This window comes from Natronoarchaeum philippinense, assembly GCF_900215575.1.
Classification (GTDB): Archaea; Halobacteriota; Halobacteria; order Halobacteriales; family Natronoarchaeaceae; genus Natronoarchaeum; species Natronoarchaeum philippinense.
In genome coordinates, this window is sequence record NZ_OBEJ01000001.1 from 1 (window position 1) to 218,922 (window position 218,922).

Consider the following 218,922-nt stretch of genomic DNA (forward strand, 5'->3'; position numbering starts at 1 on the left):
CGCGAGCCTCTGGAAACACCGCCTCGCCGCCTCCCATTCATACTCTCGACCCTCACGAGCAGCGCGCTCGTGGGGGTCGGTTCATTTCGAACGCGACCGCGAGCAACAGCAGTCGCTAGCGGTCGCTCTCGTCATCCGAGCGCAAAAGCGCTAGTTGCGGCTTCGGATCGACGAGGCAGGCCCACCGCGTCTGCGTTGACGCGTCCGACGTGACGCCGAGACGCGCGCTGATGATCGCGCGACCGCGCGCTTCGAGCGGCGCCGTCACCCCACAATTCTCGCAGAATAGCGCTTCGACCGACCAGTGGCGACGCTGCTGGGGCTGATGCAACCGAACGATGACGGGTGCTCCCGACTGGAGTCGACCGTCGCAGGTGTCACACGTTGTACACGCATCTTCACCCACTCGGAGTCCCGTTGCAAGCTGCGCCAGCGTCGTTCGAACAGGGATCATCGTACTCTCCCCGTGATTGCTACGGGACAACTATGGACAGAGGATCGCTCAGCGAGCGGCCAGTACGGGGCGATGTCGAGAGAGCCGACAGTATCCATCGGGAGCTCTCGCCGCCCGACCGTACGAAAAGCTGTGGGTCAGAGCTGATAGGGGCTCTCGTCGCGACCGAACTGGTCGCGCTCGACTGCTCGGAGCGTGCTCGAATCGAGTTCGACGAGGTGGCACAGCGGGTTTCCGGGATAGACGACCGGATTTTCGAGGACGCCGACGAGAAGACCGGTGAAGGGTGCTTCGACCACGTCGGTGTCAGTCTTGAACGGGTTCGTAATCGAGCAGATCGCTTCGCCTTCGTGGACGAGCGCGCCGCGGTCGTGATGCATGTCGACGATGCCGCCGACATCTGCTCGCAGCCACGTTTTCTCTTGCTCGTCAGTGATGACGGTACGCCACCCCGGCCAGTGCACGGTGCTTTCTTTGAACAGGCCGTACTCGGCGAAGACACTGACGACGCCGTCGAGCGCGCGGTTGATCAGGCCGCGCTGAAAGCGGTGGGCTTCGCCCATCTCGACGGTGATCGTCGGGACGCCCGCGTCGGTCGCCTCTCGCCGGAGCGTTCCGCTTGGACCGTTCCCCGCGAGGATGACGTTCGAACTGAACGCTTGTGCCAGCCGTGCAGTTTCCTCGTCCTCCATGTTCGCTCGTGCGTGGAGCATGTTCGTTCGCCCGCGCGTGGACGTGTGAAAGTCCAGTCCGAAATCACACGGCTCGATGAAGTTCGAGAAGATGCGATGTGCCATTCGCTTGGCGCTGGTCGAGTGTTCACTGCCCGGAAACGAGCGGTTCAGGTCCCGATCATAGATCGGCAGGTAGCGCTGCTGGGCGAGGAAGGCGGGGACGTTCAACACCGGAAGACAGACCAGCGTGCCGTGAAGCACGTCGTGGTTCCACTCGTGGGCGACTTCACGAACGACTTCGATGCCGTTGAGTTCGTCGCCGTGTGCTGCCGCAGTCAGATACGCCGTCGGTCCCGGTTCGGGGCCGTTGATGATCGTCACAGGGAGCCGCACCGGATCTCCGAGATACGTCTCGCTGATCGGGAATCGGATGTTGACGCGCTCGCCGGGGGCAACTGCGCCGCCATCGTACACGAACGTGTCGTCTTCCGTCGAGGGATCGTCGGCAGACGCCGACCCCTCATGTTCGCTCATACGTACGATAGCAACCGGTAGAGCAATATAAATCAGTCCCTCGGTCGGACACGCGCCGACGGGTAAGGTTTTCACCCGGGTGGCGTTTGTCATACGTAATGGCAGGCGACGCTGCGACGACGATCGGGGTTTTGAGCCTTCACAACAGCAAGGAGACGAAAGCGATACTCAATGCGGCCGAGGCACTAGGGTACGACACGGCGTGGCCTCGTTCTGAGAACACGTCTGTAAGTATCGAGGACGGCGAACTGACGATCGAACCCGATGTCGATGTCGTCGCCAACCGACTCTTACTCTCGAACACCGCACAACCCGCCGAAGAACTCGGCTTGGCCAACGTCTTCGCGCGTGCCGGGGAGATGCTGAACGTTCCGGAGGCGACGCTGACCGCGATGCACAAGTTCGCTGCGGCCACCGCGTTGGCCGAGGCTGATGTCCCGATCCCGGACGCGCTGTTGGCCCTCGGCAGCGCGACGCTGAACCGCCGCCGGTCGGAGTTCGGCGAGGAAGCAGTCTACAAGACCGCGATCGGAACCCACGGCGGCGGCACGTGGAAGGTCGGCCCCGGTGAGTCGGTCAATGCGATGGTGGGCAACCGATACGCGTTCCTACAGGACCTCATCGAGCGTGATGGCGAAGCCCACCGCGACCTCCGCGTGTACGTCGTCGACGGCCAGATCCTCGGTGCGATGCACCGCTATGCCCCCGAAGGCGACTGGCGCACGAACGTCTCGCTCGGCGGAGATGTCCGCGATGCTTCCGACCAACTCACCGATGAGGTCCGTCAGATCGCACGTACGGCGACCGAGGCGATCGGACTGGACTACGCCGGCGTCGACATCATCGAGGGCGACGACGGCTGGTACGTCCTCGAGGTCAACCCTACCGCTGGCTTCAAGGGTTTTTTCGAGGCTACCGGCCGCTCGCCCGCACCGTACATTGCCGCGCTCGCAGCGGAGCGCGCTGGCGAATCGGTCGACGAGACCCGTGTCGAAGAACTCTCGACCACGCTCGACGATTCGGTGCCGACCGCCAGACCGCACCCGGAGCCTAATGGGCTCGACGGCGCCGCGACGATCGGCTACACCGAGGAAGTGATGGTCAGTGGGACGAGCGACTCAAAGACCGTCGTGGCAAAGTCCGACACCGGCGCGACCCGAACCAGCGTCGACACGAGTCTCGCCGCCGAGATCGGTGCGGGCCCGATCAAGAGCAAGATGCGCGTCCGATCGGGAAGTTCCAAGCGCAGCAAGGTTCGGCCGATCGTCGACATCGTCGTCGGCGTCGGCGGGCATCGCCACACGGTCGCCGCTAACGTCGAGGACCGAAGCCACATGGACTACCCGCTGTTGCTCGGCCGAGACATCCTCGAACACTACCACGTCGATGTCGGACGCCGCGTCGACGCCGACACCGACGAGACGGAACTCGAGGAGTAAGCCGGGAACGTCTCACTCCGATTCGTACGCTTGCCAGACGTACCGCGTTCCCACCGACCGGTACGGACGCCACGACTCGGCGATCGCACGCATCTCCGAGCGCGCCATCGACGCGTCGCCGTCGCCGTACAGTTCGTCGATGCCGCGCCGAACTGCCAAGTCGCCGAGCGGGAGAACGTCTTCGCGCCCGAGCGCGAAGATCAGGTACATGCGGGCGGTCCACTCGCCCACGCCGCGGATCTCGGTCAGTAGATCGATCACCGCGTCGTCGCCGTACTCGTCGAGGGCGCCACGGGTGAGATCGCGCTCTTGAAACGCCTGCGCGCAGTTCCGGACGTATTCGACTTTCGAGTCGCTCAGGCCCGCCTCGCGGAGCGCGTCCTGATCGGCCGATAGAACGGTATCGGGCGTCACCTGACCGTCGAGCACGTCGAACGCGCGCTCTCGGACGGCGCGTGCCGAAGCCGTCGACAGTTGCTGGTTGAGAATCGACACGACGAGGCGACGAAACTCGTTGTCGGCCGGCGTCATGTCGAGCGGGCCGTGGCGGTCGATCAGGTCGGCCATCACTGAATCCGACTGGAGAACGGACGCGGCGTCTGCGAAGGTTGCTCGCTCGGACACGCCGTGACAGTCAGGGCGGAGACGCCAAGGGCGTTTCGCTGGCCGCGATCCGATTCTGTAGTCACAACGCTCGTGTGTGCTGTGTGTCGGCCTAGATTTATCCCGGACCGTGGTAGTGTGACGCTATGATCGCTCGTACCGGAGCTTACATCGCCAACGGAGGCGGGTTTGCGCCGATCGTCACGTTCGTACTCGTCATGCTCGCGGGAGTTGCGGCAGTCGGCGCGGGATACGCCGCCCACGCCGCGCTGTCGGTGGCGGGGTTCGACCGTCCGGTCGTCGTAGGCGGCGTCGCCGGCGTCGGATTCTTCGCGTGGTTCTGGTATGCAGCGGCCACCGGAAGCGGACTCGCGGCGCTCGCCGCCGCCGCTGCTGGCGTCGTACTGGCCGTGATCGGGGTCGTCTGGGAAGCGACGACCTCGCTTCTCGATGCTCTGGATGTTAACTAAAAGACGGTCGCGGATCAGAACCCTTTGCCGAGCAGCTCGCGCGCGATGATGTTCTTCTGGATTTCGGTGGTTCCCTCGTAGATCTGCGTGATCTTGGCGTCCCGGTAGAGTCGTTCGACGTCGAAGTCGTTGACGTAGCCGGCCCCACCGTGAATCTGGACGGCCTCGTCTGCGACATCGACCGCGACTTGCGAGGCGTACTCTTTGGCCATCGAAGCTAGCGCGGTCAACTGGTCGTCCTCGTTCTCGACGCTCCACGCCGATTTGTAGGTGAGCTGACGGGCGGCCTCGGTCTTGGTGTGCATCTCCGCGAGCTTGTGCTGGATCGCTTGGAAGTCGCTGATCGACTTGCCGAACTGCTCGCGGTCTTTCGCGTACTCCAGCGCGCGCTCGCAGGCGCCCTTGGCGATGCCGACGCCTTGGGCGGCGACCATGGTACGAGTCTCGTCGAAGAAGTTCATCAGTTGGAGGAAGCCGGCGCCCCGCGTGCCGATCAGGTTCTCCTCGGGAACGCGCACGTCGTCGAAAATTAGCTCGGCGGTGTCGGATGCACGGATGCCGAGTTTTCCGGTGATCTTGTCAGCTTCGAAGCCATCTCGGTCGGACTCGACGACGATCTGTGAGAAGCCCGAGTAGCGGTCGTCGACATCGTCAGTCTGGCACATCACGACGAAGTAGTCGCCGACCGACCCGTTGGTGATCCACATCTTGTTGCCGTTGATCACCCACTCGTCGCCATCCTTGTCCGCCTCCGTCGAGACGCTTGACACGTCCGATCCGGTGTCGGGTTCGCTGATCGCCGCGCCCATGATCGCCTCGCCCGACGCGATCGGTTCGAGGAACCGCTCTTTCTGATCTTCGGTGCCGTACTCCATGATTGAATCGGCGCCAAAGGCCGCGCTCGTGATACAGAGGCCGATTCCGGGGTCGACGGCGAACAGTTCTTCAGTGATCAGCGACATCTCCAGCGGCGTGTAGGACGCCCCGCCGTACTCGACGGGGATGTGTGCGCCAGTCAGCCCCATCTCGGCGGCCTCGTCCATCACTTCCGCGGGATATTTCTCGTCGACGTCGTACTCGGTTGCGACCGGTTCGATCTCGTTTTCGGCGAAGCGCCGCACCTCGTCGCGGATCGCTCGCTGCTCCTCGGAGAGTCCGAAGTCCATGCTACTCACTTCCATAGTGAACAATAAATATCTTTGTAACCAGAGATAAACCGAAACATAGTTTCAAAGCAGGACGAGGGAAACGTTAAAACGACTGCCTGCCGTGGGCCTATCCATGGAGTTAGACGATGTCAACACTATCGCAGTTCTCGGCGCTGGAAACATGGGCCACGGCATCGCCGAAGTCGCGGCGTTGTCCGGCTACGAGGTCAACATCCGGGACATCAAAGAGGAGTTCGTACAGAACGGCTACGAGCAGATCGAGTGGAGCCTGAACAAGCTCGAGGAAAAAGAGCAGATCGGCGAGGGCGAAGCCGACGCGACGCTCGACCGCGTGACGCCGCTGGTCGATGTCGGCGAGGCGGTCGGTGACGCCGATGTCGTGATCGAAGCCGTCCCCGAGAAGATGGATATCAAGAAGGACGTCTATCAGGAAGTCGAGGAACATGCCCCCGACGAGGCCATCTTCGCCACCAACACCTCCTCGCTGTCGATCACCGAACTGTCGGAGGTCACCGAACGCTCGGGCCAGTTCTGCGGGATGCACTTTTTCAACCCGCCGGTTCGGATGCAGCTCGTCGAGGTCATCTCGGGCGCCCACTCCGACGAGGAGACGCTCGACGTGATCGAGGGGCTCGCCGAGGAGTTCGGCAAGACGCCCGTCCGCGTCCACAAGGACTCGCCGGGGTTCATCGTCAACCGCATCCTCGTGCCGCTGATGAACGAGGCGTGCTGGCTCGTCCACGAGGGCGAGGCCACCATCGCTGAGGTCGACTCCACGACCAAATACGATATCGGTCTCCCGATGGGTAGCTTCGAACTCGGCGATCAGGTCGGTAACGACGTGAGCTACCACGTGCTGGAGTATATGCACGAAGAGCTCGGGGACGCCTACGAGCCCTGCCCGCTGCTGGCCGAGAAGGTCGAGAACGACGAGCTCGGCAAGAAGACCGGCAAGGGCTTCTACGACTACGAGGACGGAGACGGCGCCGACGTGCCCACCGACGAGGGCAGCGAACTGGTTCGAGACCGCCTGACGGCCGTGATGGCCAACGAGACTGCCCACCTGATCGGCAACGACGTTGCGGGGCCCGACGCCATCGACGAGGCCGTGATGCTCGGCGCTGGCTTCCCCGACGGTCCCGCCAAGCTCGCCGACGACGCCGGTCTCGACCACCTGCTCGACGTGCTCGAATCAGCCCACGAGGAGACGGGCGCAGAGCGCTACCAGCCGGCTGACTACCTCCCCGAAGCCGCCGAAGAAGGCGGCTTCCACGGTGGCGACGCCGACGGCGGCGAACGTTACGACTTCGACACCATCCGCGTCGAGAAGCCCGGCGAAATGGTCGGCAAGGTCGTACTCGATCGTCCCCACCGGATGAACACGATCAGCGGCGAGTTGCTCGACGAGCTCGGCGAGGCGATCGACCTGCTCGACGACGACGAGGACGTGCGTTCGATCCTGCTGGTCGGCGAGGGCGAGAAAGCGTTCTCGGCCGGCGCCGACGTTCAGAGTATGGCCAGCGGTGCCGACCCGCTCGACGCCGTCGAACTCTCCCGCAAGGGCCAGCAGACGTTCGGCAAGTTACAGGACTGTGATATGCCGGTCGTCGCCGGTATCGACGGCTTCTGTCTCGGCGGCGGGATGGAGATGGCGACCTGCGCCGACATGCGTGTCGCCTCAGAGCGGTCCGAGCTCGGCCAGCCCGAGCACAATCTCGGGCTCCTGCCGGGCTGGGGCGGCACCCAGCGGCTTCAGCGCATCGTCGGCGAGGGCCGCGCAAAAGAGATTATCTTCACCGCCGAGCGATTCGACCCCGAGACGATGGCCGACTACGGCTTCGTCAACGAGGTCGTCGCCAACGACGAACTGCAGAACCGCGCCTTCGAGCTAGCGGCCGACCTTGCTGCGGGGCCACCGATCGCCCAGCGCTACACCAAACGCGCGATGCACAAGGGCTGGGAGAACGCCGAGGCCGGTCTGGAAGTCGAAGCCCAAGCGTTCGGGCAGCTGATGGCGACTGACGACCTCATGGAAGGCATCACCGCCTTCATGGGTGACGACGACCCCGAGTTCGAAGGCAAGTAGACGGCGGCGCTCGACCGCGTTCCGGAGGTTCTTTGCTTCGCGGTCCGAAATCCGGCTTCGATGAGCGCGAACGCGACGGTTACGGCGAGCGATTTTTGGAGTTCGTTGCGGGGCGCCGTTCGGCTGGTGTACGACGAGGTTGTTCCCGTTTCGGTGATCAGTCTCGGTACAAGCTTGCTACTGTTCCCTCTCGTCACGATCGGCCCGGCGTGTCTGGCCGCCGTTGTGACGATGTCCGAAATCGCCCATCGACGCGGCTCCGCCAGCGGGCGCTCTGAACGTGAGCGGCTTCGATCGTTTCCGTCGGCGATCCGGCGCTATTTCCGGGCCGGAATCCCGTTTTCGGTGCTGATCGTGTTTACAGCCTTGAATCTCGTGACATACGTCCTACTTGCCTCGGCGAACGACTCGGCAGTGTTCTGGTTCGGCGCCGCGCTGGCGCTCTACACGTTGATCATCGTCGTCGCACTGACCTTTCGAGCGGGGAGTCTGCTTGCAGACGCCGGCGCCGATACCGACGAACTTCCTGGAACTCGTGCTCTTCTCGCACAGGGCGTCGATGTGTGGCTCCAGAGTCCGTGGTACTCTGCAATACATCTGCTCGTTGTCGCGTTCATTTTGCTCGTGATGGTGCTGCTGACGCCGGCAGCGATGGTCCTGCTTGCAGGATCGCTTGCGGCGCTGGAGGTCGTCGTCTACGAGGACTTGGCCGGTGATGGTGCGGCGACGTTCTTCGAGGAGAACGACAGTTAATATATTCATTCATATATAACTACTGCTACACACAGCCGCGACATTTATCACGGATTACGACAATCGCCCTAAAGAGAGTGCAGTTCGACCGACGCCCGGAACTATCCAGACTATGTCCGACCAACCTGCAGAAATACTCGTCGTAGACGACGAATCGAGGCTGGCAGATCTCTTCGCGGCTTGGCTGTCAAGCGACTGGTCTGTCGAAACTGCGTACGATGGGGAAAGTGCGCTGGAATCGATGCAAGACTCCGTCGAAATCGTGCTTCTCGACAGGCGAATGCCCGGACTATCGGGCGATGAAGTTCTATCGGAGATTAGGGATCGTGGCTACGATAGTCGCGTCGTCATGGTCACGGCTGTCGATCCTGACTTCGACATCATCGAGATGGGTTTTGACGACTATCTCGTCAAGCCAGTCTCGAAAGACGAGCTTGTCGAGGTAGTCGAACGTGTCGAGACCCGTTCTGCCTACGAGGCCGACATCCAGCAGTACTACTCGCTCGTCTCGAAGAAATCACTACTCGAAGCCGAGAAATCGGACCGTGAACTCGACGAGAGCGACGAGTACGACGAGCTGTGTAAACGGGTCGATTCGCTGCGCGGGCAGGTCGACGACACCGTCTCCGGACTCTCCGACCACGACGACTTCGTCGGTGCATTTCAGGATCTACCGGGCGAGTAACGACCTCAGATATACCGACGCCCCGCACCGTTGATCCGCTCCTGATGGGTTACGACAGTCTCTTGCTAGCACTTCTTGCGAGCGTGTCGCGCTCCCCGTCCTGATTGTCTCTGCACTGTCAGTGTATCTCACATCGCGCACCCATATTATTCCGCAAGTTTATAACAGAAGGGAATAATATTGCTTCCCAATCTGGATGAAATTTGTAAGAGTGGTGCTATTGGGACTTGTCGTCACTGGCGCTCTCACCCCAATCGCAGCGACAGGCTCACCGACGGTTTCGCCGGCTCTCGACACCGACAAGCCATTTGCAGAAGCTGGTCTCGATCAAACTGCTACAGTTGGCGATCGAGTATTGTTGGACGGCGGCGGATCACGTGCCGCGTCCGGTGTCGTCTCGCAGTACGACTGGACGATCACCGGGCCGAACGGATCGACGTTCCAACCCGCCTGCAGTCGGTGCGTTCGCACCTCGTTCGTCCCGAACAGATCGGGACGGTACGCCGTAACGCTGACCGTCACCGACGACAGCGGCCGATCGCACGCCGATACCATGTACGTTGACGCTCGGGTTGTTGACGGGCCTTCGGTGTCGATTTCGGGTCCACGCCGTCTCGTCCGCGGTCGCACTGGCGAGTTCACTGCCGATGTTCGTACAGGCGATGCGGAGCTCAGTCGCATCCGCTGGTCTGTCGACGACACAGAGATACAGAACGGCTCTCTTGATGGTCCCGGCACCGTGTCGCTCCAACGGTCCTTCGATGACTCCGGAACCTCCATTCTACGTGCGACAGTTCGCGACGGTGCCGGTCGGACGCAAACCGTCACGCACCGGGTCAGAGTCACAGGCACCGGCGTATCGAATACCGATCCGGCAGATCCCGAACTAACCGTTCGTGGCCCTCAACTTCTGACTGGCACGGCACCGTTCGACGCGACGTACGAGATTGCCGGTCCTGACGCTGATGCTGTTGATGGGGCAACGTGGTACGACGACGACGGCGCACGTGGCGACAGACCACGGCTCGATACTCAGTGGAAAGCCGGGACCCACCAACTCTTTGCCGCAGCTTCTATCGGTCCCAACGCCTATCCGGCTGCGTTCGACAATGGCACTCGCGTCGTCGTCGACCCACGGCCACAGGTATCAGTGAACGTCTCCCAGTCAGACGCGACGCTTACTGGCACGATCAGTGCATCTGACGGTTTCGGCAATCTCGACTCGGTCACGTTGTACGTCGACGGTGAGTCGTCTCGGCAGTGGTCGCCCGACAGCGGGTCCGGGTTCCGGACCGGGTTTTCGGTTAGCCTTCCTGCTGAGCAGGATTCCAGCCAAGTCCGTGTTGTCGCCACTGACGAGCGGGGACAGACTGCGGCGGCGAGCAACACTGCTGGCGAGCCTGAAATAGTTCGCTCTGGCTTCGTCAACGGCCCTGTCGATTCGTATCACGAGCGTATCGACCCCGACCGATACACGGCGGTTCACGAGACTGTTGTAGAGTTGAACGGTGTCGATCCGAGTACGGTTTCGCCACAGCTTTCTTCTATTTTTGATTATAGTGATTTGAGGCAGTTGGAGGCCCCTAGACGGCACTACGACCCTGACACTGGTCGGTTAACGATTACATCAGAATGGGCTGGAAAAGCACCTAGTAGTTACACGTTTTCAATAACTTCTAATCAACTAGAATATGACCGGTCTTCTTTCACTGTAACAAATAGTCCTCCAGAGCCACGGATCGAAATTGTTGATGAGGGACAAGATTCACATTATGAGGGACATCTACTCCGTGTCGATGTAAGTGGCACTTTTGACCCAGATGGCGATAAATTGTATTTCAACGTCCAAGATCGAAGACGTAACTCTGATGATCCAGACGTAATTGGTATAGAATTTGATGATACTCCCGGTCTCAATATAATTGGTGAACAGCACCGAGTAGATCTTTCTTCAAAGCTCTACGACTACTGGAGTCCTGATATTACAAGTGTCGAAGAGGTTTCGACGGGACCGTACAACGCTAACGATTCAATCCGGTTCCGCTTTGAGACTGAGACGTACCAACTCGCAAATCCGGAGTACACCCCATCGTTTGATGTTCAATTCAGAGGTAGCACTGGTCGTGTTATCGAATTAAACAAAGAGGTTCGTGGCTCAACCACTGGTCCTGATCCTGCACCGAAAGAATTCGATCATCCACGGTACGTGGGAACAGTCGAAGTTGACGCTAGCTCGTATCTTGACAGCACTAATCCGTATATTGGCCTTGCAAACGTTGAACAGCCGAGCCAGAGCAGGCAACTGGTTGAACTTCCTTCAGTGAATGTCTTTGAGCGCGACAAACTCCAACGTAACAATGTAGAAGTAACAGATATTCAGTATATGCAGGCCAAAAAATATCAAAAGAGAACTAGTTCGGTCCGCACGCGCATCCGGTACCAATCTATGGGGTACCGTATTCAGTCATCTTCACGCTCGTTAGATACGATAACGATTGAATCGCGTGAAACACGACCTGTCGTCGTGGATACCAAGACGTTCTCTTCACGAGCTCGCAGAAAGCAATACATTTCGACTCATCCTCTGTGGTCAACTGCAGGGACCACGGAGCAACAAACAACACGCGAGGTGACTGAGTGGTATGATACACGGCATTCTGCCCGTGGCTACACCGGTAAAAAGCGAGTACGCACAACCTGCTCGGGTCCCGAAGCGTATCGCTACGGTGGTCGCTGTGTCCCATCTACTGCACTCGATTCTAACACACAATATTTACATAGATATAGTAAAAAAAAAAAAATACATGAAACAATGTATGTTGCTGAGAAGCGCGAGACTCGGAACCAGTGGACTCATCACCGAAACGTAAACTCTCGTCTCATCGCTTCGTTATTAACTCGCAATTCCGATCTGCGAATCGGGTCTCGTCAATATTCTACTCAATGGAACCTAGTCAAATCTTCCGACGAGACGTTTGTCTCGAACTCTTACGAGGATCCATCTGATGTGATCAAAACGATGGCTGCAGTTAAGACTGATTTACAGTATACCAAGGTAGGTATCACTCCACCTGATAATAAGCTCATGACGATAAGACAACTTGATGGTGACACCGTATTTGCTGGATATAAAACTCGGAAAGAAATTGTTGACGCGGTCAAATCTGGTGCACATATTTCGACGACTGGATGTTCAATCGACGGAAGCATCGGGTGTTGAACTATGTTTAAATCACGCGAAGCTATAATTATAACTTTAGCTATTACTTCATTCTTTTTTATCGGTGGGACTACTGCAAATGACACCCTCTCTAGCTTTCAAAAGAATTCTAACATCGTCGAAACTGAACAGAATATTTCGAATGGCTATAATGTCAATGTGTCCGTAACATCACAACATAATGCAACTATTCACTTTCAAAAGGTAGAAAAATCACTATTTAAACCCGAGGTGGATTTAAAAATTGATGGGTATAAAGTAAGTAGGTCTGGTCCTACTTTGGAAAATGGTGGGACTTGGTCAACGAATGTAAATTTATCCAATAAATATAACGTTTCCAAAAAGAACCATTCAGTCAGAGTCAGCTCTTTTGGCGTCGTTGTTAACACAACCCTCACTAAACAGTACGACCTCGAAAACCCAAACATCCCCGCCACTCGGATACAGAACGTCGAAGTCGTCGAGACAAAGCACGACGGCGAGCCAACCGCTGCCGTCGACGTTGTATTCAAAAATCCTTCACCTCGCGTATACGGTGCATCCATCTATGCGCACACTCTCAAGACTAATTTAAGGACTGGCAATGCAATGGTCCCGAGAAATCAGACCACTATGGTCACAAGGCTTCACCTGCGGGAAGATCCAGATGAGATGGTCGAAGGCGAGTTACGTATGACAACGACGCGACTAAACAAGGACAAAGGACTCCGCGATCAGGTGTGGTTCCGTGGCACTGCAGATGGCGACACGGAGTGGCAGCGAGAGCCATACGAGCCTGTTGGGTACATTTCAGGTGAAAATCCGTACACCTACAGCAAGGACGAGGGGCTCCTCGAATCATACGGCCTCTCGACCAGACAGGTCCTCGGAGGCGGTGTTCTTGCAATCATAGCTATCGCGCTTGTGTTCCGAAGGCGAACCAGTTGGTGATCTACGAGCTCATTCCCTCTCGATTGCCGCCTCTGACATCCCATAGAGCAGGAAGTACGCCAGCACGCCCGAGAACATGAACAGGTAGTAGGCCCACTGTGGCCCGTCGACGACGTCGAACAACACCGATACGATCGTCACCCACGCGATGGCGAACGCCAGATCGGTCAGCATCTCCCAGCGGTTTTCGCCGACGTACTCGACGAGGCGATCGATCTGGCTCATCCCTCTGTCCTCTTTCTGGACGCTGGTGCGCTCTCATCGCATTCCGCAACGCTGCCTGACGGAAACGACTCGACGACGAACTCGGCAACTGTCTCGACGTCCATGGTATTGTCTGGCAGAGCCTACGTGCATCAGACTCAAAAACTTGCGGTCCGACGCCGTACCGAATCGTTTCCGAGCAACGAACGGAAGTCGTATGCCCGCGGCGTCCCGATGTTCGAGATATGCATCGGCGGGACGCGCTGAAAGCGGGTGCTGCGATCGGTGGGTTGGGAATCACCGGCTGTCTCGATCAGGTCGAGACGGAGTCGGTCTGGCGTAACACGCCGCTGGTCGAGAACCGGCCCAAAGCGGTGTACCTTCCAGCGAGCCGTGAGCAGATGGCGACGTACGGGCGTGCTCGCACCGGTCGATACGCCGTCGCGCTCAGGTACTCGTTCCCGCATCGGTTCTGGACCGTCTCCGGAACGTCGACGAGCAAGGTCGAAGTCGGTCAGTCCGATTCGCTGCACCTGATGGCGACGGTCTGGGACGCCGAAACCGGGGTTGTACTCCCCGTCACGCCTCGGCTGGAACTTCGCCACGATGGATCGGTCATAACGTCGCGGACGCTCTGGACGATGCTCTCCCAGCGGATGGGCTTTCACTACGGCGACAACGTCGAACTCGATGGGGAGGGCAGCTACGTCGCCGACATTCGACTCTCACCGATTGACGCGACGCCGGTCGGCGAGTTGGCAGGCAGCTTCGAGGAGGCGGCGAGCGTCAGCATCGAGTTCGAGTACAGCCCCGACGATATCTACGATCTGGAGTACACGCAGATCGACGAGGAACGGCGCGGTACTCGGGGGGCGTTGCCGCTCATGACTCACGGGGGTCACGAATCCAGCGGCGATGCCGCGTCACCCGTCCAGACGGTGCCGGCGGCCGAGGACCTCCCTGGTGAGCTAATCGGCGTCGGAACGAGCGGCGACGCCGCGTTCGCCGCCGCGCTCGTGCCGTCCGGGTCGAGATTCGCGGAGCAAGAGGAGTTCCTGCTCGTCTCGCCGCGGACGCCGTACAACTCGATTCCGGTTCCACAGATGGGTCTCTCAGCGACCGTCACTCGAAACGGGGAAACGGTGTTCGACGGGCCGCTGTCGGCGGCTGTCGACGGCACGGTCGGTCTGCATTACGGCGCCGCCGTCGACGAGCTACAGCGCGGCGACCGGGTGACGGTCTCGGTCGATACGCCACCGCAGGCCTCGCGTCACGACGGGTACGAGACCGCCTTTTTCGGGATGTCGTCGATGGAGTTCACCGTCGGCGAGTGAGCCGTCGGCGGCTGTTGCTAACTGTGAGTGAGCGTGGCGTCGTGGCAACGACCTGTGATACGAAAGTATGATCTTCGCTACTGTGCGGTATCGGTAATCTCAGCGGTATCGGTGGATCCCGACACCGGAGTGCAATCAGCTCCAACCAAGTAAGCTCGGGGGTGGAGTGGGTACGTCGGAGCTTCGAACGTTCTGTGGGCCGATAACATCGTCTTGGAACGGATACGCCAGCAATTACAATCGGGGAGAGCGTTCGCACGTTCTCTCGACGCATGAAGGTCACATACCTCCAATCCGCCGCGATACTGGTCGAAGATGACGAGCGGTCGGTGCTGTGTGACCCGTGGTTGCTCGACGGCGCGTACTACGGCTCGTGGTGTCACTACCCGCCACCGGACTACGAGCCCGAGGATTTCCACGACGTCGATTACATCTACGTCTCCCACGTCCACCCGGACCACTTCCACCCCGAGTCGATGCGCCGACTCGACACTGACACGCCGGTCGTCATCCACAACTACCGCTGGGACTACCTGAAAGACGCCATCGAGGAGCTCGGATTCGACGTGATCGAGCTGCCCCACGGAGAGCCGTTCGATCTCGGCGGCGACTGGCACATCAACGTGTTCGCCGCCGACGGCTGCGACCCGGAGGCTTGCGGTAACTTCTTCGGCTGTACGTGGTACGACGGTCAGGCCGAGACGCCGGGCTCGACGCAGGTCGACTCGATGGCCGTGATCGACAACGGCGAGCACACGCTGGTCAACACCAACGACTGTCCCTTCGAAATGGCCAAGCCGACGTTCGAGAAGATCAACCGGGCCTACGACGATGTCGACGTGCTCTGTCACCAGTACAGCGCCGCACAGTTCTACCCGCAGGCGATGATCGACTACTCCCACGAGGAGAAACTCGAGGCATCCCGCGAGGTGATCTTGGAGAAACACCAGCTCGCCGAACGGTTCGTCGACCTCTTCGAGCCGGACTACTACATGCCCTTCGCGGGCGAGTACGTGCTCGCCGGCTCGCTGGCCCACCTCAACGAGTACACCGCGAACCCGCCGCGATCGGAGGCCTACGACTACTTCACGAGCAACATCGACCCCGACGAACATCGGTGTGTGTTTCTCAACACCGGCGAGCATCTCGATGTCGAGGACGGAAGCGTCTCTCAGCCGTTCCAACCGCCGGATCCCGAGAAGAAAGCAGAATACATCGAGTCGGTGCTCGCCGAACGGGAGTTCGACTACGAGGCCGATCCGATGCCCGGGCTTCAGGAACTGCAGTCCTACGTCCCCGAAGCCTACGAGAGTCTAGAGGACAAACGCGACACGATCGGTTTCGAATCCTCGACACGAGTGCTGATCCCGCTGGTCGACGATGTCACGCTGGAGATTCGCCTCGACGGCGACGGGTTCCGCTATCTTGCCGACCGTGACATCGACCTCGACGAGTACGACCGGTACGTGAAGATGGTTCTGGACCCGCGTCTCCTGCGCCGGATCTTCGAGGGTCCCCACGAAGCCTACTGGGCCGACGCGAAAATCGGCTCGCACATCGGCATCGGGAAGGACCCCGACATCTACGAGCGTGGACTGTACAACTGCATGAGCGCGTTCCACTCGTAGACGCCCCATCCGCCGTTCCACAGCGTCGTCCCGCATTCGGCACGCTGACAGCCCTACGGCCCCGCGCGCGACTTGCAAAGCGTTTTACACGGCCGCCGCCAAACGCCGATACTAATGACTATCGACGAGGCGAACGGCGCGGACGGGGAGCGATCGCCCTCCGTCGTCTACGATCTCGATGCGGACTGTACGCCCGACGACGTAGAGGAGGGGGTTCCCTACCTCGGCACGGTCAACGGCGTCGTCGACTACGGCGTATTCGTCGATCTCTCCGAGTCCGTTTCCGGACTCGTCCACGAATCCAACCTGCGCGGCGAGTACGATGTCGGCGACGAGTTTGTCGTCGAACTCGATCAGGTGCGAGACAACGGTGATATCGCATTCGAAGAGGTCGACATCGACGAGTACGACGTGGAACCGGTCGATCACGACTACGATCTTGGCGATGTTGACTCGCTGACCGAGATTCTCGGCGAGACGGTCCACATCGAAGGCCAAGTCGTCCAGATCAAACAGACAGGCGGACCGACGCTGTTCCACGTCCGCGACGAGACCGGCGTCGTCCCCTGTGCGATCTTCGAGGAAGCCGGCGTCCGAGCCCGGCCCGGCGTCGACGTCGATGACTACGTCCGCGTCACCGGCGAACCCGAGCGCCGCGAGGACGCCGTCCAGATCGAAGCCGACTCGCTGACCGTCCTCGACGGCGAAGACGCCGCCGCGGTCGAAGATCGACTTGACGCCGCCATCGAGGAGCGCGCCGCGCCGCGGGACGTCGAGCCGCTGGTCGAGTGGCCCGCCTTCGAGAAGCTTCGCGGCGATCTGGAGTCGGTCGCTCGCCTCCTCCGACGGACGGTGCTGGAGGGGCGCCCGATCCGAATCCGGCATCACGCCGACGGCGACGGGATGTGTGCAAGCGTTCCCGTCGAACTCGCACTCGAACGGTTCATCGACGAGGTTCACGAGGACCCCGACGCGAAACGGCACCTGTTCAAGCGCCTACCGAGCAAGGCGCCGTTCTACGAGATGGAAGACGCCACGCGCGATCTGAACTTCGCGCTAGAGGACCGCGAGCGACACGGCCAGAAGCTTCCCCTTCTGCTGATGCTCGACAACGGCAGCACCGAGGAGGACACGCCGGCCTACGAGACGCTGCGACACTACGACATCCCGATCGTCGTCGTCGACCATCACCACCCCGACCCCGAGGCGGTCGACCCGCTGCTGACCGAGCACGTCAACCCCTATCTCCACGACGAGGACTACCGGATCACGACCGGGATGATGTGCGTCGAGCTCGCGCGGATGATCTACCCCGACATGACCGACGAGCTCCGCCACGTCCCCGCCGTTGCCGGCATCTCGGACCGTTCCGAAGCCGAAGCGATGGAGGAGTACGTCGATCTGGCCCGCGAGGAGGGGTACGACGAGCAGTCGCTCAAGGACGTGGGCGAGGCGCTCGACTACGCCGCCCACTGGCTTCGGTACAACTCCGGCCGGCATCTGATCAACGACGTGCTCGACGTCGGCGCCGACGGCGACGAAGAGCGCCACCGCGAACTCGTCGACACGCTCGCTGAGAAGTCCCGACGGGATATCGAGGAGCAACTCGACGCCGCCATGCCCCACGTCGAACACGACCGACTCGACAACGGCGCCCACCTCTACCGGGTCGACGTGGAGAACGACGCGCACCGCTTCACGTACCCCGCACCGGGTAACACGACCGGCGCGGTCCACGACCGCAAAGTCGAGGAAACCGGCGACCCCGTGATCACGATCGGCTACGGCCCGGACTTCGCCGTCCTCCGGAGCGACGGCGTCCGACTCGACATCCCGACGATGGTCACCGAACTCGACGAGGAGATCGTCGGCGGCGGCGTCAGCGGCGGCGGCCACCTCGTCGTCGGCTCGATCAAGTACGTTCAGGGCCGCCGCGAGGAGGTGCTGGACTCGCTCATCGAGAAGATGGCCGAGGCCGACATCGACGAGGAACTCGGCAGCACGAGTTCCCCGATCTGAGCGGCTCCGCTTTTACTCGAACGTCACGCGCCGTCGGGTGACGCCGACCGAGACGATGCCGACGCCACCGAGCGCTGCCGCCAGTCCGACCGGCAGCCGTTCGACGCCGCCCGTCCAGTCAGCGTGGAACAGGCCCGCGTAGTACTCGCCTACGTTGTCGCCCTCGACGATCACGGCGATTTCTCGATTTTTGCGGAGCGAGTTGTTGTTCCAGTTGATACTCCCGATCACAGCCGATTCCTCGTCGACCACGATGCCTTTGGAGTGAAGTTTCTCGTACCGGCCTCGCGGTTCGGCCAGCCTGACGCGCAGGTCGAGGTCCTCGGCGGCCGCGCGCCGTTCGAGCCACCCGGCGAGCTTTCGATTCTCCGCTTCGACGTACCACGCGCTCGATAACAGCACCTTCACCGAGACGCCACGCCGGGCCGCGTCGAGCGTCGCGTCGACCAGCGGCGTCTCCCGCTCGATTGAGACTTGTTCGATCAGGATCGACTCGTCGGCGTCCGCGAGCAGTCTCCGAAGTTCGCCCTCGGCGTTGTCCGGTGCGGCGATCAGCCGGACCGAGTCGGCGTCGAAACGTCTGGGCTCGATCCGTCGCGGGAACGTTCCGTTGGCCGGCGTCGTTTCGACGGCCTCGACGCGCGTCCGGAACTTCGACCACGGGACAGCGCCGCGCCCCGCGGCGTCGGCGTCGAACACTGCTCGCAGCGACGCCGCGGTCTCCTCTCCGTGGACGACGACGCCCCACCCGCGACTGGAGTGGCCGCCGGTCCCGGAGGGTTTCCAGTTCTCGGTCATCACGAGCGCCTCGTCGTCGAGCACGGCGTACTTTGGGTGGTGATACCGGTATCGCGCACGCTCGCCACCGACGGCGCTCACGTCGATGCCCGCTCCGACGAGCCGGTCGAGCGCGCGGTGCTGGGCCGCTGGGACGCCGCCGACCGGCGCGCCATCGACGAGCACGTCGACGCGGACGCCCCGCTCGTTGGCCGCGATCAGCGCCTCTGCGACGCGCTCGTCGGTGAACGTGTAGCCCGCGAGCAGGACGCGCTCGTCCGCCCGCTCGATGCGCTCGACCGGAACAGTTGGTGCGTCGGGGAGCGCGAACGCCGTCACGGCGTCTGGATCGCCCGTTATGGGCTCGAAGTCCGTCGCACCCAGCGGCGACCACGTACCGCTCGACGCTGCGGTCGCAGCGGCGTCACCGCCACTCGGCGTCGCCGCGGCGCCGTCACGCCGCCACAGTTCGCCTTCCGGAGCGTCGCCGTACCGTGCGGCGTCGATGCGCGTACCGTTCTGTCTGAGCACGACTCGCTCGCCGCCGTTGGCGAGGCGCAACCGCCCGGCGAGCGCGACCACAGGCTTTTCAGTGCGGTTCGTGGCGACGGCGGGATCGACGCTGACCGCGATGGTTTCTTCTGCGGTTTCGTTCGGGAGTCTCGCCAGGTCGCGGTCGCCGTCACCGAGCGTCAATCCGGTTAGATTAGTTGGCGCCGGCACGTCGAGCACGACGTACTCGCCCGTATCGCCGTCCGCGACCGGGTTCGGGTAGAGCCCAACGATCCGGGGGTGCTCGTCGCTGGCTGCGTCGCCGTCGCTTCGATTAGCCTCGTCGACCACACTCTGATCGACTGGCTCGTTCGGCGCCGCCGACGCCGCGGCGTCGGCCGAAATCGCCCCACACGCACCTGTCGTGACGAGCGCGAGTGCTATCAGTGCGGAAAGGACGACGTGCGAGCGCCCGTGTGACACGGGGGGTCTCGCCGCGCGTTCCTACAAGAAGGTGTTGCAGCGGTGCGCGACGGGCTATTCGAGCGCTTCCGGCGGCCCGCCAGGAAGCTCGTCGCGGTCGTGGGACGCTCCGAAGTCCGGATCCGGTCCCACTGGCACCTTGCCGCCGGGGTTGAGATCGCGGTGGCTCTGGTAGTAGTGGTTCTTGATGTGGTCCATATTCACGGTCTCTGCCACTCCAGGAAGCTGGTAGAGTTCTTTGAGGTAGTTCCAGAGATTGGGATAGTCGGTGATCTGGGCGACGTTGCATTTGAAGTGCGTGTGGTACACCTCGTCGAAGCGGATCAGCGTGGTGAACATCGCCACGTCGGCCTCCGTCAGAACGTCGCCGGCGAGGTAGCGCTGGTCGGCCAGTACGTCGTCCCAGTGCTCGAGCGCGCCGAACAGGTCGTCGATCGCGTTCTCGTAGGCGTGCTGGGACTCCGCGAACCCGGCGCGGTAGACGCCGTTGTTGATCGGGTCGTAGATCTCGTCGATGATCCGGTCGACGTCGTCGCGGTACCCTTCCGGGTAGAGATCAACGTCGTTGGCGGCCACGTCGTGCATAGCAACGTCGAGCATCCGCATGATCTCCTCGGACTCGTTGTTGACGATCGTTGCGCGTTCTTTGTCCCACAGCACCGGCACCGTGACGCGCCCGGTAAAATCGGGTGCTGCGGCGGTGTAGATCTCTCGGAGTTTGTCGGCGCCGTGGACGCTGTCGGGTGTGCAGCCGTCTTTCCCCGGCGCGAACTCCCAGCCGTCGCGCCGCCGGACCGGATCGACGACATCGACGCTGATGGCATCGTCGAGCCCTTTCAGTGCGCGCGTGACGAGCGTCCGGTGGGCCCACGGACAGGCCCAACTGACGTACAGGTGATAGCGGTCCTCTTCGGCAGGGAACGTCGCGTCGGGATCGGCTTCGATGCTGTCCCGGAACGACGTTTCTTGACGCTGGAACTCCCCGGAGTCGTCGGTCGCCACGTAGGCGTTGCGGCGCCACTGCCCGTCGACCAGCATGTGCATGCCCAACCATAGCGTCCGTGGCGATTAATACCCGTTGCCGGCGGCCAGCACGACCGGCGTTGGCTTCGCCCTCGTTGATTTCTCTATCGGTGAACAGTGCTAAAACTCAAGCCATACTATAATTTAGGGATCTAGCGCCTTACAGAAAGATATAATACTAATAGCGAATAAGTGAAAAATATGAACGCGTTCAGACTCCCGATGAAGCTGCTACAGGTGCTCAGCTTCCGGTCACTGGTCGGCTTCCTGCTGCTCGTGGTGCCGCTGCTCGGGCTGTTGGTCATCGCGGGGCTGTAGCCCCGTCAGTCCCAGCCGGTAAACATCACGCGCAGCCCTGCCCGCTCCGCCAGCTGCTCGACCGCCGTTCGTGCGACGCCAGTCGTCACCCTGGCGTCCAGATGCCAGCCGTTCGAGAGTTCGAGCGTCGCGTTCTCCACTGCTTCAGTCACGACGACCGCGCGCTCTCCCTCCGGTCCCCACGGCGCCGAGAGCGCCCCTGATTTCCCCTGCCGATCGGCGGCGCCCTGTTTGAGCAGGTACTCGATCGCCTGTGCCGTCGCCAGCACCGCTCGCGCGTGACCGACAGCCCACACCGACGTACGTCCGTTGAAGAACTTGATCACGTACTGGCCATCCTCGGCGACGGCACCGCCGAGCGCGTCGGCCGGAACGTCGTCGGTGGCGCTCTGGTTTGGATCGGCGGCTGCCGTAGCTTCGGCGTCGACATCCGCAGCGGTTTCGGCATCGAGATCTGCAGCGGTTTCGGCGTCATCGCCGTCGGCCGCCTCGACATCGGCATCCGCGACCGCTTCGAGATCCGCAGTATCGACTGCACCGAGGTCGGCGTCCGTCGCGGTCGCCGTGGTGTTCTCACCACTGGCCTCGGCTGCGTCCTCGCCGTCTTCTCGAGCTTGCACTCCCGCCGTCTCGCCGTCTCTCGACGCGTCCGCGGCTCCGTCGGCAGATTCAATCGCTGTATCGCCGTCGCCCAACTCCTCGATCACCCGATCGACGAACGCCTCGCTCTCGTCGCGTAGTCGCTGGTCGATGCCGTCGCCAGCCGTCTCGACGAGCCTGTCGCGGATGTCGTCGACGACCGACTCGCGGTCCTCGGCGAGCGACCGGGCGGCGTCTCGACGACGCCGCTGGGCGGTTCGCACCCGCTGCTCGACCGCTTCGCGCGAATACTCGGCCACGGCGTCGGCGCGCTCGGGGAGTTCTTGGAGTCGACACTCGGTTCGATCCAGCGCGCCGCCGTCGTCGGCGACGAAGACGAACGCCCGTCCGTTGGTGAGAACGCCCCGGTCGACGCCGGAGTCGAGCACCGTCCGGCCGAGGCGTTGTGCGTGCTCGCGCTGCAGATCGGTTGCGCAGGCGACCGTCTCGACGAGCACTGCAGGCTCTCCTTCGACCAGCAGCGCGAAGTCGACGCGCCGTTTCGCGTCTCCGATGTCGACTACACGGTCGGCGTCGATCCGGTGAAGCTCCCAGCCCAGCGCAGTGAAAAACGGCTGTACCAGCCGGAGCTGCGTATTCGGCTCCGAGAGCTCCGGCGAAGCGTCTACGAGCTCGCGGGACCGGTCGACGTACGTGCGGAGGGCGCCCCTGTCCATCGGTCGTCGGTACGTACGGGGTCGTTTAGTACCTGCTGGCGTCCGATCAGGTCGGGATCGGCGTCTCGGCGTGCGAGAGGTACGCCGCCATGTCCGTCGTGGTGATCATTCCGATGACGCCTTCATCCTCGTCGACGACAGGCATGTGGTGGAAGCCGTGGTCGACCATCTCGTCGGCGACGTCGCGGATCGAGTCGCCCGCCGCCGTCGTCGCCACGTCGGTGCTCATGTAGCGCTCGACCGTCGTCTCGGCCTTGGGTTTGCTCTTTGCGACGATGTCGACGAAGTCCGTCGTCGTGAGGATGCCGAGCAGTTCATCGTCGTCCCCGACGACGACGAGCGAGCCGATCTCGTTGTCGAGGATCGTCCGCGCGGCGTCTTCGACGAGCGTATCTGGCGTGACCGTCCGGGCTGGCGTCGACATGAGCCGGCCTACGAAGATGTCATCAGTGGTCATTGGTGTCTGATAGCATAGCTGTGGTGCGGGTATAAATATATCGCATACGGCCGGCCGAAACTGCTCCCGGCCGCTCCGAACGTATTCGACGGTTGTCGATTTCGAGCCGGCGACTCCCTCGGTGTGACGCCCGCTGACCGGCCGACAAGAGTGTCTCCGCGATCCGTCGGTCTCGGCGCGAAGCGGCGTCGAGCGATCGGGAACGGTAGTTCTTTTAGGCGCCGCGGCTACCCGACGACCATGGTACAGCTCGGACTCGTGGTCGCGGAGTTCAACGCCTCCGTGACCGAACCGATGGCCGCAGGTGCCCGGGAAGCCGCCGCCGAGCACGGCGCCGAGATCGTCGCGGAAGCCTCGGTGCCCGGCGCCTACGACGCGCCGCTGGCGGCCGACCGCCTCGCTCGGCGCGACGACGTCGACGCCGTGGCGACGGTCGGCGCGATCGTCACCGGCGACACCGACCACGATCAGGTGATCGCCGACGCCGCCGCCCGGAAGCTCACCGACGTGAGCCTCGACCGAGACACGCCAGTGACGCTCGGCATTATCGGTCCCGGCATGAGCGGCGACGAGGCCCGAGCCCGAACCGACAAGGGAGCGATCGCGGTCGAGAGCGCGATCGACCTCGCAACAGAACTGGAGGAACTATAGATGGACTTCGCAGACCGAGTACGACGAGTCGAACCGAGCGCGACGCTTGCGATCAGCAACCTCGCCTCCGAACTGGAGGCCGACGGCGCCGACGTGGTCGACCTGAGCGTCGGCGAACCGGACTTCCCGACGCCCGAAAACGTCGTCGAAGCCGGAAAAGCGGCGATGGACGCCGGCCACACCGGATACACGTCCTCGAACGGCATTCCGGAACTCAAGGACGCCATCGCCGAGAAGCTACACGGCGACGGGCTGGATTTCTACGACGAAGACAACGTGATCGTCACGCCCGGCGCCAAGCAGGCGCTGTACGAGACGATCCAGTCGCTGATCGACGACGGCGACGAGGTCGTCCTGCTCGACCCCGCGTGGGTGTCCTACGAGGCGATGGTCAAGATGGCCGGCGGCTCTCTGAACCGGGTCGACACCGCTGAGTACGACTTCGCACTCGAACCCGCGCTGGACGACTTAGCCGACGCCGTCTCCGACGACACCGAGTTGCTCGTCGTCAACACGCCCGGCAACCCCACCGGTGCGGTGTACTCCGACGCCGCTCTCGAAGGTGTCCGCGATCTGGCCGTCGAGCACGACATCACCGTCATCAGCGACGAGATCTACAAGGAGATTACCTACGACGCCGAGCCGACGAGCCTCGGCACCCTCGACGGGATGGCCGAACGCACGGTCACGATCAACGGCTTTTCGAAGGCCTACTCGATGACCGGCTGGCGGCTCGGCTACATCGCCGCGCCCGAGGAACTGATCGATCAGGCCGGTAAGCTTCACTCCCACTCGGTGTCCTGCGCGGTGAACTTCGTCCAGCACGCTGGCGTTGAGGCCCTACAAAACACCGACGACGCCGTCGACGAGATGGTCGAGGCGTTCAGCGAGCGCCGGGACTTCCTGATCGACCTGCTCGCGGAGCGCGGCGTCGACGTGCCAGAGCCCTCCGGCGCCTTTTACATGATGGTGCCAGTGGACGACGACGATCAGGCGTGGTGTGAAGGCGCCATCGAGGACGCCCACGTCGCCACCGTCCCCGGCAGCGCGTTCGGGACGCCGGGCTACGCGCGAATCTCCTACGCCAACAGCAAGGAACGCATCGAGGAGGCCGTCGAGCGCCTCGACGCCGAAGGCTACCTCTAGCTGCTTCGCCGCTGCGGCGCGCTGAATCTCTCTTTCGATGTCTCCACTCCCGGACCTGCGCCGACTCGGCCGGTTCGACGTACTGCTCTCGGCCTCGCTGTTGTGGTTTCTCGCCAAGCTCCTCCGCTATTCGTTTCCGCCGCTGTTCGGAACGCTCCAGACCGCCTACGGCGTCTCGAACGCGACGCTCGGGACCGCCTTCACCGGCTTCATGCTGGCTTACGCCGCGATGCAGTTTCCCGCGGGCCTGCTCGCCGACCGGTTCGGCTCGGTTCGGGTAATCGTCGCGGGCGCGCTCGTCGCCGTCGGCGCGGCCGTCGCCGTCGTCTTCGACTCGCCCTTTGTGGTGCTCGTGACCGCGATGGTCGTCATGGGCGCCGGCACCGGCGTCCACAAGACGGTCGCCGTCGAGTTACTCTCCCGGACGTATCCGTCCCGAACGGGCCGCTCGCTGGGCATCTTCGATACGTTCGGCACGTTCGGCGGCGTCGTCGCGCCGGCGGCCGTCGTGGCGGTTGCCGGACTTACAGTCCTCCCCGGAGAGGGCTGGCGGATGCTCTTTCTGGTTGCCGCCGGCTTCGGCCTCGCCGCGACGGCGCTCTTTGCCGTGCGGACGCCGAAGCGTCTCGACGCCGACGCGAAGCCCGGCGAAACGACGGCAGACGGCGCAGCGTCCGACGACTCCGGCGAGCTATCGACGGATGGCGGTCTTCTGTCGACGGTCCGTCAGTACGCTTCGCTGTTCAAAAATCGTCGATTCGCCGCGTTCGTGACCGTCACGATCCTCTTTTCGTTCACCTACAACGGGCTGGTCGCCTTCCTGCCGCTGTATCTCACCGCCGAGGCCGGCGTGACCGAGGCGACGGCGAGTCTCCTCTACAGCGCGCTCTTTGCGGTCTCGCTCGTGCAGTTGGTCTCGGGAGAGGTCAGCGACCGCCTCGGCGCCTTGCCCGTGATCGTCGCCGCACTCGGCTTGGCGTCGGCGTCCCTGCTCGCGCTGCTGACGGTCTCGGGCGTCGCCGGTGCGCTCTCGGTCGGTGCGATCGTTGTCGCGCTCGGCCTCGGCGCCCACGCGTTCCGTCCAGTCAGGGGCGCCTACCTGATGTCGATCGTCCCCTCGTCGATGGCTGGCGGCGGGTTCGGCGCCGTCCGCGCGCTGTTGATGGGTGCCGGCGCGATCTCCCCGGCAATCGTCGGCGTCCTTTCGGAGACGGCCGGGTTCAGGGTGGCGTTCGCGCTGCTCGCTGCGACGCTCGTCGCGGCGACGACGTTGGCGAGTGGATTGCTATTCGTCGGCAGTCGATAGTCAGGACGCCACGCTCAGAAGAGGCCCACGCTGCGGTGGCGTCTGACGAGGTAGTAGATCGTGTACAGCGGGTACACGACGGTTGCGAGGAACGATGTCATCACTGCCACCGTGAACTGCGTCGGCGGACTCGGCGTCCAGCCGTCGCCGTGACTTGCAGTGTACTTGGCGTCTTTGTACAGTCCGATCATGAACAGGCCGGCCAGTGAGAACGTGCTACCGAAGGTGAATGGGACCGCTCGCAGCAAGGCAGTGACGACGAGAAGACCGACTGCCGTCACCACCATCACGACCCACCAGTTTTCTCGCTGTTCGATGTCGACGATGTTGGCCTGCCTGACATAGAGGTAGTGCAACACGGCGAGCCCCGGAAGGAGGAGTCCAGCAAGCGCATACAGCCACGGGGTCGGTGACCAGTCTGCCGCCGAGTCTCGGACTGTCTCGGCGTCCAGATACAGCGCCAAGGCACTGACGACCGTCAGTAGAAAACCAACGGCGAGAATAAAGAGGAACATGCCTCCCAGTGCGAGGATCCCAGCACTTGCTGCACCCTCACTTGAGGATCCGGTTGCAAGTATCCCCACGCTCCCGACTGACATCACGATCCCGAGCAGGATGAACTGCGCTGCGATGGCGTACAGCACCCATTCGAGGATCCGATACGGCGTCGACGGTATATCGGCGGCGCTGATAGCGTCTGCCGGCTGAACATTGTTTTTAACGCTCATGTGAAAAAGATGTCTCTGCTAATGCTATAAAAACATTCGCTGCGTGGATAGCAACTATCCGCGCTCTTCGAGAATTCGGTCGATGATCTGCCCCGTCGAGAGCAACTCGCCCTCGAACTCGGACTCGCGCGCCGACGCGCGGCGCACCTCGCAGTCGATGCCGCGCCGGCCCAACTCCTCGGCGATGGCGTCGTCGTCGTGGTGCTGGTCGTGACCCAGCGCGATCACGTCGGGGTCGATCTCTTCGATCGGCGCGAAGATGTCTTCGGGGTGGCCGATCCGGGCGACATCGACGGGATCGAGCGCGTCGACCATCGCAACGCGCTGGCGGTCCGGAAGGATCGGCGGCTCCTTGTGGGTGACGTTCGCGCGGCGGGCGACGATCACCACGAGCCGATCGCCCATCGCGGCGGCGTCCCGCAGATAGTGGGCGTGGCCGGGATGGAGGATGTCGAACGTCCCCTGTGCGACGACCGTCACCATCGGCCGCCCTCCCCGCGTAGTTCCTCGTCGATGTCGTGCTGGTCGAAGTGGAAGAACTCCTCGGCGTCGGGCAGATCGACGTCGATCACCTCTAGCTCACGGGGCTTGCCCTCGGTGTCGAACGCCTGCCAGTCGGTTCGGCCGTAGGGCGCGCCGATGATGACGTGAACGTCGCCGCGCGTGAACGTCCCGAGGTCCTCTTGGCTGGGCTGGAGAACGCCGTTGGGATGCGAGTGGACCGATCCGAGCGCGTGCCTGTCGTTGGGGATCATGTTGGTCTTGACCGTCGCGCTGACGCTGTTCGATTCGGTGCCGGGAATGACGAGCACGTCCGTGATCACCATTCCGTCCCGGTCGAGGCCCAGTGTGTCGGCCTCGGTCCCCCGAAGCATCCCCATGTACTCGTTGGGGTGGGTGTCTTCGGAGGCCTGTAGTGCGAACTCCAGCGTCTCCTCGGCGATGCCGAGGACGGCGCTCGACCGGAACAACGAATCGAACAGGCCCATACCTACACTCGCCGCGTCCCGATGCTAAACGTTCCGGAAGCGAGGCCAAGCCGCGGCGCTGTTAGGTTGATAGGTCAGGGCGTGGTAGCGTCCGCCCGAGGTGGACGAGACCGTGGGAGTCGAGCGATCGGGTATCGTGCCGAGAGAACGACGCGGCCTTCCGCTGTTCGACGGTCCGGAGCAATGAGCAAGGACACTACCACGCGGCGGCAACTGCTCCGTGCGGGCGCCAACGGCGCCGTAGCGACGGGTATCGCCGCGCTGTCGCCGATCGACGACGTGCTCGCTGCCGGGGACGAGGCGACCACGATCACCTACGCGTACGCCCGCGACGACCCCGCTGATCTCGCTACGCTGCGCCCACGCACCAAGACCGTCCCCGGCGACTGGCACCGGGCCGTCTCCGGGGCCTTCGACGTCCACGACCGCCTCGTCGACGCCGATATCCCGGGGCTACTCGGAAGCGCCGTCGTCCCGGGCAGCTACGACGCGCCGATGGCCTCGATCGCGGTCGACGTGTTGCCCGACGCCGAGTCGGTGCTCACCGGGAGTCTCGCGGAACTGCTCGACGGCGTCGACTTCCTTTCGGCCGCGGTCTCGAAAGTCGACCCCTCGGGCGAGCGCCGCGACGCCGACGGCGCTATCGAGTACGCGCCGTCGCTCACCGAACCCGACGCACCCGGCGGGATTCCGTGTGGTCACGACGGCGCGCTCGGCACGCTCGCGCCGGCGCTGTTCGACGCCGATGGTCGCTCCTATTTTGCCACGTCGAATCACCTCTTTGGCGCCGGTGACGATTCGGTCGAGGAGTCGCTCGTCGTGTTCGACGACGAGCAGTCCGAGCGGACGCTCGGTCGCGTCCAGCGTCGCTACCCGCGTCAGGACTTCGTCCTCGCGTGGCCGACCGGCGATTTCAACCCGACCAACGGCGTCGCCGCGCCCGGCCCCTCGACGGTCGCCGGTCAGTTCACCCGGATCGGTCTGGCCGACCTCGCGGCCCGCGGCGAACCCTTGTGGAAGGTCGGCGCCCGGACGGGCGTGACCACCGGGCCGATCCGCGGTATCGACGGCGTCACCTGTTACGCCGGCGGCCGGTGCCGTCGAGGCCAGCTGCGCTGGGGCGGCGAAGCCACGTTCGACGACGGCGACAGCGGTTCGGTCAACTTCCGACCGGATCCCGAGCGTCCCGACGAATGCGTTCTCGTCGGCGGCCTCAACAACGCCCGGACGTGGTGGCCGGGCCAGAACTTCACGTGGGGCACCGCGGCCTACCAGATGACTGCGGTCAACGGCGTGCGATTCTGATGCCCGACGATTCGGACGGTCCGACCCGGTATCTGCTGGCGTTTCTTTCGGCCAACCGACGACGGTTCGCGATCGATCTCGTGGCGATCGCAGGCTGGATCGTTCTCTTGCTCGGCGTCGTCACCCGACTCGGCTGGCCCCGCTGGGTCTACTACCCGGTGGCGTTCGCGGGCGCCGTCGCGTACACGCTCGCGGTCGGCTCGTGGCGTCTGCCGGACGAGCCCGGCAGCCGATAATCCGCCCTTAGGTCCGCGCGCTGACTGATAGGCGATGTATAGCTAACAGGCTCGGTGAGGGTTCTGTATGCATGGTGCTCGCATCAATCGTCGTGTTCGTGGTGAGCCTCCTGATCGGCGGCCTCGGCATCTACTTCGGCGCGAAGGTCGTCGTCGACGTCGAGGACTACACCTACGCCATCGGCACGGCGTTGATCGGCGGGCTGTTGTGGGCGATCATCGAGTTTTTCGTGCCGCTCGTGGGCGGACTGTTGGCCTTTTTCGCCTACCTGTGGATCATCAACCGCCGGTATCCCGGCGGCTGGATCGAAGCGATCCTGATCGCGTTGGTCGCTTGGCTGGCGGTCACAGTCGTGTTCGTCCTGCTTGCGATCCTGCTTCCGGGAATCAACAGCGGGCTGAGCGCGTTCGGCGTCCCGGCGTAACGCTTGGCGTCGTCACGACGCCGCAGGCGCACGGCCGTTCCCCACCGATCGCACGAGGTGTCGGCTGCTCACTCGCTCGGCGGCGGCCCGAGTTCTTCGTAGACCAGATCGACCGCTCGCCCGACGGCGCCGACGGAGCCGAGATAGCTCGCGCCGGTCGTCGCTTTGGCGGCGACGGCGGCCCGCCCGGTTAGCACCGCCGGGCCGATCTGTGCAACGGCGTCGTCGCCCACGCTGACCACCCACCCCGGCGAGTCGAACCGAAACGGCTCGGGACGGGGGACGAACAGCTCTGCGGCGCGTCTGTCGTGCTCGACTAACCGGACCATACTCTCGGCGACGACGGCCGCCTCGCGGACTGCGGCCTGCGCGCTCGCCGGCACTCGCCGGCCTTCGGCGTCGACGACCCGCGCGGCGTCGCCGAGCACGAACGTCCGGTCCGCGAGTCGCAGAGTCTTTCGGACGACCGGGCGCTCGCCGTCTAACGCCGTCCTACCGGTGATTCCGCCGGTCCAGACGAACTGGTCACACTCGATTCGCTCGCCAGCAGCGAGCTCGACCGCGTCCTCGCTCGCCCCGGCGACGACCGACTCGGTCCGGATGTCGACGCCGCTCTCGCGCAGCGCATTCTCGATGGCGTCCTGAAACTCGGCGTCGAACCCCGGTGCGACGCTCGTTTTCTGTTCGAGCAGGCATAGCTCCGGCCCGTCATCTGTGTCACCCAACTGCTCGCGCGCGAGCGCGGCCAGTTCGCCAGCGACCTGAATACCGGAGAGGCCGGCACCGCCGATCACGACCCGGTCGCCCGAGCGCTCCAGCACGTCGAGAAACTCTTCGCGGATCGTCTCGGCGTCCGCGACGGTTTTGAGCGGCGTGCCGTGTTCTTCGACGCCGGGAATGCCGTAGTCGGCCGTTTCGGCGCCGAGACACACTGCTCCGATGTCGTATTCGAGCTGCTCGCCGTCGGCGAGCGTCACGACCCGCTCGTCGGCGTCGATCTCCGCGACCGTCCCCGTTCGAACGTCGGCCCGGTAGGTCACGTCCGCCAGCGGGATCGAGATCGCCTCGACGATCGAGGGGCGCCGGATCGCACGGTGGAGTTCGTGGAGAACGAGGTGCTCGCCGGTGTCGTCGACCAGCAACAGTTCCACGTCGGGTGGCAGCCGATCTTCGAGGCGCCGCGTGAGCGCGAGGCCGGCGTAGCCGCCGCCGAGGACGAGTACTCGCATATCAGTTGTATCGTGACTCGCGGGAAAAAGTCTAGCCGGCACACGTGAGACTGCTCTCAGGCTCTCACCGGCGCCCGCCGCTCGACGCGGCGCTTCAGCGCCACGCTCATCTCGTCGACGCCGCGCCGGACGGCGTCCTCGCGGAGCAACAGCGGAACGAGGACGCCGCCGAACACGACGTGGTGCCGGAATCGCGTTGCGCCGTCGATCGGCTTGTCGTCACCGATCGGCTCTAGGTAGAACGTGTGGCGCTCGTCGAACAGATGCGGGAACCCGACCCGACCCAGCCACACCAGTCGGCGAGACTCCTCGACGGCCGTTATTTTCGGCGTGCTCGTGTACTCACGAGCGCCCGGCGGATCGATCTTGAGGTCGAGCCGGCTCCCCGCGCGGGCCTCGCCCGAGACGCGCGGCATAAACGAGTTCCACTCGACGTAGGACTCGAAGTCCGTCAGCACGTTCCAGACGACCGACGGACGGGCGTCGATCTCGATCGCCGATTCGATCGTCCGCATCGTCTAGGCGTGCAACGAGCGAGGAAAAGTACGCGGGGGGAAACGGGAGTTTCGGTGAAGAGACGATCAGAACAGCGCTTCGTCCTCGTCGAGGATCTGTGCCGGGCCGCCGACCTCCCAGATCGCCGTGTCGACGCCGCAGTTGCCGACGACCTCCGCGACGCGCTCGGCGTGCTCGTCGGTCGTGTTGACGTAGACGCTCGCGCCGGTGTCCGTCGAGAAGTACACCGGGATGTCCTCTTCGTCGCGGAGTTTGCGGACGGCGTCGAAGATCTTCAGCGTGGCGGGCTTCCAGTACACCCAGCCTGCGGGGCCGGTCATCGTCGTCGCCGCCAGCGACAGCGAGTCGTGCTCGGCCAGCTCGAAGGTGCTCTCGAAGTCGTCGTTCCGAAGCGAGTCGCGCATCGACTGGATCTGCTCGTGCATGTGGGCCATCCGGGCCTGGAACATGTGGCTGTCGGCGGCTTCCTCGTGGGCCTGCTCGGTCTCCTTGTAGGCCGGGACCAGTCCGACCACGATCTTCAGGTCGTCGTCCAGTCCCGTCTCGATGCGTTCCGAACGGCAGTCGTCGTCGTTCATCCCGGCGTAGAGATGCGAGTACGCGCCGGTGACGGCTCGCGCGGCCGACGACGACCCGCGTCGGGCGATCGTCGAGATTTCGGGACGCGACCAGTCGAGTTCGGCAGCTTCGGCGAGCGCCATCGCCGCCGCGGCAAAGCCCGAGGACGAGGAGCCCAGCCCGACGTTCGTCGGGAAGCTGTTCTCGCTTTCCAGCCGGACGCCGTACACCGAGTGAGCGGCATCCGAGACCGAGCGCACGTACTCGACGACCTGCTCGACGCGTTCGGCCGCTCGGCCCTCCAACTCTTCGCCGTCGACGACGTACACGTCCTCCTCGCGGTCGAACTCGAACTCGACGGTCGTTTTGGTGTGGCTCGGTGCCGTGCAGACGCTGATGCTGTCGTGGTAGGGAAGCCGCAACTGCTCGTCGCGCATCCCGTGGTACTTCACGAGCCCCTGGATCGGGTGGGCCTTCGCGGTGGCTTTCATACCACCAAGGCGTAGTGATTCGCGCTTAAATGTGCCGGATGCCGTAGTTCGCACGCAAAAGCAGTCCGCAACCGTTAGTCGTCGAGGCGATCGACGAGCGATCTCTCGGCCGGCCTATCGGGGCTGGCCGGTACCGGTGCCCTCAACGGCACCTCCCGTTCCCGGCGCGATGCCGAGCTTGTAGCCCGCGTAGGCCAGCCAGACCAGCAGGCCCAGCAGCACCAGCCCGGTGCGCAGTTCGACCGGGATCAGCGGCGTCGCAACGGTCGTTCCCTCCTCGACGACCGGTGCGGGCGGCGCGTCCGCGAAGGTGTTGATCAGCCCGAGGACGACGACCCCGAGGACGATCGGGATGCCGCCGCCGAGCATGGCGATTCTGTCGGCCGTGGTGAGTTCGGTGTCGGTCATTGTCGTGCCCTCCTCAGATCAGGTATCGCACCCATGCGTTGTTCTTGGCGAACTCGGTCTCGACGAGCCAGCCGTCGATGCCCAGCACGCGTCCGGCGGCGAACACGACCATCGTCACGAACAACAGCAGACCCATCAGGTCGCCGTTGACGAAGCCGTGGCCGAAGCCGGCGTTCCCGATGTAGAAGAACACCATCAGGAACGTCCCGAAGAACGCGGCCAGTCGGGTCAGGCAGCCCACCATGAGCCCCAGCCCGATCAGCGTCTCGCCCATCGGGATCATCAGGTTCGGGAGCCACGCGGCGTTCTGGGCGAACCAGTTGGTGATCGGGTGGATGAGCGTCCCCTCGGTGGCGTACTGCATCCATCCGGTGGCGTCCATCATCAGGCCGCCGCCCATCAGTTTCGTGATCCCGGCGTGGAACATCCAGTACCCCGTGATCACTCGGAGCATCGCTACCCAGTAGCCGCCCCAGCCGCCATCGACGTCGAGTGCGAGTCCGCGACCGAACAGATCGGCCCCGGCGCGCTCAGTGTTGGTTGCCATCTGTGTCACCTCACAGGTACAGATTGTGCAGACATACACCTAAAACCGGAAACTGGTTCCCAGTTCGTGAAAATGGTCGCTACGACGGGCTAAGCGGGCGCTTTTCTCTCGGTGCAGTCTGACACCGAGCCGAGGCCATCGCTGGGCGTCCACGAGGACGAGGTGTGCGGTGTCCGCGCTCGTGTCAGTCTATTTTTACAGTTGCCTTGTGCGTTGCCACCTTCGTATGGCTACTCCCGATCACGTTCGGGACGCGGAATGACCGGAACCGAACCGCTGAAACCACCGCGGTCGCAGTGCTGTGGTATGGGAACACCGCTTGAGCCACGCACCGCGCAGGCCGAGGAAGTCGTCGACCGCTTGCTCGAAGAGTACCCAGACAGCACCATTTCGCTGCGGTACTCCAGTCGCCTCGAGTTGCTGATCGCAGTGATCCTCTCGGCCCAATGTACCGACGAGCGAGTCAATTCGGAGACCGAACACCTCTTCGAGAAGTACGACGGTGCCGAGGACTACGCCGAGGTCGACGAGGAAGAACTCGCCGAGGACCTGAACTCGATCACCTACTACAACAGCAAGGCCGGCTACATCAAGACCTCGTGTCAGATGATCGTCGACGAGCACGACGGCGAGGTTCCCGATACGATGGACGAACTCACCGAACTGCAGGGTGTGGGCCGCAAGACTGCCAACGTCGTCCTCCAGCACGGCCACGACGTCGTCGAGGGAATCGTCGTCGACACGCACGTCCAGCGTATCTCCCAGCGACTCGGCCTGACCGAAGAGGAGCGTCCCGAAGCCATCGAACCGGAGCTCATGGAGATCGTCCCCGACCAGCACTGGCAGCAGTTCACCCACCTGCTGATCGACCACGGGCGCGCGACCTGCACGGCGCGTAACCCCGACTGTGCCGACTGCGTGCTCGCGGACATCTGTCCCTCCGAGAAAGGCGACGCCGAAGTCGATCTCGCAAGCGGCGAGGCGTGGTGACGCCGCGGGCTCCGCGGCAGTCGGTTGTTATCTGACGAACTAGTTCGCATGGGCGTCACCGCGCGCCCAACTTCTTTCAGTGTGGCCGCCAAACCCCATCCCGGAAGGACAATGTCCGACCACAACTCGGAGGCCGACCACGTCGACGAGGACGACCCGCACGAACCGGATGTCGACCTCGATCATGCCGAAGACGAGGCCGACGGCGAACCACAGCAGGCCCGCGAGGACGACGAACTGACCGAGGAAGAACGCGAGGCCCGCCGGGCGGCAGACGAGGAGGCAGCCGAGGCAGAACGCGAGCGCGCCGACGAGCGCGAGGACGACGCTCGCCAGCAGGAGAATCCCGACAATCACCGCGACGAGCCGCCCTTCGAGAGCTAACGTCGGCGTCGCCTCGCAATCGTTTTTCAGGGTAGATACCGCGCCAGCATCAGATATCGGAACGCGAACCGAATGATGCCGACGAGATACGCCAACACCCAAAACAGCAGGTAGCCGGCGACGCCGATGCGGAGACGCCACCGCCACGCGCCCATGTGTTCGTGGAGGTCGTTGATCTCGATGTCCTCGTCCGGATCGCGATAGAGGTCCGACCGGCGCTTGACCTGAAAGATGCGAACGATCCCCGTCAGCGCCACCAGCAACAGCGAGTACGCCTGCAGCCCGAAGAACATGTGGACCGCCAGCATCGGTCCCCACTGGTCGAACGCGCGCGGGATCATCCAAACGACCATCGGCACCGTCGTGAGCGCGAGCCCTGCACCGATGAATTTCAAGTGGTGAGTCAGCACGTCCCACGTCACCGTCTCGGCTTCGATGATGATCCACGCGCCGTACAGGTACAGCGGGAAGCTGGCGGTCACCAGCACCACGACGATCGCCGCGGTGAGCATCTCGGCCATCGACGGAGGTTAGGACGACCGGTGGTTAAAGCACGCGATACGTTCGCGTACCGTCGAGCCGGTCGCACGGGCGATGCGCTTGTCTTGACATTCACACCGGCTCAGTTAGCGGCCGGCAACCGTCACGCTAACGGGGACTGCGTGCGTACACTCGACCCAATGAGCGAATCCTCCGACGAGCGCGCCGGCGACGATCGCCCGGAATCGGAGTCCACAGCGGCGTCTCCGGACGAGTCAGTCGACCGCTCGGTCGAGGAGCTGCGCGCTGAAGTCGAGGACAAGTACGACTTCGACAACTTCGGTCCCGCGGACATGGCCGAGATGTCGGCCGACGAGTGGGACGTTGCGTTCGACCACGATAGCTGGATCACCGGCGAGGAGCTGCTCGACAAGATCGAGCAAGATCTGAAGCGCCGCATCGCCGAGCGAGATGTCTTCGCGGTCGTCGAGCGCGTCCGGCACGGCGACGACGAGCTGTTGATCGCGTACTCGGATTCGGACTACGCGCTGATCTACCCGGACGGCACCGTCGAGGGTGCCGGGACGGTGCTTCGTGACGTGCAACCGACCGTGGCGCTGTGCTCGATGGACGAGTACGAACCCGACCCAGCGCCGGAAGCCGATTTCCTACTGCCGTCCCCGGACGACATCCCCGAGCAGAGCAACGAGCGGGGCAACCTGATGCTCCAGATCATCGCGGCCGCCCAACTGCTCGCTGGCGTCGGATTGATCGGCGTTTCGCTGTACTACGCCGCTTTCGGCGGTGCCCAGCCGGGGACCTCGATGGTCACGGGCGTCGCCGGGCTCGGCTTCATCGGAATTGCCGTCTTCTTGTTCATGACGGTCGCTAACGCCCGGCTGTCCGACCGGTTCCGAACAGAGGAGTTCCGCGAGCGACTCCGTTCGATCGGGCTGGAGGACGGCGAACGCCCCGAGTTCCTCCCCGTCGACGCGACGGACGACGGCGACCTCGTGTTCGCGCCCGTCGAGCGCGACGACGAGGCCGCTGAATAGCCAGTTCCCGACCACGTCATCGGTGGGTTTAAGCAAACTCACTCCTGATCTTGTCCTGTATGAACAGGCGGGACTTTATGAAGACGGCCAGCGGCGTTTCCGCCGCCGCAGCGGCCGCAGGGGCCGCGGGTTCGTCCGCCGCGGCTCAGGACGCGCCAGCCCTCCAGCAAGAGGGCAACGGATCCGGCGGCAACGCCTCCGGTAACGCGTCCGGCGGCGGCAACCAGTCCGGCAATCAGTCGGGTGGCGGCGGCACGACCCACGAGGTTATCGTGGGTCCCGGTGGAGATCTCGTGTTCGATCCGGCCGAGGTCACGATCGCGCCGGGCGACACCGTCGTCTGGACCTGGGACTCCGACAACCACAACATCGCCCCGACGAGCGTTCCGGGTGAAGCGGAGTGGGAGGGTTACCCCGAGATTTCCGGCCCTGGTACGGAGTACAGTCACACGTTCGAGACCACCGGCACGTACGAGTACGTCTGCCAGCCCCACGCGGCCTCCGGCATGGAGGGGTCGGTCGTCGTTCAGGAGGGCGGCGGTGGCGGCGGGGGCGGTGGCGCGGCCGCCGAATTCGATCCGCACAACCTCGGCGTCCCAATTCAGAAACACTACATCGGTGCGGCCACCTTCCTCGCCATCTTCGCCACGTTCGGCTTTACGTTCTACCTGCTGAAGTACGGCGAGTCGGCCAACACCAGCTACCCCAACAAGAAGAGCTAATCCATGTCATCCACTGGAAGCACCTACGGCGACATTCACCGCTACGAGCCGCCCCGTGAGAGCACGGCGGCGGCCATCGCCATCGTCCTGCTGACGATTATCGAGATTGTCTTCGTCGGGCTGTTCGCGTACGGTCTCGCACGGGGCTGGGCGGCCGGCCCGGCAGGCGAGCCCGCGAACATGTTCCTCGGGACGATTCTGGGACTCATCTTCATCGACCTTGCGTTCATCCTCGCGCTGTACCGCAAGGAGTTCCTCCCGGACGTCATGATCGTCAAGAAGCGGCGTCGCAAGTGGGAGGACCTCTACATCCGTGAGGAGGACGCCGACGGCGAGGAACTCGGCGGCAACGCGGTCGAGCAGCTCAAACGAGCAGTGTACCCATACTACAAGAGATAATATGACAGACAGTGACAAATATCCGGTCGAATCGGATCGTCGGCGTTTCGTCAAGGGCGTCGTCGGCAGCGCCGCGCTGTCGGGCGTCGGCATCACTTCCGCGGTGACCGCCGACAGCCTGACGACGCCGCCGGGCGCCGGTGGGGGCCCAACGCAGTACATGGGCATCGAGCGCGTCGGCGGCCCGGCGCCGCGCGGGATGCCACAGATCCCCATCGAAATCGACGACGACGGCGCCCTTCGTGGCGTCTGGCCCGAGGTCGAGACGGAGACGACCGCGACCGGCCAAGAGATTCAGGTTGCCGAGACCGAAATCGCCGGCACGACCTACTCGACGACGTGGTACCAGTACTGTGGTTCCCAGACGAGTCCGGCGGTCGAACCGGACTCGGATCGGGACAACTACTTCCGGTACTCCAGTGCGTCGAACTACGACTGGCAGGGCGAATTCTCGGGTGGCGACAAGGTCATGGTCAGCCACTTCGACGACTACGAGCAGTTCGGCACCGGCGTCGGTGATGCCGGGCTCGGCAAGCCAGCACAGGCGACGTGGCGTTCCCAAGACCTCGAACCCCGCGACACTCTCGGCGTCCAGATCATCCGGAGCACGGCGATCGAGGAGGCTGCACAGGACGACGAGTGGCTCTCGGAGACGACCGCAGAGGGCTTTATCGCCTACTTCAACTCCTGTACGCACTACTGCTGTGTCCCCGGCTTCCAGATGCACGCCGGCTCTGCGGGGTACGGCGCCGAGAACCTGAGCTACTGTAACTGCCACCAGTCGGTGTACGATCCGTTCACGGTGCTCCAACAGCAGTTCGTCGCGCTACCGCGTCCGTCTGACACCGTCGGAGGGCAGGGATAACAATGAGTCTCGAAAAGAAAGACGACTTCGACCACGACGAGTGGCTCGACACGAAGGACCTCTCGACGGTCGAGAAGTCGTATCTCGTCGTGCTGATGTGGCTCGACAAGCGGCTTCGAATCGTCGACTACCTCGAACTGCTGGAGGACATGTACTACAAGATCAACCTCCAGATGCCAAAGAGCCACACCGAACAGTACGACCTCGACAACAAGTTCTGGTACTGGTACCCGCTGTACTCGCTCGGGTCGCTATCTATCGTCGCGTACGTCGTGCTTGCGATAACGGGCGCGTTGCTCGGCTTCTACTACGCGCCGGGGACGATCACGGCAGAGGGTGCCGACTACGCGCTGGCCTACGACCAGATGCTGTTCATCTTGGCGGAGCTCAACTTCGGGTACATGATCCGGAGCATCCACCGCTGGGCGGCGCAGTTCATGATCGCCGCGGTGTTCCTCCACATGCTGCGCGTCTACTTCACGGGCGCGTACAAGGAACCCCGAGAGCTCAACTGGCTGCTCGGCGTCCTCCTGATCTTGCTGCTGTTGCTGTTTGGTTACAGCGGCTACCTCCTGCCGTGGAACCAGCTGGCGCTGTGGGCCGGTACTATCGGCATCGAGATGGCCCGATCGGTCCCGCTGGTCGGTAGCTGGGCCGCACAGCTGATCTTCGGCGGCTTCGCGCTCGGACAGCCGACGCTGATGCGAATGTACATCATCCACGTGTTCCTGATGCCGTTCGTCGTGACCGCGCTGATCGCGCTCCACGTCGGCATCGTGTGGATGCAAGGCATCGCCGAACCCCACTGATACCATGACCGACGACAACGAACCCCGAACTGACGGTAGCGGCACAGGAATCGTCCCGCCGGACGACGAGACGCCAACGTGGCGCGAGCGCAAAGAGCGAACGCTCGGGCTCTCGCAACTGACCTACGAGTACTTCGAGCGGGCTCGCCGGGAGGACCAAGACCTCAGACAGGAGTCCGACTACGTCGAGCGCGACGTGCTCGGATTCCCCGCTTGGCCCCACGAGACGATCCGCAACCTTGCGATTGTCAGTTTCTTCGTCGGGATAATGATCTTCCTCGCGGCGACGCTCCCGCCCCACCTCGGCGGCGCCGCAGACCCCAGCTCGACGCCCTCGGTCATCCAGCCCGACTGGTATCTGTACTTCTCGTTCGGCCTGCTCAAAACCAATCCGCTCAACCCCGAGCTTGCGATTCTGGGCGGACAGAAGCTGATGTCCGACAGCGTCTTCGGCGTCGCCATCCACGCCCCGATCATCGGCCTGATCGCGTTCGTGCCGTTCCTCAACAAGGGTAGCGCACGCCGCCCCGTCGAGGAGCCGTTCTGGGCTGCGCTCGGCATGACCGGTGTCATCCTCTCGTTCACCCTGACGCTACTGGCGCAGTACAACCTGTTCGCCAGCCAGATGCCGCTCGTCACGACGGGGATGTTCTTCGACCTCTCGTTCATTCTCCCCGCCGTGGCCGGCATCATCACCTACGCCGTCCTCAAGGCGATGCAAGAAGGGTACATGTACAACCTGAACCGACGCTACTACCGGCTGCGACCGCCGCGGTAGCTCCCTGATGTCCCGTTCCGACGACGACACTCGGACCGTCTCGCTTCGCCGGGACGTTCCCGTTCCGATGGCCGTTTACAAGGTCGTGATGGTGTTTTCGATGCTGATAGCGATCGTGCTGGTGGTCGGTGGGTTCAGCCTCGTCGACAGCGCCACCGATCGCGGCACGGCCGACCCCGACGATGTCGACCCGGTGCTTGCGCTCGCTGGCGTGGGGCTGGTCGCGACTGGCGCGGTTGTCTACGTGTTCTCGACGCGCTTCAGGGCTGAAGAAATGGAAAACGCTAAAGACGCCGACGACGAACCTTCAGATAATGGCTGACGAATTTGCCAAGGGATTCACGATCTTCAGCGCAGCGGGGATGCTCTGGATGATCCTCGCCGCCTGGTATCGCACGCCGGAGTTCGATGGCCCGCAGCTCACGGCGCCCGTACCGGAGAATCCGGGGACCTACGACGCGATCGGCATCATCATCATGGACGCCATGGTCGCACTGATGATTCTCGGTCCGATCACGTTCTGGTTCCTGATTCCTGCCTACCAGCAGGCCAAGACCGCCTACGCCGACCGCAACGCCGAGTAGCTCGGTTCCGCTGTTCTTCTCGCCTCTCCGTTCTTTGCGTTCAGAGTGACGCTTTTCGGTCCCGACTCGTTCGGTGATCTGGCCTCCCTCCTTCCCCGGCAAATCGCCTTGGCGGTTCCGACCTACGTGCCCGCCAATCAGCCCTGAGTCCGCGACACGACTGTGCTTGCTGAAACACGCACATCACTCGTGTTTGCGTCTGGCTGACTCGCGCGCGGTTGTGCGCCACAGCCCCCACAACGTGTACACTGGATTCCGCCAGCGCGGCATCAACAGCCCTGCCGATGCACTCAGCTTTGCGGCGACAACCCGCTTAGCGGTTCAGAAGAAAAACGAACGGCCGCGTACCAGCTTCAAAAACGAGGAGTCCGAACCTCCGAACCGGTTAGACGATGCTCGACCAGAATGCCGTCTGCTCGATCAGCACGAAGACGCTCTGGAACAGTGCGTAGGCTAGCACCAGCGTCCACGCCGCCAGCGCACCCTTGGGACGCTGTAGGGGATCTTCTCTGCGCGCCTCGACTTTGCGTGCCTCGAACTCGAAGAAGTCCGTCACGAACACACCCAGCGCGAGGACGCTCAGGATCGTCCCGGCGTGGAGCGTGATCGTCGTGAAGTAGAACGCGCCCAGTACGAGCAACACGTTCGACACGTCGTGGGGCAGGTAACGGTCGAGCGCCTCGGCGCCGCCGTCCTGATACTGATCGACGTAGTGTCGCTGCGCTAGGAAGCGCGTCACCGCGTTGACGAGCACCAGCACGAGGAACACGTACTCGACGTACGGCAACAGCAGATCCAGCGGGCCGAACATCGTATCCGGATTCATACTCGACAGTCTGTGGTTAGCACATTAGTGTTTTTCCAATTGCTCCCCCGATCGGCCGGTCAGGTCGCCCCCGAGCGCGCTTAGGGCCAGTGGGATCGACTGTGTGGGCCGACCAACACCGAGAGGCTGCCGTCGACGGTCACCGATACCGGCGTCTTCGGCGAGACGGCGCGCACGCGCCGGTCGTCGACGAGCAATTCGACCGGCCCCTCGTCGCGCTCGACAGTCAGCTCGACGCCGTCGGCGGGATCGACGACCCAGTGGTCGTGGGCCGTGGCGAACGGGGCGACGGGCACCGCGGCGAGGCCGGTTCCGGGTGCGAGCACCGGGCCGCCCGCCGACGCCGCGTAGCCTGCCGATCCCGCGGGCGTCGCCAGCGTCACGCCGTCCGCCCGGAAGCGCGCGATTCGATCGTCGCCGGACCGGATCGCGTATTCGGATATTTTGGCCGGCTCGCTCGTCACCAGCATCACGTCGAGGACGGCGCGGCGCACGCGCTCGCCGTCGACGGCGACTGCCAATACCGTGCGCTCGCGGGGCGCGTAGTCGCCGTCGATGGCAGCCTCGATTGCGGCGTCGAGCGCGCTCGCCGGAATCGAGTGTACGCCGCGTCCGGCATCGACCGGCAGGATCGGGGCGTCGACCGCCTCGCGGGCCAGTTTCAGCACCGCTGCTTCGCCACGCGCGACGATGGCGTCCAGCGACCGCTCGGCCAACGTCGGCGCGTCCCCGACGACGGCGTCGGCGCCTGCGGCCTCGACGATCGCCGAAGCAGGCCGACCGGCACGTCCGTCGGCGTCGTCCGACTCGTCGAGGATCCCGATCGCGTCCATGCCCGCTGGGTATGGGGCGTGACACAAAAGACTGCGTGATTCGCGCGCGCGCTCTCGCCGGCGCGAACCAAAGTATTCAGTACCCGCCAGCGCCAAGCCCCGCGCATGGCAACACACGACGGCAGCGACGACGTCTCCCGTCGCTCTTTCCTTCGGGCGGCGACGGGCTCGGCCGTAGCCGCCGGCGCCGCGAGTTCGGCGGCGAGCGCACAGGAGGGCGGCAATCAGTCGGGCGGCGGAAACCAGTCCGGTGGCGGCAATCAGTCGGGCGGTGGGAACCAATCCGGCGGTGGCACCGGTGGCGGCGGCAAGACGTGGGAGGTCGTCGTGGGGCCGGGCGGCGACCTCGTGTTCGACCCCGCCGAGCGCGTCATCGCGCCCGGCGACACCGTCCACTGGACGTGGGACTCGGACAACCACAACATCGCGCCCGGAAGCACTCCCGAGGGCGCCGAGTGGGAGGGTCATCCCGAAATCGCAAATACGGGGACAGAGTACAGCCACACGTTCGAGACGACGGGGACGTTCGAGTACGTCTGCCAGCCCCACGCCAGCTCCGGCATGGAGGGATCGGTCGTCGTGCAGGAGGGCGGCCCCGAGACCAGTAGCGGTCCGACCGGACCGGTCGTTCCGAAGAACGCGCTCAGCCTCGCGGTCGGGACGATGGGCGCGATGCTCTCGACGCTGGCGCTGGCGTACTTCTTCATCAAGTACGGCGGCTACGAAGACCAAGAGTAGTCCCGATCGACGCCGCTGACTCGATTCGAACCGGTCGGTCGCCGTTTTCGCGGTCGGGAATCCGATTCATCTGTCTCCTTCTTGATCACCGTCTTCCTCTTGGATCCCCGATCGGGACGCTGAATCTCCGCCGACTGCGTCTCGGCGTCCGTCCGCCTCCTGCTGTTCGGCTTCCTCCAGTCGCTTCTCGAACCACTGCCATTCGCGGGTGAACTGCCCGGTTTCCTTGAGGTTCCACACGTCGGCGTCTCTGACGACCGGCCCGACGCGCGCGGATTGGACCATGTTGATCACCCAGAGGACGACGCCGACGCCGAGGGTGTACGCCCCGATCGACGCGATCTGCTGGAGCGGCGTGAACTCCGGGGGGTAGAATCCATAGCGTCGCGGGAGCCCCTCGTAGCCCAGCAGCAACATCGGCATGAACGTGACGAAGGTCCCGACGATGATCAACAGCACCTGCACTTTGGCGAGGCGTCGGTTGTACATCCGGCCGGTCAGGATGGGGAACCAGTAGTAGCTCGCGGCCATCATCGCCAGCGGGATGATCCCGACGACGATGAAGTGGAAGTGCCCGACGACGTGGTACGTGTCGTGCAAGACGAGATCGACCGGGATCGACGCCAGAAAGACGCCAGTGATCCCGCCGATGACGAACGTGCTGAGGCTGCCGATCAGGCACAGCATCGGCGCGGTCAGGCGTATCCGGCCGTTCCACAGCGTTGCGATCCAGTTGAACTCCTTGACAGCGCTCGGAATGGCGATCGCCAGCGAGACCGCCATGAAGCTGGCCCGCAGCCCCGGCGACATCCCGGTCGCAAACATGTGATGCGCCCAGACGCCGAAGGACAGCACCCCGATGGCGATCGTCGAGTAGACGATGAACTGGAACCCGAACAGCCGCCGCCCGGCGAACTTCGGCAGCACGAGGCTGATGATGCCGAAGGCCGGAAGCACGAGGATGTACACTTCGGGGTGGCCGAAGAACCAGAACAGATGTTGCCACAGCAGCGGGCCGCCGCCCGGTTCGACGAAAAACGTCGTGCCGAAGCTCCGGTCGGCCAGCAGCATCAACAACGCGCTGCCCAGCAGCGGAAAGGCAAACAGGATGATCCCGCTGGTGACGAGGATGTTCCACGAGAAGATATCCAGCCGGTTCCAGCCCACGTCCTCGCTGCGCTCGGTGAACACGGTGACGATGAAGTTGATCGCCCCCATCGTCGTCGCGACGCCACTGAGATGCAGGCCAAGTAGTGCGACGGTGACCTGCGGATTTGCCATTTGAACCGACAGCGGCGTGTACAGCGTCCACCCGGTGGCGATCGGTTCCAGCGCGAACAGCGCCGCGGCGTCGATCGGGAGCGGCGCGAGCATCCGGCCGAGGAGATCCGTCAGCAGGCCACCCCGGACCATCGCCAGCGACGGCGGGAGCAGCCAGAACGCGATGGCGTTGATCCGCGGGAACGCGAGATCGTCGGCGCCGAGAAACAGCGGCAGAAAGTAGTTAGCGATGCCGAAAAACACCGGCGTGACGAAGAAAAACAACATCGTGAACCCGTGAGTCGTGAAAATCGCGTTGTACGTCTCCGTGGTCCAGACCGTCGACTCGGGCGTCAGCAACTCGGTTCGGATCATCATCCCGTCTGTCGAGCCCCACAGTCCGGCGAGCGTCCCGAACAGGATGTACAGCACGCCGATATCCTTGTGATCGACCGTCGTGAGCCACCGGAGTATACCGGTGGGTTTTCCGTGGGCTGTCAGGCCGATGACCGGCGAGCCGTACCCCCCGTCGGCTGCCGTTTTCCCGTCTCGCTGCGCTCGGTCGGCGCCGGCGCCCCGACCACCGCCGAGCCGTTCGCCCAAGAACCGGGCGCCAGCTAGCGCCGACAGTACACACCCCGCGATCACGAGTCCGGATACGCTATCGAACATTGCTCCCTCGAAATCCCCCGTGTCGGAGCCTTCGACCGACTCCGGCTAAAGGGCTTTATCGAACGCCTGACAGTATCGCAGACGCGCCGGCTCCGACCAGTCAATCGGCGCGCGGCGTCGCGTCGGCTCCGGGACGGTTCAGCAGGCGTCCGTAGACCGCTCCGAGCGTGAAGCCGTACCCCCAGTGGGCCAACAGCGTGAACGCCGCGTAGATGACCAGCAGCGAGCCGCTGATCTCGCCGCGACCGGTGATGACGAACGCGACCCAGAGTACGGTTCCGAGCACGACGCCGCGACTCGCCGGATCGGGCCCGCGCGGAATGTACGGTTCGAGCGCAACGAACAGTAGCGGCCACGCGACGACGCCGGCGATCGTAAACAGCACGAACCCCACTGCCTGATTCTCGGGCGTCCCGACGAACCGAGCGATCACCTCGAACACCGGAATCGCCGAGCGCGTCTCCGTTTCGAGCAGCAACAGCAACAACAGCAACACCGTCGTCCCGGCGACGCCGCCCGCGATCGCGCTCGCCGGCCTGTTCATGGCCGGATCGGGTGGTTTCTGTTGTTCGCGGTGGTGTTGCCGCTCGTCCCGTTTTGTCGGTCGAGCCAGCGCTGGTACTCGTCCTGTTCGACGACGCGCAGCGTCGATCCCATCCCCGCGTGTCCGACGCCGCAGAACTCGGCACAGTACAGCCGATACTGTCCCCTCTCTCCGACCCGCGTCCGGATGAGGTTGTACTGGTTCGGGAAGGCGTCCTGCTTGAGCCCGAGTTCAGGGACGTGGACCGAGTGGAGCGTATCCTCGGAGGTGACGTAGAGATACAGCGTCCGATTTCTGGGCACGACCAGCTCCTCGTCGGCAGTGACGCCGCTGTCCGGGTACTCGTAGGTGTAGTTCCACTGCTCGGCGACAATTTCGACGACGACGGCGTCTGCCGGCGCGCCTTCGGGCGGCCCCACGTCGGTCGTCTCCTGTCCGCTCAGGTCGGGAACGGCCGCCACGTACGGGCTGGTCAGCACGGCGAACGACGCCGCACCGACGAACAGCAACACGAGCGCGGTCGCCACGGTCCAGGTGATCTCCAGATCCCGATTCGTCCGCGTGGGCTCGGGCTCGTCGTTGCCGTGGAACCGCCAGATGGTGTACAGCAGGATAAACTCGACCAGCACGGCGATCGGGACGGCGATGTACAGCAGCCGCCGATTGAGCCCGCGGATGAGCTCCTCGGTGATCGACTCCGGCGCCGCCGCGACGGGCGTCGCGGCGACGATCGTCACAACGACAACGGCGACGGCGGCGCTTGCGATCCGGCGCGCTCGAACCATCCTATGTGGACATCCACAAATCGGGGAATAAGCGTTCGCCCGGCACCGACACGTCCCCACGCCCGCCTCGAACGGCACACCCCTTCCGCGACCAAGGACTATACGCTGGGCCGTCGATACGCCGACTATGCTGGAGTGGGTACGCCGGGAGACGCTGCTGGACGTTTCGATCAACGTCATTCCAGTCGTGATCCTGCTGTTGCTGGATCTGCTCTTCATCTTCCTCTATCCGTGGCAGCGCGGCACGCTGTCGGAACTACTCACGCACCTGCTGACGCTGTTCCCGATCATCGTCCTCGCGTTTGCGACGTATCAGGCCGCGCGCGCGATCGAACTTGATGCTGCGGAGTAAAACTCGGCGAGCCCTGCTTCGGCGTCGCCTCGCCGAGACGCTGCCGCTCCCGAGGACGCCGCAGAGTGAACTCTGCGAGCCCTGCTTCGGCGTCGCCTCAGCAGGACGCCGAAGCGCAGGGCGCTTCGAGCCCCCGCTCGACTCCGTCTCGCGCGGACGCCCCCTCGATTGACGGCGTCGCGCGTGCAACGTCTACTCATGCAGCTCCCGTCGGTGTACACGCCCGAAGGGTCGTTCGCGTACCTGCTGGTCGTGCTCGGTGCGACGCTCGTGACGGCGGTCACGTATCTCGTTGTGTACGCGGGCGCGAGCCTGCCGCCCTGACTCAGATCGTGTGTTCGGGGATATATGCGAGTCGCTCCATGACCGCGCCGAGCGCGTAGCCGTACACCCAGTGGCCCGCCAGCGAGAGCGCGGCGAACAGGACGACGTTGCGCGGTCCCGGCCGGTAGGCGATGACGAAGCCGGTCCACATGATCGTCGCAAAGACGATCCCGCGTGCCGCCCGCGGCTCCCGCGGCGGGAGGAAGGCGCCGGCGACGGTGAACAGCAGCGGGAGCGCGATGACTCCGCCGGCGAGAAACACCGCGAGGCCGAGCAGCAGGCTCGGCTGGACGCCGATGACGCGCCCGAGGTCGGTCACGCTGACCAGCGGATCGGCCTCGAACAGACCGAGCAACGCCGGTAGGCCGAGCAGTACGGGCGTCATCGCAATCAGCCCGGCCAGCCCGCCGGCGAAGGCCGACAGCACGACTCGCGCGTTGATGTCGAGGCGCGCCTCCAAGTCCTCTATATCCCCCGGAACCGTCGGTTGCGTGAGGTCCGGTCGCTCGTCGGGGGTGCTCATCGTCCTGAGCTACGGCGTCACAGCGTAAAATCACCACGGGCGGTTCGGAGCCGTTCGGTCCGGGACGGACGCGTCGGCGTCGTGCCCGACTGCCGATTCCGTCCGGTCGAAGGTACTTTTCGGAGGACGTTGAATCATCGAGCATGACCGAGTCCGAGGAGTCCGAGCACCGCGGCCCGGCGATCGAGGACTGGCCGCCCGGGTTCGGCGAGGCGAGTTGGTGGCCGATCGTGACCGGCGCCGGCGCGGCCGGCATCTACGCCGGCGTCGCGCTGTTTCTCCTCGCGGGCACTGCAGCCGCGCTCGCCCCTCCGGCGGTCGGCCTCGGGCTGGCAGTCGGCGGCCTGCTTGCCTTTCTCGGCGGACTGTACGGCTGGGTGTATCACGCGTTCGTCCGGAACTACTGGGAGCGCGCCGCGGGCCACGGTCTGGCGCTCGAGTGGGGGATGTTCGTGTTCATCATGACCGACGTGATGACGTTCTCCGCGGGATTCATTTACTACTTCTTCGTCAGGTCCGGGTCGTGGCCGCCGGCGGAACTGCCGCCGCTTTTGACCTCGATCGTGTTCGTCAACACTGTCCTCCTGCTCGTCAGCAGCCTCACGTTGCACGCGGCCCATACCGCGATTCGTCGGGGAAATCGTCGTCGATTTCTCGCGTGGCTCGCCGCGACCGTGCTGCTCGGTCTCGCCTTCGTCGGCGGTCAGATTTTCGAATACTACGAGTTCCTCGTCGTCGAGGGCGCCCCGGTGACGACGGTCTTTTTCAGCGCCTTCTTCGGGCTGACCGGACTGCACGGTCTCCACGTCGTCCTCGGCGTGGTCGTGCTGACGACCGTCCTCGTGCGCGCCCTGCGCGGGCAGTTCGACGCGGAGCGCCACACCGCGGTCGCGACGGCGTCGATGTACTGGCACTTCGTCGACGCGGTGTGGGTGTTTCTGGTCGTCACTCTGTACGTCGGCGCCGTCGCGTGACCGGTGGCGCCGATGGAGGACTGGCCGCCGCGCGGTTGCGTTCAGACCTCGAACGCGCCGATCTCTCCGGACCCGCACTCCAGACAGCGGTCGGCGTCAGACGGCGTCTTCGTACCGCAGACCCGGCACTCGTAGACAGTGTCGGTCCCGGCGTCGAACAGCGACCGCACGCGATCTAGCAACGGCATCTTGGAGTTTCTCGCCGCCCCTATCGACATAAACTTTCGTGTTCGCCCGCGCTCGATGTCGCCGCGGCGTCAATCAGGACCGCCAGAACGCCCGCGTCAGTAGGACGAGCACCGGGAATATCTCCAGCCGACCGATCCACATCAGCCCGACCATCAGCAGCCTCGAGGACCAGGGGAACTGGAGGTAGTTGCCCATCGGGCCGACCATGCCCAGCCCCGGGCCGATGTTCCCGAGCGTGGCCGCGGTGGCCGTCACCAGCCCGATGACCTCGATCCCGATTCCGCCGACGCGTGCGGCGTCGACCGCCAACAGTAGCGTCCCGACGAGAAACACCACGAAGTACAGCAGCGTGAATGTGTAGATCCCCCGCACTGCGTTCTCGTCAAGGGAGCGGCCGGCCAGCCGAACCGGTCGGACCGCTTCGGGATGGACGGTCGTAAACAGCTCCCGGCGGATCGACTTGAGAATCACGAGCCAGCGGATCATCTTGATGCCGCCGCCGGTCGAGCCGGCAGAGCCGCCTAAGAACATCGCAAACACGAGCACGTACTGGGCCGGCGGGCTCCAGACGTCGAAGTTCATACTGGCGTAGCCCGTCGTCGTGACGATCGAGACGATCTGGAAGGCGGCGTGGCGAATCGAGGGCTCGACCAGCCCCGCGACGCGCCCGACGTTTTCGGCGTCGACGAGCGCGTTGTCGACGAACAGCAGGACGCTGACGATCGCGCTCAGCGACGCCAGACAGCCCGCGTAGAAACGGACCTCGCTGTCCTCGACCGCCTCGCGCCAGTCACCGGTCAGCACGTGCCAGAACAGCACGAAGTTCGTCCCGGCGACGACCATAAACGGGATGATCGCCCACTGGACCGCCCACGAGAACGCCTCGATGCTGCGGGCCTGCGGGGAGAACCCGCCCGTCGGCATCGTCGTGAACGTGTGCGCGATCGCGCCGTAGGCCGTCATCTCGGGCGCCAGCCCCGAGACGCCGAGCAGGTACAGCAGGACGGCCTGTGCGACCGAGAAGCCGATGTACGCGAGCCAGAGTGCGCGCGCCGTCTCGGCGATCTGGGGAGTCAACTTCTCGATGCCGGGGCCGGGCGCTTCGGCCTCCATGAGCTGGGCGCCACCGACCGACAGTTCGGTGAGAATCGCCACCGCGAGGACGACGATGCCCATTCCACCGAGCCACTGGGTGAGCTGGCGCCACATCATCAGCTCCCTGGAGTGGGCGTCGACGGAGATGTCTCTCATGACTGTCGCTCCGGTCGTCGTGAAGCCGCTCATGCTCTCGAACAGGGCGTTGACCGGGCTGGCGACCGTTCCGGATCCGGCGAGTACGTAGGGTGCCGCCCCGACGACGGCGACGAGAAGCCACGTCAGCCCGACCATTAGGAACGCCTCTCTCGGGCCGGGATCCTCAGCGGGACCGACCCGCTCTAAGAGCGCGCCCGCGGTGACGGTACCGGCCATCGTCGCAACGAACACCAGCAGGTCCTGCTGGGAGTAGAGCAAAGAGACGGCGATCGGCACCAGAAACGCGACCGAGAGGTACTTCAGAATCCGCCCGGTGAGGCTCACGCTGGCCCGCCAGTCGACGCGGACCCTCATATTTTGTCGAGCACGTCGTCGAGGATCTCAGTGGCAAGAAACACCACGACGTGATCGCCCGCCTGAACGTGCGTGTCGCCTCGTGGCGTGATGTGCTCGCCGTTGCGGGTGATCGCGCCGACGACGACGCATTCGGGTAGTTCCGACATCGCTTCTTGGATCGACTGGCCGACCAGCAGGCTCTCACGGTCGACCTCGAACTCGACGACCTCCGCGAGGTCGCTTTCGAGCATCGCCACGTTTTCGGCCTCGCCCTCGCGGGTGAATCGGGTGATCTCCTCGGCGGTCTCCTCGCGGGGGTTGACCGCGATGTCGACGCCGACGGCCTCGAACAGTTCGATGTAGTCGGGCGATTCGACGATCGCGACCGTTCGATCGACGCCCTGTCGTTCCGCCAGCAGCGAGACGAGCAGGTTCTTCTGATCGTTCTCCAAGGTCGAGATCAGCAGGTCGGCTTCGCCGACGTGTTCGCGCGCGAGGAAATCGGTGTCCGTCGCGTCGCTTTGCATCACAGTCGTCTTTGGCAACTCCTCGGCAAGCTCGCGGGCCCGATCGGGGTCCTGTTCGATCAGGCGCGGTTTCAGTCCGTGATCCTCGAATATCCGGGCGGCCTGATAGCCGATGTCGCTGCCGCCGACGATCACGATCTCGTCGGTGCCGTCGCGGGCGTCGGCGGGGTAGAGTTGGGTCGCAAACTCCTGTACGCTTTCGGGACTCCCGATCACGACGAGGCGATCGCCGGCCCTGATTCGCGTGTTGCCGCGGGGGATCGTCACCTCGCCGTCACGGAATATCGCGGCGAACGTCAACGAGTCGAACCGGTCGGCTTCCTGCACCGTATCGCCGGCAACTGGGCTTTCGGCTTCGATCTCGAACTCGCCCATCCGGACCGCACCGCCGGCGAACGCATCGGCGTCGTGCGCGCCGGGGAGACCGGCAATCTGTACGATCGCGTGCGCGGTCAGCAGGTCGCTGCCGACCATGAAGTCGACGCCGAAGGCCGTCGTGGTGCGACGCCACGTGTCGAGTAGATTCGTCTTCTTGACGCGGGCGATCGTGAACGCCTCGGAGACGGTCTTGGCCGTCCCGCAGGCGACGAGGTTCGTTTCGTCGTCGTCGGTGCTTGCGATGACGATGTCGGCGTCTTCGACGCCAGCCTCTTCGAGCACGTCCAGCGACGTTCCGTCACCGGTGATCGAGAGCACGTCGAGCGAGTAGGTCAACTCCTCGACGACCTCGGGGTCGCGTTCGATGACGACGACTTCGTTGGAGTCGGCGAGGTTGGAGGCGATGCTGCGCCCGACCTCACCGGCACCGATGACGATCACGCGCACGCGGAGCCCACCATATGATTACCGGCAATTCTGCAGGGGGGAATAAGTGTATTTCCTTCGAGGCCGGCCGCTCAGACCGACGAGGGGGCGTCGTGGACCTGCAATTCGACATCGCGGCGCTCGCCTTCCAGATCGGCGACGATGCGCTCGACGATGCGTTCGGCCTCTTCGAGGACTTTGGGTCGAAGCTTGTCGATCACCCACCCCATCGAGACCAGCGCGGGCAAATCCACCGCGCCGGCGCTCGCGCTCGATGGGTCGTACTCGACGACGAAGTGAACGCGACTGGCCGTCTCGCGGTGCTGTGGCGCCGCTTCGGGCTGATGGTCGACGCGCCAGTACCCCTGCGCGTCGAGGTCCGTAACGAGCCGCCAGTCGATGCGCTCGGGCGGAGTCGTGTCGGTCACTTCCGACTGGGCGGTGTACTCTAACTTCCACCACGCGAACTCGAGATCGTAGCGTGTCCCTTCCTCGCCGGTCCCGTCCCGCCTGACATCTTGGAGATACTTGGAGTAGTTCGCGTACCCCGGAAAGTCCTCGAGGAACTCGTAGATATCCTCGGGCGGCAGGTAGACGAGGGTGCTGACCTGTACTCTGTCCACGAGTCGACGTATGCGGGCGCGATGGTAAGTGTTACGCGCCGGTTGGCCAGCACGACGAGCGCCAATGGCCGATCCAGTCCGGCGCGTTGATACGCCCGCGGCAACGAGCGGTGAGTGATGACCAGAGACGTGCTCATCGTCGGCGGCGGCGTCGCGGGGCTCTCGGCCGGCATCTTCACTGCGAGAGCCGGACTCGACACCCTCATCGTCGACCCGGCTGGCGGACCGGACGACGCCAGCGACGCCGACGGATCGATTCTCGAACGCAACGCCCACCTCGAAAACTACCCCGGCTTTCCCGCTGGGATCGATGCCCGGTTGTATCTGAAGATGGTTCGAGAACAGGCGGCCGAGGCCGGCTGTAGCTTTTTCGAGGGACGTGTCGCGGACGTTCGTGACCGCGACGACGGGTTCGCCGTCGAACTCGACGCTGGCGAGATGCTCCAGTCGACCCGCGTAATCGCGGCGTCGTGGTCGGACGTTTCCTATCTCGACGGGCTCGACATCGAGTTCGTCGACCGCGGATCGAAGACCTACGTCGGCGTCGACGAGCACGGCCGAACGAACGTGTCGGGGCTGTACGCCGCTGGCCGGGTCGCCGGGCGCCCGCATCAGGCCATCGTCGCGGCCGGGCACGGTGCGACGGTCGGGCTCACCGCAATCTCGGAGTCGAACGCCAACTTCTATCACGACTGGGTCACCCCGGAGGGGTATTTCACCGGCCGCGAGCGCGACGTGCCGCCGGGCTGTGAGGAGATCGACGACATCGAACGCGGCGCCCGCGAGGCCGCGGCGCGCGACCGGCTGAGCGAGTGGATCGAGGACCCGCTCGACGACGAACCGACGATGCACCCGAGCGTCGACGACTCGGCGTGACGCCGCCCTCGTCCGCCGGACAAAAACTATTAGCTTCTCGGCCATCCAGACAGTACTAGATGGACGAACAGCGCGGTATCGTCCTCGTCGTCGACGACGACCCGCGGGTCGCCCGAGTGTACGCAGAGCAACTGCGCCGCCAGCACACGGTCCGTGTGGCCTACAGCGGTGCGGACGCGCTCGAGAGCCTCGATACCGATGTCGATGTGGTCCTGCTCGACCGGCGGATGCCCGATCAGACGGGCGACGAGGTGCTCGAACAGATCCGTGCTCGCGGCCTGACATGCCAAGTGGCGATGGTGACGGCCGTCGAGCCGGACTTCGACATCATCGAGATGGACTTCGACGAGTACCTCTACAAACCGGTCACCGGCGACCAGCTGCTATCGACGGTCGACCACCTGCTCCGGCGGGCGACCTACGATACCGCCTTACAGGAGTTTTTCTCGGTCGCCGCCAAACGCGCCGCACTCGAGTCCGAAAAGCCCCTCTCGGTGCTGCAAGAGAGTGATGAGTTTGCTACGCTGACCGCGCGCTTCGAGCGTCTGCGCGAGGAACTCGACGAGTCGCTCCACCAACTCGACGACGAGGAGGCTTTCGAACTCGCGCTGTCCGACCAGTTCTGACGCGGGTTCGGCTTTTCAGCCGGCGCGGTCGCGCCGTCTCGATGCCGTCGAGGCCGCGACAACGTTTTGTCGGCCCCGCGAGAACCACTGGCTGAATGCTGGACGGAGTCAACGTCGCGCTCGGGGTCTGTGGCTCTATCGCGGCCGTAAAGACGGTGGAACTGGCCCACGAGCTTCGGCGTCGCGGCGCCGACGTGCGAGCGGTGATGACCGGCGGCGCTCAGAACATCATCCACCCGTGGGCCGTCGACTTCGCCACCGACGGGGACGTGGTCACGGAACTCACCGGCGCGGTCGAGCACGTCGAACTCTGCGGCCGGGAGGGCTGGGCAGACGTGTTCCTGATCGCGCCGGCGACGGCCAACACCGTCGGTAAGGTCGCCGGCGCCGTCGACGATACACCTGTCACCACCTGCGCGACCACCGCGCTCGGCGCCGACGTGCCGGTCGTGATCGCCCCCGCGATGCACGAGCCGATGTACGATCATCCCGGCGTGCTCGACGCCATCGAGCGCGTCGAGTCGTGGGGCGTCGACTTCGTCGACCCCCGCATCGAGGAGGGCAAGGCCAAGATCGCCAGCGAGGAGCGTATCTGTCTCGACACAGCGCGCGCGGCCGGTGCTCGTCCGCTCGCTGGCGAGCGCGTCGTCGTCACGACCGGCGCGACCGCCGAAGAGATCGACCCGGTTCGGGTGCTGACGAACCGCTCGTCGGGCAAGACCGGACGGGCCGTCGCACAGGCCTGCTACGTCCGTGGGGCCGACGTGACGCTGGTCCACGGCGTCGTCGGGCCGCACGCGCCCTCGAACACCGCCGACGAGCCGGCGCTCGGTCCCGACGGCGGCCTCGGCTACGCCGAGTACCGGCCCGTCGAGAGCGCGGCCGAACTCCGCGACGCAACGCTCGACGCGGCGGCCGACGCCGACGCGCTCGTCTCGGCGGCGGCGATCGGCGATTACACCGTCGAGGCAAGCGACAGCAAGCTCCGATCCGGGCAGGATCTGACGCTGGACCTCGACGCGACGCCGAAGGTGATCGACGCCGTCCGCGAGGCTCGCCCCGACCTTCCGATCGTCGGGTTCAAGGCCGAAACCGACGGGGACGACGACGCGATGGTCGAAGCCGCCCGCGCGACGCTCGATCGGGTCGGACTCGCGTTCGTCGTCGCCAACGACGCCGGCGTGATGGGCGCCGAGGACACCCGCGCACTGTTTGTCACCGACGACGGTGTCGACGAGTTCGCGGGCTCGAAGCGCGGGCTCGCCGACGGCGTCGCCGACCGATTGGTCTCCCAACTCGACTGATCCGCGCTCGTTGGACGCCGCTTGACCAGTCCGTTTCCGGCATCGTTGGCCGGATCAGCCGGCGGCGACGGGTGAATAACGAAATTGTTTTCCTCGGGCTACCGCTTGGTTCGGACGACAGACAGAGCCATGAGTGACACACTTGGACCCGTCCGCGGCGTCCGGGCGCCGCCGATTTCGCGGCGCCGCTCGACGTCTTCGGGATCTCCTCGGCGCCGGGCCGGGCCGTCGACGGAGGTCGATCCCCCGTGAGCTACGCTCACACGCTAGTTCCCGTCGAAGAATCGGCGACGCTCCGTCGAACCGTCGCGCACGCGGTCGACTCGGCCATCGAGGCGGCCGACGGCGACGCACGCATCACGTTCGCGTCAGTGCTATCGGCCGACAGCACGCAACTACCCGGATCGGAACTCGAAGCGTCCGCCGAGGACCTCCTCGACCGGATCGAGATCTGGGCCGAGGAGGATGCCGGTGACGCCGAGTTGACGATCGACACCGTGATTCTGGGCGCCGACGAGTACCTGTTCAGCCCCCAAGATATGGCGCGGGTGATCGGCGCCCACGCCGTCTCGACCGGCGTCGACCGGATCGTCCTCGATCCCGAGTACGACCCGGGCGCCGGGCAGCCGCTGCTCGAACCGCTCAAGTCGGACTTGAGCGGTGACGACCGATTCGACGTCGAGGAAGCGCCGGTCGAGCACCCGCGACGCTCGGCTCGTATCGTCGCGCCATCCAGCGCTAGCCGCTTCATCGGGACGTTCGTCCTTTCGTTCGTCTTCTACCAGTTGATCGGCGGCTTCGCCGGACTGTTCGACATCGTCACCGGCGCCGCGACGGCGCTGATCGCTGCGATCACGCTCTCGCAGGTAACGTTCTCCCGTCGGCCACAGCTGGTCGGTTCGTTCGTGCGACTCGGGCGCTGGTTCGTGTTCGCGCCCGTGTTGCTTTGGGAGATTCTGATCGCAAACCTGCAGGTCGCCGCGGTCATTCTGGATCCTAGGAAGTCGATCGACCCGCGAATGACACGCGTCCACGCTGCGGTCTGGGGCGTTCTGCCCGTGACGACGCTGGCAAACAGCATCACCCTCACGCCGGGAACGCTCACGGTCCGCGAGCGCGGGCAGGACCTGTACGTCCACTCGCTGCTGCCGGTCTCCCGCGAGGGCCTGTTCGACGGCGGTCTGGAGCGGTGGGTTCGCTTCGTCTTCTACGGCCGCCGGTCGATGCGCATCGACAGCCCGAAAGACCGCGGCGACGCCGAAGTGCTCCAGTCACCCGAGGACGGCGACGACGCCGGAGGTGAGGACGCATGAGCCTCGGCACCGGCGGCCTCGTCGGCGACGTGTTCCTCGCCGCGGCGGCGCTGTTCGTCGTGCTAGCGATCGCGTTGCTCTATCGGGTTATCGACGGCCCGACCATGCAGGACCGCGTGCTGGCGGTGAACGTGCTCGGCACGAACACCGTCGTGATCCTCGCGCTGCTGGCGGTCGGATTGGGCGAGCCGTCGTTCCTCGACATCGCGCTGATCTACGCCCTGCTCAACTTCCTGATGTCGGTGGCGATCTCGAAGTTCACCGTCGAACGAGGTGGGATCATATGAGCGCGATCGAGACGGCCCGGCTCGCCCTCGTGGGCCTCTTGCTCGTCGGGTCGCTGTTCTTCACGCTCGTCTCGACTGTCGGCGTCCTACGACTGCCCGACATCTACTCGCGGGCTCACACCGCCTCGCAGGCGGACACGCTCGGCGCCGGCTTCGCGCTCGCGGCCGTCGCAGTAGTGCTCGGTCTGCAGCCGACGACCGCGAAGACGGTGTTGCTGTTGCTGTTTATCTTCCTGACGAACCCGACGGCGGCCCACGCGATCGCCCGCGCAGCCGACGAGGACGGCATCGAGCCGTGGACGGCCGACGACGACCGCACGGCAGAGGACCTCGCGCCGGACCACGCCAACACGACCGAATCGGCCGAGTCGGCAGACGCGGCCGACCGCGACGAGGGAGGTGAGCCGGCATGATCTCCGCGATCACCGCCGCGTTGTTCGTGTTCGTGCTCGCCACGGCGGTGCTGACCGCCGTGCTCAGAGACGTGCTCGCGGCGATCATCGTCTTCGCCGCCTACAGTCTCGGAATGGCGATCTTCTACGCCGTCCTGCTCGCGCCCGACGTGGCCATGACCGAGGCGGCTATCGGCGCCGGCGTGACGACGCTGTTGTTGCTGTTGACGATCGCAAAGACCGTCCGCCCGTCGACGGACGCGACGTTCGAGCGGCCCAGCCTTCCGGGCCTGCTCGTCGTCGGCGCCTTTACGGCCGTCGTGCTTGCGACGGTTCCGTCGTTCCCCGCGGTCGGCAGCGAGACGGCACCGATCTGGTCGAACCCGGAGGTAAGCCAGTATTACCTCGAACACGCCTACAAGGACACCGGCGTCGAGAACGCCGTCACGGCCGTCCTCGCGGGCTACCGTGGGTTCGACACGTTCGGCGAGGCGGTCGTGGTGTTCGCGGCCGGTATCGCCGCACTACTGGCTCTGCAGACGGAGGTGTTCACCGGTGAGTAACGATACTGAGGAGTACGAACCGATCAGCGAGGACCAGCCCTACGTCGAGAGTCAGGTGATCATGACGACCGTTCGCGTGATCGCCCCCTTCTCGTTTACCTACGGGCTCTTCTTGACCTTCCACGGCGGCGGCTCGCCCGGGGGCGGGTTCCAGGGCGGCGCCATCATCGGCGCGACGATCCTGATGATCGCCTTCGCCTTCGGCATCGAACCGACCCGGGACTGGCTCTCGAACGGCACCGTCGTCGGGCTCGCCAGCGGCGGCGTGCTCGCCTTCGCGCTGATCGGGCTGGTCCCGCTCGCGCTCGGCGGGCAGTTCCTCGAACACCCGCTGTACGAGTCCACGCTGGGCATCTACGACGGCAAGAAGTACGCGCTGGAGGGCGTCGAGATCCTCGGCATCATGCCGATCGTCGCCGGCGTCGTCGTGGGCCTCTTCTTCGCCATCGCGGCGGGCTTCGGCGGCGGCGCCCGGTTGACGGGCGATGGCGGCGAGCGGCCCGACGGAGGTGATTCGCGGTGACGCCGCTCGAGATGCTCGCCAGCAGGTACGCCTACGTTCTGTTCGCTCTGCTGGTCGGCACCGGCCTGTACATGGTCGTGTCGAGCCCGAACTTCGTCAAGAAGGTGATCGGCCTGAACCTGTTCCAGACGGGCCTGTTCCTGTTCCTGATCGCCAGCGCCTACCTCGACGGCGGCTCGACGGCCATCGTCCACGGCGAGGGCGGCCCCTACGTCAGCCCGCTCCCGCAGGTGCTGGTCCTGACCGCGATCGTCGTCGGCGTCGCGCTGACGGCGGTCGCGCTCGCGCTGATCGTCCGCATCTACGACGAGTACGGCACGCTCCGCGAGGACGTGCTCCGGGAGGTGCGTGCCGATGACTGACGCCTCGATCGCCGTCGTCGGCCTGATCGTCCTGCCGCTGGTCGCGGCCGCGGTGGCGCTTCTGGCCGGCGTCGTCCGCGATCGGACCGGCTGGGCCATCGCCGTCGCCTCGCTGCTCGGCGAGGCCGCCCTCGTCGCTTGGCTCGCCACCGCGGTGTACGGTGGCCAAGGCGAACTCGTCCACGTGCTCGGCGGCTACGGCCGTCCCGGTCCCGAGGGGCTCGCGGTCGGCATCGAACTGGTCGCCGACCAGCTCTCGGCGCTGATCGCCGTGCTGATCGTCGTCGTCTCGCTGGGCGTCCTCGCCGTCGCGCGTTCGGCCGGCCCCCGCGGGAACGCCTTCTTCAGCGCGTTCTTGCTGCTCAACGGCGGGCTGATGGGCGTCGTGCTGACCGGCGACGTGTTCAACCTGTTCGTCTTCCTCGAAATCGTCGGGCTGGCGACCTACGCGCTGGTCGCCTCCGACAGGCGTCCAGACGCCGCCGTCGCCACGCTGAAGTACCTGATCGTCGGGACGACCGGCGCGTCGATGTACCTGCTCGGCGTCGCCTACCTGTTCATGGCGACCGGCGTGTTGAACATGGCCGACCTGTCGGCCGTGCTGGCCGGACAGGCCGGGCTCGGCGGCGAAGTGCTGTACACCGACACGCTCGTGCTGGCCGGCTTCGCGTTCGTGACCGTCGGCCTGTTCGTCAAGGCGGCGATCTTCCCGCTGCACGTCTGGCAGCCCGACGCCTACGCGGCGGCGCCCGACACCGTCACCGCCTACATCTCGGCGCTGGTCTCGACCGCGGGCGCGTACGCCTTCGCCCGCATCGCGCTCGACGTGTTCACGCCGGCCTTCTTCGAGGCCGTGCCCGCCGCGGCGTGGGCGATCGTGACGCTGGCCTCGATCAGTGTGGTCGCCGGCAGCGCGCTGGCCGTGACTCAAACTCGGGTCAAGCGCGTGTTCGCGTACTCGTCGGTGTCGCAGTTCGGCCTGATCGTCGCGGCCGTCGGCGTCGCCGTCCACCCCGCGGCGTCGCCCGCCGCGATCGAGTACGCGGTGCTCGGCGCCGCGATCCACCTGATCGGCCACGGCGTCATCAAGGGCGGCCTGTTCGTCGCCGCGGCCGGCCTCGCGCGGACGGCCGACGCGCGCACGCTCGACGAGTACGCGGGCCTCGGCCGCGAGGCGCCCCTGCAGTCGGGCGCGCTCGCCGTGCTCGCGCTCTCGCTGGTCGGCGTCCCGCCGACGGTCGGCTTCCTCGGGAAGTTCTACATCGCGCTGGGCGCCGTCGAAGCCGGGATCTGGCCGGTCGCAGCGGTCATCCTGCTCAGCACCGTGCTGACGCTGGCGTATGCCGCGCGATTCCTCGAACGGCTCTACTTCACCCCCCGGTCGGCGGCGCCCTCGACCGGAGCGGTTGCGGCCGATGGCGGCTCGGATGGCTCGTCCCCCGCGGCCCAATCCAAGCGGGACGCCGACCTCCCCGGTGCATCGCTCGGCCTGCTGGCCGCGCTCGTCGGCGCCGTGATACTCGCCGTCGCGCTCGGCTTCGCCGGCTTCGAGTTCGCCGACGCGATGGCTCCCTTCGTCTCTGAGGTGGTCCAATAGATGGTAGAAATGTCTCTGCGACCGCTGGCGGCCGTGTTGGTCTCGGCCGTTGCGATCGTTCTGATCGTCGCGTCGTATCGCCGCCCGAACCTCCGGGACAGCTGGTCGGTCGCGGCCGCGCTGGCCAAGTTCGGCATCGTCGCCAGCATGGTCCCCGGCGTCCTCGCGGGCGAGAGCTACCGCTGGTCGATGGGGTCGTACGCGCCGGTCGCCGACGGTCCGGCGATCGAGTTCGCGCTCGAAGCCGACGCGCTCGGCGTGATCTTCGCGCTGCTCGCGAGCCTGCTGTGGATCTTCACGTCGTTCTACGCGGTGGGGTACATGCGCGGGCTCGACGAGCACGCCCAGACGCGGTTTTTCGCCGCGTTCGCCGCCAGCCTCGCGGCCGCGGTCGGGATCGCCTTCGCGGCGAATCTGGTGACGATCTTCGTGTTCTACGAGCTGCTGTCGGTGGCGACGTACCCGCTGGTCGCCCACGACGAGGACGGCGAGGCGCGCGCCGCCGGCCGGAAGTATCTGACCTACACGTTCTTCGGCGGCGGCGTGCTCGTGCTCGCTGGCACCGCGCTGGTGTTTGTGCTCGCGGGCACGACCGAGTTCGGCGCCACGGCACAGGCGCTCGCCACTGCCGACCCCGTGCTGGCCAAGGCGGCGTTCGCGCTGCTTGCGGCCGGGTTCGGCGTCAAGGCCGGCCTGATGCCGCTGCACTCGTGGCTGCCGGACGCGATGGTCGCGCCGACGCCGGTGTCGGGGCTGCTCCACGCCGTCGCGGTCGTCAAAAGCGGCGTCTTCGGCATCGCGCGGCTGGTGCTGGAGGTGTACAGTCCGGCCGTCGTCTCCGACCTCGGCATGGGCGTCCTGCTGGCGTCGGTCGCGGCCTTCACCATCCTCGTGTCGAGCCTGATCGCGCTCCGGCAGGACCACCTCAAGCGGCGGCTGGCGTACTCGACGGTGAGCCAGTTGTCCTACATCGTGCTCGGGCTGGCGCTGCTCGGCCCGACTGCGATCAAGGGCGGTCTGCTGCACATCCCCGCCCACGCCTTTATGAAGCTCACACTGTTCTTCTGTGCGGGCTTCATCCACGTCGAAACCCACACCGACTACATCAGCGAGATGGACGGCATCGGGAAACGGATGCCCCTGACGATGTCGGCGTTCGCCGTCGCCGCGGCCGGGATGGCCGGCATCCCGCTCGTGGCCGGCTTCGTCAGCAAGTGGTTCCTGCTGATCGGTGCCGTCGAGGTCGAGCAGGCCGTCTTCGCGGTCGCGCTGTTGCTCTCGGGCGTCCTCAACATCGCGTACTTCTGGCCGATCGTCTACGGCGCCTTCTTCGAGTCGCCCGGCGAAGCCGACTCGAAACCGCTGCTCGAGGGACCGCTCGGCGGTCGCTTCGGTGCGGCTGCCGACGCCGATGCGGCGCCCGTGGCGACCGACGGCTCGGGTGACGATGCCGACGCCGCCGATGCCAGCGAGGACGCGACGGCGTCGTCTGGCACCTACGCGGTCGACCGGAACCCGAGCGATCACCGCTCCGAGGAGGAGCGAGAGCAGCGTTCGGACGCCGACGACGCGGCGGACGGCTCTGGCCGCGATGACGATGTGGACCACCACGACGTGGCCCACGACGACCACGCCCACGGCGGCACGACCGGCGATTGGGAAGCCGTCGGCTGGACCGGCGGCGAGGGCTCGTGGCTGATGCTCGGGCCGATTCTGGCCGTCGCGGCCGGCGCCATCGTGCTCGGCGTCGTTCCGTATCAGGCCGTGTTCCTGCAATTGATCGAGCAGGTCCTCACGGAGGTGACGTTCTGATGTTGGATGTCATTCCACCCGCCGCGCTGGTGCTCGTCGCCGCGCTGCTGGTCGCCGTCTTGCCCCGCAAGCTGGGACACGGCGTCGGCGCGCTGGCGACCGGTACGGCGCTCGCGCTGTCGTGGCTCGTCCCCGCCGGCGCGCACCTGCAGGTCGAACTGTTCGGCGCGTTCCAAGCCGTCCTCTACAACGTCGACTCCTTTAGCCGGCTGATGGGCCTGATCTTCTCGTTCATCGGGCTCGTCGCCGTCGTCTACTCCTACGCCAGCGACGCCGAGCGCACACAGACCGCCTACGCGCTGTCGTACGTCGGCACGAGCCTCGCGGCCGTGTTCGCCGGCGACTGGCTGACGCTGGTGTTCTTCTGGGAGCTGATGGCCGTCACCTCGACGCTACTGGTCTGGCACTACGGCGGCCGGGCGGTGCGGGCCGGCTTCCGCTACGCCATCCTGCACGGGATCGGCGGCAGCCTCGTGCTCGCGGCACTGGTCTGGCACTATGCTGAAGCGGGAACCTTCCTGTTCGGCTCGCTCCCCGGCGTCGCCGTCGAGCCCGGTATCGCCGGCACCGTCGCGCCGGTCCTCATCGCAATCGGTATCGGCGTCAACGTCGGCTTCGTCGGCCTGCACGCGTGGCTGCCCGACACCTACCCGCGCCCGCACATCGCGGCATCGGTGTTCCTCTGCGTGTACACGACCAAGACCGGCGTGTACGGGATGTACCGAGCGTTCCCCGACGGTCATCTGTGGATCGCCTACATGGGCGGCGCGATGGCCGTCTTCGGCGCGACGATGGCGCTGCTCCAGTCCGATATGCGCCGGCTGCTGTCGTATCACATTCAGTCGCAGGTCGGCTACATGATCGCCGGCGTCGGCATCGGAACGAAACTCGCCACCGCCGGCGCCTTTGGCCACGTGTTCAACCACATCCTCTACAAGAGCCTGCTGTTCATGACGGTCGGCGTCGTGATCTACCGCACAGGTGAAGAGAGCCTGAAGAAGATCGGCGGCCTCGCCAAAGACATGCCGATCACCGCCGGCGCCTTCGTCGTCGCGGCGCTGTCGATCTCGGGCTTCCCGCTGTTCAACGGCTACGTCTCGAAGGGGATGATCACCTACGCCGCCCATCACGGATACGAGCCGCTGTTCTACCTGCTGATGATCGGGGGCGTCGGCACGTTCCTCTCGTTCATCAAGCTGGGCTATCACGCCTTCTTCCACGGGAGCTACGACGGCAACGTGCTCGACGCCAACCGCGGCCAGAGCGTTGCGATGGTCGCGGTCGCGGCGCTGTGTGTCTTCTTCGGCGTCGTGCCGTCCGCACTGTACGACCTCCTGCCCGAGGGCACCTACGCCGCCGGCCACTACACGGCGTACACGGTCAGTCACGTCCTCGAAGTCGCGGTGCTTGCGGTCACCGCCGTGATCGGGTTCGTGCTCCTGAAGAACGCGCTCGAAAAGGTCGGCAAGGTGCCGGACATCGACGCGATCTACAACCCGTTGACGTTCTACGGCACCCGCGCGGTCGTCGTCGGCGTCACCGAACTGTACGCCGCGGTCGACCGAGCGGTCGTCGGCTTCGTCGGCTTCGTCACCGGCGTCGCCGCCGATCCCGAGGCCGCCGTCGCTGCGACGCCGCTGGGCGATCGTGTCGACGACGAGTACGCCCACCCGCTTCGGGCGGGCGTCGGGACGAGCATCCTGCTCGTGACGCTGGTCGTGACGCTGGTCTTGTTGGTCGTGCTCGGGTAAGCCGTTTCGGCCGCTTTCCCCGACTGTTTTCGCGCCGTTCGCGCGGCTTACCGTCGACGCCGCTGTGAAACCGGACCATAACCAAGTACGGCATCGACGTACCAACGGCCGTGACTGGTGTCAGGTCGTCCGGCGACGCCGCGTGGGGTGTGTTGCGGTGGCGCTGATCGACCGGTTTTCGCGCGGCATCTCGGCGACGCTTTTGTCCCGCGGCGTCAAGATGGTCGCCAACGCGGCCTTGCTGGTCGTTCTCGCCCGATTCTTGCTCTCCCCGGACGAGTACGGCCTGCTGTACCTCACGATCTCGATCGTCGGCGTCGCTCGGCTCTTTAGCGATCTCGGGCTCGGGCGCTCGACGGCCCGATATGTCAACGAATATAAAGAGGACGGTGGCGGCCAGCTCCACCACGTGCTCCGGGTCGGCTTTGCCGTCCGACTGGGGCTCGTCATCGCCGTGGCGATCGCGGTGGCGCTGGGCCGCGGCGTCATCGCGGACTTAGTTGGTCAGCCCGCGCTCGGTCCCTATCTGCTCGTTGGGTCGCTGTATCTGGCGGTCATCTCGTTCCAGTCGTTTTTCAGCGTCCTGTTTCAGGGGTTTTCGCGGGTGACGCTCTCGGCCTGCGTCGGCATCACAAACAGCATCTCGCGGGTCGTCTTCGCGGTCGCCTTCGTCCTGCTGGGGCTGGGCGGCGTCGGCGCCTTGCTGGGCTACGTCGTCGCGGCGGCGCTTGCCGTGGTCGTCGGCGCCGCGTTGCTGTACACGCAACTGTACGTGCGCTACGAGCACGACGACGAGCGCGAGGACGGCCTCCGGCGGCGCATTCTGGAGTACAGCATCCCGCTGACGGCGACCCGGAGCGCGAACACGCTCGACAAGCGCGTCGACACGATCCTCGTCGGCGCGCTGGCCGGTCCGGCGGCGGCGGGCTTTTACACGGTCGGCAAGCAGGTCTCGGCGTTTCTTGACGTGCCGGCGCGTTCGATCGGCTTCACCGTCTCGCCGGCCTACGGCGAGGAGAAAGCAAACGGTGAGTACGAACGCGCCGCGCGCATGTACGAGGCCAGCCTCCGGTACGTGCTCTTGCTGTACGTCCCCGCCGCGACGGGGCTGTTGCTCGTCGCCGACCCCGCGATCGTGCTGGTGTTCGGGCAGGACTACGCGGCCGCGACGCTGGTCGTGCAGGTGATGAGCATCTACGTCGTGTTTCAGGCGATCAACCTCGTGACGACGCAGGGATTGGATTACCTCGGTCGCGCGCGCGAGCGAGCAATCGGCAAGGGTATCACCGCCGTGGGCAACGTCGTGCTCAACGTCCTCCTGATCCCGCCGTACGGCGCCGCCGGCGCTGCGGCAGCGACGGTGCTGACCTTCGGCTTCTACGTCGCCGGCAACGTCTACATCATGCACGCGGAACTGCCCGTTCGGACCGGCCGCCTCCGCAAAACTGCCGGTCGAGTGATCGCCGTCTCCGCGGGAATGGCCGTCGGCGTCGCGCTCGTGATGCCCCACGTCTCGTCGATCGTGTCGCTGGTGGCGGTCGTCGCGCTCGGCGTCGTGATCTGGGGGGCGCTCTCGATCGCGAGCGGCCTCCTCGATGTCGGCGAAGCGGTGACTGTGCTCTCGCGGCTGACCTGATGCCTGCGCGACGCCGATTGTAGGACTGCCTTATCCGGCCTCTGTGGCGGTCGCGCCGGTCTCTCGCTGCCTCGCTGATTGCCATTCTCCTCGACCCCTCGTGTTAGCGCGACAGTAAGATACAAGATCGGACATGAGAAACACGAAATTATCCGGTCCTCGCTCGCTGCCGCCCCGGCGGCGACCCGACCGAGCCAGACTACCATGAACTTCGACTTGTCTTCGGACGATCGCGCGGTCGCATCGATGCTCGGAATGACGCTGCTGCTCGGCACCGCCGTCGTCGGCGCCGCCGTCGTCGGAACCTACGTCCTCGACGTGGGTGGCAGTCAAGAGACGGCGCCGCAGGTCCTGTGGGAATGGGAAGAAACACCCGACGGCGTGACGGTCCAACACGCCGGCGGCGATACCGTCGATCCGCAGTCTGTCCATATCACGGGCGATGTCGATCCGAGCTACGCCGGCACGACGCTCGATGATCCCAGCCTGTTTGGCGAGGGCGGAATCTCGGCGGGCGACGAAGCGACGATCGACGACTCCAAACTGTCCGGCGACACGGGATCGGTGCTGCTGGTCTGGGAATCCTCTGACGGCAGCCAAGCCGTTGTTCTCTCGGAGTACGAGTTCGATCGTAACTGACCCGTCGCCTCGTCCCGTTTTTCGATCGGTTCCATTTGCTATTGAATACTCGTCTATTCCATCCGATTTATTATGTCTGGGCGCCTGTGACGTTTCATGAACACAGATTGGAGTTCGGACCGGGGCCAATCGGAGGTCATCGGCGTCGTGCTGATCGTCGGCATCGTCGTCCTCCTGTCGGCGCTGGCCGGGCTCTTCATTTTCGACCTATCGAGCAACAACCTCGAAACGGCGCCTCAAGCGAACTTCGAGGTCGAGCAGTACGGTGACCAGAACCAGCAAGTTCGCCTGTATCACGACGGCGGCGACGTGATTACGGACACCGATGCGATCACGGTGACTGTAAATGGCACAGAGATACTGAACAACCAAGCCGCTGAGTTGGTGAATGACGATGGGAACATCGACGCACAAACAGATGTTTTCTTTTCCACCGAAACCTCTTCAGGAAATATTGTTGCCAAGAATGAAACCATCCCTAACAACACATCCTACACTGGCCTTGACGCCGGAACCCCGATCAAAATAACGTGGAATCCGGAAGACGCGGACAATTCCGCAATTCTCTTCGAGTACGAGGTCGAAGACCGTAGCTAAGTACCGGCTTCGGCCGGACGCACTCTCATGGTTAGCATCGATCCGCAGCGCTCCGACGAGTCGCTTCCGTTCTCGACGGCCCAGTTTATCGGGATCGTCGTCGCCCTGATCGTTCTCGGGCTGGTCGTCGGCTTCGCCGCGTTCGCGCTCTTGGGCAACGCCGAGGAGCGCCCGAACGCCGATTTCGAGTTCGAGCAGTACGGCGCCAGCGAGCAGCAGGTGGCGATCACCAACCTCTCGGGTGAGCGCATCGAGAACCCCAGCGCGGTGGTCGTCGAAGTCGACGGCGAGCGCATCCAGAACAACACGGGCCACGATTGGAAGCACAGCGACGGCGGCATCGGTCCCGACAGCGCCGTCTACATCGGCTACAACGATTCTCAGGGAACGATCCTCGTTTCGGACCGCGACGATCCGAGCCTCCAGCGCGGGCTGCCGCCGGACACCGAGATTCGCGTTCTCTGGTTCAGCCAAAACTCCGATAGCTCGGGCGAGCTCGACTCCTACGTCGTCGAGTTGCGCGAGGGGTGAGCGCGGCCGAGCTAGCGGCGTCCGATCGCCGCGGCGACCGCTCTGGCGGGCGTCGTGACTCCGTGTCGAACAGCGGCCAACGATCCGTCGAACGCGGCACGTGCGACGCTACTGAACGCGGTGACTGCCCCAGTCCGGCGGTCGTGCTCGTCGAACGTCGGGCGGCGCTCGACGACGGCGTTGCAGTCGGGACAGCGACTGATCTCCCGGTCGCCGACGCGACGGCGTCGCCAGTCGCCGCTGGGAGGGCTTCGGTGCTCGCACTCCGGACACAACAGCGTCGCCTTGCGCGCGGTGAGCGGCCGCGTTTCGGACGACTGACTGCGGGTGTTCGTAGCGGGTGCCATCGCTCTATTGTAGGTGCTTGAGGCTCCTAAGGGCAGCGACCGCGTCGGAACGATCGTGAGGAACTTCGGCGAGTGCGTTCCGTCATCTTTACTTCTCGGCTCCAGTAGTTCCACCATGGACCAGTTGAAGCGGTCGCTCCTCGATGCGCCGATCATCGAAAAGGATGGGTACCATTACTTCGTCCACCCGATCAGCGACGGCGTCCCGATGCTCAAACCCGAACTGCTCCGGGAGATCGTCATCCGAATCATCCGGAAGGCCGACCTCGAAGACGTCGACAAGATCGTCACGCCCGCCGCGATGGGCATCCACATCTCCACGGCGGTGTCGCTGATGACCGACATCCCGCTGGTGGTCATCCGCAAGCGTCAGTACGGCCTCGACGGCGAGGTCGCGCTGTTCCAAGAGACCGGCTACTCCGAATCGGAGATGTACATCAACGACGTCTACGAGGGCGACCGCGTGCTCGTGCTCGACGACGTGCTCTCGACCGGCGGGACGCTGAAGGCGATTCTGGGTTCGCTCGAAGATATCGGTGCCGATGTCGTCGACCTCGTCGCCGTTATCAAGAAGGTCGGCGGCGAGAACGCGCTGGAATCGACTGATTACGATGCGAAGACGCTGATTAACGTCGACGTCGACGACGCCGAAGTCGTCATCGTCGACGAGCACGGCGACGGGTAACGCCGCCGATACTCTTTTGGCAATTGCCAGCCGCGATCGGATGATCGCACTCTGAAGCACTGTTTTGGGGTACGGGATGGCTTATCGTTCCTCGACAACTGCTGTGTAGTTGTGGACTGTTTGCACGAATTTTGCCAATTTTGTCGTGATATGGTGCCCCCTGAGAAAATTCCTTCATAATATGGGTAGAAAACTGAGGAATAGTTATATATGGGTGTGCTCTGCAACTACTCACATGTCGCTCGACAACGACAGTCCCGTATCGAGTATCAATCGCCGTCGACTCCTCCAAGGAATGGGTGCAGCCGGTGCTGTCAGCGTCGCTGGCTGTTTCGGAGGCAACGACGACAGTAATGACGACGACGGGCCTGACATCGAACAAGCCCTGCAGCGGGAGGAAGTAGACGTTAGCAACATCGAGGAAGGGGGGACCTTCCGAGCCGCGATCGCGTCCGGGCCGGACTCGTTCGACTATCCGTACAGTAGTTCTGCCCACGCAACGATTCTGATGAATCTCATCTACGAGGGGATGACCGCGTCCGACAGCGACGGGCAGATCTACTCGTGGCTCGCGGAGTCGTACGAGCAGGTCGACGTGCAGGAACGCTCGTTGACCGACTACGAGGACTACATGATCACGGCCGAGTACAACTCCGACGGCATTCCGCAACTCGACCGCCAGATCGTCATCTCCCATCCCGACAACGATCCCTCTTCCGGAGAAGGACAGTTCCTCACTGTCGACGAGAGTCCCGACGCCGTCGCCGACGGCGTCTACGGGATGCACTACCGGTTCGATCTGCATCAGGGCGTCGAGTTCCACAACGGCGAGGAACTGACCGCTGACAACGTGATCAGCTCCTACGGCCGCGTCGAGAACTCCGATCTCTCGGGGCAACTGTTCGACTCGCTGCTCCACATCGAGGCGGAGGACGATTACACGGTTCACCTCTACGCGCAGGTGCCCGACGCGAGCGCGATCCGCGAACTCGGTGGCTGGCCGATCTTCCCCTCCGAGACCGTCGATCTACCGGCCGGCGAGATGGACCCCCGAAGCGGCAACACCCCGCTCGGAACGGGACCCTTTGCTCTCGAAGAGTTCGAGGCCGGGAGCTACGTCACGTACTCGCGCAACGAGAACTACTGGTTCGACACGGAAATGAAAGACTGGTTCGACGGCCCCTCCGAGTTCCCGAACGGACCGGTCGTCGACGAGGTCGACGTTCGGTTCGTCTCCGAGGACTCCTCGCGCGTGGCCGCGGTCAGAAACGGGGAGATCGACATGACCTACGATCTGCCCGCCAACACGCTGACTGACTTCCTGACCACCGATGGCTATCGGACCGCCGCTGCGCGAGGTGCCGGATACACGTTCATGCAGTACCCGGTTACGGTTGCTCCCTTCGACAACCAAGATGTTCGCCACGCGATCAACCACCTCATCCCGCGTCAGCAGATCTCCGACAACATCTTCTCGGGCTGGGAAGCCCCGGCGTGGGTTCCGATGCCGCCGATTGCCGCCAGCAAGGGGACGACCGACTACGACCAACTCACCGAGGATCTCAAGCCCACCAACGAGTACAACCCCGACCGGGCGGAGGAACTGGTCAACAACGCCGATGTCGAGACGCCGATCGACGTGACGATTCGGACCAACGCCGACGACGACGACCGCGTCAAAAGCGCCGAGCTGATGGTGCAGGCGATGAACCGGACCGACGTCTTCAACGCCAACGTGGCGACCGAGTCCGACATCAACGCACTGGTCGTGCAGGCGCTGGATCCCTCGTTCCACGAGGAGGGCGAAATCGTGCTCGTCGGCCTGTCTGCCGGCTTTAACCCCCACGGGTACGCAAAAGCCGTTCACCACCCCGACAACTTCGCGCAGTGTTGTAACTTCCAAGACATCAACGACGAGGAGCTCAACCAGCTGCTCGCGTCAGCCCGGTACGGGACTGATGTGGCACAGGATGCCGACCTTCGACGTCAGCGCTACGACGAGGTCTGGAATCGCGTCGTCGAACTCAACGCCAACTCCTACACCACCCACAGCATGACCGTCGCCGTGCTTGGCGGGGAGGTCAATGGATTCAACACGTATCCGAGCACGCAGGACATCCTCGGGTACGGGCTGTTCACGCCGATGGACCAACAGGTCACCTACGTCAGCCGCGACTAACGTCGGACCACTCCCAATCCCCCACACTCTCTATCAATGAGTCTTCGACGGTTCATACTGAAACGCGTGCTGTTGACCGTACCGATACTGCTCGGTGTGTCGGTGATCACCTTCGCGATGGTCCATCTAACGCCGGGCGATCCGGTCGACCTGATGGTCGCAATGAATCCCGACATCTCGCCGGCCGAGAAGGCGCGTCTCCGCGAGCAGTACGGGCTCAACGATCCCATCTGGGTCCAGTACTTCTCGTGGTTAACCGACGCGCTGCAGGGCGACTTCGGGCAGGTCATCCGGAGCAACCGCGAGGTCAGCAAGATCGTCGCCTCTCGGATCCCCGCAACGATCGTGCTCGGTCTGTTCGGATGGGTGTTCGCGCTGCTGATCGCAATCCCGACCGGTATCTACGCCGCAGTACGAAAAGATCAGCTCGGTGACCACGTGAGCCGCTTCGCGGCGCTGTCGGGCATCTCGATCCCGAACTTCTGGCTCGGACTGATGCTCATCTTGATCGGCTCGATCGTGCTCGGACTCTGGCCCGTGTTGCCGCCACGAGAGCCGCTGTACCACCCCGAGATGCTGTGGTACCTACTGTTGCCCGGCATCACGATCGGGACGGCGTCGGCGTCGACGCTCATGCGCATCATGCGCTCGTCGATGGCCGAGGAACTGAACAAGGAGTACGTCACTGCGGCGAAGGCCAAAGGCCTTCCTCAGCGAACCGTGATTCTCAAGCACGTGCTCCGGAACTCCCTGATCTCGGTTACGACCGTGGCCGCCTTCCTCACTGCGAATATCGTGGCCGGTTCGGTCGTCGTCGAGGTCGTGTTCAGCTGGCCCGGACTCGGCAAGGAGTTCGTCGATGCGATTATCTCCCGTGAGGTGAATCTCATCTTGGCAATCACGCTGTTTACCGGCGCAGCGATCGTGCTGGCAAACCTGCTCGCCGACATCGTCTACGCGATGCTCGACCCGCGAATCAGATACGACTAACAACACATGTCTACAGAACGAGGACGAATTCAGATCTCCGGGTTCGACCCGGCCCGCGTAGAGGACCGCGAACGCCTATCCGACTGGACCGAAGACACCGGCGGCGAGACCGAAGGCCGCTGGCGACGCGCTTGGAAGCGATTCAGGCGCAATCGGACGGCGATGCTCGGGCTCGGCGTCGTCCTAGTGATGTCGCTGATGACGTTTTTCGCCCGCCCGATGTCGGTCGCTGGTGTCACGATTCAGCCGCTCTCGCTGGCGCCGTACGATCCCGAGGCGATTCTCTATCTCGAACCTGGCGTCGACGCGGGACGGTACGACCCGCCGTCGATGGCCCATCCGATGGGCACCGACGCGTCCGGTCGGGACATGCTCTCCCGGATCATGGTCGGCGGTCGGTACAGCATCTCGATCGGTTTCGTCGTGGTGGTCATCACCGGCACGTTCGGGATGATCTACGGCAGCATCGCAGGCTACTACGGCGGCTGGGTCGACGAAGTGATGATGCGCTTTGTCGACACCGTGTTCGCGTTCCCCGGCCTGATGCTTGCGATGGTGCTGGTCGCCATGCTCGGCGGGGGCTACTGGCAACTCGTCGCGGCGTTTGCGATCCCCGGCTGGGCGATCTACGCGCGACTCATCCGCGGTGAGATACTGAAAGTCAAACAGGAAGAGTACGTGATGGCGGCCAAGGCGCTCGGCGCACGGGATCGGTCGGTGATCTTCAAGCACGTCGCGCCCAACGCCGTCGCGCCCCTGATCGTACAGGCGTCGCTGTCGGTCGGCACCGTCGTCATCGGCGTGGCCGCGCTTGGCTTCCTCGGCATCGGCTTCCCGCCGGGAACGCCCGAGTGGGGAACGATGCTCGACCAGACCCGCGAGACGATCATTCAGGGTCCCGGCGGCTCGATCCCGTGGTGGGCGACCGTCTTCCCCGGCGGAGCGATCTTCATATTCGTGATGGCGATGAACATGATCGGTGACGGAATCAACGACGCGCTGGACGCACAGGAGACCACTGTCAGCCAGCAGGGAGGTGGGTGATCGTGTCCCTGCTCGAAGTCAACGACCTGACGGTGAAGTTCTACACGCAGGAGGGCGTCGTCGACGCCGTCGACGGCCTCTCGTACTGCATCGAGCGGGGCGAGAAGTTCGGCGTGGTCGGGGAAAGCGGCGCCGGCAAGAGCGTGACTGCGCTCTCGCTGATGCGCCTCATCGAGAACCCCGGACAGATCGAGAGCGGCGAGATTCTGTTCAAGGGCGACGACCTCTTGGAGATGAGCGAGGAGGAGATCCAGTCGATCCGCGGCAACGAGATCGCGATGATCTTCCAAGACGCTCAGACGGCGCTCAACCCCGTCTATCCCGTCGGCGAGCAGATCGCCGAGGCCGTCCGACACCACCTCGACTACGACGAGGAGGCCGCCCGCGATCGAACGATTCAACTGCTCGATCAGGTGGGGATCCCGGAAGCCGAAACCCGCTACTCCGATTACCCCCACCAGTTCAGCGGCGGGATGCAACAGCGCGCCGTCATTGCGATGGCGCTGTCCTGTGATCCCGACCTGCTGCTCTGTGACGAGCCGACGACCGCACTCGACGTCACGATCGAGGCGCAGATCCTCGAACTCCTCGAGGAACTGGCCGAGGAGACCGACACCGCGATCCAACTGATCACCCACGACCTCGGCGTCATCGCGGACATCTGCGATCGCGTGATGGTGATGTACGCCGGCAAACCCGTCGAGAAGGCGCCCGTCGAAGAGCTGTACTACGACCCGAAACATCCCTACACCGTTGGACTAATGAGTTCGATCCCACGATTGGGCGACACCCGAGAGCGTCTGCAGACGATCCCGGGAACCATGCCGGATCTGGTCGATCTGCCGCCGGGGTGTAGCTTCCACCCGCGATGCCCCTTCGCCGAGGAGGCGTGTACTCGCAAGGAGCCGCCGCTGCTCGACCCCGAAACCGGCGAGGAGGTGTCCGACGAGGCGGCGCCCCACGCGGCCGCCTGTCTGGAGTACAGCGGTGACCTCACTGAAGGGCTCGACTACGAGGTCGACGTGAGCGGCACCGCCGTCGCATCCGAAGTTCCGCAGGCGGGAGGTGATTCCAATGACTGACGACGAGCCGATTCTGCGAGCGGAGAACCTGACGAAGTACTTCGACGCCAGCGAGGGCTTTGTCGACAACCTGCTGGGCCGCTCCCAGCAAGTCAAGGCAGTCGACGGCGTCGACCTCGAACTCAACGAGGGCGAGACGCTGGGCGTCGTCGGCGAGAGCGGCTGCGGGAAGACGACGCTCGGCCGGTCGCTGCTCAAGCTGATCGAGCCGACCGACGGCTCGGTGTACTACCGACAACCTGACGAGGAGACGGGCGCCCGCGAGGAAGTCGACCTGACCGAGGCGTCGAGCAAGCGCCTGCGGAGCCTCAGGACGGACCTCCAGTACGTCTTTCAGGATCCGTTTTCGAGCCTGAATCCTCGACTGACCGTCGGCGATATCATCGGCGAGCCGTTGGACATCCACGATATCGCCGAGGGCGAGGAGCGCACCGAGCGCATCTACGAACTGCTCGAAACGGTCGGTCTGAACCCGAGCCACACCAACCGATACCCACACGAGTTCTCCGGCGGCCAGCGCCAGCGAATCGGCATCGCCCGCGCGCTCGCGGTCGACCCGGAGATCATCGTCTGCGACGAGCCGGTAAGCGCGCTCGACGTGTCGGTGCAGGCTCAGATCCTGAACCTGCTCGAAGACCTCCAAGAGGAGTTCGGGCTGTCGTACATCTTCATCGCACACGACCTGAGCGTCGTCGAGCACATCTCCGACCGAATTGCGGTGATGTATCTCGGCGAGGTCGCCGAGACTGGCACGACCGAAGAGGTGTTCTCGCCGCCGTATCACCCCTACACGGAGGCGCTGCTCTCGGCGATTCCGGAGCCGGACCCGCTGTGGGAGGGCGATCAGATCCTGCTCCCAGGTACCGTTCCGTCGCCGATCGACCCGCCGTCTGGCTGTCGGTTCCACACTAGATGTCCCCGAATCATCCAACCCGACGAGTACGACCTCGATCAGGAGGTCTGGCGATCGGTCGTCGACCTCAAGTTGCGAGTTCGGGACGCCGAGGGTCTGGCGGCGGTCACAGCCGTCGAGGAGAGCGACGACGGTCGCACCGACCCGACGACGGCATCCAGAGCCGAACTCGACGAGCTGGTCCGTGCCGAGTTCGATCTCCCGGAGACGCTCGCTGACGCCGACGCCGAACGCGAGCTGTCGGACGCCGTCGACGCGCTCGCCGACGGCGATCTCGGCGCTGCGGGCGAACAGCTCGACGCCGCCTTCGAATCGCCCTGTGAGGCACACGAGCCCGAGCGGATCGAGACGGGCGACTCACACCGGATCGCCTGTCATCTCTACGACGACCGCTTCGAGGGCGATGCGATCTCGGTCGAAGACGGCATCGACGACGCCGTCGCCGACGACTGAGGTCGCGGCTCCTTTTCCCCAAACCCTTTAGTCGACGTGTCGCCAGCACTCGATAATGCGCCGCATCTACGACTCGGAGGCGCTTCGGCGGGACGACGACGCGTTCACCCCGAACGAGCGCGACGACGATGACCGTCCCCAGTCCCTCCGGTCGATCAACGGAGGCGCGTGGAGCCGTCGGCTGCTCCCCCAGCGGCTGTGTTTCCGCGCAATCGGCGTCGAGATATCGACGCCACGCACCGAGTTCCCCGAGGGCGAACCCATTCCGTTTGCCGTGACGATGAAGAACGCGCTCCCGGTTCCGGTCTCGATCCGAACGAACTCGCCGTTGTTGTGGACGTGGAACGTCGACGGCGACGAAGAAGCCGCCCGCGTTCCGCTCCGAGACCCGCCCGACGAGAGCGGCACCTTCGCGTTCGACCGCGGCGAGCGCAAGCAGTTCAGAAAGCGATGGCGACAGCTATTTCGCGTCACCGAGTCGGAGTGGGAACCGGCCGCCCCCGGCGAGTACACCATCGGTGCCGGGATCAACGTCGACGATCCAGCCGAAAAGGGCCTCTACGACGAGACGACGATTCGAATCGTCCCAGATTCGTCCCGGTGACGGCGCTCAGGCGGGCTGTCCGGCGTCGTCGGCTTCGATCATCGACGGATCGAACTCCAACAGCGTCTCGTCACAGTCGATACACCGCGCCCGCGCGACATCGTAGGACCGACAGCAGGACTCGACGGTGTCAGTTCCGAGTTCGACGCCGCCGCCACACAGCGGGCAGGTCTGTCGGAACGATCGGAGCGATTCGAGGATATTGGCGCGTTGTCCGACAGGCACCTCGGTCCACCGATCCGTGTGAGCACGAAGTGCGCGGTCAGCCGCAACGTCTGCGATCAGCGCGGCTTCCGACGGCCAGCTCCGAAGGCGGTTGTACACCTCGAAGGTCGGATGCTCGCTCTCCTGTCGGGTCACGGCCTCCGGATCGGCGTCGAACAGCACCTCGATATCCTCGACCGACGGCTGCTCGTCGCGGTACTGCTCGGTGTACTCGTCGAGCCGTCGACCGAACTCGTCGGCGAAACAGAGGTCGTCCTCGTGGTCACAGGGCGCGACGACGGCGGCTGACAGCAGAAACTCCTCGGGATCGACCGCGTCTCGCTGCTCGCGCTCGCGCTGCTCGACGGCGTCCCACGACTCCTCGTCGTGCTCGTCTAGCGGATGTTTGTCGAACAGCGCGAGCACTCTATCAGGCAGGTAGCGCTTGGTCAGCGTCGGCGTCCCGGGGACGAGATAGCCCCACAAGTAGATCGTCACGAGACTACCGGCGAGCACCGCTGCGGCCAGCCCTCCGGCGACGATTTCGCCCGCCGGCCCGGCGGCGACCCAGACGAGCACGCTCGCGGCCGCCGCGATGGCGACGTTGACGATCGTACACGGCGTACATCTGTTCTCGCCGGTGTACTCGGGCTTTCGCAGACGAGCGAGCACCGACGCGTCGTTTTCGGCCATATCCGTCATTGAGCCACCCGGTGAAAATAGGTTTGGGTGCCCCACGTCTGTCGGTGGGCCCTACTCGCGTGCTCGTCTGTGTGCCGCTCGCTCCCGTCTGGCGTCACCGAGGGCCAGCGCGATCGCGCCGACGCCGATCAACGCCACGATTCCCGACACCACCGGGCCGACGTACGGCACCTGCGATACGATGCCGACCAGCAGCAAGCCGACCAGCAGCGCGAGCCAGCGATTGCGTGCTCCGACGAGCCCGATCAGCCACGCTCCGACGGCGAACTGTCCGTACACCGTCGCTATCCAGACGTACAGCACGAACAACAGAACGCCAGCAATCGCCAGCGGCAGGCCGATTACCGTGATCGCCAGCAACGCTATCAGTATCGGGACGCCGATCAACACCACCAGTCCGACGCCGACGCTCCCGAGCACCGAGCCGGACGCTCTACCGGCGACATCGCGCGCGAACCCGGGCGCGAGCAAGAGCAGGATCGCCCCGACCAGCAGATTGATCACCAGCGCGTACAGCGCCAGCACCCACTGGAGCGCCGTCGGGTACTCGATCGGCCCGGCCGCGACGCTTGGATCCTCGGCAACCTCGCCGCTGACCTCCGCGCCGTCGCTCCGTTCGAGTTCGCCAGCGTAGGTGAAATCACCGCCGATCAGCGCGCTCTCGCCGAGATAGATCGACCCCGCGGCGACTTCGGCGTCCTCGCGCACGACGCCGTTGATCGTCGCACCGCCCGCGGCCGTCGACAGCGAGCCGTTGATCTGTCCGTTCGACCCGAGTCGGACGTTTCCGCCAGCCGCGTCGACATCGCCGCCCACGTCGCCGTCGATCCGCAGGTCGCCGGTCATCGTCTCGACGTCACCGGTCACGTTGCCGTTGACCGTCACCGACCCACCGATCACCGACAGGTCGCCATCGACGGTGCCGTCGACGACGACCGTCCCGCCGATGACGGACAACCCGTCGACCGTCTCGTTCTCCTCGACGACGACCGTCCCCCCGGTTCGCGTCTCTTGGGCAGCCGCGGTCCCCGGCACGGCCACGAGGCCGACGAGTAGCACGACCGCCAGCATGGCCCACGTCCGATTCATGTGCCGTGCTACCGTCACTGTCGGCAAGTAGTTAGTTCGGAAGTCGTTTCCTACCCGACCGATCTTGCTGGGTTCGGTTTCTGGTCACTGATCGGTACTCTACAGGCGGTTGATCTCCACAGTCCGCTTGCTCTCTCCGGCATCCGTCCGGAGCGACGCCGCTGCCGCGGCTTCTCGGCGCTGCTTGACGCCGTAGGTTGGGCTCTCGACTCGGAGGCATCGTCCGGTCGGCGTCCAGTCTTGCCGTGCAGTTGTGTCTCCAGATCGTTGTGAGGAGTGCCAGCGGCATCGGCTCGTCGACGTAATGGAACGTATTGACAGAGCGGGAGGTGGATTTGAACCTCGGTCGTTCCGCGTCGCTTCACTCCCTGCTTCAAATCCACTCCGGACGATATTTGCCGAACTCAGCACTGCTCGACGATAAAACGTCTCGCAGTATTGAGTTCGGCAAAAGTATAGCGGGAGGTGGATTTGAACCACCGGTCTGCGGGTTATGAGCCCGCCGGAATCTCCTGGCTATCCCATCCCGCTACCACATCGTACCGCCGTCCGCTAGTTAAGGGTTGCGTTTCGGGAGCCCTGTGGGGATTCCTGTCATCGATGGACGCGCCACGTGAAGTAGCTCTCCGCGAGGAAGTTCACGACGAAGCCACAGGCGATGCCGACAGCGTTCGCTGGCAGGTACGACAGACCAGCATAGCGTACCAGCAAGACGAGGACGGTCGTTGCGACGACGAGTCCGCCTGTCCGCACGAGGTTGGACGTGAGCAGCCGCCTGACCGTCGGCCGAAGACCGGTTCGTCCCCACTCCGAGAACGTCCACCGTTCGTTGACGACGAACATCACGATGATCGCCGCCTCGGCGCCGACGAGCTTGCCGGCCGCGGGCGAGTACCCGTGGAACTCGACGAGCAGGTACAGGAGCGCGAAATCGACGGTCGTACCGGCAAATCCGACGGCGGCAAACTGCGCGAGGCGGCCGCTGTTGACCAGCCCTCGGATGCGGCTCTGGACGATCTCCAGCGAGGATTCACCGGACATCAGTGGCGGAGCGGCACAGCACCTCCGTGGTGCTCTCGTGTGTTCCGGCCTCTCTCGATCGCGTTGCGACGCACCATCTTTCCAGACTCTTTTGCTTGCGAGGTTAAAAGGTTCGGCCGCGAGAAAGTGCGCAACGACTAACTTTGCCTCCGACGAGACACTGGTATGACGCGGATCGCGCTCATCGCACACGACGAAGAGAAGCCCTCGATGATCGAATTTGCGAGCAATCACGAGGAGACGCTCGCACAGTTCGATCTGACAGCGACGGGAACGACCGGTAAGCGTCTGATGGAAGAGACCGATCTCGAGGTCGAACGCAAGGAGTCGGGACCGCTGGGCGGCGATATGATGATCGGCGCCGAGGTCGCCGACGGCAGCATGGACGGAATCATCTTCCTGCGCGATCCGTTGACCGCACAGCCCCACGAGCCCGACATCTCGGCGCTGCTGCGGATCTGTGACGTCAAAGACACCGCGCTGGCGACGAACCGTGCCTCCGCGGAGTTCCTCATCGAGGGACTCGCGGATCAGTAGCGCGATTTAGCCCGCGCGCTGGACGACGCTAACATCGCCGGCGTCGTAGCGCTCGACGTCGAGGAAGTGGGGGATATACTCTCGTTTCTCGTAGGTCTCGCGTTCGCCCTCGGTGCCGGCGACGCACCACAGCTGGACCTCCTCGGGGCCGTGCCACTCGCCGTTGCGGTTGATCTGGAACAGCGTCAGTTCCTCGCCGTCTATCTCGACGACGCCGTTTTTCCGGACGCCGGGGTCCCCAGTGATGATGAGACGCTTCATGACCGGGGTTTCGGACGAACGCCAATTAAGCGCTTCGAGACTCCGCGGGCTGACGGGGCCGTTCCGAACCAAACGCGTTTTAAGCGACGGTGGCCAACGACGTTCCAAGGAGATCGATATCTATGGAGATGCCACGCCGATTCAACACGTACTGCCCGCACTGTAACGAACACCACCAGCACGAAGTCGAGAAGGTCCGCCGCGGCCGCGAGACCGGCATGAAGTGGATCGACCGACAGGAGCGACGCAACAAGGGCATCGGTAACGACGGTAAGTTCTCGAAGGTGCCCGGTGGTGACAAGCCCACCAAGAAGACCGACCTCAAGTACCGCTGTGGCGACTGCGGCAAGGCCCACCTCCGAGCGGGCTGGCGCGCCGGCCGACTGACGTTCCAAGAGTGATTATTATGGCAGGAAACTATTTCAGCGTTGCATGCCCCGACTGCGAAAACGAACAGGTCGTCTTCGGTAAGGCTTCCAGCGAGGTCGCCTGCGCCGTTTGTGGACACACGCTCGCACGCCCGACCGGCGGCAAGGCCGCCTTCGAAGGCGAAGTCCTCGAGACCGTCGAGGCGCGGTGAGCGTCCCGAGGTGATCCCGAATGCAATATAGTGGCTGGCCCGAATCCGGGGAACTCGTGGTCGGAGAGGTCGACGAGATCGAGGACTTCGGCGTCTTCGTGGACCTCAAAGAGTACGAGGACAAGCGCGGTCTCACCCACGTCAGCGAGGTCGCTTCCGGCTGGATCAAGAACGTCCGGGATCACGTCCGCGAGGGACAGACTGTCGTCGCCAAGGTCTTAGATGTCGACGAGGACGCCCAGCAGATCGACCTCTCGATCAAGGACGTCAACGACCACCAGCGCTCGGACAAGATCCAAGAGTGGAAAAACGAGCAGAAGGCCGACAACTGGATGCTGCTCGCGTTCGGCGAGGACATCGGCGACGACGAGTACGCTCGGATCGCAAACGAACTCCTCGCCGAGTTCGGCAGCCTCTATGCCGGCTTCGAGGAGGCCGCGATCCACGGCCACGAAGCGCTCGAACCGACCGACCTCGACGACGACGATATCGACGCGCTCGTCGAAACCGCACGCGAGAACGTCTCGGTGCCCTACGTCAACGTCACCGGCTACGTCGACCTCGAATGTGGCACCAGCGAGGGCGTCGACGCGGTCAAGGAGGCCCTGCAGGCCGCCGAGGGCAACGGCGAAGTGCCCGACGAGGTCGATCTGGAAGTGACCTACGTCGGCTCGCCCGAGTACCGCATCAAGGTGCGAGCGCCCAACTACAAGACCGCCGAGTCCCAGCTCGAAGACAGCGCCGACCGCGCCGTCGCGGCCATCGAGGAGATCGGCGGCACCGGCGGCTTCCACCGCGAGCGACGCACCGAAGAAGAGTAATCGACGATGAAGGCGGATCTCCGGGTGTGTTCGGCGTGGCGAAATCGCCACGAACGCCCGGTGTACACCCTTTCTGCGAGCTGTCCGGAGTGTGGCGCCGACGCCGTCAACAGCGCTCCCGCTCCCTTCGATCCCGAGGACTCCTACGGGGAGTACCGACGCTCACTTAAGCGCCGCGCCCGGGAGTAAGCCGTATGGACGAACTCGATATCGAGTCGGTAGCGGACGCCGAACTGGACGATCCGGTGCTGGTCGAGGGGCTGCCGGGCGTCGGCCACGTCGGCAAACTCGCCGCCGAGCACCTGCTCGACGAGTTCGACGGGACGCTCGTTCGTCGCGTCTACTCCGAGCACTTCCCACCGCAGGTCGAGGTCGGGGGTGACGGCGTCGCCGAACTCACGAGCGCCGAGTTCCACGCCGTCGAGACCGAGGGCCGCGATCTGCTGGTCCTGACCGGCGACAATCAGGCCCAGAGCAACGAGGGTCACTACCGGCTGACTGATGCCTTCCTCGACGTGGCCGAGGACTTCGGCGTCGAGGCGGTGTACGCACTTGGCGGCGTCCCGACGGGCGAACTCATCGAGGAGTACGACGTGCTCGGCGCCGCCACCGCCGAGTCGCTCGTCGAGGATCTCGAAGATGCTGGCGTCGACTTCCGCGAGGACGAACCCGCCGGCGGCATCGTCGGCGTCAGCGGCCTCCTGCTGGGGCTGGGCGAGCGCCGCGGCGTCGATGCCGCCTGTCTGATGGGCGAGACCAGCGGCTATCTGGTCGATCCCAAGAGCGCACAGGCCGTACTGGAGATCCTGCAGGACCAACTCGACTTCGAGGTCGACTTCGCCGATCTGGAGGACCGCGCCGAGGAGATGGAGGAGGTCATCGGCAAGATCCAAGAGATGGAACAACAACAGCAGCCGAACGTGCCGAGCGACGACGACCTGCGCTACATCGGCTGAGACAGCCTTTTTTCGACGCCGAAATTCGGATTCGACTGGTTTGAACGCCCCGCTCGCCGACTCCCAGCGACGGCATCGTATACCACGGCTTATATTATACCGAGGGCTGAGAGTCAGACCATGGACCGCGTTGCAGTCATCGGCGCGTCGATGACGAAGTTCGGGCAGCGCGACGCTTGGATCCGCGAGCTGCTCTCGCAGGCCGGCGAGGAGTGTCTCGCGGACGCCGACGTCGAGCCCGACGAGATCGACCACCTGTACGTATCGAACATGGCCAGCGGCGAGTTCGAGGGCCAAGGCGGCACCCCGAACCTGCTCGCTCACGACCTCGGCGCCATTCCGGCCTACACCGAGCGCATCGACCAGACCAGCTCCAGCGGCGGCGCGGGCATCTACGCCGCGTGGCGCTCGATCGCAAGCGGCGCCAGCGACATGACGCTGCTGGTCGGCGGGGAGAAGATGACCCACAAGACGACCGCCGAGGCGACCGACGTAATCGCCTCGATCACCCATCCCGCCGAGTACAAGCACGGCCTGACGCTGCCGAGTTTCGCGGGCATGACCGCCCGGCGCTACCTCCACGAGCACGACGCGCCCCGGGAGAGCCTCGGGAAGGTCGCCGTCAAGAACCACAAGAACGGCGTCGACAACCCCAACGCCCAGTTCCAGAAGGAGGTCGGCCTCGACACCGTCCTCGAATCACCGATCGTCGCCGACCCGCTGCGCCTGTACGACTTCTGCCCGATCACGGACGGAAGCGCGGCGCTGTTGCTCTGTCCCGAATCGGTCGCAAAAGAGCACGCCGACGAGTACGCCGTCATCTCGGGCATCGGCGGCGCGACCGACACCCACGTCGTCCACGAGCGCGACGACCCCACCGTGATGGGTGGCGTCGTCGACAGCGGGGAAGAGGCCTACGAGATGGCCGGTATCGGCCCCGACGATATCGACGTGGCCGAGCTCCACGACATGTTCACCATTCTGGAGTTCCTCCAGATGGAGGGGCTGGGCTTCGCCGAGCAGGGCGAGGCGTGGAAGGAGATGGACAAAGGGACGACCGAGCGCGACGGCGAACTGCCGATCAACACGTCCGGCGGACTCAAGTCCAAGGGCCATCCGCTGGGCGCCAGCGGCATCGCACAGGCCGTCGAGATCTACGAGCAGGTGCTCGGCGAGGCCGGCCCGCGGCAGGTCGACGCCGATGTCGGGCTGGCGTGTAACGTCGGCGGCTTCGGCAACTGCGTCATCACCACGATCATGGAGGCAGCACAATGAGCGACGAGCCACCGATGGAAGCACAGCGCTACGAGGACGGGTCGATCTCCTACCCGACCCACCCCCGGAGTCTGAACGGCGCCGAGCCCACCGAGACGATCGACCTCAGCGAGTACACCGCCGAGGTGGTCACGTGGACCGAAAGCACCGCGACGCCGCCGGGCGTTCGCCAGCCCAACACGATCGCAATCGTCGAGTTCGACGTTGACGGCGAGCGCGTGCGCGCGGTCGGGCAGGTCGTCGAGGACGCCGACGTGGAGATCGGCGACGAAGTCGAGCCGGTGTACGCCGAGGAACTCCGCGAGCCCGGCGCCGGCATCAAAGAGCCGGAAAGTCAGGAGTGGGACGGGTACCGCTTCCAGCCTGTCCAGTGAGCGCGTCGGCGCGAACAACAGGCTGGGAGTGGAGGTTCCGACCGACACAGTGAGCGCGTCGGCGCGAGCAGTAGGTTCGGAGCGAAGGTGAGAGCCTGTCCAGTGAGCGCGTCGGCGAGTTCCCTTCGCCTACGTAACATTTTATTGGCGGTGTGCGAAACCCATTCGTATGACTGACACGGCCGAGCGGAGGCTGATACTTCAGGACCTCATGCTCGCGGCCTCGAACCTCGTTATGTTCCTCCTGCTGGACGGGACGCTCTCGGCGACCGGCGAGTGGTGGATCGCCGCGGTCGTCGCACTCGTCAGCGGCGGTCTGTTCGCCGCGGCGGATCGAACCCGCGCAGGGTTGTGGGCGTTGTTCGTCGCCGGGGTGGCCGCTATCGGAGGGATCGTCTGGATGACGACCCTCGACGCGCCTCCGGTTGGCGGCTTCACGCGGCTCTTTCTCGGCCTCGCGCTCGGGCTGGGCGGCAACAGATTCGTCTTCGGCGTCGTTCGGCCGGTGCCCGAATTCCGGCGTCGACGACAGGCGAGCGCCAAATGAATGGGCCACAATCAGACAAAGCGGCGGTTGACCTTCGCGCACGCTTTTCAGCACGACCGGCCCCGGCAGCGACGGCGCGCTCGACGCCGGCTACGCTTCGTCCTCCTCGTCCTCGTCGTCGTACTGATCCTTGATCGACTGGAGTTCGGCGTCCACGTCGACCTGCGGACCGGTGTTTTCGCTGCTCTCCTGCTCGCCGCCGTCGCTGGTGCCTTCCTCGTCAGCTTCGCCGTCACCGTCGCTCGACGCCGAAATGCCCGCGTCGCGCTCGGCCTCGCGCTCACGACGCCGTTGTTCGTCGGCGGTGTCTTCGGCGTCACGCACCTGTGCTTCGAGGTCGTCCCGCAGTTCGCGTGCTTCGGTCAGAATCTCGCGGGCGGTTTCCTCTCGTGGGAGTGACCCCTCCTCGACGGCTGTCTGGAGTTCGTCCAGCGCGTCGTCGAGACGGTCCAGCGTTTCGCGGCCGATCCGGTTGGCGCCCTCGCGCACGACCCGGCCGCCCTCGCGGGCCCGATCGGCGGCTTCGGTGCCCTGATCGCGCGCTCGGCGTTCCGTCTCGGCGAGCCGGATCGCCTTCTGGACGGCTTCGAGTAGCTTGATGTTGACTTCGAGCACGGCGATCGTCGCCGGAATCGCCACCTCGTCGGTGAATCGCAGGACCTCCCGCGGCGTCGGCGGGCGGGGGAGACCGAGGGGGCCCCGCGGCGGCCGGCGACGCGGACCGACCTCGTCGCGGAGGTCGCGCAGGGAGTCCGCGAGTTCACCGGCCGTCCGGGCGAGCTCCTCGTCGCTGGCGTCGGACCTGTCGCTCATGCCTTCGCGTTGGCGCGGCCACGACAAAAATGAGGCGGTCGGATCAGTCGTCGTCGCCGCTCGCGCTGACGCCGGCGAGGATTTCGTCCACGTCGGCGTGGTCGGCCAGCAGCGCGCGCATGCGCTCGACGGTCGTCGCGTCGCGGGTCCGCCCCTCGCTGACGACGCCCTCGGCGCGGTCGATGGTGGTGAGGGTGTCGGTCTGGACGACCAGAATCGGGACGCCCTTCTCCTCTGCCTTGCCGACGACGGCGCCGGAGGGCCGGTGGCCGCCGGTGAGGATCAGACACTCGACGCCCGGCGCTTGCAGCGCGGTCGTCTGGATGTCCGAGCGGTCACCGCCGGTGATGACGGCGGCGTCGCGGGTGCGCCGGAAGTGCCGAAGCGCGGCGTCGCTGCCCATCGCGCCGACGCTGAACCGCTCGACGTAGGCGTCGGTCGGCACGTCGGTCAGCACGTCGGCGCCGAGTTCGTCGGCCAGATCGCCGACGGTGATGCCGGCGAGATCCTGCTCGCGGGGCAGCGCGCCGAAGACCGGCACGTCCTCGCCTTCGAGGAACGGCGTGATGTCGGTCTCTAGCTGGTCGAACGCGTCGTCGGTGACGGCGTTGAACAGCACGCCCGCCAGCCGGTCTTCGAGGCTGCGAGCCGCGGCGAGCACGTCGTCGGCGTCGCCGGGATGGCCGTAGCCAGCTAGCACCAGCACCTCGGCGTCGAGCAACTCGGCAACGTCGGCGTCGGTCAGATCGACGATGCCGCCGGTCGTCAGCGAGCCGCCGCCCTCGACGATCATCAGGTCGCGGCCGGCCGACAGCGAGTCGAAGTGCTCGCTGACCTGTTCGCGGAGGTCCTCGGCGGACTCTTGGCCGCGAACCGCCTGCTCGATGAACGTCGGCGAGTAGACGACGGGTTCGAGCTCGTGCATCTCGGCGTCGAGATCGAGCAGCTCGCGGGCGAGCATGGGATCTTCGTCCAGCGTCTTCCCGACGCGGCTGCGCAGGCGGGTGCCCTTCGGTTTCATGTAGCCGACATCGAGGCCGCGTTCGCGGGCCAGCAGCCCGAGCGCGACGGAGACGGCTGTCTTTCCGGTTCCTTCTTCGGTCGAGGTGACGAGTATCGTCTTGGTCATAGTTCCTCCGTGTCAACGGTGAGTCTGAGGTCGATCGCCTGTACGCCGTCGGGGCCCGCCACGAGCGGGTTCACGTCGAGTTCCAGTATCGCCGGGAAATCGGTCGCCAGTTGCGAGAGCCGCTGGAGTGTCTCGACGACGGCGTCGAGATCGGCCGGCGTGCGTCCGCGGGCGCCCCGCAGCAGCGGCGCGGCCTGAATGTCGTCGATCATCTCCGTGGCTTCGGGTTCGCTGATCGGCGCGATCTTCACTGTGGTGTCCTCTAGGACCTCGACGAAGATCCCGCCGAGGCCGAAGAGGACCATCGGTCCGAACTGCGGATCGCGGTTCAGCCCGACGATCGTCTCAGTGCCGGCGTCGAGGTCGGCCATCTCTTGGACCTGCACGCCGGTGATCGAGGCGTCGGGCTGGTAGTTGTGCGCGCGGGTAACGAGATCCTCGTAGGCGTCGTAGACGTCTTCGGTCTCGACGCCGACTTTGACGCCGCCGATGTCGGACTTGTGGAGGATGTCCGGCGAAACGATCTTCATCACGACCGGCCCGTCGATGCCTTCTGCGACCGACTCTGCCGCTTTGGGGGAGTCGACGACATCGCCTTCAGGCGTCGGGACGCCGTAGGCATCGAGCAGCTCCATCGCTTCGACGCCGAGCCGGTTGTCGTCGCGGTCCTCGGCGCGCTCGAGAATCTCGCGTGCGCGCTCGCGGTCCACGTCGAAGTCGGCGGGCGCCTCGTGGTCGCGCCGGCTCACGTCGCGGTACTCCGAGAGGGCGCCGACGCTGCGCACTGCGCGGGCCGGATCGAAGTAGTTTGGAACGCCGCTGTCTTCGAGCACTTCGGCGGCCTCCTCGGTGCTCTCGCCGCCCATCAGCGCCGTCACGATCGGCGCGTCGTACTCGTCCCGAACGTCGGCGACGATGTCTGCCAGTTCCTCGAAATCCAGCACTGCCGTCGGCGCCGCGACGATGATCGCCGCACCGACGCCGTCGTCTTCGAGCGAGATTTCGAGGGCCTCGCGGAACCGCTCTGCAGGGGCGTCGCCGAGCACGTCGACGGGGTTGTAGATGTTCCCCTCGTCGGGGAGCATCTCGCCGTACGTTTCGAGCGTCTCGTTCGAGAAGTCAGCGAGACCGAGCCGCGAGTCGCCGATGGCGTCAGTCGTCATCACGCCCGGGCCGCCGGCGTTGGTGATCACGGCAACGTCGTCGCGCTCGGGGACGGGCTGGCCCGAGAGCATCTGCGCGTAGTCGAACATCTCCTCGACGGTGTTCACCCGGAGGACGCCAGCCTGATCGAGTCCGGCTTCGTAGGCCTGCTCGCTGCCGGCGATCGTCCCCGTGTGCGAGGACGCCGCCTGCGCGCCGGCCTCGGTCCGTCCGGACTTCACGAGCACGATCGGCGTGTCCTCGGACACCTCGCGAGCCGTGTCGATGAACTCCCGCCCGTGGTCGATCCCTTCGAGGTAGCCGATGATCACGTCGGTCTCGGGGTCGTCGCCCCACTCGCGGATGAAGTCCGTCTCGTCGAGGACGGCCTCGTTGCCCAGCGAGACGATGTCTTTGAACCCGAGGTCCTGATCGTTCGCCCAGTCGAGCACGGCCGTGATGAACGCGCCCGATTGACTCATAAAGGAGATCGAGCCCTCCAGCGCGTTCTCGGGGCCGAACGTCGCGTTGAGCCCGCTGGTCGTGCTCATGATCCCGATGCTGTTGGGGCCGACGAGGTTCATATCGTACTCCTCGGCGACCTCGATCAGCTCGCGCTCGCGGGCGGCGCCCTCGCTGCCGGTCTCGCTGAAGCCGGCGGTGATGACGACCACGTCGTCGACGCCTTCCTCGCCGGCCTCGCGGACAGCATCGACCACGATACCCGGCGGAACGACCACCACGGCGAGGTCGACTGGCGGCGCGTCCGCCAGCGATTCATAACAGTCCAGTCCCAGCACCGCGTCACGGTTCGGGTTTATCGGAACGACGCCTCCGTCGAAGTCGGCCTGCAGATTGGTCAGGATCGCACGTCCGACAGATCCTTCCCGGTCTGTGGCGCCGACTACGGCCACGCGCTCCGGCCCGAACAGGTCCGATAACGCTCCCATCGCTAGTCGGTACTGATGATATCCACTACAAAAAGCACCCCGACCTCTCTCGCATTATAAGAACGTCGAACATATTCGGAAGCTACTTTGGCACTAAGATACGGTTGAGAAGAATTCTTCACGTTCGTACGTTTACGTCGTCGTCACACGACGTACCGATCGGCTACCGTCGCCGCGGCGTACAGTCCGATGGCGATGAGCACGATCGCGCCGCTTGCGGCCACGTCGTTGGTGTACGACAGCGTGACACCCGAAAAAACCGACAGCTCGGCGACCACGATCGAGAGCAGCACCGACGCCTTGAAGCTCGGCGCGATCTGGCCTGCCGCGGCGACGGGAACCACCAGCATCGCTGCGACGAGGATCACACCCATAATCTGCATCGCCGCGACGATGACGAGGGCGGTCAGCACGACCAGCAGACTGTTCTGCAGGTCGACGTCCAGCCGCGCGACCCGGGCCGCGCTCTCGTCGAACGTGATATACAGCAGGTGCTTGTAGCTGACTGCGACGACGCCGCCGACGAGCGCGGTCAGGGCGGCCATGATCCGGACGTGGTGCCACGAGACGGTGCTGATCGAGCCGAAGATGTACTGATTGATGCTGACGGCGATCCCGCCGGTCAGGCTGATCACGACGGTGCCCAGCGCGAACCCGCCCGAGAGGACGATTGCCATCGACACGTCGTTGTAGGCGTCCGTTCGGTCGGCGAGGAACTGGATCACCAGCGCCGCCAGCGCAGAGACGACCAGCGCCGAGAGGAACGGCGAGACGCCGCCCCAGCCCAGCCCGTCCCGGACGTAGACGCCGATAGCGACGCCGGCGAAGGCGACGTGAGCCAGCGTATCGCCGATAAAGGCCATCCGCCGGTAGACCAGAAACGAGCCGACAAGCGGCGCCAGAATGGCGACGAACAGCCCGGCCAACAGCGCGCGCTGCATGAACGAGTAGCTGAGCATCTCGACGAGCGTTCCGAGCATCACTGGTCACCTCCGTGGTCGTGGGCCGAGTGATCGTGTTCGAGCACTCGCTGTCCGGCGCCGTAGGCGTCGGCGAGCGCGTCGCTTTCGGCAAAGCCCTCCGGATCGCCGTGGTAGTGGACGCGCTGGTTGATACACGCGACGGTCGTCGCGTACTCGGTGACCGTGCCGATGTCGTGTTCGATCAGCACGATGGCGATGCCGCGGTCGTTGAGTTCGGCCAGCAGATCGTAGAAGGCGTCCCGCGATTCGGCGTCGACGCCGACCGTCGGCTCGTCGAGAGCGAGGAGGTCAGCCTCGCAGGCCAGTGCTCGGGCGATGAACACGCGCTGGCGCTGGCCGCCGGACAGTTCGTCGAGCTTGCGACTCGCTAGGTCGGAAACACCGACTGTCTCCATGGCGTCCTCGACCGCGTCGCGGTCGTCGGCGTCCAGTCGTCCGTAGCCGGCGTGGGGAAACCGGCCCATCGTGACCGCCTCGGAGACGGTCACTGGGATCGACTGGTCCAGACTGGTCGTTCCCTGTGCGACGTAGCCGATCCGGTGGCCGTCGTCGAACGCCTCGGCAGGTTCGCCGAACAGCTCCGCCGTCCCCGAATCCGGCGACTCCAGCCCCAGCGCGATCCGAAGCAGCGTCGACTTTCCCGAACCGTTTGGACCGACCAGACCCAGAAACTCCCCTTCCTCGATCGAGAGATCGACCCCTTCGAGCACCGGCACTTCCGTGTACGAGAACGTCACGTCCTCCAACTCGACGACGCTCATGCGGCCCCCAATGCTTTCTCGAAGGTGTTCAGGTTGACGTTTCGCATCACGTCGATGTAGCCCCAGTCTTGCTCGATCCACTCCTCTTTCATGCCCGATAGCGCAGAGATCGTCAGGTACTCGCTTGCGTCGGTATTCTCGACGAGTTGTTCGGCCGCGCGGTCGGACTCCATCGCCGGCGTCAGGACGTACTCGATGTCGTGCTCCGCGATCGTCTCTTGGGCCTCGCTGATCGCCTGATTGCTGGGCGTGTCGTCGGGCGAGATGCCCGAGAGCGCGTGGACGGTGAAGCCGTAGCGCGCGCCGGTGTATTGGAACGCGTTGTGACCCGCGACGAGCACGTGAGATTGGTCGCCACCAGACAGACGTGACTGGTAGCTCTCGTGGAGGTCGTCGATTTCGGACTTGTACGCGGTGGCGTTCTCGCTGAAGGCGTCTTCGGCGTCCGGAACGGCCTTGATTAGTCCGTCCCGGATGTTGTCGACGGCCTGTTTCGCTCGCATCGGATCGAGCCAGAAGTGTGGATCGCCAGTCCCGTGGCCATGGTCGTGGCCGTCGTCCCCGCTCTCGTTGCCGTGCTCTTCCTCGTGACTCGCGTTCGTCCCCAGCAACTCGATGCCGTGCCGAGCGGGGACGACCGTCACGCCGGCATCGTCAGCCCGGAGGTTGTTCACGATGTCGTCGGCCCACGGCTGGAACCCCTCGCCCATGTAGACGAACGCCGCCGACTGGTAGATCCCCTTTTGAACTTGTCCGGAGGGTTGCCAGCCGTGGCCGTGCTGCCCGAACGGGACGATGCTCTCGGCGTTAGTCTCGTCCCCGACGATCTGGTCGGCGAAGTCGTACAACAGGTAAAACGACGCCTCCACCCCACTTCCGGGCGATGAATCGAGATTGAGGGCGTCGGTACAGCCAGCCAGTGCACCCGTGGTCAGCGCCCCTGCTCCCGCCGTCAGGATGTCGCGTCGTGTCGTGTTCATACTCACGTATCGTCACCGGTCGAATAAAAGTGTTATTATACACGAGCACCATCTTAATAACTCGTGATATGGTTGGGGTCGGTGTTAATAATCGAGTAGCGGGACTGCCTCCTCGCCGTCGGCGTCGACACGCGAGCCTGGTGATTCGTTCTGTCGAAAAACACGACAGCCACATGTGTATCGACCGACTTACTGAACGTCGATCGTCCCGACCATCCCTTGGGACTCGTGGGGCTCGCAGACGTACTCGTAGGTACCGGTGGTCTCGAACGTGTGCTCGTACTCGAACCCGGTGTTCTCGATCGGTTGGTGGCCCTGCCAATTGGCGCCGTCGGGCTGGCTCGTCGGAACGACGTTGTGGTTGTCCGACTCCCACGTCCAGCGGACGGTCGTTCCTGGCGCGATCGAGAGCTGGGCGGGCTCGAATATGAACTCGCCGCCCGGCCCGGCGAGCACTTGCACCGTCCCTCCATCGCCGGTCTGGTTGCCACCTGTTTGATTGCCACCCGTCTGATTGCCGTCGGTCTGGTTGGTTCCGGTTTGGTTATCTCCAGTCTGGTTCCCGTCAGTCTCGTTGTCGACGCCGTCCCCCGTCTCGTTTCCGTCTGCGGGTTCTTGCTCGCCGTCCCCTCCACCGTCCGTACAACCGGCGAGCGCCACGCCCGCGAGGACGCCGCTAGCGCGCAGAAACGTTCTCCTGTCGACGCTGGATTGATCGTCCATGAGCGGCTAGATCTAGACGTAACGGCGTCAAAAGGGTGTTATCGGGTCGCTTACCGACACGCGCGGGACTCGTTCCGATCTGTTGTCGGTTGGCCGCGAATCGGTGGTCGAAGTGTCGCTATGCCGTCAGGCTGACTGCTTGATCGTCTCTAAGTGCTCCTCGTAGGCGCTTCGGCAGGTCGACGAGCAAAATTCCCGCTGTTGGCCGTCGATCTCGACGGCGACACCGTCGCCCTCGATACTCGACCCGCATTCCTCGCACGTGGCGTCGATGCCTGGACCGTCAATGTGGGGCTGCCACGCCGAATCGACGAGCAATCGAACGTCGTACTCGACGACGCGTCCGAGGTCGACTGCCTCGGTCAGGACCGAGTGGATCTCGGCTTCGTCGACGGTTGCCTTCGCGACGACGTGGGCGTCCGCCGTCGCGAAGACGTGCTCGATACACTCGATTCCGGCCAGTTCGTTCATCACCTGCGTCTCGAACCCCGGACGCAGATGAACGTCGACGAGGACGCCGACGCCGTCTCGGAGTGTCGACCGGTCGACATCGAGCGTGAACCGCTCGATCACGCCCAGATCCTCAAGTCGGTCGACGCGGTCCGACACCGTCGGGGGCGAGACGCCGACCTTCTCGGCGATTTCGCTGTACGGCCGCCGCGAGTCCTCCGCGAGTAACTCCAGAATGTTCAGATCCGTGTCGTCCAGTTCGACCATACGCCGGGATTCAGTGTATTCACATAAACTACTTTCGACATTCCTTTCCTAAATTTATCGGAGAATATTCCACTCGGCGCCCAATATACCCGACTCTAAATTATATTCGTGTGTTTAGTGCCAGTATAACTGGAATCTTGCTTTTGGCGATTACTATCAGCTATCACCCCGTCCGATTCTCGTGCCGATCGACAGCTACGAGAGCGTCGGCTTCGTACGACTCGGCGTGTACAAACTCGGTCACTACGGCGTCTCGCTGGGGCTGTATGCACCCTGTAGTGCTTGGCTTCTCCGCCGAGAACTCCCCGCCCTCGCCGTTCTCGGCGGCGCCGCCCTCCTGCGGCTGACGATGCTGCCTGACGCCGACACTCGCCTGCCGATGGTCTCCCATCGTGGCCCAACCCACACAGTTCTGTTCGCGCTCGCGGTCGGCGTCGCCGTCGGTCTCGTATCGGAGTTGGCAATCGCGCCGACGCTCGGCGGGCTCGACGCCGCAGCGTTTGCAGCCGTACCGGGCTTTCAGACCGGACTCGGCGGATTCGGATTTTTCATCGGGACCTTGGCGATCGTCTCGCACCTGCTCGCGGACGTGATTACGCCGATGGGAATCAGACCGTTCTGGCCGATCTCGGGCCGATCGTTCACGCTCGACATTACGCCGGCCAAGAACACGCTGGCCAACTACGCGCTGCTGGCGCTCGGCACGCTCTTGTCGGCCAGTGCGATCCTGACAGCGCTCTGAGCGGCGGCGCCCCGGCGCCACGCTCACCGTCCCCCGGCTGCCGGAGTCCACATCCTATTTAATCGCGGCTGTCCAACGGTCGTGCGATGGAACGGGGTTCGGCCGACGTATTCGACGAGCTCGGAACGCTGGGCATCGAGGAGGAGTTTTTCGTCGTCGACGAGGACGGCCGTCCCACGTCGGGCACGGACGAACTCGTCTACGACTCGACACCCCCGGAGATTCTGGAAGGCCGCCTCGACCACGAGCTGTTCAAGTTCGTCGTCGAGACGCAGACGCCGAAGATCGACTCGCTCGACGATGCCGCCGCGACGCTCTCGGCGGTCCGTACGGCGCTGGTCGAGCACGCCGCGGCGCAGGGGTTCCAGATCGCCGCTGCCGGCCTCCATCCGACCGCGAAGTGGCGCGATCTCGAGCACGCCGAAAAGCCCCGCTATCGAGCGCAACTCGATCGGATCCAGTATCCCCAGCACCGCAACACGACGGCCGGGCTGCACGTCCACGTCGGCGTCGACGACGCCGATAAGGCGACGTGGATCGCCAACGAGCTTCGGTGGTATCTCCCACCGATGCTGGCGCTGTCGGCAAATTCGCCGTACTGGAACGGCTTCGACACGGGGCTGCAGTCGGCCCGGGCCAAGATTTTCGAGGCCCTGCCAAACACCGGGATGCCGACTCGCTTCGAGGACTTCGAGGAGTACCGACAGTTCGAGGAGACGATGATCGAGTCGGGCTCGATCAACGACCGCGGCGAGTTGTGGTACGACGTGCGACCCCACTCGGGCATCGGCACCGTCGAGGTGCGCACGCCCGACGGACAGGCCGACGAGGGCCGCATCATGGCCTTCGTCGAGTACGTCCACGCGCTCGTGATGGATCTCGCGGCCCGCTACGAGGATGGCGAGTCCGGCACGGAGATCCGCCGCGAACTACTCGACGAGAATAAGTGGCGCGCGATCCGGTACGGGCAGGAGGCCTCGTTCGTCCGACCGGATGGCGACGTGGTCGATCTGGGCGAACTCGTTGAGGCCGAATGCGAGCGCCTCGGCGTCTCCGGCATCCGCGAACTGTACGACGCCGAAAGCGGGGCCGAGAAACAACGGCGGCTGCTCGAATCTGAGGGCGAGAACGCGCTGTGCGAGTCGCTGCTGCTCTAAACAAGGCTTTTATTCCCGTGTGACTTTTGTCCTTCTAGAAAGGACATGTCTTCGCACAACTCCGACGACGGCGACGAAGAATCGGACGCTCCCACGGCGGAGGGCGGAGAATCCAGCCCTCGCGATCGTATCGAACAGGAGGCAGACCGCGCCGTCGAGCAGTTCGACCAAGGCGTCGTGGATCTGCTGTCGTGGATCCTCGACACCGAGACCCGAGCGCGTATCTTCGTGTACCTCCGTCAACACCCCGCGAGCACGAGCGAGGAGATCGCCGAGGGAACCGGACTGTACCCGAGCACCGTCCGCGAAGCGCTGGCCGAACTCCACGACGAGGAGAAAGTAAAGCGCCACAAGCGCGAGAGCGAGGGCGCCGGCAACAACCCCTACGAGTACACCGCGATTGCCCCCAGCGAACTCGTCGGCGGCGTCGCTGGACAGGTCCAATCGGAGCTCAACACGGTGTTCAACCTCGACCAGTACATCGGCCGCGAGTCCTCGACGCTCGGGGACGCCGACGAACCGGTCACGATCACCGTCGACGACGCCGACAGCGCGGCCGCCGACGAAGAGAGTGATGCGGACGACATCGCCGACGCTGACGGAGATGGCGACGCGGACGACGACGCCTGACCCACGCTGATCGGACTACCGGACTCCGACTATTTTTAAGCCTCGACCGCATGAACGACGGGTATGGATGTCGCGCTGGGAGGCACGTTCGATCCGGTCCACGATGGCCACCGGGCCCTGTTCGACCGCGCGTTCGAACTGGGTAACGTCACGATCGGCCTGACCAGCGACGCGCTCGCGCCGAAGACTCGCTCGGAAGACCGGTACGTCCGCCCCTACGACGAACGGCGCGACGACCTCGCGGCCGAACTAGAAGCCTACGCCGACGAGTACGGCCGCGAGTTCGAGATACGAACGCTGGACGATCCGACCGGCATCGCCACCGAACCGCAGTTCGACTATCTCGTCGTCTCGCCCGAGACAGTCGACGGCGCCGAACGCATCAACGAACTCCGCGAGGACCGCGGGCACGATCCGCTGTCGATCGAGGTCGTCGACCACGTCACGGCCGACGACGGCGAGATCATCTCCAGCACCCGGATCGTCCGGGGCGAGATCGACGAACACGGCAACCTGACGCCCGACAACGACGGCCGCGGGCAGGTCCAGCCGGACTGATCACCAACTCGGCGGCTCCAGTCCCGCCTCGCGCAGCAGCTCCTTCCAGCGCTGTTGAATCGTCAGCCGCGCGACGCCCGCTGCGTCGGCGACGGCACCTTGGGATCGCGCGTCGCTCTCGATCAGCGCGCCGGCGTAGAGGCTGGCCGCCAGCACGGCCCGCTTGGAACGCTCTTTCTCGGGGACGTTCGACAGAAACAGATCGACCGCGGTCGAGCGCGCGTCGGCGTCGAGATCGAGTTCCTCGGCGACGCCATCGAGGCGCTCGATCCACTCCTCGTTCTCGACGCGCTCGCGGGCGCTGTACATCGACGGTGGCTATGGGTTCGAGGGGCTTAACTCCGACTCCGGAGCGACAGGTACTTATTTTTCTCCCCGGAAGTTGCGTGCCGAGCGCGGGTTGCCGAGCTAGGCCAAAGGCGCAGCGCTTAGGACGCTGTCCCGTAGGGGTCCGCCGGTTCAAATCCGGTCCCGCGCATACCGTCTCGAACGTCAGTGAGAGACGTGTCTGCGCAACAAACGGATTTGAACCCTAGAAGACGAACGGAGTGAGTCTTCGTCCGGTTCAAATCCGGTCCCGCGCATTGCTGCTGCGAGCAAGTCCGCGAGCAGCAGCAATCGTAACGATCGGATTTGATGCCCAGAGGACGAGCAACGCGAAGTCCCCGTGGTTCAAATCCGGTCCCCATCTGCACTACATTTGATACCGCGATTGCGCGCTGGCGAGCACGAAGTAGCCTCTACTCTCGCTTAGCCTATGACTCGCCGTCTGTCAACCTGACCCGTTCTGCGAGCAGCCGACTCACCTCCTCGAAGTAGCCCGTTCCCCAGATCGCGACCAGAATCGCCCCGACGGCGTTGAACAGCAGGTCGAGTACGATGTCGGTCGAGCCGTACTGGACGAGCACGGGTTTGCCCCCGATCACGACGGCAAGTCCTTCTGTGGCGAACTCGGCGATCTCCCAGAGGACGCCGAAGGCCAGCACGAACAGGAGGATGAACACGGCGCGCAGGCGCTCTGGGATCACGACGCCGTCGTGTTCTCCCTCGATGGCGACGACGATGGCGTAGCCTGCACCGGCCACCAGCGACGCCGAGACGGTGTGTGCGACCTGATCGAACCAACCGACCGTCGTGTAGAGTTCGAGCACGCCGACTGCGTGAAGCGCGGCGGCGACGCCGATCCACGCCGCCAGCCCGCCACCCATCTCGTAGTCGTACTCGCGACGGAGCACCGACGGGAGTAGCGTGATCGAAAGCGGGATGGCGCTGTTGACGAGCAACCGCAACTGCCCCGACAACACAGCGTAGCCCACGATCAGCGCGAGCAGCACCTGCATGGCGCGGGCGAGGAGCCACCCCCCGGAGTGCGCGTAGTCAGTGTCGAGAACGGTCATCAGGATTCACGTCCGTTGTCTCGTGATCGACTGTCTCGCCGGAGCGCCGGAAATACGCCTCGAACAGCAGGCCGGCCCCGATCCCGACGACGGTGGCGACGATAAGATCCCACATCAATCGGGTCTGGCCGGGGAGCCACGCGGTGCCGAGCAGGCTGTCGGCGGCAAACTGCGCGATCGTCCAGAGGCTCGCGACAGCCATCGTCGTCACGACGACGAAGCCGACGGCGAACCGGGGCGGCATCGCCGCCGAGCTAAAGGAGTCGATCTCGACGGCGATCAGCAGCGCCAGCGTCGCCACCGCCAGATACGTCGCTGCCTGCGTGCCGACGCCAAGCGAACGGCTGACCAGCGGCAGCGCGAGCAACGCGAGCACCTCCCACGCGGCGATGACGCTGGGATCGCGTGCGCCGAGGGGGACCAGCAGCGCGACGGCGGCGGCGACGACGGCAAAGCAGCTCCACAGCAAGCGTCCATCGAGCAGGCTCTCGACTGCAGCGAACGCGATCAGGCCGACGACGCCCCACGCCAGCACGGCGTTGGCGCCGCCGTCGTCGATCACGTCGACGAGAGACGGCATCGTTCGGAGCTACGAGGAACGTGGCGTTAACGGTTCGCCCGCGGGAGGCTGTCAACACTCTATGGAGGCTGTCAACACTCTATGGAGGCTGTCAGCACTCTATCCATCTTCGCCGACCGACGGCGTCGCTGTCCAGCGTTTCGAATCGGAAAAAGCACCCGGGGCAGGCCCAAGGGCGCGTTACTCTTCGTCGGCGTCAGCGTCGTCTTCGTCGTCGCCCTCGTCGAGGAGGTCTTGATCGTCGAGATACTCGCCGATCTCGTCTTTCGTGAGTTCGACGTACTCCTCGCTCTCGGCGTCGACGGTTGCCATCCCGAGCCCGTCGGGACTGAGCGAGCCGTCGTTGACCGAGGCGAGCGCTTCGAGCGCGAGCACGATGCCGGAGTCGAGGTCGCCGCCCTCGTCGTAGTTGTCTTCGAGGTACTGTTGGATCTCGTTGCGGTCGGCGCCCACCGCGAGGGCCTTCCACTCGTAGGGCGTCCCGGAGGGGTCGGTCTCGTAGAGGCGGGGCTCGCCGTTCTCGATGCCGCCGATGATCAGCGCGACGCCGAAGGGCCGGGCGCCGCCGACCTGCGTGTACTGCTGGATGTGGTCGGTGACTTCCTTGGTCAGCGTCTCGACGCCGATCGGCTCGCCGTAGCGCAGGCGGTTGGTCTGGGCGTTCCGGCGCGCGAAGTCGATTAGCTGGCGCGCGTCGGCGACGTGGCCGGCGCTTGCGATGCCGATGTGGTTGTCCGCCTTGTGTAGCTTCTCGACGCTGGTCCCTTCGAGCAGCGGCGATCGGATGCGCTTGTCGACCGCCAGCACGACGCCTTCGGCCGTTCGGATGCCGATGCTCGCGGTGCCGCGCTTGACCGCCTCGCGGGCGTACTCTACCTGATAGAGCCGGCCGTCCGGCGAGAAGATCGTAATCCCGCGGTCGTAGGCCTGCTGTTGGGCTTGTCCCTGCATGGTATCACTTGAAATCGAGTTCCGTCGCGCCGACGAACGAGGATCCGACCCGAACGTCGATCCGGTCGTCGCGCGCCACCGCGGGTCGCTCCTCGCCCTCGAACACGACGTTTCTCTCCTGAGAAAGTTCCGGAGCGCGTCCTAAATACTTTTCTTCACAGGCGCGGATCGTGCCGCTGACGCCCCGGATCCGCACAGCGATCTCGTGGCCATCGATCTCGTCGAGACAGGCCAGTGCCGCGCGCGCTTCGGTGGCGTGACCGTGTCGAGCCCGGACGATCGTCTCGCCTGTGCCGCCGTCGAACGCGAAGTCGAGCACGGTGAGATCTGCGTCTGCGCTCCCGGCGTCGCCGATCAGGTTTTGGGCGGCGTACCACAGCTCTCGCTGGAAGTCCCCCCGGTCGATGTCGGCGTCCGGCCACCCTTCGAGCCCGACTGCTAGGTAGCGCCAGCGCGGCCGCAGATGCTTCGGCAGGTGCTTCATGCCGACTCCCCGTCGGCGTCGCTCGGCTGTCCGGCGCACCGACCGGCGTGGTTATCCAGCGTCGTCATATCGACCCTGTTCGACTCCGGGTTCAATGAACGTCTCGGACTGTATCGTACGGTTGCGCTCGGCGAGTTCCCCCCACTCGCGCAGGCCCGCCTCGATAGCCTCCGAATCGAAGCCGATCACCTCGCCGACGGCCCGAAGCTCTCTGGGCGCGCGCAACTGGAGGTGCGAGCGCGGACCGGCGCTGACGACGTAGGGTGCGTCGTACTGAGTGACGATCTCGCGGAGTTTCCGCAGCTCCTGAATGGCCTGTACTCGCTGGCCGCCGGTCGACCGAAGCACGGGGGCGAGGTCGAACTCGATCCGGACGCCGTTCTCGCGGGCGGCCTTCGCCAGCACGTGGTTGACATCGCCGCTGCCGGCCATCGGGTTGGCGAGCACGTCGACGCGCTCCTGTTCGACGGCGAAGCGATTGAGCGCGTTCGTCCCGCCGTCGACGGCGACGATCGTCCGCTTGCCCCGGTAGTTGCCGATCGCGCCGCTGGCCTGTTCGGGGCCTCCGGCGCGCACCGTGATCCCCTCGACGACGTCGACGCCCGTCGCCTCGGCGATCGCGTCGGCGTCGTAGTCGGCCTTGGCGTCGCTGTGGTTGCACACGACCACGCCGCCGTAGCCGACCCCGCCTGCGGCGTCTGCGAGTCGTGCGACCGTCGCGTCGCCGTCGGGCCTGGCCCGGACCGCCTCGTACATACCACTACGAGCGCCGCGACGGCTCTTTGCAGTTACGCTCCGGAGAAAAGACGAGCCGCCGTCCGCACTGTCCGCCGAGCACCGCTCAGTGCGGCGAGAAGCCGTCGATGACCTCGTCGCAGTCGGGACACGACACCAGCTCCGGCCCCGTGCTCTTTCGACCCGGCGCCGTGTCGCCTCTAGTACGCCTGTGGCTCGCAGTTCCTATCAGATCTGAGTCGCAGTACGGACACTCTTGCATGATTCTCACTCCACGCGGTTCGTGGTAACGATACCCATGTCCATGGCCCACATAATAAGCCTTGTGTCGGGATACCACGAAGAACGCGAGCCGGGGTGCCGAGCGCCCGGCGTGAGGAGTACGTCAGTACGCGCCGTCGCGGACGTTCTCGAACGCCTCGCGGGCGTTCTCGACGGCGGCTTCCTTCTTTGCGGGGTAGGCCTCGACCTTGGCGCGAAGCGTGATGCCTTCGCCCAGCGCCGAGCGGCCCCCGAATGCCGCCTGCTTGTCGAGGCGCAAGAACAGGGACGTGTTGTCGTCGATGCGCTCGTCGAGCTCCTCGATCACGCGCTCGATCTCGTCGACCTCGGCGACCTGTCCGAGCACGTGACGCATCTCGTCGGCGCGCTCGACGCGGGCCGAGAGCACGACGATCCGGTCGCCGTGGTGACCCTCCGTCGGCGCGACCTCGATCTCGAACTCCTCGGGGAGGTAGTGACGGAGCGCCGCTTCGACGCGCTTGTCGTCCTCGGTGGCGTAGCAGAACGTTCGCAGGTCGACGTAGTGAAACGGGACGCTCGGCATCTGGAGTCGTTACTCCGCGGCTTCGAGATTGTCTTCGGGAACGCCCGCTTCTTGGCCCTCCTCGAAGTTCACGGTGTAGGTCTCGTCGCCGAACATCGTCTCCATGACCTGCGTGACCGTCCCTTCCTCGCCGTCGTACTCGCTGTGTTCGTCGTGCAGAATGACGCTGTCGTCTTCTTCGAAGCTCATGGGAGTTGTTTCCTCGCCGGTCTGTAAAAAGGGACTGATTTGCGCGACCCGTTCTCACTCCGCAGCGTCGCGCGTCCGGAGGTAGTGAAACACGTACGTCTGGACGTAGCCGGCGTACGCGTCGTCGCGTCCGGTATCCGACGCCCCATCCGTCTCGACGCCGAACGCCGATCGAATCGCCCGCGACGTTTCCCTGTAGTTGCCCCGGTCGCACTCGGGGTAGTACTCCTCGACGGCGGTCTTGATCCACGTATCCAGCGGCACGGCTTCCAGATAGCCAAGCGAGAACAGCAGGATGCAGTCGGCAACCTTGTCGCCGACGCCGACGAACCGGGTCAACTCCTCGCGCGCGTCCTCGTACGGCAGGCCCGCGGCGTCGCGCGGGTGGGCCTCGCCGCTTGCGACCATTTCGGCCGTTCGGACGACGTAGGGCGCGCGATAGCCCAGCCCCAACTCCCGCAGCTCCGACTCGGTCGCCGCCGCAAGCTGGTCCGGCGTCGGAAAGGCGTGGTAGGTCCGATCCCGGAACTCGACCGCGTCGCCGTACTCGCGGGCCAGCGTCGACACCATCGAGTGGATGCGCGCGACGCGCATCTGCTGGGAGCAGATAAACGCGATCAGCGTCGGAAACGGCGGATCGTCGACGAGGCGCAGCCCGCGAGCGTAGTCGTAGGACGCCTCGACGAGGTCGTCGTCCGGCGCCGACTCGAAAATTTCGGGAAGGTCGTCGTCCAGTCGCAAGAGCGTTCGGACCGCTGTCTCGGCGTCGGTCGTGCTCTCCCACTCGATCGCCTCGTCGGTCTGTCGAACGCGCAACGCTTCGGCGTCTCGCGGGCGCTGCCCGCTCGTCCCGTCCGAGTCGCGTAGCGTCTCGCCGCCGATCACGGTGCAGTACCACGGCTGGCCGTCCGGGGCATCCTCGTACATCCGGCCGTCCTCGCGACGCCAGAGGTACGACTGCCCGCTTTCGAGCGTGGCATAGAGGTCGATACCGCCCGGGAGCGTGTCGATCGGAATCGAGCCTGTCGGCATCTACCCGTCCGGTAGGACGGTGCCGATTTGGGGCTTTCGAGTGGGCGACGACGCCGAGTGGACACTCCGACGGATTCAAGCGCCCGCTGGCTGAACTACCCGGCAGATGACGCTGCACGTATCGAACTCGCTGACCGGCGATCGCGAGCCGTTCGAGCCACAGGATCCCGACTCCGTGCTGCTGTACTACTGCGGGCTGACGGTCTCGGATCTGGCCCACCTCGGGCACGCCAGATCGTGGGTTCACGTCGACGTGATGCACCGCTGGCTGGAGCACTTGGGCTACGACGTGCGCCACGTCGAGAACTTCACCGACGTGAACGAGAAGATCGTCGCCCGCGTCGGCGAGGACGACCTCGGCGAGAGCGAACCCGATGTCGCCCGCCACTTCGTCGAGGAAGTGCTGACCGACATGCGCTCGCTGAACCTCAAGCGCGCCGACGTGTACCCCCGCGTCAGCGAGCACGTCCCGGAGATCGTCGGGATGGTCGAGACGCTGGTCGAGAAGGGCTACGCCTACGAGGCCAACGGCTCGGTGTACTTCGACGTCACCGAGTTCGAGGACTACGGCAAACTCTCGAACCAGCAGTTAGACGAGATCGAACAGCAGGGCGATCCCGACGAGCGCTCCGAAAAGCGCAATCCGGCCGATTTCGCGCTCTGGAAAGCCGGCGAGGCCCATCCCGACGACGCCGAATCCGGCGGCGAGACGTGGGACTCGCCGTGGGGCGAGGGACGCCCCGGCTGGCACATCGAATGCTCGGCCATGAGCACGACCCATCTGGGCGACTCGATCGACATCCACGTCGGCGGGCGCGACCTCGTCTTCCCCCACCACGAAAACGAGATCGCCCAGAGCGAGGCCGCCACCGGCGAGCAGTTCGCCCGATACTGGCTGCACGTCAACCTGCTCGAAACCGCCGGCGAGAAGATGTCCTCCAGTCTGGAGAACTACTTCACGGTCCGCAACGCCGTCTCGGAGTTCGGCCCGAACGCGATCCGGATGTTCCTGCTGTCGGCGGCCTACGACAACGCACAGACCTACAGCGAGGCCGCACTCGACGAGGCCGTCGAGCGCTGGGAGCGACTCGAACGCGGCTACCGGACAGCGGTCGAGACCGCCGACGGCGTCGACGCGCGCACGAAAGTCGAGGACGGCGAGCTGCGCGACGCCGTCGCCGAGGCCCGCGAGACGTTCACCGCGGCGATGAACGACAACTTCAACACCCGCGAAGCGATCGCCGCCGTGCTCTCGATCGCCTCCGCGGTCCACCGCCACGTCGACGAGCGCGAGGAATACGACTATCGGGCGCTGTGTGATGCTATCGATGCCTTCGAGGAACTCGGTGGCGAGGTGCTCGGCTTCGCGCTGGCGGGCGACGCCGACGGCACGGCCCGACTGGCCGAGGAACTGGTCGAACTCGTCGTCGAGGTCCGAGAAAACGAACGCGAGGCCGGCAACTACGAGCGAGCGGACGACCTGCGGGACGAACTAGAGGCGCTCGGCGTCACCGTCGAGGACACGGCCGACGGCGTCGAGTATCACCTCTGAAAACTGTCGCGTTCGGCCATCGGCGTCCGGGTGACGCCGATTTCCGTCGGGCTACTCCGAACCGATGACGATCTGGTTGTTCTCGATGTTGACGGTGTAGGTGTAGTCCTCGTTTTCGTCCAGCGGCGAGCCGTTGGGGCCTTCGGTGACCGTCTCGCCGCTGCCGTCGGTCCAGTGTTGGTCGGTGATCTCGTAGAGCATCACCACGTCGTTGTAGTCGGCCGACGAGCGTCCGGCGACGGCATCGTCGAAGTTGGCGCGCGTCTCGTCGAGTTCGAAGGCGATGACGAACTCGCCATCGTCGAGATCGAGCGTGTCATCGGCGTTGAGCCGCGACCCGAGCATGTCCTTCATGCCACGCTGGCCGCCCGCGGGCTCGACGTGGGGCACTTTGTCGCCGTCGCGAAGGATCTTCAACTGATTCTGCGCACTGCCGGGGTCGTACTCGATCGTCGATTCGACGCGATCGTTCGAGCTACAGCCGACCTCGAAGTGTCGCGTCCCGTCGATCATTTTCGAGGTGCCGGCGTAGCTGGTGGTGTCGCCACAGAGGCGGAACCGATACTCCATCTCGACGGAGAAGCCGGTCCCCGGTTCGAGTCCTTCTAGTGACGTGCTCCTGACCTCCGGCACTGCCGGGTGGTTCACGTCGTCGTTCCAGCCTGCACCGGGATAGCCTCGCGCGTCGAGACGCGGATCCGGCCACGGCTCACGGTAGTTCGCACTGGAGTTTGGCGGGTTCGTCACCAGATCGACCTTGATCGGGCCGTGGGAGAGCAGCGGGGCGTTCTCGATTTTCGTCCGTTTCAGCGAGATGTCGTAATCGAACTCCGTTTTGTTCGACGTGCTGGACACACGGATCGTGTGCTGGCCCTCTGCGAGAGAGTCGGCGGTGAGCGTCACGTCGGACCCGCCCTCTTCGACCGCTACTCGACCGCCCCCGGGACCAATTAGCTCGACGTACGGTGATGCCTCGGTTGATGAGACTTCGATTTCGACATCGTCCCCGTTTCTGGCGTCGAACATCACGTCCTCGTGGTAGAACGTTTCGCCATCACCGGGATCGGGCGATGTTTCTCGCAGTTCGAGCCGATAGTCGACCGAATTGTACGACATGACTTGAACAGTATATGTGTCGTCCGATGGCAACGTGAGAGACAGTCCATCCCAACTCTCTGAGACACGATTCCCGTTTGAGTCGTATAGACGCAGGAAAACGTTTCCGTAACTTGCCATCCCGGATAGTTGAATCTCGTCTCCGCTCTGACCGTTAAAGCGGACGCTTTCCCAATACACACCGCGGTGGAAATTATCACCGCGATTTAGCCGGGAAATCCCGTACTCACCATACGCGAGCCGATCGAGGTCGTTCCCCCTGTACCGCTCGGTCAACGACTCGCCGTCGGGATCCCGCAACTCGCTTCCATCGTCAGCCGACACGCGACTACTCGTCTCCTGCCAGTACGACAGCGAGTCGAGGTCGTCGTCGTTGGTTACGGATTCCAACTCTAGTGACGGATAGATATCTTGCATTCGCCCGTCGTTCGAGAATTCGCTCCCGAGAATTGTCGCCCTAGCGTCGAACGATTCCAGTTCGGGATCGCTCGGGCCGGTCACCTGTCCGTCCTCGATGACCGCACTGGTTCCGTCGCCGCTAATGCGTTCGAGCGCGTTGTCGTAGTGGAAGTCGACATCCCGGATCTGACCGTCGAAGCCTCCGATGAGCGAGCCGTACACGTCGAGGTCGCGGTCGAGCGTCATCTCGGCGTCCGGTGCGTAAGCGACGCCGGTGAACTCGTCGCCGCTCAGCGAGACGCTTGCGGTCGAGGGTGCGTACCAGAAGTTCTTGTAGGAACGGTCGCCGGCGACCGTGACATCGCCCCCGACCGTCACGTCGGCGCCGGAGAAAATGCGGACCTGATTGGCGTCGCCGCCGACCACGTCGACGCTCGCATCGTCTTCGACCTGCACCCCGTTTTCGGCGGCGATGACAACGTCGCCCGACGAGGTGTCAAGCGTCAGCGTGGCGTCCTCGGGTACCGTCAGCGTATCGAGGTGGTAGACGCCGGACGTGAGGGTCACAGCGCCGCCATCCGAGAGGACGAGATCATCGGCGGTTACGGCGCTCGTCTCACTGTTCTCGGCGTTCGTGTCGATCGCGTCGATGGCATCCCTAATCTCGCCGTCGATCGTCGGCGGCGCGTCGATGTCGGCGTTCGGGTGCTCTTCGCCGTCGATCGAGTTGCCGCGGCCGGGGATCCTGATCGAGTCGCCCGCGAACACGTCGCCGTAGAAGTCGAAGTTGCCGTTCAGTGTCACATCCGTCGCGCTGGCGAGTTTTCCGGTCTTCGAGTCGTACCGGCCGCTGTCGTCGTAGCCGGCCATCTGCGAGTCGTACCCGTCGAAGAACACGTCGTTGAGATTGCTCGGATTGAACGCGGATCCGGTGTGAAGCGCTCCGAACGTATCGGGATTTTCGATCGTGAAGTCGGCGGGCTGGATCGGTGCCCCGAGCGGCGATGTCGCCACGACCGCGTCCCCGTCCCAGCGAACTGTCCCGGCCGCCCCGATCTGTTCGTCGAGGTAGCGATACCATGCGTCGGCGTACTGATTTCCTTCGATGCGGATTTCGATGTTGCGGACTCGGTCGCTGTCGTCCAGACAGTTAAACAAGTTGCGCTGCATCTCGGTCTGACGCGCCTCCGAGACCGACCGGTTTTGCTGTGCCTCGACGGTCGACCCCGTCAGCGAACTGTTGTCGGGATCGACGTTCGTCGCCGGGAAGTCGATCGAGCGCACAGTACGTCCTTCGATCGTCTGCTTGCTGATCGTCAGATCGGGCTGGGAGACCATCAACGGTGATCCGCCGTCGGACCGCCAGACGCCGCCGGCCTGAAATCCGACGGTACTGTCGCCGCGCTCGTACTCCAGCGTCCCGATGTCCATCTCGGCCTCGCAGCTACCCGCCGCCGTTCGTCCGGGGTTGATGTTGAAGATCATCTGCCCGTCGTCGACGATGGACGCTTGCCCCTCCTCGAAGTTACCCAGTGTGAGCTCTGTCTCGCGATCGCTCGGCGAGTTTGCCAACTCACTGAGGTCCGACCCGACCTGTTGCATCGACGTCTCAGCGCGGTCGAGCGACGACTCCGTCTGCATCGTATCGACGAGCGACATCCCTGCCACCGCGACCAGCGTCGCTCCGAACAGCACCAGACCGAACAGCAGGACGATGCCGATGACTGGCGACAGGCCTCGCTCGTCGTCCGCCCGATCGGCCATAAGATTCATGTTAGGACTATCCTGCACGCACAGCGTAATAAAATGTTCCCTATAACTAACAGCGAATAGAACGTTGAAAGCCGTTTGTGACTTACTCCAGCGCGCTTCCCGCCCGGACCAGTGTCTCCTCGTCGAACGCCGGCGCGACGAGTTGGAGGCCGACCGGAAGTCCGTCGGTTTCGCCCGCCGGCACCGAGATGGCGGGCAGATCGGCGAGGTTGACCGGGACAGTGTTGGCGTCAGCGAGATACATCTTCAGCGGGTCGTCCAGACTCTCGCCGAGTTCGAAGGGCGGAATCGGCATCGTCGGGCTCGCCAGCACGTCGGCGTCGGACAAGGCCTCGTCGAAGTCCTGTTTCACCCACGCCCGGGCGTCTTGGGCCTTCTTGTAGTACTTGTCGTGGTACCCCGCAGAGAGCGCGTAGGTACCGAGCAGAATGCGACGCTTGACCTCGTCGCCGAACCCTTCGCGGCGCGCTTGGGCAAACATCTCGTTCCAGTTGCCATCGAAGCCCCCCGAGTGGCCGTATCGGACGCCGTCGAACCGCGCGAGATTGGAGGACGCCTCCGACATAGCGATGACGTAGTACGCCTCGACGGCGTGCTCGACGGAGGGCAGGCTCACCTCGTGGTAGCTGGCACCCTGTGCTTCGAGGTCGTCGATCGCACTCCAGAACTGCTCGACGACGCCGTCGTCGGCGCCCTCGACGAGCTCCGTGGGGACGCCGATCTCCAGCCCGTCGACATCGCCGTCGGCCGCCGCGGCGTAGTCGCTGTCGGCGCCCGCGTCGCGGGTCGTCGCGTCGTTGGGGTCCGGACCGCTGATGACATCGAGCAGTTCGGCGGCCTCCTCGACGGTCGGCGCGAGCGGGCCGATCTGTTCGAGGCTGTTGGCGTAGGCGACCAGCCCGTATCGCGAGACCAGCCCGTAGGTCGGCTTGATGCCGACGACGCCACAGAACGCGGCGGGACAGCGCACCGAGCCGCCGGTGTCCGAGCCGAGCGCGAGATCGGCCTCGCCCGCGGCGACTGCCGCCGCGGAGCCGCCGGAGGAACCGCCTGGAACGTGGCCCGGTGCGGCCGGGTTGTCGGTCGCGCCGAAGGCCGAGGTTTCGGTCGTCGTTCCCATGCCGAACTCGTCCATGTTGGCCTTCCCCGCGACCGTCGCGCCGGCGTCCTTCAGGCGTTCGACGACCGTCGCGTCGTACGGCGGCACGTACTCTTCGAGCATGGCCGACCCACAGGTCGTCCGGATGCCTTCGGTCGAGATGTTGTCCTTGATCGCAACCCGCTTGCCGGCCAGCGGGCCGTCCTCGTCGCCGGCGGCCGTCTCCTCGGTGATGTAGATGTTCTCGGCCATCGTTAGGATACGTTCGGCCCCTTGAAGTAGCCGTCCTCGGTCTCTTCGGCGTTCTGCAGCGCCTCGGCTTGACTCAGCCCCTCGCGCTCCTCGTCGGGGCGCATCACGTTCACCAGATCGGCCTCGCGGTCGACCTCGGGCACCTCGTCTAGCGTCTCGAAGTAGTCGAGGATGTCCGCGAACTGTGCGGCGAACTCGTCGACGGTGTCGTCGTCGAGGTCGACCCGCGCCAGCTCGGCGACGTGACGGACCTCCTCGGGACCGGCGGGCGTGTCGCTCATGCACGGAGCAACTGTCGGACCGGGAGTAAGCATTTCGATTACGACCCTTGGTGCCGACGCGGACGTTGTACGACGCCGCCGATCGGCGTCGCTCTGAACCCGTTCTGAACACCCGAACCGCGGCCGCTACGGACCGGTTTCTGACGGCTTCCAGACAGGCCGCTTAGACGCCGATACCACCGCGTAGAAACCGCCACAACCGAAAATTTTAAGTCGCTGGCGGTACGACATAACATTGCAATTGAGGGTTTTCCAGCCCCGGCTGTCTCACCAGCACCACAATGACTGACACCACCATTCGAGCGCACACGGGAGAGAGCGCGCGCGAGGAACAGCCGACCGAACGTGACGAAGCGTCGGCCGAGCGCGAGTCGGAGAGCCTCGTCTGTCCGGAGTGTGGCGGAACACTCGTCTCCGACGAGGAGCGCGGCGAGACTGTCTGTTCGGAGTGCGGACTGGTCGTCGAGGAAGACGAGATCGACCGCGGGCCGGAGTGGCGCGCGTTCGACGCCGCCGAGAAGGACGAGAAATCCCGCGTCGGCGCCCCGACGACGAAGATGATGCACGACGAGGGCCTGTCGACCAACATCGGCTGGCAGAACAAAGACGCCTACGGCCAGTCGCTCTCGTCGAGCCAGCGCGAGAAGATGTCGCGACTTCGCACGTGGAACGAGCGGTTCCGCACGCGGGACTCCAAAGAGCGCAATCTCAAGCAGGCGCTGGGCGAAATCGACCGCATGGCCAGTGCGCTCGGACTCCCTGACACCGTCCGGGAGACCGCCAGCGTGATCTACCGGCGCGCGCTCGACGAGGATCTCCTGCCCGGCCGTTCCATCGAGGGGGTGGCGACGGCGTCGCTGTACGCCGCCGCACGGCAGGCCGGCACGCCGCGGAGCCTCGACGAGATCACCGCGGTGAGCCGGGTAGAACGCGACGAGATCGCCCGAACGTATCGCTATATCGGCCGCGAACTCGGACTGGAGATCCAGCCCGCCGACCCCGAGCAGTACGTCCCCCGCTTCGCCTCCGAACTGGAGATTTCCGACGAGGCCGAGCGGCGCGCGCGGATGCTCTTGGAGAGCGCCAAAGAGGAGGGCATCCACTCGGGCAAGAGCCCCGTCGGGATGGCTGCCGCGGCCGTCTACGCCGCCGCCCTGCTCACCAACGAGCAGGTGACTCAGAGCGAGGTCGGCGAGGTCGCAAACGTCAGCGAGGTCACGATCCGCAACCGCTACCACGAACTGCTCGACGCCGACGATGCCGCGGCGCCCTGACGCCGTCGCGGTGCTCGGAACATTCGCCGTTTTCTCCGCTTTTGCGCCCGAGTAGCGCCACGCAACCGATCGTCCGGACGCCGAACTACTAACGACAGGTCGTCGTAGTCGGCGTATGGCACACTCGATACTCGTGCCGGTCGACGGCTCCGAACGAGCGTTCGAGGCGCTCGAGTTCGCGCTGGAACACTACCCGGACGCGGACGTGACGGCGCTCCACGTCATCGAGTTGGGGACGCCGCGCTACGGACAGGGGTCGCTGCAGGGATGGAGCGACGAGGTCCGACGCGAGGAAGAAGCCCACGCCGACGAGGTGCTTGCCGAGACCGAGCGCATCGCCGCCGAGTACGGCGACGATATCACTACGGAGACGGGGATCGGTCGCCCTTCGCGGTCGATTCTCGACTACGCCGACTTGATCGACGCCGAGCAGATCGTCATGGGGAGCGAGGGACGGACGGGGCTCTCGCGCATGCTGCTGGGTAGCGTCGCCGAAACCGTGACGCGCCGCGCCGAGGTTCCGGTGACGATCGTCCGGTAGTCACTCCTCGTCAGGGCTGCGCACCGTCATCACCGGCGCCGGCGCGGTCCGGAGGACGCGCTCGGTGACGCTGCCCAGCAGGACGCGGTCGACGCCGCGGCGGCCGTGGGTGCCCATCGAGAGCAGGTCGATCTCGTTGTCGGCCGCGTAGGACCGAATCTCGCGCGGGATCGAGCCGGTGATCACGTCGGTGACGACATCGACGCCGGCCTCGCCAGCCTCGGCACCGGCGTCTTCGACGGCATCGCGGGCGCGGTCTTCTAACTCGTCGAGCACGATATCGGCCCGAACGTCGACGCCGACGGCCATCACGTCGACGACCGAGAGCACGTGCAGCGTGGCGTCGTGGCGTCGGGCGAGGTCGACGCCCTGCTCCAGCGCCTTCGAGGCGTGGCCGCTCCCGTCGGTCGGGACCAGCACCGAGTCGTAGGGATACTCGACGCGAACCTCCTCGTCGGCGCGCACCGTCAGTACCGGTACCTCGGCGCGCCGGACGACGTGTTCTGCGACGCTGCCGAGCAAGAACCGTCGGACGCCGCCGCGTCCTCTCGTCCCCATCGCCACGAGATCGACATCGCGCTCGTCGGCCGCTTCGAGGATCGTATCGCCCGGCTCGCCCTGTAGGACCTCGTCTTCGAAGGCGACGCCGCGGCTGGCAGCCTGCTTGCGGGCTCCTTCGATCACGTCCTCGCCTTCGGCTTCGAGCGCATCGCGGACGTTAGTGCCAACTGTCGTCACGCTGTCGCGGTTCGTGTCGGCGACGTAGAGCGCGCGGACTGTTGCGCCGCAGTCGGCTGCGATGTCGAGTGCGTGCTCGAACGCGGCGTCTGCGGGCTCGCTGCCGTCGACGGCGACCAGTATCCGATCGTACATGCTGTCGGCTTAGACGCCGGTGCACTTAATCGGTGGCCAGCACGGAGCGACGCCTACTTGGCCGCGGCGTCGCAGGGTGAGGGCATGGAGACGACGCGTCACTTCGTCGCCACCGTCTACGTCGTCAACGACGGCGCGACGGCGCTGCACGAACACGACAAACTCGACATGTGGCTCCCGCCCGGCGGCCACCTCGATCGGGACGAACTCCCACACGAGGCGGCGATTCGGGAGGCCCGCGAGGAGACCGGGCTCGACATCTCGCTGCTGGCGTCCGCCGACGGCCCCGAGTCCGAGACCGCCAGCCAACTCCCCCAGCCCCGGCAGTTCCTGCTCGAAGACATCAACGTCACGCCGGAGGGCGTGGGCCACCAACACGTCGATTTCGTCTACTACGGTGAGGCCACACACCGCGACATCACGCCCTCACCGGGCGAGCAGGACGCCGCCGACTGGGAGTGGTTCGAGCCGGCTGACTTGCGCGCACGGGCCGACGAGCTGGCCGACGATGTCGTCGAGGTCGGACTCGACGCCATCGAAGCGGTCGACGGCAGCCGATAACGGCCGTTCAGAGCGTGGCCTCGGCGGCGTCGACGATGTCGAGCACCGGACTGTCGGGACCGCGGTCGAGCGAGACGAACACGCCCTCGTACCGCCCGATCGGGATGATCACGACGATCACGTCCTCGAACACCTTGATCCGAGCCTGCTGTTCGCCGCCGGGCAACTGCTGGTCGATGTCGTCGTTAGCGATCCTATCGGAAACGAGCGTTCGGTAGAGATCGTCCAGATCCCCCCTGTTGTAGCCCTCGCTGACGTCGTCGCGGACGAACGCCAGCTCGTAATCGAGCTTGCCGAACGTCGCCACGGCGCGAAGTTCATCGCCCGCCAGCGACCGAAGCTCGTCAGTAAACTCCTCGACCATCTGCGAATAGTTTACAGCACCGTTACAAAAAAGTTGTCTGTGAGCTGGCCGGTGTCTGTCACGCCCGAACTGTCCTCGACAAGGGTTACAGCTCGATCTCCCCCTCGGCGAGTGCCAGCGCGTACTCGGCCAGCCGAGGGACGCCGTCCTCCATCTTCGGGTACAGCGGGTCGGCGGCGTTGCCCTCCAGATGGCGCCGGTAGAACATCTCGCCCAGCGCGCCGAGCTTGTAGGCCGCGAGCACCTGATAGAACCGGCGGTGCTCGAAGGCGATCCCTGTCCGGTTCTCGTAGCGCTCGAACAGTTCCTCGCGGGTCGGATACCCCTCGCGCTCGGTAAAGGGCTGGAGCAGTTCCGGCGTCGGCGGCTCGGGGTCGCCGGGGTCGCGCCAGAACAGCGCGAGCAGCCCCAGATCGGTGCGGGGATCGCCCAGCGTCGACAGCTCCCAGTCGAAGACGGCGGTGAGTTCCGGCGGCGTTCCCGGCGCGAACATGAGGTTGTCGAGCTTGAAGTCGCCGTGGACGAGCGTGTGGGGATGCTCGTCGGGGACGTGTTCCATGAGCCAGCCGGTCAGATCGTAGATTTCGGGCACTTCGCGGTCCTCGCTGGTGACCTCGAACGCCCACGTGTACTGCTCGGACCAGCGCTGGACCTGCCGCTCGGTAAAGCCCTCCGGATAGCCGAACTCACCGAGGCCGGCCGCCTCGTAGTCGACCTCGTGGATCGCCGCCAGCGCGTCGATGACCTCCTCGCCGAGACGCCGCCGATGCGCCGGCGTCCCGAAGCGCTCGGGCTCGTCGTCGCGGGGTACGTCGCCGCGAGCGCGCTCCATCAGGTAGAACTCGCTGCCGATCACGTCCCGGTCATCGCAGGAAAGCACCGTCGTCGGAACCGGCACGTCAGTCCCCTGAACGGCGTCCATCACCTGATACTCGCGGGTCACGTCGTGGGCCGTGTCGGCCGTCTCGCCGGCCGGCGGGCGACGCAGGACCAACTCCCGATCGCCCCACGTCACTGCCAGCGTCTCGTTGGAGTGGCCCTCGCCGAGGCGTTCGTACTCGAACGTTTCTGCCGGCCCGAGTTCGGCGTCGAGATACGACGCCAGCGCATCGTCGTCGACCAGCCGATCGAGATACTCGTCGCTCATCGGTCGCTCCCGCCTCCGTCGCTCGATGCCGCGCCTCGGCGTCTCGACGCCGCTGTGTCGTCGGCATCGCCTCGCCGATATCTTTTGTGAACGTTCATGTTGGTGTGGTACGCGTAACGTTGGCAAGTATCTTGGGCCACGAGAATAAACGAAATCGGCGTTGTTCGGACCGCACGACGCCGTTCGGGGCCAGCTTTTTACAACGCAACTACGATGAACGATCATGGAGTACGACGACCCCGAACGCGGCAGCGCGGCCGCCGAGCGAACCCGCGAGTTCGTCGACGAAGTCGTGATTCCGGCCGAGCGCGAGTATCTCGGCGCAGGGCCCGTCCCGGACGACGAGATCGAGCGCCTGCGCGAGCGAGCACGCGAGTACGACGTGTACGGCCCGCAGATCCCCGAGGAGTACGGCGGGCTCGGGCTCGATTTCCGGGAACTACTGCCGGTCTTCGAGGAGGCCGGTCGAAGCCTGCTCGGGCCGACAGCGCTGCGCTGTGGCGCGCCCGACGAGGGGAACATGCACACTCTCGAAATGGTCGGCACCGACGCCCAGAAAGAGCGCTGGCTCGCCCCGCTGGCCGCTGGCGAGGCACGCTCCGGCTTCTCGATGACCGAGCCGATACAGGGCGGCGGCTCGGACCCGAAGATGCTTCGAACGAGCGCCGAGAAGTCGGGTGACGAGTGGGTGATCGACGGCCACAAGTGGTGGACGACGCAGGGCAGCGAGGCCGACGTGTTGCTGGTGATGGCCCGGACCGACGACGAGGCCCACCCCTATCAGGGAACCTCGATCTTCCTCGTGCCCGCCGACGCCGACGGCGTCGAGATCGTCCGCGACATCCCCCACGTCGGCGGCGCGCCGATGGGGATGAGTCACGCCGAGATCCGTTACGACGAGGTGCGGGTCCCCGAGGAGAACCTGCTCGGCGCCGAGAACGCCGGCTTCGCCATCGCCCAGGAGCGTCTCGTTCCCGCGCGGCTCACCCACTGCATGCGATTCCTCGGGATGGCCGACCGCGCGCTCGACATCGCAACGGCGTACGTCACAGAGCGCGACGCGTTCGGCTCGTCGGTCGCGGACAAGCAGGCCGTGCGCTTCGACGTTGCGGACCACCGGACGCAACTGCACGCCGCCCGGACGATGGTGCGCCACGCCGCCGGCCAGTACGCCGACGGCGCCGAGGCTCGCGTCGAGGTGGCGATGTGCAAGACGTTCACCGCAAACGCCGTCCAAGACGCCATCGACTCGGCGGTGCAGTACTGCGGCGGCAACGGCATCGGCAAGGACCTGCCGCTGGCCGATTTCTACGAGAACGTCCGTCAGTTCCGGATCGTCGACGGCGCCGACGAGGTCCACCGCCGCACGATCGCTCGGGACGCCTTCGAGGACCCGCCGATGGAGGAACTCGACCCGATCACTCGCTTCGGGGAGTTCTAAAACAGCCCGCGCAGGCTATCGACGCCGTAGACCGAGACCGTCGCCAGCGCGGCGGTCCACGCGAGCAGGCTGGTCGCCATCCACGTTGCGACGGCGCGCCGCTTCGACCCCAGCGAGAGCGCGAGCACTGCCGCGAGGTGGGCGCCGGTCGTGATCGGCGCCGCCAGCGCGAGACCGGCGGTACCGTACTGACGCCAGAGCCGCTTCGCGCGCCGGACGCGCTTCGAGGGCTCGTCGTCGTCGGCACTGCCGAAGCGTCGGCGGACGAACGCCAGCGCCCGATCGGAGCCGGCGAGGACGAGCAGGACGGTTGCGAGGTTGCCAGCGAACGCCGCCAGCGCGACCAGCGGCGGGTTCAGCCCGACCGCGACGCCCGCGGGAACGACGACCAGCACCTCGACGACGGGTATCGCCGCCAGCACGAACACGAGCGCGTAGCCGAGGACGCCCTCTGCTCCCGAAAGCGCGTCGACGCCGATCGTCGGGTTCATCAGCCTGGCGTAGACCGTGGGCGCACCTTTACCCGTCGATCCGCGATCGGACGTACTCGGTGACGTGATCGTCCATCGTGCGCTTGAACCCAGCTTCCCGGGCGAGTCGGTCCAGTTCTCGTGCGGCGAGACTGCCGTACTGGACGGCCTTTTTCTCGCGGAACGCGACCCGATCGGGGACGAACTCGCGGGCGGCCAGCCGGAAGGCGCGCTTGCGCTCGCCCCGAGCGTCGACCAGCGCGTCGCCCGGCAACCGGAGCGCCGCCCCGACGACGGCGTCGTGCAACAGCGGCGCCACCGGTTCGGCGCCGGCGCCCCGCAAGGCGAGCACGTCCCGCTCTAACTGGCTGGGAAGTGTCCCGAGCAGCTCGTCGCGCGCGCCCCGGACGGTGTCGGCGTCGACTCGCGGGTCGTCGGGTGCCCGGGCGATTTTCGCGTAGCCGCCGAACAGCTCGTCGGCGCCCTGTCCGACCGCGAGGTGATCGTACCCGTCGACGGCGGCGCGCTCGGCGACCAGATAGAGCGGCAAGGCGATCTGGACGGCCATCGCGTCCGGGCGGTCGATCGCCCGCGCGACCTCGGGAACCGCGCGTTCGATGTCCGCGACGGTGAACTCGACGACCCGAAGCTCACGGTCCATCGCGTGCGCTGCGGATCGGGCGGCGCCGAGGTCGTGGCTCCCGGGAAACCCGCCGGCGTACAGCGGCGCGTCGACGCCCGCCGCGTCGAGGCCGGCGGCGACCACCGCCGAGTCGACGCCGCCGGAGAAGGCGACCGCAATATCGGCGTCCGGATCAGTTGTGCCGGATGCCGCCGACGCCGCGGCGTCGACGCCAGTTCGAATAGCAGCTTGGAGGTCGGCGACGGCGGCGCGCTCGTCCTCCATGGGAGCAGGCTCGGGAAGCGCCCAGCGCTGCTGGAACTTGGCGTCGTCGCCGTCGAGCCGCCGGACGTGGCCGGCGGGAACGGATCGCGGCTCGTCTAGGGTGCTCGGCGACGCCGCGTGCTCGCCGGTGTAATCGTCGACGAACAGCGGGTAGCGACCGAGCACGTCCCGGACGAGCGTGTCGTGGCCGTCGCTCTGTTCGGCGGCGAGAACGCCAGCAAATCCGGCGGTCCCGGGCAGCGGTTCGGCGTCGTCGAGCGCCCGGCGGACGACGGCGGGATCGGCGCCCTGCACCATTAGAACAGTTCGAGCAGTTTGGCGACGACCCGGCGCTTGGCGCCGCCGGCGGCCTGTCGGAAGCTGATCCGCCACGGCGTTCGCTTGCCGTCGACCGCGGTTCGGCCCTCGCGAACGGCGTCGAGGATACTCTCGGCCGACCGCTCGTCGGCGTCAACGCGCGTGACGGCCTGCCCGACCATCTCGCTGATGTGGGCGTCGCTCCCTGCGGTCATCGGCAGCCCGTACGTCTGGGCGAACTCCTCGGCTTGCCGGTTCCCCCGACCGGTCAACAGCCGGGAGTTGTACACTTCGATGGCGTCGGCGGCCCGGAGCTGGCCGCGCGTGATGTTTGCCATCACGCCGTGGCGCGACTCCTGAAACGGGTGGGGGACGACTGCGACCCCGCCCTGCTCGCGGATGCGGTCGAGCGTTTCGTCGAACGGCAGTCCAGCCTCGATGGCTTCCTCGATGCCCAGCCCGAGGACGTGTCCGGCTTTGCTGGTGATCTCCATGCCGGGAATCCCGACGAGCCCGTACTCGGGGGCCTTGCGGGCGGCTTCGAGGCTGGCGTCGAACTCGTCGTGATCGGTGATCGCCAGCGCGTCGAGGCCGACAGCCTCGGCCTGCTCTAAGAGGAGATCGACGGGATCCCGACCGTCGTGCGACAGCTCGGAGTGGGCGTGTAGCTCGACCGACAGCACGGCCGACCCTTCGGACGGTGCCCCCAAAAGTACCTCGGTCTCCCCGACGCCGCGCGGACAGCTAGCACGGCTGCCGACGGGCGGCCGTCACGTGGGCCGGAATTGTCCTGCACGTTCGTGCACATGGAAAGCCCTTTATCGGGCCTGAGTCAACAGAGGGATGAATGAGTCTCTCCGATCCGGACCGGGATCTCGTCGTCGAGGAACTCGGGCGGGAGCCGACCCCGGCCGAGGCCGCGCTGTTCGAGAACCTCTGGAGCGAGCACTGCGCGTATCGCTCCTCGCGGCCGCTTCTGGGCGCGTTCGATAGCGAGGACGAACGCGTGATCGTCGGACCGGGCGACGACGCCGCCGTCGTCGCCTTGCCCGAGTACGACGCCGGTGACGCGGCCGACGCCGACGTGGAAAACGCCGAGACGTACATCACGATGGGGATCGAGAGCCACAACCATCCCTCCTACGTCGATCCGTTCGACGGCGCCGCGACGGGCGTCGGCGGCATCGTCCGGGACACGCTGTCGATGGGCGCGTACCCCATCGCGCTGACGGACTCGCTGTACTTCGGCGAGTTCGACCGCGAACACTCCCGCTATCTCTTCGAGGGCGTCGTCGAGGGGATCAGCCACTACGGCAACTGCATCGGCGTCCCCACAGTCGGCGGTAGCGTCGACTTTCACGAGGACTACGAGGGCAACCCGCTTGTCAACGTCTCGTGTGTCGGGCTGGTCGACGCCGATCGGATGATCACGGCCGTCGCTCAGGAGGCCGGCAACAAGCTCGTCCTCGTGGGCAACTCGACGGGCCGGGATGGCCTCGGCGGGGCGTCGTTCGCCAGCGAGGACCTGAGCGAAGACGCCGAAACCGAGGACCGACCGGCCGTACAGGTCGGCGACCCCTACACCGAGAAGCTCCTCATCGAAGCCAACGAGGAGCTGATCGACGAGTCGCTCGTCGAATCGGCCCGCGACCTCGGTGCGGCCGGGCTGGGCGGGGCGTCAAGCGAACTCGTCGCCAAGGGCGGCCTCGGCGCCGACATCGAACTGAGCGAGGTCCACGAGCGCGAACCCAACATGTCCGCGCTGGAGTACCTGCTCGCGGAGTCCCAAGAGCGCATGTGCTACGAGGTCCGCCCGGAGAACGTCGAGCGCGTCGCCGAGATCGCCGAGAAGTTCGATCTCGGCTGTTCGGTCATCGGCGAGGTCACCGAGGGCAACTACACCTGCACGTTCGAGGGCGAGACGGTCGTCGACGTGGACGCCGAGTTCCTCGGCGAGGGCGCGCCGATGAACGACCTGCCACACGAGGACCCCACAGCGCCCAAGCGAGATCTGCCGGACGCCGATCTCGCCGAGGCGTTCCAAACCGTGGTCTCGGCGCCGAGCACCGCGAGCAAGCGCTGGGTCTACCGGCAGTACGACCACGAGGTCGGCGTTCGCACGAGCGTCGCGCCCGGCGACGACGCCGCCGTGATGGCGATCCGCGAGACCGAAAGCGAGGCGTCGCCCGGCGTCGGCCTCGCGCTGTCGGCCGGTGCGGCGCCGAACTGGACCGAGGCGGCGCCCTACGAGGGCGCTCGCGCCGTCGCGTTGGAGAACGCGACCAACCTCGCCGCGAAGGGCGCAGCACCGCTCGCAGCGGTCGACTGTCTCAACGGCGGTAACCCCGAGAAGCCAGACGTGTACGGCGCGTTCAAGGGGATCGTCGACGGGCTGGCCGACATGTGTGCCGACCTCGACGTGCCCGTCGTCGGCGGCAACGTCTCGCTGTACAACGACTCGCCGACGGGGCCGATCCCGCCGACGCCGACGCTGGCGATGACCGGCACGAAGCCCGGCTACGACGCCCCGCCGCTGTCGGTCGAGCCCGAGGGCGAACTGCTACTGGTCGGGGATCTCGCGGCCGGCGATGACTCGGCTGCTCGCCTCGGCGGCTCCGAGTTCCTCGCGCAGCTCGGCGGCACCGATCGGTTCCCCGAGCTCCCCGACGAGCCCGCCGCCGTCGTCTCCGCGCTGGCCGCGGTGGCCGATCGAGACGGGACGCTGGCGGTCCACGACATCAGCCACGGCGGGTTGGCCGTCGCGCTGGCCGAGATGGTCACCGACGAGGCCGGACTCGACGTGAGCCTGCCCGACGCCGACGATTCGATCGCCGCGCTGTTCCACGAACAGCCCGGTCGGGCGCTCGTCCAGACGACCGAGCCAGACGCCGTCGCCGAGGCGTTCGAAGGCGTCGCGCCGGTCACCAAGATGGGGGAGGCGACCGACGACGGTCGGCTCTCTATCGAGGCTGGCGAGACAACGATCCTCACCGACGCCGACGCGATCGCCGACTGGCGCGCCGTCATCGAGCGCGAACTGGATTGACGACGGTGCGGTCGCGCTGTCGAGCGTTCCTGTACTGTTAGCTCACTATCATTATACGCTCACAGTCGTTATATTGAAGTTGATTGGTTGGGAAACTAACGACAATGGCTGGTACAGGGGGTAGCGCAGATGGGACGGTCGAGTGACCCGACCGTCCTGATCGTCGAGGACGAGCCCGATCTCGCGGACCTGTACGCCGCTTGGCTGGAAGACAGTTGCTCGGTGCGGACGGCGTACAACGGCAGTCAGGCGCTCGACGCCATCGATCAGGTTGTCGACGTAGTGCTGCTCGACCGCCGGATGCCGGGCCTCTCTGGCGATACCGTGTTGAACACGATCCGGGACCGCGGACTCGATTGCCGCGTGGCGATGGTGACGGCTGTCGAACCCAGCTTCGACATCGTGGAAATGGGCTTCGACGACTATCTCGTCAAACCGGTCTCAACGGACGACCTGACCAGCACTGTCGACCAACTCTTGTTGCGCTCGACCTACGACGAACAGCTACAGGAGTTTTTCGCGCTCGCATCGAAGAAGGCGATCCTCGACAAGCAAAAGACGGAGGCGGAACTCCGTTCGAGCGAGGAGTACGCCCGACTCGAGGACCGCCTCGCCGTGTTGCGCTCGGATATCGACGACACGATGGCACAACTCGACGATCAGAACGGGTACAGCCGGGCGTGTCGTGATATTACCCGCTAGTTGTCACTGCGAGATTGTCGTCACGTCGTCGACCTCGAAGCGGACGCCGTCGCTCGTTTCGCCAGTCGTGATCGACAGCCTCCAGCCGTTCGCGGCCGCAATCTCTGCGGCCAGCGCCGGTCCGAGCCCCGGCGTCGAAGCTGCCGCCGCGTGCTCGGGATCGAGCACGCGTTCGCACTCGTCCTCGGAGAGGCTCGGACTGTCTACACCGACGTAAAATCCGTTGCGATCGTCGAGGCGGCCGACGCACACACTGACAGGCCGATCGGTTTCTGCGTCGACGAACCGGAACAGGGCTACGAGGCAGCGCTCGAAACGATGCCGATCGGTCCGCAGCGTCGGCTCGTCGTGCACTCGAACGGCGACGCCGTCGACGCGGTCGGCGGCGGCGACCGCGGCGTCGGCAAGCGAGACGCGCCGTCGCGGCGTTCCATCGGCCCCCGCGCCAGCGAGTTCCCTGACATCGGCGACAAGACGTGTTGCTGCGTCCAGTTCTTCCCGCGCCGTCGCCCGGTCGTCCGTGACAGCCGTCTGTCCACCTCCGCCGAGCGATCTGTCGGTATCCGCTGCTCGTCGGTCCGGTGCCGATAGCGCGTCTTGAGCGGCCGAGAGACGGTCCTCGATATCGCGTGCGAGCACCGTCGCCACGGTCTCCATGCGCTCGCGCTGGCGCTGGAGCGTCTCGTTCCGCCGGCGGAGGGTCCGCTCCCGCTCTGTCCGCTTCAGTGCGGTCTCGACATTCGAGGCCAGAATGCTGGCCAACTCCAGATCGGTGGGATCGAACGCTCCCGGGTCGAGCGCACCGGCCATCAACACGCCGCGATCACCGATCGGTACGATCAGCTCGCTTCGGATCGGCGTCTCGTCGTTGTAGACGCCCGGCACGTCCCGGAGATCGTCGAACAGCTCGGCGTCGCCGCTGCGGAAGACATCCCAGATCAGCCCCTCGTTCTCCGCGAACTGTGGCAAGCCGCCGAGCACCTCGTGCGTGTCTGCGGTCGCGGCGACCGGATCGAGACGGTTGTACTCCTCGTCGAGCAGCCAGACACCCGTGAGCGTCAGGCCGAGTAGCTCTGCGCCCGTCTCGACGGCGGTGGCACAGATCTGTTCCGGACCGTCGGCATCGCACAGCCGAGTCGAAATGTCGTGTAACGCGGTGACGAGCTGCTCGCGCTCGCTGGCGTCCGCGCCGGCAGTGTTGGTATCGCCTCGATGTCGGTCGGTACGGTCGGTCATCGGTGACGGCTCGGTTGCGTCGTCGGTTCGACAAGCAGCTACTTACCTTTCGTGGCCGCCGTCTGCTCCCGTCGCCAGTTCGACGGCTAGCTCTGCTGCCTCGACGGCGGTCCGACCGAGCACGAACGTGACCGGTTCGATGCCGAAGGCGCCGCGGTGATACAGCACCGCCGGCACCTCGCCGCGGTCGGCCATCGCCTCGCGCAGGTGCTCGCGGCGGTCCTCGTAGCCCGGATCGAACTCCAGTGGCTCGATACCGCGTTCGCTGGCGGCCGCGAGCAGGTCGTCGCTCGTTGCGACGTTGAGCGCCGCCCGCGCGTCGGCGTCGACGCTGCGGGCGGCGAGGATGGTCTCGGCGACGTGCTCTGAGGCGCCGAACTCGGGGTTGGCGGGAACCTCGACGTTTCCTCGCATCCGGTAGATACGGCCCGGAATGGCCGCCACGTCGGTCCCGTCGGCGGCGTCCGGCAGCGCCATCCCGACGTTTGTGCCGACGTTCGGCACGTGCTCGGCCATCCCGTCGGTGCCGGCAAGTAGCCGGGCGGCGCGCCGGACCGACGCGAGCACGTCGCGCTCGGCCAGCACCTCCGAGTCGGGTCCTTGGACGCACAGATCACAGCCGAGTCCCTCCAGCGCCGGCATCTCGTCCTCGTGGACGGCACAGATCGGGCCGCGGTCCTCGAACGCCTCGACGAGCGCGAGCAGTTCGGCCATGGCGTCGACGCCGTCCATCCGGTCGGCGGCGAACCCGTCGGCGATCCGCTCGATCGTCGCCTCCATCCGTGGATCCTCGCTGAAGCGCTCCTCGACGGCGACGTTTCCGTTGACGAGGTTGCTCACCGCCGCCTGCGTGACACCGATTCGATCGGCGATTTCCTGCTGGGTGAACCCCCGTTCGTCGAGCGCGCCAGCCAGCATGGCCCGCGCCGTTGGAACGAAACGCTCGACGACGATCTCGCTCGGGAGCACCAGCGACATACGCCGGCGTACTCGCGGCGCTAATAAAAGTCCCTCGCGTCGGCACGTCGCGGTCTCGGCGTCCACGCAGCGGCGTCACGCCGGGGGTTTATATCGGATCGGGCGGCCAGCGTGCCCGTGCCCGACTCGTCAGCCCCGCGGCGTCCGCGATTGTGCGACGCAGCGCCGCGGCGGCGACACACCCCACTGCGTCGCCTGTTCGCCACTATAGGTTCGATGCGCCCGACCCGCCGTCGATCGGGATCGCGGTCCCGTTGACGTAGCTCGATTTGGGCGAGCTGAGGAACGCGACGACCTCCCCCAGTTCCATCGGATCGCCGATGCGCTCGGAGGGGTTGCCATCGGCCCAGTCGTCGAGGCCCTCCTCGTAGCTGTCGTACTCGCCTCGGTCCATCGACTGCTCGATCAGCTCCTCGATCCGAGACGTCTCGTGCGACCCCGGCAGCACGGCGTTGGCTCGCACCTCCGGCGCGAGTTCCTTCGAGAGCGTCTTCTCCAACCCGATCACGCTCATCCGCACCGAGTTCGACAGCACGAGTTGGTCGATCGCCTCCTTGACGCTCCGGGACGTGACGTTGACGATCGTGCCGCCGTCGCCCTCGCGCAGGTGGGGTTCGGCCGCACGGACGAGCCGGACGACGCTCATCACCAGCAGATCGAACGCCTCGTACCAGTCTTCGTCGGTCGTCTCCAGAAACGGCCCGCTCGGCGGGCCCCCTGCGCTCGTGACGAGATGGTCGACGGTGCCGAACTCCTCGACGGTGCGTTCGACGAGCTGTTCGATGTCTTCTTTCTCGGTCAAGTCGCCGGGCTGTTCGACGACCTCGCCGGACGCCACCGCGCGGATCTCGTCTGCGGCGTCGGCCAGTTGCGCCTCGTCGCGTCCGTTGACGACGACGTTTGCCCCCTCGCGTGCGAGCGCTTTGGCTGACGCCTTGCCGAGACCGCTACTCGATGCCGTGACCAGCGCCGCGTTTCCGTCGATCTGTAGGTCCATGGTAGAAACGGGCGCGAGCGATCAAATAAAAGGTTCGCGTCGACGTGTTCTCTCCTCGGTGTACTGCGATGCCCATCGTTACGGGCAGTCCCGTCGTAGCGCCGCGTGTGAAACACCCTGCCAGAGGTGGGCCGGCGTGCCGAGAATCGGACTAACCGGCGACGTGATGCTCGGACGACTCGTCGACGAGCACCAGCGCTATCGTGCTGTTGACGCTGTCTGGGGAAACACCGTAACGACGCTCCGTGAACTCGACGGGCTCGTGATCAATCTGGAGTGCTGCCTCTCCGATCGCGGTAGTCCGTGGCGACGCACGCGTCGGGTGTTTCACTTCCGGGCCGACCCGGAGTGGGCAATACCGGCGCTCCGGCGCGCTGGCGTCGACGCCTGTGCGCTGGCGAACAACCACGTGCTGGATTTCGAGGAGACGGCGCTCCGGGATACGCTCTCCCATCTGGACGAGGCCGGCATCGAGCGCAGCGGCGCCGGCACTGATCTCGAGGAGGCGCTGGCGCCGGCGTCGTTCGCTGCGGACGGCGTCGATGTCGCCGTCGTCTCGCTGACGGACAACACCCATGAGTACGCTGCCGGCCAGACCTCACCGGGGACCGCGTGGATCGAAATCGACCGCGGCGACCCCGAGACGAGAGCGCGCGTCGAGGATGCACTCTCACGGGTGCAGGAACTGGATTCCGATCTCGTGATCGCATCGCTGCACTGGGGACCGAACATGGTTGAGGAACCGCCCGAGTCGTTCCGGACGTTCGCCCGCTGGCTGGTTGACATGGGCGTCGACGCGGTCCACGGCCACAGCGCCCATCTGTTCCACGGGATTGAGGTTTACGAGAGCGCACCGATCATCTACGACGCCGGCGACTTCGTCGACGATTACGCGGTCAACCCGCGTCGACGCAACGACCGAAGCTTCCTGTTCGTGCTGTCGGCCGACAGCGCCGGGACGCCGAAGACGCTTCGACTCGTTCCAACCGAGATCCACGACTGCAGCGTCCACCTCGCCGGTGAGGACGCCGCCGCGTGGAGTCGCTCGCGGATGCGCTCGCTGTCGAGCGAGTTCGGGACCGAGTTCGAGCGAGCAGACGAAGCGCTGATCGTCAACCTTGGCAAGTAGGGGATTCCTCGAGAATCTGCGACGGCGGTCGAGAGATCGAGTCGTCAGTCAGCCTTTCGAAGCGTCCATACTTGGATCGTATCGCCGTCCTCGATCGTGTCGTCACCGGAGGCCAGTTCTCCCGCGGCGCCGTCGAACCCACCGGCGACCGACCACTCGTCGAACGGCGAGCGGCGAGCCAGCAGCTCGATTTCGCGCTTTGGGAGCATCTTCAGGTGATCCGTCGACGAGAAGACGCGCTCACCGTCGGGATCGTAGAGCTCGGTTTCTACCTCGAAGCGCTGTTCGATCTCGTCGACGATCCGCGTGCGCTTGCGGTGGCGGTGCTCTGCGCCCCGAAACTCGACATCGTTCTCGTGCCACTCGCCGTAGGTCTCGGCGATCAGGTCGAACGACGGGACAAACACGTCGAAGACGAACCGACCGCCGGGAGCCAGCGCGTCGTGGGCACACCGGAGCGCGGCGAGCTGGTCTTCGATAGTCACCAAGTGCTGGAGTGCGTTAAACGGACAGTAAAGGAGGCCGTACTCGCGCCCGACCGCAAAATCTGTTACGTCGGCTCGCCAGACCGACGGCTCCAGCCCCGCTCTGTTGGCCTTCTGCCGGAGTATCGAGAGCATATCGGCCGAGACATCGATACCGTCCGCGTCGATGCCCGCACTGAGCAGGTCGAGGTAGATCCGCCCGGTGCCGCAGGCGAGCTCGAGCGCTGCCCCATCGACATTCCGGGCGAGATCGGCGTAGAACGCGGCATCGCGGCGGTCCAGATCGTACAGCAACTGGTCGTATAACTCAGCGCGTGCGTCGCCGTAGCCGGCACTCGTATTGACCATACGATCCGGTCGCGGCGGCGCGAAGAAAAGATTCGGGGGCGCTAGGCCTGCAGCGTCTCCGCGAGCTCACCGCGCTCGTCGAGTTCCACGAGAATGTCGCTGCCGCCGACGAACTCCCCGTCGACGTACGTCTGGGGGATCGTCTCCCAGCCGCTGTGGTCCTCAAGGGCGTCGCGGTACTCGTCGAGCGCGTCGAGCACGTCGACGGTTTCGTAGTCGTCGCGGTGCTGCTGGATCAGCGTCAGGGCGCGGTCCGAAAAGCCACACTGGGGCATCAGCTCGTTGCCTTTCATGAACAGGACGACTTCGTTGTTCTCGATCGCGTCGTCGACCCGCGACTCCACTTCGTCGGCGGAGAGGTCGGACTCGGGTTCGAATGCCATGTGTGACTGTGGTGTGCGTGGACGCAAATGCCTACCGCACTCGTCAACGCTGCGCCCGGCCTGCGCGTGGCCCGGACGCCGCGGCCGCGCCGGCGTCAGTCCTCGTACTCATCGGGCGTGAACGTCTTCAGCTCCAGCGCGTGGATGTCGGTCGTCATCCGGTCGCCCAGCGCGTCGTAGACCAGTTCGTGCTGTTCGACCAGCGATTTGCCCTCGAACGCCGGCGAGACGACGAGTGCGGCGAGGTGATCGTCGTCCTCGGGGCCCCGGGGCTGGACGACATCTGCGCTCGCATCCGGTAGAGAGGTTTCGATGACTTCAGTGAGCTCCTCGGTGTCCATGTATCTCAGAGAGAATCGGGGACGGAAAAAGCGTTACTCACTTGCTGGGGCTGGTGCGCGTGGTAATGGCGGACTGCCGGCTCGTATCAGTCGCCTAGCTCACGAACGTCTCGATCCGAGCCATCGCCTCGCGCAGGTCGTCGAGCCCGGTCGCGTAGGACACCCGGAGATGGCCCTCGCCGTCCTCGCCGAACACAGAGCCCGGCACCGCGGCGACGCCGTGCTCCTGTAGCAGCTCCTCTGCGAAGGCTTCGTCGTCGCCGCCGGGCACTTCCGGGAACACGTAGAAGGCGCCCTCGGCCTCGAAGCAGTCGATACCCATCTCCTCGAACCGGGAGAGGACGAAGCGACGCCGGCGGTCGTACTGGCTCACCATCTCCGCGACCTCGTCGTCGCAGTTTTCGAGCGCCTCGATCGCGGCGTACTGGGCGGTCGTCGGCGCCGACAGCATCGCGTACTGGTGGATGCGGTTCATCCCCGCGACGGCGTCGGCCGGCGCGAGCGCGTACCCGAGTCGGAGTCCGGTCATCGCGTAGGCCTTCGAGAAACCGTTGAACACGACCGTCCGCTCGCGCATCCCCTCGAACGTGGCGATCGAGGTGTGCTCGTGGCCGTAGGTCAGCTCCGAGTAGATCTCGTCGGAAAACACCGTCAGGTCGTGCTCGCGGGCGAACGCGGCGACCGGTCGCAGGTCGTCTTCGGTCATGATCGCCCCGGTCGGGTTGTTCGGGTAGCAGTACAGCAGGGCGTCGGCGTCGGCGGCGCCGGCCCGTTCTAAGGCGTCGGCCGTGAGCTTGAACTCGTCGTCGCTGGTCGGCACCGGAAGCGGCTCGCCGCCGGCAAAGCGGATGCCCGGCTCGTAGGAGACGTAGGACGGCTGGGGAACCGCGACGACATCGCCGGGATCGACGAGCGCTCGGAGCGCAACGTCGACGCCCTCGCTGACGCCGGTAGTGACGATGATTTCATCGTCGGGATCGTAGGTCAGATCGTAGCGCTCGGCGACGTGGTCGGCGATCGACTCGCGGAGGTCTCGCCGGCCGCGGTTGGCCGTGTAGGACGTTCGGCCGCGTTCCAGCGAGTCGATGGCGGCCTCCCGGGCGGCCCACGGCGCCGAGAAGTCGGGTTCGCCGACCCCCAGCGAGATCACGTCGTCCATCTCCTCGGCCAGCTCGAAGAAGCGTCTAATTCCGGAGGGAGGAACCTCCTGCACGCGGTCGCTGACCTTCATGGCGAGACGGAGAGTCGGTCGTCGTCGTCGCCGTCGCTCATCTGGATGCCCCGATCTTTGTACGTGTCCATCACGTAGTGGGTCACCGTCTGGGTGATCTCGGGGACCGGCGCGACTTTGTCGCTGATGAACTGGGAGACCTCCTGCATCGACTCGTCTTCGACTTCCATCTCGAAGTCGTAGTCGCCGCTGACGAGCCGTAGCGTCGTCACCTGCGGGAAGCGAGCGAGCCGCTCGGCGATGTCGCCGTAGCTCGTCTCCCGGTCGAGCGTGACGTTGAGTTCGACCGATGCGCGCACGCGCTCCTCGGTGACTTTGTTCCAGTCCACCACCGCTTGGTAGCCCTTGATCACGCCCTCCGATTCCAGTGCGTCGACGGTTGCCACGACCTCGTCTTCGTCGAGGTCAGTCATCCGGGCGAGGTCCGCCGTCGAGTAGCGGGCGTTCTCTAGGAGCAACTCGAGGAGCTCGCGCTTGCTCATACCACACGGAGGCGATGGCGGACACAAAAGCGTTTCTGCATTCGCGCAACGGCACTCGGTACACACGCTTTCGCCTCGGCGTCCTCCCGTTGTCAGCGGCCGCTCTCGGCGTCACCGCCCGTCGCCCTGACACGACTGACAGATCTTGACGGTCGCCCGCAACGCTTCCGTGTCACTTGTTTGCGCCCCGACGCCGACCGGCGTCACCGGCACGTAGTCCCGACAGTACGCACAGCGCTCGATCGCCTCGCTCTTCCCGGTCATACCTCTTGTTGGCCGATTGTTGCCGGCTGGTTTAACACTCGTGTAAAGTTTCGTTCGCATTCTGGCGTCGAATAACTCCTCCTCGCTCACCGCCTCCCCAGCCCGGAAGCGAAACCCCCTAACCCGCGCCGTGCGAGGCCGAACGTATGCAAGGGGAGCCAGCGGTCGCAGTGCTGCGCCTCGGTCACCGACCGGGTCGGGACGACCGCATGACGACGCACGTCGGCCTGACGGCCCGCGCGCTCGGCGCCGACCGCGCGATCATCGCCGGCGCCACGCAGGCCGCCGAGACGGTTCGTGACATCACCGATCGGTTCGGCGGCCCGTTCGAAGCCGAAGTGACCGACTCGCCCAAGGCCGTGTTGCGCGAGTGGGACGGCCGGATCGCCCACTTGACGATGTACGGCGAGCGCGTGCAGGATGTCGAAGACGAGATTCGCGCAACGCGGGACGACGACGGCGATCCGCTGCTGATCGTCGTCGGCGCCGAGAAGGTCTCCTTCGACGTGTACGAGGCCGCCGACTGGAACGTCGGCGTCACCAACCAACCCCACTCGGAGGTCGCCGGACTGGCGGTCTTCCTCGATCGGCTGTTCGAGGGTCGAGAACTCGACCGGGAGTGGCAAGACGCCGATCAGCAGGTCGTCCCCAAAGCGACCGGCAAGAAGGTCGTCGATCCCGACGAGTAGCTTCCCGACGCCAACTCCCATCCCTGACTCCGATACGTCTATACTCGCCACTACACAATCGACCGACGATGCATACACCTGACGGCTATCTACATCCGTGGATGGCGGGGGCGTTCCTCGCGCTGGCCGGCCTCGTGCTGTCGGTCGCCGCGATGCGAGCGCGCGACTCGCTGACCGAGTATCGAATCCAACTGTTCGGCATCGTCGCCGCGGCGGTGTTCGCCGCCCAACTGCTCAACTGGCCGATTCCGGGCGGGACGAGCGCGCACTTCGTCGGCGGTGCCTTTGCAGCGATCGCCCTCGGCCCGCACCTCGGCGCGCTGGCCGTCGCGCTCGTCGTGACGATTCAGGCGCTGGTGTTCGCCGACGGCGGCGCGCTGGCGCTGGGCGCGAACGTCTGGAACATGGCGATCGTTCAAGCCTACGTCGGCTACGCCGTCTACGCGTCGCTGGCCGACCGGAACGAGACTGTCGCCACCATCGCGGGCGGTTGGGTCGGCATCACCGCCGCCGCGGCGTCTGCGAGCCTGCAGTTGGGCACCGCGCCCGCCTTCGGCGGCGAACTGTTGACGGTCGTCGCCGTGATGGTCGGCGGCCACGCTGTCCTCGGCCTCGGCGAAGGCCTGCTCACGCTGGTCGGCTGCCGCCTGCTCGCCCGCACCGGCGTCGATACTGAACAGCCCAGTTCGGAGGGAGTCTCCGCATGAGCGTCCGATCGCTCGCTCGCGGCCGCTGGCAGCAGCGCTCGCTCGCCGGGCTGACCGTGATGGTCTTGTTCTCGCCGGTGTTCGCGTGGGCCGCCACACGGGTCGGCTACTCCGAGCCGATGGAGAACGCCGCCGAAGCGGCGGGTGCGGCGTCCCACGCCGTTGCAACGGACGTGAGCCTCTTCTCGGGCTACGCGCTGCCCGGTCTCGGCCCGCACCTCGGGACGCTCGGTGGCGCCCTGTTCGGCACCGTGCTGACGCTTGTGCTCGGCGTCGGCGTCGCGCGGGCGCTCGCGCCGAGCAACTAACGCCGTGCGTTCGTAACTGACTGCTGTCCGTTCTTGCGACCGATTTTTGTCGACGTTCGTTTCCGCCGTGGCGTTCGACCGCCCAAATCTTCATTATTTGTCCTGCAAAATTTGAACTCATGTACGACGATGACGACCTCGCATCGATCAGAGAGGCCCGCGAGGAGTTCGAAGCGGAGACGCTCGGTCCCGTCCTCGATCGCTTCGGGGAGCGCAAGGATCGGTTTGCGACGGTCTCGAACCTCGACGTGGATCGTCTCTACACGCCAGACGACGTGGCCGATCTCGACTACCTCGACGATCTGGGATTCCCGGGTGAGGAACCGTTCACGCGCGGCGTCTACCCGACGATGTACCGCGGTCGGACGTGGACGATGCGCCAGTTCGCCGGCTTCGGTACGGCGACCGAGACCAACGAGCGCTTCCACTACTTGATCGACGAGGGCCAGACCGGGCTCTCGACGGCCTTCGACATGCCGACGCTGATGGGCAAGGATTCGGACGATCCGCTGACCGACGGTGAGGTCGGCAAGGAAGGTGTCGCCGTCGACACGCTGCGGGACATGGAGGTCCTGTTCGAGGGAATCGACGTTGGCGAGGTCTCGACGAGTTTCACGATCAACCCTTCCGCGCCGGTGATCTACGCGATGTACGTCGCCATCGCGGACCAACAGGGCGTTCCACGCGAGGAGCTCCGTGGAACTCTCCAGAACGACATGCTCAAGGAGTTTATCGCCCAGAAAGAGTGGGTAATCCCGCCCGAGCCGTCGCTGGATCTCGTCACCGACGTGATCGAGTTCGCCGCCGACGAGACGCCGAAGTTCAACCCCGTCTCGGTGTCGGGCTATCACATCCGCGAGGCCGGTTCGACTGCGGTGCAGGAACTGGCCTTCACGCTTGCCGACGGGTTCGCCTACGTCGAAGACGCGATCGAGCGCGGGCTGGCAGTCGACGAGTTCGCGCCCCAACTGTCCTTTTTCTTCAACTGCCACAACTCCTTTTTCGAGGAGATCGCAAAGTTCCGCGCCGCCCGGCGGATCTACGCCCGCCTGATGGACGAGTGGTACGACGCCGACGCGACGGCGTCGAAACAACTCAAGTTCCACACCCAGACCGCCGGTCAGAGCCTGACCGCCCAGCAACCTCTCAACAACGTCGTCCGCGTGACGATTCAGGCGCTCGCTGGCGTGCTCGGAGGAACCCAAAGCCTCCACACCAACAGCTTCGACGAGGCGCTCGCGCTGCCCGGCGAGAAGGCCGTTCGCGTCGCCTTGCGCACTCAACAGATCATCGGCGAGGAATCGGGTGCCGCGGACATCGTCGATCCGATGGGCGGGAGTTTCGCCGTCGAGGCGCTGACCGACGAGACCGAGCAGCGAACGATGGAGTACCTCGAAGAGATCCGCGAGATGGGCGACGGCTCGATGCGCGAGGGCGTCCTGACGGCGCTGGAACGGGGCTATTTCCACCGTGAGATTCAGGAGGCGTCCTACGAATACCAAGAGCGCGTCGAATCCGGCGAGGAGGTCGTCGTCGGCGTCAACGAGTTCACCATCGAGGAAGACACCAGACCGGACATTCTCAAAGTCGACGAAACCGTCGAACAGCGCCAGCGCGATCGCCTCGCGGCGGTCAAAGACGAGCGCGACGACGACGCCGTCGAGGCTGCACTGTCGAGCGTCGAGGACGCCATCGAAGCCGGCGAAAATACGATGCCGGCGATCGTCGAGGCAGTGAAAGCGTACGCCACGATGGGTGAAATCATGCGGGTGTTCGAGGACGCTCACGGCGCCTACGAGGAGGAAATCGGATTGGCCTGAGACGCGGCGCTCGTCCCGGTACCGTTGTACCGGCTGCCCCGCCGCCCTCCCCCGGAAATCCCCGACAGCTAGGCTAACGTTTATCCCCTCGTGTTGTGCACGTGAACGTACGCCATGACAGACGAACCCGATGTCGAGTTGGAGGCTCGCTTGGAGGAACAGGATTCGTTCGAGCCACCCGAGGAGTTTGTCGAGCAGGCCAACGTCACCGATCCGGGGATCTACGAGGAGTTCGAGGAGAACTGGCCCGACGCGTGGGAGCAGGCGGCCGACCTGCTCGACTGGGACGACGAGTGGGACGAGGTGCTGGTCGAAGAGGATGCGCCGTTTTACGAATGGTTCGTCGGCGGCGAACTGAACGCGGCGTACAACTGCGTCGACCGCCACGTCGAGAACGGCCGCAAGAATCAGGCCGCGATTCGGTGGGAAGGCGAACTAGGTGAGACCCGGACGTACACGTATCAGGACCTGTATCGGGAGGTCAACGAGTTCGCCGCCGCGCTGCGCGACCTCGGCGTCGAAGAGGACGACGTGGTCACGCTCTACATGCCGATGATTCCGGAGCTGCCGATCGCCATGCTCGCGTGTGCCCGCATCGGCGCGCCCCACTCGGTCGTGTTCGCGGGCTTTTCGGCCGACGCGCTGGCGACGCGGATGAACTCGGCCGACTCGGAGTATCTCGTCACCTGCGACGGCTACTACCGGCGCGGCGACGCCCTCAACCACAAGGAGAAAGCCGACGAAGGGCTTCGCGGCGTCGAACACGAGGTCGAGGACATCGTCGTCGTCGACCGTCTCGGCGACAAGCTCACGCACTTCCTCGGCGCGAACTACCACGACTACGACGAGCTGGTCGACGACCACGACGGCGAGCGCGTCGAGCCAGTCTCCCGGGACGCCGAGGATATGCTGTTCTTGATGTACACCTCCGGCACCACAGGCCAACCGAAGGGCGTCAAGCACACCACGGGCGGCTATCTCTCCTACGCCGCGTGGACGAGCCACGCCGTCCTCGACATCGAACCGGAAGACACGTACTGGTGTTCGGCCGACATCGGGTGGATCACGGGCCACTCCTACATCGTCTACGGGCCGCTCGCGCTCGGCACCACGACGATGATGTACGAAGGGACGCCGGATTACCCCGAGAAGGACCGACTGTGGGAGATCGTCGAGAAGAACGCGGTCGACATCTTCTACACCGCACCCACTGCGATCCGGTCGTTCATGAAGTGGGGCAAAGAGCACCTCGAAGGCCGTGACCTCTCCAGTCTCCGATTGCTCGGCACCGTTGGAGAGCCGATCAATCCGCGGGCGTGGAAGTGGTACTACAAACACGTCGGCGACGAGTCCTGCCCGGTCGTCGACACGTGGTGGCAGACCGAGACTGGCGGCATGATGGTCACCACATTACCGGGGGTCAACGAGATGAAACCCGGCTCCGCAGGACCGGGACTTCCGGGCGTCGACGCCAAAGTCATCCATCCGGACAAGGAAGAGGTCGAGCCCGGGCAGGCCGGCCATCTCACTGTCCAGAAGCCGTGGCCCGGCATGCTCCGGACCCTCTATCAGAACGACGAGCGCTTTGTCCAAGAGTACTGGGAGGAGTACTCCGATCCCGACAGCGACGAGTGGATCTACTTCCCCGAGGACGGCGCGAAGGTCGACGAGGACGACTACATCACGGTACTCGGACGCGTCGACGACGTGCTGAACGTCTCGGGCCACCGGCTGGGGACCATGGAGATCGAGTCCGCAATCGTCGGCGTGCCAGGCGTCGCCGAAGCCGCCGTCGTCGGCGGCGACCACGAAGTCAAGGGCGAGGCGGTCTACGTCTACGCCATCACAGAGGAGGGAACTGACGGCGACGAGGACCTCCGCGAGCGCGTCGTCGACAACGTCGAAGACGCCATCGGCCCGATCGCCCGCCCCGAGGAGATCGTCTTCACGCCGGAACTCCCCAAGACGCGCTCGGGCAAGATCATGCGTCGCCTGCTCGAAGACATCGCTAACGGCGACGAACTCGGCAACACGTCGACGCTTCGGAACCCCGACATCGTCGACGACATCCAACAGCGGGTCAGCGACGACTGAGGAGCCCTACCGCTCGGACAGATACAAGATTGCAACTAGCGGCACTCCGAGAACGGCCGCCACGGTGAGGCCGCCATACAGCGCGAACCCGAGCATGGTTGGCGGCAGGCTGATGAACCCAAACAGCGTCAGCGGCTCGGACACTTCGGTCAACACCACCGATAGGGCGGCACCCATCAGCGCCGCGACGCCGCTCAACGCTAGGTACAGGCCGATCACGAACCGTCGGCCGTCCAGTTCCGAGCCCGCGTCGATCCCCTCGAAGGTCGGTTCGGCGTCTGTCACGATCGAAACGACGGGCCTGAAAGGATTAGGCTTTTCCACTCGTCGCCCCTGAGTGCTAGTATGAGCGAGAAGGAACTGCTCGGACTCGTGCTGGGCGCGATCGTGACCATGATGTTCCTCACGGGCTTTATCATCGTCCTCAGCTGACGCAGTCCCGTAGTTCGACCCCGTTTCTTCGCCCTCTGTACGCTGGCGTCTGATCGTTCTTCCGGCGAGCGCTGCGAGCGCTAGAACTCATTGCAATCGACGAAAACGAACGAGAAACGCGCGAAAAGAGTTACTCGTCGGCAGTCGAGGCCTGATCGACGGCGTCGCGCTCACCGCCGTCGGTGGCAACTTCTGCGTCGTCTTCCGGCTCGCCGCCGTCGGCCATCGGCAGGAGCTTGTGCTCGCCGAACCAGTCCCACTCGCGGCCCTTCATACCGTGCTCTTCGAGGTTCCACGGGTCGTCGTCGGTGACGCGCGGCCCTTCGAGCCACGAGACGATGAAGTTCCACAGGAAGATGAGCTGGCCGACGAACAGCAAGATCGCGCCGAACGTGGCGATCTGGTGGAGGTCGGTGAACATCCCCGTCGGCCCGACCGGGAACTCGTAGTTGGCGTACTTCCGGGGCATGCCGCCGTAGCCCAGCAGGATCATGGCGAAGAACACGACGTTCGTGCCGATCATCGACAGCCAGAAGTGCCACTTGGCGAGTCGCTGCTGGTACATCCGACCGGTGTAGATGGGGAACCAGTAGTACAGGCCCACGAACACCGAGAAGCCGATGGCTCCCATCACGATGTAGTGGAAGTGACCGACCACGTAGTAGGTCTCGTGGAGCGCCTGATTGACCGGCACCGCGGCGAGGAACACGCCGGTAACCCCGCCGAGGATGAAGTTCGAGATGAACCCGATCGAGAACAGCATCGGCGCTGTCAGGCGGATGTCACCGTTCCACAGCGTCGTGATCCAGTTGAACGTCTTGACCGCGCTCGGTATTGCGATCGAGAGCGTCACCGCCATGAACGCCGCTTCGAGCCGGGGGTCCATCCCGGAGGCGAACATGTGGTGCGCCCAGACGCCGAAGGACAGCACCCCGATTGCCAGCGTCGAGTAGACGACGAACTTGAACCCGAACAGCTTGCGCCCGGCAAACCGGGGTAACACGTAGCTAATGATCCCCATCGGCGGCAACACCAGAATGTACACTTCGGGGTGGCCGAAGAACCAGAACAGGTGCTGCCAGAGGATCGGGCCACCGCCCTCCGGCGCGAAGAACAGCGTCCCGAAGTTACGGTCGGCCAGCAGCATCAGCAGCGCGCTGCCCAGCAGCGGGAACGCGAACAGGATCAGGCCCGACTGGGTGAGGATCGTCCACGAGAGGATGTCGAGGTTGTGCCAGCCCACGTCCTCGCCGCGCTCGGTGAAGATGGTCGCGATGAAGTTGATCGCACCCATCGTCGCCGAAACCCCCGAGAGATGCAGGCCGAGCATCATCAGGTCCGCGCCGAGATTGATGACGCCGTTCGGACCTGCGGGCGTCCCCATCGCCGTACTGGAGGACGACAGCGGCGGGTACATCGTCCACGAGGTCTGGGCGCCGGCGACGTTTTCCATGAACGGCGCGAGCAAGAATCCGCCCCAGACGAGCAGCGCCGCGATCGGAAGCAGCCAGAACGCGATGGCGTTGATCCGCGGGAACGCCATGTCGTCGGCGTCGATCAGCAGCGGGATGAAGTAGTTACCGAACGCGGCGATCACGGGCGTCCCGAACAGGAACAGCATCGTGATGCCGTGGCTCGTCAGCAACGCATTGTACAGCGAGGCGCCGATCAGCGTCTCGCCGGGCAGCGACAGTTCCAGCCGCATCAGCATCACCGCGAGGCCGCCCCACGCGAACGCGATGACTGCGTACGTTCCGTACAGGATGCCGATGTCTTTGTGATCGACAGTCGTCAGCCAGCGCAAGATCCCGCTCGGTTTCTCCTGATGGCCGTGGGCCGTCTCGCCGCCCGTGGCGCCGCCCGCTGGAGTGTACGACCTCCAACTCTCGACGCGCGTCAGCGCGGCGGCGACGGCCAGCAGGAAGACCCCCATCAGGACCGTCAGGATCAGTTGTCCGTTTACCATGCACGGAACTGAGGATTGCTTGCTAAAGAAAGATTCGTTGTTCTACCGAATTCGGACATGGTAGCCGTTACCACACCACATGAGTTGTTTTAGTAATAAAAATAGTAGAAGAAACAAGAAGGGGGGACCGGACTGACCCGTCAGTGCTCGCCGTCGTCGTACCGGCGCTCGTCGCGCTCGACCGCCTTCCCGGAGACGTAGGTCAGTATCAGCAGCGCGATCAGGATCAGGCCCATGATGGCGAACTGCAGGGTGCTAAACACCGGATCGAAGCCCCACGGGTTGGCGACGATGTACAGCCCGAAGAAAAACAGCAAAATTCCCAGCGGGATGATGTTGACCGACAGGTCCAGAATCGCGTCTCGGTCGAACAACTCTCGTGACATTACGAGTCGCTTGCGGTGCGGGCCAGAAATAGATTCTGTTTCGGGCCGGTCGTCTCGCCGCTGCGCGGTGGCACCCTCGCGGCATCTCACCACTCGATCGCGTCCGGCAAGTCGCCAAACCCGTCGCCGTCGTATCGGTATGCGGTCCAGCCCGCGGCCCGCGCACCCGCAACGTCGGCATCATCGTCGCCGACCATCGCGTGCTTGTCGGCGTCAAGCCGCTCCTCGACGTATCGGAACGGCGCTACGTCCGGCTTGTGAGCCCCGACTTCGTAGGAGGCGACGAAGGCGTCGACGTACTCGTCGAGGTCGTACGCCTCCAGCTTGTGGCGCTGCCACTCGTGGATGCCGTTGGTCAGGACGCCGATTTCGAATGTCTCGCTGAGACGGTCGAGATCCGCAGCGGCGTCCTCGTGGGGTTGGCACATGTCGAGCTCTTGTTGGCGAAGGCTGTCTCTGAGCGCTCGCGGATCGGCGTCGCCACCGATCGCCTCGAACGCACCGAGACTTGGCTCGGGCTCGCAGGCCTCGAAGCGCTCGAAGAACGCGTCGCTGTAGGCATCGACCGCGCCGTCGGGAACATCTCCGTCGACCGCGTCGACGGCGTCCGACAGAACGGCCTCGAAATCGCGGGTGTAGTGCAACAACGTCCCGTCGAGATCGAAGACGATTGCACGCTCGTCGGTCATCGTACTGGACTCCGAGAGCCGGCGCAAGAAAATATCGGTTCGGCGACGTTATACGCCGGGCTGGGCTCGCGTCCGCGAGCGGCCCACCACAGCGCCGACGACGCCGGCGACGCCCGCCGTTGCGATCGAGAGTCCCCGCAGCGCCAGCGAACCGCCGTCGTACGTCAACTCGCCGCCGCCGAGGCCGACCGAGCCGCCGACGTAGACGAACGCGCCGATCCCGACCGCGATCAGGACGAGAGACATCCCGGCGAACACCGGCCACGGGCTGCTCACGTACTCCGTCTCCCTGAGGATGCCGGCGATGCTCCCGAGCAGGAGTAACAGTCCTCCGACTGCGATAGGGTACAGCCCGAGGATGACGCCGATCTCCGAGAGCGGGAATCCGAGCGCGATCAACAGCGGCCACGGACTCGACTTCCGGTACTGGTCGCTCAGTCCGGGCTCCTCCGTCATACCCCCATCTTGGGCTGGAACGTATAGAAACCCACCGGAATCGACGAGCGGCCCGTGCGCTGTCTGCAACCTCGGCGTCGAGCACCACCCAAGACCTATTCGCTTCGATAGCCTACCAGATCACATGCCAAGCGTACGAGTGGCGGGGGTCGGGGTGACGCCGTTCGGGAACGCGCCCGAGCGGACCGGTCGGGACCTATTCGGGGAAGCCAGTGCGACGGCATTTGCCGACGCTGGCGTCGACCGGGACGACGTGGAGGCGCTCTACTACGGGAACTTCATGGGGGAGATGGCCGAACATCAGGGCCATCAAGGGCCGCTGATGGCCGAGGCCGCCGGCATCCGGGCGCCGGCGACGCGCTACGAGACAGCCTGTGCCTCCAGCGGCGCCGCTGTCCGACAGGCGGTCAAAGACGTGCGAAACGGCGAGTCGGACGTGCTGCTCGTCGGCGGCGCCGAGCGCATGACCAACATGGGGACGGCGGGCGCGACCGAGGCGCTCGCCATCGCGGCCGACGATCTCTGGGAGGTCCGGCAGGGGACGACGTTCCCCGGCGCGTACGCGCTGATGGCGCGGGCGTACTTCGAGGCCTACGGCGGCACCCGCGAGGAGCTAGCCGAAATCGCGGTGAAAAATCACGCCAACGCCGTCGACAACGAACTCGCGCAGTACAACAGCGAGATCACCGTCGAGCAGGCGCTGGACGCGCCGATGATCTCCGAGCCACTGGGCTTGTACGACTCGTGCCCGATCAGCGACGGCGCCAGCGCGGCCGTGCTCGTCAGCGACGAGTACGCCGAGCGCGAGGGGATCGACGCGCCGGTTGCGATCACCGGCACGGGACAGGGCGGCGACAGGCTGGCGCTCCACGACCGCGAGCACCTTGCGACCTCGCCGGCCGCCGACGATGCCGCTGCGGAGGCGTACGACGACGCCGAAATCGCGGCGTCCGATGTCGACTTCGCGGAGGTCCACGACTGCTTTACCATCGCCGAAGTGCTCGCTATCGAGTCGCTGGGGCTCTACGAGCGCGGGGAGGGCATCGGCGCCGCGGCGCGCGGCGAGACCACCGCCGACGGCGACGTTCCGGTCAACCTCTCGGGCGGGCTGAAAGCGAAGGGCCACCCCGTCGGCGCGACCGGCGTCGCCCAGATCGCCGACGTGGTCAAACTGCTCCAAGGCGATCACGTCAACGGCGACGCGGTGCCAGACGCCAACGTCGGGGTCGCGCACAACGCCGGCGGCACGGTCGCCAGCGCCGTCGTCCACGTCTTGGAGGTCGCAGCATGAGCGACGACGAGCGCGTTCGGGATGGCGAGTTCGACGACGTTCTCGACGCCATCGCCGACGGCGAAGGATACTACCTCGAATGTGCCAACGGACACGGCTCGCTGCCGCCGCGACGGGTCTGCCCGGAGTGTGGCGACGCCGATCTGACCGAGGCGCCGCTCCCCGAGTCGGGCGAAATCGACACCTACACCGTCACGCACGTCGCGGCGCCGGCCTTCGCCGACGACGTGCCCTACGTCGTCGCCGTCGCGGACTTCGGCCCGGTCCGACTCACCGGACAGCTCCGGGACGCCGATCCCGAGAGCGTCGCGGTCGGACAGCGCGTCGGCGTCGGCGTCGGCCGAACCGAGACGACCGGCGAACGACTCTTGACGTTCCGGCGTCGTTGAGACTTTCCGGCGACGCGTGCGGGGCGGCGTCGCCGTCGTGCGTGACGGCGTCGCTGTCATGCAGAAGAGTGGTGCGTCGTCGAAGCGTCCGACTGACGCCGTTCTTAGTCGGTCTGTGCGAGCGAGAGGTCGTCCGACAGCAGCGTGAGCACGGCGTCGGGATGCTCGACGTGTGGCTGTAGCTTCGCGTAGTCGACGACGACCAGCCTCGCGTCCGCTCGGTCGGCCAGCACGCGGCCCTCGCTCAGCGGCGTCGTCTCGCTCTCGCGGCCCCAGACCAGCGTCGTCGGCACGTCGATCGCGCCGAGGTGCTCTTCCATCGACGCCTCGGGGTCGAGGAACCCGCTGATGAAGGACGCCATCGCGTAGCGCGCGCCCGGCTGGTGGGACGCCTGCCAGCGGTATTCGACGTACTCGTCGGTGATGTTGTTTTCGTCGAAAAAGCCGTGATCGGCGCCGAAGTGGCGGATGCCCGCCTTGCTCGTGACGGCGTTGCGGATCGCGGGCCCGACCAGCGGCGCGCGCAGCAGGCTGCGCAGCCAGACGCGGCGTCCCGGCATCGACTCGTCGGTCGGGCAGATCAGCACTAACCGTGAGAGGTCCACGTCGCGGGCGGCCTGCACGGCGTACGAGCCACTCAGCGACGACGCCAGCACGATCGGCTCGTCGGTCATATCTCGCAGGAAGTCCGTTACGAACCCCTCGTACAGCGACGCCGAGTACATCAGCGGCGGCCGGTCGGAGCGCCCGAACCCGGGCAGGTCCGGCGCGATGACGTGGTACTCCTCGGCCAGCGCCGGTGCGATCTCGGCGAACTCCCGGCTCGACGCCCCGGCGCCGACGCCGTGGAACAGCACGAGGTCGGGGTCGTCGGCGTCGCCCAGTTCCGTGTACTCGATGTCCATGCCGCGCCAGCGATAGGTGTGCTGTGCCCCGTAGATTCCGGGGTCGAGTTCGTCGACCGAGCCGGCGATCGCACGGTTCGCAAGCGCCGTCGCGCCGACCGCGCCCGCCGCACCCGCCAGCATGGTTCGGAGCTTCATACCCGCTACTTGGACGCGGCTGGACTTATTTGGGGTGGCTTCGGCAGGAGACTCGCCGGCGGCGTTGCGCCGTCAGCTACGCTCACCCGACCGTCTGTCAGTCACGCCCATTGGCCGCCTGCCGCCTCCGTCAATCGCGTTCGTCGGCCGCCCGTTCTTCGACGCACTCGCGTAGGGGATCGAGCAGGTCGTCGGCGACGGCGTAGGGGTCGGTCTCGCGGGCCACGACGGCGTCGACGAACCCGTCGATGCCGCCGCGCCGTTCGATCTCGCGTTCGAGCAGGCCGCTGGCGTCGTCCCGGAGTAGCGTGCGAATCTCCTCGGCGTAGCGTGATCGCTCCATCTCCTCGGCGCGACCGGTCGACTCGACGTGTTTACGGTGGTTCCCAAAGGCGTCGATCAGCGCGTCGACGCCGTCGCCGCGCGTGGCGATCGTCTCGACGATTTCGGGCGCCCACGCGTCGGCGTCCCCCTCCACCGTGTCGAGTGTTCCCGTACCGCCCTGATTTGCGTCTTCGTCGCCCGAGGGCCCGGCGTCTGACGCCGCGCTCGCGCCGTGCTTGTCGGCGCCCAGCACGGGGTTGACGTCGTCGCGCAGTTCGATCATCTCCCGGAGCTCCTTGACCGTCCGGTCGGCGCCGTCGAGATCGGCCTTGTTGACGACGAACACGTCGGCGATCTCCAGAATGCCGGCCTTAAGCATCTGGACGGTGTCGCCGCTCGCGGGCGGGACGAGGACGGCCACGGTGTCGGCCGCCCGGACCACGTCGATCTCGTTCTGGCCGGCGCCGACGGTCTCGATGATGATGCGGTCCTTCCCGAACGCGTCCAAGGCCTTTACGGCGTCGGCGGTCGCCGTCGAGAGCCCACCGAGATTGCCACGCGCGCTCATCGACCGGACGAACACCTCCATGTCGCCGACGTTCGAGGCCATCCGGATTCGGTCACCGAGTACCGCCCCGCCGGTGTACGGCGAGGAGGGGTCGACCGCGATGACGCCGACGGTCAGCCCGCGCTCGCGGTACTCCTCGGCGAGCTTGTCGACCAGCGTGGATTTGCCCGAGCCCGGACTTCCGGTGATACCGACGACATCGGCGTCGCCGGTGTGCTCGTGCAGCGCCGAGACGAGGTCGCGGTAGCCCGGCGCTCGGTTCTCGATTTTCGTGATGACGCGGGCCAGCGCGCGGTGGTCGCCGTCGAGCAGGTCCTCGATTAGCTCGGGCGGAGCGTCGTCAGGAGGCGCAGCTGCACTCTCCTCGTCGCGCTCTTCGAGTGCGCGCTCGCCGCTCGGATCGCCGCTCATCGTTCGGGCGCGTTCTCGCGGATGAACTGGATCGTCTCCTCCAGTTCGGTCCCCGGCCCGAACACCTCGGCAACGCCCTGTTCTTTGAGCTTTGCCTTGTCCTCGTCGGGGATCACGCCGCCGACCAGCAACAGCGTGTCCTCGAACGCGCCGTACTCCTCTAACCCCTCGACGACCTTCGGGATCAGGGCGTTGTGCGCGCCCGAGAGAATCGAGATGCCGAGCACGTCCACGTCCTCTTGGACGGCGGCCTGAACGATATCCTCGGGCGCCTTGTGCAGCCCCGAGTAGATTACCTCGAACCCGGCGTCCCGGAACGCCCGGGCGATGACGTGTGCGCCGCGGTCGTGGCCGTCTAACCCGACCTTGGCCACGAGGCAGCGAATCGACCGTTGCTTCTGGTCGGCGCTCATGCGTAGACGTAGCTCGCCGAATCGTTTAAACGTTGATGATAAACTCGGGGATTCCCGACCTCTCGTGCGATTCGCCGTCGGCGTCCCGCGCGTGGCGTCGAAATCGGAGCGGAGGGGGCGGCGACTCGGCCGACGCCGCCGTACAGGCGTCGCCGCCCGGAAGCGACAGGAAAATGGATCCCGGATCCGAAGGCCCGGCCATGGCGACAGCAACTCCGCGACAGCGGATCAAAGACAACGTCACGGCAGTCACTGTACTGCTGACGGTCGTCGGCTACGCCCTCGTGGCGGCGACGTTCGAGGGGCTCATCCCGATATTTCCGGACATCTCCCGATCGGGCGTCAACCTGCTCGGCCACGCGATCGCGGTCGTGAACACGCTGGCGGTGCTGTGTTTGGCCGCCGGTTGGTATTGGATCCGCAACGGCGAGGTCGACAAGCACCGCGCCGCGATGACGACGGCCTTTGTGCTCATCCTGCTGTTCCTGCTGATGTACCTGCCGAAGGTCGGCGGCGGCGGACAGAAGGCAATTGCCGACACCGTTCCCGATCTCGTGCGTTACAGCTACTTCGGAATGCTGTTCGTCCACATCGTGCTGTCGGTGGTCACGATGCCAGTCGTGCTGTACGCGTTCCTGCTCGGGACGACGCACACGCCCGCCGAACTCCGTGACACGCCCCACGCGAAGATCGGCCGGATCGCGGCGGGTTCGTGGATTCTCAGCCTCGTCCTCGGCGTCGTCACGTACGTCATCCTGAACCACGCCTACAGCTACACCTTCGAACCAGCGATGCTGGTGTTTTCGCTGTAGCGTCTCTGTGCGACGCTGCCCTACGGTTCCGGGCGGTCGTCGGTCCTCGGCAGTCGGAACTCGACGACGTTCCCTCTCGGCTCGTTCTTCTCGAACCGCAGTTCGCCGCCCAGCGAGTCGATACACCACTGCATCACCCAGAGGCCGATCCCCGAGCCGTGGTACGTGCTGTTCGTCGTCACGTCCTGATCGAGCACGTCGATTTCGACATCGGGAATCTGTGGCCCGTCATCGGCGATCTGCACGCAACCCTGCTGGCCGTCTGGATCGCCCATCACCGTCACAGTCACGCTCGGCGTCTCCCGGTCGTTGTGGACGATCGCGTTTTCGATCCCGTGTTCGATCGCGTAGTCGAGCCCGTTGTCGGCGGTTACCCAGACGCTAGAGTCTCCGTCCACGGTTAGCTCTGCCTCGGGGTACTTCGACTGGTATTTCTCCGCGAGCTGTCGGACGACATCGACGAGATTTGTCGCCTTTCGCTTCGTCGCCTCGGGATCGGCGATCTCCTCGATCTGGTGGATCGAGTCGCTCATCGTTCCGATCTCCGTGGCGATGTCGAGAATCGTCTCGACTTCGTCTTCGAGTTTCGTCTGATCGACAGCCGCCTTGAGTCGGTCTGCGTATCCGATCAGCAGATTCGCCTCGTTTCGAAGGTTGTGCCGGACGACGCGATTGAGGAGGTGGAGACGCCGCTCTCGGGCTTTGTAATCGGTGATATCTCGTATCTCGGCTAGTACGCACGGGGTCCGTTCGATGGACGACCGTTCCAGTCGCACCTGCACCCAGATGAGTTCGCCGGTCGACCGTTCGATCCGCCACTCGAACACCTGTGGATCGCCGTCTGCGGCCGCCCGGATCCGACGCATCGCTTCTTCCTGCGAGTACTTCGTCGAGGGTGCTGTGTAGTCCCCAACGTCCATCCCCCGGAGCTTTTCGATCGGGTAGCCGTACAGCTCCTCTACCCGTTTGTTCGCATCCAAGGTCGCCCCCGTCTCGGGATCCCGAAGCGTGATGCCGACATCTAGATCGTCAAAAGCTTCCGGCAATGTCGGAACGCCCTGCCCGTCCATAGATGCCGTAAGAACCGGACAACTAAAATACGAGCGTTTGTCGGAAAACTGTGGGAATTCGTTGATAAATTGACCCCGAGGCGAGCGGCGTACTCCTCAGTCCGTCTGCGGGACGGCGTACGCTCCGACGGCAAAGGAGAGCACCGCCAGCACCGCGAGGATCACCAGCGGCCCGACCGGATCGCCGCTTTGGCCCGGCGTCAGCGCCCGGACGCCGCGTGCGAAATACGTCAGCGGCGAGAGGTTCTGGAGCGGTCCGAACCACTCGGGCAGCATCTCCGGCGGGACGAACGTGTCCGAGAGGAACAGTAGCGGGAGCCCGATTGTGTTGCTCGCCGTGACGGCGCCGTCCTGAGACTCGGTGACCGCGCCCAGCACCGCCCCGACGCCGCAAAACAGCACGACGCCGAAGACGATGTAGGGGATCAACAGCGGCGACAGTGGCAGCGCAGCGCCGGTCAGCACGGCGACCAACACGAGCACGAGCAGGCTGGCGATGCCGATGATGACGGTGTTGACGGCCGTCCGCGCCGCCAGCCACTCCGCTGTCGACAGCGGCGTCGTCGCCAACTTCTCGAAGCGGTTGCCCTCGCGGTGGCGCGCGACGGTGCTTCCGAGCCGCGAGAGCGGCGTGAACAGGACCACCGTGGCGACGTAGCCCGGCACGTAGTACTCCGGCGGTTCGGTGAACAGGCCGCTTCCGCCGGGGTCAGTTCGGACCAACGCCCCGAAGATCACGATCAGCAGGACGGGGAAGAAGAAAGTGAAAAAGACTGCCGTCCGCCGACGGAGGAAAGAACTCCACGCCGCACCGAACTCCGAACCGATGCGTCCGATCGCCGTCATCGCGGCTCACCTCCGGGTGCCACGGCACGGGAGCGCACGGCAGCGTCGCCGCCCGCGCCGCCCTCTTCCTCGCCGGCGAGTTCCATGTACACGTCCTCAAGTGTCGGCTCGCGCCACGTCAGCGAGGAGTACGCGATTCCCCGAGCCTCCATGGCCTCGACCGCGCGGCCGATCTCCGTCGGGTCAATGCCAGTGATCTCTACGCCGCGACGCGTCGGCGTCGCTGCGATGCCGTCCTCGGCGAGGTCGGTTGCGACCGCCTCGGGGTCGGGCGTCGACGCCACGGCCGCCTCGCCGTCGGCCTGCTCGGCGTCCAGTTCGACGTACAGGCGGGCGTCGCCGCCGTGCTGGCGCACCAACTCGCGGGGCGGCCCGACTGCGACCAACTCGCCGTCCGAGAGCAGCCCGACGCGGTCGGCCAACCGCTGGGCCTCGTCCATGTCGTGGGTGGTGAGAAACACCGTCGTCCCGGCGGCCGCGAGTGCCCGGACGCGCTCGGCGACAGTGCGGCGTCCCGCGGGGTCGATCCCGGTCGTCGGCTCGTCCAGAAAGAGCAGTTCGGGGTCGTTGACCAGCGCGGCGCCGAGACAGACTCGGCGCTGCTGGCCGCCCGAGAGCTTCTCGTACCACGTGTCGGCGTCCTCGGCGAGACCGACAGTCGACAGCACCTCCTCGGGATCGATCGGGTCCTCGTACAGCCCCGCGTAGTACTCGACGAGTTCGCGCCCCGTCAGCCGTCCCGGCGGCGAGAAGTCCTGCGGGAGCACGCCCAGCCGTTCTCGTGCGACGGCAGTCGGATCCTCGCCGAACGTCGTCACCGATCCCGCGGTCGGCGTCGTGGTCCCGGTGAGCGCCCGGACGAGCGTGGTCTTGCCCGCTCCGTTCGGGCCGATCAGCGCGAACACCTCGCCCGCCTGCACCGACAGCGAGACGCCATCCAGCGCGTCGGCGTCGCCGTAGCGCTTTTCGACGCCGTCGGCGACGAGCACGTCTGTCATGCCCTATTCTCGGGCGCCGACCGGAAAAGGACGTTCGGTTTGCGCGTCGGCGCCGTCGCGTCGCGGTTGTGGTGTTCTCCTCGGTGTCAGCGCGCCCGCGCCGCGTCGATCAGTTCCTGTGCGTCGACGGTCTCTCCGCGGTCGGCCGCGCGCACCGCCGCCTCGGTGAACGCGATCGCGCGCAGGCCGTCCTCGGGCGGCGCCGCCAACTCCTCCTCGCCGCGAATCGCACCGACAAAGTTCTCGAGCTTCACCCGAGTCAGCGTCTCGAAGTCGGCGTCGCCGTCGATCTCGACGGCGAGCTCGTCGCCGCCGCGGTCGACGCGGACGAGTTCGTCGCCGTCGTAGTGGAGACTGCCCTCAGTACCGTAAACCGTCAGGCCGTCGTCCACGTCGGGCGTCTGCGTCCCGTCGCCACAGACGCCGACGCTGGCCGTCACGATGCCGTCGTCGCGTTCGAGATGTGCCGAGATCGCGGCGTCGATCTCTGCGCCCTCGCCGCGGTCGTCGGTCAGCGCGGCGACTTCGCTCGGCTCCGCGGCGAGCGCCCACGGGAGCACGTCCATGAGGTGCGAGCCCGAGTCGTACAGAAAGCCGCCGCCAGAGAGCTCCGGGTCGCCCTGCCAGCCCTCGGCGTAGTCCCGGAGCCAGTCCTGCTGGAGGTGACAGTGGGCCATCCGCGGCGTTCCGATCGCGCCCGCCTCGATCAGCCGGCGCAGCTCGACGTAGTAGGGATCGACGTGGCGCTGATAGCCCACCTGAACGAGTGCGCCGTGCTCGTCGGCGGCGTCGACCAGCGCGACGGCTTCGTCGACGGTCGTCACCATCGGCTTCTCGACGTGTACGTCCAGTCCCGCCTCGATACAGGCCGCCGCTTGCTCGAAGTGGCCCGCGTGGACCGACGCGATCGACGCCGCACCGAGGTCGTCGTGGGCGGCGAGCAACTCCTCGGTGGTCTCGTAGACTGGCGCCGCGAACGCCTCGATGAACCGGTCGCGCGCCGCCACGGACGGGTCGGCGCCGGCGACCACCTCGACACCCTCCATCGACGCGAACGCCTCCAGTTCCATCAGTCCAAGGCCCCCGAGCCCGATACCTGCGATCCGAACTGTCATGGCCCGGCAGTTCCGGCCCGAGCGGTTTAGGGCTGTGCGTTTTAGATGTGTGCTGTGGAAGTAGCAACGTAGAGCAATGTTCACACCAGCAAATAGCGTGTCGGGACCCCGACGACGGTGAGCTCTCCGTGAGCTTCGCCGAGGTCCTACCGCTCGTGTTCGTGATGGTCGCGGGGCCCCAGATCCTCAGCGCGATCTTTCTGGCGACCAGCGAGAACTGGCGTCGAAACTCCACGGCCTTCGTCGGCGGTGCGGCGCTTTCGATCTCTCTCGTCGTTGGGCTCGCGTACGCACTCGGCGTCGGCGCCGCCGGGCAGGGTGCCTCGAACACGACGCTCAGCGCGATAGTCCTCGTCGCGCTCCTGTTTGCGATGGTCCACACGTACCGCACCCGAGAGGAGTCCGAACCACCACGGTGGATGGGCAAGCTCAGTGCTGCGACGCCCCGGTTTTCGTTTCGGCTCGGATTTCTCCTGATGGGGTTTTTCCCCACCGACATCCTCACGTCGGTGGCCGTCGGGTCGTATCTCGCCGCCCGTGATGCCCCGCTGACCGACGCCGTTCCGTTCGTCCTGCTCACGCTGTTCGTGCTGGCGCTGCCGTCACTCGTGCTGGTCGCGTTTGGGGAGCGTGCGGAAACGTTCCTGCCGAAAGCGCGCGACTGGATGAACGAAAACGCGTGGGTCGTCAACGAATTGGTAATCGTCTTTTTCATCCTGATGTCGCTCAACAACCTTCTGGGCTGACCGCCGAGGGGCGATCGTCTCGATCGGGAGGTGGTCATTCCGACGGTGGAGTATGGGTAGGCATCGCTGTACGAACGGACTACATCGAGATCTAAGAACGACTATATCGCCGTTTTATCGTCTGTCAGTGTTGTATTCGGTAAATTGGCCTTATCTCTACTGCCGTCCTACTACTACCCGATCATGAACATCAAATGGTCGGCTGTAGTGATTGGCTTTGCCGTAACACTCGTGCTCGGGATGGTCAGCGGCCTGCTCTACACGGGGACGGGCACTTCGAGCGTCGTGGTGTACTGGGGAGTGATCGGCGTGTTAGGCGGGCTCACCGCGGGCTACCTCGCTGCCGGAACGGCGCGCTCCGGCGCGCTCCACGGCGGTATCGCCACCGTCTTCGGCGCACTCATCCTGCTTGCAATCACGGCGTTTACGACTCTGCTGTTCGGGGGACTCGTCGTGTCGGTCAGCGTGCTCACACTGGGCCTGCTGATGCTCGCGTTCCACGCCATCCCCGGCGCCGTGGGCGGCGTTCTCGGGTCGTGGGCGCGGAGCCGCCGCGCCACCGGCGAAATAACCGCCACCAAGGCGTGAACGGCACGGAATCCCATTTTCATACGTTCGTTGCATTGGCGCCTCAGTCATCCAGTTCGGGTGGCTCGTTTCGAACCACCGTCACCGGCGCGTGCGCTCGCCGAACGACGTGCTCGGCGACGCTACCGAGCAGCAACCTCGACAGTCCGGTTCGACCGTGGCTTCCGAGCACGATGTGATCGAAATCGTGCTCCGTCGCGTAGCGCACGATGGTCGGTGCCGCTTTGCCTTCCGCGGTATCCGTGCTGATTTCGCGTCCGTGGTCGCGTGCGGTCGCCGCGGCCCGTTCGAGAAGTCGCTCGGCTGACTCCCGGGCCCGTTCGTATGACACCTCGTAGGTGACACCCCCCACGTCACCCGGGTCGTGCCACTCGCGCGGATCGTTCACGTGGAGAACGCGAATCTCGGCGTCGGCGTACGTCGACAGCGCGTACCGTAGCGCGAAGTTCGCCTGCGTCGATTCGTCGAACGCCACGAGGACGCGAGTTGGCACAGGTGTCCGTCGACGACGGGGCACAAATGCACCCGGTGTCGCGGGCTGCTGGTGGGCCGTCAAAGTGGGACTGCTGGGAGCGACACCAGCCGCCAGCCGATTCCGCCGCAACCCCACCGTTTACCCGCTCGCACCGCGCACTCGGGTGTATGGAGTACACGAAGCTCGGTTCAACCGGTACGACAGTCTCTCAGCTGTGTTTCGGCACGTGGCGATTCGGCCGGGAGACGGGCGGACAGACGGAAACCACCAAAGACGAGGCCCACGACCTGCTCGACGCCGCTGCCGAGAGCGGGATCAACTTCATCGACACGGCCAACGTCTACGGCAACCCCAACGGCACCAGCGAGGAGTGGATCGGCGAGTGGCTCGACGAGCGCGACCGCGAGGACTACGTGCTGGCCTCGAAGGTGTACTTCCCCTTCGACGGCTGGGGCGAACCGGGGCCGAACGACTCGGGGCTCGGTCGCAAGCACATCCGCGCACAGATCGAGGGCACGCTCGATCGGCTCGGGACGGACTATCTCGACGTGTATTACATCCACCGCTGGGACGACGAGACGCCGATCGAGGAGACGCTCCGAACTCTCACCGAACTCGTCCGCGAGGGCAAGGTCAACCACCTCGGCGCCTCGACGATGGCGGGCTGGAAGCTCACGAAGGCTCTCTGGAAGAGCGATGTCGAGGACCTCGAACGCTTCGACGTGACCCAGCCGCTCTTTCACGCGGCCTACCGCGACGACGTGGTCGACTACCTCGACGTGTGTGCCGATCAGGACCTCGCCGTCTGTCCGTACTCGCCGCTGGCCGGCGGCTTCCTGACGGGCAAGTACGAGCGCACCGAGGACGGCGTCGTCGCGCCCGACGACTCCCGCGGCGAGATCGACCCCAACTTCGACGACTACTACGTCTCCGAGCGGGGCTGGGAGGTGCTCGACGAGATCCGCGCCGTCGCCGACGAGGTCGACGCCACGCCCGCGCAGGTGTCGCTGCGCTGGCTGATCGACCAGAGCAAGTTCACCTGCGTGCCGATCGTCGGCGCCCGGACGCCCGACCAGCTAGAGGAGAACGTCGGCGCGGTCGACGTGGACCTCTCGGAAGACCAGCACGCCCGAATCTCGGAAGCGCGCTACGACGAGGAAGGGCGCCGCTGGGGCCACCGGGACGAGTGACGACGGCTCTCTACTGAGCGAACGGCCGCCAGCGCAACAGCGTGACCGTCAGCACGAACACGGCCGTCGAGGCGCCAAAGCCCAGCGCCGACGCGACGCCGGTGAGCGCGCTGGCCGAGCCGCCGGTGACGCCGGCGATCAGCGAGGCGATCACCGGCCACGTACAGCTGACACACGAGACCAGCCCGAGCAGCCCCGACACCGAGGCGCGCGCGGCGTCGATGATCGTCGCGTAGACGAGATACGCCAACGCGCCGTAGCCGATGGCGTACGTGGGCAGCAGCGTCACGTCGACGTACGCGCCGGTGTAGTGGACTGCCGGGACGAGCCCCGGCGGCCCCTGAATCGTGGTGCCGAAGCCGGTCGCGTACAGCGACGCGTCGACGGCCGACGCGGAATCGAGGCCCAACTGCGCGGCCAGCGTCGGCCCGGGCGCGATCAGTCCTTGGATGAGTGCCAGCACGAGGAAGTACGCTCCGGCGATTGCGGCGGCGATCCGGCGCTGTCGCGGATCGGTCGGCGACGGGTCGGCGCGGTAGATTGCCCAGAGACCGACGGTGACCCAGATCATCCCGTAGATCCCGAACATCCCCAGCGTGGAGCCGGTCATCAGCAGGTACAGCAGAACGACCAGTACCTCGGTGTTGAGCGCGACGGCGTAGAGCAACAGCGTCCCGCGGTCGGGAACCATTCCGTCGAGCCGACTCGGTGTTGCGAGTTCCGACATGGATCAGAACGCCATGGCATCGACGATGATCGCAAGCAACAGTGCGCCCAGATAGGCGTTCGAGGCGTGGAACGCTCTGAACGCGGCGCCTTCGGTCCGTTCGCGGTGGAGTCTGACGACCGCCCACAGGAACACCGCGCCGAACGCGACCGTGGTGACGGCGTACAGGACGCCAAGATCGGTCACGGCCGAGAGCGCGCTCGCTCCCAGCAGCGTCGCCGCCAGATACAGCAGGATGTGCTTGCGCGTCACTGCCTCGCCGCGAACGACCGGCATCATCGGGAAGCCGCCGCGAGCGTAGTCGTCCTTGTACGCCAGCGCGAGGTTGTAGAAGTGCGCTGGCGTCCACAGGAAGATCACGCCGGCGAGCGCGAGGCCCGGAATGCCGATCCTCCCGGTGACGGCGGCCCAGCCGATCATCGCCGGGAGCGCCCCTGCGGCGCCGCCGATCACGGTGTTTTGAACCGTGTTAGGCTTGAGCACCAGCGTGTAGATGACGCTGTAAAACAGGATTGCGACCAACCCGAGCGCGGCAGCGAGCAGGTTGATCTGCACGAACAGCACCAGCGAGGCGACCGTCAGCAGGCCGCCGAAGGCGAGCGCGTTGCGAACCGGGACGAGATGCGTCGCCAGCGGCCGGTCGGACGTCCGGGCCATCTTCTGGTCGACATCCCGCTCGAGCACGTGGTTGAACGTCCCGCTGGCGCCGATGGCGAGCACGCCACCGCCCAGCGTCAACAGGATCGTCCTGACGGTCAGTTCACTGGTCGCGGGTTCGGCCGCCAGTGCCATGCCGGCCGAGGCGACCAGACAGAGCAGCCACATCAGCCGCGGCTTCATGAGCCGGAAGTACGCGAACGCGGTGACGCGAGCGCGTCCCAGCACGCCGTCGGGGACCTCCGGCGTCGGCACCTCGTCGGCGGCGTCGTCGACTGGCGTCGCCTGTTCGGTAGCGTCAGACGCTGAACGATCTTCCGGCGTCGCGGTGTCGGCTTCGAGCGTCCACGCCAGCGCGAGCACGAGCGCGCCGAAGACTATGGTACCAAAGAGCAGGTGCAGCGTCGACAGCGCGCCGATTCCGGCGGTCGTCGCGGTTACGGCGCCGAGCCCGACCTGCACGGCGTACAGACCCGTAGCGACTGCGAGGCCGGCCCGAACGCGTCGGCGCGTCGCCCCGAGCCACCCGATGATCGTCGTTGCGACCACCATCGCGCCCACGAGGAGTGCGACGACCCGGTGTCCCCACGCGATGGCGAGGTCGCCCGTCGTCGGCGGCAGCACCGATCCGGTGCCACAGCCCGGCCACGAGCGACACGCCGCCGCGGCGTCCGTCAACGCCGTGGTCGCTCCGACGACGATCAGCAGATAGACGCCGACGACCGCGGCCGCGAGCAGCCACGTGAACCGCTCGTGGCTCCCCACGAGCGGGTACGCCGAACGTTCCCGCGTCGCCCCCGGCGATGTGGAACTGGTCACGACGATATTCCTCCTTCTGTATTGGTTCGACTCTACGTATTTAGTCACCGCGCTTTGGCTGTCGACACCGCCCGAACGCGTCCCATCCGCGTCCCGGTTCAGGCGCCAGTCAAGCTCGCCGGCCAGTTCTCGAAAGCACTCCCGGCGACTATCGGCCCATGGAGCGTTCGTGCTCGTTCGCGTCGATGGCCGGAAAGTCAGCACATATTTAACCGAGAGTTCCAAAGATTCTGGTGTCATGAATAGAACGCGGAAGGCCCTGATCGCGCTGTCCGCGGCGCTGCTGTTGCTCCTCACAGCGGCGCCGGCGGCCGCACAGGCCTCGGAGTCCGCCAGGATGATTCAGGCGCTCAACGACAAGCTGCTCGTCGTCGCCCTGCCGATCACCCTACTGGTCGAAGGGATCCTCATCTACGCGGTCCTGAAGTTCAGAAACAACGACGATCCCCAGCCGACCCAGGAGAACCGTCGTCTCGAAATCACGTGGACGATCGCCACCGCGATCATTTTGCTGTTCGTCGGCTTCGCCGCCTTCCAAGTGATGGCGAGCCCGCAGATCAGCTCCGTCGCCCCCGACAACCAGCCCGATCCCTCCGAAGACTTCGTCATCGACGTGACGGCGACGAACACGTGGGCGTGGCAGTTCAACTACACCGGTGAGTACGACGGCGTCCAGACGACCAACGAGGTCTATCTGCCCGAGGACAGGCAGGTCTACTTCCGGATCACTGCCGAAGACTGGCTCCACATGATGCACGTTCCGGATCTCGGCCTCAAACAGCAGGCCCGGCCGGGCGTGACGAACACGATCACCACGACGCCGACCGAGACCGGACAGTACCAGGGCTACTGTACCGAGTTCTGTGGCGTCGGCCACTCCTCGATGCTCTTTACGGCACACGTCCAGACCCAAGAGAACTTCGAGGAAGAAATGCAGAGCCGGATGGCGGAAAACGGCGGCGGCAACCAGTCGGCTAGCGCATAAGCTACCTCTCGCGGATCTTCTCTGAGGGCCGACGTTCGACAGTCGCAACTCGGCTGCGAACGCGGATGGTACTCGCGGACGCGCTTGGATGGATTTTTGGTAGTCCAATTGCAACTGTCCAGTATGACAGTAGCGGACGATACGACAGAAGACCACGGACACCATCTCCCGGCCGTGAAAGATTTCCCGCGGGGGTTCGGCGAGGCGAGTTGGTGGCCCTTCATCACCGCGGTCGGTGGATCGGGCTTTTACATCGGGGCTGCGCTGTACGTGATGGCCCAGCGCGACCTTTTTGGCTCGACGACGCTGGGCGGCGGCATCTTCGTCGCCAGCACCGCCCTGTTCCTCGTCGGTCTGTACGGCTGGCTGTACCACGCCTTCGTCAGCGACTTCTGGAACCGCGAGGCCGACCATCACAACGAGACCAAGCTCCGGTGGGGGATGCTCACGTTCCTCGGCAGCGAAATCGCCACCTTCGGCGCGCTGTTCGTCTACTACTTCTTCATCCGGGCCGGCGGCCTCGGCGAGATCGGCATCCACCTGACGGGCTGGCTGGTCTTCGCTAACACGGCAATCCTGATCGCCAGCAGCTTCACCATGCACTACGCCCACGTCGCCCTGCTCAACGAGAACCGGCGGCGCTTTGTCGCGCTGCTCGGCACGACGTTCGGACTGGGTGTGATCTTCCTCGGCGGACAGGTCTACGAGTACTACGAATTCCTCGTCCACGAGAACTTCGGCGTGCTCGAAGGCGCGTTCAACAACGGCTTCTACGCGCTGACCGGCCTTCACGGGCTGCACGTCTCGATGGGAGCCGTGCTGCTGGGTATCGTCTTCGGCCGCTCGCTGCTGGGCCAATACTCCTCGGAGCGCCACGTCTCGGTCAGCACGGTCTCGATGTACTGGCACTTCGTCGACGTCGTCTGGGTGTTCCTCGTCGTCGTGCTGTACGTCGGCGCCTCGCTCTAACGACGGTTTTCCGTTTTCATGTCGGAGCACTCACCCGCTGTGATCGTCCCCGACGACGCGCCCGCGTATCGGTGTCCCTACTGCGAGATGCCGTTTTCCGAGGAGCGCTACCGCACGCTGCACAAGGGCCTCGAACACGCTGGCCGCATCGACGACGCCGAGCGCGACGCGTTTCAGGACGAGTATCGCGCCGAGAGCGACCGGATCAGGGAGTTCCGGCTGAAGGTGCTCGGTAGTCTCGTCGTGCTGTACTTCGGAATCCTGTTCGCGTACATGGTGTTGGGGTAGCTGGGATCGCTGGCCTCACATCCCCATGTCGGCGGCGCCGTCGGGCACCGGCAACGCGCCCGGCGCGACGCCGAGCAGTTCTGCCGCGTGGTCTAACGCCATGTCGAACCCGTAGTATCGTTCGAGCTCGTCGCCCGCCGGCGTCGGCCGAACTTTCAGCATCGCGTACCCCTCGACGTTCTGTGCGATCGCGGCCGTGGCGCCCTCGCGGTCGAACGCGAGTACGCGCTCGTCGTCCGTGAGATAGTATCGGGCGGTGATGCCGTTCGCTTCCGCGTCGTCGACGACCTCGGCGTCGGTCATGCGCGGTGGTTTGGAGCGGCTACAGTCGTAGCTGTCGGTTTTGCCGACCGGTCGTCGGCGTCGCCCAGCGGGGGAAAGCGCAAGCTTTGATTCTGCGGCGCCCGGCGTCTCCGCCATGACGAAGTTTCTCCAGAGCGGTCGGCGGCGCGATCTCTGTGTCCTACTGGCCGACGCGGGCGAGCTGTCAGGTCAACAGCTCAAGACGCGACTCGAAGCCCACTACGACGAGCATCTCGATCCCAAGAGCTTCTACGGCACGCTTGACGCGCTAGTCGATTCGGGATTTCTCGACGTTCGAACGGAGGGGCTGGCCGATCGGTACTCGCTCACTGACGGCGGTCGGCGACGACTCGACGAACACGTCGCGTGGGTCCACGAGCACGTCGACGCCGAGTAAGTCTCAGTGCTCGTCGAGCACCTGATCGCCGATCGTGTTACGCAGAATCTCGCTGGTCCCCTCGTAGATCTCGTTGAGCTTTGCGTCCCGGTAGAATCGCTCGGCGGGGAAGTCCTTGGTGTAGCCGTAGCCCCCGTGGATCTGGACGCCCTCGTTGGCGACCTCGCGGGAAATCTCCGAGGCGTAGAGCTTGGCCTGCGCGGCTTCCTTGATGAAGTCCTCGCCGCGGATCTTGCGGTCGGCGGCGCGGTGCATCAGCATGCGCGCGGCCTGCAGTTTGGTGTCCATGTCGGCGAGTTTGTGCTTGATCGACTGGAACTCGCCGATGGGCTGGTCGAACTGCTCGCGCTCGTTGGCGTACTCCGCGGCGGCGTCGAGCGCGGCCTGCGCGATGCCGACGCTGCGGGCAGCGATCGTGATTCGTCCGGCGTTGAGCGTCTTGAGCGCTTGGACGAACCCCTCGCCCTCGGCGCCGAGACGCCGCTCGGCAGGAATGTGCATGTCATCGAACCGTAGCTCGGCGGTAGGACAGCCCTTGTCGCCCAGTTTGTGCTCGGTGCCCTCGACGTGGAACCCGTCGTCGTCCTCGGGGCGGACGACGAACGAGGAGATGCCTTTGTTGCCGGCCTCTTCGTCGGTCTTGGCGAATAGGACGACCGTGTCGGCGACCGAGCCGTTCGAGATCCAGAGCTTGCCGCCGTTGACGACGTACTCGTCGGGCTCGCCGTCGTCACCCCTGTCCCCTACCGGCTCGGCGGTCGTCTCCATCGCGGGCACGTCGCTGCCGGCACCGGGTTCCGAGAGCGCGAACGCGCCAACGTCCCGGCCCTCGTTGAGCGGCGTCAGGTAGGTCTCTTTCTGTGCGTCGTCGCCGAACTCGTAGAGCATGTTGCCCGCGAGGCTGGTGTGGGCCGCGACGACCGTCCCCAGTCCGCCGCTCCCGCGGCTGATCTCCGCCAGCGCGAGCGCGTAGCTGTGGTAGTCGAGTCCCGCACCGCCGTACTCTTCGGGGAACGGCATCCCCATCAGTCCCAGTTCGCTCATCTCGTCGATGAGATCCCGCGGGAACTCGTCGGTCTCGTCGATCTCGCTCGCTCGCGGCACGACTTCCTCGTCGACGAACTCGGCGACCATCTCGCGGATCTGTCGTTGTTCCTGACTGAGCCCGAAGTCCATGTGCGTTTCTTCGGGGCCCGCCTCTTGACTGTTCTCATGACTAGCATCAAAAACCGTTTACAACTTGCGTCCAGTGGCTCCTCACCGAGACGATGCCTCAGACCTTTTTATCGTGGGGCTCTAGAGACGAGAGTACGAGCATGGCCGACGCCCACATCGAGACAACGTTCGACGAGGATCTGGCGTGGTGTTTCGACGCCGTCTCCGACGTCTCTCGGACGTTTGCGATCACGATTGACGCGCTAGAGGAGCCGATGGCTTCGCGGATCTGCGTGGGGTATCTCCTCTGTCGCGTCGCCGACACCGTCGAGGACGCCGGCCACATCCCCCCGGGCGTCCAGCGCGACCTGTTAGAGCAGTACGACGAGGCGCTGTCTGGCGAGCGAACGCTGGAGACGACGGCCGACGGCGGCGCCGTCGGCACCGAGGGCTCGGCGGCGGGTATCGATCACGATGCCACGCCCCACCGCAGCGTCGAACTGCCCGAGGATGCACCGATCAACCAGTTCCGGAACGATGTCGAGGAGTGGATTCCCGAGGAGCCGGGCGAGGACGCCGACGACTGGCGGGTCGTCGCGGCCGCCCCGCGCATCGTTCGGACCTACGAGTCGCTGCCGCCCGCCGACCGCGAGGCGATCCGCGGACCGGTCCGGGAGCTCGTCGGCGGGATGGCCGAGTTCGTCGACCGCTACGCCGACGACGGCGGCCTGCGCATCGGAACGCCGGACGAACTCGAAGAGTACTGCTGGTACGCCGCCGGGACGGTCGGCGATCTGGTCACCAACCTGCTGGCCCGCGGCGTCGACGCCGAACGCGAGGACGTGTTAGAGGACAACGCCCGCTCGTTCGCGCTGTTGCTCCAACTCGTCAACGTCGCCAAGGACGTGACCGACGACTACCGCGAGGAGAACAACGTCTACCTGCCCGCGACGTGGCTCTCGGAGGCCGGCGTCTCGCAGGACGCCGTCTGCGAGTCCGACAACGTCGGTCCGGTGGCTTCCGTCGTCGAGCGCGTCACTGACCGGGCCGCGGGCTATCTCGACGACGCCCAGACCTACCTCGAAGCGCTCCCCGAACACCGCGGCAACACGCTGGCTGCGTGGGCGATCCCCTACCTGCTCGCGGTCGGGACGATCCGCGAACTCCGCGAGCGTCCCGAGGACGTGCTGCGCGAGGACGGCGTCAAAGTCCCGAAACCCGAGGTGCTGATGCTGGTCGCGCAGTTCGAGCGCGGCGTCGAGAAGGCCGCGCTCGACGATCTGCGGCGTCAGATCGAGCAGGCGCCGCTTCACCGCCACTGACGGGCGTCGGCGTCGCGCCAAGCGAGGAATCCTTTTGCCATCGTCGCGCGTACGTCCGGCCATGACTCTCGATGTCGAGCCGCCCGAGCCGCCCGAACTCGTCGAGCAGGTCCCCGACGACTACGAGGGCGACCATCTCGAAGACGATCCCGAGTACCACCGCAACGACCTCGAAACGTTTCTCCGAGAGGGCGCGTGGGAACAGTCGTTCGAGCAGTGGAGCGCAACCACGGATCTCGATACCGAGGAGTTCCAAATCGCCCGAGAGCTGGAGCTGTTCGGCTCGTTCGATTTTTTCTGGGACGACTTCGCCGATCGGGTCGGCTACAGCGCGCCCGGCATCCCCGAGGACTGGCGCGAGCGCGAGTACCATCCCGACCTCGACTCGTGGGGCGCCGTCTCGGGGATCAACGCGGCGATGACCGAACTCGGACAGATCGTCTCGGACGTTCTGGAGGAGGAGTACGTCGACTGGGACGCCGACTACGAGGCGCCCGACGATCTGCCCGATTTCGACTAGTTCACTCCTCGCCGATCCGCTCGGCGGCCTCGACGTTCGAGAACGTCGGCTCGACGCCGTCGGTCGGCGCCGCCCACCCGACGGCGTTGTCGATGACCTGCAGAATCTCCTCTTGTTCGTAGATCGGATACTCCTCGTGGCCCGGTCGGAAGTAGAAGATGCGGCCGCTCCCGCGGCGGTAGCAACAGCCCGAGCGGAACACTTCGCCGCCCTCGAACCAGCTGACGAACACCAGCGCGTCGGGCTGGGGGATGTCGAAGCGCTCGCCGTACATCTCGGCCTCAGGGACGACGATCTGCTCGCCGATCCCTTCGGCGATCGGGTGGCCCGGCTCGACGGTCCAGAGACGCTCGCGCTCGCCGGCCTCGCGCCACTTGAGCGAGCAGCTCGTGCCCAGCAGGCGCTTGAACGGCTTGGAGTAGTGCGCCGAGTGCAGCGGGAGAAAGCCCATCCCATCGCGGACGCGCTCGACGACGCGGTCGACGACCTCGTCGCGCACCTCGTCGTGGGCGAGGTGGCCCCACCACAGCAACACGTCGGTGTCGTCGAGAACTTCGCTCGTCAGCCCGTGCTCGTCCTCGTCGAGCGTCGCCGTGCGGACCTCGTGGCCCCGGTCTTCGAGCGCGTCAGCCAGTGCTGTGTGGATGCCCTCCGGGTACAACTCGGCGACGTGGTCGTCCTCCCGCTCGTGTCGATACTCGTTCCAGACGGTAACGCGAACCATGTGTCGGCGTCAACATCGACGGTGAAAGGCACAACGTTTCCGTCCGGCGTGAGCGCTCCGAGGACCGCCCCGTTCGGCGAGCGCGCCGCTGGTCGACCCGTCGCGCGCCGAAAAGAGATAGATTAGAAGACGTACTCGTCGTCGTGGCCCATCATCCCGTCGTCCTCGAAGCCCTGCTCTTCGTCGTCCATGGGTCCGCTGGTCTTGTAGGCTTTCAGCCCCGTCGAGAGGAGCTCTTCGATCGCCTCCTCGCGGTTGACGAACTCGTCTTGCTCTACCATCTGGGCGATCTGCATCTCCAGGTGTTCGGGAACGGTGATATCGACTTTCGGCATTTGACAGTGAGGCTTTGCCCGAGCCATATTTAAGGTTGACGGGGATGTGCGCTGTGCCGGTGACGGCGGCGTCCCGACGAACCGACTATCGTCCAATCTCGCGCAGCGACGCCGAAAGCGGGCCTTTTACCGCCCGGTCGCGCGTACGTCCGGCTATGCCAGTTCCGAAAGACGAGTTCGAGCAGCTCCACCCCTGTGATTTCTACACCGCAGAGGAGCTGCTCGACCCCGACGAGATGTATACGGTCTACGAAATCGCGCGGATGCTCCAAGAGCTCGATCCAGACGCCGAGATCGACGCCGAAACCGAGGCGATACTCTTAGACTGGGCGATCCCGTGGGTCATCTCTAACGCCGACGATCTCGTCGTCGCCGACCCGCGCAGCGACGACGAACCGGGCTACTACGGGCTCGCAACCGACGAATGAAGCTGCTGGTCGCCGGCGGCGACCGCGTCGACGCGGGCAAGACGACGTTCTCGACGGGGTTGGTCGCGCGCCTCGGCAGCGTCGGCTTCAAGCCCCGCGCCGGCAACGACTACTGGTTCGACCACGACGACTATCGGCGCGCCATCTCCGAGGGTCGCCTCTACGGCAAAGACGCAAAACGCCTCGCGGCCGCCAGCGACGCCGACGTTCGGCCCGAAGATATCAACCCGGTCCACCGACTCTGGCGGCCCTCTCCGGGGCCCGACGCCGGGCTGGTCGGCGCCGCGCACCGACAGTTCGTCTTCGACCGGGTTTCCGAATCGTTCGTCGTCAACGCCGGCGCCGACGTGCCCGAGTCGGCCCGCGAGTCGTTGCCCCTCGCGGACGCGCCGCGAGTCTCGACCGTCGACGAGCTCAACGAGGAGACGCGCCGCCGACATCTGCCGGCGTTCGAGGCGCTCGCGGCGCGGATCGACGAGCGCGCCGACGCAGTGATCGAGTCCTACGGCGACATCGCCCGGCCACTGCAGGAGCTGGCGGTCGACGCCGTCGCGGTGGTCGAACCGGGCCGCGCTCGCGTCTACGACGGCGACCGCTACCTGCGCGCCTGCGACGTTGCGCGCCGGAGCGCCCGCGACGGCCGGATGGAGCGGCGCGTCGAGGACGTGATCGAGCACGTCGACCCGATCGCCCGCGTCGGACTCCCCGCGCTCGCCGACGAGCGCCGGACCGATCCGGACGCCGTCGCGGACGCCTACGCGGACGCGTACGACGAACTGCTCGCGGCCGCCGAGTGACGGCGTCGACGCTACCCGAGTGGCGGCATCGACGCGGACTCACGGCCGCCGCCGATTGGACCGACTCTCAGGCCTGTCGCGCCATCTTCCCGGACAGTTCGATGTGCGAGTACGGGTCGTTTTCGATGCTCGGGCCGTGGCCGGGGTGGAGCGCCTGTAGGTCGGCGTCGACGCGGTCGGCCACGCGGTCGATGCTCCGGATCAGCGCGTCGCGGTCGCCTTCTTCGAGGTCGGTGCGCCCGAAACTGCCGTTCTGGAAGATCAGATCTCCGGCGAACAGCACCCCGGCGTCGGCGGCGTACAGGCAGATGTGGTCGTTCTTGTGGCCCGGCGTGTGCAACGCGACGTACTCGTGGTCGCCCATCGCTACTGTGTCCTCGTCGCCCAACTCGCGCTCGACGCCGTCCTGCGTCGTATCGAAGCCGTAGACCGGTGCGTCGAACGCCGCGACCACGTCTGCGAGGTTACCGACGTGATCGGGGTGGGTGTGAGTCAGCACGACGGCGTCGAGCGACTCGACGCGTTCCTCGATCGCCGAGACGGCGTCGAAGCTGGCGCCGGCGTCGACGAGCACGGTTCGCTCGCCCTCGACGAGAAAGGCGTTGCTCGTGAACGACTGGACGCCCTGCGCGACGTTGTGGATCATGCGCAGGCGTTCACGCCGGGCCGGTTTGGACCTATCGGACCCGCCGGCTGCGTCTCAGCGTCACCTCCGGCCGTCGCCTCTGTCGGGGCGTCGTCGCCGCGGCGTCTCCGGCTAGGGCGTCGAAGCCGCGCCCTCGTCGGTCGGCGCGCTGACAAGCACCAGTCGGGCGGTGTCGTCGCCGCGGTTGTGGATCTGTCTGCGCTCCTCGGGGTCGATCCGCAGCGCCTCGTGCTCGTCGAGGGTCAGAGTGTCGGCACCCACGTCGACCTCGACGCGCCCCTCGGTGACGTAGTAGATTTCTTCGTGGCCGTCCTCTCCGTGATCGTGTGCCTTTCCGCTTCGGTCCGGCTCCAGTTCGAGCACGGTAAAGCCGAGACTGTCGGTGTCGAGCGGTTCGCGCAGGAACCACATTCCACCTTTGTCGCCGCCGATTACCGAGCCCACGTCGCCGGGCGCAGCCGCTTCGTAGCCCATGCCAGTAGGTTCCACGCAATCGCCCTTCAATGGTGGGACGCCGACGCTCAGTCTTCCCTCGGCGTGGCGGTCGACAACAGCGCCTCGAACACTTTCCGCTCTGCGGCCCGGACGTGCTGGTGGAACGTCGGCGAGGAGATGCCGAGCGTCTCGGCGACTTCTTCGCCGGTTTGCTCCCGCGGCCACTCGAAAAATCCGGCGTAGAACGCCGATTCGAGAGCGGTACGCTGGCGTTCGGTCAGTTCGTCGGTCAGGACGCTCCCGATCGCCTCGGCGTCGATCTGCGTGCGGTTGATCTGCCGGCGCGTGACCAGTTCGGCTTCCGGATACGCCTCCTGCACTGCGCCGATGATCTGGCGAACGTCGGCGCCCGGTGAGAGGTGGACGCTCATCCTGTAGTCTCCGTCCTCGATGACGGCCTCGTCGATGTCGCCGCCCAGCGATGCGATCGTCGTCAGAACCGGGGGATCGGCGAGCGTCAACTCGAACCGTTCGTTCCCGGATTCGTCGAACGTCACCTCCGACCAGTGGGGCAGCGACTCCACCAACTCCTCGACGAACTCGTCGTCTTCGTCGACAGCGTTCCCGTACACGAGATAATCGTCGTCCTGTAACGGCACCGTCTGTGACAGGTGGACGCGACCGTTCGATTCGGCGTCGATGTCGAGCATCTCGATGACATCCCGGATGCGGAACTCGACCTCGACGAGTTCGTCGCCCATCAGCGCGCGCTTCCGGTCGATGGCGACGATGGCGTGGCCGACGACCTCGCCGAGCTGTCTGAGCATCCGTCGCTCCTCGCCCGCAAAGGCGTCTAATCGGTCGGCGTACACGCCGAACAGACCGTAGACGGTCCCCTCGTGGGTGATCGGTACCGCGGCCGAGGCCCGGTAGCCGTACTCGCGGGCGACCTCGTGCCACGGTTCGAAGTCCGGATCGCTGAATACGTCCTCGACAACCTGCATCTCTTGAGTTCGAACTGCCCTGCCGGCCGGTCCCTGTCCCAGCGCATCGTCGGGACTGATCGACATCGGCGCGTCTTCGAGGTAGCCGTCGACGCCCGCCTCGACGTGGGGATCGATCGACTCCGTCGCTTGGTCGACGCCGGCGCTCCAAGCAAACGTGTACGAATCCGACGCCGCGAGGTCTTCACAGAGGACACGCTCGATCTCGGCTCTGGTCGACTGATCGACGATTGCCTCCGTGATGTCCAGTGCGATCGTGTTGAGTGCGTTGAGCGCTTCTAACCGCTCTCGCTGGTGTTCGAGTCTTCGCTCTCGGTCCTTTCGCCCGGTGATGTCGCGGACGACGCCACACCGTCCCTCCCCCTCGCCGTAGGGTAGTGGCCCGAACCGGCTCTCGACGGGGATTCGCTCCCCATCGGCCGTGTGTAGGTCGAATTCCAGCGTTGCGATGTTCTGGTCGCCGGCGCTGACGCGCTCGGCTGCGTCGGCGGCTTTCGGCCCGATTTCGTCGTCGTACACCGTCGTCGCGTGCTCACCGAGCAGTGATTCGCGGTCCGTGCCGAGCATCTCACAGAACGCCTCGTTGGCGAACACGAACTGCGAGTCGTCGTCGACCGCGTAGACACCATCGTCGAGAGTCTCGACGATCCGCTCGTACAGTTCGAGGTCCTGCTCGCGCCGCTTGCGTTCGGTGGTGTCACGGAAGTACACCGACAGCCCCGACGCCGACGGGTAGACGTTCGCCTCGAGCCAGATCGACCGCCGTTCGGAAAACAACTCGAAGTTCGACGGCTCCTGCGTCGACAGGCACTCCCGGTAGCGCTCTCCAACGTCCGCCTCTGGAAACACGTCTTCGATGTGGCTCCCGCGCAACTCCTCGGCGGAACAGCCCAGAAGCTGTTCGGCCTGCTCGTTGGCGTAGGTGAACTGCAGGTTCTCGTCGAGCGCGTAGAACGCGTCGTCGACGCGTTCGAGCACGTCGTCGAGCTCGGCCTCCAGATCGTCACGCTGCCGGCGAAGCTGCCGCTCGTACTGCCTGCGCTCTGTCATGTCCCGGGTCACCTTGGCGAACCCTTCGACATCGCCTTCGTCGTCGTAGATCGCCGTCAGCACAATCTTGGCCCAGAACCGTGTGCCGTCGCGCCGGACGCGCCACCCTTCGTCTTTGACCACCCCGTCGGCGGCGGCCGCAGCCAGATTCTGCTCTGGGACGCCGTCGGCGACATCTTCGTCGGTGTAGAACGTCGACAGGTGCTCGCCGATGATTTCGTCGGTGCCGTACCCCTTGATCCGCTCGGCACCCGGATTCCACGTCCGAATACGGCCCTCCGCGTCGAGCCCGAAGATCGCGTACTCCTCGGTAGCGTCGACCAGCGACCGGAACTGCTGATCGTCTTCCGACACGTTGTCGGCGCCCGTTCCTTGCCGCCGCCAGTAGACGCGCCCACGCGCGCCGATCTTCTTAGTTCGTAGCTCCCCGGCGTCGGCCAGCTGTTCGAGGCGGTCGTAGGCGGTTCGCCGACTACATCCGATCCTGTCGGCCAGTTCGCTCGCCGTCACTGGTTCCCCCGGCTCTCCGACCTGCTCGACGGCGTCGAGCGTCTGTTGCAGTGTCCCCCCGGACTCCATGTCACCAGTGTATGTGCTCGACGGGTATGGCCGTTCGCTCCGCTCATCCGACAGATCGGCCCTGCTGTCGGCGGTTCCGTTGACGGAAGCGCAAGCAATGCGCCGTCGCTGGCCAGTGAACGGCCGGTCCCGCCGCAGCGCGCTGGCGGCGTCGCCGCGGTGCGGCGGCACGGTACCGCTGAACCACCTAACATCATAGTCGAACGCGTTAGGTCTCGACGGGACATTTTCAGGAGTACAGATCTCAACCATGAGCAACTCACCGACCCGAACGCCGACTGACCCGCTCGATCCCGACCAGCTGCCGACGCAGGAGCTACTCGGCGCCGTCGCAAGCGATCGACGCCGAGCCGTGCTGTCCGTGCTCGCCGACGTGACGTCCCCGATCGACGCCGGCGTCATCGCCCGCGGCGTCGCAGTGCGCGAGGCTGCCGACGATACCCGTTCGCTTTCGGACCGAATCGAGGACGTTCACGTCTCGCTTCACCACGTACACTTGCCAAAGCTCGCCGACGCCGGCTTGCTGTCCTACGATTCGGAGCGCGGTATCATCGAGAACGTCGCCTCGCCGTAACTGCGCCAACTCAACTGCTTCGGCGTTCGGCCCGTCGCTTCGGCTGTCCGATCGCCGGTAGGTCGCAAGGCCTTTTGTATCGCCCATTGAGGACTAACACAGGATGAACCGATCGCTGGGTGTCGGTCTCGTGACGGGCATCTTCCTGTTGGCGACGCTGCTCGTGGGGGTCCCGGCTGTCGACGGCTCTCCGGCCGCCCCCGAGCCAGCGCCGCTGTCGGCGTCGACTGCGCCGGTCGATCAGACGGATCGATCCTCCGGATTCTTGCAACAGTCCGATCAGACCGCGCAGTTCGACAGCGTCGAGTTCCGGATCGCAGTCCACGAGAACGGCACCGGCGTCTGGACGTTTCGCTACGAGCGCCGCCTCGCTAACCAGTCCGAGCGCGAGCAGTTCGAGGCGTTCGCCGAGGAGTTCCGGACGAACGAGAGCCACCCGCTGTACACCGGGTTCGAGAAGCAAGCCAGCGCACTCGTCGCCGCCGGCACGAACGTGACCGATCGCCAGATGAACGCGACGAACTTCGATCGGTCCGCCGGCGTGCGCGAGGACCGGCTCAACGAACCCGGCGTCGTCACGATGTCGTTTCACTGGACGAACTTCGCCCAGCAGGACGGCCAGCGCGTGATCGTCGGCGACGTGTTCGAGGGCGGGATGTACGTCGCCGAGGACCAGTCGCTCGTGTTCCGCTCCGGCGGCGACCTCGCGTTCGCACGAGCGGTCCCGGACGACGGCAGGCAGATGTCGAACGACACGCTGGCGACCAGCGACACGGTCACGTGGGTCGGTGCCCAAGAGTTCACCGACAACAAGCCCCGCGTCGAACTGGCGCCCGAGGACACCGTCGGCCAATCGCCCGACGAGCCGGTGACGGCTCCCGCGACGAGCGAGAGTGACCCGTGGATGTTGCTTGCCGGCGTCGTCGTTCTCCTGCTCGGCGTCGGGAGCGCCGTCGCGTGGCGGCGTGATGGCGCAATCCTCGACCGCACCGGCCCCGACGACGATGCCGACGAGGCGGTGGCAGCCACCCCTGATTCGAACGACGATGCCACAGCCACAGAGGCCGCTGTCGACGAGGAGGAACTGCTCACCGACGAGGACCGGGTGACGGCGCTGTTAGAGGACAACGGCGGCCGGATGAAACAGGTAAACATCGTCGAAGAGACCGGCTGGTCGAAGTCGAAGGTCAGCATGCTGCTGTCGGATATGGAAGAAGACGGCGCCATCTCGAAGCTCCGGGTCGGCCGCGAGAACATCATCAGCCTCGACGGTCACGAGCCGGAAGCGGCGGGATCGCCGTTCGAGAACGACGAGTGAGCGCGTATCGTCACCGCCGTGGCGCTCCGAAGCGGACGACAAATCGACGCCCGCATCAGACGCCGCCGCGCTCCTGTGGCCGCTGCGACGACTGATCGCTCAGAAGGTCAGTGAGCGTGTTCTGCACCCGATCTGGATTCGGGATGCGTTCGAAGGTAACGTCCTCCGTACTGCTCCCGGCCGTGTAGACTCGCACGTCGCCGTAGCCCAGCAGCCGCTCCCGGGGTGACTGGTCGTAGGCCGTGTTCTGGACGCGATCGAGTCGAACCTGCGTCACGTCCCGTGAGACGAGCCCCTGCTTGACGTAGATCTCCTCGTCGGTGAGCACGTACAACAACCGCAGCCAGTCCGCGTAGGCCCAGACCGCGATGGCGATGCCGACCAGCGCGACGCCAAGCGGCGCGTACGCGATCGGCCACGGAAGGCCGCCGCCGACCAGCCGTTCGAGGCCGACCTCGAAGACGCCGCCGACGAGCACCACGACCGCCGCGACCGCGATCGAGGGGGCGAGCGTGAACCGTGACGGGCGGCCGGCCCACCTGATCTCTTCGTCGTCGCTCAGGTGGAGCCAATCGGCGTCCTCGATCGACGCGTCGGTGCTCGAACTCACCGTTCACCTGCTGTCGCCGCGCTCGGTTGTTCGTCCACCGCCGACGCGTTCTCTATCCCGTCGCTCACGTGCTGATATCCGGGAACGCTCACTTAGGCGTTTGCGCGGCATGGAACAGTTACTCGCCCTCGAACAGATCGGTCGAGAGATATCGTTCGCCGGTGTCGGGAAGCACTGCGACGACCGTCTCGTCGGGGTGGTCGCGCGCGTACTCGCCCGCCGCTGCGATCGCCGCCCCCGCCGAGACGCCGACGAGCAGACCTTCCTCACGTCCGAGCGCTCGCGTGGCAGCTTTCGCTTCGTCTCCCGTGACGCTCCGGACTTCGTCGACGAGTTCGGTCCGGAGCACGTCGGGGACGAACCCTGGCCCGATCCCCTGAATGTCGTGGGACGCCCCGCTCTGTTCGGAGATCGTGGGCGACGCCGCAGGCTCGACCGCGACCGACGTGAACGACGCGACGCCGCGTTGCTCTTTGACGTACTCCGAGATGCCGGTGATCGTTCCGCCGGTCCCGACGCCAGCGACGACGGCGTCGACGCCGCCCGTCGCTCGCCAGATCTCCGGACCGGTGGTTTCGCGGTGGGCGCGCCTGTTCGCCTCGTTCTCGAACTGGCGGGCCAGCACGGCGTCGTCGCGCTGCCGGGCAATCTCCTCGGCCCGACGATTCGCGCCCGACATCCCGTCCTCGGCGGGCGTCAGCTCCAGATTAGCGCCGAGCGCGGCCAGCAGCTGCCGACGCTCCGCGGACATCGACTCGGGCATCGTGAGCACGCAGTCGTAGTCCCGGGCTGCACTGATCGCCGCCAGCCCGATACCGGTGTTCCCACTGGTCGCTTCGACGACGGCGCCGTCCGACCCGAGAGCGCCGTCGCGCTCTGCGGCGTCCACGATTTCGCGGGCGATCCTGTCTTTCACCGAGTAGGGGTTGCTCGCTTCGACTTTCCCGTAGAGATTCGCCGCGATCGAGTCGAGATGAAGCAGCGGCGTCCCGCCGATCAACGCCTCGACGCTCTCGACGATGGCCGACTTCGATGCGTCCGCTCGTTCGACGTTCGACATCGCCGGCAGATTGCGTGCGAACGACGGTAAACGCCGACCCGCAGTTCGGCGGGGGTTGACGTGGCTTCGCCGCTGTCGGGGAGTGCTTTTGTATCTCTGGGGGCTAGCCTGTGTCGATAGGATGGACAGAGACGTACGCGTCGTCGCCCTCTGTGGTAGTTTGCGTGACCAAAGCAAGACACGGACAGCGCTGGCGGCGGCGCTGGCGTCCGCGCGCGAAGCGGGCGCCCGAACCGACCTCCTCGACCTCCGGGAGTACGACCTGCCGGCCTACGATCCCGACGAACCGGAACCCGAAGACGCTGCCGCCCTCTGTGCGGCCGTCAGCGACGCCGACGCCGTGCTTATCGGGACGCCGAACTACCACGGTTCCTACTCCGGACCGCTGAAGAACGCGCTCGATTACTGCGGCCGCGACGAGTTCGGCGGAACGACCGTCGGCCTGCTGGAGGTCGCCGGCGGGGAGTTCCCCACGGCGCCGCTCGAACACCTCCGGTCGGTCTGTCGCACGCTGAACGCGTGGACGCTGCCCATCGAGGTGGCGATCCCCAGTTCGAGTTCGACGGTCGAGGACGGCGCGATCGTCGACGAGACGGTCGCAGAGCGCGTCGCAGAGCTCGGCGACGCCGCCGCCAAGTATGCAGGCGTCGAGCAGTTCCCGGAACTGGCCGAGGATCGGCGCAACGCCTTCGCCGGCGCGGTGGACGATTAGCATGGAGACCGATCGCTACCTCCGCCGGATCGGCGTCGATCCGACGACCGTCGAGCGAGCTGATCGGGAGACGCTCGACCGACTCCAGCGCGCCCACGTCACGACCGTCCCCTTCGAGACGATCGCGGTCGCCGGGACGCCGTTCGGCGAACACGACCCGAGCGGCGTTTCGCGTGCGTATCAGGACCTCTACGAGAAGATCGTCGAGGACGGACGCGGCGGCTTTTGCTACGAACTCAACGGACTGTTCGGCTGGCTCCTTTCGGAGCTGGGCTACGAGCCCACTCGTGTCGCGGCGATGGTGCTGGGCGACGACGACCCCTTGCCCCCGGCGAACCACCTCGCTCACGTGGTCGACCTCGACCGCCGCTATCTCGTCGACGCGGGGCTGGGCGTCCCGTCGATGCGACGCCCGCTGCCCCTCGACGGCGAGGCCCGCACGGACGCCGCGGGCGTCGACTGGCGCGTCGTCGAGAGCGACCGCCCCGACGCCGACTTCGAAACGCTGTGTCGGGAGCCAACCGAGGGCTGGGAGACGCGGTACGTGTTCCGGGACACCCATCGACCGCGCGAGCACTTCACGGCCACCTGCGAGTACCTCTCGACGGCGCCGGAGTCGCCGTTTACCGACGACGCGGTCGTCGCGTGCTCGACCGACCGAGGGCACGTGAAACTCTCGCCCGACTCGCTGACGCGCGTCCGAGATGGTGACGAGCGAGAACGCGACATCGACGCCGACGAGTGGTCCGAACTGCTCGGCGCCGAATTCGGGATCACACTGGGCACGTGACAGATGGCGCCAACCAACTGCCGCTCCGGCGCGTCCGCGGCCCGTAGTCGCCCCCTGCGCGGCACCCGAACGAGACGTTTTTAGGCTCCGGACGCCCACTCTCGGCCGTGCCATCGCTTGCAGTTTCTGCGGTCGTCGGCGCCGTCTTCGGCGTCGTGCTGGCCGCGCCGCCCGGTCCGATGAACGCTGTCATTGCCGAGGAGAGCGTGCTCCGCGGGTGGCCCGCCGGCTTCCGGGCCGGTCTCGGCGCGATGCTGGCCGACGCCTTGTTTTTCGTGCTGGCCGTCGTCGGCCTCGTCGCGGTCGTGGACCGGACGCCGTCGCTGCGCTCGGGGCTGTACCTGCTGGGCGGGCTGTTGATGCTGTACTTCGCCGTCGGCGCGCTGCGGGACGCCAGCGCCGCCCAGTCGTTCACCGGCGATGTCGGCGGCGACTCCAAGGGGTTCAGGAAGGCGTTCGCGCTCGCGTTGACGAACCCCTACCAGATCGCGTTCTGGCTCACCGCCGGCGTCGGGCTGATCGAACCGGGCCGGTTGGACGTGCTAGGCTACGCGCCCGCTGTCGGCGACGCGCTGGCGGGAACACTCGTCATTCAGACGGGGAGTCCGGCGCTGTTGCTCGGCTTTTTTGCTGGCATCGGTCTCTGGGTCGTCGCGTACCCTGCCGCGCTGGTCGCCGCCGGGCGTCGCGTCGACGCCGCCGCGCCGGTCGTCGCGGGGCTGAGCGGCGTCGTGCTGGCCGGTTTCGGCGCCGCGTTTCTCTGGATCGGGACGACCGGGTTGGCCTAATTCCCTATTCGAGCCATCGCCGGACGACCGCACCGAAGCCGCCGGCGCCGATACACAGCGCGACGATCGATCCGATCCCCGTCAGGACCAGTGCGCCGTTGATGCCGGCGCCCACCGCCAGCGCGACGAGCGGTTCGTCCGGTCGGTCCACGAGTCGCTCGCCGATGGCGAAAAAGGCGATCGCTGCCCCGACTGCCCAGAGAAGATACGCGAGCAGCACGAACAGCACTGCGAGCGGAATGCCGATCAGCGTGATCACGAGCAAGAACGTGATGCAGGCGACGCCGACGAGGCCGATGACGCCGTAGACCAGCGAGCCGACCAGATCGTCGAGGAACGACGCCGCAGTCTGGCGGACGTACTCGGGCCGGATGGCGAGGACGATCGCACCGACCACGAGCGTCGTCAGGAACGCCGTTACTGCCCCGCCGAGGACGCCGCTGATGGGCGAGCCGACCGAGATATTCACGTCTGACTGCAACAACAGGAGCGTCGAAAGCATGCCCGACAGAGGCGTCACCACGACAAAAGGCGTTCGGGCGCGAGCCGGCGGCTCGACGGGATCGGAGGCGTCGTTATAGCTCCGCGCGTATCGCCGCCGCGATCCGATCGCCGTCCTGATCAGTGAGTCGCCGGCGGGGCAACGCGACGTGGACCTCGTCGTCGTCGAACCGTGGAACGACGTGGACGTGGGCGTGTTCGACGTTGCCGACGAGCGATCCCGTCGAGTGAAAGACGCTGAAACCGTCGGGATCGACCGCCGCCGAGAGCGCATTCGAGACAGTCCTGACAGTCTCGAACACGGCGCCAGTCGATGCCGCTTCTGCTCCGAGCACGCTTTCGCGGTGGGCTTTCGGGATCACGAGCGCGTGTCCTTCGACGGCCGGATTCTCGTCGAGAAACGCCACCGTTCGGTCGTCCGCATAGAGCGTGTGCGCGTCGCCCTCGCCCCGGGCAATGCGACAAAACTCGCAGTCCTCGGCCATAGCGGAACGATTCAGTCAGTCGACTTAGATGTTTCCACGCTGGCGCGGCGTCCCGCCTCGTATGGCCTCTTTTCCATTCGTTCCCGTACTATCCCTTCGAAACCATCGTCAGACGCCTGTTCGACGTAGTTTTATGAGGCGTTCGGAGACAGTAGTGGGCATGAGTTTCTTGGCGGGACTCGTGGTCGCGCTGGTCTTCGGCCCGTTCACGGTGATCGCCTTCCTGCTCGATCCCGGCGGGTTTCTGGCCCGCAACGGCGCGTTCGCGGTCGGCTACCTCGGCGTCGCGACGCTGGGGACCGCCCTGTACACCGCCGGGTTCGTCAGGCTCGCCGGCATGGTCTGGCGCCGCATCGGCTCGGCCAGCGGAGACACCGCCGGCCGACCGAGCAAGTGACGACGCCGTCGCTCGTCAGTCGATCGAGACGAACGGAAGCGTCGCCAGTTCGTCGGCCGAGTACGCGAGCGCGTCGGCCTGACTGACGCCCTCGGGCGTGATCATGTCCATGATCCGTGGCGTGTTGGCGGCCGCGCCGGGCGTGGCGCCGCCGAAGACGTAGTCGGCGGCCGTCTCGGCGACGGGCCTGAGCGTCCCTAGGTCCTCGGATTGGACCATCGGGACGATCTCCAGATCGCGCGCGTCGACGCCGTCGAACGCCGCGCGGTCGATGCTCAACTCGACCGTATTGGCGTCCGGGTCGACGCGTTCACCGACTCTGACCGCGTTGCCGTCGTCGTCGGTCACGGTCGCGCCCGAGGCCGTAACGGCGCTTTTGGTGAAGCCGCTGATCTCGACGCGGTAGTGCCACGGCGCCTCGAACGTCGCGTTGGCGCCGAGATCGGGCAGCGTCTGGGTCGTGCCGCCGCTCTTGTCGGGGTCGCGCACCCACATGACGAACATGTGCGGCGAGAAGCCGAAGTCGCCGCCGAACCCGTCGTTGAGGTTCTCGACCTCGAAGGTGAACTGGTAGATGCTCGGCGTCTGCTCGACGGTCACCGAGCGCAGGTCGAACGTTCCCTCCTCGAAGGCGCCGGCGGTCGGATAGGTGTAGCCGCCGGGACCGTAGTCGTCGCCCGCCGGATCGTCGAAGGTGGCGATCGTCTCTGGGGGCTTGACAGTCACCGTCTGACTGGCGAGCGTCTCGCCGTCGGTGCTGCGGACGGTCACCTCGTAGGAACCGGGGTCGTCGATGGTGACGGTGAACTCGTCGACTCCGTCCGACGAGTCCGGCGCGAACCGGACGTTCTCCGAGCGGACGAACTCGCCGTCGACGAACACGTCGACGGTCGTCCCGCTCAGGTACTCACCGAAGTTCGTTCCGGTGGCCTGCACGAACGGCTCTTGGATGAACGTCTCGGCGTCGATCGACACGTCGAACTCCTGTTCGGGACGCTCGTAGTGCGGGAGCTCCCTGACTTCTTCCCACGTCGCCGGCCGGATGCGGAGCGCGGTGCCGCCCGAGCCGACCATCGAGGCCAGCACCTCGGTGTCGGCGTCGACGATCGCTTCGTCGATCCGAACGTCCGTGAGGTTGCTGTCGTAGCGGGCTTCGATGCCGTCGGAGTAGATCTCGGCGACGTACTTGCCCTTGGTGTGGCCGCGACCTCGCTCGTGGTCGCAGTCCTCTCGGTGGTTGTCTTCGTCGCCGTTCCAACCGCCACGGCCGCTATTGCTTCGGCCCTTCGCGTTGCCGTTTCCGGGCGTTCCGCCGTGCCCTCTCCCGCGCCCCTTCTCGTGACCTTTGCGCTCACCGGGCGCGTCGTCGAGGAACGACAGCGGAACGTCGATCGCACGTCCGTTCTCGTCGGACATCGCGCCGACGAACCACTCGTCGCCGCTCTTGCGGGCGGTGATCGTGTAGTCGCCGATCTCGGCGTCGACGACGCGCGTGTCGTCCCAGGCCGCCGGAACGTCCTCGATGAACTGGAAGGCGGGGACAGTCTCGCCGCGGATCGGCGCCGTCTCGGGTTCGGGCATCGATTCGCCGGACTCGGTGACGGCGATCGAATCGAGGTTGAACCCGCCGGTGTCGGCGTCGGTCAGCGCGACCGCGATGTCGCTGTCGCCGCTTTCCAGCGACACCGTCGTCGAGACCGACCCCCACGTGTCCCAGTACTCCGTCGGCGGCAGCGTCACCTGTGCGCGCTCGGTGCCGTCGACCAGCACCGTCGCGGTTCGGGGCGTTCCTTGCGGGACGGCATTCTCTTCGGCGTCGCTCGCGTATCGGAGATGTACGTCGTACTCGCCGGCCGACTCGACGCCTTCGACGGTCCACGACGCCGTCGCGCCCGCGGCGACGGTGTTGGGATCGACGGGGACGTACTGCTCGCCCTGCGCGTTGGCCCAGCGGGCGGCCGTCGAAAAGCCGTCGAGGTCGGCCCACTCGGCCTGCGCGACCTCGCCGACGCCCAGCGTCGCCGGCTGGTCGGCCAGATACGAACTCGGCAGGTCGGCGGCCATCTGGAGGCCGCTGAAGTACGTCGGGTACATGGCGAGTTGCTTGGCCCGCGTCGTCTCGATGCCGCCCGAGCCCGAGTCCATGTCGAAGATGCCCGGCGTGTACTCGACGGGGCCGCCGAGCATTCGGGTGAACGGGAACGTCACGTGATGCTCGGGGCTGACGAATCCGAAGGAGTCGTACTCTTGGCCTTTGACGCCCTCGCGGGTCATCAGGTTGGGGTAGGTTCGGCGTCGCCCCGTCGGATGGATCGGCTCGTGGATGTCGAGCATCTGGCGGTTCGCCGCGGCGGTCTCGGCGATGAGCGTGTGGTGGTTGACGAGCACCTGATTGTGGTGGTTGAACCCCTCGCCGGCGAGGTTCCCGCTGTCGGCGACGTACCCGTTCTTGATCGTCCGGATGCCCAGATCGTCGTACAGGTCGAACGCCTCGTCGGCCTGTGACTCGTAGTTCTCGAAGTCGCCCGCGGTCTCGTTGTGCATCGTCATCTGGGTCGGCGGGTCGAGGTTCGGGCCGTAGTCGGTCACCTCCTGTAAGTCGAAGTCGGGGTACGGCTCGGTGTAGTCGAACGCGCTCCCGTCGCCGGGATAGCTCGACCAGCCCTCGTTCCAGCCCTCGATCAGTACGCCCGGGATGGAGTGCTCGCTGGCGAAGTCCATATACTGCTTGGCGCGCCCGGTCTGGGCGCCGTGGTTGCCCGAGTTCATCCCGGTGAACGTCCAGTCGGCACGTCCGGTGATCATCAGCCACCAGATGCCGATGAACTTCTGGGGCTCGATCCAGTCGACGCCCTGCGTGAACACCGACTCGTCGTAGTCCTCGTTGAGGTTGAGCACGAGACTCGACTCCATCAACTCGCCCGGCCGAGTTCCGATCTGGAACGTCCGCCACGGCGTCATGTGTGGCGCCGTTGCCGAGACTTTCGTCCCGTCGGGCAGCGGCGCCAGCGTCGACTCCATGGCGGGGCCGTCACCGCCTGCAGGCGCGATCGCCAGCGAGGCGTAGTCGTCGAGATTCGCCTCGTGGACGCTCAGATACAGGTCCTCGTCGGTCCGCATCGTCATCGGCGTGTGGACGCCGTTGCCGCCCGCCGAGACGGGGGCGCCGTCGAGGCCGGATTCGATCCCCGACAGCGGCGTCTCGCGGTACTCGACCTCGAAGTTGTTCCAGTCGTTGGGAATCCACCACGAGGTGTAATCGCCCGCGAAGTTGTACTCGGTGCGCTCGGACGTGACGACGAAGTCGCCGAACGATTCGCCGAAGACGAATCGGAGCCCGAAGCCGTCGTCGAACGCCCGGAGTTCGAGGGTGCCCGAGCGCCCCCCGTCGCCGCTCTCGGCGAGGCCGACCCGGAGCTCGTTGTAGCGCTCTCGGATCTCCTCGTACTGATCCCAGACGGGCTCCCACGTCGAATCGACCGAATCGCGCTCGGTCCCGGTGACGGAGAGCCCCTCGCGGAACGTCGGCTGGTTCTGGAACTCGAAGCCGAGCGCCGACTCCTCGACGACTGTACTGTCGTCGTAGGCGACTTCGTAGGTCGGGACGCCGTCGGCGGCGTCGACCGTCACTTCGAGCCGGCCGTCTGGCGATGCTACCGTCTGTACCGGTTCGTCGTCACCGTCGACGACGCTTGCTGCGACGCTTTCCGGCACCGACAGCGAGTACGCCGACGCCGCCAGCAACGACGCCACTCCCCCCACGAACTGCCGTCGGCCGATGGCTCCTGTTTGTTGCGCGTTAGTTTCCTCGAACATCGTGTGTGGATGGGAGCAAATTCCATTATATAGTTAACTGTGAATAATTCTAATATTTTCCGCAGCAAAACCTGAGTATACTCACAGGTCGCCTCGAACACTCCCCCAAGATTCGTCCTGTCTCTGGCGGTCCCGACGCTCTGGGACCGACCGTCGTTTCAGCTTCTGAAACTACGATCCTCGTTTTATGAGGAATCCAGTCTAATGTGTAGCTATGGAGTCCCCTACGACCACCGACCCCCACGACTCGACACCGACCGACGACGCCGGATCGGGAACGCTGGGCGCCGTCTTCGATGCGATCGTCGCCTTGCTGATCGCCATCCCGGGAATCTCGGCGGCGGCCGCCGGCGTCGCAGTCTGGCAGACCGCCGATCGTGAGTTGAGCGAAGCCATCGTCGCCGATATGGAAGTCACCTCGACGCTGGTCTCCGAGAGCGTCCTCGTCGATGCGATCAACGAGATGATGGTTTGGGGCGCGGGTGGGCTCGTCCTGACCGGTGCCGCCCTGACGGTCGTCGGCATCGCCGTGTTGGTCTACTACCGGCGACTGCGTCGTGGCGGCGACGGCGGCGTCGTGCCGACCGATCGACTCGCGCTCGTTGTCCTCGGCGCCGTCGTCTCGACTGTCGCATCGTTCGTCCCGTTCTCGCCGGTGCTCGGCGGCGGCGTCGCGGGCTACTTCCAGCAAGGTAGTCCCCGCGACGGGCTCGGGCTCGGCGCGCTCGCAGGGCTCGCGTTGACCGCGCCCGCTGTGATCGTACTCGGATCGCTCGTCGGCGGCGCGCTGGCCGCCGATGCCACCCCGATCGCACTTCTACTGGTCGGTGTGGCGCTCGCCTCGGCGGGCTTTACGATCGTACTGAGCGCGCTCGGCGGGTACGCCGGCACTGTCATCGAGTAGAACGAGTAGCCGCTCAGCCGGGACGGCACAACGCTACGCTGTACATCCGCCCACACTCCGTCGCGCTGATCGCTGCCACCAGCTGCTCGGCCTCCGAGACGACCCGATCGCGCGTGGCGTCCGGCAACTTCTCCGCGCGCGCCCGCACCGCCTCGGCGTGGGCGTCGAGATGGCTCCGCGTCCACGGAACGGGATCGAGCAACGTCGTCTCGCGGCAACTCACCCACCCGTACTGCTCGAACAGCGCCACGAGCACGTCGGATGGATAGAACGTCAGCGCCGGGACGCCATCGGTCTGTTCCGCGACCGCGTTCTCCAGCGAGAACAGCTCAGTGACCGGTGCATCTGCCGGAAGGGGTTCGTAGTCGTCGACGATCAGACGACAGCCCGGCGCCGCCACGCGGGTCAGCTCGGCCGCGACGGCATCAAGCGCCGGCGGTGCGAGCACGTTACACAGTCCGTGGGCCGTGATCACGTCGATAGAGTTGGCCGCAAGCGGCAGCGCACGCAGGTCCGCCTCCAGTACGACGTTGCGATCCGACGCCGCAGCTGCGACCCGACGCCGAGTCGTCCGCGCGTGCTCGGCGTCGTCGGTCACCGCGTAGACTCGCTCGGCGCCGGCGTCGAGCAATCCGGCGGTCGCGTTTCCCAGCCCCGCGCCGGCTTCGAGACAGGTCGCTCCCGCGACTGGCTGGTCTTCGAGCGCTGTTCGAACGGTCGTCGGAACGTCCATTGGCTCTCCGCTCAGTGGTGGAGCTGCTCGGGGACGGGGCTGTCGTCGTGGCGCAGCCGCTCGATCAGCGAGCGCTGGGCCGCCTCGTCCATCGCCTCGTGGCGCGTTGCGGCGTCGAGCACCATCGTCACGAGTTTCGGGTCGCCCGGCGTGAGGACGCTCGTCAGCCCCTGCGTGGCCGCGAAGTCGAACCGCTCTCTGATCTCCTCGGGCGTGTCGACCGGCTCGTACCAGTTCGCGTACGGCCGGTCGGCCTCGGGGAGGTCGTCAGTAGACGGCCACGACCCACCTGCGAACGCCTTGATGCCGAGCGTCCCGATGCCTTTCTCCTCCGCGCGGTCGAGCACGGCCTCGTAGTCGTACTCGCCGCCGTCCTTGCCTGCGACGACGGGGTTCATCGGGAACATCAGCGAGTCGAGATCGTCGATGCGCTCGATCGCGTCCAGAATCAGCTGCGGGTTGCCGTGGCTCGTCAGTCCGATGTGGTCGACTGTCCCCTCGGCTTTGGCCTCGCGGATCGCTTCGAGGGCGCCGCCGTCGCCCGTGATCTCGTCCAGTTCGTCCTCGTACTCCAGCCCGTGGATCTGGTACAGTTCGATGTGGTCGGTGCCGAGCCGGTGCAACGACTGCTCGAGCTTGCGCGTCGCGCCCTCGTAATCGCGCTCTTGGGTCTTACAGCCCAGAAAGATCTCCTCGCGGTGCTGTCGCAGCTTCGGCCCGAGCTTGATTTCGGCGTCGCCGTAGGTCGGCGCCACGTCGAAGTGGTTAACGCCGGCATCGAGGACGTGTTCGACCATCTGATTCGCACCTTCCTGTTCGAGCCAGTTGAGCGCGATGGCGCCGAACGCCGCGACGGTGCTGTCGTGGCCCGTCTCCCCGAGCGGTCGCGTTTGCATACCGGACGATGGACGGCAGTCGGCAAAAGCTTGGGCCTTACGTTCGCGCCGACGAGTCGGCGTGTCCGTCGTCAGACCGTCCGGAACCGACACGCAAGATCGACACCGTGTACGCGGCCTGTAGTTTCGCGGCCGCGTTCAGCGCGTTCAACGCGACGAGCGCGACGACAACACCGAACGCAGCGACGACGAGCGCTTCCGGGAGCGTGTCGACGACCAGCGGACCGGTGGTATAACCCGAGGAGGACGGCCCGACCAGACCGATCGTCACCGACGACGCGTCGTAGAGCAGCGGCGCGCCGAGCAGGGCGACCGAGACCGAGAGCGCCGTGACGAGCATCGTGAACGAGACGATGCCGAACGCGAACTTCGAGATCACCAGCGCGACGCTCGTCCAGATCACCGGCGAGGTCAGTAGTTCGGTGACCGAGATCACAAACCCGTCTCCGGGGAACGCGATGCGGTCCGTCGCCGAAAACTCGCTGACGGACGATGGGACGGCGGCGTCCGTCCCGACCAACCGTCCTGCCAGCGACACCTCGAAACTCGCCACTTTCGTCGTCGCGGCGAGCGTCCCGAGCAGTATCGGCAGCCCGATCCACGTGATTAGCAACCCGAGCCCGAACGATGCGCCGATCACGAGTCCGAGAAAGTACGCCATCCCCAGCGGGAACGCGAGCGCGAGATAGACGAGGTTCCTGTACGTCTGCGCGCGGATCGGGGCGGTGAGGAACTCTCGGGGAGACCCCGGGAGGTAACGCCGAAGCGCATCGGTCTGTCGTTGTGCCATGATCCATTCTGACATCCCTCCCATAATAAAGCCCCCAACCGATTTTCTGGGTCAGAATCTGCGCTCTCGGAGCGCTGATCTTGCCGACGCCAGCGGGTTCTGGTGTACGATAGCCGGCCACAATGACGCTCCGAAACGCAACTGTTAAACGTATCTCGTCGCTACGATTGGATGCGTACCTGAAAGGGTACAGGTAAGCTCCGTTGGTGTAGTCCGGCCAATCATCTTGCCCTCTCACGGCAAGGACCAGGGTTCGAATCCCTGACGGAGCATTCTTCTGAGGAACGCCGTGACGAAGAAGAAGCGTACGGAAGGTATTCGAGCCACGGCAGACCGAGCGAAGTGAGGTCTGGCATCGGGTTCGAATCCCTGACGGAGCACTCTTTTTCCTGCGCCTTCTCGAAGTATTCTCCACATGTGGCCTCCTTGGTCACAGAGTGTCGGATACCGTCTCTGAAGGCGGCAGTTCTGTTTCTGGCTGTTGACCGGTCGTCTTTCTGGGAAGAAAATCTCGCAACATACTCTGAATTATTCGTCTAGAATGATGTGGCACAACTAATGAGTATAACTGAAGTTTAACTATGTTAAATTTATATGTGTAATCGTTGCCGTCCGACGTGGACTATGTCCGATGGCAATGGCGGTTACAGCGGCGCAAGCGGTGCCGAGAGCGAAGCTCGTCGACGGTTCCTAAAGTTGGCGGGTGTGACTGGGACTGCTGCTGGGGCGGCAGGAATCATCGGCTCCAACGGTGTTCTCAGCGCACTTGCCGATGAGGGCGACGGCGGCGACGGGGGTGTCGAAATCGAAGATCTCCAAGGACAGATGCCGATCGAGGATCGCTACCTCCGGATCGCTGTCTTGGCCACGGCAAAGGCAGCCCAGTTGCACCAGAATTACTTCGGCGAGATCGGTGAGGCCGAGGAGAAGGACTCTCAAAACCTCCTCACGGAGGTCGATACGGAAGCAGAGACCCTGATCCGAGAGACCATCAAGGAAGAACTCGGCGACGATTTCGAGGACGAGAATCACGCGCTGTACGGCGAGGAGCAGGGCGGCCAGCTCGAAGGGGGATACGTCTGGATCATCGACCCGCTCGACGGGACGACGAACTTCTCCAAGGGAATCCCCCACTTCGGCGTCAACATCGCCGTCACGAAAGACGGCGAACTGTACGCCGGCGTGATGTACTACTCGCTCCGGGACGAGGTGTACGTCGCGGTGCGAGACGAAGGTGCCTACAAGTTCCGGAGCGATGGCTACGACCTCGTTGCCGAGGACTCAGAGCCGACGGAGCTGTCGGTTACCGACACTGAGGCCATCGAGGACTCGTTCCACGGGGTCGGGTTCTACCTCAAGGAGACGGCCAACGACTTCGACTACATGGGTCTGTGGCGGTACCTGTTCTCGTACACGCAGGGGACGCGACTACTTGGGGCGGCCGCGCCCGACTTGGCGTTCGTCTCTGAGGGCGTGTTCGACACCGTCTCGGTGAAGGATCTCAAGCCGGTCGACGTTGCACCCGAGGCGCTGCTCGTCCGAGAGGCGGGCGGGACGGTAACCGACTTCGACGGAAACACCGACCTCGACAGCATACTTGAGGGAAGCGTCGTTGCCTCGAACGGTAAACTTCACGACGACTTCTTCGACTTGCTCGAGGACGCCGGAAAAGACTGGCTCACCAGACCGATCGATACGCTCGAACGCTAGCCAGCGCCCGCTTGGGGGCTGGAGGGCCGCCGTGGCCTTCGTCGATAGCGGATAGCTACAGGTAATAATAAATATATTAAAATAAATTTATAAAATACTTTATTGTCTAGGGAACTGCCACTCTTTCATGCAATGCTGGGGATTCCAAACATCGATCGGCGGACCGTGCTGGAGGGGACGAGTGCAGCGGTACTCGGATCGTACGTCGGAGGGGCTGCCAGTGCGGAGGGTCACGGCGACAGTAAGTCGTCGGGCAACGACTCGACAGCGTTGATCGCACACCGAGGGTTCGCGGGCGTATATCCAGAAAACACGGTTGCCGCCGTGGAAAACGCCTCGAGAGGGGGGAACGGCGACGGCGCGGCAAAGCGCGGCGCCGACATGATCGAGATCGACGTGGTGCCCTGCGGTGGGCGTCCCCACGAAGGCGATGACTTCGAGGTCGTGGTCTTCCACGACGACCGGCTCGCTTCGCGCGACGGCGGAGAGCGCGGTCTCACTGACCACGAGAACACGCTCGTGTGGGAGACACCCTGCTCGGAGGTGCGAAACGCCGAAGTCCTCGAGAGTGGGGAGACAGTGCCGACGCTGCGAGAGGCTCTGTCGGCGATCCCACCGAGTGTCGCCGTCAACATCGAACTGAAGAACCCCGGCGATACCGACGTTCGATTCGCCGAGAAGTTGGAGGGTGACGAACTCGAGGCCCGGAAAGACGTGTGGCGACCGTTCACCCGACGCGTGCTCGATATCGCCTCCGAGTTCGAGAATCACGTTCTCGTGTCGTCGTTCCTGCAGGCTGCGCTTGCGACGACGCGTGAGTACGACGCCGACATTCCGATCGCGTTCCTGTTCTGGGACTCGATCGATGTCGGGCTCGAGATCACCGACGAGTACGATTGCGAAGCGCTCCACCCGCCGTACAACATGGTCGCCGGGTCGCCGTTCTTCAACGATTCCTACTACATCGACGACCCCGGATTCGCCGATATCGACCTGATAGAGCGCGCTCACGACGAAGGACGGACAGTAAACACGTGGACAGTCGGGACTTGGTATCAGGCGTCGCAGCTCGTCGACGCAGGAGTCGATGGAATTATCGCCGACTATCCCGGGCTACTCGACTGAGTCGGGCGATTGAGCGGCGCCAACCCGATACACAGCGATTCTTTGTCGGCGGCAGCGACCGTTCGCTACCGCAGCCGTCCGAGCAGTTCGTACTCGTGGTCGGGCGTGTACCGCCGGAACAGCAGACTGTTGGTCAGCACCGACACCGACGAGAACGCCATCGCGCCCGCGGCCAGCACCGGCTGGAGGAGGCCGAGCGACGCGAGCGGGATCATCGCCGTGTTGTAGCCGAGCGCCCACACCAGATTCTGCTTGATCTTCTGGAGCGTCGCGTCGGAGATGCGGATGGCTTTCACCACGTCGAGCGGGTCGTCGCGCATCAGCGTCACGTCGGCCGCTTCGATGGCCACGTCCGTGCCGCTCCCGATGGCCGTACCGACGTACGCGACCGCCAGCGCGGGCGCGTCGTTGACGCCGTCGCCGACCATCATCGCCTTCCGGCCCTCGTCTTGGATCGCTTCGACCGCGTCGGACTTGTCTTCCGGGAGGACGCCGGCCCGGACGTTGTCGGGGTCGATGCCGACGCGCTCGGCGACGGCGCGGGCGGTCCGCTCGTTGTCGCCCGTGATCATCATCACGTCGACGCCGCGGTCCCGTAGCTGAGCGACGGCGTCGCCCGCGCTTTCTTTGACCGTGTCGGCGTCGGCGACCACGCCGACGAGGTCGCCCTCTGCTCGCGGCTGATCGCCGCTCGCCTCGCGGTTCTCGCTTCGCTCCGAACCGCGCACTGCAACGAGCATCGCCGTCTTCCCTTCGTTTTCGAGCCGCTCCATCGTCTCTGCGGCGGGTGACGGATCGACGCCGTTGTCCCGCAGCAGCTTCCGGTTGCCGACCAGCACCTCCCCGCCGTCGACCGTCGCGCGGATGCCGTGTCCGGGGACGTTCTCGAACTCGTCTGGATCGGTCACGTCGATCCCGCGCTCTCTGGCGCCCTCGACGATTGCACGGGCGAGGGGGTGTTCGCTCCCGCTTTCGGCCGCCGCGGCCAGTCGGAGCACGTCCGACTCCGAGGGCTGGTCGCGGGCGAGCAACTGGCTGCCGTCCGTCGGCTCGCCGCCGTCCGCGGCCGGTTCGCCACTGCCAGCGGCCGATTCTCCTCCGTCGGTGACTGGCTCGCCGTCGGCGTCGAAAGCGACGACATCGGTGAGCTCCATCTCGCCCTCGGTGAGCGTGCCGGTCTTGTCGAACACGACCGTGTCGACGTCTTTCGCGCGTTCGAGAACGTCGCCGCCCTTGAACAGCACGCCGTTCTGTGCGCCGATCGTGGTCCCGACCATCGTCGCCGCGGGCGTGGCGAGTCCGAGCGCGCAGGGGCAGGCGATCAGGACGGCCGACGCGAACACGACGACGGCGAACTCGAAGACGGTGATCGTCCCGCCGGCGAGTTCCGGACCCCCAGCGACCAGTCCCCACAGCGGGAGCCAGTCGACGAAGCCGGCCAGCGCCTGCGGGAACAGGAACCACACGGCGCCCCAGAACACGGCGTTGACGATGACCGCCGGAACGAAGTACGCCGAGATGCGGTCGGCGAGGTTCTGAATGTCGGGCTGTCGGGACTGGGCTTCCTTCACGGTCTGGACGATCTGCTGGAGCGCGGTGTCGGCGCCGACCTTCGTCGCCTCGACTACGAGCACGCCGTTCTCGTTGATCGTCGACCCGACGACCTCGTCGCCCTCCTCTTTTTCGACGGGGACGGACTCGCCGGTCACCATCGACTCGTCGACCGCGGACTGGCCGTCGACGACCACGCCGTCGGTCGGGATCTGCTCGCCGGGCCGGACCTTCATCCGGTCTCCGACTTCGACCTCTTCGAGGGGCACCTCCCGCTCGGTGCCGTCCTCGTCGACGACGGTCGCGGTGTCGGCCTCCATCTCCAGCAGCTTTCGGAGCGCTTCGCCGGCTTGGCCCTTCGAGCGGGCTTCGAGGTAGTTCCCGAGCGTGATGAACACCAAGATGAGCGCGGCGGTGTCGAAGTAGAGGCTCCCGGCGATCAGGTCGGCCAGAACCGCGACGGAGTAGACGTACGCGGTCGTCGAACCGAGCGCGATGAGCACGTCCATGTTGGCTCGGCCGTTCTTGACGAGCGCCTTGTAGGAGTTCACGTAGAACGGCCGCCCGAGCACGAGCTGGACGGGCGTCGCCAGCGCGAACTGGACCCAGCTGAACTCGAAGCCAAAGATCTGGTCAGGAAGGACGTTCCCGCCGAGGAGGAACTTCTCGACGATGAAGAACAAAAGCGGCGCCGACAGCGCCGCGCCGAACAGCGTCAGCCGGAGCTGTTTTCGAATTTCGGCGTCGCGGGCGGCGTCGCGGGCGTCGCCGTCCGATTCGTCGGCGGCGTCCTCACGAACCGGCGAGTAGCCCGCGCCCTCGATGGCGTCGTACATCGCCTCGCGGGAGGCATCGGCGGGGTTGTATCGCACCTGCGCCTCGTCGGTCGCGTAGTTCACGTCGGCGTCGACGACGCCGGGAACGTCTTCGAGAGCGTCCTCGTTCGTCTCCGCGCAGTTCGCGCACGTCATATCGGAGATGGCGATGGTCTCCGTCTCCGAGACGACGCCGTATCCCGACTCCTCGATCGCGTCATAAAGCTCTCCGAGCGATACCTCCTCGGGGTCGTACTCGACGGAGCCCTCGTCGGTGGCGAAGTTGACGTTCGCCTCGACGACGCCGTCGAGCGCTTCGAGGGCGTCCCCAACTGTCCCCGAGCAGTTGGCACAGGACATCCCCGTGATGTCAAGGTGGGCTGTTCTGGTACTCATGCTATCCTATACTACGGGACCCATGCTTAGTGCGATTACTACTTGGAAGCGAAGACACTCGCACACTCATAATTTGGATTCAAAAGTCAGCGGGTCGGCGGCCAAGCGACGTGCTTCGACCGTCGGCGTCGACAAACGGGTCCGAAACGGGACGGACTCCTACGCGCCCTCTTCGAGACGCTGGTACCGCTCTTCGAACCGGCTTTGGCAGGACGAACAGCAGAAGTGATACACCGTCTCGTCGATCCGCGCCGATTCGCCCTCGCTGTCGACCGTGTTGCCACACTCCGCACACGCGATTGCGAACTCGGTGCCGTCGAGCGAGGGCGTCCATTCGAGGTCGTCGACCAGCGTCACCGAGTACTCCGTCGTCGGGACGCCGTCGAGGAGGCCGTCGATCCACTGCCTGACTCGCTGGCCCTCCGCGCGGCCGTAGAACCAGACCTCGCCCTCGACGGTCACGAAGAGATGCTCGACGCCGTCCGCGCCGTGCAGTCGCTCTCGTACGTCCTCGACCTCGTCGGTACTGGTCTCGACTTGGACGAACACGGGAACGCCGGCCCGCAGCTGGCCCCGGTTCACATTAACGGTGAACCCGTCGATGATTCCGGCTTCCTCCAATCGCGTGACGCGGTCGGAGACGGCCGGCCCGGAGAGGCCAACCTCCTCGCCGATACTGCTGTACGCCCGGCGTGCGTCCTCAGTCAGCAACGAGAGGATCTCCATGTCGGTCTCGTCGAGATCGCGCATATCCGTCGTAGGCGCTCCTCGACACAAGACTGTTTTCCGTGGACTTTCGAGTCGTGTCTGAGTCTTCGGGAATCCTTTGGAACGCAAGGCGCCCGTCCCGACGGTTTGTTACTCGGCTGACTCGCCGTACGGTCCGCGATCGCCGCCGAAGCCTTCTTCCATCATCTCGCACTCGCCGTTCGCGTTGATCAGGAGCCGTCCCTGATAGCCGCAGGTGCCGTTGCTGTTGAACTTGCACCGCGTGCATCGACACTCGAGTGATTTGGCCGATTCTCGCTGACTCATGTGATACGATAGCAATTGAACGGGTTTACACCTGTCCCCGCCAGCCCGATCGCGGCGTCGTTCCGAAACGTCGACGCCGTGGGACACTCCCCGTCTCGGAACTCAGAACCGGCGTCGAAGCTCCTCAAGCACGGACTCGGGGAGATCGAGCGCATCAACCAGCACCGCTCTGCGCTCCGGATCGCCGTGGCCGGCGACGAAGCCGTTGAGCCGCGCCGTCACCGTCGAGTCGGCGAAGGCGTCGCCGTAGATCGCGTCGAGTTCGTCGCCGACGACCGGCGTCGAGCGCAGTTCGTACTTCTGGTGATAATCTTCTGCCGTGTAGAACGTATCGAGCGTCTCGACGGCCGTCGCAACGTTTTGGCCCGTTTCTGCTTCGAGGGCGTCTCGACGCCGCTGTGCGGTCTGGCGCTGGCCGTCGTCGTGTGCCAGCACGACGCCGCGGTACTGGCGCTTCGGCGACGCCGACGCCCACGCGTGGTTCGCCCAGAACACGTCGAGCAGGTCGTCATAGGAGAGTTGTTCGGGATCGTACTCGACCTGAACGACCTCGGTGTGATCGCCCAGCGCGTGGTAGGTCGGATCAGGTGTGGTACCGCCAGCGTAGCCCACTCGGGTCCGGACGACGCCCTCCATGGCGCCGAATCGCGCGTCTGGACCCCAGAAACAGCCCATCCCGAACGTCGCGGTCTGCGTCTCGGCGGCGGCGGCGCGCTCGATGTCGTCGACCGATCCAGCCAGCGCGGGCTCTCGACTCGCGGCCATACTCGTCGATTGGCCCGAACGGGTTTGCGTCCTTCGACGGGCCGACCGGCGGCATCGCTTCGCCGGCCGGCGGCATCGCTCCGGTCACCGACGACGAGCACGGCTGTCCGCGGTCACCACGTTTTTGCCCGTCAGCGTCGTAAGCGCGGGTATGGACGGAACGCTGGACCACGTCATGCTGCGCGTCGAGAACCTAGACGAATCGCTGGAGTGGTACCAGGAGCACCTCGACTACGAGGAGAAAGACCGCCACGACGGCGACGGGTTCACCATCGTCTATCTCGGCCCCGAGGAGATGCACGAGGAGGGCGCGATGCTCGAACTCACGCACAACGAGGGCGAGAGCGACCTCGAAGTGGGCGACGCGTGGGGCCACATCGCCGTGCGCGTCCCCGAGGGCGAACTCGAAGACTACTACGACCAGCTGATGGACGAGGGCGTCGACGACTACCGCGACCCCGAGTCCTGCGGCGGCCGCTACGCCTTCGTCAAGGACCCCGACGGCCACGAGGTCGAAATCGTCCAGCGCGACCCCGAAGAGGGCGCGCTGTGGTCGCTCGATCACACGATGATCCGCGTCGAGGACGCCGACGACGCGCTGGGGTTCTGGACCCGGAAGTTCGAGTACGAACACGCCGGCCGCTGGGAGTCCGATACCTTCGCCAACTACTTCATGAAGCCCGAGGACGCCGCCCCCGAGGCGATGTCCGTCGAGCTAACCTACAACTACGACGGCCGATCCTACGACATGGGCGACGCGTGGGGCCACCTCTGCGTGCGCGTCGACGACCTCGGCGACGACTGGGACCAGCTCATGGTCCGGGAGGCCGACGAGTACCGCGATCCCGAGAGCAACGACGACATGTACGCGTTCACGAAGGATCAGGACGGTCACGAGATCGAACTGCTCGAACGCGATCCCGACGCCGACTCGCTGTTCCCGTTCTGAGCGGCGCCGTCGCGTTTTCTCACGCCTCGCCGAAGTCGACGACCAGCACCATCAGCACGGAGCCGACGGTGACGACGCCGCTGCTCACGACGAGCAGCGTCTCGACGGTTTCGGGAAACGCCTCCGCGACCGTCACGAACATCCGAACGTCGAGCAGGACGACCAGCAGCGCGCCGACCACGTCGAACACGAGATCCAGCGCGGTGTCGCGCCAGCCGTAGTGGACCAGCACCGGTTCCACGTCGTACCGGCGTCCCACCTCGCGGGCAACCAGCTCGATCAGCTCCCAGAACACGCCGACGACGAACGTCGCGCCGACGGTCGCCGCGGCGACGAGCCAGCCAGCGGCGGTCGGGGCCGCAACGAGCAACGCGGCGTACAGCAACGCGGCGACGAGCCCGGCCGAGAGCGTGTGCGTCAGCGAATCCCACCACGAGATCGTGTCGTAGGGGCCCAACATTCCGTAGGAGTGCAACAGCCCCGCCAGCGCGATCCAGAGCGGAAGCGCCGTTCCGAACCGAACGCCCGGCGTACCCGTTGCTGCGAGAAGCAACTCGACGGCCGCCGGAAGCAGCGTCGCGGCCAGCGAGACGAGCGCGTTCACGGCCGCGGCGGCGTCGCCCCGCCGGAGCGCCACGGCGAAGAGCGCGACGATGCCGGCCTGAAGTAGCACTACGCTCACGGATGCGATCCCAGTCATCGGTTCCTCGCTTCATCAGCGACCACTCCCGGGAACGATATGGCTCTTTGGTGCGCACGCTGTGCTTCGGCGTCGCCCCGCCCGTCAGCGAGGACGAGGTGGGCTTCGGTCAGGGACGTGGACTGGCGACGGCCGACGCTCACCCCGTCCCGGCGTCGGTCCGGTCTCGCTCGGGCGGCACGTCTTCTTGCCGGTCGGCGACGCTCTCGGCGTACTCGTCGAGCGTGTGTTCCGGTTCGATCTCGGCGCGCTCCCGGTCCGGTCCGACTAGAACGGGGAGGATCATCCGGACGAACGCCACGATGAACAGCATCAGGAACGGCCCGAGGAAGATCCCCGACCAGCCAAACAGCGGCGGGCCGAACAGGTACGCGAACATCACCAGCCCGGTGTTGAGCATGCGGCCCGAGAGGTACGGCCGGATGTACGTCCGGACGAGGTTGTCGAACGCGACGATCATGACCGCGAGGAACACGAGCGGGAACCAGACCAGTTGCGGGTCGGTCGTCGCCGCCTGCGCCCCGAGAATGGCGGCGATGGTGACGTAGACGACCGATCGTCCCACCAGCGGGACGAGCGTGAACAGGCCGGTGACGACGGCGAACAACACCGCCGAGGGGATGGCGAGTCCGCCCGGGGCAAAGAGGTTAAACACCGTATAGACGATCGCCGAGAGGATGATGACCGCGAAGATCGTCATCGTGTAGCCGAAGTACACCGAACCCAGCCCCCGATCGACGGTCGAGAGGTAGTCGACCGCTAGACTGTCCTCACCGAACACGTTCGTCTCGAACCAGTCCGCGATGTCGCGGGCGCTGATCAGCAGGAAAAACGCGATCAGCAGCGCGATAAAGAGATTGAAAAGCGTCGCGCCAACCGCGCCGAGCGCTCCGCCAACCGAGCCGATCAGCGTCTGGACCGACGGCTCTTGGATCAGCACCAGCGTCGTGTCGTACACCTCTGACGGCGTGTTCGGGAGATCAGAGACCTGCACCGGCAACTGCGCGAGGATCCTATCGGCGGGAAGATTTGCGACCGTCCGCACCAGTTGGCCGAGTGCGACCAGCAGGATCGCGCCGATCATCGTGACGATCGGGACGACGAACAAGAACAGCGTCAGCGCCGCGGCGAGGCTCCGCGAGGCGATCCGTTCTTCGAGTCGCGCGGTGACCGGCCGCGCGACGTAGTAGACGAACAGTCCGAACACGAGCCACGGCAGGTACGCACGGACGACAAGCCCGAGCACTCCCAACAGCACGACGCCTAACAGCCACCATCCGAGGCGTTCGCGCCCCGCCCAGATCCGGACATCTCGAACCGATGAGTCTGTCTCGTCCATGCGGAAAGCTACCACTTCAGCGGCATTAACCGAAGTTCATCGTTCGGCTGAGCTTTCGGTAAACGGAGACATTTCGCGCCGCGAAGAGGATCTAGCTCGGAGGTGGGTCGTTCAGTCCGAGTCGGTGGACTGACGCTTTTCGGTGACTTCCTTGACGCGGGACTCGACGCCGACGCGTTTCTCGCCGATCGTCGCGCCGATCAGACCGCCCAGTGCCGCCCCGCTGCTCGCGGCGTTTCGGCTGACTAACCCGCCCAACGCAGCGCCGATGGCGGCGCCGACTGCGGCGTGGCGCGCTCGACTCAACGCACGTTTGAGACTTGGGAGCTCCATACCGCTATGTTCGGCGTTGTAACGAATAAACGTACCCCCGAACCGACCTGTTCTCGCTGGTGCAAGTCAGAACGGGCCGGAAACGACCGATCCACTCGTCACGGCCACGCGGCGTCACGCCCCCGCGTCGGCGCGTTCGGCCATCATCGAGGCGGCGGTGTCGGCCCAGTCGCCCCACCGGAATCCCGCGGCAGCGACGAGCGCCCACCACGCGTAACAGAGGATCATTCCGGCGTAGACACCGGCGAGACCGAATCCCAGCGTGACGCCGGCGACGTACGAAAAGCCGAGCATGAAGCCGAACGTCCCGCTGAAGTTGGCGTAAAACGGCGTCCGGGTGTCGCCAGCGCCGCGCAGGCTCCCCGCGAACGGGAAGAAGACGCCGAAGGAAAGCATCGAGACGCCGAACACCCGTGCGAAGGTTGCGGCGTACTGGCGGGTGGCGGCGTCGCTGGTGAACACGCCAGCCAGCGGGTCGGCGCCCACGACGAGGACGCCGCCCGCGGCGCCAAGCGTCAGGACGCTAAGGGCGGCGATCGCACGGCCGGCGAAGCGGGCGCCCTCGGCGTCGCCCTCGCCCAAGGACTGGCCGACGACGATGCTCGCGGCGACGTTGTACGACCGGTACAGCGGCCCGGCGAGTTGCTGGTAGATCCGCCGGCCGATGTGGTAGCCGGCGTTCACGTCGGTGCCGAACGTGAGCAGGAGGGCGTTGAACGGGAAGTTCGCAACCGACGTGCTCATCCCCTCCGCGAAGTTCGGCAGGCTCACCGCGACGAGTTGGCGGGTGATCGTGCGATCGGCCGGTCGCCGCAAGATGGGGTCGGTCTGGGCGCTGAGAAACGCCAGCCCGAACGCGGCGGCCTCGAACGTCCGGCTGACGGCGGTCGCCACGCCGACGCCGACGACGCCAAGTTCCGGCAGCGCGCCGATGCCGAGTCCCAGTCCGACGGTGCCGGCGATGTTGAGCGCGTTCACGCCGACGTTGACGAGCATCGGCGTCCGCGTGTCGCCGGTCCCCTGCAACGATCGGGCGCCGACCAGTCCGACGATGCGCATCGGCGCCGCCGCGAACACGATCGCCAGATAGGTCCCGCCCATCTCGACGACCGCGGGCTTGGCGCCAAGCAGCGCGATCAACGGCCGCGCGGCGACGAGGCCGACGGCGACCAGCGGGAGGCCGACGAGAAATCCGATCAGCAACGCCTGCGTGATCGCCTGATCGCGGGTGTCGACATCGCCCCGGCCGGTGTCCTGACTCGACAGCGCGATGGCGCCCGAGCCCAACCCGAGCCCGGCGCGCAGGGGGACTTGCGCGTACAGATCGGCGAGTCCGACCGCGGCGACGGCGGCCGGCGAGAACAGCCCCGTGACGATCACGTCGACCGTCCGCATCAGCGTGTTGAACGTCTGCTGGACGGCGATCGGCCACGACAGCGCGATCGTCCGTCGCCAGAGCGCCAGCACGCGCTGCCGGAGGCCGTCCATACAACGCCGAAAGTCGAATCCACGAATGAGCCTGACGGTCGCGGACGCGCTGGCTGGATCTCGGCTCGGCGACCCGTGGGGCCGCTTTCAGACGATCCCGCGAGCCAGCGATCCCAGCAGCGGCAAGCCAACGGCGGCGCCGACGGTGACGTAGACGATCGGGCGCATCTCGGGGACCAGCAGGGCGGCGTCGCCGATCGAGACGGCGAACGCGACCAGCACGAGGACGCCGAACGCCAGCGCGTATGCGACCCCGCGCCGGATGCTGGGCGCGACCAGCGCGACCAGCGCGCCGGCTGCCACGAGCCCGAGCCAGTGGAGCCACGCGAGCACCAGTCCCAGCGCGGCCGCCCCAGCGAGCGCGACGGCGTGGGATCGCCGCTGCGTCCGCGCCAGATCTAGGGTTTCGCGCAATCGGTCGGCGGCGTCGGTCGAATTCGATTTGCTGCCACCACTTGCGTCGCGCTGGCTCATGAGGACTCACCCTCAAACGTCACGGTCTCGCCGGCGTCGATCGTCCGGTCCATCGGCTTCTGGTCGTTGTCGAGCCAGCGTTCGAACTGGTCGTCGTAGTGCTCAGAGAAGTAATCGCCCGAGTTCCCGCCGGGCAGGATCGCCGTCGCGTCGCCGCCCGGTTCGACGACCATGCGCCAACTGGAGCCGACGGCCGAGTCGACGCGGTAGTTCTTGACCGTCGCCGGCGAGCCGTCGGCCGGGAGCGTGTCGTAGTTGAGAAACGGCGCCTGCGCGCCGAAGGGGTGGTCGATCGCCCGCGTCGAGTTCCAGTCGCCGTAGACCGACCAGCCCTCGTCGTCGATCTCGTCGAGCGCGTCGCCAAGCGCGGCGATCATCGTCTCGGCGCGAGAGCGATCGTCGTACAGCGCGCTGTCGGCCGACAGCGTGGCGAGCACCCAGTCGTTGGGGTAGTACGACTCGCCGAGATCGGCGTCGGAAAACGTCGGCTCGACGGTGCGTTCGCGGAAGTGGTCCATCCACCGGGCGAACACCAGCGCGCCCCGGGAGTCCCGGTCCATCCGGCGGTTCCACTCCGAGAGCGTACTGGCTGCCTCGGTGAGCCGGTCGTCGGCATCGCCCCGGTTCTCGACCGCTGCGACCAACTCGGGCACGAGCTGGTCGGCGCGCCCGTCGCGCACGTCGCTCTGGAGGTTGCGGTGGAACTCGTGATCGATCGCCTCGCCCTCGGCGACGGCGCCGTCGAGGCGCTCGTAGATCCGCCCGCCTCGGTACGGCGTCGCGTAGTCGGCGCCGACGTAGTGGAGAGGGTCGTCGGCGACGCGCTGGTTGGCCGTCGCCAGCGCGTCCGGGTCGATCGCGTGGGGCTTCTCCTCGAAGGGGACGAAGCCGTCCCACGAGGAGCGACCGAACGGCTCGAACCCCTCCCACTCGCCCTCGCCGGCCGAGCCGTCGAAGATCCGGTCGCCCCGGACCTCCTCGCCGTCGATCCGGCGGATCGGGAGCTTGCCGGTCGCGTAGTACATTGTCCGGCCGTCAGCATCGGCGTACACCAAGTTCTGCGTCGGCAGGTCGAACTTGCGCGTCGACTCTCGGAGGTCCTCCAGCCCGCCGCTCCGGCCGAATTCCTCGATCGCTATCGTCGTCCGGGTCGCGGTGTGGCCGGTCCACGCGACGCCGACGCGCCGGCCCTCGCGCTCGATCATCGGCCCGTGAACGGTCTTTTTTACGTCGAGGGGTCGGTTCTCTCCGCCGGCGACTTCGATTTCGCGCTCCTCGACCTCGAACTCGCGCCACTCGCCGCGGTAGCGATACCGTTCGCCCGCGTCGTCGACCTCGTAGCGATAGCAATCCAGCACGTCGGCGCCGACGTTGGTAAAGGACCAGACGCCGCTGTCGTTCGCGCCCGCGATGACGAAGGGGACGCCGGGGAACGTCGCCCCCCGCACGGAGCGCTCGGGCGTCTCGACGTGTTGCTCGTACCACACCGGCGGCGCCATCAACGAGAGGTGGGGATCGTAGGCAAGCAGTGGGACGCCGCTGTCGGTGTGCTCGCCCGAGACGACCCAACTGTTCGAGCCGACGCCGGTCGGCGTCTCGAACCCCGAGAGCCACTCGGTCAGATCGGCGTCGATCGGGGCGGAACGCTCGGTCTCGGCCGGCTCGGAATCGCCCGTCTCGGCCGGCTCGGAGCGTTCGGACACGGCGGCGCTCCCGGCGTCCTGCTCGGCGTCGTCACTGTTGCTGCTCGCCCCGGCGACGCCGCCGACGCCCTCCGTCGACTCCCTGAGGATCGGCACGTCGTGATCGAGCCGCTGGGGGTACAGTTCCGCGAGGAGATCCTCGCCGAGTCGATCCCGAAGCAGCGCCCGTCGGAGTTCGACGAAGCTCCCGGTCAGGTCCCACGAGATCTGCTTTTCCATCAGCATCGAGTCCGCGGGCGTCCACGGGCGGGGCTCGTAGCCCAGCAGCTCGAACTCCAGTTGGAGCCGCTCGTTCTCGAACGCCGCGTTGACGCCGTCGACGTACGCCTCGACGAGCGGTGCGACCCGGGTCTCGGAAACGAACTCCCACGTCGCTTCGGCGGCGCCGGCGAAGTCCATCGCGGCGTAGAACTCGTCGCTCTCGACGGTCGCCTCGCCGGCGACCTCCGAAAGCTGGCCGCGCATCTGGCGGCGCTGAAGGTCGAGTTGGAACCCCCGATCGAACGCCTGCACGTAGCCGACCGCGAAGTAGGCCGCTCGCTCGTCGTCGGCGTCGACGTGGGGCACGCCGTCGTCGTCGACGTGCAGACTGGCGTCACCGTAGGGACTCTCGACGCTGTCGGGAAGCGACCGATCGGCGGCGTCCCAAGCGTCGCCAGACAGCGGCGCGAACTGGTCGAGCAATCCCGCGGCCGAGGAAAGCGAGAGTCCACCGACGCCGGCCGCGAGGGCGCCGGCGAGGACCGCGCGTCGCGTAGTGTTGTCAGTCAATACGAAAACGCTGTGGCCAGTTCCTCATTATAATTGCGGTGATTACTCGCCACGGCCGACCGCCGCGCCGAGCGCACCGCCGACCGAACCGAACGCGAGGGGATAGACGACGCCGGCCAGCAACACGGCGGTGATCGCGTCGGGACCGATCTGTCCCTCACCGACCGCGTAGCCGAACACGAGAATGCCAAGCACCGCCAGCGGGAGATAGCCCGCGACGACGCCAGCGCCGGTTCGGGCGCCGTCTGCAGCCGATCGCGCTCCCGAGAACGCGGCCGCTGCGACGCCGGCGCCGAGCAACAGCAGGGGTGGCACCAGAAACAGCAGGGCCATCGATCCGCCGTCGGCGTTCGCCACGAAGTTCTGGGTCTGCGTGCCGCCGAAGGTCGGTATCGTCGTCTCGACGAAGTGTGAGTTATAGAAGAGCCACCCGACCGCCTTCCAGGCGGGGATTGGGTCGCCGCCGAACAGTTCGGCGACGGCGTTGAACCCCGAGAGGCGCTCCTCGACGGAGCTGCGCATCGAGACGTACGTCACGAGATAGCCGCCGAGGTAGGCCGCGACGCCGGTCAGCGCTCCGATCCCGATCGTCCGCCCGTCCGTTCGATCTGTGTAGCTCACACAGTGGCCTGTCCCACCGGCGTCAAATAGTTGGCGGCCTCTCTGTCCCCCGCAGCGGCGTCTCGGCGCCGATCCGACGCGCCGATTTATCGGCTTGCGTGGCGTACTTCCCGTATGATTCTCCCACTGCGTCCCGCGCCGTCGAAGCGACGCTGGGTCGCCGTCGGCGTCCTCGCGGCGCTGGCCGGCGTCGTGGTCGTCGCCGCACGACGGGCTCGGAACGTCCCGCCCGCGCGCTCGCGGCTGCTCGAGAGCGAGCGCGCGCACGTTCGGGCCGACCGCCGGTTCGATCCCGACGACGTTGCCGACCTCCCCGACCCGGTGCGCCGGTACTTCGAAGCGGCGATCGAGCCGGGCTGTCCCGTTGTCCGCACCGCCCGGATCGAACAGCGTGGTGAGTTCCGCCTCGGCGACGCGTCGTCGCCGTGGAAGCGCTTGAGCGCCGTCCAGCACGTCACGACCGACCCGCCGGGGTTCGTCTGGGACGCCACGGTTCGGCTGGCACCGCTCGTTCCCGTCCGTGTCGTCGACGCCTACGTCGACGGCCGGGGCTCACTTCGCGCCCGGATCGGGTCGCTACTCACCGTTGCCGAGCCAGAGCCGTCGCCGGAACTCGATGCCGGCGAACTCCAGCGCTACCTCGCCGAGGCGGTCTGGTATCCGACCGCCTTGCTTCCCGCCGACGGCGTCTCGTGGGAAGCGCTCGACGATCGCTCGGCTCGCGCGACACTCACCCACCGCGAGACGACGGTCTCGCTCACCTTCCATTTCGGCGACGACGACCTCGTCGAGCGCGTCGTCGCCGAGGACCGCCCGCGTGCGGTCGACGACGGCTTCGAGCCGACCCGATGGATCGGGCAGTTCAGAGAGTACGAGTCACGGAACGGTCTTTGCGTTCCAACCGAGGCCGAGGTCGCGTGGACGCTCCCCGACGGCGAGCTGCCGTACTGGCGCGCCCAGATCACGGCGGTCGAGCACTCGCCGCTCGCTGACGCCCCACAGTAATGAGGTGTCGCGTTGCACACGCCCATATGGCACATACGCCAGAAGAACCCACGCGGTACGTCTGCACGGGCTGTCAGTCGGTATTCGCTGGAACCGCTCACTCCGAAAACGGGAGCCATTCCTTCGAGGCGCCCGCCGAGTGTGCGGCCTGTGGCGCGTCGTCGTTCGTCGAGTTCGCCCACTGGACCCACGAGTCCGCGAGCCAGTCGTAGGGCCCGCACTCGCCGTCGGTAGCGGCGTCCGGACGCCGCGGTCGCCGCGGCGCCGACGCAGGACCACCGCAGCGCCAGCGCCGCGAGTAGGCAACCATTAGTTTACCCGGGTCCGTACGCCCGGTCATGCCAGAGACGACGCTCGTGTACGACGACGACTGTGGCTTCTGTACGTGGTGGGCCGACTTCGTCGACCGACGCTCGGACGTTCGAGCCGTCGGCTTCATGGACTTGACCGACGACCTGCAGGATCGGCTTCCCGACGACTACGAGGAGTGTGCTCACCTCGTCACCGACGAGACGGTCTACTCCTGTGGCGCCGCGATGGAACAGGCGTTCGTTCGCACCGACGTTCCCGACGAACTCGCCGATCTGGTCGAGTTCGCTCGCCAGTTCGATGACTACCGCCGACTCCGAGAGAGCGTCTACGAGTCGATCGCTGACAACCGCGAGACGGCCGGGAAGGTGATGTCGAAGACGCCGCCGGCGCGGCGCGACGACGGCGACTGATCGGTCTCAGGCCCGCGCGTCCGATCCGATCTCCGGGTGCCCGCGGACGAATCGGGCCATCGCCTCGACGTAGCTCTCGAACGGCGGCGGCGCGATGCCGGTGCCGGCCAAGTGTTCCCGCGCCCGCGGCCCGACGTACCGGGTCGGGTGATCGAAGTAGTCGAGCACTGCGGGCTCGATCCCCGTCCACCGGCGAACTGGCTGCCAAGCCAGCGCGCGCTTGACCGGCCTCTTGGGTGCCGGCACCGAGAGGACGCGGGTCCCCGCTGCCGCGGCCAGCGCGTCGGTCATCTCAGCGACGGTCGGGGGGTTCGGATCGCAGAGCTGGTAGACCTCTCCTTCCGAGGCTTCCAGCGCGCTCAGGTGGTCGATGGCGTCGACGACGTAGTCCCGCGGGACGACGTTGATCTCGCAGTCGCCGGCGCCCGGCGGACGCGGGAGCGCAGCGACGCCGGGCTGGTCGAGCAGGAACTTGAGAAGGTAGTAGGGCCCATCGTACTTCTCGGTCCGCCCGGTCTCGCTGTCGCCGACGACGATCGCCGGCCGGTAGATGGTCGCTGGAATCCCCGCCGCCATCCGCTCCTGGACTGCAACTTCGGCTTCGAACTTCGTCGCCTCGTAGTGGTTGTTGAACGTCTGGCCCACATCCAGATCGTCCTCCGCGAAGACGCCGTCGTGACGGCCGCTGACGTAACAGGTGCTCACGTAGTGGAGGCGCTGGAGATCGTCGAATCCTTCGACGAAGTCGAGAACGTGCTCGGTGCCGTCGACGTTGACCGCCTCGCCGACGGCACGGGAGACGCCCAGATCGTAGACCGCCGCGAGGTGAAACGCCTCGGTGCATTCCGATTGTAGTTCGGTTCGATCGTCGGCGTCGAGCCCGAGATCCGACTCGGTGATGTCGCCCTCGTAGAGGCGGATTTCGTCGTCTTCACCGGCGAGCTCGGCGGCCCGGCGCCCGGCCTCCTCGCGGTACTTGGGCTGGACGAGACACGCGACGCGACGGTCACGGTCGAGCAGGCGCTCGATCAGCGCCGAGCCGAGAAAGCCGGGGAATCCGGTCAGGAAGACGGTCACGAGCGCCACCCCAGTAGGTCGGTCCAAGTGCGGGCACGCCGTAGCTCGCTCAGCCGCTTCCAGCCTCGCAGGACCGGGACGAGCGCGCTCGCCCAGACGCGATCGGGTAGCGGCCCGGGCGCGATCGGCGCGACTCGCTGGGTTGCGACAGTCTGGGCTTCCGTGTACTTGGTCAGCCCCACGTCGCCGTGCCGGCGGCCGATTCCCGAGTCACCCATCCCGCCCATCGGCGCGTCGACCGAAGCCCACGCCGCGACGTACCCCTCGTTGACGTTGACGGTGCCACACTCGATGCGCTCGGCGACGCGCTCGCCGCGATCGGGATCGCCGGTCCAGACCGACGCGTTCAGGCCGTACTCCGAGTCGTTCGCGCGCTCGACGGCCTCGTCGACGCTCTCGACCTCGTAGACGGCGACGGCCGGCCCGAACGTCTCCTCGTCGAAGGCGACCATCTCAGGCGTGACGCCGGTCAGCACCGTCGGCTCGTAGCAGTACGGCCCCACGTCCGGCCGGGCGCGCCCGCCGGCCAGCACGTCGGCGCCCTTCTCGACGGCGTCCTCGACGTGCGACTGCACTTTGTCGAGCTGCGCTTGGGACTGCATCGACCCCACGTCGGCACCGTAGCCGATCTCGGCGCCGAGCGAGAGCCCTCGCGTCGCCGCGACGAAGGCGTCGAGAAAGTCGTCGTACACGTCTTCGTGGACGTAGAGCCGCTCGGTCGAGATACAAAGCTGGCCGGCGTTGGCGAAGCAGGCCCGGACGGCGCCCTCGGCGGCCGACTCGGGGTCGGCGTCGTCGAGGACGACCAAGGGGTTCTTGCCGCCGAGTTCCAGCGACGAGGGAAGGAGGTTTCGACCGGCTTGGGCCGCGACCTCGCGGCCGACCTCGGTCGAGCCGGTGAAGCCCACGAAGTCGACGGCCTCGATCAGCGGTTCGCCGAGGCGCTCGCCCGGGCCGCTGACGATCTGGAACAGGTCGGCGGGAAGCCCCGCCTCGATCAGCAACTCCCGGACGAACAGTGCGGTGTAGGTCGTCTCCTCGGCGGGCTTGCAGACGACGGCGTTGCCCGCGAGCAGCGCCGGCAGCGCGTCCGAGATCGTCAGCACGACCGGGTAGTTCCACGGCGAGATCAGCCCGACGACGCCGACGGGCTGGCGGTGGACGACCGCCTTGGTGGCGAAGGGGATCCCGCCGGAGCGGCGCTCAGAGGTCAGCAGCGACGGCGCGACGTTCCCGTAGTGACGAGCGTTGTTGGCAACGTCCATGACCTCCTCGACGGCGTCGCGCCGGGTCTTGCCCGTTTCGAGCTGGACGAGATCGAGCACCTCGGCACGCCGATCCAGAAACAGATCGTGGAACCGATCGAAGATGTCGACGCGCTCCTCGACCGACCGGTCGGCCCACGCGGACTGGGCCTCCCGAGCACGTTCGACCGCGGCCGCCACGTCGGCGTCCGTACACGACGGGATCGAGCCGATCGTCTCGCCGATCGCGGGCGCCTCGACCGGCAGATCCTCGCGCTCTCCCGTCGCGGTGACGCCGTCTCGCAGCGCCCCGAGTCGTTCCGGATCGGTCCACTCGGTGTTCATGCGGACGAATACACTGGGACGACGTTTATAGTTCCCGACGAGTGCAGAGCCGTTCTTCCGACGGAATGGCCGGGGATTTACGCCGCCGACGCCGTAGCACCGACCATGCAAGAGTTCGACCTCGTCGTGATCGGCGGCGGTTCGGGGACTGCAGTCGGGGACGCCGCAGCCGACCGCGGCCAGAGCGTCGCAATCGTCGAACCGGGGCCGCTCGGGGGCGCCTGCGTCACCCGAGGCTGCGTGCCATCGAAGGGGCTGATCCACCGCGCCGACATCGTCGAGACGATCCGTAGCGCCGGCGAGTTCGGCGTCGACGCGTCGGTCGACGGCGTCACGTTCGAGGCGATCGTCGAGGAGGTCCACGACACCGTCCACGAGAAGGCCGAGCACATGGAACAGTCGGTCGAAGCGTCCGACCGCAAGACGCTGTTCGACGCCGAAGCGAGGTTCGTCGACGAGCGCACCGTCGCGGTCGACGGCGAGAAGCTTCGCGGCGAGCAGGTCGTGATCGCGGCGGGCGGTCGCCCCTCGACGCCGCCGATCGACGGGCTCGACGCGGTCGATCATCTCACGAGCACCGGCGCGCTGTTCCCCGACGAGCGCCCGGATCGGCTCGTGATCCTCGGCGGCGGCTACATCGGCGCCGAACTGGGCCACTTCTACGAGGCGATGGGCGTCGACGTGGCGATCGTCGGCCGGAGCGACGCGCTCCTCGACCGCGAGGACGACGCCGTCAGCGAAGCCGTGACCACGGCGTTCGAGGAGCGCTGTGACGTGTACACCGGTCACGAGGCGACCGCCGTCGAAGACGACGGCGAGGAGATCACTGTCACTGCCGAGCGGACGGCCGACGGCGAGACCGTCGAAGTGACCGGCGACGAGTTGCTCCTCGCCACGGGGCGGCGGCCCAACACCGACCGGCTCGCGGTCGAGGAAGCCGGGATCAAAACCGATGACGACGGCTTCGTCGAGACCGACGAGTATCTGCGCACGACCGCCGACGGCGTCTGGGCGGTCGGCGACATCGCCGGGCCGCCGCTGTTCAAGCACGTCGCCGACTACGAGGCCCGCATCGTCGCCGAAAACGCCGTTCTCGGCCGCGAGGAGGCCGTCGATTACACCGGCGTCGGCCACGCCGTCTTCACGTCACCGCGCGTCGCAAGCGTCGGCGAGACCGAAGCCGAACTTCGGGATACCGACACGGCCTACGAGTCGGCCCGCGCCGAGTACGGCGACGTGCCGATGGGGATGGCCGCGAAAGAGGACCGCGGGTTCGTGAAGGTGCTCGCCGCCCCCGACGACGGCGAAATCTTGGGCTGTCACATCGTCGGCGACGAGGCGCCGACTCTGCTCCACGAGGTGCTCGTCGCCCTACGCAGCGGCTCGGGGACGGTTGCGGACGTAGCAGAAACGATTCACGTTCATCCAGCGCTCAACGAAGTCGTACTCGCGGCGTTCGACGAACTCGCAGACGTTCCCTACTCGGGGACGCCCGACTGGAGCGACGTGTCGATGGGGTCGCGGTAGCGTCCCCTAACGGCGCTACCCGAAGAGCCGTTCTCGGAGGCTCCGCTCTCCGGCCTGTTCTGCCAGCAACACCGGGATGTCGGTCCCGTTGATCACGTCGAAGTACAGCGATTCGGTGACGAGCCTGCTGAGCAGTCCCTCCTCGGTCGCGCCGACGACCAGCAGCGAGTGGTCGGCGGCTTCGCGCGCGATCGCGTCTTCCAGATCGCCGCCGTCGTCGACGATCAGCGCCGCGTCCGCCAGTCCGTTCTCAGCCGCCCACTCGGTGAGGAACTGCTCGCCGTCCTCGCGCTCGCCGGGGCCGTCGACGACGTGGAGCAGGGACACCTCGGCGCCGGTAGTCGTCTGGAGCGCGCGAGCGACATCGGCACTCAGCTCGCAGTTGGGGCCGCGGCCGACCGGCAACAGGAGCCGCGAGGCGTCGACTCGGTCGCCGTCGAACACGAGGAAGTCGCTGGGAAGCCGCCGCGTAAGCTCGCTCAGCGGGCGCTCGGCGCGACCCGACGCCCAGAGACGGTTGTCGCCCCAGCTCATCAGGACGAGATCGGCGCTCTCGCGCTCGGCGATGTTGAACAGCTCCTCGAACGACCGGTGTGACAGCACCGTCGACGTCTGGAAGGGAACGTCGTAGCGCCGGGCGGTTTCGCGGGCGTCGCCGAGCAGTTCGTCGGACTCCTCGACGATGCGCCGGCGCTGGCTCGCGCCGTAGCCCCGCGGCGAGCCGTCGGGGATCTGGACGACGTGGACGACGTGGACGTTGGCGTCTTCTCGCCCGTTTGCGATCGAACAGGCGAGTTCGACGAGTTCTGACTCCGTCCGCGGATTTGCGATCGGAACGAGGATGGTGTCGCCCTCCGTTGGGGGCATCTCGCCGGTGTCGATCAGCGGGACGTACGAACGCCCGGCGAACCGCCCGAACGCCCACTCTTTGATCGAGAGCTGCCGGTCGGCGCCCTCGAACCGGGCCGATTCGAGCCGGTGCTCGCTCGTCTGGAAGTAGTTGACGACGGTGACCAACAGGACGCCGCCGAGTGTGTTCCCGAGCAAGACCGGTATCACGAACTCCCACATCCCGACCAGAAACGCCACCTGTCCGTGCAAGACGAGGTAGACCATCTCGGTAAAGGAGACGACGGAGTGGAACAGGCCGCCGAGCGGAATGGCAAGAAACGCTAGGTAGACGACGGTGAGCCGAGAAATCGTGTCTCTGGCGGCGTACTCGACCCAGACGACGCCGGCGACGACCAGCCCCGCGAAGGCGGCCTTCGAGAACAGCGACCACCACTCCGTCTCGACGCCCTCCTGTGCGATCTCGACCGCTGCGACTGACGCCTCGGGCGAGAGGACGCCGCCGTAGGCCAGCGCGAGCGCACCGAGAGCGCCGCCGGTGAAGTTCCCCGCCAGCACGACGCTCCAGTTCCGGAGCAACGCCGGAACGCTCGCGATCCGCTCGATGGTGAGCGCGACCGGCGGGAGCGTGTTCTCGGTGTAGAGCTGGTAGCGCCCGATGATGATGTAGATGAACCCGAGCGGGTACAACAGTGCACTCAGCACCGCATCGCCGCCGGTTTTGGCCGTCAGCGACACGTACAGCATGAATGTGATCGTGATCGCAAAGCCGGCCGCCAGAGCGCTGAAAAACAGCTCCCGGCTGCCGGACGTGATCTCCTCGTCAGCGGCCGCGACGATCCGCTGGAACACCTCGTCCGAACTGAAGCGGTCCCTGACGACGGCGCCGACCGCGGGGGCGCCGCTCCGGGAGCGCTCGACCGCCTCTCGAACCGACTCGGCACCTGCCGGCTCGTCGTCGGACAGTACGGTCGTCTCGGACCCGCGCCGTCCCGCAGGGCCGTCGTCGTGCCGTTCTTGATCAGTCATCGGTTATCGAACCGTCGGCCGTCGCCGGACCGAACCGGAGACGAACACCACTCCACTCGTTCATCGCGTTCATGGCCAACGGTTGCGGCGAGGTTGCCAAAAAGTTGCGGGGCTCGCGCCCGCCGTGGCATCGATCGGCGGACAGTCAGCGAACCACCGTCACTGTGACGCCGGCCCGTCGGGCGACTCGCTTTGCGGTCGATCCCAGCAACACGTGCGAGAGCGTGTCGTTGCTGGCCGCGCCGATCACGATCTGGTCCACGTCGCGCTCGTCGGCGTACCGGAGAATCTCCCTGCTCGGATTGCCGAGCTTGACGACGCTGTCGAACTCGCCGTCGAACTCTTTGGCGTCCTCGCGTAGCTCTTCGTGTAGCTCGTGGGCGTTGTCCCACTGTCGCTCGTACCACTCCGGCGTGTACGCCGGCACCCCGGACTGTCCGAGCGGCGACTGGAGCCCGGGCGACAGCGGGTCGATGTCGAACGGATCGACGACGGTGATCGCCGTGACGTCGACGTCCGGCAGCTTGAAGGCGTATTCCAGCGCGTGGCGCGACTCGTCCGAGCCATCGACCGGAACGAGGACGAGGTCTGTCATGTGGCCCGGTACGTGTCCCCGCGTGATAGCTCTGGGTGGCGAGAGGTGAAGCGCAGTCGGCTCAGAGCAACAACTCGAACAGGACGTACGCGCCGATCGCCGACAGCGTCGGGGTGAGCACCCACAGGAACACGATGCGGCTGGTCGCCGCCGGATCGAACAGGCTCTCGGCGGCCAGCTCGTCGAGGTCTTCCTCGCCGATCGGCGCCACTTCGCCACCCTCTTGCTCGATGGACTCGGCGCGCTGCTCGGCTTCGGCTTCCTGCTCGGTTTCGCTGCCAGCGAGGGTGCCGACGGTCGGCCCGCCGGGCGTCTCACCCTCCGCTGGCCCCGCTCCGAGCGCCCCCGTCGTCAGTTCGGTCCCGCCATCGTCTGCGGGGCGCGCGGCCTCGGGTTCGACGGCGACGCTTGCGGCCTCTGCGAGCGTGACCGCGCGGCTGGCCCGCCCCCAGCCCAGTCCGATGATACAACAGGTCGTGCTCACGGCGAGACTCGCAGGGATGCCAAGCTGGGAGAGCACCGTGATGATCGTCGCGCCGACCGTCGAAACGATCAGCGCCGCCAGAATCGGTAGGTCGGTGATCCCCTCACCGACCGTCGCCAGCGTCCGCCGAGCGATCGTGAAGCCGCCGAGTCCGATCGCGCCGATGGCCAGCAAAATGCCCTGCTCGACCGAGATCGACCCGTTGCCCACCAGCGGGGCGACGGCGTTGGCGGCGTTCGACGCGCCCGCGGAAAATCCCATGTAACAGGCGATCACCAGCACCAGCGCCGAGCCGACGATGTCCCGCGGCGTCGCCCGGTCGTTGAACGTGGGACGCGGGAGCGGCCCCGACCGATCCAGTTGGACGAGCGAGTTCTCCAGTCGCGTGAAGGTGAATCGGGCGTCGAGATAGGGGTAGAGATAGCGGCCGATCACCATGCCGATCAGGAACGCCAACAGCGGGGCGACGATCCACGCCGAGACGATTCGGAACATGATCGCCTCGTTGAGCGTGCCGGTCGCCAGTCCGAGGCCGACGATCGCGCCGACGGCCGTCATCGACGTCGACGCCGGGACGCCGTAGAGATTCGAGATCAGCAGCGACGCCCCGGCGAAAAAGAGCACGCCGACGCTGGTCGCAAGCGTAAACTGGCTCGCCGGGACGATCTGGCTGCTCATCGTGTCGATGACGTTCCGGCCAACGGTCCAACCGCCAAGCAGCGCAAAGCTCGTAAACAGCGTGGCTGCGGTGACCTTGCCGACGATCCGGCTCCCGACCGCCGGTCCGAAGGCGACGCCCGTCGAGGAGCCGCCGATGTTGTAGCCGACGAACGCGGCCACGAACAAGCCGACGACGAGTAGCGCAGTTACCATTCGGATTGGGCTACTACGCCGGCCTACGTATTCTCTCTGGTGGCGGACTGGTTTTACATCAAATACGTCCTCAGCGCTCACCGGCCGCCACTGGAGACGCCACGGATCGGGACGGCCGAACGTGATCGGGAGAATCGCTTTTCGGCTACCAGCCGTCACAGCACGTATGAGCCTCGAACCCTCGGAGAGCGGCCCTACCCTCGACGTTCGGGAGATCGACGGCGAGCCCTTCGGCGACATCATGGCGGCCGTCGAGGACCTCTCGCCCGGCGAAACGCTGACGCTGCTCAACAGCTTCGAGCCCGTGCCGCTGTACGAGGTGCTCGAACGGAAGGGGTACAGCCACGAGACGACGCAACTCGACGCCGATCTGTGGCGCGTCGAGATCGAGCACGCCTGAGCGACCGGCCTACTCCTCTCGCCCGACGAACTCGACCAAGCGATCAGTCTCGACGAAGCCGTCAGCGAGCCGATCGACGAGTTCGCCCTCCGAAAACAGCAACAACAGCGGGACGCTACGTACGTCGTACTCCTCGACCAGCGGCGGGTCGTCCCGCGGGTTCATCGTCGCCACGACGGCGTCGGACTCGCGGGCGACGTTGCTCAGGATCGGCTCCATCGACTGGCAGATCGAGCAGCCGCTGGTGTAAAACTCCACCAGCACGAGGTCTTCGGAGGCGACGAGCGCGTCGAGTTCGTCGGCCGTCGAGAGCGGGGCTGGCCGGTCGGGATCGTACTCCGGAACGGCGTCGGTATCGTCTGTCATGGTATCAGTCGTCGTCGGCTTCGGCTTCGGCGTCGCGGCGCGGTCCGCCGGCGTGGCCCTCGTGTGCGATCGCGGTCTCGACCAGCTCCGGCGACATCGCCGGCACCTCGTCCTCGCCGACCGGGCCGCGTTCCTCGATTTCGTCAGTGTCGCGGGGGAACGCCCGGAGATCCATGTTGATAGCGATGCCCGCCTTCGCGCCCTCGCCCATCGCAACGGGGATCTGGTTGTGCCCCGGCGTCAGGTCGCCGACCGCGTAGACGCCGTCGACGGAGGTGCGGCCGTGGTCGTCGACGGCGACGGTGCCGTCGTCCTCGCGCTCCAGTCCGAGACTGTCGGCGAGGTCGGCGTGGTAGTCCGAGCCGTACATCGGGAAGCCCCCGCGGTACTCGCGGACCTCGCCGTCCTCGAACTCGATGGCCTCCAGCCAGCCGTCGTCGCCGTTCTCGATGCCGGCGACCTCCTCGGTGACCACGTCGACGGGGTGGTTCGAGAGCATCTCGTCGGTGTCGTCGCTCCACTCGGGTTCGCCGCCGCGAGTCAGCAGATCCACGTCGTCGGTGAAATTCAGCATGATCATCGCCACGTAGGCCGCCGAGTCGCCGGTGCCCATCACGAACACGGGCTCGTCGACGAACATGTAGGCGTCGCAGTGGAGACACCAGTGGAGCCCGCGCCCGGTTCGCGGGAGCGGCGGATCAGGCCGAACGTCCGAAAAGCCCGTCGCCAGCACGACGCTGTGTACGTCGACCGTCTCGTCGCCGGTCGTGACGCGAAAGCCGTCGTCCGCACCGGCGTCGGCGTCCGACAGCGGCTGCACGTCGTCGACGAACCCCTGTCGATACTCGCCGCCGTAGTCTTGGACCTGCTCGATCGCCGTCTGGAGGAACTCGTTGCCAGTTACGTCCTCCGTGACGCCGATGACGTTGTGGGTGTCCTGCATCATGGCTGCCCGGCCGCCGCCCCGGTTCACCACGAGCGTGTCGAGCCCGAGCCGAACCGAGTACAGCGCCGTCGTCAGTCCGGCGGGGCCGCCGCCGACTACCGCAACGTCGTAATCGTACGTCTCGTCGGTGTGCATTCGACGCCACGTAGAACGTCCACCCGGATAAAGTACGTCCGGTTGTGCGCGAGCGAGGAAATACTGCTCCGGCGATTACCGATCGTCGCCGTCGAACGTCTCGTCTCCCCCCTCGCCGTCGGCATCGCGCGCCCCTTCTTCGGCGTCTCGCAGGTCAACGTCGGCGCCGTCCTGTGCTTCGATCTCCTCGCGGATCGACGCGACGAGGTCGTACTCCGGCGTCACGCCGCCGAGGACGAACAGGCTGTAGTACCGGAGGTACGTCTGGATCGGCACCTGCACGAGCGTCGTCCCGACGACGAGCACCGAGAGGGCAAACAGCGTGGCGGCGATCGCCCCGATGGCGAAACCGACGACGTTCAGCCCGAGCACCTGCGCGAACAGGATCGCGCCGCCGAGACCGACGGCCCCGAAGGGGATCACCAGCACGACGGCGACCGTGACGAACCCGATGCCCGCGACGGTGGCGCCGACGCCACCCAGAATGATTCGTGCGAGCGCGTAGGCGCCGTACTGGCGCCACTCGGCGCGCAGCTCGGGCCAGAAGGTGCGCCAGCCGTCGAGGACGCCGATCCCCTCGGCGAGCATGATGGGGACGACGAAGTCGGTCGTCAATCGCAAGACGAGCCAGAGGGCGATGCCGATCAGCACCAGCGCGGGCGACAGCAAGAGGAGCACGAGGACGAACAGCCCGCCGGTCACGATGGTGAGGCCGAGCGCGGTCAACGCCGTCGCCAGTACGAGCAGGCCCACGGCGATGCGAAAGAGAAACAGCGACGCGCCGGCGTCGGTGTGCTGGCCGACCCGATCACGGACGCGTACCTCGCGTTCGCGCGCGATGTCGACGAAGACGAACTCCATCACCGCCGCGACGTATGTCAGCACGACGCCGACGACGAGCGCCACCGCGACGACGGCGACGAGTAACTGCAACTGGCCGACAGAGAGCCCATCGCTCACGATCGAGACCGGATCGCCCGGCGCCGCACCGTTGGCGCCGTCGCCGAACGAAAACGAGGGGTTGGGCTCGAACGCCGTCGCGCCCGACACGAAAAACGCCACGATAGCGAGCGTGAGCCACCGGCGGAGCGAGAACGGCAGGAGGAGCTTCTTGCTCGCGGTCAGCGCGTCGTCGAGGGCGGACAGGGCGTGCCAGGGCATAGTGGAGACGACACCGCGACGACACGAATAGGTTGTGCCGGCTCGGCGCGGCTGACGCCCAACGGGGTCGGCGACCCGTCCGTCGGCGTCGATCCGACGCTTATGTGTGCGCCCGTGGTACGCTCGGATATGCCGGACACGATCCTCGTTCCCGTCGACGGCTCGCCGCTATCGTTCGACGCTTTGGAGGTCGCGCTCTCGGAACATACCGACGCCGAGATCATCGCACTACACGTCATCGACCCGACGGAGCCGGGCTACAGCTACCCGGTCGATCTCGATCCGGATGCCGAGCCGCTCCACGGCTCCGACGAGTGGATGGACCGCGCCCGCGAACTGGAGTCGGACCTGTTCGAGGACATCGAGTCGACGGCCGACGAGCACGACGCCGCCGTCCAGACCGAGACCAGCGTCGGCGACCCGCGCCGGGTCATCGTCGACTACGCCGAACGAGAGGGCGTCGACGCCATCGTGATGGGAAGCCACGGCCGCGAGGAGGGCGCCCGAATCCTGCTCGGGAGCGTCACCGAGGCCGTCGCGTTTCGCTCGCCGGTCCGGGTGACGCTGGTTCGCTAGATCGGGCCGGGCGGCGCTGGTTCGCCAAGCCGGCGGTGTCACCCCCGACTCCGGCGTCTCGCGACGGCCCCACACCCCGGATATACGGCCCCCGCCGTGGCAGTCTGGAACGTATGCTAGACTTCACCGATCGAGTGGCGATGGTGACGGGTGCGGCGCGGGGGATCGGCAAGGCGACCGCGCTGCGGCTGGCCGACCGCGGCGCGGATGTCGTCGTCACCGACGTGGTCGAAGAGCGCGAGGCTGTCGCAGCGGCGGTCGAAGAGCGCGGCCAGTCCGCGCTGGCGCTGGACGTGGACGTGAGCGACGAGGCCGCGGTCGAAGCCGCCGCCGAGGAGACGATCGAGGAGTTCGGACGGATCGACGCGCTCGTGAACAACGCCGGCATCTTCCCCGCAATCGATCTCGCGGAGATGACGGCCGAGGACTGGCAACACGTGATCGACGTGAACCTGACGGGCGCCTTTTACTGCACGCAGGCCGTGCTTCCGGCGATGCGAGAGCAGGGCTACGGTCGGATCGTCAACGTCTCGTCGGTCTCGGGCGGCCGCGTCGGCTGGGCCGGCAACCTCGCCCACTACGCGGCGAGCAAGGCCGGCATGGTCGGGTTTACCCGCAGCGCCGCGCTCGATATCGCCCCCGACGGGGTCACGATCAACGCCGTCGTTCCGGGGATGATCGACACCGGCGCCGCACAGCGAGTATCGAGCGACGAGGAGATCGAAGCCGCCGTCGCGTCGATTCCGCTCGGGCGGCAGGGCGACCCCGAGGAGCTTGCGAACGTCATCGCTTTTCTGGCGTCCGAGGAGTCGAGCTACGTCACCGGCGCGTCGGTGGTCGTCGACGGCGGGATCACGAAGGTGTGAGCGGCTTCGATGACGCTCTTAGAATAGGATGTTTTCGCCACTGTTGACGGCCGGGTAATGCCGATACGTTCGCCTCGGCCCCGACGTTCCCGACGGTCCAGCCGAGGGTCCGAATTCAGCATCCGTCCCGTTTTGGTATCCGTCATCGTAACCGGCGTCGTAGCCGGCTTCCGTTCCGTTGGCGTAGCCAGCGTCGTAGCCGGCGTTGTACCCGCTTTCGTAGCTGATATTGAGGCCCTTGTCAAAGCCCTCACTGTAGCCGCGGTCGTACTCACCTGCGTCAGCGGTGTATGAACCGTACGTGTAGCCGCCGACGAGGGTGAAGGCCACGAAGATGGCAACTCCGATGACGAATACTTGGTCGATCGATAGGATACGTAGCTCTGCCTGGCTAGCGTTGTACGTGCCGTATACGTAGCCGCCGACGAGGGCAACGAGCACGGCGATGGCAGCGCCGAAGACGAATAATAGGTCGATAGACATGGTATGTAGCATTTATTTACCTATCAGTATAAAATGACGTGATACAGTAGGTTTCAACAGCGGAAGCTCACTCCACTGACGCCTCCACGTACTTCTGTGATGTCGTGGTAGCCTCGCACGAGCGCCATGTACGACACGATACTGATCCCGACCGACGGCAGCGACTCCGCCAATCGTGCGATCGAACACGGGCTCTCGCTGGCCCGCGAGTACGATTCGACGATCCACACGATGTACGTGGTCGACACGAGCAGGTACGGCGAGCCGGCGCTGAGCAGCGCCGAGATCGTCCTCGACGAACTCGAACAGCGCGGACAGGACCTCACCGACGACGTGGCAGAGCGCGCCGACAACGACGGCATCGAAACCGTCGGTGAGGTGCGTCACGGTCGCCCGGACGCCGAAATCGTCGGATACGCCGACGCGGTCGACGCCGACGTGATCGTCATCGGCTTTCAGGGCCACTCCCACCGCCGGCCGAACAACGTCGGCAGCGTCACTGACCGCGTCATCAGGTCGACGGACCGGCCGGTCTTCATGGTCTGAGCGCTCGAAAGCCGGCCTTACCGAGCCGGAGCAGCGCTGACCGCTGCCGGCCGAACATGTTCGCAGCGTTCCCACTGGTTGAGAACCAGTTTTCCCCGTTATATTCTGGGTCTTCTTACGTCGAGGTGTACACAATGAGCGACAACATCGGCGCACCCGGATCGGACATTTCGCGGCGCGAGTTCGTGGCGGCGACCGGCGGCACCGGCGCGCTCGCGCTGGCGGGCTGTACGGCACCGAGTCAGGAATCGTCCCCGCAACTCCAGCAGTCCGAAACTGATCTCCCGACGACCAGTCCCCCCGAAGTCGTGCAGGTCGACGAGCAGGGCGGAAGCGTGACGCTCAGTTCCCAGACCGCCGTCCACCAGCCCCACCCCGTCGAGACGATGGGCGGTCCCGTCGAACTCCCCCGCGTGTGGGCGTTTCAGGCCGACGACCGCGACCCCAGCGTCCCCGGTCCGATCCTCCGGACGACCGAGGGCAACGACATGGAGGTAACCTTCGACAACACGGACGGCGATATGCCCCACACCGTCCACTTCCACGGCGTCAGCAAGACGTGGGAGAACGACGGCGTCCCGACGACGACGGGCATCCGCGTCGATCCCGGCGAGAAACACACCTACGAGATCCCCGCGAACGTCCCCGGAACGCACCTCTATCACTGCCACTACCAAACCCACCGTCATATCGATATGGGGATGTACGGCTTCTTCCGCGTCGATCCGGAGGGGTACGAGCCGGCCGACCGAGAGCTGTTCATGACGCTCAAAGACTGGGACTCGCGGCTCAACCGCCAGTTCGCCGGCGAGGACGTGAGCTACAGCCCGCGAAACCGCTCCCCTGACGTGTTCACGATCAACGGCAAGTCCGCACCTCGCACGCTCCACCCAGAAGACGGCTCGCCGGTGATCGTCTCCGAAGGCGACACCGTCCGTATCCACTTCGCAAACAACGGGTACATGAGCCACCCGATCCACACGCACAACCACCGTTTCCGGGTCGTCGAGAAGGACGGCTCGCAGGTCCCCGAGGCCGCCCAGTACGAACAGGACGTGGTCAACATCGCGCCCGCCGAGCGCAAGACCGTCGAGTTCGAGGCCGACGCCGATCCGGGCATCTACCTGATGCACTGCCACAAGGTCAGCCACGCGATGAACGGGAACTTCTACCCCGGCGGGATGGTCGGTGGCATCGTCTACGAGTCCGCGATGGACACCGACATCTTCTCGAAACTGATGAACTACGCCGGCTACGAGGGCTGATCGACCGGCCCGCCGTCGCCGTCTCAGACGCCGATCGACCGCTCGACGTTCGATTCGACCTCGAAGTGTCGACCACCGCGGGCAACGTCGACGCCGTAGAACAGCAAGGACAGTCCACCGATGGTCGAGACGACGAACAGCAGAAGCTCTTCTCCCCCTGCCGATCCCGTGAGGACGACGGGTGCGTAGACCGCCGGTACCGCGACCGCGAACAGGGCGTAGGAGGCGCCGATGAGGTGCCGCCACGTAACTGTGACAGTGCCGACTGATAGTTCCGCGACGACGCCGGCCAGCAACGCCAACATCCCCGCGACGGCCATCGCCGGTACGCCCACGCTCGTTGTCAGCGCGGCCGGCCCGAAGACGCCGACGAGCGCCGCCACGAGCACCAGATCGAGGAGTCCAAGATACCGGTAGCTCGACTGTCGCATACGATGCCACACGCCCGGTCAGCACAAATAGCTGCTGCAGTGGTGTCCCGACCGGCTCGGTACCGATAGACGGTACAAACTTGCGGCTACTCCGATACGTACCGACAGTTACTATCCCGATAGGTCTGTACGTGTATAGTTAACATGTTCGCAACATTCTTGTAATATCAATAGCCTCTCCAACCTGTGAGTATTCCCAGATCGGACTCCCGGTCCCTGCCCGTCGATCGCGTCACCAGACTTCGGCGCCGGGTTCTGCCGACTCTCCACCGGATCAAAGAGCCCCTCGGCGGGTTCGCGGTTTGCACCCTCGATCCGGCCGAGTACGTCGGGACTGTCCCGCGCCCCCTCGACGACGTGCGCGAGGCCCTTCGGCGTATGGAGTTCGAGCGAGAGCCGATCGCGTCGCTCAAGCGACGCTCCGACGGCCGTCTCTCGGCGGGAAGCTGGGCCCGCCGCGAGTCGCCGCTCGCTGAGAAGCAACTGCACGTCACTCTCATCCGCGACGCGCCCGGCACCGTCGAACTGTTCGCCCACCGCGAATACTCCTGGCTCACCCACCCGTATCGCCACTACACGTTCGATGGGTGGGAACCGGAGGCCGGCGCCGAACGCATGCGCGATCTGCTTGCCGAGCACGACGTGCCGCTACGAATCGAGTAGCTCATTCCCCGAACGCGCCGAGACTCGACTGGAGATTGCGCTCGACCGTCCCCGATTCGAGCTCGTGGCCCACGAGGTCGCGCAGGTCGACCGCGTACGTGCTCCCGCCCGTGTCGAGCACGAGCACGCGCCCCTTGACTCCCCTGATCGTCCCGGACGCGAGCGTCTCCTCGACGGGCTGGCTCTGCAAGTCGAGTCCGTAGTCGAACTCGAACGTCTCGACGTGATCGAGGTCCGCAAGCACCGCTTGCCAGTCGTCGGCGTCGACCGGACGGCCGAGTCCGGCGATCTTCTCGGGTACGCGCACCCGGTCGGTCAGATCGGCGGCGAGTTCGGCTTCGATCTCGCGGGCGATCCGGCCGTTCGAGACCGTCCGGAGGTGGGCGGCCCGATCGGCGCCCTGCTCGCGCAGGCGGGTGTCGAGGCGCCACGACCGCGTCACGCCGATTTTGAAAATGTCCGGCGCGAAGGCCGCCAGATACACTGCGTGCTCCTCGTAGCAGTCCATCTCGTCTTTCAGACAGGTGCCCGTACAGCGCGCACAGACCCACGTACTCGAATGGGCGTCGCAGTAGGGCGCGTCGGCATCGTCGCAGGGGACGTGCCCGCCGTCGTGGATCGTCCCCGCGCAGTGGCGGTCGCCGAGGCGGTAGGCGAGTTCGTCGCCCGGTGTCAGCGCCCGCCGTTCGACGCCGCCGTCGCCCTCGGCGAGCAACAGCGCGGCCTCCTCGTCGGGCGACGCCGCCGTCTCGTAGCCGACCACCTGCATCGCTCGGCGGTAGGCGAGCGCCGGGTAAAGATGCACCGTTCGTCGAAGTGGTATCGACGAGCACTCGGCGCGTGACTCGACCCCGAAACCGCCCGCCCCACCCGGATCGGGAGAACACTTATTTTTCAGCGCGGGGGAGTCCCATGTGAATGACTGACAGGTCGGATCTCGAAGCGCGCCTCGATGGCCCCGACCGGATCGCACCGCCTGACGAGTTCGTCCAACAGGCGAACGTCACCGATCCCAACATCTACCACGAGTTCGAGCAAAACTGGCCCGAGGTGTGGGAGCGTGCGGCCGACCTGCTCGACTGGGACAGCGAGTGGGACGACGTACTGGTCGCAGAAGACGCCCCCTTCTACGAGTGGTTCGTCGGCGGCGAGCTGAACGCGTCGTACAACTGCGTCGATCGCCACGTCGAAAACGGTCGCAAGAATCAGGCCGCACTGAAGTGGGAGGGAAAGCTCAGCGAGACGCGTACGTACACGTATCAGGACCTGTATCGGGAGGTCAACGAGTTCGCCGCCGCGCTGCGTGAGCTGGGCGTCGAGGAGGGCGACATCGTCACGCTGTACATGCCTGTCGTCCCCGAGCTACCGATCGCCATGCTGGCGTGTGCCCGAATCGGCGCGCCCCACTCGGTCGTGTTCGCCGGGCTCTCGGGGAAGGCGCTCGGGACGCGCATCGAGCGCTCGGCGTCGGAGTTTCTGGTCACCTGCGACGGCTACTACCGCCGCGGGAACGCCTTTAATCTCAAGAGCAAGGCCGACGACGCGCTGTTGAAAGTCGACCACGACGTGACCAGCGTCGTCGTCGACCGGCTCGGCGACGCCTTGCCCCACGTCGTCGACGGCGACTCGCGGGACTACCACGACCTGCTCGCCGAGCACGCCGGCGCTGTCGTCGAACCGGTCGCGCGCGACGCCGAAGACCTGCTGTTTCTGATGTACACCTCCGGCACGACGGGCGAGCCAAAGGGCGTCGAGCACGCTACGGGTGGCTACCTCGCGCAGGTCGCGTGGACGGCCCAATCCGTGCTGGACCTGACGCCCGAGGACACGTACTGGTGTTCGGCCGACATCGGGTGGATCACGGGCCACTCCTACATCGTCTACGGCCCACTCGCGCTCGGCACCACGACGATGCTGTACGAGGGCTCGCCCGACTACCCGGACCGGGATCGCATCTGGGAGATCGTCGAGCGCAACGCCGTCGACGTGTTCTACACCGCCCCAACCGCGATCCGGGCGTTCATGAAGTGGGGCGCTGAGTACCCCGAACGCCACGACCTGTCGAGCCTGCGTCTGCTGGGGACGGTCGGCGAGCCGATCAACCCCCGGGCGTGGAAGTGGTACTACGAACACGTCGGCGGCGGCGAGTGCCCGATCGTCGACACGTGGTGGCAGACCGAGACCGGCGGCATGATGGTCACGACGCTCCCCGGCGTCGACGACATGAAGCCCGGTTCCGCCGGGCCGCCGCTGCCCGGCATCGATACCGAAGTCGTCGACGCCGCTGGCGCGCCGGTCGAGGACGACGCCGCTGGCTACCTCTCGATCACGCGCCCGTGGCCCGGGATGGTGCGGACGCTCCACGGCGACGACGAGCGCTTCATCGAGGAGTACTGGACTCATCCCGACGAAGCGCCGACGAGCGACCAGAGCGACGGCGGGTGGCGCTACGACGCCGGCGACGGCGCGATGATCGACGAGGACGGCTACGTCACCGTCCTCGGCCGGATCGACGACGTGCTGTCGGTCGACGGCCACCGGCTCGGGACGATGGAGGTCGAGTCCTCGATCGTCGACGTCGAGGGCGTCGCCGAGGCCGCGGTGGTCGTCGGCGCCGGCGCGGGCGGCTCGGACGTGTTCGCCTACGTTAGCACCGAGAGCGGCCGGACCGGAGATCAGGACCTCCGCGAGCAGATCGTCGGCAACGTCGAGCGCGACGTCGGCGAGTTTGCCGCGCCCGCCCGCATCGTGTTCACCACGGAGCTGCCGAAGACACGCTCGGGCAAGATCATGCGCCGCCTGCTCGAAAGCATCGCGCGCGGCGAGCCCCTCGGCGACACCAGCGCGCTCCGGAACCCGGAGATCGTCGGTGAGTTGAAGGAGGCCGCTCGTGAGGACTGAGCACGGTATTTCGCCATCTTCTCGAAATACGAAACTGGCATTGGGGCATTTCTCGGCCTGTTTGCCCTAATACGTTCGAGATCTTCGTTCGTATCGACTACGGTGCGAACGTTTAACTTCCCACTCTCGAAGTATAGCGAAAGATGGCCGCGATGAAGCGTATCGGTGACGACGCCACGCTGTCGCGGGACGACTACCGCCGACTGGTCGAGCGCGCCGAGACCTATCGGAAGGCACTGATCGTGCGCCTGCTCGGCGAGTCGGGCCTTCGCGTCGCCGAGATCACCCGATTGCGACCCGAAGATCTCCGTCCGGCGCCGGGCGACTCGTCGGGAGCACTGCTCGATGTGCGCACCGCGGAGGGCGAACGGAGCCGCGTCGCCTACGTCTCGGCGGATCTGCGGCGCGCCCTCGATCGGTACGTCCGGAGCGACGGCATCGCGGACGACGAGCCCGTGATCGGCGTCTCCGCGCGCCGGGTCCAGATGCTCGTTTCCGAGGCCGCCGACGAAGCCGGTGCGGACCGCCTCTCGGAGGTCTCTGCGAGCGACCTGCGCTCGTATTTCGCACGCACACTATTGGTCGAGGAAACAGTCGATCCTCGCGTCGTGTTGGCCGCAGGTGGATGGGAGAGCCTGTCGAGCTTCGACCGCCTGCTCGACGCACCGGGCGAGGCGGCGATCGCCGACGCGCTCGCTGGCGCCGATCACGGCCCCGCTGCCGCCGGTTCCGGATCGGCGTCGTCCGACCGCTCGTCGCAGTCTCCCGCCCGCGCGACGGAGTTCGACGCCGGCATCGCGCGCTCGCTGTTGGCCGACTCGGCCGCCCGAGCGCTCGTCCGACTCGATCCCGACGGCTACGTCGAGCGGTGGCTCGACGGCGCCGACGGCGAGGAGCGCGACGATCTCTCAGGACGCCACCTATCGACCGTCTACGCGGACGATGGCCGGTCCCGCGACCATCTGGACGCCGCTGCGGAGTCGGGCGGTCACGAAGCCGAGGGGTGGCGCTTCGACGCCGACGGCGAGCGATTTTGGGCGCGCACCGTGCTGGCGACCCACCGCGAGGATAGCCAACTCTCCGGGTACACGATGGTGCTGTGGGACCACACCGACCGCAAGCGCCGGGAGGACGAGTTGCGCGAGCGCGCCGAGCGACTGGACCGACGCCGCAACGTCCGCAAGCGGATTCGCTCCGCCGACGAGGCGGTGCTTGCGACCTCGGATCGCGACGACCTCGAAGCGGCCGTCTGCGACCGACTGGTCGACGGCGAGGAGTACGCCTTCGCGTGGACCGCCACGAGCGACCTCGTCGCCGAGCAGTCATCCCCGACGGCCCGCGCTGGCATCGAACAAGACGACATCGACGCGCTGATCGAGCGCCTCGACGGCGAGTCGCCGCCGTGGATCGAGGCGATGCGCGACGACGCCGTGTGTACGGCCGAACTGGACGCCGACCCGGCCGAACTGAACGATGCCCCGATCGCTGCCGGCATCGACGCGCTTGCGGCCGTTCCGCTGTCTCACCGCGAGACGACCTACGGCGTCCTCGTCGTCGGTACCGACCGGGGCACCCCCGACGACTGGGAGCGCACCGAACTGGCAGAGCTCGGTCGCCGAATCGGCCACGCCGTCACCGCGATCCAGCGCCGAACGCTGTTGCTGTCCGACGCCGTCGTCGAACTGGAGTTCTGGTGCCGCGACGAGGCGGCGTTTTTCGTCGACGCCTCCGACCGGCTGGACTGTACGTTCCGACTCGAATCCATCGTCCCCGTCTCGGCGTCGTCGCTGCTGTTCTACGTCGCCGTCGAGGACGCCCCGCCGGCCGACGTGTTCGACCACGCGGTCGAGCACCGCGGCGTCGAGGAGGTCCGACTGGTCGAGACCCACGACGACGGCGCGCTGCTGGAGTTCGTCGTCGGCGGCGACTCGCCGCTGTTGACCCTCACAGCCTACGGCGCAACGATCAGCGAGGCCGTCATCGAATCGGGCGAGGCCCGACTGCTCGCAGAAGTCGCACAGGACGCCGACCTGCGAGCCGTCGTTGAGGGCGTCCGGACGGCGTTTCCCGACACCGAACTCGTCGGCAAGCACGATGTCGAACGCCCCGTCCGGACGGTTCGTGAGTTCCGGGAAGGCATCGACGACGAACTGACCGATCGACAGGAGGCGACGCTGCGAGCGGCCTACTACGCGGGCTACTTCGACTGGCCGCGGGGCAGCACTGCCGAGGAGGTCGCCGACTCGATGGGCGTCTCCTCACCGACGCTGCACAATCATCTTCGGAAGGGCCAGCGCGCACTGCTTGCGACGTTTTTGGAGGGCTCGGTCGGCGGCGAGTGACGACAGTTCGACATCCGGTTTGTCCCGGTGGCTGCCGTCGTCCGTCTCAACCGGTCGTTCTCCTGTCTACGCCGTTATGAGTCCGAGGCTACTCTCTGTTCGGCGCCGTTGATCGCGCTCGCAGTTTAGTACAGCTAGATGGAGGATTTACCACCAACGTTCCTGATTGATATCTCGTAACATGGGAGACGGTAGCGATCAAGACGTACAACTCGAAGCACGGCTGGTAGAACAGGACTCGTTCGAGCCGCCCGAGGAGTTCGTCGAGCAGGCGAACGTCTCGGACCCCGGCATCTACGAGGAGTTCGAGGAGAACTGGCCCGATGCGTGGGAGCAGGCGGCCGACCTGCTCGACTGGGAGAGTGAATGGGACGACGTACTGGTCGAGGAAGACGCGCCGTTCTACGAATGGTTCGTCGGTGGGGAGCTGAACGCGGCGTACAACTGCGTCGACCGGCACGTCGAGAACGGCCGCAAGAATCAGGCGGCGATCCGGTGGGAGGGTGAACTCGGCGAGGAGCGCATCTACACGTATCAGGACCTCTACCGGGAGGTCAACGAGTTCGCCGCCGCGCTGCGCGACCTCGGCGTCGAAGAGGACGACGTGGTGACGATGCATATGCCGATGATCCCGGAGCTACCGATCGCCATGTTGGCGTGTGCCCGCATCGGCGCGCCCCACTCGGTCGTGTTCGCCGGCTTCTCGGCCGACGCACTGGCGACCCGGATGAACTCGGCCGACTCGGAGTATCTCGTCACCTGCGACGGCTACTACCGGCGCGGCGACGCACTGAACCACATCGAGAAGGCGAACGAGGGGCTCGCGGGCGTCGAACACGAGGTCGAGGACGTCGTCGTCGTCGACCGCCTCGGCGACGAGCAGCCCTACGAGCTTTCGGACAATCAGCACGACTACGACGAGCTGGTCGCTGCCCAGGACGGCGAGCGGGTCGAGCCGGTCCCGCGGGACGCCGAGGATATGCTGTTCCTGATGTACACCTCCGGCACCACGGGCGAACCCAAGGGCGCCAAGCACACCACGGGAGGATATCTCTCCTACGTGGCGTGGACGGCCCAGTCGGTCCTCGACATCAAGCCCGAAGACACGTACTGGTGTTCGGCCGACATCGGGTGGATCACGGGGCATTCCTACATCGTCTACGGTCCCCTCGCGCTCGGCACCACGACGATGATGTACGAGGGGACGCCGGATTACCCCGACAAGGATCGGCTCTGGGAGATCATCGAGCGCAACGCCGTCGACATCTTCTACACGGCGCCGACGGCGATTCGCGCGTTCATGAAGTGGGGCGAGGAGTACCCCGCCAGTCGAGACCTGTCTAGCCTGCGCCTGCTGGGGACGGTCGGCGAGCCGATCAACCCCCGGGCGTGGAAGTGGTACTACAAGCACATCGGCGACGAGTCCTGCCCGGTCGTCGACACGTGGTGGCAGACCGAGACCGGCGGCATGATGGTCACCACATTACCGGGGATCAACGAGATGAAACCCGGCTCAGCCGGGCCGGCGTTACCGGGCATCGACGCCAAAGTCATCCATCCGGACAAGGAGGAAGTCGACCCCGGACAGGCCGGCCACCTCACCGTTCAGAAGCCCTGGCCCGGCATGCTTCGGACGGTGTACGGCAACGACGAGCGGTTCGTCTCGGAGTACTGGGAGGAGTACTCCGACCCCGACAACGACGAGTGGATCTACTTCCCCGAAGACGGCGCAAAGATCGACGAGGACGACTTCATCACGGTGCTCGGCCGGATCGACGACGTGCTGAACGTCTCGGGCCACCGGCTGGGGACCATGGAAATCGAATCCGCCGTCGTCGGCGTCGAGGGCGTCGCCGAAGCCGCCGTGGTCGGCGGCGATCACGAAGTCAAGGGCGAGGCGGTCTACGTCTACGCCATCACCGAGGGCGACACCGACGGCGACGGCGAGCTCCGCGAGCGCGTCGTCGAGGGGGTGGAGGATGCTATCGGCCCGATCGCCCGCCCCGAGGAGATCGTCTTCACGCCGGAACTCCCCAAGACGCGCTCGGGCAAGATCATGCGCCGACTCCTCGAAGAGGTCGCGAACGGCGAGGAGCTGGGTGACACGTCGACGCTGCGCAACCCCGGCATCGTCGACGACATCCAGCAGAAAGTACAGAGCGACTGACCAGACCCCGGACTCAGACAATGACATCAGACACAGACACCGACGACGGCGACGCCCCGGTTGCCAGCGACGGCGGCGTCGCCACGCAGGCTGCACAGGACCACCAACGAACCGACTATCTCAGCAGCGAAGTGAACCTGCTGAACCCGAGCACGCCGTTCATGCGCGATCACCTCAAGATCGTCTGGACCGGGTTCGTCATCTGGGCCGTCGTCGTCTTCGGTCCGGTGACCCTGACGCGACTCGCCCCCGGCGTCATGACGACGGAGATGCCGCTGCTCGGCTTCCCGTGGCACTACTTCTTGGTCGCGTTCGGCGCGCCGACGGGAGCGCTGATACTCTCGCTGTGGTACGCGCGCAAGCGCGACGCGCTCGACGAGAAGTACGGCATCGAACACACGTCCGTCGAGAGTGCGGGCGACGAAGCCGTCGCGGCGGCCGACGGCGGGCGACCGACCGACGAGCAGTCCGCCGGAGGTGGTGACGAATGACGCTTCCCAGTGCCGTCTTACAGACCGGGCTACTGCCGGAGGGGCTGAACGTCTCGTTCAAGCTGCTCCCGGCGATAATCGTGCTCGGGATGTTGCTGCTGTTCTTGGCCATCGGATTCGTCTTCCGCGTGGCCGACACCGAG

At 65.7% G+C, this 218,922-nt stretch carries 237 protein-coding genes and 3 tRNA genes (1 of these 240 only partly in view); 120 read left to right on the forward strand and 120 right to left on the reverse strand.

All coding sequences use genetic code 11. The features are described 5' to 3' along the window. Positions 1-591: 591 nt before the first annotated feature. The gene (locus CRO01_RS00005; RefSeq protein WP_097007074.1) at positions 592-1,662 is read right to left on the reverse strand and encodes a succinylglutamate desuccinylase/aspartoacylase family protein; all 1,071 of its coding nucleotides are present in this window, start codon (positions 1,660-1,662) and stop codon (positions 592-594) included. 98 nt (positions 1,663-1,760) lie between these two features. Here CRO01_RS00005 and CRO01_RS00010 point away from each other — a divergent pair, with 98 nt between their 5' ends. Next, complete coding sequence (locus CRO01_RS00010) at positions 1,761-3,101, forward strand: RimK family alpha-L-glutamate ligase (protein ID WP_097007075.1); 1,341 nt, start codon at positions 1,761-1,763, stop codon at positions 3,099-3,101. Positions 3,102-3,113: 12 nt separating this feature from the next. Here CRO01_RS00010 and CRO01_RS00015 read toward each other — a convergent pair whose 3' ends face one another. Beyond that, positions 3,114-3,668 carry a DNA-3-methyladenine glycosylase family protein gene (locus CRO01_RS00015; RefSeq protein ID WP_097007076.1) on the reverse strand — a complete coding sequence of 185 codons (555 nt, stop codon included), beginning with the start codon at positions 3,666-3,668 and terminating at the stop codon, positions 3,114-3,116. Positions 3,669-3,850: 182 nt separating this feature from the next. On the opposite strand from CRO01_RS00015, the gene CRO01_RS00020 reads away from it, so the two are divergent. Continuing rightward, complete coding sequence (locus CRO01_RS00020; RefSeq protein WP_097007077.1) at positions 3,851-4,174, forward strand: hypothetical protein; 324 nt, start codon at positions 3,851-3,853, stop codon at positions 4,172-4,174. Positions 4,175-4,188: 14 nt separating this feature from the next. Here the strand turns inward: CRO01_RS00020 and CRO01_RS00025 are convergent, their stop codons facing one another. Continuing rightward, positions 4,189-5,340 (reverse strand): acyl-CoA dehydrogenase family protein, encoded by a 1,152-nt coding sequence (locus CRO01_RS00025; protein WP_097007078.1) that lies wholly within the window; start codon positions 5,338-5,340, stop codon positions 4,189-4,191. 115 nt (positions 5,341-5,455) lie between these two features. On the opposite strand from CRO01_RS00025, the gene CRO01_RS00030 reads away from it, so the two are divergent. The 5 genes from CRO01_RS00030 (at position 5,456) to CRO01_RS16280 (ending at position 13,017) form a co-directional block, all read left to right on the forward strand. After that, a complete protein-coding gene (locus tag CRO01_RS00030; protein ID WP_097007079.1) occupies positions 5,456-7,429 on the forward strand; it encodes a 3-hydroxyacyl-CoA dehydrogenase/enoyl-CoA hydratase family protein in 1,974 nt (657 codons plus the stop codon). Positions 7,430-7,489: 60 nt separating this feature from the next. Continuing rightward, the gene (locus CRO01_RS00035; RefSeq protein ID WP_097007080.1) at positions 7,490-8,182 is read left to right on the forward strand and encodes a hypothetical protein; all 693 of its coding nucleotides are present in this window, start codon (positions 7,490-7,492) and stop codon (positions 8,180-8,182) included. Between the two features lie 112 nt (positions 8,183-8,294). After that, positions 8,295-8,867 carry a HalX domain-containing protein gene (locus tag CRO01_RS00040; protein ID WP_097007081.1) on the forward strand — a complete coding sequence of 191 codons (573 nt, stop codon included), beginning with the start codon at positions 8,295-8,297 and terminating at the stop codon, positions 8,865-8,867. 196 nt (positions 8,868-9,063) lie between these two features. Continuing rightward, positions 9,064-12,087 carry a PKD domain-containing protein gene (locus tag CRO01_RS16275; RefSeq protein WP_143824881.1) on the forward strand — a complete coding sequence of 1,008 codons (3,024 nt, stop codon included), beginning with the start codon at positions 9,064-9,066 and terminating at the stop codon, positions 12,085-12,087. A gap of 3 nt (positions 12,088-12,090) precedes the next feature. Continuing rightward, complete coding sequence (locus tag CRO01_RS16280; RefSeq protein WP_143824882.1) at positions 12,091-13,017, forward strand: hypothetical protein; 927 nt, start codon at positions 12,091-12,093, stop codon at positions 13,015-13,017. A gap of 9 nt (positions 13,018-13,026) precedes the next feature. Here CRO01_RS16280 and CRO01_RS00055 read toward each other — a convergent pair whose 3' ends face one another. Beyond that, positions 13,027-13,242 carry a hypothetical protein gene (locus CRO01_RS00055; RefSeq protein WP_097007084.1) on the reverse strand — a complete coding sequence of 72 codons (216 nt, stop codon included), beginning with the start codon at positions 13,240-13,242 and terminating at the stop codon, positions 13,027-13,029. A gap of 224 nt (positions 13,243-13,466) precedes the next feature. Here CRO01_RS00055 and CRO01_RS00060 point away from each other — a divergent pair, with 224 nt between their 5' ends. The 3 genes from CRO01_RS00060 to CRO01_RS00070 all read left to right on the forward strand — a co-directional run bounded on the left by CRO01_RS00060 (position 13,467) and on the right by CRO01_RS00070 (position 18,202). Continuing rightward, complete coding sequence (locus CRO01_RS00060) at positions 13,467-14,555, forward strand: DUF7350 domain-containing protein (protein WP_097007085.1); 1,089 nt, start codon at positions 13,467-13,469, stop codon at positions 14,553-14,555. 272 nt (positions 14,556-14,827) lie between these two features. Next, positions 14,828-16,183, forward strand: coding sequence for an MBL fold metallo-hydrolase (locus CRO01_RS00065; protein ID WP_097007086.1), 1,356 nt, complete (start codon positions 14,828-14,830; stop codon positions 16,181-16,183). 114 nt (positions 16,184-16,297) lie between these two features. After that, a complete protein-coding gene (locus CRO01_RS00070; RefSeq protein ID WP_097007087.1) occupies positions 16,298-18,202 on the forward strand; it encodes a DHH family phosphoesterase in 1,905 nt (634 codons plus the stop codon). A 12-nt stretch (positions 18,203-18,214) separates the two neighbouring features. On the opposite strand, the gene CRO01_RS00075 is transcribed toward CRO01_RS00070, so the two are convergent. The 4 genes from CRO01_RS00075 to CRO01_RS00090 form a co-directional block, all read right to left on the reverse strand. Continuing rightward, the gene (locus CRO01_RS00075; RefSeq protein ID WP_097007088.1) at positions 18,215-19,954 is read right to left on the reverse strand and encodes a phospholipase D-like domain-containing protein; all 1,740 of its coding nucleotides are present in this window, start codon (positions 19,952-19,954) and stop codon (positions 18,215-18,217) included. 54 nt (positions 19,955-20,008) lie between these two features. After that, on the reverse strand, positions 20,009-20,998 hold the full coding sequence (locus CRO01_RS00080; protein ID WP_097007089.1) for a glutathione S-transferase family protein: 990 nt from the start codon (positions 20,996-20,998) through the stop codon (positions 20,009-20,011). A gap of 302 nt (positions 20,999-21,300) precedes the next feature. Then, complete coding sequence (locus CRO01_RS00085; RefSeq protein WP_097007090.1) at positions 21,301-22,611, reverse strand: hypothetical protein; 1,311 nt, start codon at positions 22,609-22,611, stop codon at positions 21,301-21,303. A 46-nt stretch (positions 22,612-22,657) separates the two neighbouring features. Then, complete coding sequence (locus CRO01_RS00090) at positions 22,658-23,068, reverse strand: CBS domain-containing protein (RefSeq protein WP_097007091.1); 411 nt, start codon at positions 23,066-23,068, stop codon at positions 22,658-22,660. A 240-nt stretch (positions 23,069-23,308) separates the two neighbouring features. Here CRO01_RS00090 and ribH point away from each other — a divergent pair, with 240 nt between their 5' ends. The 3 genes from ribH to CRO01_RS00105 are packed head-to-tail and all read left to right on the forward strand — an operon-like array spanning position 23,309 to position 26,171. Beyond that, positions 23,309-23,719, forward strand: a complete 411-nt coding sequence (ribH, locus tag CRO01_RS00095) for a 6,7-dimethyl-8-ribityllumazine synthase (RefSeq protein WP_097007092.1) — start codon at positions 23,309-23,311, stop codon at positions 23,717-23,719. Continuing rightward, positions 23,720-24,865 carry a pyridoxal phosphate-dependent aminotransferase gene (locus CRO01_RS00100; protein ID WP_097007093.1) on the forward strand — a complete coding sequence of 382 codons (1,146 nt, stop codon included), beginning with the start codon at positions 23,720-23,722 and terminating at the stop codon, positions 24,863-24,865. Positions 24,866-24,902: 37 nt separating this feature from the next. After that, a complete protein-coding gene (locus tag CRO01_RS00105) occupies positions 24,903-26,171 on the forward strand; it encodes an MFS transporter (RefSeq protein WP_097007094.1) in 1,269 nt (422 codons plus the stop codon). Between the two features lie 14 nt (positions 26,172-26,185). Here the strand turns inward: CRO01_RS00105 and CRO01_RS00110 are convergent, their stop codons facing one another. Genes CRO01_RS00110 through CRO01_RS00120 form a run of 3 tightly spaced genes read right to left on the reverse strand, consistent with a single transcriptional unit; the run spans position 26,186 to position 27,888 of the window. Beyond that, positions 26,186-26,899 carry a hypothetical protein gene (locus CRO01_RS00110; protein ID WP_097007095.1) on the reverse strand — a complete coding sequence of 238 codons (714 nt, stop codon included), beginning with the start codon at positions 26,897-26,899 and terminating at the stop codon, positions 26,186-26,188. A 54-nt stretch (positions 26,900-26,953) separates the two neighbouring features. Continuing rightward, on the reverse strand, positions 26,954-27,382 hold the full coding sequence (locus tag CRO01_RS00115; RefSeq protein WP_097007096.1) for an adenylyltransferase/cytidyltransferase family protein: 429 nt from the start codon (positions 27,380-27,382) through the stop codon (positions 26,954-26,956). Beyond that, positions 27,376-27,888 carry a Mov34/MPN/PAD-1 family protein gene (locus CRO01_RS00120; RefSeq protein WP_097007097.1) on the reverse strand — a complete coding sequence of 171 codons (513 nt, stop codon included), beginning with the start codon at positions 27,886-27,888 and terminating at the stop codon, positions 27,376-27,378. The genes CRO01_RS00115 and CRO01_RS00120 overlap by 7 nt, the downstream gene beginning before the upstream one ends. A gap of 183 nt (positions 27,889-28,071) precedes the next feature. Here CRO01_RS00120 and CRO01_RS00125 point away from each other — a divergent pair, with 183 nt between their 5' ends. The 3 genes from CRO01_RS00125 (at position 28,072) to CRO01_RS00135 (ending at position 29,854) form a co-directional block, all read left to right on the forward strand. Then, complete coding sequence (locus CRO01_RS00125; RefSeq protein ID WP_097007098.1) at positions 28,072-29,193, forward strand: hypothetical protein; 1,122 nt, start codon at positions 28,072-28,074, stop codon at positions 29,191-29,193. After that, on the forward strand, positions 29,193-29,429 hold the full coding sequence (locus tag CRO01_RS00130) for a hypothetical protein (RefSeq protein ID WP_097007099.1): 237 nt from the start codon (positions 29,193-29,195) through the stop codon (positions 29,427-29,429). The genes CRO01_RS00125 and CRO01_RS00130 overlap by 1 nt, the downstream gene beginning before the upstream one ends. A gap of 74 nt (positions 29,430-29,503) precedes the next feature. Then, entirely contained in the window at positions 29,504-29,854 is a 351-nt protein-coding gene (locus tag CRO01_RS00135; protein ID WP_097008284.1) for a hypothetical protein, read from the forward strand. Between the two features lie 68 nt (positions 29,855-29,922). On the opposite strand, the gene CRO01_RS00140 is transcribed toward CRO01_RS00135, so the two are convergent. The 5 genes from CRO01_RS00140 to CRO01_RS00160 all read right to left on the reverse strand — a co-directional run bounded on the left by CRO01_RS00140 (position 29,923) and on the right by CRO01_RS00160 (position 33,603). Then, positions 29,923-31,083 carry an NAD(P)/FAD-dependent oxidoreductase gene (locus CRO01_RS00140; protein ID WP_097007100.1) on the reverse strand — a complete coding sequence of 387 codons (1,161 nt, stop codon included), beginning with the start codon at positions 31,081-31,083 and terminating at the stop codon, positions 29,923-29,925. 56 nt (positions 31,084-31,139) lie between these two features. Continuing rightward, the gene (locus tag CRO01_RS00145; RefSeq protein WP_097007101.1) at positions 31,140-31,598 is read right to left on the reverse strand and encodes an SRPBCC domain-containing protein; all 459 of its coding nucleotides are present in this window, start codon (positions 31,596-31,598) and stop codon (positions 31,140-31,142) included. A gap of 66 nt (positions 31,599-31,664) precedes the next feature. Next, positions 31,665-32,648 carry a phosphomevalonate decarboxylase MvaD gene (gene mvaD / locus CRO01_RS00150; protein ID WP_097007102.1) on the reverse strand — a complete coding sequence of 328 codons (984 nt, stop codon included), beginning with the start codon at positions 32,646-32,648 and terminating at the stop codon, positions 31,665-31,667. A 114-nt stretch (positions 32,649-32,762) separates the two neighbouring features. Beyond that, positions 32,763-33,056, reverse strand: a complete 294-nt coding sequence (locus CRO01_RS00155) for a hypothetical protein (protein ID WP_097007103.1) — start codon at positions 33,054-33,056, stop codon at positions 32,763-32,765. A 13-nt stretch (positions 33,057-33,069) separates the two neighbouring features. Continuing rightward, positions 33,070-33,603 (reverse strand): DoxX family membrane protein, encoded by a 534-nt coding sequence (locus tag CRO01_RS00160; protein ID WP_097007104.1) that lies wholly within the window; start codon positions 33,601-33,603, stop codon positions 33,070-33,072. 306 nt (positions 33,604-33,909) lie between these two features. On the opposite strand from CRO01_RS00160, the gene nth reads away from it, so the two are divergent. Next, complete coding sequence (gene nth / locus CRO01_RS00165; protein WP_097007105.1) at positions 33,910-34,593, forward strand: endonuclease III; 684 nt, start codon at positions 33,910-33,912, stop codon at positions 34,591-34,593. Positions 34,594-34,704: 111 nt separating this feature from the next. After that, positions 34,705-34,977: a hypothetical protein gene (locus tag CRO01_RS00170; protein ID WP_097007106.1), complete on the forward strand. Its 273-nt coding sequence runs from the start codon at positions 34,705-34,707 to the stop codon at positions 34,975-34,977. Positions 34,978-35,003: 26 nt separating this feature from the next. Here the strand turns inward: CRO01_RS00170 and CRO01_RS00175 are convergent, their stop codons facing one another. After that, entirely contained in the window at positions 35,004-35,498 is a 495-nt protein-coding gene (locus tag CRO01_RS00175) for a DUF7321 family protein (protein WP_097007107.1), read from the reverse strand. Between the two features lie 159 nt (positions 35,499-35,657). On the opposite strand from CRO01_RS00175, the gene CRO01_RS00180 reads away from it, so the two are divergent. The 8 genes from CRO01_RS00180 to CRO01_RS00215 are packed head-to-tail and all read left to right on the forward strand — an operon-like array spanning position 35,658 to position 40,669. Then, positions 35,658-36,512: a DUF7319 domain-containing protein gene (locus CRO01_RS00180; RefSeq protein ID WP_097007108.1), complete on the forward strand. Its 855-nt coding sequence runs from the start codon at positions 35,658-35,660 to the stop codon at positions 36,510-36,512. Between the two features lie 59 nt (positions 36,513-36,571). Continuing rightward, positions 36,572-37,234: a plastocyanin/azurin family copper-binding protein gene (locus CRO01_RS00185; protein WP_097007109.1), complete on the forward strand. Its 663-nt coding sequence runs from the start codon at positions 36,572-36,574 to the stop codon at positions 37,232-37,234. Between the two features lie 3 nt (positions 37,235-37,237). Beyond that, positions 37,238-37,633 carry a DUF7318 family protein gene (locus CRO01_RS00190; RefSeq protein ID WP_097007110.1) on the forward strand — a complete coding sequence of 132 codons (396 nt, stop codon included), beginning with the start codon at positions 37,238-37,240 and terminating at the stop codon, positions 37,631-37,633. 1 nt (position 37,634) lies between these two features. Next, positions 37,635-38,498, forward strand: coding sequence for a cytochrome B (locus CRO01_RS00195; protein WP_097007111.1), 864 nt, complete (start codon positions 37,635-37,637; stop codon positions 38,496-38,498). Positions 38,499-38,500: 2 nt separating this feature from the next. Beyond that, positions 38,501-39,307, forward strand: a complete 807-nt coding sequence (locus tag CRO01_RS00200; protein ID WP_097007112.1) for a cytochrome b — start codon at positions 38,501-38,503, stop codon at positions 39,305-39,307. A 4-nt stretch (positions 39,308-39,311) separates the two neighbouring features. Further along, on the forward strand, positions 39,312-40,085 hold the full coding sequence (locus CRO01_RS00205) for a cytochrome B (RefSeq protein ID WP_097007113.1): 774 nt from the start codon (positions 39,312-39,314) through the stop codon (positions 40,083-40,085). 7 nt (positions 40,086-40,092) lie between these two features. Then, the gene (locus CRO01_RS00210; RefSeq protein ID WP_097007114.1) at positions 40,093-40,407 is read left to right on the forward strand and encodes a DUF7315 family membrane protein; all 315 of its coding nucleotides are present in this window, start codon (positions 40,093-40,095) and stop codon (positions 40,405-40,407) included. After that, positions 40,400-40,669 (forward strand): DUF7314 family protein, encoded by a 270-nt coding sequence (locus tag CRO01_RS00215; RefSeq protein ID WP_097007115.1) that lies wholly within the window; start codon positions 40,400-40,402, stop codon positions 40,667-40,669. Before CRO01_RS00210 ends, CRO01_RS00215 begins: the two co-directional genes overlap by 8 nt. A gap of 385 nt (positions 40,670-41,054) precedes the next feature. Here the strand turns inward: CRO01_RS00215 and CRO01_RS00220 are convergent, their stop codons facing one another. Continuing rightward, positions 41,055-41,495, reverse strand: a complete 441-nt coding sequence (locus CRO01_RS00220; RefSeq protein WP_097007116.1) for a DUF7313 family protein — start codon at positions 41,493-41,495, stop codon at positions 41,055-41,057. Between the two features lie 80 nt (positions 41,496-41,575). Then, on the reverse strand, positions 41,576-42,328 hold the full coding sequence (locus CRO01_RS00225; protein WP_097007117.1) for an NAD(+)/NADH kinase: 753 nt from the start codon (positions 42,326-42,328) through the stop codon (positions 41,576-41,578). Between the two features lie 105 nt (positions 42,329-42,433). On the opposite strand from CRO01_RS00225, the gene CRO01_RS00230 reads away from it, so the two are divergent. After that, complete coding sequence (locus CRO01_RS00230; protein ID WP_097007118.1) at positions 42,434-43,066, forward strand: plastocyanin/azurin family copper-binding protein; 633 nt, start codon at positions 42,434-42,436, stop codon at positions 43,064-43,066. Between the two features lie 66 nt (positions 43,067-43,132). Here CRO01_RS00230 and CRO01_RS00235 read toward each other — a convergent pair whose 3' ends face one another. The 3 genes from CRO01_RS00235 to coxB (CRO01_RS00245) all read right to left on the reverse strand — a co-directional run bounded on the left by CRO01_RS00235 (position 43,133) and on the right by coxB (CRO01_RS00245) (position 46,327). Then, entirely contained in the window at positions 43,133-44,998 is a 1,866-nt protein-coding gene (locus CRO01_RS00235) for a cytochrome c oxidase subunit I (protein ID WP_097007119.1), read from the reverse strand. A gap of 100 nt (positions 44,999-45,098) precedes the next feature. Continuing rightward, a complete protein-coding gene (locus tag CRO01_RS00240; protein WP_097007120.1) occupies positions 45,099-45,542 on the reverse strand; it encodes a DUF6789 family protein in 444 nt (147 codons plus the stop codon). Beyond that, the gene (coxB, locus tag CRO01_RS00245) at positions 45,539-46,327 is read right to left on the reverse strand and encodes a cytochrome c oxidase subunit II (protein ID WP_097007121.1); all 789 of its coding nucleotides are present in this window, start codon (positions 46,325-46,327) and stop codon (positions 45,539-45,541) included. The genes CRO01_RS00240 and coxB (CRO01_RS00245) overlap by 4 nt, the downstream gene beginning before the upstream one ends. A 127-nt stretch (positions 46,328-46,454) precedes the next feature. On the opposite strand from coxB (CRO01_RS00245), the gene CRO01_RS00250 reads away from it, so the two are divergent. Both CRO01_RS00250 and CRO01_RS16975 read left to right on the forward strand, forming a co-directional pair. Next, positions 46,455-46,679: a DUF6684 family protein gene (locus CRO01_RS00250; RefSeq protein WP_097007122.1), complete on the forward strand. Its 225-nt coding sequence runs from the start codon at positions 46,455-46,457 to the stop codon at positions 46,677-46,679. Positions 46,680-46,877: 198 nt separating this feature from the next. Further along, a complete protein-coding gene (locus CRO01_RS16975) occupies positions 46,878-47,003 on the forward strand; it encodes a hypothetical protein (RefSeq protein WP_259370002.1) in 126 nt (41 codons plus the stop codon). 1 nt (position 47,004) lies between these two features. Here the strand turns inward: CRO01_RS16975 and CRO01_RS00255 are convergent, their stop codons facing one another. Then, complete coding sequence (locus tag CRO01_RS00255) at positions 47,005-47,526, reverse strand: DUF6789 family protein (RefSeq protein ID WP_097007123.1); 522 nt, start codon at positions 47,524-47,526, stop codon at positions 47,005-47,007. Positions 47,527-47,669: 143 nt separating this feature from the next. On the opposite strand from CRO01_RS00255, the gene CRO01_RS00260 reads away from it, so the two are divergent. Then, positions 47,670-48,500, forward strand: a complete 831-nt coding sequence (locus CRO01_RS00260; protein WP_097007124.1) for a cytochrome c oxidase subunit 3 — start codon at positions 47,670-47,672, stop codon at positions 48,498-48,500. Positions 48,501-48,541: 41 nt separating this feature from the next. On the opposite strand, the gene CRO01_RS16410 is transcribed toward CRO01_RS00260, so the two are convergent. The 4 genes from CRO01_RS16410 to CRO01_RS00275 all read right to left on the reverse strand — a co-directional run bounded on the left by CRO01_RS16410 (position 48,542) and on the right by CRO01_RS00275 (position 52,233). Next, positions 48,542-48,688, reverse strand: coding sequence for a hypothetical protein (locus CRO01_RS16410; RefSeq protein WP_179747355.1), 147 nt, complete (start codon positions 48,686-48,688; stop codon positions 48,542-48,544). Positions 48,689-48,761: 73 nt separating this feature from the next. Further along, complete coding sequence (locus CRO01_RS00265; protein ID WP_097007125.1) at positions 48,762-50,297, reverse strand: TrkH family potassium uptake protein; 1,536 nt, start codon at positions 50,295-50,297, stop codon at positions 48,762-48,764. Further along, a complete protein-coding gene (gene trkA / locus CRO01_RS00270) occupies positions 50,294-51,631 on the reverse strand; it encodes a Trk system potassium transporter TrkA (protein WP_097007126.1) in 1,338 nt (445 codons plus the stop codon). Before trkA ends, CRO01_RS00265 begins: the two co-directional genes overlap by 4 nt. Before the next feature lie 71 nt (positions 51,632-51,702). Further along, the gene (locus CRO01_RS00275) at positions 51,703-52,233 is read right to left on the reverse strand and encodes a type II toxin-antitoxin system RatA family toxin (RefSeq protein ID WP_097007127.1); all 531 of its coding nucleotides are present in this window, start codon (positions 52,231-52,233) and stop codon (positions 51,703-51,705) included. A gap of 117 nt (positions 52,234-52,350) precedes the next feature. On the opposite strand from CRO01_RS00275, the gene CRO01_RS00280 reads away from it, so the two are divergent. The 16 genes from CRO01_RS00280 to CRO01_RS00355 all read left to right on the forward strand — a co-directional run bounded on the left by CRO01_RS00280 (position 52,351) and on the right by CRO01_RS00355 (position 67,042). Further along, on the forward strand, positions 52,351-53,109 hold the full coding sequence (locus tag CRO01_RS00280) for an NAD(P)/FAD-dependent oxidoreductase (RefSeq protein ID WP_097007128.1): 759 nt from the start codon (positions 52,351-52,353) through the stop codon (positions 53,107-53,109). Positions 53,110-53,168: 59 nt separating this feature from the next. Further along, positions 53,169-53,735: a response regulator transcription factor gene (locus tag CRO01_RS00285; protein WP_097007129.1), complete on the forward strand. Its 567-nt coding sequence runs from the start codon at positions 53,169-53,171 to the stop codon at positions 53,733-53,735. Positions 53,736-53,830: 95 nt separating this feature from the next. Continuing rightward, positions 53,831-55,039 (forward strand): bifunctional phosphopantothenoylcysteine decarboxylase/phosphopantothenate--cysteine ligase CoaBC, encoded by a 1,209-nt coding sequence (coaBC, locus tag CRO01_RS00290; protein ID WP_097007130.1) that lies wholly within the window; start codon positions 53,831-53,833, stop codon positions 55,037-55,039. 248 nt (positions 55,040-55,287) lie between these two features. Continuing rightward, positions 55,288-56,352, forward strand: a complete 1,065-nt coding sequence (locus CRO01_RS00295) for a monovalent cation/H+ antiporter subunit E (RefSeq protein ID WP_097007131.1) — start codon at positions 55,288-55,290, stop codon at positions 56,350-56,352. Further along, complete coding sequence (locus tag CRO01_RS00300) at positions 56,349-56,639, forward strand: cation:proton antiporter (RefSeq protein WP_097007132.1); 291 nt, start codon at positions 56,349-56,351, stop codon at positions 56,637-56,639. Before CRO01_RS00295 ends, CRO01_RS00300 begins: the two co-directional genes overlap by 4 nt. Then, positions 56,636-57,052, forward strand: coding sequence for a monovalent cation/H(+) antiporter subunit G (mnhG, locus tag CRO01_RS00305; protein ID WP_097007133.1), 417 nt, complete (start codon positions 56,636-56,638; stop codon positions 57,050-57,052). The genes CRO01_RS00300 and mnhG overlap by 4 nt, the downstream gene beginning before the upstream one ends. Continuing rightward, complete coding sequence (locus tag CRO01_RS00310; protein ID WP_375097331.1) at positions 57,052-57,594, forward strand: DUF4040 domain-containing protein; 543 nt, start codon at positions 57,052-57,054, stop codon at positions 57,592-57,594. The genes mnhG and CRO01_RS00310 overlap by 1 nt, the downstream gene beginning before the upstream one ends. Continuing rightward, positions 57,587-58,117 carry an MnhB domain-containing protein gene (locus tag CRO01_RS00315; RefSeq protein WP_259370003.1) on the forward strand — a complete coding sequence of 177 codons (531 nt, stop codon included), beginning with the start codon at positions 57,587-57,589 and terminating at the stop codon, positions 58,115-58,117. Before CRO01_RS00310 ends, CRO01_RS00315 begins: the two co-directional genes overlap by 8 nt. 11 nt (positions 58,118-58,128) lie before the next feature. After that, positions 58,129-58,479, forward strand: a complete 351-nt coding sequence (locus tag CRO01_RS00320; RefSeq protein ID WP_097008286.1) for a cation:proton antiporter subunit C — start codon at positions 58,129-58,131, stop codon at positions 58,477-58,479. After that, positions 58,472-60,076, forward strand: a complete 1,605-nt coding sequence (locus tag CRO01_RS00325; protein ID WP_097007135.1) for a proton-conducting transporter transmembrane domain-containing protein — start codon at positions 58,472-58,474, stop codon at positions 60,074-60,076. Before CRO01_RS00320 ends, CRO01_RS00325 begins: the two co-directional genes overlap by 8 nt. Next, complete coding sequence (locus CRO01_RS00330) at positions 60,077-61,888, forward strand: proton-conducting transporter transmembrane domain-containing protein (RefSeq protein WP_097007136.1); 1,812 nt, start codon at positions 60,077-60,079, stop codon at positions 61,886-61,888. Beyond that, complete coding sequence (locus CRO01_RS00335) at positions 61,888-63,639, forward strand: Na(+)/H(+) antiporter subunit D (RefSeq protein ID WP_097007137.1); 1,752 nt, start codon at positions 61,888-61,890, stop codon at positions 63,637-63,639. Before CRO01_RS00330 ends, CRO01_RS00335 begins: the two co-directional genes overlap by 1 nt. Positions 63,640-63,781: 142 nt before the next feature. Beyond that, positions 63,782-65,275, forward strand: coding sequence for a lipopolysaccharide biosynthesis protein (locus tag CRO01_RS00340; RefSeq protein ID WP_245838475.1), 1,494 nt, complete (start codon positions 63,782-63,784; stop codon positions 65,273-65,275). A gap of 204 nt (positions 65,276-65,479) precedes the next feature. After that, entirely contained in the window at positions 65,480-65,914 is a 435-nt protein-coding gene (locus tag CRO01_RS00345; RefSeq protein WP_097007139.1) for a type IV pilin N-terminal domain-containing protein, read from the forward strand. A 96-nt stretch (positions 65,915-66,010) separates the two neighbouring features. Beyond that, on the forward strand, positions 66,011-66,511 hold the full coding sequence (locus tag CRO01_RS00350) for a type IV pilin (RefSeq protein ID WP_097007140.1): 501 nt from the start codon (positions 66,011-66,013) through the stop codon (positions 66,509-66,511). A 27-nt stretch (positions 66,512-66,538) separates the two neighbouring features. Beyond that, on the forward strand, positions 66,539-67,042 hold the full coding sequence (locus CRO01_RS00355; RefSeq protein WP_097007141.1) for a hypothetical protein: 504 nt from the start codon (positions 66,539-66,541) through the stop codon (positions 67,040-67,042). Between the two features lie 11 nt (positions 67,043-67,053). Here the strand turns inward: CRO01_RS00355 and CRO01_RS16415 are convergent, their stop codons facing one another. Continuing rightward, on the reverse strand, positions 67,054-67,389 hold the full coding sequence (locus CRO01_RS16415) for a hypothetical protein (protein ID WP_179747356.1): 336 nt from the start codon (positions 67,387-67,389) through the stop codon (positions 67,054-67,056). A gap of 115 nt (positions 67,390-67,504) precedes the next feature. On the opposite strand from CRO01_RS16415, the gene hpt reads away from it, so the two are divergent. From hpt to CRO01_RS00395, 7 genes are all read left to right on the forward strand, one after another. After that, entirely contained in the window at positions 67,505-68,074 is a 570-nt protein-coding gene (hpt, locus tag CRO01_RS00365; protein ID WP_097007142.1) for a hypoxanthine/guanine phosphoribosyltransferase, read from the forward strand. Between the two features lie 235 nt (positions 68,075-68,309). After that, entirely contained in the window at positions 68,310-70,253 is a 1,944-nt protein-coding gene (locus CRO01_RS00370) for an ABC transporter substrate-binding protein (RefSeq protein WP_245838476.1), read from the forward strand. A 36-nt stretch (positions 70,254-70,289) separates the two neighbouring features. Beyond that, complete coding sequence (locus CRO01_RS00375; protein WP_097007143.1) at positions 70,290-71,243, forward strand: ABC transporter permease; 954 nt, start codon at positions 70,290-70,292, stop codon at positions 71,241-71,243. A 6-nt stretch (positions 71,244-71,249) separates the two neighbouring features. Continuing rightward, the gene (locus tag CRO01_RS00380) at positions 71,250-72,287 is read left to right on the forward strand and encodes an ABC transporter permease (protein ID WP_097007144.1); all 1,038 of its coding nucleotides are present in this window, start codon (positions 71,250-71,252) and stop codon (positions 72,285-72,287) included. 2 nt (positions 72,288-72,289) lie between these two features. Then, the gene (locus tag CRO01_RS00385; RefSeq protein WP_097008288.1) at positions 72,290-73,369 is read left to right on the forward strand and encodes an ABC transporter ATP-binding protein; all 1,080 of its coding nucleotides are present in this window, start codon (positions 72,290-72,292) and stop codon (positions 73,367-73,369) included. Further along, positions 73,362-74,735 carry an ABC transporter ATP-binding protein gene (locus CRO01_RS00390; RefSeq protein WP_097007145.1) on the forward strand — a complete coding sequence of 458 codons (1,374 nt, stop codon included), beginning with the start codon at positions 73,362-73,364 and terminating at the stop codon, positions 74,733-74,735. Before CRO01_RS00385 ends, CRO01_RS00390 begins: the two co-directional genes overlap by 8 nt. A gap of 55 nt (positions 74,736-74,790) precedes the next feature. Beyond that, the gene (locus CRO01_RS00395; protein WP_097007146.1) at positions 74,791-75,339 is read left to right on the forward strand and encodes a hypothetical protein; all 549 of its coding nucleotides are present in this window, start codon (positions 74,791-74,793) and stop codon (positions 75,337-75,339) included. A 6-nt stretch (positions 75,340-75,345) separates the two neighbouring features. Here the strand turns inward: CRO01_RS00395 and CRO01_RS00400 are convergent, their stop codons facing one another. From CRO01_RS00400 to CRO01_RS00415, 4 genes are all read right to left on the reverse strand, one after another. Then, positions 75,346-76,236, reverse strand: coding sequence for a hypothetical protein (locus CRO01_RS00400; protein WP_097007147.1), 891 nt, complete (start codon positions 76,234-76,236; stop codon positions 75,346-75,348). Between the two features lie 60 nt (positions 76,237-76,296). Beyond that, positions 76,297-77,334 (reverse strand): bactofilin family protein, encoded by a 1,038-nt coding sequence (locus CRO01_RS00405; RefSeq protein ID WP_097007148.1) that lies wholly within the window; start codon positions 77,332-77,334, stop codon positions 76,297-76,299. Positions 77,335-77,790: 456 nt separating this feature from the next. Beyond that, positions 77,791-77,865 (reverse strand) — tRNA-Met (locus CRO01_RS00410). A 63-nt stretch (positions 77,866-77,928) separates the two neighbouring features. Further along, positions 77,929-78,375: a GtrA family protein gene (locus CRO01_RS00415; protein ID WP_097007149.1), complete on the reverse strand. Its 447-nt coding sequence runs from the start codon at positions 78,373-78,375 to the stop codon at positions 77,929-77,931. A 165-nt stretch (positions 78,376-78,540) separates the two neighbouring features. Between CRO01_RS00415 and CRO01_RS00420 the strand changes: the two genes are divergently transcribed. Further along, a complete protein-coding gene (locus CRO01_RS00420; protein WP_097007150.1) occupies positions 78,541-78,912 on the forward strand; it encodes a methylglyoxal synthase in 372 nt (123 codons plus the stop codon). Between the two features lie 6 nt (positions 78,913-78,918). On the opposite strand, the gene CRO01_RS00425 is transcribed toward CRO01_RS00420, so the two are convergent. Beyond that, positions 78,919-79,173: an HAH_0734 family protein gene (locus tag CRO01_RS00425; protein ID WP_097007151.1), complete on the reverse strand. Its 255-nt coding sequence runs from the start codon at positions 79,171-79,173 to the stop codon at positions 78,919-78,921. Positions 79,174-79,295: 122 nt separating this feature from the next. Between CRO01_RS00425 and CRO01_RS00430 the strand changes: the two genes are divergently transcribed. The 8 genes from CRO01_RS00430 (at position 79,296) to CRO01_RS00465 (ending at position 83,726) form a co-directional block, all read left to right on the forward strand. Continuing rightward, the gene (locus CRO01_RS00430) at positions 79,296-79,574 is read left to right on the forward strand and encodes a 50S ribosomal protein L44e (RefSeq protein WP_097007152.1); all 279 of its coding nucleotides are present in this window, start codon (positions 79,296-79,298) and stop codon (positions 79,572-79,574) included. A gap of 5 nt (positions 79,575-79,579) precedes the next feature. Beyond that, a complete protein-coding gene (locus CRO01_RS00435; RefSeq protein WP_097007153.1) occupies positions 79,580-79,753 on the forward strand; it encodes a 30S ribosomal protein S27e in 174 nt (57 codons plus the stop codon). A gap of 20 nt (positions 79,754-79,773) precedes the next feature. Beyond that, positions 79,774-80,574 carry a translation initiation factor IF-2 subunit alpha gene (locus CRO01_RS00440; protein ID WP_097007154.1) on the forward strand — a complete coding sequence of 267 codons (801 nt, stop codon included), beginning with the start codon at positions 79,774-79,776 and terminating at the stop codon, positions 80,572-80,574. A 6-nt stretch (positions 80,575-80,580) separates the two neighbouring features. Continuing rightward, positions 80,581-80,763 carry an RNA-protein complex protein Nop10 gene (locus CRO01_RS00445; protein ID WP_097007155.1) on the forward strand — a complete coding sequence of 61 codons (183 nt, stop codon included), beginning with the start codon at positions 80,581-80,583 and terminating at the stop codon, positions 80,761-80,763. A 5-nt stretch (positions 80,764-80,768) separates the two neighbouring features. Beyond that, positions 80,769-81,530 carry a proteasome assembly chaperone family protein gene (locus CRO01_RS00450; RefSeq protein ID WP_097007156.1) on the forward strand — a complete coding sequence of 254 codons (762 nt, stop codon included), beginning with the start codon at positions 80,769-80,771 and terminating at the stop codon, positions 81,528-81,530. 120 nt (positions 81,531-81,650) lie between these two features. Beyond that, the gene (locus CRO01_RS00455) at positions 81,651-82,805 is read left to right on the forward strand and encodes a thiolase family protein (protein ID WP_097007157.1); all 1,155 of its coding nucleotides are present in this window, start codon (positions 81,651-81,653) and stop codon (positions 82,803-82,805) included. Continuing rightward, the gene (locus tag CRO01_RS00460; protein WP_097007158.1) at positions 82,802-83,179 is read left to right on the forward strand and encodes an OB-fold domain-containing protein; all 378 of its coding nucleotides are present in this window, start codon (positions 82,802-82,804) and stop codon (positions 83,177-83,179) included. Before CRO01_RS00455 ends, CRO01_RS00460 begins: the two co-directional genes overlap by 4 nt. A 169-nt stretch (positions 83,180-83,348) precedes the next feature. Further along, entirely contained in the window at positions 83,349-83,726 is a 378-nt protein-coding gene (locus CRO01_RS00465; RefSeq protein ID WP_097007159.1) for a hypothetical protein, read from the forward strand. Between the two features lie 90 nt (positions 83,727-83,816). On the opposite strand, the gene CRO01_RS00470 is transcribed toward CRO01_RS00465, so the two are convergent. The 8 genes from CRO01_RS00470 to CRO01_RS00505 form a co-directional block, all read right to left on the reverse strand. Next, positions 83,817-84,539, reverse strand: a complete 723-nt coding sequence (locus CRO01_RS00470) for a DUF7547 family protein (protein ID WP_097007160.1) — start codon at positions 84,537-84,539, stop codon at positions 83,817-83,819. 43 nt (positions 84,540-84,582) lie between these two features. Continuing rightward, positions 84,583-85,668 (reverse strand): phosphotransacetylase family protein, encoded by a 1,086-nt coding sequence (locus tag CRO01_RS00475; protein ID WP_097007161.1) that lies wholly within the window; start codon positions 85,666-85,668, stop codon positions 84,583-84,585. Beyond that, positions 85,665-87,761 (reverse strand): acetate--CoA ligase family protein, encoded by a 2,097-nt coding sequence (locus tag CRO01_RS00480; RefSeq protein ID WP_097007162.1) that lies wholly within the window; start codon positions 87,759-87,761, stop codon positions 85,665-85,667. Before CRO01_RS00480 ends, CRO01_RS00475 begins: the two co-directional genes overlap by 4 nt. Positions 87,762-87,904: 143 nt before the next feature. Then, positions 87,905-88,741, reverse strand: coding sequence for a metal ABC transporter permease (locus CRO01_RS00485; RefSeq protein ID WP_097007163.1), 837 nt, complete (start codon positions 88,739-88,741; stop codon positions 87,905-87,907). Beyond that, positions 88,741-89,505, reverse strand: coding sequence for a metal ABC transporter ATP-binding protein (locus CRO01_RS00490; protein ID WP_097007164.1), 765 nt, complete (start codon positions 89,503-89,505; stop codon positions 88,741-88,743). The genes CRO01_RS00485 and CRO01_RS00490 overlap by 1 nt, the downstream gene beginning before the upstream one ends. Beyond that, the gene (locus tag CRO01_RS00495; RefSeq protein ID WP_097007165.1) at positions 89,502-90,485 is read right to left on the reverse strand and encodes a metal ABC transporter substrate-binding protein; all 984 of its coding nucleotides are present in this window, start codon (positions 90,483-90,485) and stop codon (positions 89,502-89,504) included. The genes CRO01_RS00490 and CRO01_RS00495 overlap by 4 nt, the downstream gene beginning before the upstream one ends. 189 nt (positions 90,486-90,674) lie before the next feature. Then, complete coding sequence (locus CRO01_RS00500; protein WP_097007166.1) at positions 90,675-91,208, reverse strand: plastocyanin/azurin family copper-binding protein; 534 nt, start codon at positions 91,206-91,208, stop codon at positions 90,675-90,677. A gap of 126 nt (positions 91,209-91,334) precedes the next feature. Then, on the reverse strand, positions 91,335-91,925 hold the full coding sequence (locus tag CRO01_RS00505) for an AsnC family transcriptional regulator (protein ID WP_097007167.1): 591 nt from the start codon (positions 91,923-91,925) through the stop codon (positions 91,335-91,337). 226 nt (positions 91,926-92,151) lie between these two features. On the opposite strand from CRO01_RS00505, the gene CRO01_RS00510 reads away from it, so the two are divergent. The 4 genes from CRO01_RS00510 (at position 92,152) to CRO01_RS00525 (ending at position 95,012) form a co-directional block, all read left to right on the forward strand. Further along, the gene (locus tag CRO01_RS00510) at positions 92,152-92,667 is read left to right on the forward strand and encodes a metal-dependent hydrolase (RefSeq protein WP_097008289.1); all 516 of its coding nucleotides are present in this window, start codon (positions 92,152-92,154) and stop codon (positions 92,665-92,667) included. A gap of 86 nt (positions 92,668-92,753) precedes the next feature. Next, the gene (locus tag CRO01_RS00515) at positions 92,754-93,824 is read left to right on the forward strand and encodes a glutamate--cysteine ligase (RefSeq protein ID WP_097007168.1); all 1,071 of its coding nucleotides are present in this window, start codon (positions 92,754-92,756) and stop codon (positions 93,822-93,824) included. A gap of 45 nt (positions 93,825-93,869) precedes the next feature. Beyond that, entirely contained in the window at positions 93,870-94,454 is a 585-nt protein-coding gene (locus tag CRO01_RS00520) for a winged helix-turn-helix domain-containing protein (protein WP_097007169.1), read from the forward strand. A 63-nt stretch (positions 94,455-94,517) separates the two neighbouring features. Beyond that, on the forward strand, positions 94,518-95,012 hold the full coding sequence (locus CRO01_RS00525; protein ID WP_097007170.1) for a phosphopantetheine adenylyltransferase: 495 nt from the start codon (positions 94,518-94,520) through the stop codon (positions 95,010-95,012). On the opposite strand, the gene CRO01_RS00530 is transcribed toward CRO01_RS00525, so the two are convergent. Beyond that, positions 95,013-95,321: a cyclin gene (locus CRO01_RS00530; RefSeq protein WP_097007171.1), complete on the reverse strand. Its 309-nt coding sequence runs from the start codon at positions 95,319-95,321 to the stop codon at positions 95,013-95,015. It lies immediately after the preceding gene. Between the two features lie 84 nt (positions 95,322-95,405). Between CRO01_RS00530 and CRO01_RS00535 the strand changes: the two genes are divergently transcribed. Further along, positions 95,406-95,490 (forward strand) — tRNA-Leu (locus CRO01_RS00535). Between the two features lie 277 nt (positions 95,491-95,767). Here CRO01_RS00535 and CRO01_RS00540 read toward each other — a convergent pair. The 8 genes from CRO01_RS00540 to CRO01_RS00575 form a co-directional block, all read right to left on the reverse strand. Then, complete coding sequence (locus CRO01_RS00540) at positions 95,768-96,409, reverse strand: hypothetical protein (protein WP_097007172.1); 642 nt, start codon at positions 96,407-96,409, stop codon at positions 95,768-95,770. Next, positions 96,390-96,989, reverse strand: coding sequence for a hypothetical protein (locus CRO01_RS00545; RefSeq protein WP_097007173.1), 600 nt, complete (start codon positions 96,987-96,989; stop codon positions 96,390-96,392). Before CRO01_RS00545 ends, CRO01_RS00540 begins: the two co-directional genes overlap by 20 nt. Before the next feature lie 180 nt (positions 96,990-97,169). Then, on the reverse strand, positions 97,170-97,940 hold the full coding sequence (gene psmA / locus CRO01_RS00550; RefSeq protein ID WP_097007174.1) for an archaeal proteasome endopeptidase complex subunit alpha: 771 nt from the start codon (positions 97,938-97,940) through the stop codon (positions 97,170-97,172). 4 nt (positions 97,941-97,944) lie between these two features. Next, the gene (locus CRO01_RS00555; RefSeq protein WP_097007175.1) at positions 97,945-98,424 is read right to left on the reverse strand and encodes an Rpp14/Pop5 family protein; all 480 of its coding nucleotides are present in this window, start codon (positions 98,422-98,424) and stop codon (positions 97,945-97,947) included. Between the two features lie 51 nt (positions 98,425-98,475). After that, the gene (locus CRO01_RS00560) at positions 98,476-99,180 is read right to left on the reverse strand and encodes an RNase P subunit p30 family protein (protein WP_097007176.1); all 705 of its coding nucleotides are present in this window, start codon (positions 99,178-99,180) and stop codon (positions 98,476-98,478) included. A 364-nt stretch (positions 99,181-99,544) separates the two neighbouring features. Next, positions 99,545-99,985, reverse strand: a complete 441-nt coding sequence (locus tag CRO01_RS00565) for an RNA-binding protein (protein ID WP_097007177.1) — start codon at positions 99,983-99,985, stop codon at positions 99,545-99,547. Between the two features lie 9 nt (positions 99,986-99,994). After that, the gene (locus tag CRO01_RS00570) at positions 99,995-100,174 is read right to left on the reverse strand and encodes a DUF1918 domain-containing protein (protein ID WP_097007178.1); all 180 of its coding nucleotides are present in this window, start codon (positions 100,172-100,174) and stop codon (positions 99,995-99,997) included. Positions 100,175-100,228: 54 nt separating this feature from the next. Beyond that, positions 100,229-101,206: a DNA-3-methyladenine glycosylase family protein gene (locus CRO01_RS00575; protein WP_097007179.1), complete on the reverse strand. Its 978-nt coding sequence runs from the start codon at positions 101,204-101,206 to the stop codon at positions 100,229-100,231. A 106-nt stretch (positions 101,207-101,312) separates the two neighbouring features. Here CRO01_RS00575 and cysS point away from each other — a divergent pair, with 106 nt between their 5' ends. Next, positions 101,313-102,758, forward strand: a complete 1,446-nt coding sequence (cysS, locus tag CRO01_RS00580) for a cysteine--tRNA ligase (protein WP_097007180.1) — start codon at positions 101,313-101,315, stop codon at positions 102,756-102,758. 51 nt (positions 102,759-102,809) lie between these two features. Here cysS and CRO01_RS00585 read toward each other — a convergent pair whose 3' ends face one another. The 3 genes from CRO01_RS00585 to gatC form a co-directional block, all read right to left on the reverse strand. Next, the gene (locus tag CRO01_RS00585) at positions 102,810-106,046 is read right to left on the reverse strand and encodes a DUF7289 family protein (RefSeq protein ID WP_097007181.1); all 3,237 of its coding nucleotides are present in this window, start codon (positions 106,044-106,046) and stop codon (positions 102,810-102,812) included. A gap of 82 nt (positions 106,047-106,128) precedes the next feature. Next, on the reverse strand, positions 106,129-107,397 hold the full coding sequence (gene gatA, locus CRO01_RS00590; protein WP_097007182.1) for an Asp-tRNA(Asn)/Glu-tRNA(Gln) amidotransferase subunit GatA: 1,269 nt from the start codon (positions 107,395-107,397) through the stop codon (positions 106,129-106,131). Between the two features lie 2 nt (positions 107,398-107,399). Next, entirely contained in the window at positions 107,400-107,678 is a 279-nt protein-coding gene (gene gatC / locus CRO01_RS00595; protein WP_097007183.1) for an Asp-tRNA(Asn)/Glu-tRNA(Gln) amidotransferase subunit GatC, read from the reverse strand. 281 nt (positions 107,679-107,959) lie between these two features. Here gatC and CRO01_RS00600 point away from each other — a divergent pair, with 281 nt between their 5' ends. Both CRO01_RS00600 and CRO01_RS00605 read left to right on the forward strand, forming a co-directional pair. After that, the gene (locus CRO01_RS00600) at positions 107,960-108,952 is read left to right on the forward strand and encodes a transcription initiation factor IIB (protein ID WP_097007184.1); all 993 of its coding nucleotides are present in this window, start codon (positions 107,960-107,962) and stop codon (positions 108,950-108,952) included. Between the two features lie 115 nt (positions 108,953-109,067). Next, complete coding sequence (locus CRO01_RS00605; protein ID WP_097007185.1) at positions 109,068-109,493, forward strand: universal stress protein; 426 nt, start codon at positions 109,068-109,070, stop codon at positions 109,491-109,493. Here CRO01_RS00605 and CRO01_RS00610 read toward each other — a convergent pair whose 3' ends face one another. Next, complete coding sequence (locus CRO01_RS00610; protein WP_097007186.1) at positions 109,494-110,366, reverse strand: universal stress protein; 873 nt, start codon at positions 110,364-110,366, stop codon at positions 109,494-109,496. A gap of 84 nt (positions 110,367-110,450) precedes the next feature. Here CRO01_RS00610 and CRO01_RS00615 point away from each other — a divergent pair, with 84 nt between their 5' ends. Beyond that, the gene (locus tag CRO01_RS00615; RefSeq protein WP_097007187.1) at positions 110,451-110,927 is read left to right on the forward strand and encodes an NUDIX hydrolase; all 477 of its coding nucleotides are present in this window, start codon (positions 110,451-110,453) and stop codon (positions 110,925-110,927) included. Between the two features lie 7 nt (positions 110,928-110,934). Here CRO01_RS00615 and CRO01_RS00620 read toward each other — a convergent pair whose 3' ends face one another. Next, the gene (locus tag CRO01_RS00620; RefSeq protein WP_097007188.1) at positions 110,935-111,291 is read right to left on the reverse strand and encodes a DUF7522 family protein; all 357 of its coding nucleotides are present in this window, start codon (positions 111,289-111,291) and stop codon (positions 110,935-110,937) included. An 85-nt stretch (positions 111,292-111,376) separates the two neighbouring features. Next, positions 111,377-112,438: a phosphotransferase family protein gene (locus CRO01_RS00625; protein ID WP_097007189.1), complete on the reverse strand. Its 1,062-nt coding sequence runs from the start codon at positions 112,436-112,438 to the stop codon at positions 111,377-111,379. 223 nt (positions 112,439-112,661) lie between these two features. Here CRO01_RS00625 and CRO01_RS00630 point away from each other — a divergent pair, with 223 nt between their 5' ends. Further along, a complete protein-coding gene (locus tag CRO01_RS00630; RefSeq protein ID WP_097007190.1) occupies positions 112,662-113,879 on the forward strand; it encodes an acyl-CoA dehydrogenase family protein in 1,218 nt (405 codons plus the stop codon). Here the strand turns inward: CRO01_RS00630 and CRO01_RS00635 are convergent. The 3 genes from CRO01_RS00635 to CRO01_RS00645 are packed head-to-tail and all read right to left on the reverse strand — an operon-like array spanning position 113,876 to position 116,236. After that, positions 113,876-114,370, reverse strand: a complete 495-nt coding sequence (locus tag CRO01_RS00635; RefSeq protein WP_097007191.1) for a small multi-drug export protein — start codon at positions 114,368-114,370, stop codon at positions 113,876-113,878. The genes CRO01_RS00630 and CRO01_RS00635 overlap by 4 nt on opposite strands. A 28-nt stretch (positions 114,371-114,398) precedes the next feature. Further along, positions 114,399-115,550 (reverse strand): asparagine synthase C-terminal domain-containing protein, encoded by a 1,152-nt coding sequence (locus tag CRO01_RS00640; protein ID WP_097008290.1) that lies wholly within the window; start codon positions 115,548-115,550, stop codon positions 114,399-114,401. 2 nt (positions 115,551-115,552) lie between these two features. Continuing rightward, a complete protein-coding gene (locus tag CRO01_RS00645; protein ID WP_097007192.1) occupies positions 115,553-116,236 on the reverse strand; it encodes a PHP domain-containing protein in 684 nt (227 codons plus the stop codon). A 164-nt stretch (positions 116,237-116,400) separates the two neighbouring features. On the opposite strand from CRO01_RS00645, the gene purL reads away from it, so the two are divergent. Next, positions 116,401-118,599, forward strand: coding sequence for a phosphoribosylformylglycinamidine synthase subunit PurL (purL, locus tag CRO01_RS00650; protein WP_097007193.1), 2,199 nt, complete (start codon positions 116,401-116,403; stop codon positions 118,597-118,599). 129 nt (positions 118,600-118,728) lie between these two features. Continuing rightward, a complete protein-coding gene (locus tag CRO01_RS00655) occupies positions 118,729-119,301 on the forward strand; it encodes a response regulator transcription factor (protein WP_097007194.1) in 573 nt (190 codons plus the stop codon). Between the two features lie 3 nt (positions 119,302-119,304). Here the strand turns inward: CRO01_RS00655 and CRO01_RS00660 are convergent, their stop codons facing one another. From CRO01_RS00660 to CRO01_RS00670, 3 genes are all read right to left on the reverse strand, one after another. Further along, complete coding sequence (locus CRO01_RS00660) at positions 119,305-120,537, reverse strand: GAF domain-containing protein (RefSeq protein ID WP_097007195.1); 1,233 nt, start codon at positions 120,535-120,537, stop codon at positions 119,305-119,307. Positions 120,538-120,579: 42 nt separating this feature from the next. Next, complete coding sequence (locus tag CRO01_RS00665; RefSeq protein ID WP_097007196.1) at positions 120,580-121,515, reverse strand: thiamine-phosphate synthase family protein; 936 nt, start codon at positions 121,513-121,515, stop codon at positions 120,580-120,582. A 205-nt stretch (positions 121,516-121,720) separates the two neighbouring features. Continuing rightward, positions 121,721-122,512: an SDR family oxidoreductase gene (locus CRO01_RS00670; protein ID WP_097007197.1), complete on the reverse strand. Its 792-nt coding sequence runs from the start codon at positions 122,510-122,512 to the stop codon at positions 121,721-121,723. A gap of 136 nt (positions 122,513-122,648) precedes the next feature. On the opposite strand from CRO01_RS00670, the gene CRO01_RS00675 reads away from it, so the two are divergent. Next, entirely contained in the window at positions 122,649-123,641 is a 993-nt protein-coding gene (locus CRO01_RS00675) for a CapA family protein (RefSeq protein WP_245838478.1), read from the forward strand. Between the two features lie 44 nt (positions 123,642-123,685). Here the strand turns inward: CRO01_RS00675 and CRO01_RS00680 are convergent, their stop codons facing one another. The 6 genes from CRO01_RS00680 to CRO01_RS16420 form a co-directional block, all read right to left on the reverse strand. Next, positions 123,686-124,474, reverse strand: a complete 789-nt coding sequence (locus CRO01_RS00680) for a class I SAM-dependent DNA methyltransferase (RefSeq protein ID WP_097007199.1) — start codon at positions 124,472-124,474, stop codon at positions 123,686-123,688. Between the two features lie 41 nt (positions 124,475-124,515). Then, a complete protein-coding gene (locus tag CRO01_RS00685) occupies positions 124,516-124,857 on the reverse strand; it encodes a glutaredoxin family protein (RefSeq protein ID WP_097007200.1) in 342 nt (113 codons plus the stop codon). 95 nt (positions 124,858-124,952) lie between these two features. Next, positions 124,953-125,198, reverse strand: a complete 246-nt coding sequence (locus CRO01_RS00690; protein ID WP_097007201.1) for a BolA family protein — start codon at positions 125,196-125,198, stop codon at positions 124,953-124,955. Between the two features lie 94 nt (positions 125,199-125,292). Beyond that, positions 125,293-126,429, reverse strand: a complete 1,137-nt coding sequence (locus CRO01_RS00695) for a pyridoxal phosphate-dependent aminotransferase (protein ID WP_097007202.1) — start codon at positions 126,427-126,429, stop codon at positions 125,293-125,295. Continuing rightward, positions 126,426-126,911, reverse strand: a complete 486-nt coding sequence (locus tag CRO01_RS00700; protein ID WP_097007203.1) for an Lrp/AsnC family transcriptional regulator — start codon at positions 126,909-126,911, stop codon at positions 126,426-126,428. The genes CRO01_RS00695 and CRO01_RS00700 overlap by 4 nt, the downstream gene beginning before the upstream one ends. Positions 126,912-127,022: 111 nt before the next feature. Further along, the gene (locus CRO01_RS16420; protein ID WP_179747357.1) at positions 127,023-127,175 is read right to left on the reverse strand and encodes a hypothetical protein; all 153 of its coding nucleotides are present in this window, start codon (positions 127,173-127,175) and stop codon (positions 127,023-127,025) included. A gap of 146 nt (positions 127,176-127,321) precedes the next feature. Here CRO01_RS16420 and CRO01_RS00705 point away from each other — a divergent pair, with 146 nt between their 5' ends. The 5 genes from CRO01_RS00705 to acs (CRO01_RS00725) all read left to right on the forward strand — a co-directional run bounded on the left by CRO01_RS00705 (position 127,322) and on the right by acs (CRO01_RS00725) (position 132,793). Beyond that, complete coding sequence (locus tag CRO01_RS00705; protein WP_097007204.1) at positions 127,322-127,864, forward strand: tRNA (cytidine(56)-2'-O)-methyltransferase; 543 nt, start codon at positions 127,322-127,324, stop codon at positions 127,862-127,864. A 68-nt stretch (positions 127,865-127,932) separates the two neighbouring features. Continuing rightward, the gene (locus CRO01_RS00710; protein ID WP_218839107.1) at positions 127,933-128,571 is read left to right on the forward strand and encodes an energy-coupling factor ABC transporter permease; all 639 of its coding nucleotides are present in this window, start codon (positions 127,933-127,935) and stop codon (positions 128,569-128,571) included. Further along, positions 128,568-128,879, forward strand: coding sequence for a PDGLE domain-containing protein (locus tag CRO01_RS00715; protein WP_097007206.1), 312 nt, complete (start codon positions 128,568-128,570; stop codon positions 128,877-128,879). Before CRO01_RS00710 ends, CRO01_RS00715 begins: the two co-directional genes overlap by 4 nt. A gap of 119 nt (positions 128,880-128,998) precedes the next feature. Continuing rightward, the gene (locus CRO01_RS00720; RefSeq protein WP_097007207.1) at positions 128,999-130,699 is read left to right on the forward strand and encodes an acyl-CoA mutase large subunit family protein; all 1,701 of its coding nucleotides are present in this window, start codon (positions 128,999-129,001) and stop codon (positions 130,697-130,699) included. Between the two features lie 114 nt (positions 130,700-130,813). Further along, positions 130,814-132,793: an acetate--CoA ligase gene (gene acs, locus CRO01_RS00725; RefSeq protein ID WP_097007208.1), complete on the forward strand. Its 1,980-nt coding sequence runs from the start codon at positions 130,814-130,816 to the stop codon at positions 132,791-132,793. A 6-nt stretch (positions 132,794-132,799) separates the two neighbouring features. On the opposite strand, the gene CRO01_RS00730 is transcribed toward acs (CRO01_RS00725), so the two are convergent. From CRO01_RS00730 to CRO01_RS00750, 5 genes are all read right to left on the reverse strand, one after another. Then, positions 132,800-133,078 (reverse strand): DUF7520 family protein, encoded by a 279-nt coding sequence (locus tag CRO01_RS00730; protein WP_097007209.1) that lies wholly within the window; start codon positions 133,076-133,078, stop codon positions 132,800-132,802. A 277-nt stretch (positions 133,079-133,355) separates the two neighbouring features. Next, a complete protein-coding gene (locus CRO01_RS00735) occupies positions 133,356-135,191 on the reverse strand; it encodes a cbb3-type cytochrome c oxidase subunit I (RefSeq protein WP_097007210.1) in 1,836 nt (611 codons plus the stop codon). Positions 135,192-135,331: 140 nt separating this feature from the next. After that, the gene (locus CRO01_RS00740; protein ID WP_097007211.1) at positions 135,332-135,577 is read right to left on the reverse strand and encodes a DUF6684 family protein; all 246 of its coding nucleotides are present in this window, start codon (positions 135,575-135,577) and stop codon (positions 135,332-135,334) included. Positions 135,578-135,663: 86 nt separating this feature from the next. Further along, positions 135,664-136,266, reverse strand: a complete 603-nt coding sequence (locus CRO01_RS00745; RefSeq protein ID WP_097007212.1) for an HAD family hydrolase — start codon at positions 136,264-136,266, stop codon at positions 135,664-135,666. A 48-nt stretch (positions 136,267-136,314) separates the two neighbouring features. Beyond that, on the reverse strand, positions 136,315-136,722 hold the full coding sequence (locus CRO01_RS00750) for a DUF7541 family protein (RefSeq protein WP_097007213.1): 408 nt from the start codon (positions 136,720-136,722) through the stop codon (positions 136,315-136,317). A gap of 124 nt (positions 136,723-136,846) precedes the next feature. On the opposite strand from CRO01_RS00750, the gene CRO01_RS00755 reads away from it, so the two are divergent. Continuing rightward, positions 136,847-138,013, forward strand: a complete 1,167-nt coding sequence (locus CRO01_RS00755; protein WP_097007214.1) for a thiolase domain-containing protein — start codon at positions 136,847-136,849, stop codon at positions 138,011-138,013. Then, positions 138,010-138,402, forward strand: coding sequence for a Zn-ribbon domain-containing OB-fold protein (locus tag CRO01_RS00760; protein WP_097007215.1), 393 nt, complete (start codon positions 138,010-138,012; stop codon positions 138,400-138,402). Before CRO01_RS00755 ends, CRO01_RS00760 begins: the two co-directional genes overlap by 4 nt. A gap of 104 nt (positions 138,403-138,506) precedes the next feature. On the opposite strand, the gene CRO01_RS00765 is transcribed toward CRO01_RS00760, so the two are convergent. From CRO01_RS00765 to CRO01_RS00775, 3 genes are all read right to left on the reverse strand, one after another. Then, entirely contained in the window at positions 138,507-139,445 is a 939-nt protein-coding gene (locus tag CRO01_RS00765; protein WP_097007216.1) for an alpha/beta fold hydrolase, read from the reverse strand. 130 nt (positions 139,446-139,575) lie between these two features. After that, positions 139,576-140,748, reverse strand: coding sequence for a methylmalonyl Co-A mutase-associated GTPase MeaB (meaB, locus tag CRO01_RS00770; protein WP_097007217.1), 1,173 nt, complete (start codon positions 140,746-140,748; stop codon positions 139,576-139,578). Further along, the gene (locus CRO01_RS00775; RefSeq protein WP_097007218.1) at positions 140,745-141,161 is read right to left on the reverse strand and encodes a cobalamin B12-binding domain-containing protein; all 417 of its coding nucleotides are present in this window, start codon (positions 141,159-141,161) and stop codon (positions 140,745-140,747) included. Before CRO01_RS00775 ends, meaB begins: the two co-directional genes overlap by 4 nt. Before the next feature lie 200 nt (positions 141,162-141,361). Between CRO01_RS00775 and CRO01_RS00780 the strand changes: the two genes are divergently transcribed. After that, a complete protein-coding gene (locus CRO01_RS00780) occupies positions 141,362-141,973 on the forward strand; it encodes a DUF420 domain-containing protein (RefSeq protein WP_097007219.1) in 612 nt (203 codons plus the stop codon). A 20-nt stretch (positions 141,974-141,993) separates the two neighbouring features. On the opposite strand, the gene CRO01_RS00785 is transcribed toward CRO01_RS00780, so the two are convergent. The 4 genes from CRO01_RS00785 to CRO01_RS00800 form a co-directional block, all read right to left on the reverse strand. Further along, on the reverse strand, positions 141,994-143,043 hold the full coding sequence (locus CRO01_RS00785; RefSeq protein WP_097007220.1) for a PAS domain-containing sensor histidine kinase: 1,050 nt from the start codon (positions 143,041-143,043) through the stop codon (positions 141,994-141,996). A 96-nt stretch (positions 143,044-143,139) separates the two neighbouring features. Beyond that, positions 143,140-143,889 carry an ABC transporter permease gene (locus CRO01_RS00790; RefSeq protein WP_097007221.1) on the reverse strand — a complete coding sequence of 250 codons (750 nt, stop codon included), beginning with the start codon at positions 143,887-143,889 and terminating at the stop codon, positions 143,140-143,142. After that, positions 143,886-144,887, reverse strand: a complete 1,002-nt coding sequence (locus CRO01_RS00795; RefSeq protein ID WP_097007222.1) for an ABC transporter ATP-binding protein — start codon at positions 144,885-144,887, stop codon at positions 143,886-143,888. The genes CRO01_RS00790 and CRO01_RS00795 overlap by 4 nt, the downstream gene beginning before the upstream one ends. An 86-nt stretch (positions 144,888-144,973) precedes the next feature. After that, entirely contained in the window at positions 144,974-146,002 is a 1,029-nt protein-coding gene (locus CRO01_RS00800) for a Gfo/Idh/MocA family protein (protein WP_097007223.1), read from the reverse strand. Positions 146,003-146,130: 128 nt separating this feature from the next. Here CRO01_RS00800 and CRO01_RS00805 point away from each other — a divergent pair, with 128 nt between their 5' ends. Together CRO01_RS00805 and CRO01_RS00810 are read left to right on the forward strand one after the other, a co-directional pair. After that, complete coding sequence (locus CRO01_RS00805) at positions 146,131-146,748, forward strand: GAP family protein (protein WP_097007224.1); 618 nt, start codon at positions 146,131-146,133, stop codon at positions 146,746-146,748. Positions 146,749-146,931: 183 nt separating this feature from the next. Continuing rightward, positions 146,932-147,336, forward strand: a complete 405-nt coding sequence (locus tag CRO01_RS00810) for a DUF5518 domain-containing protein (RefSeq protein WP_097007225.1) — start codon at positions 146,932-146,934, stop codon at positions 147,334-147,336. A gap of 43 nt (positions 147,337-147,379) precedes the next feature. Here CRO01_RS00810 and CRO01_RS00815 read toward each other — a convergent pair whose 3' ends face one another. After that, a complete protein-coding gene (locus CRO01_RS00815) occupies positions 147,380-147,829 on the reverse strand; it encodes a universal stress protein (protein WP_097007226.1) in 450 nt (149 codons plus the stop codon). A gap of 149 nt (positions 147,830-147,978) precedes the next feature. On the opposite strand from CRO01_RS00815, the gene CRO01_RS00820 reads away from it, so the two are divergent. Continuing rightward, positions 147,979-149,001, forward strand: coding sequence for an aldo/keto reductase (locus CRO01_RS00820; protein ID WP_097007227.1), 1,023 nt, complete (start codon positions 147,979-147,981; stop codon positions 148,999-149,001). 10 nt (positions 149,002-149,011) lie between these two features. Here the strand turns inward: CRO01_RS00820 and CRO01_RS00825 are convergent, their stop codons facing one another. Both CRO01_RS00825 and CRO01_RS00830 read right to left on the reverse strand, forming a co-directional pair. Next, positions 149,012-149,728 carry a DUF7546 family protein gene (locus CRO01_RS00825; RefSeq protein WP_097007228.1) on the reverse strand — a complete coding sequence of 239 codons (717 nt, stop codon included), beginning with the start codon at positions 149,726-149,728 and terminating at the stop codon, positions 149,012-149,014. Positions 149,729-149,731: 3 nt separating this feature from the next. Further along, positions 149,732-151,204 carry a heme o synthase gene (locus CRO01_RS00830; protein WP_375097324.1) on the reverse strand — a complete coding sequence of 491 codons (1,473 nt, stop codon included), beginning with the start codon at positions 151,202-151,204 and terminating at the stop codon, positions 149,732-149,734. Between the two features lie 238 nt (positions 151,205-151,442). Between CRO01_RS00830 and coxB (CRO01_RS00835) the strand changes: the two genes are divergently transcribed. From coxB (CRO01_RS00835) to CRO01_RS00845, 3 genes are all read left to right on the forward strand, one after another. After that, entirely contained in the window at positions 151,443-152,189 is a 747-nt protein-coding gene (gene coxB, locus CRO01_RS00835) for a cytochrome c oxidase subunit II (protein WP_097007230.1), read from the forward strand. Between the two features lie 123 nt (positions 152,190-152,312). Further along, positions 152,313-153,158: a cytochrome c oxidase subunit 3 gene (locus CRO01_RS00840; RefSeq protein ID WP_097007231.1), complete on the forward strand. Its 846-nt coding sequence runs from the start codon at positions 152,313-152,315 to the stop codon at positions 153,156-153,158. Positions 153,159-153,176: 18 nt separating this feature from the next. Next, on the forward strand, positions 153,177-153,446 hold the full coding sequence (locus CRO01_RS00845) for a DUF7410 domain-containing protein (protein WP_097007232.1): 270 nt from the start codon (positions 153,177-153,179) through the stop codon (positions 153,444-153,446). 15 nt (positions 153,447-153,461) lie between these two features. Here the strand turns inward: CRO01_RS00845 and CRO01_RS00850 are convergent, their stop codons facing one another. Beyond that, positions 153,462-153,749, reverse strand: a complete 288-nt coding sequence (locus CRO01_RS00850) for a DUF7111 family protein (RefSeq protein ID WP_097007233.1) — start codon at positions 153,747-153,749, stop codon at positions 153,462-153,464. 115 nt (positions 153,750-153,864) lie between these two features. Between CRO01_RS00850 and CRO01_RS00855 the strand changes: the two genes are divergently transcribed. Continuing rightward, positions 153,865-154,146 carry a PadR family transcriptional regulator gene (locus CRO01_RS00855; RefSeq protein ID WP_097007234.1) on the forward strand — a complete coding sequence of 94 codons (282 nt, stop codon included), beginning with the start codon at positions 153,865-153,867 and terminating at the stop codon, positions 154,144-154,146. Between the two features lie 3 nt (positions 154,147-154,149). Here CRO01_RS00855 and CRO01_RS00860 read toward each other — a convergent pair whose 3' ends face one another. Further along, positions 154,150-155,322, reverse strand: a complete 1,173-nt coding sequence (locus CRO01_RS00860) for an acyl-CoA dehydrogenase family protein (protein WP_097007235.1) — start codon at positions 155,320-155,322, stop codon at positions 154,150-154,152. Positions 155,323-155,462: 140 nt separating this feature from the next. On the opposite strand from CRO01_RS00860, the gene CRO01_RS00865 reads away from it, so the two are divergent. After that, positions 155,463-156,623 (forward strand): phytoene/squalene synthase family protein, encoded by a 1,161-nt coding sequence (locus tag CRO01_RS00865; RefSeq protein WP_097007236.1) that lies wholly within the window; start codon positions 155,463-155,465, stop codon positions 156,621-156,623. A 61-nt stretch (positions 156,624-156,684) separates the two neighbouring features. Continuing rightward, positions 156,685-157,143: a hypothetical protein gene (locus tag CRO01_RS00870; RefSeq protein WP_097007237.1), complete on the forward strand. Its 459-nt coding sequence runs from the start codon at positions 156,685-156,687 to the stop codon at positions 157,141-157,143. Position 157,144: 1 nt separating this feature from the next. Here CRO01_RS00870 and CRO01_RS00875 read toward each other — a convergent pair whose 3' ends face one another. Together CRO01_RS00875 and CRO01_RS00880 are read right to left on the reverse strand one after the other, a co-directional pair. Then, positions 157,145-157,867 carry a ThuA domain-containing protein gene (locus CRO01_RS00875; RefSeq protein WP_097007238.1) on the reverse strand — a complete coding sequence of 241 codons (723 nt, stop codon included), beginning with the start codon at positions 157,865-157,867 and terminating at the stop codon, positions 157,145-157,147. Positions 157,868-157,989: 122 nt separating this feature from the next. Next, positions 157,990-158,202 (reverse strand): DUF7120 family protein, encoded by a 213-nt coding sequence (locus CRO01_RS00880; RefSeq protein ID WP_097007239.1) that lies wholly within the window; start codon positions 158,200-158,202, stop codon positions 157,990-157,992. A gap of 155 nt (positions 158,203-158,357) precedes the next feature. Here CRO01_RS00880 and CRO01_RS00885 point away from each other — a divergent pair, with 155 nt between their 5' ends. Both CRO01_RS00885 and CRO01_RS00890 read left to right on the forward strand, forming a co-directional pair. Next, positions 158,358-158,630: a DUF5827 family protein gene (locus tag CRO01_RS00885; RefSeq protein ID WP_097007240.1), complete on the forward strand. Its 273-nt coding sequence runs from the start codon at positions 158,358-158,360 to the stop codon at positions 158,628-158,630. Continuing rightward, positions 158,627-159,427 (forward strand): ATPase, encoded by an 801-nt coding sequence (locus CRO01_RS00890; protein ID WP_097007241.1) that lies wholly within the window; start codon positions 158,627-158,629, stop codon positions 159,425-159,427. The genes CRO01_RS00885 and CRO01_RS00890 overlap by 4 nt, the downstream gene beginning before the upstream one ends. A gap of 67 nt (positions 159,428-159,494) precedes the next feature. Here CRO01_RS00890 and CRO01_RS00895 read toward each other — a convergent pair whose 3' ends face one another. The 3 genes from CRO01_RS00895 to CRO01_RS00905 all read right to left on the reverse strand — a co-directional run bounded on the left by CRO01_RS00895 (position 159,495) and on the right by CRO01_RS00905 (position 163,141). Further along, positions 159,495-160,073: an MBL fold metallo-hydrolase gene (locus CRO01_RS00895; protein WP_097007242.1), complete on the reverse strand. Its 579-nt coding sequence runs from the start codon at positions 160,071-160,073 to the stop codon at positions 159,495-159,497. A gap of 111 nt (positions 160,074-160,184) precedes the next feature. Continuing rightward, positions 160,185-160,547 carry a cupin domain-containing protein gene (locus CRO01_RS00900; RefSeq protein ID WP_097007243.1) on the reverse strand — a complete coding sequence of 121 codons (363 nt, stop codon included), beginning with the start codon at positions 160,545-160,547 and terminating at the stop codon, positions 160,185-160,187. Positions 160,548-160,594: 47 nt separating this feature from the next. Next, on the reverse strand, positions 160,595-163,141 hold the full coding sequence (locus tag CRO01_RS00905; RefSeq protein WP_179747358.1) for a PAS domain S-box protein: 2,547 nt from the start codon (positions 163,139-163,141) through the stop codon (positions 160,595-160,597). 250 nt (positions 163,142-163,391) lie between these two features. Between CRO01_RS00905 and CRO01_RS16425 the strand changes: the two genes are divergently transcribed. Both CRO01_RS16425 and CRO01_RS00915 read left to right on the forward strand, forming a co-directional pair. Beyond that, positions 163,392-163,715: a DUF7344 domain-containing protein gene (locus CRO01_RS16425; protein WP_179747359.1), complete on the forward strand. Its 324-nt coding sequence runs from the start codon at positions 163,392-163,394 to the stop codon at positions 163,713-163,715. A gap of 103 nt (positions 163,716-163,818) precedes the next feature. Beyond that, positions 163,819-165,033 (forward strand): helix-turn-helix transcriptional regulator, encoded by a 1,215-nt coding sequence (locus CRO01_RS00915; protein WP_097007246.1) that lies wholly within the window; start codon positions 163,819-163,821, stop codon positions 165,031-165,033. A 55-nt stretch (positions 165,034-165,088) separates the two neighbouring features. Here the strand turns inward: CRO01_RS00915 and CRO01_RS00920 are convergent, their stop codons facing one another. Beyond that, positions 165,089-165,643 carry a PH domain-containing protein gene (locus CRO01_RS00920; RefSeq protein ID WP_097007247.1) on the reverse strand — a complete coding sequence of 185 codons (555 nt, stop codon included), beginning with the start codon at positions 165,641-165,643 and terminating at the stop codon, positions 165,089-165,091. 118 nt (positions 165,644-165,761) lie between these two features. After that, on the reverse strand, positions 165,762-166,703 hold the full coding sequence (cysK, locus tag CRO01_RS00925; RefSeq protein WP_097007248.1) for a cysteine synthase A: 942 nt from the start codon (positions 166,701-166,703) through the stop codon (positions 165,762-165,764). 121 nt (positions 166,704-166,824) lie between these two features. On the opposite strand from cysK, the gene CRO01_RS00930 reads away from it, so the two are divergent. The 3 genes from CRO01_RS00930 (at position 166,825) to CRO01_RS00940 (ending at position 168,993) form a co-directional block, all read left to right on the forward strand. Next, entirely contained in the window at positions 166,825-167,415 is a 591-nt protein-coding gene (locus CRO01_RS00930) for an NADPH-dependent FMN reductase (protein WP_097007249.1), read from the forward strand. 1 nt (position 167,416) lies between these two features. Continuing rightward, positions 167,417-168,205 carry an arylamine N-acetyltransferase family protein gene (locus CRO01_RS00935; protein WP_097007250.1) on the forward strand — a complete coding sequence of 263 codons (789 nt, stop codon included), beginning with the start codon at positions 167,417-167,419 and terminating at the stop codon, positions 168,203-168,205. A gap of 107 nt (positions 168,206-168,312) precedes the next feature. Further along, positions 168,313-168,993 (forward strand): LysE family transporter, encoded by a 681-nt coding sequence (locus CRO01_RS00940; RefSeq protein ID WP_097007251.1) that lies wholly within the window; start codon positions 168,313-168,315, stop codon positions 168,991-168,993. Between the two features lie 4 nt (positions 168,994-168,997). Here CRO01_RS00940 and CRO01_RS00945 read toward each other — a convergent pair whose 3' ends face one another. Both CRO01_RS00945 and CRO01_RS00950 read right to left on the reverse strand, forming a co-directional pair. Then, positions 168,998-169,495 carry a hypothetical protein gene (locus CRO01_RS00945; RefSeq protein ID WP_097007252.1) on the reverse strand — a complete coding sequence of 166 codons (498 nt, stop codon included), beginning with the start codon at positions 169,493-169,495 and terminating at the stop codon, positions 168,998-169,000. Positions 169,496-169,568: 73 nt separating this feature from the next. Next, positions 169,569-169,979 carry an HIT family protein gene (locus CRO01_RS00950; protein ID WP_097007253.1) on the reverse strand — a complete coding sequence of 137 codons (411 nt, stop codon included), beginning with the start codon at positions 169,977-169,979 and terminating at the stop codon, positions 169,569-169,571. 160 nt (positions 169,980-170,139) lie between these two features. Between CRO01_RS00950 and CRO01_RS00955 the strand changes: the two genes are divergently transcribed. Further along, the gene (locus tag CRO01_RS00955) at positions 170,140-170,376 is read left to right on the forward strand and encodes a hypothetical protein (RefSeq protein ID WP_097007254.1); all 237 of its coding nucleotides are present in this window, start codon (positions 170,140-170,142) and stop codon (positions 170,374-170,376) included. A 15-nt stretch (positions 170,377-170,391) separates the two neighbouring features. On the opposite strand, the gene CRO01_RS00960 is transcribed toward CRO01_RS00955, so the two are convergent. Then, positions 170,392-174,192 carry a glycoside hydrolase family 97 catalytic domain-containing protein gene (locus CRO01_RS00960; protein ID WP_097007255.1) on the reverse strand — a complete coding sequence of 1,267 codons (3,801 nt, stop codon included), beginning with the start codon at positions 174,190-174,192 and terminating at the stop codon, positions 170,392-170,394. Positions 174,193-174,406: 214 nt separating this feature from the next. On the opposite strand from CRO01_RS00960, the gene CRO01_RS00965 reads away from it, so the two are divergent. After that, positions 174,407-175,096 (forward strand): DUF5518 domain-containing protein, encoded by a 690-nt coding sequence (locus CRO01_RS00965; protein WP_097007256.1) that lies wholly within the window; start codon positions 174,407-174,409, stop codon positions 175,094-175,096. A gap of 13 nt (positions 175,097-175,109) precedes the next feature. Here the strand turns inward: CRO01_RS00965 and CRO01_RS00970 are convergent, their stop codons facing one another. From CRO01_RS00970 to CRO01_RS00980, 3 genes are read right to left on the reverse strand one after another with little or no spacing between them, the layout of a single operon-like run. Then, the gene (locus CRO01_RS00970) at positions 175,110-175,829 is read right to left on the reverse strand and encodes a class I SAM-dependent methyltransferase (RefSeq protein ID WP_097007257.1); all 720 of its coding nucleotides are present in this window, start codon (positions 175,827-175,829) and stop codon (positions 175,110-175,112) included. 11 nt (positions 175,830-175,840) lie between these two features. Then, on the reverse strand, positions 175,841-176,725 hold the full coding sequence (locus tag CRO01_RS00975; RefSeq protein ID WP_097007258.1) for an aldo/keto reductase: 885 nt from the start codon (positions 176,723-176,725) through the stop codon (positions 175,841-175,843). Positions 176,726-176,762: 37 nt separating this feature from the next. Continuing rightward, a complete protein-coding gene (locus tag CRO01_RS00980) occupies positions 176,763-177,515 on the reverse strand; it encodes a sensor domain-containing protein (RefSeq protein WP_179747360.1) in 753 nt (250 codons plus the stop codon). 197 nt (positions 177,516-177,712) lie between these two features. Here CRO01_RS00980 and CRO01_RS00985 point away from each other — a divergent pair. The 3 genes from CRO01_RS00985 to CRO01_RS00995 all read left to right on the forward strand — a co-directional run bounded on the left by CRO01_RS00985 (position 177,713) and on the right by CRO01_RS00995 (position 180,350). Beyond that, positions 177,713-177,787, forward strand: a tRNA-Glu gene (locus tag CRO01_RS00985). Between the two features lie 352 nt (positions 177,788-178,139). After that, positions 178,140-179,225 (forward strand): inositol monophosphatase family protein, encoded by a 1,086-nt coding sequence (locus CRO01_RS00990; RefSeq protein WP_179747361.1) that lies wholly within the window; start codon positions 178,140-178,142, stop codon positions 179,223-179,225. Positions 179,226-179,357: 132 nt separating this feature from the next. After that, positions 179,358-180,350, forward strand: a complete 993-nt coding sequence (locus tag CRO01_RS00995; RefSeq protein WP_097007261.1) for a glycerophosphodiester phosphodiesterase — start codon at positions 179,358-179,360, stop codon at positions 180,348-180,350. Between the two features lie 65 nt (positions 180,351-180,415). Here CRO01_RS00995 and CRO01_RS01000 read toward each other — a convergent pair whose 3' ends face one another. The 4 genes from CRO01_RS01000 to msrA all read right to left on the reverse strand — a co-directional run bounded on the left by CRO01_RS01000 (position 180,416) and on the right by msrA (position 184,912). Beyond that, positions 180,416-183,112, reverse strand: a complete 2,697-nt coding sequence (locus tag CRO01_RS01000; RefSeq protein ID WP_097007262.1) for a heavy metal translocating P-type ATPase — start codon at positions 183,110-183,112, stop codon at positions 180,416-180,418. 159 nt (positions 183,113-183,271) lie between these two features. Beyond that, positions 183,272-183,862 carry an AsnC family transcriptional regulator gene (locus CRO01_RS01005; protein WP_097007263.1) on the reverse strand — a complete coding sequence of 197 codons (591 nt, stop codon included), beginning with the start codon at positions 183,860-183,862 and terminating at the stop codon, positions 183,272-183,274. Positions 183,863-183,970: 108 nt separating this feature from the next. After that, positions 183,971-184,147 (reverse strand): hypothetical protein, encoded by a 177-nt coding sequence (locus tag CRO01_RS16435; RefSeq protein WP_179747362.1) that lies wholly within the window; start codon positions 184,145-184,147, stop codon positions 183,971-183,973. Between the two features lie 102 nt (positions 184,148-184,249). Then, a complete protein-coding gene (msrA, locus tag CRO01_RS01010; RefSeq protein ID WP_097007264.1) occupies positions 184,250-184,912 on the reverse strand; it encodes a peptide-methionine (S)-S-oxide reductase MsrA in 663 nt (220 codons plus the stop codon). 151 nt (positions 184,913-185,063) lie between these two features. Between msrA and CRO01_RS01015 the strand changes: the two genes are divergently transcribed. Continuing rightward, positions 185,064-185,861, forward strand: coding sequence for a VOC family protein (locus CRO01_RS01015; protein ID WP_097007265.1), 798 nt, complete (start codon positions 185,064-185,066; stop codon positions 185,859-185,861). A 19-nt stretch (positions 185,862-185,880) separates the two neighbouring features. Here CRO01_RS01015 and CRO01_RS01020 read toward each other — a convergent pair whose 3' ends face one another. The 7 genes from CRO01_RS01020 to CRO01_RS01050 all read right to left on the reverse strand — a co-directional run bounded on the left by CRO01_RS01020 (position 185,881) and on the right by CRO01_RS01050 (position 193,290). Beyond that, positions 185,881-186,561, reverse strand: coding sequence for a hypothetical protein (locus tag CRO01_RS01020; protein WP_097007266.1), 681 nt, complete (start codon positions 186,559-186,561; stop codon positions 185,881-185,883). 139 nt (positions 186,562-186,700) lie between these two features. Further along, a complete protein-coding gene (locus CRO01_RS01025; RefSeq protein WP_097007267.1) occupies positions 186,701-187,900 on the reverse strand; it encodes an AI-2E family transporter in 1,200 nt (399 codons plus the stop codon). Positions 187,901-188,011: 111 nt separating this feature from the next. Continuing rightward, positions 188,012-188,233: a hypothetical protein gene (locus CRO01_RS01030; RefSeq protein WP_097007268.1), complete on the reverse strand. Its 222-nt coding sequence runs from the start codon at positions 188,231-188,233 to the stop codon at positions 188,012-188,014. 114 nt (positions 188,234-188,347) lie between these two features. Beyond that, on the reverse strand, positions 188,348-189,721 hold the full coding sequence (locus CRO01_RS01035; RefSeq protein WP_097007269.1) for an MATE family efflux transporter: 1,374 nt from the start codon (positions 189,719-189,721) through the stop codon (positions 188,348-188,350). An 87-nt stretch (positions 189,722-189,808) separates the two neighbouring features. Next, on the reverse strand, positions 189,809-190,195 hold the full coding sequence (locus CRO01_RS01040; protein ID WP_097007270.1) for a hypothetical protein: 387 nt from the start codon (positions 190,193-190,195) through the stop codon (positions 189,809-189,811). Continuing rightward, positions 190,192-192,669: a penicillin acylase family protein gene (locus tag CRO01_RS01045; RefSeq protein ID WP_097007271.1), complete on the reverse strand. Its 2,478-nt coding sequence runs from the start codon at positions 192,667-192,669 to the stop codon at positions 190,192-190,194. Before CRO01_RS01045 ends, CRO01_RS01040 begins: the two co-directional genes overlap by 4 nt. A gap of 42 nt (positions 192,670-192,711) precedes the next feature. Then, entirely contained in the window at positions 192,712-193,290 is a 579-nt protein-coding gene (locus tag CRO01_RS01050) for a transporter (protein WP_097007272.1), read from the reverse strand. Positions 193,291-193,404: 114 nt separating this feature from the next. Here CRO01_RS01050 and CRO01_RS01055 point away from each other — a divergent pair, with 114 nt between their 5' ends. The 3 genes from CRO01_RS01055 to CRO01_RS01065 all read left to right on the forward strand — a co-directional run bounded on the left by CRO01_RS01055 (position 193,405) and on the right by CRO01_RS01065 (position 195,017). Beyond that, on the forward strand, positions 193,405-194,295 hold the full coding sequence (locus CRO01_RS01055) for a DUF6920 family protein (protein WP_097007273.1): 891 nt from the start codon (positions 193,405-193,407) through the stop codon (positions 194,293-194,295). A 26-nt stretch (positions 194,296-194,321) separates the two neighbouring features. Next, the gene (locus tag CRO01_RS01060; RefSeq protein ID WP_097007274.1) at positions 194,322-194,507 is read left to right on the forward strand and encodes a hypothetical protein; all 186 of its coding nucleotides are present in this window, start codon (positions 194,322-194,324) and stop codon (positions 194,505-194,507) included. Positions 194,508-194,633: 126 nt separating this feature from the next. Further along, a complete protein-coding gene (locus tag CRO01_RS01065) occupies positions 194,634-195,017 on the forward strand; it encodes a DCC1-like thiol-disulfide oxidoreductase family protein (protein WP_097007275.1) in 384 nt (127 codons plus the stop codon). A gap of 6 nt (positions 195,018-195,023) precedes the next feature. On the opposite strand, the gene CRO01_RS01070 is transcribed toward CRO01_RS01065, so the two are convergent. Beyond that, the gene (locus tag CRO01_RS01070; RefSeq protein WP_245838479.1) at positions 195,024-196,121 is read right to left on the reverse strand and encodes an SDR family oxidoreductase; all 1,098 of its coding nucleotides are present in this window, start codon (positions 196,119-196,121) and stop codon (positions 195,024-195,026) included. Then, positions 196,091-197,683: a succinic semialdehyde dehydrogenase gene (locus CRO01_RS01075; RefSeq protein ID WP_097007276.1), complete on the reverse strand. Its 1,593-nt coding sequence runs from the start codon at positions 197,681-197,683 to the stop codon at positions 196,091-196,093. The genes CRO01_RS01070 and CRO01_RS01075 overlap by 31 nt, the downstream gene beginning before the upstream one ends. Before the next feature lie 105 nt (positions 197,684-197,788). On the opposite strand from CRO01_RS01075, the gene CRO01_RS01080 reads away from it, so the two are divergent. Continuing rightward, positions 197,789-199,210, forward strand: a complete 1,422-nt coding sequence (locus CRO01_RS01080) for a dihydrolipoyl dehydrogenase (RefSeq protein WP_097007277.1) — start codon at positions 197,789-197,791, stop codon at positions 199,208-199,210. 15 nt (positions 199,211-199,225) lie between these two features. Here CRO01_RS01080 and CRO01_RS01085 read toward each other — a convergent pair whose 3' ends face one another. From CRO01_RS01085 to CRO01_RS01095, 3 genes are all read right to left on the reverse strand, one after another. After that, complete coding sequence (locus CRO01_RS01085; RefSeq protein ID WP_097007278.1) at positions 199,226-201,088, reverse strand: formate/nitrite transporter family protein; 1,863 nt, start codon at positions 201,086-201,088, stop codon at positions 199,226-199,228. A gap of 145 nt (positions 201,089-201,233) precedes the next feature. Further along, complete coding sequence (locus CRO01_RS01090) at positions 201,234-201,683, reverse strand: universal stress protein (protein ID WP_097007279.1); 450 nt, start codon at positions 201,681-201,683, stop codon at positions 201,234-201,236. 61 nt (positions 201,684-201,744) lie between these two features. After that, positions 201,745-203,040, reverse strand: coding sequence for an inorganic phosphate transporter (locus tag CRO01_RS01095; protein WP_097007280.1), 1,296 nt, complete (start codon positions 203,038-203,040; stop codon positions 201,745-201,747). A 166-nt stretch (positions 203,041-203,206) separates the two neighbouring features. On the opposite strand from CRO01_RS01095, the gene CRO01_RS01100 reads away from it, so the two are divergent. Next, positions 203,207-203,440 carry a DUF2249 domain-containing protein gene (locus CRO01_RS01100; protein ID WP_097007281.1) on the forward strand — a complete coding sequence of 78 codons (234 nt, stop codon included), beginning with the start codon at positions 203,207-203,209 and terminating at the stop codon, positions 203,438-203,440. 9 nt (positions 203,441-203,449) lie between these two features. On the opposite strand, the gene CRO01_RS01105 is transcribed toward CRO01_RS01100, so the two are convergent. The 3 genes from CRO01_RS01105 to CRO01_RS01115 all read right to left on the reverse strand — a co-directional run bounded on the left by CRO01_RS01105 (position 203,450) and on the right by CRO01_RS01115 (position 206,048). Then, positions 203,450-203,806: a thioredoxin family protein gene (locus CRO01_RS01105; RefSeq protein ID WP_097007282.1), complete on the reverse strand. Its 357-nt coding sequence runs from the start codon at positions 203,804-203,806 to the stop codon at positions 203,450-203,452. Between the two features lie 4 nt (positions 203,807-203,810). Further along, the gene (locus tag CRO01_RS01110; protein ID WP_097007283.1) at positions 203,811-204,887 is read right to left on the reverse strand and encodes an NAD(P)/FAD-dependent oxidoreductase; all 1,077 of its coding nucleotides are present in this window, start codon (positions 204,885-204,887) and stop codon (positions 203,811-203,813) included. A 75-nt stretch (positions 204,888-204,962) separates the two neighbouring features. Beyond that, a complete protein-coding gene (locus CRO01_RS01115; protein ID WP_097007284.1) occupies positions 204,963-206,048 on the reverse strand; it encodes a DUF7544 domain-containing protein in 1,086 nt (361 codons plus the stop codon). A gap of 129 nt (positions 206,049-206,177) precedes the next feature. Between CRO01_RS01115 and CRO01_RS01120 the strand changes: the two genes are divergently transcribed. Together CRO01_RS01120 and CRO01_RS01125 are read left to right on the forward strand one after the other, a co-directional pair. Beyond that, on the forward strand, positions 206,178-206,624 hold the full coding sequence (locus tag CRO01_RS01120) for a universal stress protein (RefSeq protein ID WP_097007285.1): 447 nt from the start codon (positions 206,178-206,180) through the stop codon (positions 206,622-206,624). A 113-nt stretch (positions 206,625-206,737) separates the two neighbouring features. Next, positions 206,738-207,490: an SDR family NAD(P)-dependent oxidoreductase gene (locus tag CRO01_RS01125; protein WP_097007286.1), complete on the forward strand. Its 753-nt coding sequence runs from the start codon at positions 206,738-206,740 to the stop codon at positions 207,488-207,490. Positions 207,491-207,508: 18 nt separating this feature from the next. Here the strand turns inward: CRO01_RS01125 and CRO01_RS01130 are convergent, their stop codons facing one another. Beyond that, the gene (locus CRO01_RS01130; protein ID WP_097007287.1) at positions 207,509-207,973 is read right to left on the reverse strand and encodes a hypothetical protein; all 465 of its coding nucleotides are present in this window, start codon (positions 207,971-207,973) and stop codon (positions 207,509-207,511) included. A 126-nt stretch (positions 207,974-208,099) separates the two neighbouring features. Here CRO01_RS01130 and CRO01_RS01135 point away from each other — a divergent pair, with 126 nt between their 5' ends. Both CRO01_RS01135 and CRO01_RS01140 read left to right on the forward strand, forming a co-directional pair. Beyond that, the gene (locus tag CRO01_RS01135; protein ID WP_097007288.1) at positions 208,100-208,519 is read left to right on the forward strand and encodes a universal stress protein; all 420 of its coding nucleotides are present in this window, start codon (positions 208,100-208,102) and stop codon (positions 208,517-208,519) included. 134 nt (positions 208,520-208,653) lie between these two features. Then, positions 208,654-209,784 carry a multicopper oxidase domain-containing protein gene (locus tag CRO01_RS01140; protein WP_097007289.1) on the forward strand — a complete coding sequence of 377 codons (1,131 nt, stop codon included), beginning with the start codon at positions 208,654-208,656 and terminating at the stop codon, positions 209,782-209,784. Between the two features lie 23 nt (positions 209,785-209,807). Here CRO01_RS01140 and CRO01_RS01145 read toward each other — a convergent pair whose 3' ends face one another. Further along, positions 209,808-210,215: a hypothetical protein gene (locus CRO01_RS01145; protein WP_097007290.1), complete on the reverse strand. Its 408-nt coding sequence runs from the start codon at positions 210,213-210,215 to the stop codon at positions 209,808-209,810. Positions 210,216-210,401: 186 nt separating this feature from the next. Here CRO01_RS01145 and CRO01_RS01150 point away from each other — a divergent pair, with 186 nt between their 5' ends. Further along, positions 210,402-210,878: a hypothetical protein gene (locus tag CRO01_RS01150; protein ID WP_097007291.1), complete on the forward strand. Its 477-nt coding sequence runs from the start codon at positions 210,402-210,404 to the stop codon at positions 210,876-210,878. Position 210,879: 1 nt separating this feature from the next. Here CRO01_RS01150 and CRO01_RS01155 read toward each other — a convergent pair whose 3' ends face one another. Further along, positions 210,880-211,647, reverse strand: coding sequence for a DUF2797 domain-containing protein (locus CRO01_RS01155; RefSeq protein WP_097007292.1), 768 nt, complete (start codon positions 211,645-211,647; stop codon positions 210,880-210,882). A gap of 149 nt (positions 211,648-211,796) precedes the next feature. On the opposite strand from CRO01_RS01155, the gene acs (CRO01_RS01160) reads away from it, so the two are divergent. The 5 genes from acs (CRO01_RS01160) to CRO01_RS01180 all read left to right on the forward strand — a co-directional run. Beyond that, positions 211,797-213,779 (forward strand): acetate--CoA ligase, encoded by a 1,983-nt coding sequence (acs, locus tag CRO01_RS01160; protein WP_097007293.1) that lies wholly within the window; start codon positions 211,797-211,799, stop codon positions 213,777-213,779. 143 nt (positions 213,780-213,922) lie between these two features. Further along, the gene (locus CRO01_RS01165; RefSeq protein ID WP_097007294.1) at positions 213,923-216,121 is read left to right on the forward strand and encodes a bacterio-opsin activator domain-containing protein; all 2,199 of its coding nucleotides are present in this window, start codon (positions 213,923-213,925) and stop codon (positions 216,119-216,121) included. Positions 216,122-216,302: 181 nt separating this feature from the next. Further along, complete coding sequence (gene acs, locus CRO01_RS01170; protein WP_097007295.1) at positions 216,303-218,288, forward strand: acetate--CoA ligase; 1,986 nt, start codon at positions 216,303-216,305, stop codon at positions 218,286-218,288. A gap of 20 nt (positions 218,289-218,308) precedes the next feature. Further along, a complete protein-coding gene (locus CRO01_RS01175; protein WP_097007296.1) occupies positions 218,309-218,779 on the forward strand; it encodes a DUF4212 domain-containing protein in 471 nt (156 codons plus the stop codon). Further along, on the forward strand, positions 218,776-218,922 hold the start of the coding sequence (locus CRO01_RS01180; RefSeq protein ID WP_097007297.1) for a VC_2705 family sodium/solute symporter. It continues 1,542 nt past the right edge of the window; only the first 147 of its 1,689 coding nucleotides appear in the window; it begins with the start codon at positions 218,776-218,778; the stop codon falls past the right edge of the window. The genes CRO01_RS01175 and CRO01_RS01180 overlap by 4 nt, the downstream gene beginning before the upstream one ends.

What these genes read in the sequence shown, in the direction of transcription:
- CRO01_RS00005 (WP_097007074.1), bottom strand. Translation starts at nt 1,662, where the DNA reads ATGAGCGAACATGAGGGGTCGGCGTCTGCCGACGATCCCTCGACGGAA.
- CRO01_RS00010 (WP_097007075.1), top strand. Translation starts at nt 1,761, where the DNA reads ATGGCAGGCGACGCTGCGACGACGATCGGGGTTTTGAGCCTTCACAAC.
- CRO01_RS00015 (WP_097007076.1), bottom strand. Translation starts at nt 3,668, where the DNA reads ATGGCCGACCTGATCGACCGCCACGGCCCGCTCGACATGACGCCGGCC.
- CRO01_RS00020 (WP_097007077.1), top strand. Translation starts at nt 3,851, where the DNA reads ATGATCGCTCGTACCGGAGCTTACATCGCCAACGGAGGCGGGTTTGCG.
- CRO01_RS00025 (WP_097007078.1), bottom strand. Translation starts at nt 5,340, where the DNA reads ATGGACTTCGGACTCTCCGAGGAGCAGCGAGCGATCCGCGACGAGGTG.
- CRO01_RS00030 (WP_097007079.1), top strand. Translation starts at nt 5,456, where the DNA reads ATGGAGTTAGACGATGTCAACACTATCGCAGTTCTCGGCGCTGGAAAC.
- CRO01_RS00035 (WP_097007080.1), top strand. Translation starts at nt 7,490, where the DNA reads ATGAGCGCGAACGCGACGGTTACGGCGAGCGATTTTTGGAGTTCGTTG.
- CRO01_RS00040 (WP_097007081.1), top strand. Translation starts at nt 8,295, where the DNA reads ATGTCCGACCAACCTGCAGAAATACTCGTCGTAGACGACGAATCGAGG.
- CRO01_RS16275 (WP_143824881.1), top strand. Translation starts at nt 9,064, where the DNA reads ATGAAATTTGTAAGAGTGGTGCTATTGGGACTTGTCGTCACTGGCGCT.
- CRO01_RS16280 (WP_143824882.1), top strand. Translation starts at nt 12,091, where the DNA reads ATGTTTAAATCACGCGAAGCTATAATTATAACTTTAGCTATTACTTCA.
- CRO01_RS00055 (WP_097007084.1), bottom strand. Translation starts at nt 13,242, where the DNA reads ATGAGCCAGATCGATCGCCTCGTCGAGTACGTCGGCGAAAACCGCTGG.
- CRO01_RS00060 (WP_097007085.1), top strand. Translation starts at nt 13,467, where the DNA reads ATGCATCGGCGGGACGCGCTGAAAGCGGGTGCTGCGATCGGTGGGTTG.
- CRO01_RS00065 (WP_097007086.1), top strand. Translation starts at nt 14,828, where the DNA reads ATGAAGGTCACATACCTCCAATCCGCCGCGATACTGGTCGAAGATGAC.
- CRO01_RS00070 (WP_097007087.1), top strand. Translation starts at nt 16,298, where the DNA reads ATGACTATCGACGAGGCGAACGGCGCGGACGGGGAGCGATCGCCCTCC.
- CRO01_RS00080 (WP_097007089.1), bottom strand. Translation starts at nt 20,998, where the DNA reads ATGCACATGCTGGTCGACGGGCAGTGGCGCCGCAACGCCTACGTGGCG.
- CRO01_RS00085 (WP_097007090.1), bottom strand. Translation starts at nt 22,611, where the DNA reads ATGGACAGGGGCGCCCTCCGCACGTACGTCGACCGGTCCCGCGAGCTC.
- CRO01_RS00090 (WP_097007091.1), bottom strand. Translation starts at nt 23,068, where the DNA reads ATGACCACTGATGACATCTTCGTAGGCCGGCTCATGTCGACGCCAGCC.
- ribH (WP_097007092.1), top strand. Translation starts at nt 23,309, where the DNA reads ATGGTACAGCTCGGACTCGTGGTCGCGGAGTTCAACGCCTCCGTGACC.
- CRO01_RS00100 (WP_097007093.1), top strand. Translation starts at nt 23,720, where the DNA reads ATGGACTTCGCAGACCGAGTACGACGAGTCGAACCGAGCGCGACGCTT.
- CRO01_RS00105 (WP_097007094.1), top strand. Translation starts at nt 24,903, where the DNA reads ATGTCTCCACTCCCGGACCTGCGCCGACTCGGCCGGTTCGACGTACTG.
- CRO01_RS00110 (WP_097007095.1), bottom strand. Translation starts at nt 26,899, where the DNA reads ATGAGCGTTAAAAACAATGTTCAGCCGGCAGACGCTATCAGCGCCGCC.
- CRO01_RS00115 (WP_097007096.1), bottom strand. Translation starts at nt 27,382, where the DNA reads ATGGTGACGGTCGTCGCACAGGGGACGTTCGACATCCTCCATCCCGGC.
- CRO01_RS00120 (WP_097007097.1), bottom strand. Translation starts at nt 27,888, where the DNA reads ATGGGCCTGTTCGATTCGTTGTTCCGGTCGAGCGCCGTCCTCGGCATC.
- CRO01_RS00125 (WP_097007098.1), top strand. Translation starts at nt 28,072, where the DNA reads ATGAGCAAGGACACTACCACGCGGCGGCAACTGCTCCGTGCGGGCGCC.
- CRO01_RS00130 (WP_097007099.1), top strand. Translation starts at nt 29,193, where the DNA reads ATGCCCGACGATTCGGACGGTCCGACCCGGTATCTGCTGGCGTTTCTT.
- CRO01_RS00140 (WP_097007100.1), bottom strand. Translation starts at nt 31,083, where the DNA reads ATGCGAGTACTCGTCCTCGGCGGCGGCTACGCCGGCCTCGCGCTCACG.
- CRO01_RS00145 (WP_097007101.1), bottom strand. Translation starts at nt 31,598, where the DNA reads ATGCGGACGATCGAATCGGCGATCGAGATCGACGCCCGTCCGTCGGTC.
- mvaD (WP_097007102.1), bottom strand. Translation starts at nt 32,648, where the DNA reads ATGAAAGCCACCGCGAAGGCCCACCCGATCCAGGGGCTCGTGAAGTAC.
- CRO01_RS00155 (WP_097007103.1), bottom strand. Translation starts at nt 33,056, where the DNA reads ATGACCGACACCGAACTCACCACGGCCGACAGAATCGCCATGCTCGGC.
- CRO01_RS00160 (WP_097007104.1), bottom strand. Translation starts at nt 33,603, where the DNA reads ATGGCAACCAACACTGAGCGCGCCGGGGCCGATCTGTTCGGTCGCGGA.
- nth (WP_097007105.1), top strand. Translation starts at nt 33,910, where the DNA reads ATGGGAACACCGCTTGAGCCACGCACCGCGCAGGCCGAGGAAGTCGTC.
- CRO01_RS00170 (WP_097007106.1), top strand. Translation starts at nt 34,705, where the DNA reads ATGTCCGACCACAACTCGGAGGCCGACCACGTCGACGAGGACGACCCG.
- CRO01_RS00175 (WP_097007107.1), bottom strand. Translation starts at nt 35,498, where the DNA reads ATGGCCGAGATGCTCACCGCGGCGATCGTCGTGGTGCTGGTGACCGCC.
- CRO01_RS00180 (WP_097007108.1), top strand. Translation starts at nt 35,658, where the DNA reads ATGAGCGAATCCTCCGACGAGCGCGCCGGCGACGATCGCCCGGAATCG.
- CRO01_RS00185 (WP_097007109.1), top strand. Translation starts at nt 36,572, where the DNA reads ATGAACAGGCGGGACTTTATGAAGACGGCCAGCGGCGTTTCCGCCGCC.
- CRO01_RS00190 (WP_097007110.1), top strand. Translation starts at nt 37,238, where the DNA reads ATGTCATCCACTGGAAGCACCTACGGCGACATTCACCGCTACGAGCCG.
- CRO01_RS00195 (WP_097007111.1), top strand. Translation starts at nt 37,635, where the DNA reads ATGACAGACAGTGACAAATATCCGGTCGAATCGGATCGTCGGCGTTTC.
- CRO01_RS00200 (WP_097007112.1), top strand. Translation starts at nt 38,501, where the DNA reads ATGAGTCTCGAAAAGAAAGACGACTTCGACCACGACGAGTGGCTCGAC.
- CRO01_RS00205 (WP_097007113.1), top strand. Translation starts at nt 39,312, where the DNA reads ATGACCGACGACAACGAACCCCGAACTGACGGTAGCGGCACAGGAATC.
- CRO01_RS00210 (WP_097007114.1), top strand. Translation starts at nt 40,093, where the DNA reads ATGTCCCGTTCCGACGACGACACTCGGACCGTCTCGCTTCGCCGGGAC.
- CRO01_RS00215 (WP_097007115.1), top strand. Translation starts at nt 40,400, where the DNA reads ATGGCTGACGAATTTGCCAAGGGATTCACGATCTTCAGCGCAGCGGGG.
- CRO01_RS00220 (WP_097007116.1), bottom strand. Translation starts at nt 41,495, where the DNA reads ATGAATCCGGATACGATGTTCGGCCCGCTGGATCTGCTGTTGCCGTAC.
- CRO01_RS00225 (WP_097007117.1), bottom strand. Translation starts at nt 42,328, where the DNA reads ATGGACGCGATCGGGATCCTCGACGAGTCGGACGACGCCGACGGACGT.
- CRO01_RS00230 (WP_097007118.1), top strand. Translation starts at nt 42,434, where the DNA reads ATGGCAACACACGACGGCAGCGACGACGTCTCCCGTCGCTCTTTCCTT.
- CRO01_RS00235 (WP_097007119.1), bottom strand. Translation starts at nt 44,998, where the DNA reads ATGTTCGATAGCGTATCCGGACTCGTGATCGCGGGGTGTGTACTGTCG.
- CRO01_RS00240 (WP_097007120.1), bottom strand. Translation starts at nt 45,542, where the DNA reads ATGAACAGGCCGGCGAGCGCGATCGCGGGCGGCGTCGCCGGGACGACG.
- coxB (WP_097007121.1), bottom strand. Translation starts at nt 46,327, where the DNA reads ATGGTTCGAGCGCGCCGGATCGCAAGCGCCGCCGTCGCCGTTGTCGTT.
- CRO01_RS00250 (WP_097007122.1), top strand. Translation starts at nt 46,455, where the DNA reads ATGCTGGAGTGGGTACGCCGGGAGACGCTGCTGGACGTTTCGATCAAC.
- CRO01_RS16975 (WP_259370002.1), top strand. Translation starts at nt 46,878, where the DNA reads ATGCAGCTCCCGTCGGTGTACACGCCCGAAGGGTCGTTCGCGTACCTG.
- CRO01_RS00255 (WP_097007123.1), bottom strand. Translation starts at nt 47,526, where the DNA reads ATGAGCACCCCCGACGAGCGACCGGACCTCACGCAACCGACGGTTCCG.
- CRO01_RS00260 (WP_097007124.1), top strand. Translation starts at nt 47,670, where the DNA reads ATGACCGAGTCCGAGGAGTCCGAGCACCGCGGCCCGGCGATCGAGGAC.
- CRO01_RS16410 (WP_179747355.1), bottom strand. Translation starts at nt 48,688, where the DNA reads ATGCCGTTGCTAGATCGCGTGCGGTCGCTGTTCGACGCCGGGACCGAC.
- CRO01_RS00265 (WP_097007125.1), bottom strand. Translation starts at nt 50,297, where the DNA reads ATGAGGGTCCGCGTCGACTGGCGGGCCAGCGTGAGCCTCACCGGGCGG.
- CRO01_RS00280 (WP_097007128.1), top strand. Translation starts at nt 52,351, where the DNA reads ATGACCAGAGACGTGCTCATCGTCGGCGGCGGCGTCGCGGGGCTCTCG.
- CRO01_RS00285 (WP_097007129.1), top strand. Translation starts at nt 53,169, where the DNA reads ATGGACGAACAGCGCGGTATCGTCCTCGTCGTCGACGACGACCCGCGG.
- coaBC (WP_097007130.1), top strand. Translation starts at nt 53,831, where the DNA reads ATGCTGGACGGAGTCAACGTCGCGCTCGGGGTCTGTGGCTCTATCGCG.
- CRO01_RS00300 (WP_097007132.1), top strand. Translation starts at nt 56,349, where the DNA reads ATGAGCCTCGGCACCGGCGGCCTCGTCGGCGACGTGTTCCTCGCCGCG.
- mnhG (WP_097007133.1), top strand. Translation starts at nt 56,636, where the DNA reads ATGAGCGCGATCGAGACGGCCCGGCTCGCCCTCGTGGGCCTCTTGCTC.
- CRO01_RS00320 (WP_097008286.1), top strand. Translation starts at nt 58,129, where the DNA reads ATGCTCGCCAGCAGGTACGCCTACGTTCTGTTCGCTCTGCTGGTCGGC.
- CRO01_RS00325 (WP_097007135.1), top strand. Translation starts at nt 58,472, where the DNA reads ATGACTGACGCCTCGATCGCCGTCGTCGGCCTGATCGTCCTGCCGCTG.
- CRO01_RS00330 (WP_097007136.1), top strand. Translation starts at nt 60,077, where the DNA reads ATGGTAGAAATGTCTCTGCGACCGCTGGCGGCCGTGTTGGTCTCGGCC.
- CRO01_RS00335 (WP_097007137.1), top strand. Translation starts at nt 61,888, where the DNA reads ATGTTGGATGTCATTCCACCCGCCGCGCTGGTGCTCGTCGCCGCGCTG.
- CRO01_RS00345 (WP_097007139.1), top strand. Translation starts at nt 65,480, where the DNA reads ATGAACTTCGACTTGTCTTCGGACGATCGCGCGGTCGCATCGATGCTC.
- CRO01_RS00350 (WP_097007140.1), top strand. Translation starts at nt 66,011, where the DNA reads ATGAACACAGATTGGAGTTCGGACCGGGGCCAATCGGAGGTCATCGGC.
- CRO01_RS00355 (WP_097007141.1), top strand. Translation starts at nt 66,539, where the DNA reads ATGGTTAGCATCGATCCGCAGCGCTCCGACGAGTCGCTTCCGTTCTCG.
- CRO01_RS16415 (WP_179747356.1), bottom strand. Translation starts at nt 67,389, where the DNA reads ATGGCACCCGCTACGAACACCCGCAGTCAGTCGTCCGAAACGCGGCCG.
- hpt (WP_097007142.1), top strand. Translation starts at nt 67,505, where the DNA reads ATGGACCAGTTGAAGCGGTCGCTCCTCGATGCGCCGATCATCGAAAAG.
- CRO01_RS00370 (WP_245838476.1), top strand. Translation starts at nt 68,310, where the DNA reads ATGTCGCTCGACAACGACAGTCCCGTATCGAGTATCAATCGCCGTCGA.
- CRO01_RS00375 (WP_097007143.1), top strand. Translation starts at nt 70,290, where the DNA reads ATGAGTCTTCGACGGTTCATACTGAAACGCGTGCTGTTGACCGTACCG.
- CRO01_RS00380 (WP_097007144.1), top strand. Translation starts at nt 71,250, where the DNA reads ATGTCTACAGAACGAGGACGAATTCAGATCTCCGGGTTCGACCCGGCC.
- CRO01_RS00390 (WP_097007145.1), top strand. Translation starts at nt 73,362, where the DNA reads ATGACTGACGACGAGCCGATTCTGCGAGCGGAGAACCTGACGAAGTAC.
- CRO01_RS00395 (WP_097007146.1), top strand. Translation starts at nt 74,791, where the DNA reads ATGCGCCGCATCTACGACTCGGAGGCGCTTCGGCGGGACGACGACGCG.
- CRO01_RS00400 (WP_097007147.1), bottom strand. Translation starts at nt 76,236, where the DNA reads ATGGCCGAAAACGACGCGTCGGTGCTCGCTCGTCTGCGAAAGCCCGAG.
- CRO01_RS00405 (WP_097007148.1), bottom strand. Translation starts at nt 77,334, where the DNA reads ATGAATCGGACGTGGGCCATGCTGGCGGTCGTGCTACTCGTCGGCCTC.
- CRO01_RS00415 (WP_097007149.1), bottom strand. Translation starts at nt 78,375, where the DNA reads ATGTCCGGTGAATCCTCGCTGGAGATCGTCCAGAGCCGCATCCGAGGG.
- CRO01_RS00420 (WP_097007150.1), top strand. Translation starts at nt 78,541, where the DNA reads ATGACGCGGATCGCGCTCATCGCACACGACGAAGAGAAGCCCTCGATG.
- CRO01_RS00425 (WP_097007151.1), bottom strand. Translation starts at nt 79,173, where the DNA reads ATGAAGCGTCTCATCATCACTGGGGACCCCGGCGTCCGGAAAAACGGC.
- CRO01_RS00430 (WP_097007152.1), top strand. Translation starts at nt 79,296, where the DNA reads ATGGAGATGCCACGCCGATTCAACACGTACTGCCCGCACTGTAACGAA.
- CRO01_RS00435 (WP_097007153.1), top strand. Translation starts at nt 79,580, where the DNA reads ATGGCAGGAAACTATTTCAGCGTTGCATGCCCCGACTGCGAAAACGAA.
- CRO01_RS00440 (WP_097007154.1), top strand. Translation starts at nt 79,774, where the DNA reads ATGCAATATAGTGGCTGGCCCGAATCCGGGGAACTCGTGGTCGGAGAG.
- CRO01_RS00445 (WP_097007155.1), top strand. Translation starts at nt 80,581, where the DNA reads ATGAAGGCGGATCTCCGGGTGTGTTCGGCGTGGCGAAATCGCCACGAA.
- CRO01_RS00450 (WP_097007156.1), top strand. Translation starts at nt 80,769, where the DNA reads ATGGACGAACTCGATATCGAGTCGGTAGCGGACGCCGAACTGGACGAT.
- CRO01_RS00455 (WP_097007157.1), top strand. Translation starts at nt 81,651, where the DNA reads ATGGACCGCGTTGCAGTCATCGGCGCGTCGATGACGAAGTTCGGGCAG.
- CRO01_RS00460 (WP_097007158.1), top strand. Translation starts at nt 82,802, where the DNA reads ATGAGCGACGAGCCACCGATGGAAGCACAGCGCTACGAGGACGGGTCG.
- CRO01_RS00465 (WP_097007159.1), top strand. Translation starts at nt 83,349, where the DNA reads ATGACTGACACGGCCGAGCGGAGGCTGATACTTCAGGACCTCATGCTC.
- CRO01_RS00470 (WP_097007160.1), bottom strand. Translation starts at nt 84,539, where the DNA reads ATGAGCGACAGGTCCGACGCCAGCGACGAGGAGCTCGCCCGGACGGCC.
- CRO01_RS00475 (WP_097007161.1), bottom strand. Translation starts at nt 85,668, where the DNA reads ATGACCAAGACGATACTCGTCACCTCGACCGAAGAAGGAACCGGAAAG.
- CRO01_RS00480 (WP_097007162.1), bottom strand. Translation starts at nt 87,761, where the DNA reads ATGGGAGCGTTATCGGACCTGTTCGGGCCGGAGCGCGTGGCCGTAGTC.
- CRO01_RS00485 (WP_097007163.1), bottom strand. Translation starts at nt 88,741, where the DNA reads ATGCTCGGAACGCTCGTCGAGATGCTCAGCTACTCGTTCATGCAGCGC.
- CRO01_RS00490 (WP_097007164.1), bottom strand. Translation starts at nt 89,505, where the DNA reads ATGAGCGTCGTCGAGTTGGAGGACGTGACGTTCTCGTACACGGAAGTG.
- CRO01_RS00495 (WP_097007165.1), bottom strand. Translation starts at nt 90,485, where the DNA reads ATGAACACGACACGACGCGACATCCTGACGGCGGGAGCAGGGGCGCTG.
- CRO01_RS00500 (WP_097007166.1), bottom strand. Translation starts at nt 91,208, where the DNA reads ATGGACGATCAATCCAGCGTCGACAGGAGAACGTTTCTGCGCGCTAGC.
- CRO01_RS00505 (WP_097007167.1), bottom strand. Translation starts at nt 91,925, where the DNA reads ATGGTCGAACTGGACGACACGGATCTGAACATTCTGGAGTTACTCGCG.
- CRO01_RS00515 (WP_097007168.1), top strand. Translation starts at nt 92,754, where the DNA reads ATGGAACGGGGTTCGGCCGACGTATTCGACGAGCTCGGAACGCTGGGC.
- CRO01_RS00520 (WP_097007169.1), top strand. Translation starts at nt 93,870, where the DNA reads ATGTCTTCGCACAACTCCGACGACGGCGACGAAGAATCGGACGCTCCC.
- CRO01_RS00525 (WP_097007170.1), top strand. Translation starts at nt 94,518, where the DNA reads ATGGATGTCGCGCTGGGAGGCACGTTCGATCCGGTCCACGATGGCCAC.
- CRO01_RS00530 (WP_097007171.1), bottom strand. Translation starts at nt 95,321, where the DNA reads ATGTACAGCGCCCGCGAGCGCGTCGAGAACGAGGAGTGGATCGAGCGC.
- CRO01_RS00540 (WP_097007172.1), bottom strand. Translation starts at nt 96,409, where the DNA reads ATGACCGTTCTCGACACTGACTACGCGCACTCCGGGGGGTGGCTCCTC.
- CRO01_RS00545 (WP_097007173.1), bottom strand. Translation starts at nt 96,989, where the DNA reads ATGCCGTCTCTCGTCGACGTGATCGACGACGGCGGCGCCAACGCCGTG.
- psmA (WP_097007174.1), bottom strand. Translation starts at nt 97,940, where the DNA reads ATGCAGGGACAAGCCCAACAGCAGGCCTACGACCGCGGGATTACGATC.
- CRO01_RS00555 (WP_097007175.1), bottom strand. Translation starts at nt 98,424, where the DNA reads ATGAAGCACCTGCCGAAGCATCTGCGGCCGCGCTGGCGCTACCTAGCA.
- CRO01_RS00560 (WP_097007176.1), bottom strand. Translation starts at nt 99,180, where the DNA reads ATGTACGAGGCGGTCCGGGCCAGGCCCGACGGCGACGCGACGGTCGCA.
- CRO01_RS00565 (WP_097007177.1), bottom strand. Translation starts at nt 99,985, where the DNA reads ATGCCGAGCGTCCCGTTTCACTACGTCGACCTGCGAACGTTCTGCTAC.
- CRO01_RS00570 (WP_097007178.1), bottom strand. Translation starts at nt 100,174, where the DNA reads ATGAGCTTCGAAGAAGACGACAGCGTCATTCTGCACGACGAACACAGC.
- CRO01_RS00575 (WP_097007179.1), bottom strand. Translation starts at nt 101,206, where the DNA reads ATGCCGACAGGCTCGATTCCGATCGACACGCTCCCGGGCGGTATCGAC.
- cysS (WP_097007180.1), top strand. Translation starts at nt 101,313, where the DNA reads ATGACGCTGCACGTATCGAACTCGCTGACCGGCGATCGCGAGCCGTTC.
- CRO01_RS00585 (WP_097007181.1), bottom strand. Translation starts at nt 106,046, where the DNA reads ATGAATCTTATGGCCGATCGGGCGGACGACGAGCGAGGCCTGTCGCCA.
- gatA (WP_097007182.1), bottom strand. Translation starts at nt 107,397, where the DNA reads ATGGCCGAGAACATCTACATCACCGAGGAGACGGCCGCCGGCGACGAG.
- gatC (WP_097007183.1), bottom strand. Translation starts at nt 107,678, where the DNA reads ATGAGCGACACGCCCGCCGGTCCCGAGGAGGTCCGTCACGTCGCCGAG.
- CRO01_RS00600 (WP_097007184.1), top strand. Translation starts at nt 107,960, where the DNA reads ATGACTGACACCACCATTCGAGCGCACACGGGAGAGAGCGCGCGCGAG.
- CRO01_RS00605 (WP_097007185.1), top strand. Translation starts at nt 109,068, where the DNA reads ATGGCACACTCGATACTCGTGCCGGTCGACGGCTCCGAACGAGCGTTC.
- CRO01_RS00610 (WP_097007186.1), bottom strand. Translation starts at nt 110,366, where the DNA reads ATGTACGATCGGATACTGGTCGCCGTCGACGGCAGCGAGCCCGCAGAC.
- CRO01_RS00615 (WP_097007187.1), top strand. Translation starts at nt 110,451, where the DNA reads ATGGAGACGACGCGTCACTTCGTCGCCACCGTCTACGTCGTCAACGAC.
- CRO01_RS00620 (WP_097007188.1), bottom strand. Translation starts at nt 111,291, where the DNA reads ATGGTCGAGGAGTTTACTGACGAGCTTCGGTCGCTGGCGGGCGATGAA.
- CRO01_RS00625 (WP_097007189.1), bottom strand. Translation starts at nt 112,438, where the DNA reads ATGAGCGACGAGTATCTCGATCGGCTGGTCGACGACGATGCGCTGGCG.
- CRO01_RS00630 (WP_097007190.1), top strand. Translation starts at nt 112,662, where the DNA reads ATGGAGTACGACGACCCCGAACGCGGCAGCGCGGCCGCCGAGCGAACC.
- CRO01_RS00635 (WP_097007191.1), bottom strand. Translation starts at nt 114,370, where the DNA reads ATGAACCCGACGATCGGCGTCGACGCGCTTTCGGGAGCAGAGGGCGTC.
- purL (WP_097007193.1), top strand. Translation starts at nt 116,401, where the DNA reads ATGAGTCTCTCCGATCCGGACCGGGATCTCGTCGTCGAGGAACTCGGG.
- CRO01_RS00655 (WP_097007194.1), top strand. Translation starts at nt 118,729, where the DNA reads ATGGGACGGTCGAGTGACCCGACCGTCCTGATCGTCGAGGACGAGCCC.
- CRO01_RS00660 (WP_097007195.1), bottom strand. Translation starts at nt 120,537, where the DNA reads ATGACCGACCGTACCGACCGACATCGAGGCGATACCAACACTGCCGGC.
- CRO01_RS00665 (WP_097007196.1), bottom strand. Translation starts at nt 121,515, where the DNA reads ATGTCGCTGGTGCTCCCGAGCGAGATCGTCGTCGAGCGTTTCGTTCCA.
- CRO01_RS00670 (WP_097007197.1), bottom strand. Translation starts at nt 122,512, where the DNA reads ATGGACCTACAGATCGACGGAAACGCGGCGCTGGTCACGGCATCGAGT.
- CRO01_RS00680 (WP_097007199.1), bottom strand. Translation starts at nt 124,474, where the DNA reads ATGGTCAATACGAGTGCCGGCTACGGCGACGCACGCGCTGAGTTATAC.
- CRO01_RS00685 (WP_097007200.1), bottom strand. Translation starts at nt 124,857, where the DNA reads ATGGCATTCGAACCCGAGTCCGACCTCTCCGCCGACGAAGTGGAGTCG.
- CRO01_RS00690 (WP_097007201.1), bottom strand. Translation starts at nt 125,198, where the DNA reads ATGGACACCGAGGAGCTCACTGAAGTCATCGAAACCTCTCTACCGGAT.
- CRO01_RS00695 (WP_097007202.1), bottom strand. Translation starts at nt 126,429, where the DNA reads ATGAAGGTCAGCGACCGCGTGCAGGAGGTTCCTCCCTCCGGAATTAGA.
- CRO01_RS00700 (WP_097007203.1), bottom strand. Translation starts at nt 126,911, where the DNA reads ATGAGCAAGCGCGAGCTCCTCGAGTTGCTCCTAGAGAACGCCCGCTAC.
- CRO01_RS16420 (WP_179747357.1), bottom strand. Translation starts at nt 127,175, where the DNA reads ATGACCGGGAAGAGCGAGGCGATCGAGCGCTGTGCGTACTGTCGGGAC.
- CRO01_RS00705 (WP_097007204.1), top strand. Translation starts at nt 127,322, where the DNA reads ATGCAAGGGGAGCCAGCGGTCGCAGTGCTGCGCCTCGGTCACCGACCG.
- CRO01_RS00710 (WP_218839107.1), top strand. Translation starts at nt 127,933, where the DNA reads ATGCATACACCTGACGGCTATCTACATCCGTGGATGGCGGGGGCGTTC.
- CRO01_RS00715 (WP_097007206.1), top strand. Translation starts at nt 128,568, where the DNA reads ATGAGCGTCCGATCGCTCGCTCGCGGCCGCTGGCAGCAGCGCTCGCTC.
- CRO01_RS00720 (WP_097007207.1), top strand. Translation starts at nt 128,999, where the DNA reads ATGTACGACGATGACGACCTCGCATCGATCAGAGAGGCCCGCGAGGAG.
- acs (WP_097007208.1), top strand. Translation starts at nt 130,814, where the DNA reads ATGACAGACGAACCCGATGTCGAGTTGGAGGCTCGCTTGGAGGAACAG.
- CRO01_RS00735 (WP_097007210.1), bottom strand. Translation starts at nt 135,191, where the DNA reads ATGGTAAACGGACAACTGATCCTGACGGTCCTGATGGGGGTCTTCCTG.
- CRO01_RS00740 (WP_097007211.1), bottom strand. Translation starts at nt 135,577, where the DNA reads ATGTCACGAGAGTTGTTCGACCGAGACGCGATTCTGGACCTGTCGGTC.
- CRO01_RS00745 (WP_097007212.1), bottom strand. Translation starts at nt 136,266, where the DNA reads ATGACCGACGAGCGTGCAATCGTCTTCGATCTCGACGGGACGTTGTTG.
- CRO01_RS00750 (WP_097007213.1), bottom strand. Translation starts at nt 136,722, where the DNA reads ATGACGGAGGAGCCCGGACTGAGCGACCAGTACCGGAAGTCGAGTCCG.
- CRO01_RS00755 (WP_097007214.1), top strand. Translation starts at nt 136,847, where the DNA reads ATGCCAAGCGTACGAGTGGCGGGGGTCGGGGTGACGCCGTTCGGGAAC.
- CRO01_RS00760 (WP_097007215.1), top strand. Translation starts at nt 138,010, where the DNA reads ATGAGCGACGACGAGCGCGTTCGGGATGGCGAGTTCGACGACGTTCTC.
- CRO01_RS00765 (WP_097007216.1), bottom strand. Translation starts at nt 139,445, where the DNA reads ATGAAGCTCCGAACCATGCTGGCGGGTGCGGCGGGCGCGGTCGGCGCG.
- meaB (WP_097007217.1), bottom strand. Translation starts at nt 140,748, where the DNA reads ATGAGCGGCGATCCGAGCGGCGAGCGCGCACTCGAAGAGCGCGACGAG.
- CRO01_RS00775 (WP_097007218.1), bottom strand. Translation starts at nt 141,161, where the DNA reads ATGAGCGCCGACCAGAAGCAACGGTCGATTCGCTGCCTCGTGGCCAAG.
- CRO01_RS00780 (WP_097007219.1), top strand. Translation starts at nt 141,362, where the DNA reads ATGGCGACAGCAACTCCGCGACAGCGGATCAAAGACAACGTCACGGCA.
- CRO01_RS00785 (WP_097007220.1), bottom strand. Translation starts at nt 143,043, where the DNA reads ATGGACGGGCAGGGCGTTCCGACATTGCCGGAAGCTTTTGACGATCTA.
- CRO01_RS00790 (WP_097007221.1), bottom strand. Translation starts at nt 143,889, where the DNA reads ATGACGGCGATCGGACGCATCGGTTCGGAGTTCGGTGCGGCGTGGAGT.
- CRO01_RS00795 (WP_097007222.1), bottom strand. Translation starts at nt 144,887, where the DNA reads ATGACAGACGTGCTCGTCGCCGACGGCGTCGAAAAGCGCTACGGCGAC.
- CRO01_RS00800 (WP_097007223.1), bottom strand. Translation starts at nt 146,002, where the DNA reads ATGACAGTTCGGATCGCAGGTATCGGGCTCGGGGGCCTTGGACTGATG.
- CRO01_RS00810 (WP_097007225.1), top strand. Translation starts at nt 146,932, where the DNA reads ATGAACATCAAATGGTCGGCTGTAGTGATTGGCTTTGCCGTAACACTC.
- CRO01_RS00820 (WP_097007227.1), top strand. Translation starts at nt 147,979, where the DNA reads ATGGAGTACACGAAGCTCGGTTCAACCGGTACGACAGTCTCTCAGCTG.
- CRO01_RS00825 (WP_097007228.1), bottom strand. Translation starts at nt 149,728, where the DNA reads ATGTCGGAACTCGCAACACCGAGTCGGCTCGACGGAATGGTTCCCGAC.
- coxB (WP_097007230.1), top strand. Translation starts at nt 151,443, where the DNA reads ATGAATAGAACGCGGAAGGCCCTGATCGCGCTGTCCGCGGCGCTGCTG.
- CRO01_RS00840 (WP_097007231.1), top strand. Translation starts at nt 152,313, where the DNA reads ATGACAGTAGCGGACGATACGACAGAAGACCACGGACACCATCTCCCG.
- CRO01_RS00845 (WP_097007232.1), top strand. Translation starts at nt 153,177, where the DNA reads ATGTCGGAGCACTCACCCGCTGTGATCGTCCCCGACGACGCGCCCGCG.
- CRO01_RS00850 (WP_097007233.1), bottom strand. Translation starts at nt 153,749, where the DNA reads ATGACCGACGCCGAGGTCGTCGACGACGCGGAAGCGAACGGCATCACC.
- CRO01_RS00855 (WP_097007234.1), top strand. Translation starts at nt 153,865, where the DNA reads ATGACGAAGTTTCTCCAGAGCGGTCGGCGGCGCGATCTCTGTGTCCTA.
- CRO01_RS00860 (WP_097007235.1), bottom strand. Translation starts at nt 155,322, where the DNA reads ATGGACTTCGGGCTCAGTCAGGAACAACGACAGATCCGCGAGATGGTC.
- CRO01_RS00865 (WP_097007236.1), top strand. Translation starts at nt 155,463, where the DNA reads ATGGCCGACGCCCACATCGAGACAACGTTCGACGAGGATCTGGCGTGG.
- CRO01_RS00870 (WP_097007237.1), top strand. Translation starts at nt 156,685, where the DNA reads ATGACTCTCGATGTCGAGCCGCCCGAGCCGCCCGAACTCGTCGAGCAG.
- CRO01_RS00875 (WP_097007238.1), bottom strand. Translation starts at nt 157,867, where the DNA reads ATGGTTCGCGTTACCGTCTGGAACGAGTATCGACACGAGCGGGAGGAC.
- CRO01_RS00880 (WP_097007239.1), bottom strand. Translation starts at nt 158,202, where the DNA reads ATGCCGAAAGTCGATATCACCGTTCCCGAACACCTGGAGATGCAGATC.
- CRO01_RS00885 (WP_097007240.1), top strand. Translation starts at nt 158,358, where the DNA reads ATGCCAGTTCCGAAAGACGAGTTCGAGCAGCTCCACCCCTGTGATTTC.
- CRO01_RS00890 (WP_097007241.1), top strand. Translation starts at nt 158,627, where the DNA reads ATGAAGCTGCTGGTCGCCGGCGGCGACCGCGTCGACGCGGGCAAGACG.
- CRO01_RS00895 (WP_097007242.1), bottom strand. Translation starts at nt 160,073, where the DNA reads ATGATCCACAACGTCGCGCAGGGCGTCCAGTCGTTCACGAGCAACGCC.
- CRO01_RS00900 (WP_097007243.1), bottom strand. Translation starts at nt 160,547, where the DNA reads ATGGGCTACGAAGCGGCTGCGCCCGGCGACGTGGGCTCGGTAATCGGC.
- CRO01_RS00905 (WP_179747358.1), bottom strand. Translation starts at nt 163,141, where the DNA reads ATGGAGTCCGGGGGGACACTGCAACAGACGCTCGACGCCGTCGAGCAG.
- CRO01_RS16425 (WP_179747359.1), top strand. Translation starts at nt 163,392, where the DNA reads ATGAGCAACTCACCGACCCGAACGCCGACTGACCCGCTCGATCCCGAC.
- CRO01_RS00915 (WP_097007246.1), top strand. Translation starts at nt 163,819, where the DNA reads ATGAACCGATCGCTGGGTGTCGGTCTCGTGACGGGCATCTTCCTGTTG.
- cysK (WP_097007248.1), bottom strand. Translation starts at nt 166,703, where the DNA reads ATGTCGAACGTCGAACGAGCGGACGCATCGAAGTCGGCCATCGTCGAG.
- CRO01_RS00930 (WP_097007249.1), top strand. Translation starts at nt 166,825, where the DNA reads ATGGACAGAGACGTACGCGTCGTCGCCCTCTGTGGTAGTTTGCGTGAC.
- CRO01_RS00935 (WP_097007250.1), top strand. Translation starts at nt 167,417, where the DNA reads ATGGAGACCGATCGCTACCTCCGCCGGATCGGCGTCGATCCGACGACC.
- CRO01_RS00945 (WP_097007252.1), bottom strand. Translation starts at nt 169,495, where the DNA reads ATGCTTTCGACGCTCCTGTTGTTGCAGTCAGACGTGAATATCTCGGTC.
- CRO01_RS00950 (WP_097007253.1), bottom strand. Translation starts at nt 169,979, where the DNA reads ATGGCCGAGGACTGCGAGTTTTGTCGCATTGCCCGGGGCGAGGGCGAC.
- CRO01_RS00955 (WP_097007254.1), top strand. Translation starts at nt 170,140, where the DNA reads ATGAGTTTCTTGGCGGGACTCGTGGTCGCGCTGGTCTTCGGCCCGTTC.
- CRO01_RS00960 (WP_097007255.1), bottom strand. Translation starts at nt 174,192, where the DNA reads ATGTTCGAGGAAACTAACGCGCAACAAACAGGAGCCATCGGCCGACGG.
- CRO01_RS00965 (WP_097007256.1), top strand. Translation starts at nt 174,407, where the DNA reads ATGGAGTCCCCTACGACCACCGACCCCCACGACTCGACACCGACCGAC.
- CRO01_RS00970 (WP_097007257.1), bottom strand. Translation starts at nt 175,829, where the DNA reads ATGGACGTTCCGACGACCGTTCGAACAGCGCTCGAAGACCAGCCAGTC.
- CRO01_RS00975 (WP_097007258.1), bottom strand. Translation starts at nt 176,725, where the DNA reads ATGCAAACGCGACCGCTCGGGGAGACGGGCCACGACAGCACCGTCGCG.
- CRO01_RS00980 (WP_179747360.1), bottom strand. Translation starts at nt 177,515, where the DNA reads ATGGCACAACGACAGACCGATGCGCTTCGGCGTTACCTCCCGGGGTCT.
- CRO01_RS00990 (WP_179747361.1), top strand. Translation starts at nt 178,140, where the DNA reads ATGTCCGATGGCAATGGCGGTTACAGCGGCGCAAGCGGTGCCGAGAGC.
- CRO01_RS00995 (WP_097007261.1), top strand. Translation starts at nt 179,358, where the DNA reads ATGCTGGGGATTCCAAACATCGATCGGCGGACCGTGCTGGAGGGGACG.
- CRO01_RS01000 (WP_097007262.1), bottom strand. Translation starts at nt 183,112, where the DNA reads ATGAGTACCAGAACAGCCCACCTTGACATCACGGGGATGTCCTGTGCC.
- CRO01_RS01005 (WP_097007263.1), bottom strand. Translation starts at nt 183,862, where the DNA reads ATGCGCGATCTCGACGAGACCGACATGGAGATCCTCTCGTTGCTGACT.
- CRO01_RS16435 (WP_179747362.1), bottom strand. Translation starts at nt 184,147, where the DNA reads ATGAGTCAGCGAGAATCGGCCAAATCACTCGAGTGTCGATGCACGCGG.
- msrA (WP_097007264.1), bottom strand. Translation starts at nt 184,912, where the DNA reads ATGGCCGCGAGTCGAGAGCCCGCGCTGGCTGGATCGGTCGACGACATC.
- CRO01_RS01015 (WP_097007265.1), top strand. Translation starts at nt 185,064, where the DNA reads ATGGACGGAACGCTGGACCACGTCATGCTGCGCGTCGAGAACCTAGAC.
- CRO01_RS01020 (WP_097007266.1), bottom strand. Translation starts at nt 186,561, where the DNA reads ATGACTGGGATCGCATCCGTGAGCGTAGTGCTACTTCAGGCCGGCATC.
- CRO01_RS01025 (WP_097007267.1), bottom strand. Translation starts at nt 187,900, where the DNA reads ATGGACGAGACAGACTCATCGGTTCGAGATGTCCGGATCTGGGCGGGG.
- CRO01_RS01030 (WP_097007268.1), bottom strand. Translation starts at nt 188,233, where the DNA reads ATGGAGCTCCCAAGTCTCAAACGTGCGTTGAGTCGAGCGCGCCACGCC.
- CRO01_RS01035 (WP_097007269.1), bottom strand. Translation starts at nt 189,721, where the DNA reads ATGGACGGCCTCCGGCAGCGCGTGCTGGCGCTCTGGCGACGGACGATC.
- CRO01_RS01040 (WP_097007270.1), bottom strand. Translation starts at nt 190,195, where the DNA reads ATGAGCCAGCGCGACGCAAGTGGTGGCAGCAAATCGAATTCGACCGAC.
- CRO01_RS01055 (WP_097007273.1), top strand. Translation starts at nt 193,405, where the DNA reads ATGATTCTCCCACTGCGTCCCGCGCCGTCGAAGCGACGCTGGGTCGCC.
- CRO01_RS01060 (WP_097007274.1), top strand. Translation starts at nt 194,322, where the DNA reads ATGGCACATACGCCAGAAGAACCCACGCGGTACGTCTGCACGGGCTGT.
- CRO01_RS01065 (WP_097007275.1), top strand. Translation starts at nt 194,634, where the DNA reads ATGCCAGAGACGACGCTCGTGTACGACGACGACTGTGGCTTCTGTACG.
- CRO01_RS01075 (WP_097007276.1), bottom strand. Translation starts at nt 197,683, where the DNA reads ATGAACACCGAGTGGACCGATCCGGAACGACTCGGGGCGCTGCGAGAC.
- CRO01_RS01080 (WP_097007277.1), top strand. Translation starts at nt 197,789, where the DNA reads ATGCAAGAGTTCGACCTCGTCGTGATCGGCGGCGGTTCGGGGACTGCA.
- CRO01_RS01085 (WP_097007278.1), bottom strand. Translation starts at nt 201,088, where the DNA reads ATGACTGATCAAGAACGGCACGACGACGGCCCTGCGGGACGGCGCGGG.
- CRO01_RS01090 (WP_097007279.1), bottom strand. Translation starts at nt 201,683, where the DNA reads ATGACAGACCTCGTCCTCGTTCCGGTCGATGGCTCGGACGAGTCGCGC.
- CRO01_RS01095 (WP_097007280.1), bottom strand. Translation starts at nt 203,040, where the DNA reads ATGGTAACTGCGCTACTCGTCGTCGGCTTGTTCGTGGCCGCGTTCGTC.
- CRO01_RS01100 (WP_097007281.1), top strand. Translation starts at nt 203,207, where the DNA reads ATGAGCCTCGAACCCTCGGAGAGCGGCCCTACCCTCGACGTTCGGGAG.
- CRO01_RS01105 (WP_097007282.1), bottom strand. Translation starts at nt 203,806, where the DNA reads ATGACAGACGATACCGACGCCGTTCCGGAGTACGATCCCGACCGGCCA.
- CRO01_RS01110 (WP_097007283.1), bottom strand. Translation starts at nt 204,887, where the DNA reads ATGCACACCGACGAGACGTACGATTACGACGTTGCGGTAGTCGGCGGC.
- CRO01_RS01115 (WP_097007284.1), bottom strand. Translation starts at nt 206,048, where the DNA reads ATGCCCTGGCACGCCCTGTCCGCCCTCGACGACGCGCTGACCGCGAGC.
- CRO01_RS01120 (WP_097007285.1), top strand. Translation starts at nt 206,178, where the DNA reads ATGCCGGACACGATCCTCGTTCCCGTCGACGGCTCGCCGCTATCGTTC.
- CRO01_RS01125 (WP_097007286.1), top strand. Translation starts at nt 206,738, where the DNA reads ATGCTAGACTTCACCGATCGAGTGGCGATGGTGACGGGTGCGGCGCGG.
- CRO01_RS01130 (WP_097007287.1), bottom strand. Translation starts at nt 207,973, where the DNA reads ATGTCTATCGACCTATTATTCGTCTTCGGCGCTGCCATCGCCGTGCTC.
- CRO01_RS01135 (WP_097007288.1), top strand. Translation starts at nt 208,100, where the DNA reads ATGTACGACACGATACTGATCCCGACCGACGGCAGCGACTCCGCCAAT.
- CRO01_RS01140 (WP_097007289.1), top strand. Translation starts at nt 208,654, where the DNA reads ATGAGCGACAACATCGGCGCACCCGGATCGGACATTTCGCGGCGCGAG.
- CRO01_RS01145 (WP_097007290.1), bottom strand. Translation starts at nt 210,215, where the DNA reads ATGCGACAGTCGAGCTACCGGTATCTTGGACTCCTCGATCTGGTGCTC.
- CRO01_RS01155 (WP_097007292.1), bottom strand. Translation starts at nt 211,647, where the DNA reads ATGCAGGTGGTCGGCTACGAGACGGCGGCGTCGCCCGACGAGGAGGCC.
- acs (WP_097007293.1), top strand. Translation starts at nt 211,797, where the DNA reads ATGACTGACAGGTCGGATCTCGAAGCGCGCCTCGATGGCCCCGACCGG.
- CRO01_RS01165 (WP_097007294.1), top strand. Translation starts at nt 213,923, where the DNA reads ATGGCCGCGATGAAGCGTATCGGTGACGACGCCACGCTGTCGCGGGAC.
- acs (WP_097007295.1), top strand. Translation starts at nt 216,303, where the DNA reads ATGGGAGACGGTAGCGATCAAGACGTACAACTCGAAGCACGGCTGGTA.
- CRO01_RS01175 (WP_097007296.1), top strand. Translation starts at nt 218,309, where the DNA reads ATGACATCAGACACAGACACCGACGACGGCGACGCCCCGGTTGCCAGC.